Source organism: Allobosea sp. 10N428, assembly GCF_056394545.1.
In genome coordinates, this window is the sequence record NZ_JBFTIC010000001.1 from 225,523 (window position 1) to 450,736 (window position 225,214).

General features: G+C 65.5%; 206 protein-coding genes, 4 tRNA genes and 1 pseudogene (2 of these 211 running past the window's edge). 92 read left to right on the forward strand and 119 right to left on the reverse strand.

From position 1 onward, the window contains the following. From AC1DDA_RS01055 to AC1DDA_RS01085, 7 genes are all read left to right on the forward strand, one after another. On the forward strand, positions 1–350 hold the end of the coding sequence (locus AC1DDA_RS01055; protein ID WP_476794278.1) for a caspase family protein. 1,105 nt of this gene lie to the left of the window's left edge; the window shows 350 of its 1,455 coding nt (coding positions 1,106–1,455); the start codon falls outside the window, past its left edge; the stop codon is at positions 348–350. 53 nt (positions 351–403) lie between these two features. Next, positions 404–1,579 (forward strand): OmpA family protein, encoded by a 1,176-nt coding sequence (locus AC1DDA_RS01060; protein ID WP_476794279.1) that lies wholly within the window; start codon positions 404–406, stop codon positions 1,577–1,579. Positions 1,580–1,715: 136 nt separating this feature from the next. Beyond that, positions 1,716–2,354, forward strand: a complete 639-nt coding sequence (locus AC1DDA_RS01065; RefSeq protein ID WP_476794280.1) for a lysophospholipid acyltransferase family protein — start codon at positions 1,716–1,718, stop codon at positions 2,352–2,354. Next, on the forward strand, positions 2,351–3,301 hold the full coding sequence (locus AC1DDA_RS01070) for a phosphatidate cytidylyltransferase (protein WP_476794281.1): 951 nt from the start codon (positions 2,351–2,353) through the stop codon (positions 3,299–3,301). The genes AC1DDA_RS01065 and AC1DDA_RS01070 overlap by 4 nt, the downstream gene beginning before the upstream one ends. After that, on the forward strand, positions 3,286–3,687 hold the full coding sequence (locus AC1DDA_RS01075; RefSeq protein ID WP_476794282.1) for a hypothetical protein: 402 nt from the start codon (positions 3,286–3,288) through the stop codon (positions 3,685–3,687). The genes AC1DDA_RS01070 and AC1DDA_RS01075 overlap by 16 nt, the downstream gene beginning before the upstream one ends. Positions 3,688–3,690: 3 nt before the next feature. Further along, a complete protein-coding gene (locus AC1DDA_RS01080; RefSeq protein ID WP_476794283.1) occupies positions 3,691–4,332 on the forward strand; it encodes a CDP-alcohol phosphatidyltransferase family protein in 642 nt (213 codons plus the stop codon). Between the two features lie 315 nt (positions 4,333–4,647). Then, positions 4,648–5,028 (forward strand): methylglyoxal synthase, encoded by a 381-nt coding sequence (locus AC1DDA_RS01085; RefSeq protein ID WP_441511445.1) that lies wholly within the window; start codon positions 4,648–4,650, stop codon positions 5,026–5,028. A 95-nt stretch (positions 5,029–5,123) separates the two neighbouring features. On the opposite strand, the gene sorB is transcribed toward AC1DDA_RS01085, so the two are convergent. From sorB to AC1DDA_RS01115, 6 genes are all read right to left on the reverse strand, one after another. After that, on the reverse strand, positions 5,124–5,447 hold the full coding sequence (sorB, locus tag AC1DDA_RS01090) for a SorB family sulfite dehydrogenase c-type cytochrome subunit (RefSeq protein ID WP_476794284.1): 324 nt from the start codon (positions 5,445–5,447) through the stop codon (positions 5,124–5,126). A gap of 11 nt (positions 5,448–5,458) precedes the next feature. Further along, positions 5,459–6,676: a SorA family sulfite dehydrogenase catalytic subunit gene (gene sorA, locus AC1DDA_RS01095; protein ID WP_476794285.1), complete on the reverse strand. Its 1,218-nt coding sequence runs from the start codon at positions 6,674–6,676 to the stop codon at positions 5,459–5,461. Positions 6,677–6,759: 83 nt separating this feature from the next. Continuing rightward, positions 6,760–7,557, reverse strand: coding sequence for an anti-sigma factor family protein (locus tag AC1DDA_RS01100; protein ID WP_476794286.1), 798 nt, complete (start codon positions 7,555–7,557; stop codon positions 6,760–6,762). Beyond that, complete coding sequence (locus AC1DDA_RS01105) at positions 7,547–8,068, reverse strand: RNA polymerase sigma factor (protein WP_476794287.1); 522 nt, start codon at positions 8,066–8,068, stop codon at positions 7,547–7,549. The genes AC1DDA_RS01100 and AC1DDA_RS01105 overlap by 11 nt, the downstream gene beginning before the upstream one ends. 78 nt (positions 8,069–8,146) lie before the next feature. Next, positions 8,147–9,184: a YeiH family protein gene (locus tag AC1DDA_RS01110; protein ID WP_476795111.1), complete on the reverse strand. Its 1,038-nt coding sequence runs from the start codon at positions 9,182–9,184 to the stop codon at positions 8,147–8,149. Positions 9,185–9,412: 228 nt separating this feature from the next. Beyond that, positions 9,413–10,315 carry a GNAT family N-acetyltransferase gene (locus AC1DDA_RS01115; protein WP_476794288.1) on the reverse strand — a complete coding sequence of 301 codons (903 nt, stop codon included), beginning with the start codon at positions 10,313–10,315 and terminating at the stop codon, positions 9,413–9,415. Positions 10,316–10,814: 499 nt separating this feature from the next. Between AC1DDA_RS01115 and AC1DDA_RS01120 the strand changes: the two genes are divergently transcribed. The 3 genes from AC1DDA_RS01120 to AC1DDA_RS01130 are packed head-to-tail and all read left to right on the forward strand — an operon-like array spanning position 10,815 to position 15,650. After that, a complete protein-coding gene (locus AC1DDA_RS01120; RefSeq protein WP_476794289.1) occupies positions 10,815–12,764 on the forward strand; it encodes a PrkA family serine protein kinase in 1,950 nt (649 codons plus the stop codon). Between the two features lie 19 nt (positions 12,765–12,783). Further along, the gene (locus AC1DDA_RS01125; protein ID WP_476794290.1) at positions 12,784–14,091 is read left to right on the forward strand and encodes a YeaH/YhbH family protein; all 1,308 of its coding nucleotides are present in this window, start codon (positions 12,784–12,786) and stop codon (positions 14,089–14,091) included. Between the two features lie 11 nt (positions 14,092–14,102). Continuing rightward, entirely contained in the window at positions 14,103–15,650 is a 1,548-nt protein-coding gene (locus AC1DDA_RS01130; RefSeq protein ID WP_476794291.1) for a SpoVR family protein, read from the forward strand. Positions 15,651–15,874: 224 nt separating this feature from the next. Here the strand turns inward: AC1DDA_RS01130 and AC1DDA_RS01135 are convergent, their stop codons facing one another. From AC1DDA_RS01135 to AC1DDA_RS01185, 11 genes are all read right to left on the reverse strand, one after another. After that, positions 15,875–16,186: a hypothetical protein gene (locus AC1DDA_RS01135; RefSeq protein WP_476794292.1), complete on the reverse strand. Its 312-nt coding sequence runs from the start codon at positions 16,184–16,186 to the stop codon at positions 15,875–15,877. 290 nt (positions 16,187–16,476) lie between these two features. Then, positions 16,477–17,520 carry an ABC transporter ATP-binding protein gene (locus tag AC1DDA_RS01140; RefSeq protein ID WP_476794293.1) on the reverse strand — a complete coding sequence of 348 codons (1,044 nt, stop codon included), beginning with the start codon at positions 17,518–17,520 and terminating at the stop codon, positions 16,477–16,479. After that, positions 17,517–19,097 (reverse strand): ABC transporter permease, encoded by a 1,581-nt coding sequence (locus tag AC1DDA_RS01145; RefSeq protein ID WP_476794294.1) that lies wholly within the window; start codon positions 19,095–19,097, stop codon positions 17,517–17,519. The genes AC1DDA_RS01140 and AC1DDA_RS01145 overlap by 4 nt, the downstream gene beginning before the upstream one ends. 55 nt (positions 19,098–19,152) lie before the next feature. Beyond that, on the reverse strand, positions 19,153–20,160 hold the full coding sequence (locus AC1DDA_RS01150) for an iron ABC transporter substrate-binding protein (RefSeq protein WP_441511433.1): 1,008 nt from the start codon (positions 20,158–20,160) through the stop codon (positions 19,153–19,155). A 278-nt stretch (positions 20,161–20,438) separates the two neighbouring features. Further along, entirely contained in the window at positions 20,439–21,386 is a 948-nt protein-coding gene (locus AC1DDA_RS01155; RefSeq protein ID WP_476794295.1) for an SIS domain-containing protein, read from the reverse strand. Positions 21,387–21,459: 73 nt separating this feature from the next. Further along, positions 21,460–22,416 carry a carbohydrate kinase family protein gene (locus tag AC1DDA_RS01160; protein ID WP_476794296.1) on the reverse strand — a complete coding sequence of 319 codons (957 nt, stop codon included), beginning with the start codon at positions 22,414–22,416 and terminating at the stop codon, positions 21,460–21,462. Continuing rightward, positions 22,416–23,483, reverse strand: a complete 1,068-nt coding sequence (locus tag AC1DDA_RS01165) for an ABC transporter ATP-binding protein (RefSeq protein WP_476794297.1) — start codon at positions 23,481–23,483, stop codon at positions 22,416–22,418. The genes AC1DDA_RS01160 and AC1DDA_RS01165 overlap by 1 nt, the downstream gene beginning before the upstream one ends. Continuing rightward, the gene (gene argH / locus AC1DDA_RS01170) at positions 23,483–25,000 is read right to left on the reverse strand and encodes an argininosuccinate lyase (RefSeq protein WP_476794298.1); all 1,518 of its coding nucleotides are present in this window, start codon (positions 24,998–25,000) and stop codon (positions 23,483–23,485) included. Before argH ends, AC1DDA_RS01165 begins: the two co-directional genes overlap by 1 nt. A gap of 7 nt (positions 25,001–25,007) precedes the next feature. Next, a complete protein-coding gene (locus AC1DDA_RS01175) occupies positions 25,008–25,850 on the reverse strand; it encodes a carbohydrate ABC transporter permease (RefSeq protein WP_476794299.1) in 843 nt (280 codons plus the stop codon). Further along, positions 25,850–26,785 carry a carbohydrate ABC transporter permease gene (locus AC1DDA_RS01180; protein ID WP_476794300.1) on the reverse strand — a complete coding sequence of 312 codons (936 nt, stop codon included), beginning with the start codon at positions 26,783–26,785 and terminating at the stop codon, positions 25,850–25,852. Before AC1DDA_RS01180 ends, AC1DDA_RS01175 begins: the two co-directional genes overlap by 1 nt. Before the next feature lie 153 nt (positions 26,786–26,938). Continuing rightward, complete coding sequence (locus AC1DDA_RS01185; protein ID WP_476794301.1) at positions 26,939–28,198, reverse strand: extracellular solute-binding protein; 1,260 nt, start codon at positions 28,196–28,198, stop codon at positions 26,939–26,941. A gap of 164 nt (positions 28,199–28,362) precedes the next feature. Here AC1DDA_RS01185 and AC1DDA_RS01190 point away from each other — a divergent pair, with 164 nt between their 5' ends. Beyond that, entirely contained in the window at positions 28,363–29,622 is a 1,260-nt protein-coding gene (locus AC1DDA_RS01190) for an ROK family transcriptional regulator (RefSeq protein WP_476794302.1), read from the forward strand. Positions 29,623–29,737: 115 nt separating this feature from the next. Here the strand turns inward: AC1DDA_RS01190 and hemN are convergent, their stop codons facing one another. Together hemN and AC1DDA_RS01200 are read right to left on the reverse strand one after the other, a co-directional pair. Continuing rightward, positions 29,738–31,081 carry an oxygen-independent coproporphyrinogen III oxidase gene (gene hemN, locus AC1DDA_RS01195; protein ID WP_476794303.1) on the reverse strand — a complete coding sequence of 448 codons (1,344 nt, stop codon included), beginning with the start codon at positions 31,079–31,081 and terminating at the stop codon, positions 29,738–29,740. Between the two features lie 239 nt (positions 31,082–31,320). Continuing rightward, a complete protein-coding gene (locus AC1DDA_RS01200; protein WP_476794304.1) occupies positions 31,321–32,265 on the reverse strand; it encodes a LysR family transcriptional regulator ArgP in 945 nt (314 codons plus the stop codon). A 68-nt stretch (positions 32,266–32,333) separates the two neighbouring features. Between AC1DDA_RS01200 and AC1DDA_RS01205 the strand changes: the two genes are divergently transcribed. Then, positions 32,334–32,960 carry a LysE/ArgO family amino acid transporter gene (locus AC1DDA_RS01205; protein WP_476794305.1) on the forward strand — a complete coding sequence of 209 codons (627 nt, stop codon included), beginning with the start codon at positions 32,334–32,336 and terminating at the stop codon, positions 32,958–32,960. A 6-nt stretch (positions 32,961–32,966) separates the two neighbouring features. Here the strand turns inward: AC1DDA_RS01205 and AC1DDA_RS01210 are convergent, their stop codons facing one another. The 6 genes from AC1DDA_RS01210 to AC1DDA_RS01235 form a co-directional block, all read right to left on the reverse strand. Beyond that, positions 32,967–34,049 (reverse strand): hypothetical protein, encoded by a 1,083-nt coding sequence (locus AC1DDA_RS01210; protein WP_476794306.1) that lies wholly within the window; start codon positions 34,047–34,049, stop codon positions 32,967–32,969. Between the two features lies 1 nt (position 34,050). Beyond that, entirely contained in the window at positions 34,051–35,559 is a 1,509-nt protein-coding gene (locus AC1DDA_RS01215; RefSeq protein WP_476794307.1) for a class I adenylate-forming enzyme family protein, read from the reverse strand. Positions 35,560–35,595: 36 nt separating this feature from the next. After that, positions 35,596–37,359 carry an ABC transporter permease subunit gene (locus tag AC1DDA_RS01220; RefSeq protein WP_476794308.1) on the reverse strand — a complete coding sequence of 588 codons (1,764 nt, stop codon included), beginning with the start codon at positions 37,357–37,359 and terminating at the stop codon, positions 35,596–35,598. After that, the gene (locus tag AC1DDA_RS01225; RefSeq protein ID WP_476794309.1) at positions 37,356–38,414 is read right to left on the reverse strand and encodes an ABC transporter ATP-binding protein; all 1,059 of its coding nucleotides are present in this window, start codon (positions 38,412–38,414) and stop codon (positions 37,356–37,358) included. The genes AC1DDA_RS01220 and AC1DDA_RS01225 overlap by 4 nt, the downstream gene beginning before the upstream one ends. A gap of 23 nt (positions 38,415–38,437) precedes the next feature. Beyond that, entirely contained in the window at positions 38,438–39,502 is a 1,065-nt protein-coding gene (locus tag AC1DDA_RS01230; RefSeq protein ID WP_476794310.1) for an ABC transporter substrate-binding protein, read from the reverse strand. Positions 39,503–39,571: 69 nt separating this feature from the next. Further along, positions 39,572–40,345: an enoyl-CoA hydratase/isomerase family protein gene (locus AC1DDA_RS01235; protein WP_476794311.1), complete on the reverse strand. Its 774-nt coding sequence runs from the start codon at positions 40,343–40,345 to the stop codon at positions 39,572–39,574. A 121-nt stretch (positions 40,346–40,466) separates the two neighbouring features. Between AC1DDA_RS01235 and AC1DDA_RS01240 the strand changes: the two genes are divergently transcribed. From AC1DDA_RS01240 to AC1DDA_RS01255, 4 genes are all read left to right on the forward strand, one after another. After that, positions 40,467–41,291, forward strand: coding sequence for an IclR family transcriptional regulator (locus AC1DDA_RS01240; protein ID WP_476794312.1), 825 nt, complete (start codon positions 40,467–40,469; stop codon positions 41,289–41,291). A gap of 90 nt (positions 41,292–41,381) precedes the next feature. Further along, positions 41,382–41,696: a (2Fe-2S)-binding protein gene (locus AC1DDA_RS01245; RefSeq protein WP_476794313.1), complete on the forward strand. Its 315-nt coding sequence runs from the start codon at positions 41,382–41,384 to the stop codon at positions 41,694–41,696. Then, the gene (locus tag AC1DDA_RS01250) at positions 41,689–43,053 is read left to right on the forward strand and encodes an FAD/NAD(P)-dependent oxidoreductase (protein ID WP_476794314.1); all 1,365 of its coding nucleotides are present in this window, start codon (positions 41,689–41,691) and stop codon (positions 43,051–43,053) included. Before AC1DDA_RS01245 ends, AC1DDA_RS01250 begins: the two co-directional genes overlap by 8 nt. Further along, complete coding sequence (locus tag AC1DDA_RS01255; RefSeq protein WP_476794315.1) at positions 43,050–44,204, forward strand: NAD(P)/FAD-dependent oxidoreductase; 1,155 nt, start codon at positions 43,050–43,052, stop codon at positions 44,202–44,204. Before AC1DDA_RS01250 ends, AC1DDA_RS01255 begins: the two co-directional genes overlap by 4 nt. 54 nt (positions 44,205–44,258) lie before the next feature. Here the strand turns inward: AC1DDA_RS01255 and AC1DDA_RS01260 are convergent, their stop codons facing one another. Both AC1DDA_RS01260 and AC1DDA_RS01265 read right to left on the reverse strand, forming a co-directional pair. Continuing rightward, positions 44,259–45,623, reverse strand: a complete 1,365-nt coding sequence (locus AC1DDA_RS01260) for a sensor histidine kinase (protein ID WP_476794316.1) — start codon at positions 45,621–45,623, stop codon at positions 44,259–44,261. Further along, positions 45,610–46,275 carry a response regulator gene (locus tag AC1DDA_RS01265; RefSeq protein WP_441511410.1) on the reverse strand — a complete coding sequence of 222 codons (666 nt, stop codon included), beginning with the start codon at positions 46,273–46,275 and terminating at the stop codon, positions 45,610–45,612. The genes AC1DDA_RS01260 and AC1DDA_RS01265 overlap by 14 nt, the downstream gene beginning before the upstream one ends. Before the next feature lie 128 nt (positions 46,276–46,403). Between AC1DDA_RS01265 and AC1DDA_RS01270 the strand changes: the two genes are divergently transcribed. From AC1DDA_RS01270 to AC1DDA_RS01280, 3 genes are read left to right on the forward strand one after another with little or no spacing between them, the layout of a single operon-like run. Continuing rightward, positions 46,404–47,183: an ABC transporter ATP-binding protein gene (locus tag AC1DDA_RS01270; RefSeq protein WP_441511409.1), complete on the forward strand. Its 780-nt coding sequence runs from the start codon at positions 46,404–46,406 to the stop codon at positions 47,181–47,183. Positions 47,184–47,199: 16 nt separating this feature from the next. Continuing rightward, positions 47,200–48,066: an ABC transporter permease gene (locus tag AC1DDA_RS01275; protein ID WP_476794317.1), complete on the forward strand. Its 867-nt coding sequence runs from the start codon at positions 47,200–47,202 to the stop codon at positions 48,064–48,066. A gap of 49 nt (positions 48,067–48,115) precedes the next feature. Then, on the forward strand, positions 48,116–49,132 hold the full coding sequence (locus AC1DDA_RS01280) for an ABC transporter substrate-binding protein (protein ID WP_476794318.1): 1,017 nt from the start codon (positions 48,116–48,118) through the stop codon (positions 49,130–49,132). A gap of 89 nt (positions 49,133–49,221) precedes the next feature. On the opposite strand, the gene lhpI is transcribed toward AC1DDA_RS01280, so the two are convergent. Continuing rightward, a complete protein-coding gene (gene lhpI, locus AC1DDA_RS01285) occupies positions 49,222–50,940 on the reverse strand; it encodes a cis-3-hydroxy-L-proline dehydratase (RefSeq protein ID WP_476794319.1) in 1,719 nt (572 codons plus the stop codon). Positions 50,941–51,390: 450 nt separating this feature from the next. Continuing rightward, complete coding sequence (locus AC1DDA_RS01290; RefSeq protein ID WP_441511405.1) at positions 51,391–51,672, reverse strand: DUF1488 family protein; 282 nt, start codon at positions 51,670–51,672, stop codon at positions 51,391–51,393. A gap of 252 nt (positions 51,673–51,924) precedes the next feature. On the opposite strand from AC1DDA_RS01290, the gene AC1DDA_RS01295 reads away from it, so the two are divergent. Beyond that, positions 51,925–52,338 carry a hypothetical protein gene (locus AC1DDA_RS01295; RefSeq protein WP_476794320.1) on the forward strand — a complete coding sequence of 138 codons (414 nt, stop codon included), beginning with the start codon at positions 51,925–51,927 and terminating at the stop codon, positions 52,336–52,338. Positions 52,339–52,352: 14 nt separating this feature from the next. Here AC1DDA_RS01295 and AC1DDA_RS01300 read toward each other — a convergent pair. Both AC1DDA_RS01300 and AC1DDA_RS01305 read right to left on the reverse strand, forming a co-directional pair. After that, positions 52,353–52,429: transfer RNA gene (locus AC1DDA_RS01300), tRNA-Asp, on the reverse strand. Between the two features lie 116 nt (positions 52,430–52,545). Then, entirely contained in the window at positions 52,546–53,034 is a 489-nt protein-coding gene (locus tag AC1DDA_RS01305) for a hypothetical protein (protein ID WP_476794321.1), read from the reverse strand. A 97-nt stretch (positions 53,035–53,131) separates the two neighbouring features. Here AC1DDA_RS01305 and AC1DDA_RS01310 point away from each other — a divergent pair. Both AC1DDA_RS01310 and AC1DDA_RS01315 read left to right on the forward strand, forming a co-directional pair. Then, positions 53,132–53,207: transfer RNA gene (locus tag AC1DDA_RS01310), tRNA-Val, on the forward strand. 68 nt (positions 53,208–53,275) lie between these two features. Next, positions 53,276–53,352, forward strand: a tRNA-Asp gene (locus tag AC1DDA_RS01315). A gap of 110 nt (positions 53,353–53,462) precedes the next feature. Here AC1DDA_RS01315 and lon read toward each other — a convergent pair. From lon to AC1DDA_RS01340, 5 genes are all read right to left on the reverse strand, one after another. Further along, the gene (gene lon, locus AC1DDA_RS01320; protein WP_441511402.1) at positions 53,463–55,889 is read right to left on the reverse strand and encodes an endopeptidase La; all 2,427 of its coding nucleotides are present in this window, start codon (positions 55,887–55,889) and stop codon (positions 53,463–53,465) included. Between the two features lie 348 nt (positions 55,890–56,237). Next, a complete protein-coding gene (gene clpX / locus AC1DDA_RS01325) occupies positions 56,238–57,506 on the reverse strand; it encodes an ATP-dependent Clp protease ATP-binding subunit ClpX (protein ID WP_441511401.1) in 1,269 nt (422 codons plus the stop codon). A gap of 273 nt (positions 57,507–57,779) precedes the next feature. Further along, positions 57,780–58,403 (reverse strand): ATP-dependent Clp protease proteolytic subunit, encoded by a 624-nt coding sequence (locus AC1DDA_RS01330; protein WP_441511400.1) that lies wholly within the window; start codon positions 58,401–58,403, stop codon positions 57,780–57,782. A gap of 161 nt (positions 58,404–58,564) precedes the next feature. After that, on the reverse strand, positions 58,565–60,001 hold the full coding sequence (tig, locus tag AC1DDA_RS01335; RefSeq protein ID WP_476794322.1) for a trigger factor: 1,437 nt from the start codon (positions 59,999–60,001) through the stop codon (positions 58,565–58,567). A 191-nt stretch (positions 60,002–60,192) separates the two neighbouring features. Then, a tRNA-Leu gene (locus AC1DDA_RS01340) sits at positions 60,193–60,277 on the reverse strand. Between the two features lie 189 nt (positions 60,278–60,466). Here AC1DDA_RS01340 and AC1DDA_RS01345 point away from each other — a divergent pair. Next, positions 60,467–61,903 (forward strand): multicopper oxidase family protein, encoded by a 1,437-nt coding sequence (locus AC1DDA_RS01345; RefSeq protein WP_476794323.1) that lies wholly within the window; start codon positions 60,467–60,469, stop codon positions 61,901–61,903. Positions 61,904–61,912: 9 nt separating this feature from the next. Here the strand turns inward: AC1DDA_RS01345 and AC1DDA_RS01350 are convergent, their stop codons facing one another. From AC1DDA_RS01350 to AC1DDA_RS01360, 3 genes are all read right to left on the reverse strand, one after another. Further along, on the reverse strand, positions 61,913–62,533 hold the full coding sequence (locus tag AC1DDA_RS01350; RefSeq protein ID WP_476794324.1) for a gluconokinase: 621 nt from the start codon (positions 62,531–62,533) through the stop codon (positions 61,913–61,915). 31 nt (positions 62,534–62,564) lie between these two features. Next, on the reverse strand, positions 62,565–63,551 hold the full coding sequence (gene gnd, locus AC1DDA_RS01355) for a phosphogluconate dehydrogenase (NAD(+)-dependent, decarboxylating) (protein ID WP_476794325.1): 987 nt from the start codon (positions 63,549–63,551) through the stop codon (positions 62,565–62,567). A gap of 82 nt (positions 63,552–63,633) precedes the next feature. After that, on the reverse strand, positions 63,634–64,434 hold the full coding sequence (locus tag AC1DDA_RS01360) for an AraC family transcriptional regulator (protein ID WP_476794326.1): 801 nt from the start codon (positions 64,432–64,434) through the stop codon (positions 63,634–63,636). Between the two features lie 70 nt (positions 64,435–64,504). On the opposite strand from AC1DDA_RS01360, the gene AC1DDA_RS01365 reads away from it, so the two are divergent. From AC1DDA_RS01365 to AC1DDA_RS01375, 3 genes are all read left to right on the forward strand, one after another. Beyond that, on the forward strand, positions 64,505–64,915 hold the full coding sequence (locus tag AC1DDA_RS01365; protein ID WP_476794327.1) for a DUF2000 family protein: 411 nt from the start codon (positions 64,505–64,507) through the stop codon (positions 64,913–64,915). Between the two features lie 132 nt (positions 64,916–65,047). Continuing rightward, positions 65,048–65,476, forward strand: coding sequence for a MerR family transcriptional regulator (locus AC1DDA_RS01370; RefSeq protein ID WP_476794328.1), 429 nt, complete (start codon positions 65,048–65,050; stop codon positions 65,474–65,476). Continuing rightward, the gene (locus tag AC1DDA_RS01375; protein WP_476794329.1) at positions 65,412–65,816 is read left to right on the forward strand and encodes a carboxymuconolactone decarboxylase family protein; all 405 of its coding nucleotides are present in this window, start codon (positions 65,412–65,414) and stop codon (positions 65,814–65,816) included. Before AC1DDA_RS01370 ends, AC1DDA_RS01375 begins: the two co-directional genes overlap by 65 nt. A gap of 48 nt (positions 65,817–65,864) precedes the next feature. Here AC1DDA_RS01375 and urtE read toward each other — a convergent pair whose 3' ends face one another. The 5 genes from urtE to urtA form a co-directional block, all read right to left on the reverse strand. After that, positions 65,865–66,560, reverse strand: a complete 696-nt coding sequence (gene urtE / locus AC1DDA_RS01380) for an urea ABC transporter ATP-binding subunit UrtE (protein WP_476794330.1) — start codon at positions 66,558–66,560, stop codon at positions 65,865–65,867. A 4-nt stretch (positions 66,561–66,564) separates the two neighbouring features. Next, positions 66,565–67,329 (reverse strand): urea ABC transporter ATP-binding protein UrtD, encoded by a 765-nt coding sequence (gene urtD / locus AC1DDA_RS01385; protein WP_476794331.1) that lies wholly within the window; start codon positions 67,327–67,329, stop codon positions 66,565–66,567. Positions 67,330–67,334: 5 nt separating this feature from the next. Beyond that, a complete protein-coding gene (gene urtC / locus AC1DDA_RS01390; protein ID WP_476794332.1) occupies positions 67,335–68,474 on the reverse strand; it encodes an urea ABC transporter permease subunit UrtC in 1,140 nt (379 codons plus the stop codon). Continuing rightward, positions 68,471–70,072 carry an urea ABC transporter permease subunit UrtB gene (gene urtB / locus AC1DDA_RS01395; RefSeq protein WP_476794333.1) on the reverse strand — a complete coding sequence of 534 codons (1,602 nt, stop codon included), beginning with the start codon at positions 70,070–70,072 and terminating at the stop codon, positions 68,471–68,473. Before urtB ends, urtC begins: the two co-directional genes overlap by 4 nt. Before the next feature lie 222 nt (positions 70,073–70,294). After that, positions 70,295–71,584 (reverse strand): urea ABC transporter substrate-binding protein, encoded by a 1,290-nt coding sequence (gene urtA, locus AC1DDA_RS01400; RefSeq protein ID WP_476794334.1) that lies wholly within the window; start codon positions 71,582–71,584, stop codon positions 70,295–70,297. Positions 71,585–72,212: 628 nt separating this feature from the next. On the opposite strand from urtA, the gene rnr reads away from it, so the two are divergent. The 6 genes from rnr to AC1DDA_RS01430 all read left to right on the forward strand — a co-directional run bounded on the left by rnr (position 72,213) and on the right by AC1DDA_RS01430 (position 76,992). Further along, positions 72,213–74,528, forward strand: coding sequence for a ribonuclease R (rnr, locus tag AC1DDA_RS01405; RefSeq protein WP_476794335.1), 2,316 nt, complete (start codon positions 72,213–72,215; stop codon positions 74,526–74,528). Continuing rightward, positions 74,528–74,974, forward strand: coding sequence for a DUF983 domain-containing protein (locus tag AC1DDA_RS01410; protein ID WP_476794336.1), 447 nt, complete (start codon positions 74,528–74,530; stop codon positions 74,972–74,974). Before rnr ends, AC1DDA_RS01410 begins: the two co-directional genes overlap by 1 nt. Further along, a complete protein-coding gene (locus AC1DDA_RS01415; RefSeq protein ID WP_476794337.1) occupies positions 74,971–75,705 on the forward strand; it encodes an NUDIX hydrolase in 735 nt (244 codons plus the stop codon). The genes AC1DDA_RS01410 and AC1DDA_RS01415 overlap by 4 nt, the downstream gene beginning before the upstream one ends. A gap of 164 nt (positions 75,706–75,869) precedes the next feature. After that, on the forward strand, positions 75,870–76,037 hold the full coding sequence (rpmG, locus tag AC1DDA_RS01420; protein WP_038367996.1) for a 50S ribosomal protein L33: 168 nt from the start codon (positions 75,870–75,872) through the stop codon (positions 76,035–76,037). Between the two features lie 354 nt (positions 76,038–76,391). Beyond that, the gene (locus AC1DDA_RS01425) at positions 76,392–76,667 is read left to right on the forward strand and encodes a hypothetical protein (protein ID WP_476794338.1); all 276 of its coding nucleotides are present in this window, start codon (positions 76,392–76,394) and stop codon (positions 76,665–76,667) included. Between the two features lie 166 nt (positions 76,668–76,833). Then, positions 76,834–76,992 (forward strand): hypothetical protein, encoded by a 159-nt coding sequence (locus AC1DDA_RS01430; RefSeq protein WP_441511383.1) that lies wholly within the window; start codon positions 76,834–76,836, stop codon positions 76,990–76,992. Between the two features lie 446 nt (positions 76,993–77,438). Here AC1DDA_RS01430 and AC1DDA_RS01435 read toward each other — a convergent pair whose 3' ends face one another. Both AC1DDA_RS01435 and AC1DDA_RS01440 read right to left on the reverse strand, forming a co-directional pair. Continuing rightward, positions 77,439–78,815 carry a PleD family two-component system response regulator gene (locus AC1DDA_RS01435; RefSeq protein ID WP_441511382.1) on the reverse strand — a complete coding sequence of 459 codons (1,377 nt, stop codon included), beginning with the start codon at positions 78,813–78,815 and terminating at the stop codon, positions 77,439–77,441. 9 nt (positions 78,816–78,824) lie between these two features. Further along, a complete protein-coding gene (locus AC1DDA_RS01440; protein WP_149133714.1) occupies positions 78,825–79,196 on the reverse strand; it encodes a response regulator in 372 nt (123 codons plus the stop codon). 132 nt (positions 79,197–79,328) lie between these two features. Here AC1DDA_RS01440 and AC1DDA_RS01445 point away from each other — a divergent pair, with 132 nt between their 5' ends. Both AC1DDA_RS01445 and AC1DDA_RS01450 read left to right on the forward strand, forming a co-directional pair. Beyond that, a complete protein-coding gene (locus AC1DDA_RS01445) occupies positions 79,329–79,619 on the forward strand; it encodes a DUF3572 domain-containing protein (RefSeq protein ID WP_441511381.1) in 291 nt (96 codons plus the stop codon). Further along, positions 79,616–80,965 carry a DNA polymerase IV gene (locus AC1DDA_RS01450; protein WP_476794339.1) on the forward strand — a complete coding sequence of 450 codons (1,350 nt, stop codon included), beginning with the start codon at positions 79,616–79,618 and terminating at the stop codon, positions 80,963–80,965. The genes AC1DDA_RS01445 and AC1DDA_RS01450 overlap by 4 nt, the downstream gene beginning before the upstream one ends. Here the strand turns inward: AC1DDA_RS01450 and AC1DDA_RS01455 are convergent. Then, the gene (locus tag AC1DDA_RS01455; protein ID WP_476794340.1) at positions 80,922–81,782 is read right to left on the reverse strand and encodes a cell envelope integrity EipB family protein; all 861 of its coding nucleotides are present in this window, start codon (positions 81,780–81,782) and stop codon (positions 80,922–80,924) included. The two genes, AC1DDA_RS01450 and AC1DDA_RS01455, sit on opposite strands and share 44 nt — an antisense overlap. 208 nt (positions 81,783–81,990) lie before the next feature. On the opposite strand from AC1DDA_RS01455, the gene AC1DDA_RS01460 reads away from it, so the two are divergent. The 8 genes from AC1DDA_RS01460 (at position 81,991) to AC1DDA_RS01495 (ending at position 87,731) form a co-directional block, all read left to right on the forward strand. Further along, positions 81,991–82,464 carry a RidA family protein gene (locus tag AC1DDA_RS01460; protein WP_441511378.1) on the forward strand — a complete coding sequence of 158 codons (474 nt, stop codon included), beginning with the start codon at positions 81,991–81,993 and terminating at the stop codon, positions 82,462–82,464. Further along, positions 82,464–83,240 carry a glycerophosphodiester phosphodiesterase family protein gene (locus AC1DDA_RS01465; protein ID WP_476794341.1) on the forward strand — a complete coding sequence of 259 codons (777 nt, stop codon included), beginning with the start codon at positions 82,464–82,466 and terminating at the stop codon, positions 83,238–83,240. Before AC1DDA_RS01460 ends, AC1DDA_RS01465 begins: the two co-directional genes overlap by 1 nt. Then, positions 83,237–84,463 carry a GNAT family N-acetyltransferase gene (locus tag AC1DDA_RS01470; protein ID WP_476794342.1) on the forward strand — a complete coding sequence of 409 codons (1,227 nt, stop codon included), beginning with the start codon at positions 83,237–83,239 and terminating at the stop codon, positions 84,461–84,463. Before AC1DDA_RS01465 ends, AC1DDA_RS01470 begins: the two co-directional genes overlap by 4 nt. Continuing rightward, a complete protein-coding gene (locus AC1DDA_RS01475) occupies positions 84,456–85,232 on the forward strand; it encodes a 2'-5' RNA ligase family protein (RefSeq protein ID WP_476794343.1) in 777 nt (258 codons plus the stop codon). The genes AC1DDA_RS01470 and AC1DDA_RS01475 overlap by 8 nt, the downstream gene beginning before the upstream one ends. 87 nt (positions 85,233–85,319) lie before the next feature. After that, the gene (locus tag AC1DDA_RS01480) at positions 85,320–85,748 is read left to right on the forward strand and encodes an HIT family protein (protein ID WP_476794344.1); all 429 of its coding nucleotides are present in this window, start codon (positions 85,320–85,322) and stop codon (positions 85,746–85,748) included. Positions 85,749–85,810: 62 nt separating this feature from the next. Then, a complete protein-coding gene (locus AC1DDA_RS01485; RefSeq protein WP_476794345.1) occupies positions 85,811–86,281 on the forward strand; it encodes a carboxymuconolactone decarboxylase family protein in 471 nt (156 codons plus the stop codon). Between the two features lie 70 nt (positions 86,282–86,351). Then, a complete protein-coding gene (locus AC1DDA_RS01490; protein WP_476794346.1) occupies positions 86,352–86,819 on the forward strand; it encodes a carboxymuconolactone decarboxylase family protein in 468 nt (155 codons plus the stop codon). A 21-nt stretch (positions 86,820–86,840) separates the two neighbouring features. Next, positions 86,841–87,731, forward strand: a complete 891-nt coding sequence (locus AC1DDA_RS01495; RefSeq protein WP_476794347.1) for a sigma-70 family RNA polymerase sigma factor — start codon at positions 86,841–86,843, stop codon at positions 87,729–87,731. Here the strand turns inward: AC1DDA_RS01495 and AC1DDA_RS01500 are convergent. The 5 genes from AC1DDA_RS01500 to clpS form a co-directional block, all read right to left on the reverse strand. Continuing rightward, positions 87,728–88,090: an AzlD domain-containing protein gene (locus AC1DDA_RS01500; protein WP_441511370.1), complete on the reverse strand. Its 363-nt coding sequence runs from the start codon at positions 88,088–88,090 to the stop codon at positions 87,728–87,730. The genes AC1DDA_RS01495 and AC1DDA_RS01500 overlap by 4 nt on opposite strands. After that, on the reverse strand, positions 88,087–88,812 hold the full coding sequence (locus AC1DDA_RS01505) for an AzlC family ABC transporter permease (protein ID WP_441511369.1): 726 nt from the start codon (positions 88,810–88,812) through the stop codon (positions 88,087–88,089). Before AC1DDA_RS01505 ends, AC1DDA_RS01500 begins: the two co-directional genes overlap by 4 nt. A 145-nt stretch (positions 88,813–88,957) precedes the next feature. Further along, positions 88,958–89,245 (reverse strand): hypothetical protein, encoded by a 288-nt coding sequence (locus tag AC1DDA_RS01510; RefSeq protein ID WP_476794348.1) that lies wholly within the window; start codon positions 89,243–89,245, stop codon positions 88,958–88,960. 7 nt (positions 89,246–89,252) lie between these two features. After that, entirely contained in the window at positions 89,253–91,781 is a 2,529-nt protein-coding gene (gene clpA, locus AC1DDA_RS01515) for an ATP-dependent Clp protease ATP-binding subunit ClpA (RefSeq protein ID WP_476794349.1), read from the reverse strand. A 46-nt stretch (positions 91,782–91,827) separates the two neighbouring features. Beyond that, on the reverse strand, positions 91,828–92,169 hold the full coding sequence (clpS, locus tag AC1DDA_RS01520; protein WP_476795112.1) for an ATP-dependent Clp protease adapter ClpS: 342 nt from the start codon (positions 92,167–92,169) through the stop codon (positions 91,828–91,830). Positions 92,170–92,473: 304 nt separating this feature from the next. On the opposite strand from clpS, the gene kdsA reads away from it, so the two are divergent. Continuing rightward, positions 92,474–93,343: a 3-deoxy-8-phosphooctulonate synthase gene (gene kdsA / locus AC1DDA_RS01525; RefSeq protein ID WP_441511365.1), complete on the forward strand. Its 870-nt coding sequence runs from the start codon at positions 92,474–92,476 to the stop codon at positions 93,341–93,343. After that, complete coding sequence (locus AC1DDA_RS01530) at positions 93,336–94,532, forward strand: MFS transporter (protein ID WP_476794350.1); 1,197 nt, start codon at positions 93,336–93,338, stop codon at positions 94,530–94,532. The genes kdsA and AC1DDA_RS01530 overlap by 8 nt, the downstream gene beginning before the upstream one ends. A 44-nt stretch (positions 94,533–94,576) precedes the next feature. Here the strand turns inward: AC1DDA_RS01530 and queF are convergent, their stop codons facing one another. After that, positions 94,577–95,032, reverse strand: coding sequence for a preQ(1) synthase (queF, locus tag AC1DDA_RS01535; RefSeq protein ID WP_441511363.1), 456 nt, complete (start codon positions 95,030–95,032; stop codon positions 94,577–94,579). Positions 95,033–95,350: 318 nt separating this feature from the next. Here queF and AC1DDA_RS01540 point away from each other — a divergent pair, with 318 nt between their 5' ends. Beyond that, complete coding sequence (locus AC1DDA_RS01540; RefSeq protein WP_441511362.1) at positions 95,351–95,494, forward strand: hypothetical protein; 144 nt, start codon at positions 95,351–95,353, stop codon at positions 95,492–95,494. 14 nt (positions 95,495–95,508) lie between these two features. Here the strand turns inward: AC1DDA_RS01540 and AC1DDA_RS01545 are convergent, their stop codons facing one another. Then, positions 95,509–95,634, reverse strand: a complete 126-nt coding sequence (locus AC1DDA_RS01545) for a hypothetical protein (RefSeq protein ID WP_441511361.1) — start codon at positions 95,632–95,634, stop codon at positions 95,509–95,511. A gap of 202 nt (positions 95,635–95,836) precedes the next feature. Between AC1DDA_RS01545 and eno the strand changes: the two genes are divergently transcribed. Then, complete coding sequence (eno, locus tag AC1DDA_RS01550) at positions 95,837–97,120, forward strand: phosphopyruvate hydratase (protein ID WP_476794351.1); 1,284 nt, start codon at positions 95,837–95,839, stop codon at positions 97,118–97,120. A 21-nt stretch (positions 97,121–97,141) separates the two neighbouring features. Here the strand turns inward: eno and AC1DDA_RS01555 are convergent, their stop codons facing one another. Then, positions 97,142–97,798, reverse strand: coding sequence for a hypothetical protein (locus tag AC1DDA_RS01555; RefSeq protein ID WP_476794352.1), 657 nt, complete (start codon positions 97,796–97,798; stop codon positions 97,142–97,144). A 171-nt stretch (positions 97,799–97,969) separates the two neighbouring features. Between AC1DDA_RS01555 and AC1DDA_RS01560 the strand changes: the two genes are divergently transcribed. Further along, on the forward strand, positions 97,970–98,926 hold the full coding sequence (locus AC1DDA_RS01560) for a DMT family transporter (RefSeq protein WP_476794353.1): 957 nt from the start codon (positions 97,970–97,972) through the stop codon (positions 98,924–98,926). On the opposite strand, the gene AC1DDA_RS01565 is transcribed toward AC1DDA_RS01560, so the two are convergent. The 3 genes from AC1DDA_RS01565 to AC1DDA_RS01575 form a co-directional block, all read right to left on the reverse strand. Next, positions 98,870–99,655 (reverse strand): hypothetical protein, encoded by a 786-nt coding sequence (locus AC1DDA_RS01565; protein ID WP_476794354.1) that lies wholly within the window; start codon positions 99,653–99,655, stop codon positions 98,870–98,872. The two genes, AC1DDA_RS01560 and AC1DDA_RS01565, sit on opposite strands and share 57 nt — an antisense overlap. After that, on the reverse strand, positions 99,652–100,821 hold the full coding sequence (gene tgt, locus AC1DDA_RS01570; RefSeq protein ID WP_476794355.1) for a tRNA guanosine(34) transglycosylase Tgt: 1,170 nt from the start codon (positions 100,819–100,821) through the stop codon (positions 99,652–99,654). The genes AC1DDA_RS01565 and tgt overlap by 4 nt, the downstream gene beginning before the upstream one ends. A 185-nt stretch (positions 100,822–101,006) precedes the next feature. After that, positions 101,007–101,363, reverse strand: a complete 357-nt coding sequence (locus tag AC1DDA_RS01575; protein ID WP_476794356.1) for an ArsC family reductase — start codon at positions 101,361–101,363, stop codon at positions 101,007–101,009. A 124-nt stretch (positions 101,364–101,487) separates the two neighbouring features. Between AC1DDA_RS01575 and AC1DDA_RS01580 the strand changes: the two genes are divergently transcribed. Further along, positions 101,488–102,078 carry a phosphoribosyltransferase family protein gene (locus AC1DDA_RS01580; RefSeq protein WP_476794357.1) on the forward strand — a complete coding sequence of 197 codons (591 nt, stop codon included), beginning with the start codon at positions 101,488–101,490 and terminating at the stop codon, positions 102,076–102,078. 13 nt (positions 102,079–102,091) lie between these two features. Here the strand turns inward: AC1DDA_RS01580 and AC1DDA_RS01585 are convergent, their stop codons facing one another. Further along, positions 102,092–102,796: a glutathione S-transferase N-terminal domain-containing protein gene (locus tag AC1DDA_RS01585; protein WP_476794358.1), complete on the reverse strand. Its 705-nt coding sequence runs from the start codon at positions 102,794–102,796 to the stop codon at positions 102,092–102,094. A 337-nt stretch (positions 102,797–103,133) separates the two neighbouring features. On the opposite strand from AC1DDA_RS01585, the gene AC1DDA_RS01590 reads away from it, so the two are divergent. Continuing rightward, complete coding sequence (locus tag AC1DDA_RS01590) at positions 103,134–104,039, forward strand: LysR family transcriptional regulator (RefSeq protein WP_476794359.1); 906 nt, start codon at positions 103,134–103,136, stop codon at positions 104,037–104,039. A gap of 162 nt (positions 104,040–104,201) precedes the next feature. Beyond that, the gene (locus AC1DDA_RS01595; protein ID WP_476794360.1) at positions 104,202–105,119 is read left to right on the forward strand and encodes an alpha/beta fold hydrolase; all 918 of its coding nucleotides are present in this window, start codon (positions 104,202–104,204) and stop codon (positions 105,117–105,119) included. Positions 105,120–105,199: 80 nt separating this feature from the next. On the opposite strand, the gene guaA is transcribed toward AC1DDA_RS01595, so the two are convergent. Both guaA and AC1DDA_RS01605 read right to left on the reverse strand, forming a co-directional pair. Further along, positions 105,200–106,768: a glutamine-hydrolyzing GMP synthase gene (gene guaA / locus AC1DDA_RS01600; protein ID WP_476794361.1), complete on the reverse strand. Its 1,569-nt coding sequence runs from the start codon at positions 106,766–106,768 to the stop codon at positions 105,200–105,202. 49 nt (positions 106,769–106,817) lie between these two features. Continuing rightward, positions 106,818–108,116 (reverse strand): RsmB/NOP family class I SAM-dependent RNA methyltransferase, encoded by a 1,299-nt coding sequence (locus AC1DDA_RS01605; protein WP_476794362.1) that lies wholly within the window; start codon positions 108,114–108,116, stop codon positions 106,818–106,820. A gap of 184 nt (positions 108,117–108,300) precedes the next feature. Here AC1DDA_RS01605 and AC1DDA_RS01610 point away from each other — a divergent pair, with 184 nt between their 5' ends. Then, complete coding sequence (locus tag AC1DDA_RS01610) at positions 108,301–108,441, forward strand: hypothetical protein (protein ID WP_441511348.1); 141 nt, start codon at positions 108,301–108,303, stop codon at positions 108,439–108,441. A 165-nt stretch (positions 108,442–108,606) separates the two neighbouring features. Continuing rightward, positions 108,607–109,767 carry a glycerophosphodiester phosphodiesterase gene (locus AC1DDA_RS01615; RefSeq protein ID WP_476794363.1) on the forward strand — a complete coding sequence of 387 codons (1,161 nt, stop codon included), beginning with the start codon at positions 108,607–108,609 and terminating at the stop codon, positions 109,765–109,767. A 108-nt stretch (positions 109,768–109,875) separates the two neighbouring features. On the opposite strand, the gene AC1DDA_RS01620 is transcribed toward AC1DDA_RS01615, so the two are convergent. The 5 genes from AC1DDA_RS01620 to AC1DDA_RS01640 form a co-directional block, all read right to left on the reverse strand. Then, positions 109,876–110,154, reverse strand: coding sequence for a PepSY domain-containing protein (locus tag AC1DDA_RS01620; RefSeq protein ID WP_476794364.1), 279 nt, complete (start codon positions 110,152–110,154; stop codon positions 109,876–109,878). Between the two features lie 165 nt (positions 110,155–110,319). After that, complete coding sequence (locus tag AC1DDA_RS01625; RefSeq protein WP_441511535.1) at positions 110,320–111,099, reverse strand: amino acid ABC transporter ATP-binding protein; 780 nt, start codon at positions 111,097–111,099, stop codon at positions 110,320–110,322. A 35-nt stretch (positions 111,100–111,134) separates the two neighbouring features. Next, positions 111,135–112,514 carry an amino acid ABC transporter permease gene (locus AC1DDA_RS01630; RefSeq protein ID WP_441511345.1) on the reverse strand — a complete coding sequence of 460 codons (1,380 nt, stop codon included), beginning with the start codon at positions 112,512–112,514 and terminating at the stop codon, positions 111,135–111,137. Positions 112,515–112,524: 10 nt separating this feature from the next. After that, positions 112,525–113,721, reverse strand: coding sequence for an amino acid ABC transporter permease (locus AC1DDA_RS01635; RefSeq protein ID WP_441511344.1), 1,197 nt, complete (start codon positions 113,719–113,721; stop codon positions 112,525–112,527). Between the two features lie 566 nt (positions 113,722–114,287). Further along, positions 114,288–115,310 carry an amino acid ABC transporter substrate-binding protein gene (locus AC1DDA_RS01640; protein WP_441511343.1) on the reverse strand — a complete coding sequence of 341 codons (1,023 nt, stop codon included), beginning with the start codon at positions 115,308–115,310 and terminating at the stop codon, positions 114,288–114,290. A gap of 262 nt (positions 115,311–115,572) precedes the next feature. Between AC1DDA_RS01640 and metC the strand changes: the two genes are divergently transcribed. After that, positions 115,573–116,763: a cystathionine beta-lyase gene (gene metC / locus AC1DDA_RS01645; protein ID WP_476794365.1), complete on the forward strand. Its 1,191-nt coding sequence runs from the start codon at positions 115,573–115,575 to the stop codon at positions 116,761–116,763. A 168-nt stretch (positions 116,764–116,931) separates the two neighbouring features. Here the strand turns inward: metC and ppx are convergent, their stop codons facing one another. From ppx to AC1DDA_RS01670, 5 genes are all read right to left on the reverse strand, one after another. Continuing rightward, a complete protein-coding gene (gene ppx / locus AC1DDA_RS01650) occupies positions 116,932–118,506 on the reverse strand; it encodes an exopolyphosphatase (protein WP_476794366.1) in 1,575 nt (524 codons plus the stop codon). Beyond that, a complete protein-coding gene (locus AC1DDA_RS01655) occupies positions 118,442–120,637 on the reverse strand; it encodes an RNA degradosome polyphosphate kinase (RefSeq protein ID WP_441511340.1) in 2,196 nt (731 codons plus the stop codon). Before AC1DDA_RS01655 ends, ppx begins: the two co-directional genes overlap by 65 nt. A 127-nt stretch (positions 120,638–120,764) precedes the next feature. Then, positions 120,765–121,463, reverse strand: coding sequence for a P-loop NTPase family protein (locus AC1DDA_RS01660; protein WP_476794367.1), 699 nt, complete (start codon positions 121,461–121,463; stop codon positions 120,765–120,767). 7 nt (positions 121,464–121,470) lie between these two features. Then, positions 121,471–122,580 carry an AI-2E family transporter gene (locus AC1DDA_RS01665; protein WP_476794368.1) on the reverse strand — a complete coding sequence of 370 codons (1,110 nt, stop codon included), beginning with the start codon at positions 122,578–122,580 and terminating at the stop codon, positions 121,471–121,473. 92 nt (positions 122,581–122,672) lie between these two features. Then, positions 122,673–123,203 (reverse strand): CDP-alcohol phosphatidyltransferase family protein, encoded by a 531-nt coding sequence (locus tag AC1DDA_RS01670; protein WP_476795113.1) that lies wholly within the window; start codon positions 123,201–123,203, stop codon positions 122,673–122,675. Between the two features lie 207 nt (positions 123,204–123,410). Between AC1DDA_RS01670 and purM the strand changes: the two genes are divergently transcribed. Continuing rightward, a complete protein-coding gene (gene purM, locus AC1DDA_RS01675) occupies positions 123,411–124,484 on the forward strand; it encodes a phosphoribosylformylglycinamidine cyclo-ligase (RefSeq protein ID WP_476794369.1) in 1,074 nt (357 codons plus the stop codon). After that, complete coding sequence (gene purN, locus AC1DDA_RS01680) at positions 124,481–125,104, forward strand: phosphoribosylglycinamide formyltransferase (RefSeq protein WP_476794370.1); 624 nt, start codon at positions 124,481–124,483, stop codon at positions 125,102–125,104. Before purM ends, purN begins: the two co-directional genes overlap by 4 nt. On the opposite strand, the gene AC1DDA_RS01685 is transcribed toward purN, so the two are convergent. From AC1DDA_RS01685 to AC1DDA_RS01695, 3 genes are all read right to left on the reverse strand, one after another. Next, positions 125,032–125,829 carry a helix-turn-helix transcriptional regulator gene (locus AC1DDA_RS01685; RefSeq protein WP_476794371.1) on the reverse strand — a complete coding sequence of 266 codons (798 nt, stop codon included), beginning with the start codon at positions 125,827–125,829 and terminating at the stop codon, positions 125,032–125,034. The two genes, purN and AC1DDA_RS01685, sit on opposite strands and share 73 nt — an antisense overlap. 251 nt (positions 125,830–126,080) lie before the next feature. Continuing rightward, positions 126,081–126,428: a hypothetical protein gene (locus AC1DDA_RS01690; RefSeq protein WP_476794372.1), complete on the reverse strand. Its 348-nt coding sequence runs from the start codon at positions 126,426–126,428 to the stop codon at positions 126,081–126,083. A gap of 101 nt (positions 126,429–126,529) precedes the next feature. Continuing rightward, complete coding sequence (locus AC1DDA_RS01695; protein ID WP_441511334.1) at positions 126,530–126,730, reverse strand: hypothetical protein; 201 nt, start codon at positions 126,728–126,730, stop codon at positions 126,530–126,532. Positions 126,731–127,014: 284 nt separating this feature from the next. Between AC1DDA_RS01695 and AC1DDA_RS01700 the strand changes: the two genes are divergently transcribed. After that, positions 127,015–127,857, forward strand: coding sequence for a MipA/OmpV family protein (locus tag AC1DDA_RS01700; protein WP_441511333.1), 843 nt, complete (start codon positions 127,015–127,017; stop codon positions 127,855–127,857). Between the two features lie 112 nt (positions 127,858–127,969). On the opposite strand, the gene ndk is transcribed toward AC1DDA_RS01700, so the two are convergent. Further along, on the reverse strand, positions 127,970–128,392 hold the full coding sequence (gene ndk, locus AC1DDA_RS01705) for a nucleoside-diphosphate kinase (RefSeq protein WP_441472111.1): 423 nt from the start codon (positions 128,390–128,392) through the stop codon (positions 127,970–127,972). A 93-nt stretch (positions 128,393–128,485) separates the two neighbouring features. Beyond that, positions 128,486–128,755 (reverse strand): sel1 repeat family protein, encoded by a 270-nt coding sequence (locus AC1DDA_RS01710; protein ID WP_441511331.1) that lies wholly within the window; start codon positions 128,753–128,755, stop codon positions 128,486–128,488. 351 nt (positions 128,756–129,106) lie between these two features. On the opposite strand from AC1DDA_RS01710, the gene AC1DDA_RS01715 reads away from it, so the two are divergent. After that, on the forward strand, positions 129,107–129,493 hold the full coding sequence (locus AC1DDA_RS01715; RefSeq protein WP_441511329.1) for a DUF2147 domain-containing protein: 387 nt from the start codon (positions 129,107–129,109) through the stop codon (positions 129,491–129,493). Between the two features lie 130 nt (positions 129,494–129,623). Here the strand turns inward: AC1DDA_RS01715 and AC1DDA_RS01720 are convergent, their stop codons facing one another. From AC1DDA_RS01720 to AC1DDA_RS01730, 3 genes are all read right to left on the reverse strand, one after another. Beyond that, positions 129,624–130,331: a glutathione S-transferase N-terminal domain-containing protein gene (locus AC1DDA_RS01720; protein ID WP_476794373.1), complete on the reverse strand. Its 708-nt coding sequence runs from the start codon at positions 130,329–130,331 to the stop codon at positions 129,624–129,626. Positions 130,332–130,453: 122 nt separating this feature from the next. Then, on the reverse strand, positions 130,454–130,948 hold the full coding sequence (locus AC1DDA_RS01725) for a GNAT family N-acetyltransferase (protein ID WP_476794374.1): 495 nt from the start codon (positions 130,946–130,948) through the stop codon (positions 130,454–130,456). A gap of 53 nt (positions 130,949–131,001) precedes the next feature. Further along, positions 131,002–131,508 (reverse strand): N-acetyltransferase family protein, encoded by a 507-nt coding sequence (locus AC1DDA_RS01730; protein ID WP_476794375.1) that lies wholly within the window; start codon positions 131,506–131,508, stop codon positions 131,002–131,004. Between the two features lie 664 nt (positions 131,509–132,172). Here AC1DDA_RS01730 and AC1DDA_RS01735 point away from each other — a divergent pair. Continuing rightward, entirely contained in the window at positions 132,173–133,483 is a 1,311-nt protein-coding gene (locus tag AC1DDA_RS01735; protein ID WP_476794376.1) for an amidohydrolase family protein, read from the forward strand. A gap of 42 nt (positions 133,484–133,525) precedes the next feature. On the opposite strand, the gene gatB is transcribed toward AC1DDA_RS01735, so the two are convergent. Then, a complete protein-coding gene (gene gatB, locus AC1DDA_RS01740) occupies positions 133,526–135,007 on the reverse strand; it encodes an Asp-tRNA(Asn)/Glu-tRNA(Gln) amidotransferase subunit GatB (RefSeq protein WP_476794377.1) in 1,482 nt (493 codons plus the stop codon). Positions 135,008–135,282: 275 nt separating this feature from the next. Here gatB and AC1DDA_RS01745 point away from each other — a divergent pair, with 275 nt between their 5' ends. Together AC1DDA_RS01745 and AC1DDA_RS01750 are read left to right on the forward strand one after the other, a co-directional pair. Beyond that, positions 135,283–136,437 carry an efflux RND transporter periplasmic adaptor subunit gene (locus AC1DDA_RS01745; protein ID WP_476794378.1) on the forward strand — a complete coding sequence of 385 codons (1,155 nt, stop codon included), beginning with the start codon at positions 135,283–135,285 and terminating at the stop codon, positions 136,435–136,437. 118 nt (positions 136,438–136,555) lie between these two features. Further along, on the forward strand, positions 136,556–139,759 hold the full coding sequence (locus tag AC1DDA_RS01750) for an efflux RND transporter permease subunit (RefSeq protein WP_441511322.1): 3,204 nt from the start codon (positions 136,556–136,558) through the stop codon (positions 139,757–139,759). A gap of 207 nt (positions 139,760–139,966) precedes the next feature. On the opposite strand, the gene gatA is transcribed toward AC1DDA_RS01750, so the two are convergent. From gatA to AC1DDA_RS01765, 3 genes are all read right to left on the reverse strand, one after another. Continuing rightward, the gene (gene gatA, locus AC1DDA_RS01755; protein ID WP_441511321.1) at positions 139,967–141,481 is read right to left on the reverse strand and encodes an Asp-tRNA(Asn)/Glu-tRNA(Gln) amidotransferase subunit GatA; all 1,515 of its coding nucleotides are present in this window, start codon (positions 141,479–141,481) and stop codon (positions 139,967–139,969) included. A gap of 141 nt (positions 141,482–141,622) precedes the next feature. Then, positions 141,623–141,910, reverse strand: coding sequence for an Asp-tRNA(Asn)/Glu-tRNA(Gln) amidotransferase subunit GatC (gatC, locus tag AC1DDA_RS01760; RefSeq protein ID WP_441511320.1), 288 nt, complete (start codon positions 141,908–141,910; stop codon positions 141,623–141,625). A gap of 113 nt (positions 141,911–142,023) precedes the next feature. After that, positions 142,024–142,722: a metal-dependent hydrolase gene (locus AC1DDA_RS01765; RefSeq protein WP_441511319.1), complete on the reverse strand. Its 699-nt coding sequence runs from the start codon at positions 142,720–142,722 to the stop codon at positions 142,024–142,026. A gap of 122 nt (positions 142,723–142,844) precedes the next feature. Here AC1DDA_RS01765 and ade point away from each other — a divergent pair, with 122 nt between their 5' ends. Continuing rightward, positions 142,845–144,545: an adenine deaminase gene (ade, locus tag AC1DDA_RS01770; RefSeq protein WP_476794379.1), complete on the forward strand. Its 1,701-nt coding sequence runs from the start codon at positions 142,845–142,847 to the stop codon at positions 144,543–144,545. A 404-nt stretch (positions 144,546–144,949) separates the two neighbouring features. Here the strand turns inward: ade and AC1DDA_RS01775 are convergent, their stop codons facing one another. Beyond that, positions 144,950–145,882, reverse strand: a complete 933-nt coding sequence (locus tag AC1DDA_RS01775) for a hydroxyacid dehydrogenase (RefSeq protein ID WP_476794380.1) — start codon at positions 145,880–145,882, stop codon at positions 144,950–144,952. Then, complete coding sequence (locus tag AC1DDA_RS01780) at positions 145,879–146,460, reverse strand: GNAT family N-acetyltransferase (protein ID WP_476794381.1); 582 nt, start codon at positions 146,458–146,460, stop codon at positions 145,879–145,881. Before AC1DDA_RS01780 ends, AC1DDA_RS01775 begins: the two co-directional genes overlap by 4 nt. A 171-nt stretch (positions 146,461–146,631) precedes the next feature. Here AC1DDA_RS01780 and ruvX point away from each other — a divergent pair, with 171 nt between their 5' ends. Beyond that, positions 146,632–147,132 carry a Holliday junction resolvase RuvX gene (gene ruvX / locus AC1DDA_RS01785; protein ID WP_441511315.1) on the forward strand — a complete coding sequence of 167 codons (501 nt, stop codon included), beginning with the start codon at positions 146,632–146,634 and terminating at the stop codon, positions 147,130–147,132. Between the two features lie 38 nt (positions 147,133–147,170). Here ruvX and AC1DDA_RS01790 read toward each other — a convergent pair whose 3' ends face one another. Both AC1DDA_RS01790 and AC1DDA_RS01795 read right to left on the reverse strand, forming a co-directional pair. Further along, positions 147,171–147,548 (reverse strand): hypothetical protein, encoded by a 378-nt coding sequence (locus AC1DDA_RS01790; protein ID WP_476794382.1) that lies wholly within the window; start codon positions 147,546–147,548, stop codon positions 147,171–147,173. A gap of 134 nt (positions 147,549–147,682) precedes the next feature. Then, positions 147,683–148,090: a hypothetical protein gene (locus AC1DDA_RS01795; protein WP_476794383.1), complete on the reverse strand. Its 408-nt coding sequence runs from the start codon at positions 148,088–148,090 to the stop codon at positions 147,683–147,685. A gap of 222 nt (positions 148,091–148,312) precedes the next feature. Between AC1DDA_RS01795 and AC1DDA_RS01800 the strand changes: the two genes are divergently transcribed. Both AC1DDA_RS01800 and AC1DDA_RS01805 read left to right on the forward strand, forming a co-directional pair. Further along, entirely contained in the window at positions 148,313–149,227 is a 915-nt protein-coding gene (locus AC1DDA_RS01800) for an AEC family transporter (protein WP_476794384.1), read from the forward strand. 99 nt (positions 149,228–149,326) lie between these two features. Next, positions 149,327–149,596, forward strand: a complete 270-nt coding sequence (locus AC1DDA_RS01805) for a hypothetical protein (RefSeq protein WP_476794385.1) — start codon at positions 149,327–149,329, stop codon at positions 149,594–149,596. A 27-nt stretch (positions 149,597–149,623) separates the two neighbouring features. Here AC1DDA_RS01805 and dprA read toward each other — a convergent pair whose 3' ends face one another. The 4 genes from dprA to AC1DDA_RS01825 are packed head-to-tail and all read right to left on the reverse strand — an operon-like array spanning position 149,624 to position 153,777. Next, the gene (gene dprA, locus AC1DDA_RS01810; protein ID WP_476794386.1) at positions 149,624–150,853 is read right to left on the reverse strand and encodes a DNA-processing protein DprA; all 1,230 of its coding nucleotides are present in this window, start codon (positions 150,851–150,853) and stop codon (positions 149,624–149,626) included. Between the two features lie 5 nt (positions 150,854–150,858). Then, positions 150,859–151,482: a glycerol-3-phosphate 1-O-acyltransferase PlsY gene (plsY, locus tag AC1DDA_RS01815; protein WP_476794387.1), complete on the reverse strand. Its 624-nt coding sequence runs from the start codon at positions 151,480–151,482 to the stop codon at positions 150,859–150,861. A gap of 31 nt (positions 151,483–151,513) precedes the next feature. Next, positions 151,514–152,815 (reverse strand): dihydroorotase, encoded by a 1,302-nt coding sequence (gene pyrC, locus AC1DDA_RS01820; protein WP_476794388.1) that lies wholly within the window; start codon positions 152,813–152,815, stop codon positions 151,514–151,516. 17 nt (positions 152,816–152,832) lie between these two features. Beyond that, the gene (locus tag AC1DDA_RS01825) at positions 152,833–153,777 is read right to left on the reverse strand and encodes an aspartate carbamoyltransferase catalytic subunit (protein ID WP_476794389.1); all 945 of its coding nucleotides are present in this window, start codon (positions 153,775–153,777) and stop codon (positions 152,833–152,835) included. A gap of 138 nt (positions 153,778–153,915) precedes the next feature. Here AC1DDA_RS01825 and AC1DDA_RS01830 point away from each other — a divergent pair, with 138 nt between their 5' ends. Then, positions 153,916–155,040: a serine hydrolase domain-containing protein gene (locus AC1DDA_RS01830; protein WP_476794390.1), complete on the forward strand. Its 1,125-nt coding sequence runs from the start codon at positions 153,916–153,918 to the stop codon at positions 155,038–155,040. A 256-nt stretch (positions 155,041–155,296) separates the two neighbouring features. Here the strand turns inward: AC1DDA_RS01830 and panB are convergent, their stop codons facing one another. Next, positions 155,297–156,115: a 3-methyl-2-oxobutanoate hydroxymethyltransferase gene (gene panB / locus AC1DDA_RS01835; RefSeq protein WP_476794391.1), complete on the reverse strand. Its 819-nt coding sequence runs from the start codon at positions 156,113–156,115 to the stop codon at positions 155,297–155,299. Positions 156,116–156,323: 208 nt separating this feature from the next. On the opposite strand from panB, the gene topA reads away from it, so the two are divergent. After that, positions 156,324–159,002, forward strand: coding sequence for a type I DNA topoisomerase (gene topA / locus AC1DDA_RS01840; protein ID WP_476794392.1), 2,679 nt, complete (start codon positions 156,324–156,326; stop codon positions 159,000–159,002). A gap of 136 nt (positions 159,003–159,138) precedes the next feature. After that, positions 159,139–159,609 (forward strand): aminoacyl-tRNA deacylase, encoded by a 471-nt coding sequence (locus AC1DDA_RS01845; protein WP_476794393.1) that lies wholly within the window; start codon positions 159,139–159,141, stop codon positions 159,607–159,609. A gap of 211 nt (positions 159,610–159,820) precedes the next feature. Here AC1DDA_RS01845 and AC1DDA_RS01850 read toward each other — a convergent pair whose 3' ends face one another. Together AC1DDA_RS01850 and AC1DDA_RS01855 are read right to left on the reverse strand one after the other, a co-directional pair. Further along, a complete protein-coding gene (locus AC1DDA_RS01850) occupies positions 159,821–160,912 on the reverse strand; it encodes a DUF2778 domain-containing protein (RefSeq protein WP_476794394.1) in 1,092 nt (363 codons plus the stop codon). Positions 160,913–161,051: 139 nt separating this feature from the next. Further along, entirely contained in the window at positions 161,052–161,249 is a 198-nt protein-coding gene (locus tag AC1DDA_RS01855; protein ID WP_476779688.1) for a hypothetical protein, read from the reverse strand. Between the two features lie 121 nt (positions 161,250–161,370). Between AC1DDA_RS01855 and AC1DDA_RS01860 the strand changes: the two genes are divergently transcribed. Next, positions 161,371–162,630 carry an MFS transporter gene (locus tag AC1DDA_RS01860; protein ID WP_441511301.1) on the forward strand — a complete coding sequence of 420 codons (1,260 nt, stop codon included), beginning with the start codon at positions 161,371–161,373 and terminating at the stop codon, positions 162,628–162,630. Between the two features lie 101 nt (positions 162,631–162,731). Here AC1DDA_RS01860 and AC1DDA_RS01865 read toward each other — a convergent pair whose 3' ends face one another. Further along, complete coding sequence (locus AC1DDA_RS01865) at positions 162,732–165,056, reverse strand: bifunctional salicylyl-CoA 5-hydroxylase/oxidoreductase (RefSeq protein WP_476794395.1); 2,325 nt, start codon at positions 165,054–165,056, stop codon at positions 162,732–162,734. A gap of 236 nt (positions 165,057–165,292) precedes the next feature. On the opposite strand from AC1DDA_RS01865, the gene AC1DDA_RS01870 reads away from it, so the two are divergent. The 7 genes from AC1DDA_RS01870 to AC1DDA_RS01900 all read left to right on the forward strand — a co-directional run bounded on the left by AC1DDA_RS01870 (position 165,293) and on the right by AC1DDA_RS01900 (position 171,626). Next, positions 165,293–166,048 (forward strand): SDR family NAD(P)-dependent oxidoreductase, encoded by a 756-nt coding sequence (locus tag AC1DDA_RS01870; protein ID WP_476794396.1) that lies wholly within the window; start codon positions 165,293–165,295, stop codon positions 166,046–166,048. A gap of 1 nt (position 166,049) precedes the next feature. Next, positions 166,050–166,598 (forward strand): MarR family winged helix-turn-helix transcriptional regulator, encoded by a 549-nt coding sequence (locus AC1DDA_RS01875; RefSeq protein WP_476794397.1) that lies wholly within the window; start codon positions 166,050–166,052, stop codon positions 166,596–166,598. Next, a complete protein-coding gene (locus tag AC1DDA_RS01880; RefSeq protein WP_476794398.1) occupies positions 166,598–167,431 on the forward strand; it encodes an enoyl-CoA hydratase family protein in 834 nt (277 codons plus the stop codon). Before AC1DDA_RS01875 ends, AC1DDA_RS01880 begins: the two co-directional genes overlap by 1 nt. Before the next feature lie 155 nt (positions 167,432–167,586). After that, complete coding sequence (locus AC1DDA_RS01885; protein ID WP_476794399.1) at positions 167,587–168,801, forward strand: acyl-CoA dehydrogenase family protein; 1,215 nt, start codon at positions 167,587–167,589, stop codon at positions 168,799–168,801. Continuing rightward, positions 168,767–170,407, forward strand: coding sequence for a benzoate-CoA ligase family protein (locus AC1DDA_RS01890; RefSeq protein WP_476794400.1), 1,641 nt, complete (start codon positions 168,767–168,769; stop codon positions 170,405–170,407). Before AC1DDA_RS01885 ends, AC1DDA_RS01890 begins: the two co-directional genes overlap by 35 nt. A gap of 47 nt (positions 170,408–170,454) precedes the next feature. Further along, positions 170,455–170,862 carry a RidA family protein gene (locus AC1DDA_RS01895; protein ID WP_441511294.1) on the forward strand — a complete coding sequence of 136 codons (408 nt, stop codon included), beginning with the start codon at positions 170,455–170,457 and terminating at the stop codon, positions 170,860–170,862. 137 nt (positions 170,863–170,999) lie between these two features. Then, positions 171,000–171,626 (forward strand): EF-hand domain-containing protein, encoded by a 627-nt coding sequence (locus AC1DDA_RS01900; protein WP_476794401.1) that lies wholly within the window; start codon positions 171,000–171,002, stop codon positions 171,624–171,626. 77 nt (positions 171,627–171,703) lie between these two features. On the opposite strand, the gene AC1DDA_RS01905 is transcribed toward AC1DDA_RS01900, so the two are convergent. From AC1DDA_RS01905 to AC1DDA_RS01930, 6 genes are all read right to left on the reverse strand, one after another. Continuing rightward, positions 171,704–173,359, reverse strand: coding sequence for a sulfate adenylyltransferase subunit 1 (locus AC1DDA_RS01905; RefSeq protein ID WP_476794402.1), 1,656 nt, complete (start codon positions 173,357–173,359; stop codon positions 171,704–171,706). Next, on the reverse strand, positions 173,359–174,261 hold the full coding sequence (gene cysD, locus AC1DDA_RS01910) for a sulfate adenylyltransferase subunit CysD (protein WP_476794403.1): 903 nt from the start codon (positions 174,259–174,261) through the stop codon (positions 173,359–173,361). The genes AC1DDA_RS01905 and cysD overlap by 1 nt, the downstream gene beginning before the upstream one ends. Then, positions 174,258–175,097 (reverse strand): phosphoadenylyl-sulfate reductase, encoded by an 840-nt coding sequence (locus tag AC1DDA_RS01915; RefSeq protein WP_476794404.1) that lies wholly within the window; start codon positions 175,095–175,097, stop codon positions 174,258–174,260. The genes cysD and AC1DDA_RS01915 overlap by 4 nt, the downstream gene beginning before the upstream one ends. A gap of 202 nt (positions 175,098–175,299) precedes the next feature. Next, entirely contained in the window at positions 175,300–178,716 is a 3,417-nt protein-coding gene (locus tag AC1DDA_RS01920; protein WP_476794405.1) for an error-prone DNA polymerase, read from the reverse strand. Further along, complete coding sequence (locus AC1DDA_RS01925) at positions 178,713–180,257, reverse strand: Y-family DNA polymerase (RefSeq protein ID WP_476794406.1); 1,545 nt, start codon at positions 180,255–180,257, stop codon at positions 178,713–178,715. Before AC1DDA_RS01925 ends, AC1DDA_RS01920 begins: the two co-directional genes overlap by 4 nt. Continuing rightward, complete coding sequence (locus tag AC1DDA_RS01930) at positions 180,163–181,029, reverse strand: ImuA family protein (RefSeq protein WP_476794407.1); 867 nt, start codon at positions 181,027–181,029, stop codon at positions 180,163–180,165. The genes AC1DDA_RS01925 and AC1DDA_RS01930 overlap by 95 nt, the downstream gene beginning before the upstream one ends. A gap of 198 nt (positions 181,030–181,227) precedes the next feature. On the opposite strand from AC1DDA_RS01930, the gene AC1DDA_RS01935 reads away from it, so the two are divergent. The 10 genes and pseudogenes from AC1DDA_RS01935 to AC1DDA_RS01980 all read left to right on the forward strand — a co-directional run bounded on the left by AC1DDA_RS01935 (position 181,228) and on the right by AC1DDA_RS01980 (position 193,158). Next, positions 181,228–182,673: a phospholipase D-like domain-containing protein gene (locus AC1DDA_RS01935; protein WP_441511287.1), complete on the forward strand. Its 1,446-nt coding sequence runs from the start codon at positions 181,228–181,230 to the stop codon at positions 182,671–182,673. A gap of 88 nt (positions 182,674–182,761) precedes the next feature. Continuing rightward, positions 182,762–183,556, forward strand: a pseudogene (locus AC1DDA_RS01940) (endonuclease/exonuclease/phosphatase family protein); the annotation flags it as partial. A gap of 358 nt (positions 183,557–183,914) precedes the next feature. Continuing rightward, positions 183,915–184,463 carry a chromate transporter gene (locus tag AC1DDA_RS01945; RefSeq protein ID WP_476794408.1) on the forward strand — a complete coding sequence of 183 codons (549 nt, stop codon included), beginning with the start codon at positions 183,915–183,917 and terminating at the stop codon, positions 184,461–184,463. 7 nt (positions 184,464–184,470) lie between these two features. Beyond that, on the forward strand, positions 184,471–185,007 hold the full coding sequence (locus AC1DDA_RS01950) for a chromate transporter (protein WP_476794409.1): 537 nt from the start codon (positions 184,471–184,473) through the stop codon (positions 185,005–185,007). Positions 185,008–185,186: 179 nt separating this feature from the next. Next, positions 185,187–185,897, forward strand: a complete 711-nt coding sequence (locus AC1DDA_RS01955) for a GntR family transcriptional regulator (protein WP_476794410.1) — start codon at positions 185,187–185,189, stop codon at positions 185,895–185,897. A 120-nt stretch (positions 185,898–186,017) separates the two neighbouring features. After that, positions 186,018–186,980 carry a dihydrodipicolinate synthase family protein gene (locus tag AC1DDA_RS01960; protein WP_476794411.1) on the forward strand — a complete coding sequence of 321 codons (963 nt, stop codon included), beginning with the start codon at positions 186,018–186,020 and terminating at the stop codon, positions 186,978–186,980. A 79-nt stretch (positions 186,981–187,059) separates the two neighbouring features. Beyond that, positions 187,060–188,061 carry a 4-hydroxyproline epimerase gene (locus AC1DDA_RS01965; RefSeq protein WP_476794412.1) on the forward strand — a complete coding sequence of 334 codons (1,002 nt, stop codon included), beginning with the start codon at positions 187,060–187,062 and terminating at the stop codon, positions 188,059–188,061. Positions 188,062–188,230: 169 nt separating this feature from the next. Beyond that, on the forward strand, positions 188,231–188,800 hold the full coding sequence (locus AC1DDA_RS01970; protein WP_476794413.1) for a TetR/AcrR family transcriptional regulator: 570 nt from the start codon (positions 188,231–188,233) through the stop codon (positions 188,798–188,800). A 40-nt stretch (positions 188,801–188,840) separates the two neighbouring features. Then, a complete protein-coding gene (locus tag AC1DDA_RS01975; RefSeq protein WP_476794414.1) occupies positions 188,841–190,019 on the forward strand; it encodes an efflux RND transporter periplasmic adaptor subunit in 1,179 nt (392 codons plus the stop codon). Positions 190,020–190,023: 4 nt separating this feature from the next. Then, a complete protein-coding gene (locus AC1DDA_RS01980; RefSeq protein WP_476794415.1) occupies positions 190,024–193,158 on the forward strand; it encodes a multidrug efflux RND transporter permease subunit in 3,135 nt (1,044 codons plus the stop codon). Between the two features lie 16 nt (positions 193,159–193,174). Here the strand turns inward: AC1DDA_RS01980 and AC1DDA_RS01985 are convergent, their stop codons facing one another. The 18 genes from AC1DDA_RS01985 to AC1DDA_RS02070 all read right to left on the reverse strand — a co-directional run bounded on the left by AC1DDA_RS01985 (position 193,175) and on the right by AC1DDA_RS02070 (position 215,309). Further along, complete coding sequence (locus AC1DDA_RS01985) at positions 193,175–194,353, reverse strand: Gfo/Idh/MocA family protein (protein WP_476794416.1); 1,179 nt, start codon at positions 194,351–194,353, stop codon at positions 193,175–193,177. A 68-nt stretch (positions 194,354–194,421) separates the two neighbouring features. Beyond that, a complete protein-coding gene (locus tag AC1DDA_RS01990; RefSeq protein ID WP_476794417.1) occupies positions 194,422–195,387 on the reverse strand; it encodes a substrate-binding domain-containing protein in 966 nt (321 codons plus the stop codon). A gap of 26 nt (positions 195,388–195,413) precedes the next feature. Then, positions 195,414–196,430, reverse strand: a complete 1,017-nt coding sequence (locus tag AC1DDA_RS01995; RefSeq protein WP_476794418.1) for an ABC transporter permease — start codon at positions 196,428–196,430, stop codon at positions 195,414–195,416. Beyond that, a complete protein-coding gene (locus AC1DDA_RS02000) occupies positions 196,417–197,937 on the reverse strand; it encodes a sugar ABC transporter ATP-binding protein (protein ID WP_476794419.1) in 1,521 nt (506 codons plus the stop codon). Before AC1DDA_RS02000 ends, AC1DDA_RS01995 begins: the two co-directional genes overlap by 14 nt. Next, positions 197,934–199,130 (reverse strand): ROK family protein, encoded by a 1,197-nt coding sequence (locus AC1DDA_RS02005; RefSeq protein ID WP_476794420.1) that lies wholly within the window; start codon positions 199,128–199,130, stop codon positions 197,934–197,936. The genes AC1DDA_RS02000 and AC1DDA_RS02005 overlap by 4 nt, the downstream gene beginning before the upstream one ends. Before the next feature lie 444 nt (positions 199,131–199,574). Continuing rightward, positions 199,575–200,363, reverse strand: coding sequence for a LuxR C-terminal-related transcriptional regulator (locus AC1DDA_RS02010; protein WP_476794421.1), 789 nt, complete (start codon positions 200,361–200,363; stop codon positions 199,575–199,577). Between the two features lie 544 nt (positions 200,364–200,907). After that, a complete protein-coding gene (locus AC1DDA_RS02015) occupies positions 200,908–201,153 on the reverse strand; it encodes a hypothetical protein (protein WP_476794422.1) in 246 nt (81 codons plus the stop codon). Then, entirely contained in the window at positions 201,150–202,184 is a 1,035-nt protein-coding gene (locus AC1DDA_RS02020) for a glycosyltransferase family A protein (RefSeq protein WP_476794423.1), read from the reverse strand. Before AC1DDA_RS02020 ends, AC1DDA_RS02015 begins: the two co-directional genes overlap by 4 nt. 470 nt (positions 202,185–202,654) lie before the next feature. Next, positions 202,655–203,809 carry a CDP-glucose 4,6-dehydratase gene (gene rfbG / locus AC1DDA_RS02025; protein WP_476794424.1) on the reverse strand — a complete coding sequence of 385 codons (1,155 nt, stop codon included), beginning with the start codon at positions 203,807–203,809 and terminating at the stop codon, positions 202,655–202,657. Positions 203,810–204,058: 249 nt separating this feature from the next. Continuing rightward, the gene (gene rfbC, locus AC1DDA_RS02030) at positions 204,059–204,628 is read right to left on the reverse strand and encodes a dTDP-4-dehydrorhamnose 3,5-epimerase (RefSeq protein ID WP_441511269.1); all 570 of its coding nucleotides are present in this window, start codon (positions 204,626–204,628) and stop codon (positions 204,059–204,061) included. 183 nt (positions 204,629–204,811) lie between these two features. After that, positions 204,812–206,266, reverse strand: a complete 1,455-nt coding sequence (locus tag AC1DDA_RS02035; protein ID WP_476794425.1) for a lipopolysaccharide biosynthesis protein — start codon at positions 206,264–206,266, stop codon at positions 204,812–204,814. A gap of 19 nt (positions 206,267–206,285) precedes the next feature. Beyond that, positions 206,286–206,939 carry a PIG-L deacetylase family protein gene (locus tag AC1DDA_RS02040; protein ID WP_476794426.1) on the reverse strand — a complete coding sequence of 218 codons (654 nt, stop codon included), beginning with the start codon at positions 206,937–206,939 and terminating at the stop codon, positions 206,286–206,288. Between the two features lie 2 nt (positions 206,940–206,941). Beyond that, positions 206,942–207,817 (reverse strand): glycosyltransferase family protein, encoded by an 876-nt coding sequence (locus tag AC1DDA_RS02045; protein ID WP_476794427.1) that lies wholly within the window; start codon positions 207,815–207,817, stop codon positions 206,942–206,944. Between the two features lie 51 nt (positions 207,818–207,868). Then, on the reverse strand, positions 207,869–209,437 hold the full coding sequence (locus AC1DDA_RS02050; RefSeq protein WP_476794428.1) for a hypothetical protein: 1,569 nt from the start codon (positions 209,435–209,437) through the stop codon (positions 207,869–207,871). A 384-nt stretch (positions 209,438–209,821) separates the two neighbouring features. Further along, positions 209,822–211,177: an O-antigen ligase family protein gene (locus AC1DDA_RS02055; protein ID WP_476794429.1), complete on the reverse strand. Its 1,356-nt coding sequence runs from the start codon at positions 211,175–211,177 to the stop codon at positions 209,822–209,824. Beyond that, on the reverse strand, positions 211,174–212,187 hold the full coding sequence (locus tag AC1DDA_RS02060) for a glycosyltransferase family 2 protein (RefSeq protein ID WP_476794430.1): 1,014 nt from the start codon (positions 212,185–212,187) through the stop codon (positions 211,174–211,176). The genes AC1DDA_RS02055 and AC1DDA_RS02060 overlap by 4 nt, the downstream gene beginning before the upstream one ends. 41 nt (positions 212,188–212,228) lie before the next feature. Next, positions 212,229–213,575 (reverse strand): glycosyltransferase, encoded by a 1,347-nt coding sequence (locus tag AC1DDA_RS02065; RefSeq protein WP_476794431.1) that lies wholly within the window; start codon positions 213,573–213,575, stop codon positions 212,229–212,231. A gap of 18 nt (positions 213,576–213,593) precedes the next feature. Then, on the reverse strand, positions 213,594–215,309 hold the full coding sequence (locus tag AC1DDA_RS02070; RefSeq protein WP_476794432.1) for an exopolysaccharide biosynthesis polyprenyl glycosylphosphotransferase: 1,716 nt from the start codon (positions 215,307–215,309) through the stop codon (positions 213,594–213,596). A 226-nt stretch (positions 215,310–215,535) separates the two neighbouring features. On the opposite strand from AC1DDA_RS02070, the gene AC1DDA_RS02075 reads away from it, so the two are divergent. The 7 genes from AC1DDA_RS02075 to AC1DDA_RS02105 all read left to right on the forward strand — a co-directional run. Then, complete coding sequence (locus AC1DDA_RS02075) at positions 215,536–216,246, forward strand: WecB/TagA/CpsF family glycosyltransferase (RefSeq protein WP_476794433.1); 711 nt, start codon at positions 215,536–215,538, stop codon at positions 216,244–216,246. 12 nt (positions 216,247–216,258) lie between these two features. Continuing rightward, positions 216,259–217,515, forward strand: coding sequence for a non-hydrolyzing UDP-N-acetylglucosamine 2-epimerase (wecB, locus tag AC1DDA_RS02080; protein WP_476794434.1), 1,257 nt, complete (start codon positions 216,259–216,261; stop codon positions 217,513–217,515). Then, positions 217,512–218,702, forward strand: coding sequence for a glycosyltransferase family 2 protein (locus tag AC1DDA_RS02085; protein WP_476794435.1), 1,191 nt, complete (start codon positions 217,512–217,514; stop codon positions 218,700–218,702). Before wecB ends, AC1DDA_RS02085 begins: the two co-directional genes overlap by 4 nt. Positions 218,703–218,752: 50 nt before the next feature. Further along, positions 218,753–219,739, forward strand: coding sequence for a hypothetical protein (locus AC1DDA_RS02090; protein ID WP_476794436.1), 987 nt, complete (start codon positions 218,753–218,755; stop codon positions 219,737–219,739). Between the two features lie 667 nt (positions 219,740–220,406). Beyond that, positions 220,407–222,614: a hypothetical protein gene (locus AC1DDA_RS02095; protein WP_476794437.1), complete on the forward strand. Its 2,208-nt coding sequence runs from the start codon at positions 220,407–220,409 to the stop codon at positions 222,612–222,614. Positions 222,615–222,850: 236 nt separating this feature from the next. Then, on the forward strand, positions 222,851–225,097 hold the full coding sequence (locus AC1DDA_RS02100; protein WP_476794438.1) for a type I secretion system permease/ATPase: 2,247 nt from the start codon (positions 222,851–222,853) through the stop codon (positions 225,095–225,097). Between the two features lie 37 nt (positions 225,098–225,134). Further along, positions 225,135–225,214: the start of an HlyD family type I secretion periplasmic adaptor subunit gene (locus AC1DDA_RS02105; RefSeq protein ID WP_476794439.1), read on the forward strand. 1,819 nt of this gene lie beyond the right edge of the window; 80 of the gene's 1,899 nt are visible here — the first part of the coding sequence; it begins with the start codon at positions 225,135–225,137; the stop codon falls past the right edge of the window.

Genomic DNA, 225,214 nt, shown 5'->3' on the forward strand with positions numbered 1-225,214 from the left:
AGCCCAAGCCACCGACCGGGGACGCGGCCGAGCGCACCCGTCTCGCCGACGAACTGACGCGGCGCGAGAAGGAATTGGCCGCGCTCGAGACCGAGAAGCGGCGCCTGGCTGAAGAGCGCCGCAATGTCGAGCAGGCGCTGGCAGCGCGGCTTGGCACTCTGACGCCCTCGCCGGCCGATCGGTCGGCGCAGCCGCAGGCCGTGCCGGCAAGTGCGCCGCGCCCGGCCGAGCGCCGTGCCGATCCGGCAGCCGGCGCGCCGGCCAAGACGAATTGCGGCGAACTCCTGCTCCGCGCCCAGCTCGGCGATCTCACGCCGGCGGCGCGCGAGCAGCTTCAGCAATGCCGCTGAGCGGCGTGGGACCGGGTGAGGCAAAAGCCGGCACGCACAGGGAGGAACGGAGCATGTCGATCGTCACGCGCCTCGGCCGAATTCTGGCTCCGCTGACGCTTCTGGCGAATGCCGCCGCCTGGGCACAATCGCCGCCGCCCCCCACGCCGGCGCCTTTCCAGCAAGCGCTTCAGAAGGCGGCCGACGACCTCTTCGGCAAGGCCGCGCTCACTGAACAGCAGATCGATCTCGTCATCGACCCGCTGATCGACGCTGCCTCCGGCTCGCAATCCAGCGCCACGCGCACGATGCAGCAGACGCTGATCGAGATCATCGGCAAGTCCTATCCGCGCTTCACTGTCCGCGCCTTCGACAGCGAGGCGCTGGCGCGCAAGCCTGTCGTGCTGGTCGGCACCTTCACCGCCGTCAACAACCAGGGTGCGGCGGACGGCCCGCGGGACGCCTATCGGATCTGCCTGACGCTGGCGGATCTGAAAACCAACAGCGTCGTCTCGAAGGGCGTGGCGCGTGCCCAGATCGAAGGCGTCGACGTGACGCCGACCCCATTCTATCGCGACTCGCCGCTCTGGGCGCAGGACCAGGCCACCAACGCCTATATCAAGACCTGTCAGGGCACGAAGCTCGGCGAGGCGATCGATCCGGCCTATGTCGAACGGTTGACGGCGAATGCCTTGGTCAATGACGGCATCCTTGCCTATGAAGCGCAGCATTTCCGCGAGGCGCTGGCCTATTATCGGGCTGCGCGCAAACTGCCTGGAGGCGAGCAGCACCGGGTCAGGATCGGGACCTACCTCGCCGCCAGCAAGCTCGCGCGGCGCGACGACATGGTCGATGCCTTCGGCGACCTCGTCGATTACGGGCTGGGAACCAACCAGTTGATGGTGAAGCTGCTGTTCAAGCCCGGCACCACCCAGTTCATCGACGATCCGCGGATCACCGAACCCTATCCGATGTGGCTGAGCCAGATCGCGACGCATGCCCGTCAGAAGGGAGCCTGCCTGGAGATCGTCGGGCACACCTCGCACACCGGGTTGCCGCAGGTGAACGAGCGCCTTTCGACCCTGCGCGCCCAGTTCGTCATGGATCTGCTGCTGACCGGCGCCCCGGATAACCGCAACCGCATGATCGCGACCGGGCGCGGCTTCAAGGAAAACCTCATCGGAACCGGCAAGGACGACAGCAGCGACGCGCTCGACCGGCGGGTGGAATTCAAGGTGATCGGCTGCTGACGACGTCCTTGCAGCGCCGGATATTCGCGACATTGATCCGTGCGCTGCTGCGAGGCCATTTTCCGACTTCGAACAATATCGACAGCGCCGGAATTGAACGCTACCTCAGCGGTGGGGCGGCAATCGGGGCTAAGACATGCATGAAGCATGCATCAGATTGGCGGGCACGCTGATCCTGTTCTTCGCCCGCTTCCTGACCGCCGTCCGCGGACGGTGGGTAGGTGTGGCCCCGGCCGCCGAGCAGCGGATCTATTACGCCAATCATGCGAGCCATGGCGATTTCGTCCTGATCTGGACCGTTTTGCCCCGCCGCATGCGATTGGAGACGAGGCCGGTCGCCGGGAGCGATTACTGGCTGAAGAGCCGCATCAGGCGCTTCATCGGTTGCGATGTCTTCAACGCCGTTCTGATCGATCGCGACCGCGCGAGCCGCACATGTGATCCGATAGCCCAGATGACAGAAGCGTTGGATGCCGGCTCGTCCCTCATCGTCTTCCCGGAAGGCACCCGCAACACCACGGAGGCCCCGCTCCTGCCGTTCAAGAGCGGGCTGTTCCACCTTGCGAAGGCGCGGCCGGACGTCGTCCTCGTGCCGGCCTGGATCGACAACCTCAACCGTGTCATGCCCAAGGGCGAGTTCGTGCCGATCCCGCTGATCTGCACCGTCACCTTCGGCGCGCCGCTTCGTCTTGCCGATGCGGAAACGAAGCAGGATTTCCTGGCAAGAGCCGAAGCCGCCTTGCTCGCCCTGTCCCCCAAGGCGAACGCGTCATGACGATGCCGCATCCCGATCTGCTGGCCGTGCTCGCCGGCATCCTCGGCGTCCTCTTCCTCGCCTCCGCTATCGGCTTCGTGCTGCAGCGCAGATTCTCGCCGGACGGCTCGAACGCCGTGGTCGAGAACCTGAACGACCGCATCCGGGCCTGGTGGGTCATGGTCGTGCTGATGGCGCTGGCGCTGATCGGCGGCAAGACCGGCGTGACGCTGCTCTTTACCTTCTGCTCCTTCGCGGCCCTGCGCGAGTTCATCACGCTGATCGATACGCGCCGGGCCGACCACTGGGCGCTGGCGGCCGCCTTCTTCGTCGTGCTGCCGGTGCAATACTACCTGATCTGGATCGAATGGTACGGGCTCTACTCGATCTTCATCCCGGTCTACGCCTTCCTCCTGATGCCGATCATCGCGGCGCTGCGCGGCGACACCGACCATTTCCTCGTGCGCATCGCCGAAGTGCAGTGGGCGCTGATGATCTGCGTCTTCAGCACCTCGCATGTGCCGGCGCTGCTGAGCCTCGACATCGCCGGCTATCAGGGACGCAATGTCCTGCTGATCGCCTTTCTGGTCATCGTCGTGCAGATCAGCGACGTCCTGCAATATGTCTGGGGCAAGCTTTTGGGCCGCACCAAGATCGCGCCGAAGCTCTCGCCCTCGAAAACCGTCGAGGGCTTCGTCGGCGGCGCGCTCAGCGCGACCGCCGTCGGCGCCGGTCTCTCCTGGATGACGCCCTTCACGCCGCTCCAGGCTGCCTTCCTGTCGCTGGTGATCGTTCTGATGGGCTTCTTCGGCGGGCTCGTCATGTCCGCGATCAAGCGCGACCGCGGCGTCAAGGATTGGGGCCATCTGATCGCCGGCCATGGCGGCTTCATCGACCGGCTCGACTCGGTCGTGTTCTCGGCCCCGATTTTCTTCCATTTAGTCCGTTACGGATGGTCGGCCGTATGACCCGCCCGCTCGCACACCTGATGCGCAGCAGCGTGGTCCATGTCGCCTTTGCCTTCCTCGCCATGGGGAGCTGGGCGGCCTTCGCCAACCGCGCCCATGCGATGCCGGCGCCGCTCCAAGCCGGGTTGATTCAGGGGGCGCTCTCGGCCTCGATCACGCTCGTCCTGAAGCGATGCATCGAATTTCTCGCCGGCCGCTTCACCGGCCTCGCCACGCTTCTGGCGCCGCCCTTGATCGCCGGGCTCGTCTCCGCAAGCGCGCTGACCGTCATCCACACGATAGGCGGCACGCCCGAGATCGCAAGGACGATCGCGGTGCCCCTCACCGTCGCGACGAGCTACGCCGCGCTCTACAATTATTCGCTCTGGCGTATCGGGAAGGCCTGAACGATGGCGCAGGACGAGAATCGACGCCCGCTGGCCAGCCGCGATTCCGGCTGGGCCCGCTCCATCGCCCGACGGCTGAGCGCTGCCGCTATCACGCCGAACCAGATTTCGATGGCGAGCATGGTGATGGCGGCTTTCGCCGGCATCGCCTTCTGGCAGGCGGGCGCGGCGGAGGCCGGCCCACGCGCCGCCCTGCTCCTGGCCGCCGCCCTGTTCTGCCAGCTTAGATTGCTCTGCAACCTGTTCGACGGAATGGTGGCCATCGAAGGCGGCAAGCAGGAGCCCGATGGGCCGTTCTGGAACGAATTCCCGGATCGCGTTGCCGATATCCTCATTCTCGTCGGCGCCGGTTACGGGGCTGGCGTGCCGGCCTTGGGCTGGGCGGCTGCCGGTTTTGCCGTGCTGACCGCGTATACGCGCGAACTCGGCCGCGCCTGCGGGCTGCCGGCCGATTTCTCGGGCCCGATGGCCAAGCAGCACCGCATGGCGACGATCACCGCGGCGGCCCTGCTGTCACTGCTGGAACCGCTCTGGCGCGGCCACAACGAGGTGATGCTGATAGCGCTCTGGCTCATCGCCGCCGGGACCGCCGTAACCGCTCTCAGGCGGGCCATGAATATCGCACGACGTTTGCGCGCGCGCTGAAAGCTCGCGCCCCGGCGCGGGAGCGGAAAAGCGTCCAAGCGACTCGAGTGGGTGAACGCGGCAATCGCGCGGACGCGGGAGCCCGCCAAAATCGGGCAACATCGGACAGGCGGATTTCTTCGCCGGTGAGCTCGCCACTCTTGAAGGCTTGGCGTGAGCGGTGGTTTCCGGGAAGGATCTCCGAAGCGCTGTTTACGCGGCTGACGAGCTCGACGAGACTGCGAAGCTCCTGATCCTCCGCTCCGGCCGCAGCGACAAGCTTCGTGGTGAAACCGAAGTCGAGGAACTCAAGCGCGTCTTCGGGGGCTGAGCGCCATGTCTCTCACGATCGGTATGGTGGCCCATGACAGCAAGAAGCCGGATCTTGCGGCCTGGGCCGTACAGCATGCCGGCTTGATCGCGCGCCATACCGTGGTCGCGACCGCGACGACTGGTGGCGTATTAAAGTCCTCGCTTCCCGATCTCACTATCCGCCTCGTCAAAAGCGGCCCGCTTGGCGGCGATCAGCAGGTCGGGGCGATGATTGCGCAAGGCGAATTGGACGTGCTTCTGTTCTTTCCGGATCCCCTCGCCGCCCAACCTCACGACGTTGACGTGAAGGCATTGCTGAGGCTGGTCCTGGTGTACGACATCCCGGCCGCCTTCAGCCCCAGCACGGCGAGCGCCCTCGCACGATCCGGGCTTTTCGATCGGTAACGACGACCAGGCGCGGATATGGCGGCCCCGCAAAGGGCCGCCAGTTCGATAGGGACAATCCGTGGCTGGAAGCAGGCCCCGGCGCACCACTCGGCTCAGTAGGTCTGGCCCAGATATTCCGCGATGGCCTTGGCATCCTTGTCGTCGATCGGAGCCTTGTAGACCTTGATCATCTTCTGGACCTCGGCGTCCCAGAAGACCTGCCCCTTCTTGCTCGGCTGATAATTGATGTAGTCGGCCGAGTGGCAGGCCATGCAGTTGTTTTTGGCGGCCTCGAAGCCCGGCTCGGCGCCGGGTTTGAGCGCGGCCGTCTCTTCCGGCAGCTTATAGGTCTTCGGAGCCGCGAGCGCGGTTCCGGCAAGGGTGCATGCGAGGATGAATGCGGCGCCGAACGCGCGCGGGCGAGTGATCGTCGTCATGACATTCTCCCTCAAGCGGCCATGACGCGCGTCGTCTCGACGACGTTGCGCAGATAGCCGGACGGGTTCCAGAGCGGCTGCATCGGCTGGGTCTGCCCCTTGGCGTTGGTCGCCTTGACCATCAACTTCTGCTCGCCGGCTGCGACGGAGACGTCCGCCTTCCATTCGCGGAAGGAGTACTTGCCGAGATCGTGCCCGAGGCCGGCCTTGACCCAGGTCTGGCCGCCATCGCCGGAAACCTGGACTTCGGCGATGCCGGAACCACCGTCGAAGGCGATGCCGCGCAGCGCAAGTCTACCAGCCTTGACCTTGGCCCCATCCAGCACATTGGTGATGAACGAGCGGACGGTGAAACGGTTGATCGGAATCGTCGCCACGGGCGCCTTGCCGGGCTCGACGCAGGCGCAGTCATTGTCGGGGATCCGGTAGGCCGTCTTCATCCAGAAGCTGTCGAGCTCCTTGTCCAGCACAGTGATCTCGTTCAGGTGCTTGACCCAATAGGTCCCGTAATAGCCCGGCACGACCAGGCGCAGCGGATAGCCGTTGAGCCAGGGCAGATCGGTTCCGTTCATGGCATAGGCCAGCATGACTTCGCCGTCGCGGGCATGGTCGAGCGCGAGCGCCTTCGTGAAATCGGGCGTATCGGGCGCAACCGGACCGTCGAGGCCGTCGAAGGCCACCTGCACGGCCCCCGGTTGGACACCGGCTCGCTCCAGGACGGCCTTGAGCGAGACGCCGCGCCAGCGCGCGTTGCCCATGGCGCCGTTGCCGAGCTGTCCGCCGGCGACCCGGGGCTCGACGAAGCCGCGGCTGTTGCCGGAGCACTGGTTGACCGCGACGACCTCGACCGCAGGGAAGCTGTTCTTCAATTCGCGCAGCGACAGCGAGAGCGGCTTGGACACCCTACCCTTCACCTCGAGCCGAAACGTTTCCGGGTCGATCTCCAGCGGAATGTCGGCGAGATGGTAACGAACGAAGAAGGCGTCGTTCGGCGTGATCACGCCGTCATTGAAGACCGAGAATGGCGTCTCGAGCTGCGGCGGGCGGGCTGTCTGCTGGATCAGCGGGCGTTTGCCCGGCACTTTGACGAGTTCGCGCTCGCCATTCTGGAAGGGCAATTTGACGGTTTCGGCGGCCAGAGCCGCGAAGCGTGATCCAGCGATCGCGGCGGCTCCCAGCCCCAAAGCCGCACTGCCGGCAGATGTGAGCATCTGTCGTCTGTTCAACATGGCGTTTCTCCCGAGGACACACTCCTCTGGAGATTGAGACGCATCAGAGCGTCGATCTATTCCATATCAAGGAAAGAAAACGGTCAGGCGCCGCAGGGCTGACCGATAGTCGGCACGTCCCTGAGAGCTGCGACCTGCTCGTCGGTCGGCTCCTGCTTCTGACGGATCAGATCGGCGATGACATCGGCGAGCCGATCGAGCCGTGCGGGATCCATGCCCTTGCTCATCAGCGCGTAATCGGCACCGACCGTGCTCCAGGCGCGTATGCGCAATTCATCGCGATCGCTTTTCACCGGCGTCGCACCCCAGCGTCCGGAATGCGGCGCCATCCAGAGCCCCAGCCGGCAGCCATGGGGGCCGCGATAGCCTGCGAGCAGGCCGCCATTGCCGGAGGTCGGATCTAGCGAAAGATAGGTGAGCTCCAAGCCGGAGGCCCGCAAATCCGGAAGGTGTCCGCTCTGCGCTGCGGCGAGATCCACGCGCACGCGTTGCTCGGGCATTGCCGACTGACCTTCTGCTATCCAGTGGCGATGAGCTGACATCGCGGCTGCAAGCCCTCCGTCAGGAGCTTTCGCCGGGCCGGAGAGCAGGGCGAGGAAACCGATGCAAGCCGCGAGCGCCAGAGCGGCGGCGACACGCAGGACCGCTCGCGAACGGCGCCGGGGCGGCAGCATGAATGCGGGCGGCGCCATTTCGGGAGTCAGGCGGCGCGCGACGGCGCGCAGCCGCGACAGCGTTGCCACACGCTCGGCCAGCCGTGGGTCACAGGCGATCGCCGCCGCAACCTCGGCCGCTTCCTCCGCAGAAAGCTCGTCGTCGACATAGGCATTCAGCCTATCGAGGGAAACTCCGCCGTCCCCGGCCGATTCCTCACCGTGCATGACGGCGGCGCCTCGACTGGAGGGGGCGCAGATTCTCGCGCTCGATGACGGCCAGCAATGCCTGCCTCGCCCGGCTCAACCGGCTCATGATCGTCCCTTGCGGCACCCCGAGAATAGACGCGACCTCGCCATAGCTGAAGCCCGCCAGATCGACCAGTTCGACGATCTCGCGGTGGTCGGGCGGTATCCGCTTCAAGGCCTGCCGAACGGTGATTTCGGCGATAAGGCTGTCATCATAGCGATGGTCGAAGCCAGGGCCCTCCTCCACCGCTCCGCTTTCGGGCACATCAGGGATGTGGCGCGCGCGGCGACAATTGTCGATCCAGGCATTGCGGACGATCTTGAACAACCAGGCGCGAACGGCTTCAGGGCGAGGCTGAGCACCCGAGCTCCCGAGTGCCTTGAGAGCGCAGGACTGCACCAGATCCGCGGCAGCGTCGGGATTGTCGGTCAGGCGGAGCGCATAGGAAAAAAGGCTCTTCCAGTTGCTGCGCAACGCTTCTTCGATCATCGCTCGCAGGGTGACACCTCCCGAACCCGATGCCGTGTCGCTCCCGCTGGCAGTGACGCCGCCGGGAGCCTCGATGACCTACGAGATGCCCAGCAGCCGGATCAGGCCGACGCTGACCGCGGCAAGCGCGAGCAGAGAGAGCGAAACCGCTGCTGTTACGCTGCGGCCGGCCCTGGCAACCGCGCGAATGTCGACGCCCAGTCCCAATGCGGCCATCGAGATGATGGTGAGGATGGTCGCAGTTTGAGCGATAGGGGCAAGTGCGGCCTGCGGGATACCGCCGTGCGAACGCAGCGCCGCCATCGCCAGGAAGGCGATGATGAACCAAGGGACGAGCTTGTGCACGGGCACGCCGCGACGGGGCTGGTTCTCTGCGGTGAGGTTATTCGCCTTGGCCTGCGCTCGGCTGCTCAGAATTGAAAGGACGACGACGACCGGTCCAAGCATCAGCACCCGCACGAGCTTGACGAGCGTGCCGATCTGGACGCTTGCGGCCGCTACCGGCGCCGTTGCCGCGAGAACCTGCGGGACGGCGTAGACGGTGAGGCCAGCCAGCACCCCGTATTGGATGTCCGACAGATGCAGCAACGGCACCAGCAGCGGCAGGCCCAGCACCACCAGGACGCCCAGCACAGCTGTGAATGCAATGGACGATGCAACGTCGTGACCGCTTGCGCCGATCACGGGCGCCACCGCCGCGATGGCCGAGTTGCCGCAGATCGAATTGCCGCAGGCGACCAGGACGGCCATGCGCTTGGGCAGGCCGAGCATGCGTCCGATCAGAAAGCTGACGGCAAGCGCGACGGCGACGACTGCGGCGATGCCGACGATCAGGCTCGGGCCGGCTGCGATGATGGCCTCGGCATTCAGTGACGCGCCGAGGAGCACGATCGCGATTTCCAGAACCGTCTTTGACGAGAACGCGATTCCCGGCAGCCAGAACTTCGACGGGGTCCAAAGGGTCCTCACCGTGGTTCCGAGCAGGATGGCCAGCACGAGAGCTTCCAGCCACGCACGCCCCATAAAATGCGCTTCCAGCACTTCAAGGCCGAAGGCCGCAGCGCTGATGAGCACGCAAAGCCCGAAGCCAGGCAGAACTTGCCCGGCTCGCAGCATCGGCGAACGGAAGGGTCCGGAAACGTCATTCATGGATGGGGGCGCCAAGGATAAGAAAAACTATTTCTCTGCGGCACCATCTTTTAGACAATCGATCCAATCAAACGCATTCAATCGAACGTTATGATCTACATCGCCGAACATTTGCGCTGCCCCCCGCTGCGGTGAGCGACCCCGAACGACCATCCGCCTGCCGCGATGACACAGGTCGCACCGAGGCCCTAGCAATCACATGAAGCCTGGGTTTCGCGGCAGATACTGCGTCCACCCGCCATAGCCGGGCGACGCCATCAACAGCATCGGAAAGCTGATACGCATGCCTTGTTTCACTGCAAGGCTTAAGACGCTGTCGCAGGTACCTGGCAGAAAAGCGGAAATCTTCTCGACAGAGCTATCTGCCGCCGATCGCAACGCCGTCGAGAAGGCATCGCGAAGAATGCCAGACCTCGTGACGGCGAGCGGCCCGATATGCCCGCTGGCGCTGATGTAGGCGTAGCCGACGCATTCGCTGCCGGCGTGGAGCAAGACACCCCCGACCGCCGCGTCATTGAGCAGGTGGCGATGATGCTTTTCCCGCGAGATGCCGATGGCGCGTGTATCGATCGCGGCGAGCTTCTCCATGGTGGCAGCGCTGCCGTCGATCGCCGCGGCTCGCAATGGCGGCTCCGGCAACGCCTGCGCCACCCGATCGCGCGCGGCGTTGAACAAGTAGATCGGCATCCTGGGAAAGAGCCCGTGCCGCATATACAGGCCCTGCGAGACGCGATTGAAGGTGAAGGTAATCAACGCCTTGTGAGCCGCCCCTGATTTCCGGGCATGCTCCATGGTTCGTTCCAACAGCTCGTTCCCGATGCCCTCGCCCTGTCGGGCGGGATCGACGAAAAGCTGGGCCAGGAACCAGACATCCCCACAAACCCAGCTCCAGGCGAAGCCGAGCATCGCGCCGCTATCCTCAGCGACCCACAGGCCATCGGGGTCGTCGTTGAGCGAAAACAGCTGAAAGCTCGGGGGGCTGGCCGACGCCATCGGGCCGAAGCCATGACGAATGGTGAGTTCGTTGATGCTGGCCACCACCAGAGCATCGGCAGCTGCCAGATCATTCGCTCGAGCTGGCCTGTAAACAAGCGACATCGTGTCACTCCGGCACAGATTTCCAAGATTGAGAGCGAGCAACCATATCGACCATAGCAGTCTTCATGAGCGCGGTCTCGCGCGCCGCGAAATCTGGTTGCCTCATCCCGGATCGCGATGATCGGCGCGGCAAACCGCATGAGTGGCGCCCGGCGCCGCCCGGCTGCCTCATCGCGCGGGCCGAATTCAGTTGAATACAGGGTCATTTGCGACCATGCTCACTGGAGGTCTTGCGAATCGCAGCCCGTGCACGGCAGCCGCAGCAAGACAATGAATGCACCCACCGCCACGATGGCACGCGTGATGCATCATATCGTCAGGGCGCTAGGCCGCCGCCTGCAGCAGAGAGATGTCGGCCGCCCGAACGCTTGACTGCCCCGACGGCGCAGCGCCGTTGTCGCAGCAGCCGTTCAGGCACTGGACAGGAACTTGCGCGACTATCATCTGTTGAATGTTGAGGGCCGTCGTCGAGGAGACCACCGATCGGTGGATGGCTGCCATGATCGAGAGAGACAGCGAGGTATTCCGCTTATTCTCCGAGGATTATCGGAGCTACTCACAGGAGGAGATGAGCCTGCAGGAATATCTGCTGGCATGTCGCGAAGATAAGTCGATGTATGCATCCGCGGCCGAGCGGATGGTCGATGCGATCGGCGCACCGAAACTTCTCGATACCAGCAAGGATGAGCGGCTGGGTCGGATTTTCGCCAATCGGACCATCAAGATCTATCCTTCCTTCGCCGATTTCTACGGCATGGAGGATACGATCGAGCGGATCGCAGGTTATTTTCGCTATGCCTCGCAAGGGCTGGAGGAGCGCAAGCAGATCCTCTACCTGCTCGGGCCCGTCGGCGGCGGGAAGTCCTCGCTGGCGGAGCGGCTGAAGAAGCTCATGGAGGAGCGGCCGTTCTACACGCTCAAGGTGGGCGGCAAGATCAGCCCTATTTTCGAATCGCCGCTGGGCCTGTTCCATCCCGAGCGCATGGGCGGCCTCTTCGAGGACAAATACGGCATCGCGCGGCGCAGGCTGAACGGCCTCATTTCGCCGTGGGCAGCGAAGCGGCTGGACGAATTATCCGGCGACATCTCCAAGTTCAGCGTGGTTAGGCTGATGCCGTCGCGGCTGCGCCAGATCGGCATCGCCAAGACCGAGCCGGGGGACGAGAACAACCAGGATGTGTCGACGCTGGTCGGCAAGGTGGATATCCGCCAGCTCGAAAATTTCAGCCAGTCGGACCCGGACGCCTACTCCTATAGCGGCGGGCTGAACCGGACGACGCAGGGCCTGCTCGAATTCGTCGAGATGTTCAAGGCGCCGATCAAGGTTCTGCATCCCCTGCTCACCGCGACCCAGGAGGGCAGCTATAACGGCACCGAGAACTTCGGCGCATTCCCCTATCAGGGCATCGTTCTGGCTCACTCCAACGAGTCCGAATGGCTGCAGTTCAAGAGCAACAAGAACAACGAGGCCTTCCTCGACCGCATTATGGTGGTCAAGGTGCCCTATTGCCTGCGCGTCACCGAAGAGCGGGAGATCTACGAGAAGCTGCTGCGCGAGAGCGAGCTTGCCGACAGTCCCTGCGCGCCCGAAGTGCTCGATATTCTCAGCCGCTTCTCGGTCTCGACACGGCTGACCGAATTCGAGAATTCGCCCCTCTATACCAAGATGCGCGTCTATGACGGCGAGAACCTCAAGGAGCTGGAGCCGAAGGCGAAGGCGATCCAGGAATACCGCGACGCCGCCGGAGTCGACGAAGGCATGACCGGCGTGAGCACGCGCTTCGCCTTCAAGATCCTTTCGCAGACATTCAACTACGATACGCAAGAGCTCGCTGCCGATCCCGTGCACCTGATGTACATCCTGGAAGGAGCCATCAAGCGCGAGCAGTTCCCCAAGGAAACGGAAGCGGCCTATCTCGACTTCATCAAGTCGGAACTCGCGACGCGCTACGCCGAATTCATCGGCCACGAGATCCAGAAGGCCTATCTCGAATCCTACGGGGAGTACGGGCAGAACCTGTTCGACCGCTACATCGCCTATGCCGATGCATGGGTGGAAGATCAGGACTACAAGGACCCCGATACCGGCCAGATCCTCAACCGGCAGGTTCTGGACAATGAATTGTCCCAGATCGAGAAGCCGGCCGGCATCGCCAATCCCAAAGATTTCCGTAACGAGGTCGTGAAGTTCACGCTGCGTGCGCGGGCCCGCAACAACGGCCGCAACCCGTCATGGACCAGCTACGAAAAGCTGCGCGAAGTCATCGAGAAGCGAATGTTCGGACAGGTTGAGGACCTGCTGCCCGTCATCAGTTTCGGCTCGAAGCAGGACAGCGTGACCGAGAAGCGGCACCTGGGTTTCGTCGAGCGCATGGTGGAGCGGGGCTATACCGAGCGCCAGGTCCGGCGCCTCGTGGATTGGTACATGCGCGTGAACAAGGCGGGTTAACGTCGGCCCGAGCGGTCCCATGCCCATCTTCATCGACCGTCGATTGAACCCGAAGGACAAAAGCCTTGGCAATCGCCAGCGCTTCCTGCGCCGCGTGCGCACGGAGCTGAAGCGAAACATCCAGGAACAGATCCGAGCCGGGAAGATCGCCGACGCGGATGGTGAGCATGTCGTCTCGGTGCCGGCGAACGAGACGAGCGAGCCGAACTTCCGCGTTGCGAAGGATAGCGGACATCGCCAGTACGTCCTGCCCGGCAACAAGCATTTCTCCGCGGGCGACCGGATGCCGAAGCCGGGCCAAGGCGGCGGAGCCGGATCGGCACCGGGCTCGCAGTCATCCGAGGATGATTTTCGCTTCGTTCTGTCGCGCGAAGAGGTGCTCGACCTGTTCTTCGAGGATCTCGAGCTTCCCGACATGGTCAAGCTCAATCTCAAGGAAATTCTCGCCTTCAAGCCGCGACGGGCCGGCTTTTCGGTGAGCGGGTCGCCGACGAACATCAGCGTCGCGCGCACCATGCGGAACAGTCACGGCCGCCGAATTGCGCTCCGGCGACCCAAACGCGAGGAGCTCGAGGCGATCCTGCGCGAGCTGGCCAGCCTCGACGCCGGCCGGACAGATCCCGAGACCCGCCAGCGCATCGCCGCCTTGCGCGAGGAACTCGACCGGCTGGAACGCCGTCGTCGCGTTATCGCCTTCGTCGACCCGGTCGATATCCGCTTCAACCGTTTTGACCCGCAGCCCCTTCCGAACGCGAAGGCGGTGATGTTCTGCCTCATGGACGTCTCCGGCTCCATGGGCGAACGCGAAAAGGACCTCGCCAAGCGCTTCTTCGTCCTGCTGCATCTGTTCCTGAAGCGCCGCTACGACCGCACCGACATCGTCTTCATCCGCCATACCCATGAGGCCAAGGAGGTGGATGAGGAGACCTTCTTCTACAGCACGCAGAGCGGGGGCACCGTCGTCTCGACGGCGCTGGAGGAGATGCAGCGCATCATCACGCAGCGCTATCCAAGCCGGGAATGGAACATCTATGCCGCCCAGGCGTCGGACGGCGACAACCTCGCCACGGATTCCGATCGCTGCCTCAGCCTGATGGACGGCGAGATCATGCGCCTGTGCCAGTATTTCGCCTATGTCGAGATCATCGACGAGCGCGAGAGCGAGATCTTCGGCTCCACGGACAACGGGACATCGCTCTGGCGTGCTTATCGGACGGTCAGGGACAGATGGCCGAATTTCGACATGAGCCGCATCGCCAAGGCGGCCGACATCTACCCGGTCTTTCGCCAGCTCTTCACGAAGCAACCGGCACTGCAGCGCGACTGAGAGGAGCGCCGATGCCCAGGTACGCGCACAGATCCGACTTGCTGTTTTCCGGCTCCGACTGGAACTTCCAGACCCTCTCGCATGCTTACGACGTCATCGAGGCCGTCGCGAAGGAAGAACTCCACCTCGATATCTATCCGGTTCAGATGGAAGTCATTTCTTCCGAGCAGATGCTCGATGCGTACTCTTCCATCGGCATGCCGCTGATGTATCGCCACTGGTCCTTCGGCAAGCATTTCCTCCATCACGAACTGCTCTATCGCAAGGGTGGGCGCGGCCTCGCCTATGAGCTGGTGATCAACTCCAATCCCTGCATCGTCTATCTGATGGAAGAGAACACCATGGCCTTGCAGGCCCTGGTGACCGCTCACGCGGCATTGGGCCACAACCACTTTTTCAAGAACAACTATCTGTTCCAGCAATGGACGGATGCCAGCGCCATCCTGGGCTATCTCGATTTCGCCAAGGGCTTCATCGCCCGCTGCGAGGAAAGACACGGCGTCGCGGCGGTGGAAGCGATTCTGGATGCCGCGCACGCGCTGATGGACCAGGGCGTGTTTCGCTATCGCCGCCCTCCCAAGCTCTCATCCGACAAGCAGCGCGAAGGGCTGCGCGAGCGGCTGGAGTACGAAGAGCGCTCCTATAACGATCTCTGGCGCACCGTCCCGCGCCCGGCCGATGGCAGCAAGGCCGACGAGGCGGAAGCCAGCGTCGCCGAGCGGAAGAAGGCGCTCAATCTCCCGGAAGAAAACCTCCTCTATTTCCTCGAAAAGAACAGCCTGATCCTCGAGCCCTGGCAGCGCGAGATCCTCAGAATCGTCCGCGTCATCGCGCAGTACTTCTACCCGCAGCGGCAGACGCAGGTGATGAACGAAGGCTGCGCGACCTTCGTGCACTATACGGTCATGAATGCGTTGTTCGACCAGGGCCGGATCAGCGAAGGCGCCATGCTGGAAATCCTGCGCAACCACTCGAATGTCGTCTTCCAGCCTGCCTTCGACGATCCCCGCTTTTCCGGCATCAATCCTTATGCGCTCGGCCTGGACATGATGCAGGACATCCAGCGCATCGCCACCGAGCCCACTTCTGAGGATCGTGACTGGTTTCCCGAAATCGCGGGCAAAGGCGATTGGCGCGCAATCCTGCTCGACGCCTGGGCCAATCACCGCGACGAATCCTTCATGCGCCAGTATCTGAGTCCGGCTCTGATCCGAAAATGGCGGATGTTCGTGCTATCCGACGCGGCCGATGAGCGCTTCTACACCGTAGCGTCGATCCATAACGAACGCGGCTACGAACGGATACGCGCCGCACTCGCCCAGAAATACGACATCGGAACGAGCTATTCAGATATCCAGGTCGTGGATGTGGATCTGCTCGGCCAGAGGCATCTGCGCCTGCAACACCGGATCAATGGCGGCATTCTGCTGGAAAGCGCGAGCTGCGATGCGACGCTGCGCCGTATCCACCAGCTCTGGGGCTATGACGTCGTTCTGGAGGGAGTGGATGCGCAGACGGGAGCGAGGATCTACGAACGGTCCAGCCGTCAGCTAGCGTAACGCCTCCGAGAGGACCGGCCCCTGAACTGCGCTTTTCAGGCGCGCCGGCGCCGGATGGCCGGCAATTCGCGGCCACCTTTCACCAGAACCTCGAAGACGGACCTTAACCGGGCACCCGGTTCGGCGGAATGGGCTGTAGAGCGATGCCTGGTGTCTTGATCCCGCGAAAGGGGGAGCTCGCCCAACCTATCGCAGGTGTCCGTCATTGCTGTCCCCGCGCCCGATCACCAACGGTCATCGTAGTCGCGGCGATAGCCATATGCCGGCGCCCAGGGCGGCGGACCACCATATCGGCGTCCGTAGCCGTATCCGTACCCGCCACCATAGCCGTGACGGCGTTCATAGTAGCGCTGGCGCCCCATATTCTCCTGAATGATCATCAGGCGCTCGCGCTTGGCTTCGCTCATCGTGAATTCGGCCGCCTGCTTGTCGAGGCGCCGCGCAACATCTGCCGGCAGCGCCTCGCTGGCGTGTGCCGACGTCAATGAAGCGGCAATACCGAAGCCAACAAATGCCGTGATTGCTAACCGACGCATGGGAATCTCCCTTTCGCTCTAGCCAGTAGAGCATTCGGTTACGGAACGCGGCCTGAACGGGGTTGTTCGCGTACGTTCATCTTCCAAGCAGCCACTCCGGCTCGGCGTTACCTCAGAAAAGGACGGCTGGCGGCAGCACGCGCTTAGGGAAGCGAAAACGCCGCATGAAGCGCGCATGAAGGCGCACGCTGGAAGGAGGTCTCGGGCGACGGCTCCTCTTCGCGTGGGCGATCAAGGAGCAGCCATACACCGGCCGATCGAATGCCAAACGGTGGGTCGCGGTTCGGCGCCTATCGGGAGCCGGGCAGCAGGAACGGCTCGCCCTTCACAGACACGAAAACGGTCTGTCCGATCTGCGGCCGGTCCATGCTCGAAACCTGCGCGGTGAAACGGATGCCCTCTCCGCCGTGGTTCGTCCGCAGCGTCACAGTGCATTGTGCGCCCCGGAACGCGACGTTCTCGATGAAGGCTTCGTGACCTGGGGCGGTCGGCGACAGCAGGAACTGCTCCGGCCGGAGCATGATCGTGCCTGCCCCGCGGCGGCCGCCGGTCTCGGCTTCGAACTCGCCCAGCCCGCAGGAGACACTCCCCTCCGCGATTTCGGCCTCGAACAGGACGGCATTGCCAAGGAACAGGGCCGTTTCGACATCCGCCGGCCGCCAGTAAAGCTCGGCTGGTCGGCCCGTCTGCACCAACCGGCCCTCCCGCATCACCGCGAGTTGATCGGCAAAGGACAGCGCCTCGCCCTGATCGTGGGTGACAAGGATGGTGGTGATGCCAGCCTTGGCCAGCACGCGCGCAACAGCTTGCCGAACACTCTCGCGCAGCCCTGTATCGAGCGCCGAGAACGGCTCGTCGAGCAGCATCAGCGCCGGCTTCCGGGCCAGTGCGCGGGCAAGCGCAACGCGCTGCTGCTGCCCTCCCGAGAGTTCGTGCGGCCGGCGCTCCAGCATCGCTGGATCAAGCTCGACCAGCTCCATCAGCTCGCGCAAGCGGGCCGCCCGGTCAGGCTCGTTTCGCGGGATGCCGAAGCCCACATTGCCGGCCACGTCGAGATGCGGGAACAAGGCCCCGTCCTGGGCGACATAACCGATCCGGCGCCGATGCGCGGGGGCGATCGCCGGCCCGTCGGCCAGCACCTGCCCGTCGAGCACCACCGTTCCCGCATCGGGCGCTTCGAAGCCGGCGATGACGCGCAGCAGCGTCGTCTTTCCCGACCCGGAAGGGCCTACGATGGCGACGCGGCGGCCCGCCTCCACAGCAAGGGATACGCGATCCAACGCCGCGATGGCGCCATAGCGCTTCGAGACATCCGAGATGACGAGCTGGGTCATGCGCCGAGGGATTTGCGTGCCTGAGCGTGCAGCAGCGCGGTCATCGGCAACGAGAGAAGGATCATCAGCACGGCATAGGGCGCGGCATTCGCATAGTCGAGCTCGCTGGTGAGCGCCCAGAACTCAGTCGCCAGCGTCCGGGTGCCGTTGGGAGCAAGCAGCAATGTCGCGGTCAGCTCGGTCGCCACGCCCATCGCGACCAGCGCCATCGCAGCGGCGACGCCGGGCGCCGCGAGCGGCAGCGTCACCGTCAGAAGCGCGTGGGCCGGGTTGCGGCCGAGCGCCGCCGCGGCGCGCTCCAGTTCGACCGGAACCTGCGCGATGCCTGCACGCAGCCCGACCAACGCGCGCGGCAGGAACATCAGGACGTAAGCGAAGACCACGGTCGCGACGGTCTGGTAGAGCGGCAAGGCGATGCGCACGGTCACGGTGACGAGGGCCAACGCTACCACGACGCCCGGCAGCGCGCCGAGATAGCTATGGCAACTTTCCAGGAAGCGGGTGAACCGGCTAGGCGCGCGCACCGACAGCCACGCCATCGGCAGCGCGGCTGCAGCCGCGACGCAGGCGCCGGCAGCCGCATAGCCCAGCGTCTCGGCAAGGGATGCGGCCAGCGCGTTCTGCCGCCAGACATCCTCGCCCGCGGCCATGAGCCAGCGCGTGAGTGTCAGGATGGGCACGCCGAGACTGAGGGCGGCAAAGGCAAGCGGCAGCGCCAGGGCCGGCAGCCGCCAGCGCCCCAGCCGCTGGCGCGGCGCCGGGCGCGGGGCGCCGGAGCCGAGCCGGGCGTAGCGTGCGCCGCCGCGCAGCAGCCATTCGAGCCCGATGAGGCCGCAGCAGCTCAGCACCAGCACGCCCGCGAGCATGTTCGCCGCCGGGCCGTTATAGCTCGACTGGAACTGGTCGATGATCGCGGTGGTGAAGGTGTCGAAGCGGATCATGGCGTAGAGCCCGTATTCCGCGAGCAGATGCAGCCCGACCAGCAGGCTGCCGCCACAGATCGCCAGCCGCAGCTGCGGCAGAACCACCCGCAGGAGCACGCGCGGCGGAGACTGCCCGAGCGAGGCCGCGACATGCTCGAGTTCAGGGTCGAGCCGGCGAATCTGCGCGGCCACGGGCAGATAAAGGAATGGTAGATAGGCGAGGACCGAAACCAGCACCGCCGCCGCAAGCCCGTGGAAGCGCGGCAGGAGGCTGACCCAGGCGTAGGACTGGACGAAGGCTGGCACTGCGAGCGGTGCGACCGCGAGCCAGGACAGGAATTTCGCGCCGGGCATGTCGCTGCGCTCGGTGAGCCAGGCCAGCGCCACCGCCAGCAGGATCGCGGGCGGCAGCGTGCACAGTTCGAGCAGCAGCGTGTTGACGAGCAGTTCGCCGACGCGCGGCCGCCAGATCAGCGAGAAGGCCGTCTGCCAGCCGGTTTCGATCGCAATCCAGACGATGAATCCCAACGGCAGCAGGGCGCAGACGGAGACGCCCCCGGCGAGCAGCAGCATTGCCCGGCCAGCGAGATTGCGTTGCCGCCTGAGCGGCAAAACCGGCAGAGCCGGCGTATCGACGGACAGAGAAACGGTCATGGGACAATGCGCGTGCGAGGGCATCTCGCACGCGCATTCGATCGACGCAACCGGGTCAGAGCAGGCCGGCGGCGGTCATCAACTCGGTGACCTTCTTGCTGTCGAGCTGCGAGGGCTCGACCTTCGGTGCGTCGAGCTTGGCGATCGGCTCCAGCTTCGGGTTCGAAGCCTCGCCATTGCCGATGGCGTATTCGAAAGAATCGCCCTCGCGCAGCACGGCCTGGCCGTGCTTGCCGGTCATCCACTTCACGAAGGCCTCCGCCTCCTTCTTGTGCTTGCTGGATTCGAGCACGCCCGCGCCCGAAGTGCTCAGGAAGGCGCCGGGGTCCTGGCCGCGGAAATAGTGCAGCCCGACATTGCCACTGTTTTCGCCCGTCTTCGCCTGATCGCCGAAGTAATAATAATGGTAGATCAGCGCGCCCTCGACCTCGCCGGCATTGACCGCCTTCATGGCGACGCTGTTGCCGCGGTAGGCGCTGGAGTTGTCCTTCATCGCCTTGAGCCAGTCGCCCGTGGCCTTCTCGCCCTTGAGAACGAGGAGCGCGCCGACGATCGCCTGGAAGTCGGCGCCCGACGGCGAGGCGGCCCAGCGGCCCTTCCACTTGGCGTCGGCGAGGTCCAGCATCGACTTCGGGAGGTCGGCTTCCTTCAGCTTGCGCTTGTCGTAGACGAAGACGGTGCTGCGCGCGGCAACGCCCGTCCAGCGCCCGCTCGCCGGACGAAACTGCGCCGGAACCTGATCGAGAACGTCCTTGGGCAGCGTCTCGAACAGCCCGGCCTTCTCGACCAGCACCATGGCCGGGGAATTCTCGGTGACGAAGACGTCCGCTGGAGAGGACGCGCCCTCCTGGACGATCTGGTTCGCGAGTTCGGTATCCGACCCCTTGCGGATCGTCACCTTGATGCCGGTCTCCTTGGTGAAGCCGTCGGCCCAGGCCTGCGTCAGGCTGGCATGCTGGGCGTTGTAGACCGTGATTCCGTCCTGAGCCCGAACCGCGTTCGCCGCGGCGAGGGTGACGGCGAGAACGCCGATACGGAGAGCAAGGGACGAGTACGACGCCATGGTAACCTTCTCCTGCCAACGCAGTTCGTGAACTGGGCCGGCGTTAGATTCCCAAGCGTCAAAGCTGTCAATTATTATTGTCTAGTTTATAATCTTTCGAAACAATACGAATCCGCCGACAAGCACTACTTTCGGGGTTCGTTTCACCGCCCTCCCCGGCAAGATCTTCAACGAGCCGGCTATGTCTCGCGGGATGCCTCGACCCCGGCACGCTCAGCGTCGCGATTGTCGCGGACAAGCTGTTCGGCCGCGCCGGACCCCTCGCCGACGACGCCCGCTCACACCGTCCGCGTTACCTTGGCCAAATGGGGCGGCCGATCGGGATCGAGGCCGCGGCTTTTCGCCAGAGTCGCGACCGCGCCGTAAAACGCGCGAACTTGCGCCAGGGGTAGCAGCGGAGCCGGCAGCGCAGGCGGCAGGGGCAGGCTCTTGTCGACACCCTCCTCGCTCGCAACGGCATAGCGCAGGTCCGCGCCGAGCTGCGCCAGGGCGGATGCTGCGGCGCAGACGCTCGCGCTGCCTTCGTCGCCGGGGTCCAGAGCCAGTGCCGGGAAGCCCGGCTCGACCAGAGCCAGCGGGCCGTGCCGCACCTCGGCGGCGCTGAAGGCCTCCGCGTGGATCCGGCAAGTCTCCTTGAACTTGAGCGCGATCTCCTGCGCGATGCCGAAGCTCAGGCCTCGCCCGATCACATAGAGGCTACGCGCCTCGCGCCAGGTCGAGAGAGCCGGTCCCCAGTCGCAGTGCCCGGCAGCGTCGAGCGCTTCGGGCGCCTGCGCCAGCGCGGCGGACAGGGCATCGTCCCGTGTCCATTCGGCCGTGAGATGCAGGAAGGCGAGACAGGTGGCGAGAAAGCTCTTGGTCGCTGCGACGCTGTGCTCCGGCCCGGCCCGCAACGGCACGAGCACGTCTACCATCCCCGCGAGCGGCGAGGCCTCGTCATTGACGAAGCCGACCACGAGCGCGTCAGCACGCTTCGCGGCTTCGGTCAGGCGCAAGGCGTCGGGGCTGCGGCCCGACTGCGACACGGCGATGAACAAGGCACGGGAGAGGTCGAGCTCGCCGCCATAGACCGAAGCGAGGCTGGGTCCGAGCGAGGCGACCGGCAGACCGAGAGCCAGCTCGATCAGATATTTGCCGTAGGTTGCGGCATGGTCCGACGAGCCGCGCGCGCAGGTCGTGACGAAGGCCGGCCGCTTGATGCGCAGGCGCTCGGCCAGATCGACCATGATGGCCGCGTTCTCCGCCCGTTGGCGGAGCGCGACCGCTGCGGACTCGGCCGCTTCCAGGGTAAGCAGTGCTTCAACCATGACGGCGCAAAGGTGTTTCGAGCAGTTGGTCGGCGAGGTGACCCACCTGCCGCGGGTCGAGCCTGCTGCCTGCCCCCCCGACACTCTGCACCGAAAGCGTGCCGCTGACGATGCCCTCGGCGAGCGCACGCGCGGGCGAGCTTCCCGCAAGCCAGGCTGCAAGGAAGCCGGCATTGAAGGCGTCGCCGGCGCCGGTGGTATCGAGCACCTCACGGCAAGGCGCAGCGGGCAGGATGATCTGCTCGCCGCCGTGGTAGAGCCGGGCACCGGCGCCGCCATCCTTGATCGCCACCAAGGCGAAGTGCTCGGCGAGGCGCTGCCCCGCGAGTTCGAGATCGTCGCAGCCGGCGATCACGCAGGCTTCGGCGGCGTTGGGCAGGAAGATATCGATGCCGCTGCATCGCGCGATGAGATCGGGCGAGCGGATGAGCGCGTCGTCCCAGCTCGGATCGAGCGAGACCGTGAGGTTGTGCCGGCGGGCTTCGCTCGCCAGATCGGGAATCTCGGCCAGCGTCGCGAATTCGGCGATGTGGAGATGGCAGGCACGGGTATCGGCGAGTGCTGCCTCCAGTGTCGCCGGGCGTGCCGGGCCGGCACGGCGCGAGAGAAAGGCGCGCTCGCCATCCTTGATCATCGCGACGGTGAGCTGCGGACCGGCATCGGCCGCACATTCGAGAAAGGCGAGATCGACGCCGCTGTCTTCCAGTGCGGGCCGCAGCGCCTGCGAGATCGGGTCCTCGCCGAGGCGCGCGAGCAGGCCGGCCGCCCGGCCGAGCCCGATCAGATGCGCAGCGGTAATGAAGCCGCCGCCACCGGGCACGACGGCGACCTCGTCGGCGAAACGCTCCTCGCCAAGCCGCGGCATGGCCGCCAATCCCCGGAAAACGAGATCGCAATAGAGCCGACCGATGCTCAGCACCAGACCGTCCGACTGTGGTCGATCGGCCATCACAGGGCCTGCTCGCTTTTGGCGTCGAACAGACGCAGCGCCGATGCCGGTGCGCCGAGCCTGACTGCGGCGCCGATGGCAGGCGGCCGCTTGGCCGGCGCCGAGGCAAGCAGGAGGCCGCCCTCGGCCTCGACATGCACGAAGGTCTCTGGCCCGAGCGGCTCGACCACTGCGACCGTCCCGCAGAGAACGAGGTCAGCGCCCTCGCCCGGCTCCAGCACGCGCAACTCCTGCGGGCGGACGCCGACCAGCAGGTCGGCCGGAAGCGGGCCGGACCAGGAGAGCGGGGCCTCGCCGAGCTGGAGGATGCTCCGACCGGCTTCGGAGGTCGCTTTCGCCGGCACGATGTTCATCGTCGGCGAGCCGATGAAACGGGCCGTGAAGACATTCGCCGGCTTCTCGTAAAGTTCCATCGGGGCACCGACCTGCAGGATGCGCCCGTCGCGCATCACCACGATCCGGTCGGCCAGCGTCATCGCCTCGACCTGGTCGTGGGTGACGAAGACGATGGTGGTGCCAAGCCGCTGATGCAGCCGCTTGATCTCGAGCCGCATCTGCCCGCGCAGCTGTGCGTCGAGATTGGAGAGCGGCTCGTCGAACAGGAAGACGGCCGGATCGCGCACCATGGCGCGCCCGATCGCGACGCGCTGACGCTGGCCGCCGGACAGGGCCGAAGGCCGGCGTTCCAGCAACGCGGTCAGGCCGAGCACTTCGCCGACCTCCTCGACGCGCTTGCGCTTCTGCGCCTTGTCGAGCCCGGAGGTGTAGAGGCCGAAGGCAATGTTCTCGGCCACGCTCATATGCGGGTAGATCGCATAGTTCTGGAACACCATCGCGATGTTCCGCTGCTTCGGCTCCAGCTGGTTGACGACGCGCCCCCCGATCGCGATGGAACCGCCGTCGATCTCTTCGAGACCGGCGATCATGCGCAGCGTCGTCGACTTGCCGCAGCCGGAGGGGCCGACGAAGACGACGAACTCGCCATCGCGGATGTCGAGGTCGATGCCGTGCACGACCTGCGTCGGGCCATAGCGCTTGACCAGCTTCTCGATCGCAATCCCGGCCATCAGACGGCTCCTGCCAAGGCGGCGAATGCGCCGTTCAATTCCTGCCGCGCGGCCTCCTCGCGCTGCGCCATCGCGGTGGCGGCGTCCTCGGCTGCAGCAAGCTCGGTGCGATAGCCGGCAAGCGCTGCGCCCAAGGCCTTCGGGCCCGGCCCGCCGAAACGCTCGCGCAGGGCGACGAAGTTCTCCGGCGAGACGGCGAGCGCGAAATCCTCGCGGCTCAGGGCAGGCTCGCGGCCGACGGCATGGCGGAAGGCATTCGCAAAGGCCTCGTAGCCATCCCCCTGCAGGTCGCCATCCTTCGCGACCACGGCGCGCGCGACCGCCGAGGCGATCTCGTGCGCGACGCGGAACGGCAACCCCTCACGGCGCACCAGCGTGTCGGCAAGCTCGGTGATCGTGATGCAGGACCGGCGGATCGTCTCGGCGACACGGCGGCTGTCGACCGTAAGCGTCGGCAGCAGCGCGGCGAGCAGATCAAGCACGCGCCCACCCGTCTCGAAGGCCTGATAGCCCGCTTCCTGGGTCTCGCCCTCGCTGTCGTTCATGTCGGTGAAGGGCGTGTTGTGGACGATGTCGCGGGCCATGCGGGCGCGGCTCATCGTCTGCGAGGAGAGGTGGCGCAGATGTTCGATCGGCACCGGATTGCGCTTCTGCGGCATGATCGACGAGATCTGCACGAAGGCATTGGGAACATAGATCTGCCCGACCTCGAAGGCGGTCCAGAACTGCAGGTCCTGAACCACGCGGCCGAGATGCAGGAAGACGAGTTCGACCGCGCTGAAGACGCTGGTCACGTAGTCGACCGCGGCGATGCAGCCATAGGAGTTCTGCAGCGGCGCCTTGAAGCCGAGCAGATGCGCGACGCGGTGACGATCGAGCGGGAAGCCGGATGTGGTGATCGCGGCGGCGCCCATCGGGCAGAGATCGAGGAGTTCGCGTGCCTGCATCAGGCGCTGATGGTCGCGCAGCATCACCTCGATGGCGGCGGCGAGATAGTGTCCGAGCGTCGAGGGTTGGGCCGGCTGACCGTGGGTATAGGCAACGATCAGCGTCGCCTTTTCGCGCTCGGCCAGCGTCAGCGCGGCGGCAATGACGGCGCGCAGACGTTGGCTTAGCCGGTCGAGCCGTGGCTTCAGCGCCAGCTTGAACAAGGTGTGGTCAATGTCGTTGCGGGACCGGCCGGTGTGCAGCCGGCCGTCATCCTCCGGTTTCAGGCGCTTGCGCAGCTCGGCCTCGACCAGGAAGAAATAATCCTCGACCTCGCCGGTGTAGCTGAGCGTCGCGGGATCGATTTCCTGCTCGATCGCAGTGAGGGCTCGGGCGATCTCCGCAGCCGTCTCACGGGGGAGAATGCCTGTCTCGGCCAGCATGAGGAGATGTGCGCGGTCGATGGCGCGGAAACCCTCGACATGATGGGTCCTCGCCCCGTCGAAGAGCGGGCGCAGCACCGTCTCCTTGTAGACCGGGTCGGGAAAAACGGAGCTGTCGCGCAGGCGCGGATCGGTGTTGTCGGTCATATCGGACTTACCCCTTCAGCCCGGCGAGCACGACACCGCGGACGATGTAGCGCTGCAGCACCAGGAAGACGGTGAGCGTCGGCAGGGTCGCAAGCGCCGCCCCCGTCATGATCAGCTCCCATTGCACCTGCGCCTCGACGGCGAAGCTCGTGAGGCCGACAGGGAGCGTGTAGAGTTCCTTGCTCGTGGTCACGATCAGCGGCCAGATGAAGGCCGTCCAGTTGCTCAGGAAGGTGAAGATCGCGAGCGCCGAGAGCGCCGGCGTCACCAGCGGCATGGCGATACGCCAGAAGATTGCGAACTCGTTGAGGCCGTCGACGCGCGCCGCCTCGAGGAAGTCGTTCGGCACCGTCTCGAAGAACTGCTTCATCAGGAAGGTGCCGAAGGCGGTCATCATGCCCGGGAACATGATGCCCCAGTAGCTGTCGAGCCAGCCGAAGTTCTTGGCCATGACGTACCAGGGGATGACCAGCATCTCCGTCGGAATCATCAGGGTCGAGAGGATGGCGATGAAGACGAGATAGCGACCGCGGAACCGGAACTTCGCCAGCGTGTAGCCGACAAGGCTGTCGAAGAAGACGTTGGAGAGCGTCACGACGGCCGCGATGCCGAAGGAATTCGCGAACCAGCGCAGGAAACGGCCGTCAGAGAGAACCGTGACGTAGTTCTCGAGCGTCGGATGGGCCGGGAAGAAGGCGAGATCGTAGATCTCGGAGGAATCCTTCAGCGAGGTCGCGAACATGAAGGCAAGCGGCGTCACCATCATGAGGCCCCCGCCGAAGAGCAGCAGCCAGGCGAGGATGCGACCCGGCGTGGTGCGGCCGGAGAGAGACGAGGCGACTGCGCTCATCAGCGATCCCTCAGCAGGCGCAGCTGCAGCAGCGAGACGCAGAGCAGGACGAGGAAGAGCACGACGGTCTGGGCGGCGGCATAGCCCATGTCGAACGAGGAAAATGCAGTCTGGTAGATCATCAGCACGAGCGGCTTGGTCGCGTTCAGCGGCCCGCCGGGATCGCTGCTCGTCTGGCTGGTCATGTTGTAGACCTGATCGAAGATCCGCAGGAATCCGATCGAGGAGAAGACGACGAGGAAGATGATCGTCGGCTTGAGCAGCGGCAGGGTGATCCGCCTGAGGATGGCGAAATCGGGGAGCCCGTCGATGCGCGCCGCCTCGTAATAGGTGGTCGGGATCGCGCGCAGGCCGGCGAGGAAGATCACCACCTGGAAGCCCAGCCCCGCCCAGATCGCCGGGGCGAGCACGGCCGGCAGCGCCTGCGTCGTCGAGCGCAGGAAGGGCTGCTGCGCGATGCCGAGCCCGGCGAGCAAATTGTTGAACAGGCCGATCGGCACCGGCTGGTAGAACCAGCGCCAGACCCAGGCCATCGCCGCCGCCGTGGTGAGGAAAGGCAAGAAATACAGCGCCCGGATGAAACCGTGCATGAAGCGGACACGGTCGAGGTGATAGGCGATCACGAAGGACAGGATCAGGCTCAGCGGCGTGCCGATGATCAGGTAGAGGAAGGTGTTCGCGAACACTTTCCAGAACACGGGATCGCTCAGCAGGCGCTCGAAATTGGCGAGGCCGACGAAGGTCGGCGGCGTCATCAGGTTCCACTTCGTGGTCGAGATCACGAAGGCCTCGAGCGTCGGATAGAAGCGGACCAGCCCGTAGAACAGGATCGGCACGGCCAGGAAGGTCCAGGCCCAGACGACCTGCTTCTGCCGCAGGCTGAGGCCCAGCCAAAGGCGGCCCTGCGCCCTGTGGTTCTGTGTCGAGAGACTCATCTGCGCGGTATCCGTTGGCCCATCCGCCCGTCATTCCGGGCGGAGCGGAGCGAAGGCCCGGAATCCATCATAAGGCTGCACGCTACAATGGATTCCGGCGCTGCGCGGCTTTCGCCGCTTGTCCGGAATGACGAGATCGTCCCGGTCAGGCTCTCACTTCTTGTAGAAGCGGTCGAGGATCGCCTGCTCGGCCTTGGCGGCCTCGGCAAGTGCCGCCTTGGGCTCCTGGTTCTGGAGCAGAACGCGGTTGGCCATGTCGAGGATCACCTGGCGCTGCGGCATCTCGTCGACGAAAACCGTCGCCTGCGAATAGTTCAGCGCCTTGAGGAACGGGCCGTAGACGGGATGGGCGAGGTTCTTCTCGGTCTCGGCGGCTGACTTGCGCGCCGGCAGCTCGCCGACCGTCTCCAGCCAGAGCTGCATCGATTCCGGTGAGGTGACGAAGGCCATGAATTTCTTGGCCGCCTCGAGTTTCTCGCCGGTCGGCTTCGTGGTGATGGCATTGACCCAGTAGCTGGCGAAGTTCGACTTCGTCCCGTCCGGGCCAGCCGGCAGCTCTGCGACGCCCCACTCGAAATTCTTGATGCCGCCGAAGGCACCTAGGCGGAACGAGCCGTCGATTGTCATCGCCGCACGGCCGGCGCGGAAGGCAGCCTGCCCTTCGTCCATGAAGCCGGCGAGCCCGACCTTGTGGACGCGCTGGAGATCGGCATACCAAGCCAGCGACTTGGCGCCGGCCTCGCTGTCATAGGTGACGGTTTTGTTGTCGTCGGAATAGGGTTTGCCGCCCATCTGGCGCAGCAGCACCTCGCGCCACCAGTGATAGTCCTGGCCGGGGATGTCGAGCGTCACGCCGGCTTGCAGCATGTTGCCGGCGCCGTCGCGCTTGGTGGTCTTCTTGGCGACGTCGAGGAACTCGTCGAGCGTCTTCGGCGGCTTGGCCGGATCGAGACCCGCCTCCTGGAAAATCTTCTTGTTGTAGAACAGCGCCAGCGAGCGCACCGCCGTGGGCAGGCCGTAATACTCGCCATCGCGCTTCATCGCCGAGACGATCGGATAGAATTCCTTCTCGATCATCTCCGGCGGGAAGGCGTCGCGCGGCAGCGGCCGGATGACCTTGCCGGCGATGAAGTTGTCGACCCAACCGTAGAAGAGCTGGACGACGTCCGGCCCCTGGCCGGCGGGCGCCGCCGCGACGATCTTGGTCTGGTAGTCGGCATAGGGGAAGGTCGTGTGCTTGACCTTGATGTTCGGATTGGCGGCCTCGAAGCGCTTGATCAGCTCGTTCATCGCCTTGACGCGAGCGTCGAACACATACTGCCAATATTCGATCTCGACCGCCTGGGCGCGGGCGCCGGCGATGGCGCCGACCGACATCAACATGCCCAGGAACAATCCGCGAAAGCCGCGCATGGCCTCTCCCCTCTGGTTACGACGCCCGTTTCATCTGCTCCCCGGCAGGCTGGGCTGTCTGGCGCCATGCTTTTCCCGGCGCAGGATTGCTGTCAACCTATTAATTCACTTGAATTGAATTAATAGCCGTCGCAGCTTGCTCGAACGAAGAAGCCCGGTTTCCGATGCCGCACCGCAAGCCCCCTGCAGCGCACAGCGCCGCCCTCGGCGCCAACCCCGAAAGGGCGCGCCACCACAACCGCCGCGTTGTGCTCGAGACCTTGCGACAGCATGGCCGGCTCGGCCGCTCGGACATCGCCCACCTGACCCGGCTGACCGCCCAGACCGCCTCGAACATCGTCGCCGAGTTGCTGGACGAGGGATATCTGATCGAGCTGGGCCGACGGCGCACGGCGCGGGGCCAGCCGCCGGTCGAGTTCGCGATCAATGCCGATGGCGGCCTGACCGCCGGCATGGAAATCGCCGCGGACCACATCACCACGGTGCTGGTCGACCTGACCGGGGACGTCAGGGCGCAGCGCGTCGCCCCCCTCCCCGACCTGGCCGTGGAGGCGGTGCAAGCACTGGCTGCGGGCGAGCTGGCGCGGGCGCGGGCGACGCCGGGACTGCCGGAGCGACTGCTCGGCTGCGGCGTGGTGATGCCCGGTCCTTTCGATTTCGAGGGCACACTCACCGTCGGCTCGACGGCGCTGCCGGGCTGGACCGGCCATGATGTCACGGCGCTGATGAGCGCGGCGCTCGGCGCCCCCGTCACCATCGAAAACGACGCCACCGCCGCGGCGGTCGGCGAACATCTCTACGGGATCGGCCGCAATCTGCGGCATTTCTGCCTGGTCTATTTCGGCCTCGGTCTCGGCCTTGGGTTGATGTTCGACGGCGAGCCCTATCGCGGCGCCTTCGGCAATGCCGGCGAGATCGGCCATATTCCGGTGGTGCCGCATGGCGAGGCCTGCATCTGCGGCCGCCAGGGCTGCCTCGAACGCTATGTCTCGCCGCCGGCGCTGCGGGACGCGTTGCGCCGCGCCGGCATCGACCGGATCGATGCCGACGGAATCGCGCGCCTCCATGCCGAGGGGCATCCCGTCATGACGGGCTGGATCGCGCAGGCGGGGTCGTTGCTCGCTCCGGTGCTGGGGTTGCTGGAGAATCTGTTCGATCCGGAGACCATTGTGCTTGGCGGCGCGCTGCCGGACAGCATCATCGATGCGCTGATCGCGGCCGCCGGTCCGTTGCCGCTCTCCGTAGCACGGCGTGGCGATCGCTCCGTCCCGCGTGTCCAGCGCGGCGCCACCGGCCAATTCACCGCAGCGCTCGGCGCGGCGGCGCTGCCGCTCCTTGACGCGACGGCGCCGCGGCTCGTGCGCAACCCGACAAATGCCGACGAAGGCGAGCCAGCGGCGGCCGACGGCTCTTCGCCATCCTGAGCGCGGACAGGCCGACGCGCACACGCACCCAGAGCAGCCAAGCTCGGCAGCCAGATGCGCGCGATGACCGCGGCGGGCACCCGCCGAATAGCGTGATGGCGATGGCGGAGAACGCCTAGACGGCCCGGCTGTAGCGGCGCGGCGACTGTTCGACATAAGCATCGAAAACCGACGCGACCTTGCGCACGAACAGGCGCGCATTCTCCGGGAGCAGCACGCGGCTGCCGTCAAAGTCGACCACCCCCTCCGACGCCAATTGATCGAGGGCGCGCAGCGCAGGGGTCAGCACCTGGGGATCGACAGGGTGCCGCGCGCAGACCGCGTCGATATCCACTGCGAGATCGCACATCACGCGCTCGATCAGTTCGGCCCGCAGGCGATCCTCGGCGCTCAAGCGGTAGCCCCTGGCTGTGGGCAGCACGCTCTCGGCGATGCGCTCCGCATAGCGGCCGGTGACCACCTCGTTCTGGACATAGCCCTGCGGCAACCGCCCGATCGCCGATGCCCCAAAGCCGATCAGCGCCTCGCAGGGATCGGTTGTATAGCCCTGGAAGTTGCGGCGGAGCCGGCCTTCCGGCAGCGCCCGGGCCATCGCATCGTCCGGCCGGGCGAAATGATCGAGCCCGATGCGGACATAGCCGGCCGCGGCGAGGCTGCGCGCCATCGCCTCCGCCTGCTCGTGCCGCGCTAGTCCGCCGGGCAGGTCCTCGGTGGCGATCCGGCGCTGATGCTTCTTGAATTCCGGGACATGGGCGTAGCCGAAGATCGAGAACCGGTCGGGTCGCATCGCCAGGCATTGCTCGACGGTGTCGAGGCAGGATTGCAGCGTCTGCTGCGGCAGGCCGTAGATCAGGTCGAAGCTGATGGCGCCGATTCCCGCCTCGCGAAGCCCCGCGACCACGGCGGCGGTCTGCTCGATGCTCTGAATGCGGTTGATCGCCTTCTGCACGGCGGGGTCGAAGCTCTGCACCCCGAGGCTCGCGCGGTTCACGCCGGCAGCGGCCAAGGCGGCAGCCATGGGCGGTTCGAGGCGGCGCGGATCGATCTCCACCGCGATCTCGGCGTCGGGGTGGACGGTGAAATGCCGGCGCAGCAATCCGACCAGCGCGACGAAATCCGCCGGCTCGAGGATCGTCGGGGTGCCGCCGCCGAAATGGATGTGACGCACGTCGACGGGAGAGGAAAGGTGCTCGGCCACCAAAGCGATTTCGCCGCGCAGCGCGGCGAGATAGTCGATGATCGGGCCGTTGCGCAGCGCCACGGTGGTGTGGCAACCGCAATACCAGCACATCGAGCGGCAGAACGGGACGTGCAGGTAGAGCGACGTGGTCGTCCCGGCCGCGAGCGTCTTCAGCCACTTCGCATAGGATGACCCGTCCACTTCCGCGTGGAAGTGAGGGGCTGCCGGGTAGCTGGTGTAACGCGGCAGCCGCTCGTCTCGATATGGCGTGGCCTGCATGGCGCGGCTCCAGTCGACGTTCAATCGAGCCCTTGGTTAGTCGTCAGGCCGATCCTCGTCTTTGACATGCGGCAAACAGCGCTTTGTCAGCCTGCTTCCATACGGGCGTCGGTTAGAGACCGTTTGGAAACTCCAGCCCTCATCTTGAGGAGCGCCGTAAGGCGCGTCTCGAAGGATGGTCCAGAGGGTTCAGGAGCCTGGAGCATCCTTCAAGACGCCATTCCCAAGGGAATGGCTCCTCAGGATGAGGGCTCAGTGAATTTTCTAACGGGCTCTTGGGGCCTGTCAGCGGGTCCAAGCTCCTGCGCCGCAACGGTTCGCACCGCCAGTGTGAGCTGGTCGAGCAGCCGGGCCGCCAATCGCGTGCGCTGCCAGTAGAGAGCGACTCCGATCCGCTTCTGAGGCGGCAGCTCGATCAGGCGGCCGGCGGCAACCAGCGGGCTCGCGAGGGGCACGGGCGCCATCGACCATCCAAGCCCGGCAAGCGTCATATCCAGCATGCCCTGGGTCGATGGCGTCCAGTGAATGGGCGGCGAGATCGTCGCTCCCCATGCCTCCCGCGCCCAGCGAGACTGCAGTTCATCGCGACGGTCGAAGCGCATCATCGGCGCACGCTGCAAGCTCGATGTGTCGACGCCCGCCGGAAAATGCCTGCTCGCAAATGCCGGACTGGCCACGGCCAGGTATTCGACGATGCCGAGCGGATGAATCTTGCAGCCGACGACGGGGGCCGGGTCAGCCGTCACCGCCGCCAGGACATCGCCGCTGCGAAGCCGCTCGGCAGTATGGGCCTCGTCGTCCAGAACAAGATCGAGCAAGCCACCTGTTTCAGCCGCAAATTGAGCTGCTGCCCGGGGAAACCATGTGCTGACGCTGTCGGCGTTGACCGCGACACGCACCGCATAGGAGCCGGTTTCCCGACCGGCCGTCAGCCCGGGCAGAGCGCCGACGACTTCGGTCTCGATGAGCCGGACCTGCTCGACATGGGCGCATAGCCTCGCGCCGATCTCCGTGGGGCGGCAGGGCGAACCTCTCGTCAGCAGGATTGCTCCAAGTCGCTCCTCCAATCCTTTCACGCGCTGCGAGACAGCCGAGGGCGTGACGCCCAGCGCTGCCGCCGCCTTCTCGAAACTGCCTTCGCGTGCGACCGCGGCAACCGCTGCCAGTGCCTGATAATCGAGCATTAGCGAACCTAAATCGCCATGAGTGAATTTAGTTAGACTACATCGCTGCCCGGGCGCATCAAGCCCGCATGACCAGCACTCTCCTGCCAGCCTTCGCCAAGGGCTTTGCCCTCTCCGCCGGCCTCATCATCGCCATCGGCGCCCAGAACATGTTCGTGCTCCGACAGGGGCTGAAGCGCGAGCATGTCTGGCCCATCGTCCTCTTCTGCGCAGCGGCCGATGCCTGCCTGATCGTCGCGGGGGTGAGCGGCCTCGGCAGCGTGCTGGCGGTCGTTCCGGGATTGTCGCTGGCTCTCGGCCTTGGCGGAGCCGCCTTCCTCGCCTGGTACGGTGTCTCGGCGCTGCGTCGGGCAGCCAGCCCAACCGCACTCGTCGTCGATCAGCAGGTGGGAGTCAGTCTCGGTGCCGCACTTGCGGGCACCGCGGCCTTCACCTTCCTCAACCCGCATGTCTACATCGACACCGTCATGCTGATGGGCGCTGTCGGGACGAGCCTGCCTCCGGTCGAGCGTGCGCCATTCATGGCCGGAGCGGCGAGCGCGAGCTTCGCCTGGTTCGCTTCGCTGGGCTTCGGCGCTCGCTTCCTGGCGCCGCTCTTCGCCAAGCCGGCAGCGTGGCGCATCCTGGATCTCGCGATCGGCGTCATGATGCTCGCGCTCGCCGCGAGCCTGCTTCGCGGCGCGCTGGCGAGTTGACGCGCGCTAAGCCCTCTGCATCAGGGCCGAGCGCAGCTCAAGCAGTTCCTCGCACACCGCTTCGAGCTCCTGCACCGCGAAGCCGTCGCGAAGAGCGGGGCAGTGTTCGGCGAGCCTGCCGCCGAGAATGCCGGTGAAGACGGCCTTGCCTTCAGGCGAGACGACGAGACCGTTTTCCTGCTCGAACGAGGCATTCCAGGCGACGGCTTCGGCGTCTGTGATGCCCGCCGGAAGGTCGAGTTCGAGCGCGCMATCGACGAGCCGGACCGGATAGCCGCCCGGCAGGCCGTTTGGCCCGGGGACATGCCCGCGCCAGGAGCGGCCAGCGGCCATGGCGAGCAGCATCGGGACGCCGCTCGCGCCGGAGATCTCGATGACCGGTTCGGGCGTGAGCTGGATGTCGGCGAAGCGCGCATAGACGTCCGCGACCTCAGCACCGTCGATCCAGACGCGCGGCGGCCGCCCGCCCCGATCTTCCGGCCGCCGGCGCCAGGCGGCGAGGTTCTGATAATGGGCGAGGACCTTGACCTCGCTTCCCGCTGGCGTGGCGGCCGAACCGGCGAAGACGTTGGACAGGATCGCGACATTGCCCATGCCGCAGGCGACGACATGGCCCATCGCGCGGATCATGCCGTTGACCACGTCGGGAAAGCCGCAATTGACCAGTGTCACCGGCTTGCCGGCGCGCGTGATCGCCGCAGCGACGCGCGACGAGAGCAGCGCCTGGAACACCGCCGTGGCGCTCAGGCCGCCCTCGGCCACGAGCTGCGTCCAGGCATTGCCGCTCTGGGCGATCACCTGCGAGGTCTGGATCGAGGCAGCCTGGACGACGATGCGCGGGCCGGTCTCCGCGAGCATCTCGTCCGAGGCGTTCGGAGCAAGCAGGTCCACCGCATGGGTGGTAAAGCGCGCCTTCTTGCCGAACAGCGCCGCGCGGGCATTCGCAGCGGTCCGCAGCCAGTTCAGGCGCTCGCGATTGCGGCCGGCGATGACGATGTCGACAGGCTCGTCGGCCGTCGCGGCGATGTCGAAGGCGATGCGCGCAGCAAAGCCGCCGGTTCCGGAAACAAGGATATCGCAGCCAGCCATCTCAACGCCCCATCGCCATCGCCGCCCGGTCCCAGCAATCGTCGAGCCGGGGCGAGAGCTTGTGCTTCATGATGCGCTGGCTCGCCGTGCGCTCGAACTCGTCGACGACGGCGATGTAGCGCGGGTTCTGGTAGGGCGCGAGGCGCCGGCCGAGCCAGCCGGACAAGGCCTGCGGATCGATGACGGCGCCGTTACGCGGCTTGACAAAGAGCTTGATGTCCTGCTCGCCGACATCGGCGGCGACGCCGATCATCGCGCAATCCTCGACGGCCTCATGCTCGGCCGCGACATGCTCGACCTCCCAGGCCGAGACATTCTCGCCCCGGCAGCGCACGCTGTCGGTCATCCGGCCATGGAAGTAGAGATTGCCGTCGGCATCGAAGGAGCCGAGATCGCCGGTGTGGAAGCCGTCCGCGCGCAGGGCCTTCGCCGTCGCCTCCGGATTGTCGAGATAGCCGGGGAAGATCGCGCCGGGGATGCTGGTCTCGATCACGATCTCGCCGCGCTCATCGGAGGCCACTGCCTGGCCGTCTGCCCCCAGCAGCTTCACCGTGAACCAGGGCATCGGCCTGCCCACGGAGCCGACCACGCCGGTGACGTTGCAGGTCGTCAGGCTAGAGGCTTCCGTCATGCCGTAGCATTCGCGGATATCGATCCCGAAGCGGTCGCGGAACTGCGGCCAGATGTCCGGTGGGCAGCCGCCGCCCCAGGCGATGTGCACACCGTGTTCGCGGTCGCGCGGCGAAGCCGGCTGCTTCAGCAGGATCTGCAGGATGCCGCCGAGGTAATGGATATGGCTGGCGCCCTCGCTGCGGACTTGATCCCAGAAGCGGCTGGCGCTGAAGCGCTCGACCATGGCGAGCGTGATGCCTCTGATCATCGGCAGGGGCAGGAGCTGCGCGCCGCCGATGTGGTAGAGCGGCTCCCAGACGAAGAAGACGTCATCCGGCTTGGCATCGGACAGCAGCGCGACGCTCTCCGCCGCGAGCCGCAGCATGCGGTGCGAGACGATCACGCCCTTGGGCCGCCCGGTCGTTCCGGAGGTGTACATGATCGCGAAAACCGCATCGGCCGGCGGCGCGGGATCCTCGAAGGCGCCGTTGCCGCCCAGAACGGCATCGAGCTCGCCGCCCGGTGCGTGGGCGAGCAGCGGCAGCTCCGCTTCAGATTCCATCGCCTCGGCGATCTCCGGCACGAGCTCGGCATCGGCCACGACGAGGCGCGGCCGCGAATGCGTCAGCAGATAGCGCAGCCCTTCCCCGCGCTGCTGCGCGTTGACCGGCACCCAGGCGACGCCGGCCCGGGCGAGGCCGAAGACCACCGCGATGGTCGCGATCGAATTGCGCATCATCACGGCGACCCGATCGCCGGCCACGATGCCGCGCGCTCGCAGATGTCCGGCGAAGGCGGCTGAGCGCCGCTCGATCTCGGCATAGGTCACCGGCTCGCCGCAGAAGCGCGCATAGACGCGTTCCGGCTCCGCCTTGGCATGCGCTGTCAAAAGGCTCACGAAGCCGTTTTCGTCGGGGGGCGTCATGTTCGTCGGTCAGTCGTGTCGGGAAGAGGAGCGGAAGCGTTCCGCGATGAGCAACATCGCCGTCACCACGACGAAGACGACGACGGACACCGCCGCGAGCGTCGGGTTGAGCTGCAGGATCATGTCGTCCCACATCTGCTTGGGCAGCGTGGTCTTGATGCCGCCCGAGACGAAGATCGCGATGGTCAATTCGTCGAAGGAGGTGATGAAGGCGAAGAGGAAGGCGGCAACGAGGCCGCCCTTGACCAGCGGGATGGTGACGCCCGTCAGCGTCCGCACCCGGTTGGCGCCGAGCGTCGCCGCCGCCTGGTCGAGGCGCTGGTCATAGGTCTTCAGCACGGCGGCGATGGTGACCAGTGTGAAGGGGATGGCCAGCACGGTGTGGCCGATGACGAGGCCGAGATCGGTCGCGATCAGCCCCAGCCGCGCGAAGAGGTAGAACAACCCGACGGCGATGACGATGCGCGGCACGATCATCGGCGCGAGGAAGAAGGCGAAGATCAGCCCGGCCCAGCGGGTGCGGCTGTTCGCCAGCGCCAGCGCCGTGAAGCCGCCGATCGCTGTCGCCGCGAGGGCCGTGACGAAGGCAACCGCGAAAGAGCGGATCGTCGCCTGAATCCACAAAGGCGAGCTGAAATAGGTCTGAAACCAGCCGAGCCCATAGCCGGGCGGCGGGAACTCCAGGAACTGCGAGGAGGTGAAGGCCAGCGGGATGACGAGCAGCGTCGGTAACACCAGGAAGGCAATGACGAGCCAGCAGAAGCCGGGCAGCAGCATCGCGCAGACGCGCTTGCCGAGCAGCGAGCGCGCCAGCTCCGCGAGCCGCCCCACCACCGCCGCGACGGCGGAGAGGATCGCCAGGCCGAGGTCGCGAATGCGGCCGGTGCCGACCTGAGCCGAGCCGCCGGCGATGGTCGAGAGCCCGAAGATCCGGTCGTAGACGACGCAGGAAATCAGAGCCGCCGCCAGCATCATCGCGGAGAGCGCCCCGGCGAAGGACCAGTTCAGCAGCTCCTGCACCTGCGTGATGATGAGCTGCGCCAGCATGGTTTCCTGCCGACCGCCGAGGAAGGCCGGCACGATGAAGAAGCCGAGCGAGGAGATGAAGACGAGCAGCCCCGCCGCCGCCACGCCGGGCAGCGAGAGCTTGAAATAGACGAGCCAGAAGGCGCGCACCGGGGCGGCGCCCAGCGTCTGCGCCGCCTGAACGAGGCGCCGGTCGATGCCGGCCATCACCGGCAGCATGGTCAGCACCGCCAGAGGCACCATGGCATGGACCATGCCGACCATGACGCCGAACTGGTTGTTGATCAGCGACAGCGGCTGGTCGACCACGTGCGAGCCGGTCAGCAGCGAGTTGATCACGCCGCTGCGTCCGAGGATCAGCATCCAGGCGAAGGTCTTGACGAGATAACTCGTCCAGAACGGCACCATGACGAAAAGCAGCATCCGCCCCCGGAACATATCGGGCAGGCGCGCCAGCCAGTAAGCGAGCGGATAGCTGATCAGCAGCGACCACAGCGCCGTCCAGCCGGCGATGCGGAAGGTGATGCCGAGCACGCGCAGATAGACGTCGGTCGCGGCGATGCGCTGATAGGAGCTCGCCGAGAAAGCCCCGCTCTCCGGGTCGACGATGCTCAGGCCGAGGAGCTGCGCGACCGGCCAGACGAAGAAGACCGCGAGGAACAGGATGCCGGGCACCGCCAGCCAGAGGGCATTGGGGCGCAGCCTGCTCGTGCGCGCCGGCGCGCTGCTGATACTAACGGCACTCATGCGACCAGCACCGCCTTGTCGCGTGGCCAGCCGGCGACAATGACCTCGTCGATCGTCGGCACCGCATCGTCGGGGCCGAGGCGCAACACGAGTTGACCGCCATCCTTGAGCGTGGCGATGATGCGCGTCTCCGAGCCGGCATAGACGATTTCGCAGACTCGCCCGTTCACAGCGTTTCCGTCCTGCGCACCGAGGCGCAGGTTCTCGGGCCGGATCACCAGCGCCGCATCCTGGCTCTCGCAATGCGCCCCGCGCGGCAGGGCGAAGCGGCCATGCGCGGTTTCAAGCGAGCCGTTGCCATCCCAGCGGCCGCGGAAGATGTTGGAAATGCCGATGAAGTCGGCGGCGAAAGCGGTGCGCGGTCGCTCGTAGATCTCGCGCGGCGTGCCGAGCTGCTCGATCTTGGCATGGTTCATCAGGCAGATGCGGTCGGACATCGCGAGCGCCTCCTCCTGATCATGCGTGACGTAGACGATGGTGGCGCCGCTCTCGCGATGCAGGCGCTTGATCTCGATCTGCATGTGCTCGCGCAGCTTCTTGTCGAGAGCGCCGAGCGGCTCGTCCATCAGAATGATCGAGGGCTGGTAGACGAAGCAGCGCGCCAATGCGACGCGCTGTTGCTGGCCGCCGGACAATTCGCGCGGGAAGCGCCCGGCAAGATGCCCGAGATGCACCATCTCCAGCGTTTCGGAGACGCGCTTTGCGATCTCCGCGCCCGGACGTCCGCGCATCTTGAGCGGAAAGGCGATGTTTTCCGCCACCGTCAGGTGTGGAAACAGCGCATAATGCTGGAAGACGAGGCCGATATCGCGCTGATGCACCGGCATGGCCGACTGGTCCCGGCCATCGATGACGACCTTGCCCTCGCTTGCCTCGACCAGCCCGCAGATGAGCTGAAGCAGCGTCGTCTTGCCGGAGCCCGAAGGCCCCAGCAAGGTGAGGAACTCGCCCTCGGCGACGCTCAGCGAGCTTGGCTCGAGGGCCGTGGTCGCGCCGTAGCGCTTGCACAGGCCCTCGACGACGAGCTTGGCGGTTCTGGTTTGGGACGTGGTCATCGCGGCGCTCGTCGCCATCGGCATCAGGTCAGGAGCCAGGAGTTGAAGCGCTCGCTCACCTTGGCGCGATTGGCGCTCCACCAATCCTCGTTGGCGATGGCCATCAGCTTCAGGTTTTCCGGCGAGGTCGGCAGGACCTTGGCGCGTTCGGCCGGGATCGTCTGATAGGCGTCGAGGTTGGTCGGCCCGTAGGCAAGTGCATCAGTGAAGATGGCCTGCGCCTTCGGATCCGAACAGAAGCGGATGAACTGGCGGGCGACATCCGCCTTCGGCCCGCCCTTCGGCAGACCCCAGCCCTCGATCGAATAGAGGCCCTGGTTCCAGATGATCTTGGCCGGAGCGCCGCCATCAATCGCCGCCTGAAGGCGGGCGTTCCAGCCCGTGGTCATGTCGACTTCGCCACTCTGCAGGAGTTGCGTCGACTGGGCGCCGCCGGTCCACCAGACCGCGATATGCGGCTTGATCTTGTCGAGCACCTTGAAGGCGCGTTCGACATCGAGCGGGTAGAGCTTGTCGAGCGGCACGCCGTCGGCGAGCAGGGCCTGCTCGAGGCTATCGATCGGGTTCTTGCGCATCGAGCGCCGGCCCGGGAACTTCTCGACATTGAAGAAGTCGGTCCAGCTCGCGGGCGCGTTCTTCACCTTGTCGGTCCGGTAGGCGAAGATCGTCGAATAGACGTCGGTGCCCATGAATTCGGGCGAGATCGCCTGCGGCATCAGCTTCGGCACGTCGGCATGGGCGAAGCCGATCGGGTCGAGCAACCCTTGCGCCTTCAGGATATCGCGGGCCGAGAGCGTCAGCGTGCAGACGTCCCAGGTATAAGACTTGGTTTCGACCATCGCCTTGAACTGGGCGGTCGGCTCGGCTTCGCGGGCGACGTTGACCACCTTGTTGCCGGTCGCCTTCTCGAAGGGATCATAGAAGGCCTTGCGGAAGGCCGGGCCGAACGGGCCGCCGGGATCGGCGACGGTGATCTGGGTGGCAGCACGTGCCGTGCCGCTGAGATAGGGCGCCGCGAGCGCGCCGGCGGCAGCGCCGCCAGCGAGCTGCAGCAGGGTACGCCTCGTCGGATTCGTGGTTTTGTTCATCGTCTTCTCCCCTTCAAGCGGTTTTCCGCATTTCCCCATGGGTGGTCAGATCATCCGGCGCTTTGGCCTTCAGGCGTTCTTGCGCGCAGCGCGCTTGGCGAGGAACTCTTCCATCATTCGCGCCGGTTCGCCGGAGGCGTAGGCCTCGCGCTGCGTGCGGATGCCGGCGGCGAGACACTCGCGGAAGCTCTCCTCGGTCACCTCGCGGAAGCGGGCCTTGTTGAGCCGCATGGCGACCGGCGCCTTCGCCGCGAGTTCATCGGCCAGGGCAAGCGTTGCCTCCATGACCTTCTCCTTCGGCACGATCCGGTTGATCAGGCCGATGCGGAAGCACTCGTCGGCATCCATCATGCGGCCGGTCAGGGTCAGGTCGATCGTCCGGGCAAGCCCGATCATCTCCTTCATGATCCAGGGACCGGTGACCGAGGCGATGCCGGAATTGATCTCGGGCTGCCCCATGGTGACGCCATCATGGCCGATGCGCAGGTCACAGAGGAGCGCGACCTGGAATGCCGAGCCCGCTGCAACGCCGTTCAGCGCCGCGATGATCGGCTTCGAGAGCGAGCGGATCCGGTCGTAGAGGCGCTCCCATTCGCCCATCCAGACTTCGGCCCGGTCCGCATCGAAGGTCTTGGTCTCGTTGAGGTCCTGGCCGGCGCCGAAGGCGCGGTCTCCTGCCCCGGTGAGGATGATGGCGCGCACCGCCTGGTTCGCCTCCAGCTCCTCCAGCCCCTCGACGAGGCGGGCGCGCATCGGCGCATTCCAGGCGTTGAGGACCTGCGGGCGGTTGAGGGTCAGGATGCCGACCGCGCCGCGCACCTCGACCAGAACGGAATCCTTCATGACGCTCTCCGATGAATGTTTATTTCTATACGATAACTTCTATTGAATATTCGACGAAGTTGCGCCACCTTGTCAAGGCCGTCGGTCACAGCCATTGATCGATTCAGGAGAGCTGGCCCCGATGACGATGCCCGAAGCGAGACAGAACGGCCGCAAGCGCGCAGCCGCGGCAGGCGAAGGAGCCGGCCGCAAGGACGACGTGCTGATGGTCAACTCGGTCGAGAAGGCGTTCCGGGTGCTCTCCGCCTTCGGCCGCCAGCATCAGACGCTGAACCTGTCGCAGGTCGCGTCCGAAACAGGCATGGACCTCAGCGCCGCGCAGCGCTTCACGCATACGCTGACCAAGCTCGGCTATCTCAGGAAGGATGCGCAGACCAAGCGCTTCGAACTGACCGCCAAGACGCTCGATCTCGGCTACCATTTCGTGCGCAGCAGCCGCCTGCTCGACCGGGCGATGCCCTATCTCATGCACCTCAGCAAGGAGACGGAGGAGACCATCAACCTGACCGTGCGTGACGGCGCCGAGATCATCTTCGTCTCGCGCTTCCTCAGCCGGCATGTGCTGAATACCGACGTCATCATCGGCACGCGGATGCCGGCCTATTGCACGGCGCCGGGCATCGCCATGCTGTCGCGCCTGCCCGAGGAGGAGGCGATGGCGATCATCGATGCGTCCGACCTCAAGCAACACACACCCTCGACGACCTGGGAGCGCGAGGCGTTGCGCGAGAAGCTGCGCCAGTCGGCGGCCCAGGGCTACGCCACCGCCTTTGAAGAGGTCTATCTCGGCGATGCGTCGATAGCGGCCGTGATCGTCGATCATCATGGCCGGCCGGAGGCAGCGGTCAATATCGCCACCTCCACCTCGCGTTACAGCCATGCCGAGGTCGTTGCGCGCTTCTCCTCGCTCGTCATCGCAACCGCCCACGCCATTTCCCGCGTCTGAGCAGCGCCGAGGAAGCGCTTGACAGCCCGACTGTCGACTTATCATTATTCAAGAGAGTTTATTGCATTGAAATAATCTATCGGGATTCGCATGGACGCTCCGAAGCCCCAGTTCCGCCGCGTGGCGGTGCGCGCCGGACAGCAGGCGACACTCAGCTTCGAAGGCACGACCATAACGGCGACGGCGGGCGACAGCGTTCTTGCAGCGCTACTCGAAAGCGGCGCGCTGATCCGCCGGCTCGAGTTCGGCGGCGAGCCACGGGCCGGCTTCTGCCTCATGGGCGCCTGCCAGGACTGCTGGGTCTCGAGCGCGGAAAGCGGACGGATCAGGGCCTGCACCACGCCGGTCTCCGACGGCATGGTCCTGTTCGCCGAGCCGCAGCCGATGGCCGCCGTTCATGGCTGAGATCGTCATCATCGGCGCCGGCCCAGCCGGCATCGGCGCTGCCGAGGTGCTGTGCGCGAAAGGGCTTCGGCCCATTCTGATCGATGAAGGGGCCAGGGCCGGTGGGCAGGGCTATCGCCGTCCGTCCGAAGACCTCGCCTTGGACATGAACCGGCTGATGGGCTCGGAAGCGCAGCGCTACACCGCGCTGCACAGCCGTTTCGAAGCGCTCCTCCCCGCAATCGACTATCGCCCGCGCACGCTGGTATGGGCCATCGACGGCAACCAGCTGCATCTCCTGCACGAGGGCAAGGCCGAGGCGCTGTCCTTCGACAAGCTTCTGATCGCGAGCGGCGCGATGGACCGTATCGCTCCCCTGCCCGGCTGGACGCTGCCGGGTGTCTTCACCCTCGGCGGCGCACAGGTGGCGCTCAAGGATCAGGGTTGTCTGATCGGGAGCCGCGTCGCTTTCCTCGGCGCCTCGCCGCTGCTGGCGCTGGCGGCCAAGCAATATCGCGACATGGGCGCAGAGATCGGCGTCATCGCCGACACCACCCCGTTTGCGGCCAAGCTCGCCGCCCTGCCGGCATTGCTGAGAGCGCCGCGCACCCTGCTCCGCGGGCTCTGGTATATGGCAGCGTCGCTGCGCGCCGGGACTGCCATGCTGCATGGGGTGACGCCGATCGCAATCGAGGGCCGGAACCGTGTCGAGGCGCTCGTGCTGCGCGACACCGGCGGACGCGAGCGCCGCTTCGCCTGCGACGCGGTGGCGCTTGGCTATGGGCTGAAGCCCGAAACGCAGCTTGCCGACCTGGCCGGGGCGCAATTCGCTTACGACGCCGATTTCAGGCTGTTCCTGCCGGTGATTGACGGAATGGGCCGGTCGCGGCCGGGCCTCTATCTGGCCGGCGACGGCGTGCGGATCGGCGGCGCCGATGCCGCTGAGGCAAGCGGGGCTTTAGCCGCCCATGCGATCCTGTCCGATCTCGGGCAGGCCCAGGAAATCGACGCCGCACGCGCACTGGCACGACGTGTCGAGCGCCTGCGCGACTTCCAGCGCGGGCTTGCGCGCGCCTTCGCCTGGCCGAAGGCGCAGATCGCTGGCCTGCCCGATTCCGTGACGCTCTGTCGCTGCGAGAACGTGACCGTCGGCGACGTTCGCACGGCAATGGCGAAGGAGCTCGGCCCGATCGAGGTCAACCGGGTGAAGGCGATGACGCGCTGCGGGATGGGGCGCTGCCAAGGCCGCGTCTGCGGCCCGGCCCTGCAGGAGATCGTCGCCGCCGACGCCGGTGGCGACGGCGCCGCAGCCGGGCGGCTGCGCGGCCAGGCTCCGGTCAAGCCGATCGCGCTCGCTGCTGCCGGGGACGGCGCATGAGCCCGCACACCACAGATGTCGCCATCGTCGGCGGCGGGCTCATCGGCGCCTGGACCGCTTACTTCCTGGCACGGCGCGGCCAGCGCGTGACCCTGATCGAGAAGGGCGTCGTCGGCGCCCAGTCGAGCGGCGTCAACTTCGGCAATCTGCGCCTCCAGGGACGATTTCCCGGCCAGTACCCCCTCTCGCTCCGCTCCCAGGCGCTGTGGGAAGATCTCGATGCGCTGATCGGCGAAGACTGCGAGTTCGAACAGACGGGACATCTCTATCTCGCCTATGACGAGGAGGAGCACGCCAGGCTCGAAGGATACGCCAAAATCTCCGAATCCTATGGCCTCGCCATCGAGCGCGTCGGCCCCGCCGATCTGAGGAGGCGCTGGCCCTGGCTGAGCGAGCGCGCCGTCGCCGCCACCTACTCGGCCCGTGACGCCACCGCCAATCCGCGCCTTGCCACGCCCGCCGTCGTGCGCGCCGCAGCGCGGCATGGGGCCGTCATTCGCGAGAACACGCGCGTCGCCTCGGTCGATCGTTCGGGCGATGGCTTCGTGCTAGCGCTCGCGGATGGCGGGACGCTGAGCTGCGGCGCGCTCGTCAACAGCGCCGGGGCCTGGGCGCTGGAGATTGCGGAGCGTTTCGGCGAGACGGCGCCGCTCTTTCCAGCCGGCCCGCCGCAATTCGTGACGGAGCCTTTTCCCTATCTGATCGAACCCTCGGTGCAGGCGATCGACGGCTCCGTGATCTTCCGGCAGATCCCGCGCGGCAACATCATCCTCGCCGGCTATCCGCGCACCGCAGCCGATCCGCAGGCGAATCGAGCGCCGGTTCCGCCGGCAAAGACGCTGGCGGCGATGAGGGCTCTCGCCCGCGTCGCGCCGATGCTGGCGCACTGCCATGTCATCCGCGTCTGGTCGGGCATCGAGGCCTATTTGCCCGACATGATCCCGGTGATCGGGCCGAGCGAGACCACGTCCGGGCTGTTCCACGCCTTCGGCTTCTGCGGCCATGGCTTCCAGATCGGCCCCGGCGTGGGGCTCTGCCTCAGCGAGATGATCGTCGACGGCGCGACCGAGACACCGCTGGAGCCGTTCTCGATCGGGCGCTTCCGCTCGGCAGCAACCGTGAGCGAGAAATTCCGCAAGGAATTCGACTGAAACCTGTCGGGATGGATGCCGGCCCGATCAACTGGTCAGCGTTCGAGCGCCCGGTCATGTCCGCGCAAGGGTGAGGCGAACCCGGGTCATCCCGACGTCGCGCGAGACGACAAGCTCCCCGCCATGAGCCTTCGCGACCTCCAGCGCGATGGACAGCCCCAGCCCCGAACCGCTGGAGGCAGCGCCCTTCGCGAAAGGGCGGAACAGCTCCGCGGACGGCTCCGGAAATCCGTCGCCATCATCGGCGACGTCGACCCAGAGGTGCTCTGCGTCTTCGCCCACGGTCACGACAAGCCGGCTGTCGGCACCGTGCTTCAATGCGTTGTCGATCAGGTTCCCCAGAGCTTCGCGCAGGCTCACCGCATCGCCATTCACGATCGGCGGCGGCTCGGCCGGGATGAAGGCGATGTCGACCTCGCGGGGCAGCGAGAGCGGCACCGTCTTGGCCAAAACGGCTTTGGCCAGCTGGTTGAGATCGACCGCTGCAGCGGCGGCGGCATCCTTGCGGTGAATCACCATCGCATGGTCGAGCAACTGCCCGGTGAGGCGGCCGAGCTCTGCGGTGCGTTCATGGATTCGCTTGACGGTATCGGCCTTGCGCCGTGATGCGGGCGTCGCGAGCAGGATTTCGACTTGGGCATCGAGCGCCGCCAGCGGCGTGCGGATCTGATGGGCGGCGTCGGCGATGAAGCGCTGCATGATCGCCATGCGCTCGGACAGGCGGCGCATGAAGTCGTCTATCGCCTCGACGAGATTCCGGATTTCCGCCGGAGGCTCGGCCGCGATCGGCCTGAGATCGTCGGGCCGGCGGTTTGCGATCTCGCGCTCGATGCGCGTCAGCGGCTTCAGCGCCAGTGTCACGGCATAGCCCGTCGCGAGAAGGGCGAGCAGGCTCATGACGGTGATGACGCCGAGCGCCTTGAGCGTCAGGTCGCGGGCAAGCGCGCGCCGCGCCTCGGTCGTCTGGGCGACGACGATGGTCGCCCAGTTGTTGGTTCCGGGAAGATCGATCTGCCGGGCCAGGGTGGCGATGCGCACCGGCTGGCCCTGATAGAGGCCGTCCTCAAGGACCACACCGGCGCGGATATCCGCGGGATCGGCCTCCGAAGCGAGATCGTCGTAGCCGGCGACCACGACGCCACGCGGATCGACGATCTTGTAGAAGACGAGGTCATAGGCCGCGAGCGTCGCTATCGCGGAAACGGGCGGATCGAGCGTCACCACCCCGCCCTGGACGTAGACGTTCTCGGCGATCTGCACCGCCCCGCCGGCGAGCAGCCGGTCATAGGCCTGACGCGCCGCCAGAGAGGCCGAATGCCAGGCCGCAAGGCCGAGCACGACCGCTCCCGCCGCCAGCACCGCCGTGAGGACGGCGACGATGCGGAAGCGCAGCGAAAGGCGAAGCTCAGACCACCGCAAGCTGATAACCCAATCCGCGCAGGGTCCGGATTTCGACCGGCGTGTCGGCAAGCTTGCGGCGCAGCCGCGCGACGAATTGCTCGACCGCGTTGGGGCTCGGCTCCTGGTCGAAATTGAAGAGCTGCTCGACGAGCTCCTCCTTCGGCACGATCCGTTCGGGCCGGGCGGCGAGGATTTCGAGCACGGTCAGCTCGCGGCGCGTCAGGTTGAGCGGCCGGTCGGCGATGGTCGCGACCCGCCCCGCCCGGTCGATCGCGAGCGGCCCGACTCGCAGCAGATTGTCGGGTTGCCCGGCGCTGCGCCGCAGCAGTGCCCGCGCCCGCGCTTCGAGCTCGCCATAATCGAAGGGCTTGACCAGATAGTCGTCGGCGCCGAGATCGAGCGCCCCGATGCGCTCGTCCACAGCCGAGCGCGCTGTGAGCACCAGCACCGGCGTTGCCAGCCGCCGCGCCCGCATCTGACGGAGAACCGCGAGCCCATCCTGTCCGGGCAGGCTGAGGTCGAGGATGACGAGGTCATAGGCCTGCACCGCCAGCAGTTCGGCCGCCGTGACGCCGTCCTGCTCCCAATCGACGGCATGGCCGATCTTCTCGAGCCGCATCACGACGGCCTCGGCGATATCGGCGGTGTCTTCGACGACGAGCACGCGCAAGCGGATTGATCTCCCTGGACGCGCTCCGACCCGCCGGGCGGCGCCAGTCAGGTTCACGTCAGCTTACTAGGCTATCCCATCTCGCAAGCGCCCATAAGTGCGCATGGAAACGAGACATGGGAGGGTGCATGCTAGCCCCGTTCGACGCCGCTTCTGCGACTCCGCTCCTCTCGGTCGAGGGCGTGACGCTGCAATACAAGACGCCCGACGTGGTGGTGACCGCGACGCGGCGCGTCTCCTTCGACGTCTATCCGTCCGACCGTTTCGTCCTGCTCGGCCCGTCGGGCTGCGGCAAGTCGACCCTGCTCAAGGCGATCGGCGGCTATCTCACGCCGGTCGAGGGCGAGATCAGCCTGAAGGGCCGCAAGGTTTCCGGCCCCGGTCCCGACCGCATGATGGTCTTCCAGGAATTCGACCAGCTCCTGCCCTGGAAAACGGTGCGCGAGAACGTCGTCTTCGCGCTGACGGCCTCCGGCCGCGCCACCCAGGCCGAGGCCGAGGAGCGCGCCCGCTCCTATATCGACAAGGTCGGCCTGTCCAAGTTCATCGACAGCTATCCGCATATGCTGTCCGGGGGCATGAAGCAGCGCGTCGCCATCGCGCGCGGCATGGCGATGGAGCCCGACGTCCTGCTGATGGACGAACCCTTCGCCGCGCTCGACGCCCTCACCCGCCGCAAGATGCAGGACGAATTGCTGCGGCTCTGGGACGACACCAAGTTCACCGTGCTCTTCGTCACCCACTCGATCGAGGAGGCGATCAAGATCGGCACCCGCATCCTGCTGCTCTCGCCGCATCCGGGCGAGGTCAAGGCCGAGCTCAACAGCGTGCCGCCCGAGGAGATGGGCACCGGCAAGCAGGCCGCGCTCGAAACCCGCATCAACGACATGCTCTTCGCGCATCATTGAACCGGAGGAGACCGACATGACCGACCTCGTCAGCTTCCGCCCGGAAATCATCCGCGACGTCAATTCCAGCGACGCCCCCGTCGTCGCCAAGACCATCGGCTGGGCCGAGCGGGTCTACCGCCTCGGCTTCGTCCGCAAGGGCCTGATCCTTGCCGTCCTTGCCATCGCCTGGGAGGCCTATGGCCGCTGGCTCGGCAACCCGCTGCTGTTCCCGACCTTCGGCCAGACCGTCACGGCCTTCGTCGAGAACATCGTCAACGGCATCATCCCGCAGCGCATGCTGGTGTCGCTGCAGACGCTGATCATCGGCTACAGCATCGGCATCGTACTCGCCGCGCTGCTGACGACGCTGGCGATCGGCTCGCGCATCGGTGCGGACCTGCTGGAAACCCTGACGTCGATGTTCAACCCGCTGCCGGCGATCGCGCTTTTGCCGCTCGCGCTGATCTGGTTCGGGCTAGGGACCGGCAGCGTGATCTTCGTGCTCGTCCATTCCGTGCTCTGGGCGATCGCGCTCAATACCCATGCCGGCTTCCGCTCGGTCTCGAACACGCTGCGCATGGTCGGCCAGAATTACGGCCTGCGCGGGCTGAAGCTGGTGCGGCTCATCCTGATCCCGGCCGCCTTCCCGGCGATCCTGACCGGCCTCAAGGTCGGCTGGGCCTTCGCCTGGCGCACGCTGATCGCAGCCGAGCTGGTCTTCGGCGTCTCGTCGGGCTCCGGCGGCCTCGGCTGGTTCATCTTCGAGAACCGCAACCAGCTCGAGACGGCGAATGTCTTCGCAGGCCTGTTCACCGTGATCCTGATCGGCCTCTTCGTCGAGAACGTCATTTTCGCCACCATCGAGCGCAAGACGATCCGGCGCTGGGGCATGCAGCACTGACAATTCATATCCACAAGGCCGAACGGCCGTCACTCGGAGGGAAACACCCATGGCATTCAAGACATTCCTGCGCACCGCCTTCACCGTCGCAGCGCTCGGCGCAGCACTCACCGCCCCGGCCCGCGCCGAGGTGAGCGAGGTCCGCGTCTCCAAGGGCTTCGGCATCCTCTACCTGCCGCTCATCGTGATGCAGGACCAGCAGTTCCTGGAGAAGCGCGCCAAGGCCGCGGGCCTCGGCGACGTCAAGGTGACCTGGCTGATGCTCGACGGCGGCAACGTCATCAACGACGCGATGATGGCCGGCACGCTCGATTTCGCCGGCACCGGCGCACCGGGCTTCGTCACGCTCTGGGCCAAGGCCAAGGGCATCCCGGGCGTCGAGGTCGTCGGCGTCTCCGGCATGAGCTCGACCTCGCTCTGGCTGATGTCGAACAAGCCTGAGCTGAAGTCGCTCAAGGACTTCACCGGGACGGACAAGATCGCCCTGCCCGGCATCAAGACCTCGCTCGCCGCCGTCGTGCTGCAGATGATCGCGGCCAAGGAATTCGGCGACGCCAACTACGCCAAGATGGACCCGATGACGGTGAGCCTGCCGCATCCGGAGGCGCTCGCGGCCCTGATCGGCGGCAAGACCGAGATCAAGGCGCATTTCACCTCGCCGCCCTTCCAGTACATCGAGGCCAAGAGCCCCGGCATCCACCGCGTGCTCAACTCGGTCGACTATCTCGGCAATCTGACGCTCGACGTCACGTTCGCGCCGAAGAAGTTCGTCGATGCCAACCCTAAGATGACCCAGGCCTTCATCGACGCGATGGACGACGCCAACGACCTCATCGCCAAGGACAAGAAGCTCGCCGCCGAGATCTTCGCCAAGAGCTCGAAGGTCAAGGTCGATGCCGCCGAGGTGCAGCAGATGATCGAGGACAAGGATTCGCGCTTCACCGCCACGCCGGAAGGCGTGATGAAATTCGCCGAGTTCATGCACAAGGCCGGCTCGATCAAGGTGAAGCCCGCCAAGTGGAGCGACATGTTCGTGCCGCAGATCGCCGGCCGCCAGGGCAGCTGAGCGGAATGCGGATCGAACCTAGCCATGGTGCGGGACGCGACCACGCGTCCCGCGGCGCAGCACTGGCGAGCAGCGGCACGCGGACCAGCTCAGGAAAGCCAGCGCGGCAAACGCGCTGGCGCGGCGCCGGAGAGAGCCGCTTCGATGCAGTCCTCGAATGTTCCGAGCCTGACGGTGCAGCCCGAGAGCCCCGGTCCGTAATGCGCATATTTTCCGGAGTTGGTGAGGACCACCTTCGCCTTCTCCGGAAAGACCGGGCGCGTGATCGAGCACCAGCAGAGATCGGGGATGACCTCGACGCCGCTCTCTCGAAGACTTGCCAAGGTTCCCTCGGCCTCGGCAGCGGCGAGGACGTCCCGGCCCGTCGTGATGATGACGGAGAGATTGCCCGCAAGGCGACGTCCGCCAAGCCGCTCGGCGACCGCCCTGCATTCTTCCAGTGAGGCGTGAGGGCTGCCGATCGCAACGAGATCGATGCCTGCCGGCCCGTCATTCAGCTGGCGCCAGCCGGCTGCGAGAGCCTCGCGCGCAATGACCACTTCGTCGTCGGGATTGCCACCGAGGCTGACCGCCTCCGGCGTGATACCCTCGATATGCAACATGGCCGCCGCCGAGGTCGTACCGAACGCGGCGCAGAGCGCCTTGAGATCGTCCCGCGTCGGGCGCGCCTGCGCGAGCCCTTTGATCAAGGGGACCCGATCTGGCGCGGCCAGTCCGGCGAGATAGCCGATCAATGGCCAGGCCGCGCTGTCCGCACCCTCCGGCAAATCCACCCGAACCGCACGGCGCGCGCGCCGGCCCTCTTCGAGGAACGCCCCGGCAAGCGGTGTGCGGCCGGTGACCGCGATGCAGAAATCCAGGAAATCGGGGTGCTTCGCCGTCCGCGCTCCCAAGACCGAATTGGCAAAGATCACCGCATTCGATTCCGACCAGCCGACCGCCTCGCCGAGTCCGGGCGGCTCCGGCAGGGAATAGGGAGCGCAGGTGAAGCTCGGCCGGCAGCCCATGCGGACATAGGCATCGGCCAGGTGCTCGGCAGGCTCGCCGAACTCCGGCGCCACGCCCTGTCGGCGCCAGTTGGCGTGATCCACCGAGATCGCGTTCATGGTCGTCGGGACGCGAACGCGGGCGCCCAACTCCTCCATCTTCTCGGCGAAGATCAGATTGGCCGGACCGGCATAGATGCAGCCATCGACATGAGCCCGCGTGACATCGATGAGCGCGGTCGCGCCCTGCTGTTTGGCCATGGCGCAGACGATACGCATGGCCTGCTGTGCGGCCACTCCTTCGCCCCCCGCGAGCAAGCGGCGATCGCCGGCTGACAGCTCCAGGTCGCCATGCGCAGCGGCGGAAAGCGGGATACGGAGCCGCCCGGCATCGGCCAGGACCGCGTCCGACATAACCTGCGCCTCGGACGCGGAAGAGAGCGCCTCGAACGCTTCTGTCGGCAGGCGAATAACCGGAATGGGGTGTGCGAACATTTCCGCGGCGACGATGGCGCCGAGCGTCAGCGTATCTTCGGGGCCGGCAAAGACCAGCGCCGCGGGGCTGCGCCCGGAAAGCGCGAGTTCCAGCAGCACGCCGGAGCCCGAGCAGGAGCCGCGGCTGGTCGGCATCAGCACCACGGCTCCGGCGAGCGAGACGCCGTGCGAGGGGTGGTGCACGTCGATCACCATTCCCGTGGCCGCATCGACCCCGCCCCAGAAACTCAACGGCTCCGCCATCACGACGACCGGCCCGGAGGCCGTGCCGGGAAGGAGCGAGATTCCAACGTCGCAGCGCAAAGATAAATCCCTCTCGCTGGTCATCGGGTGGAGCGGAAAAGGTAGCGCGAAGGCGCGTAGCAGCACCCTCGCCGGCACGAAGCCATCTCACCTGATCAGCAGGACTTATTGAAGCCCCTTCGCTGCGGACCATTCATCGTCTCGCAGCCGCGCCGCACCAGCCGGTGCCGAACGAGAGCGGCACATCCCTCCGGAACTTGGTGAGGGGCCATTCCGACGAGCTCAAATCCTTGTCGAGGAAAGGACCGTAAAATTCTGGGAATGCTATAAGAATGGCGCGGTGAGCCCCTCGTTTTTTGGCTGGAGCATGCGCGCGGAGTCGCAGCCGCATGGACGGGAATTTCCGCACCTGCCACTTGGCAAGGTTCATCAGCACCGAACCCTACGACCAACCCCCGGAAATCCACCAAACGCTGGAGGAGCAAGCCGCACGCGGCAATTGCTGGCGAATGCCCGTCGCCCTAGCCCCTGAGATCAGGTGATCAAGTTCGCGAGCATGACCTGGACGATCGAGCTGCCGTCGGATGCCCCTGCGGAAAGCAGGCGCGCAGCCGCTGCCGCGATCATTGCACAGTGCAGATAAAATTGAGCGAGGCATTGTCTGTCGTTTTCGAGGTTCTCAGGCCCGAGCTCGCGCAGCGTGGAAAACCCGATCTGGCAAGGCGCTCGCCTGGGCCCATCCACCATCCAGAACCTGACGCTCTGCCGCCAGTTCGCAAGGTCGGGTGCGGTTTTCTCGTCGAAAACGAAAGCCATGGCCTGCCTCATCAACTCGAATGCGGGATATTCCTCAAAAATGCGCCGGAGCAGGAGTTTCTCGGGCCGGCGCCCCAAGCCCAACATCGCCAGAATGGGCGAGTTCCACCCGGCAACGCTATTGTCGAAAGCTGACCCAAACGTGACGCTGGCGCTGGTTGTCAGCCCCGCTCACGGAGACTTGTCCAGCAGGTGCGGACGAGCACTTTCCAACGACATCTACCGCTGGGCCCGTTGCAGCCGGAAAGGCCGGTGGTGCCGCGTCTTCGCGCGCGGCACCATGGGAATTCCGTGGGGCTCGAGTTCGAGGAGGGCTTCAGGATGGTCTGCTCGGAGGAGCTGGCGGAGATCGAACAACCGGGGCGCGTTCAGGCGCGGACCCGCGAGCGTGCGGCGGCGCTCGATCGGGAGTTTGCTGACATGCGACAGTCGGGCCCTGTCGGGGCGACGGCGGGCGGTGCCTACCCTCAGGCGGTGTCGGCCAAGATCGCCAATACCCTTGCTGGCTCTACCCGACTGCGGAAGAAGCCAGTCGACCTGGCGACAGTGCGGGAAGCGGATGCGATAAGGAGAGGGTCCGAGCCGAACGTCGCGAGAACAAAACGCGATGAAATTTGCAACCGGGTCGGCCGGAATTTCTACCGGAAGCAAGAGATTAGCGACTAACCTCTTGATTTATATGGCGCGGGCGACGGGGCTCGAACCCGCGACCTCCGGCGTGACAGGCCGGCACTCTAACCAACTGAGCTACGCCCGCGCTGGGCGGCTGAGGCATTCGCCCTCAGCGACGTGGTGAGTATTGCCCCCGGCTGGAAGTGTCAAGCGCGTGATGCCGGCAAATTCACATCTGGGGAAAAATCCCTTCGCCGGCATTCACGGTTCAGGCGTGCCCCCTCCCATGTCAGGCGATGCGAGGCAGGGATCGAGCAGCACGTGTCTGCGGTCCTGACGGTTATATCCGCCTCGCAGGAGGGCTTTGTCGCCCAATTTGAGATCGTTGGCGCTGTAGGTCACGCACAGCACGCGGATGCCCGGTTCAGCGCAGACGGCGACATACCAGAGCGTCCCATCGGTCTGAATCAAGGACACGGTGCCGGTGATCGCCATATCCACACGCGAATCTGGCGGGATCGAACCGGGCAATTGTCCGGCGACGTCTTCGCAACTTGCCGGTTGGCCCGGCTGCTCGGGTTGCGAGAAGGCCGGGCGGCCAGCAAAAAAGGAATCTGGGAGCAGCGTTTGCGCCAATGCCGGCTCTAGCCCCAGAGCGGCTGCGAGAGCCGCGACGGCTAGGGGCCGCCGGCAGCGCGAGCGGAAGCGATTCTGCAAAGATGCGTTCACCCGGGCCAGCCTGCCGATCAAGATGGCGGAATTCGGCCGGAAGACGCGATTCGTCCACACACGAGCGACGGGGGGCGCTTGCGATGCGACGCTTCAGGCCTTAAACGGCAAGCACCGGGGGCGGTTAGCTCAGTTGGTAGAGCGCCTCGTTTACACCGAGGATGTCGGCGGTTCGAGCCCGTCACTGCCCACCAGCCCTTCCCGGACATCGTGGCCTAGCCACGGTCCAGACCCTGCTGACGACCGCGCGTCGCAGCAAAACGCGGGCGTAGCTCAGTCGGTTAGAGTGCCGGCCTGTCACGCCGGAGGTCGCGGGTTCGAGCCCCGTCGCCCGCGCCAGTTTCCCCGGACATGCCGGCCAGTCCTACCCGGATGAATCATCCTGCCGGCGCCCACAAGAAAACCGCCGGCGCTTGCGCACCGGCGGCTCTCATTCCTCGGCTCGAAGATCAGTGGGCGACGACGCCCGCCGCCTCGTCGTCCGCGCCCGGAGCGGGCACGGCCTTCAGATCCTCTTCCCAGACGATCGGAACCGGCTGGCGGGTCAGCGCATGCTGCAGCACCTGCTCCATGCGCGAGACCGGGACGATCTCCATGCCGTCCTTCACCGACTTGGGAAGATCGATCAGATCCTTGGCGTTCTCCTCCGGGATCAGCACCTTCTTGATGCCGCCCCGCAGCGCCGCCAGGAGCTTCTCCTTCAACCCGCCGATCGGCAGCACCCTGCCCCGCAGCGTGATCTCGCCGGTCATGGCGACGTCACGGTTGGTCGGGATGCCGGTCAGGATCGAGACGATGGCGGTCGCCATCGCGATGCCTGCCGAAGGCCCGTCCTTCGGGGTCGCCCCTTCCGGGACGTGGACGTGGATGTCGCGCCGGTCGAAGAGCGGCGGCTCGATGCCGAAATCAACGGCCCGCGAGCGGACATAGGACGCCGCCGCCGAGATCGATTCCTTCATCACGTCGCGCAGGTTACCGGTGACGGTCATGCGGCCCTTGCCGGGCACCATGACGCCCTCGATCGTCAGCAATTCGCCGCCGACCTCGGTCCAAGCCAGGCCGGTGACGACACCGACCTGATTCTCCGTCTCCGCCATGCCATAGCGATAGCGCGGCGGCCCGAGATATTCCTCGAGCAGCTTCTCGTCGACGACGACCTTGTCCTTCTTGCCGAGCACGATGTCCTTCACGCCCTTGCGGACGGTGTTGGAGATCTCGCGCTCGAGGTTACGGACACCGGCCTCGCGGGTGTAACGCCGTACCAGGGTCTGCAAAGCCTCGTCGGTGATCGACCACTCCTTGCCGGTCAGCCCGTGCTTCTTGATCGCGTTCGCGATCAGGTGCTTGCGCGCAATCTCGGTCTTCTCTTCCTCGGTGTAGCCGGCGATGCGGATCACCTCCATCCGGTCCAGCAGGGCCGGCGGGATGTTCAGCGTGTTCGCCGTCGTCACGAACATCACGTTCGACAGGTCGTAATCGACCTCGAGGTAATGGTCGTTGAAGGTCGAGTTCTGCTCGGGGTCGAGCACCTCCAGCAGGGCCGCCGAGGGATCGCCGCGGAAGTCCTGACCCATCTTGTCGATCTCGTCGAGCAGGATGAGCGGGTTGGAGGTCTTGGCCTTCTTCATCGACTGAATGATCTTGCCGGGCATCGAGCCGATATAGGTGCGCCGGTGACCGCGGATCTCGGCCTCGTCACGCACACCGCCGAGCGACATGCGGACGAACTCGCGCCCCGTCGCCTTGGCGATCGACTTGCCGAGCGAGGTCTTGCCGACGCCGGGAGGGCCGACAAGGCACAGGATCGGGCCAGCGAGCTTGTTGGCGCGCTGCTGCACGGCGAGGTACTCGACGATGCGGTCCTTGACCTTGTCCAGGCCGAAGTGATCGTCGTCCAGCACCAGCTGGGCGGCGTTGAGGTCCTTCTTGATCTTCGAGCGCTTGCCCCACGGGATGCCGAGCATCCAGTCGAGATAGTTGCGCACGACGGTCGCCTCGGCCGACATCGGCGACATCTGGCGCAGCTTCTTCAGCTCGGCCGTCGCCTTGTCGCGGGCTTCCTTGGTCAGCTTCGTCTGGGCGATGCGCTCCTCCAGCTCGGCCAGCTCGTCACGGCCTTCCTCGCCGTCGCCCAGCTCCTTCTGGATCGCCTTCATCTGCTCGTTGAGGTAGTACTCGCGCTGGGTCTTCTCCATCTGGCGCTTGACGCGCGAGCGGATGCGCTTCTCGACCTGGAGCACGGACATCTCGCTTTCCATGAGCGAGAGCACCTTCTCCAGACGATGGGCGACGTTGGTGATCTCCAGCACGCCCTGGCGATCGGCGATCTTCACCGCCAGATGCGAGGCAACCGTGTCGGCGAGCTTGGCCGGCTCGTCGATCTGCGAGACCGCAGCGACGATCTCACCCGAGATCTTCTTGTTGAGCTTCACATAGCTCTCGAACTCGCTGACGACCGAACGGGCCAGCGCCTCGACCTCGACCTTCTTGCCTTCCTCCTCGGCCTGGCCGGTGGCCTCCGCCTCGTAGTAGGACTCGGTCGCGGAATAGGACAGCGCCTTGGCGCGGCCGACGCCCTCGACCAGCACCTTCACGGTGGAGTCGGGCAGCTTGAGAAGCTGCAGCACGCGGGCGAGCGTGCCGATTTCATAGATATCCTTGGTCTGCGGGTCGTCATCGCCGGCGTTCTTCTGGGTCGCCAGCAGGATGAGCCCGTCCGTCTTCACCACTTCCTCGAGCGCGCGGATCGACTTCTCGCGCCCCACGAAGAGCGGGACGATCATATGCGGGAAGACGACGATGTCGCGCAAAGGCAGAACCGGGTAGGTGCCGGTCTCGCCTGGGACGAAGGGAGCGCGTGGCGTCGAGCCAGTCATGGCAGTTCCTTTGCAGTTGCGCCCGGCACCCCCCCAAGATGGGCTGAGCGATCGGACGTATGCGGCCAGAGCGACCATTCGCTCCTCCGCCCCCGCGCATCGCACCCTAGCTAGGCATGCGACTCTCGCAAGTGCACCTAAGGTGGAGACTTCCTCGCCGGCTTTCAAGCGAGGTATCCGGGCCATGCACCGCTGTCCTGCAGCAGGCGAAGGACGGAAACCAAGACCTGCGACGGTTCAATCTCCCACGAAGCTGTCGCAGTACGGCACTGCGACGAGCCAATGCCCATCACAACGCAAAACGCGCGCCAATGGCGCGCGTCGCGTTGTCACAAGGCTTGAAAAATCTCAGGCCGAGGCGGTTTTGGTCTCGTCCTCGCGCTCCGCGTAGATGAACAGCGGCCGCGCCTTGTTCTCCACCGCTTCCGGGCCGATCACGATCTGCTCGACGCCCTCGAGGCCGGGCAGCTCGTACATGGTTTCGAGCAAAATGCCCTCCATGATCGAACGCAGGCCGCGCGCGCCGGTCTTCCGCTCGATCGCCTTGCGGGCGATCAGGCTGACGGCCTCGTCGGTGAAGGTCAGTTGCGTGTCTTCCATCTCGAAGAGGCGCTGATACTGCTTGACCAGCGCGTTCTTCGGCTCGGTCAAAATCGTCTTCAGCGCGGCCTCGTCGAGATCCTCCAGCGTCGCCAGAACCGGAAGGCGGCCGACGAACTCCGGGATCAGGCCGAACTTCAACAGATCCTCGGGCTCGACCTCGCGGAAGATCGCGCCGGTGCGGCGCTCGTCGGGCGCCTTTACGGTCGCGCCGAAGCCGATAGAGGTGCCCTTGCCGCGGCTCGATATGATCTTGTCGAGACCGGCGAAGGCACCGCCGCAGATGAAGAGGATGTTGGTGGTGTCGACCTGCAGGAATTCCTGCTGCGGATGCTTGCGCCCGCCCTGCGGCGGAACCGAAGCGACCGTGCCCTCCATGATCTTCAGCAGCGCCTGCTGGACGCCCTCGCCCGAGACGTCGCGGGTGATCGAGGGGTTGTCCGACTTGCGGCTGATCTTGTCGATCTCGTCGATATAGACGATGCCGCGCTGCGCCCGCTCGACATTGTAGTCGGAGGCCTGGAGCAGCTTGAGGATGATGTTCTCGACGTCTTCGCCGACATAGCCGGCCTCGGTCAGCGTCGTCGCATCCGCCATGGTGAAGGGCACGTCGAGGATGCGGGCGAGCGTCTGCGCAAGCAGGGTCTTGCCCGAGCCGGTCGGCCCGATCAGCAGAATGTTGGATTTCGCCAGCTCGACGTCGTTGTGCTTCGTCGCATGGCTGAGGCGCTTGTAGTGGTTGTGGACCGCCACCGAGAGCACCTTCTTGGCATGATCCTGGCCGATGACGTAGTCGTCCAGAACCTTGCGGATCTCCTTGGGAGTCGGCACGCCGTCCTTCGACTTCACCAGCGCGGATTTCGATTCCTCGCGGATGATGTCCATGCAGAGCTCGACGCATTCATCGCAGATGAACACGGTCGGGCCCGCGATGAGCTTGCGGACCTCGTGTTGGCTCTTGCCGCAGAAAGAGCAGTACAGCGTGCTCTTAGAGTCGCCGCCGGGCTTATTAGCCATTGTCCATCTCCAGTTCCGGAGACCGGGACCACATCAGCCGAGGCGGATGCAACCGTCGTCTCTCCGTCATAAATAAGCGCTCAGATCACGATGATTAGGTTAACGACCCGTTCCGATACATCCGGAAACGCAGGGCCAATCCAAACCGGATCATAGTGGAGCGCTCGTCCGCTCACCCCCGACCCCATGCAAACACGGGGCCGATCTTCTTTCAATATGGCCCCTGTGAGCCGGCACGCCAACCCACAGGTTCGACACCCCGCATCGCAGGGCTCAGGCTGCCTCTTCCGGCCGCTTCTCGATGACCTGATCGATCAGGCCGAACTCCTTGGCCTGCTCGGCGGTCATGAAGTTGTCGCGCTCCAGCGCGGCGTGGACTTCCTCGTAGCTGCGGCCGGTGTGCTTCACGTAGATTTCATTGAGCCGCTTCTTCAGGCTTTCGACTTCCTTGGCGTGGATCAGGATGTCGGTGACCTGGCCCTGAAAGCCGCCGGAAGGCTGGTGGACCATGATGCGGGCGTTCGGCAGGGCGAAGCGCATGTCCTTGGCGCCGGCCGTCAGCAGCAGCGAGCCCATCGAGGCGGCCTGGCCCACGCAGAGCGTCGTGACCGGGCAGCGGATGAACTGCATCGTGTCGTAGATCGACAGGCCGGAGGTGACCACGCCGCCGGGCGAGTTGATGTAGAAGGAGATTTCCTTCTTGGGGTTCTCGGCCTCGAGGAAGAGAAGCTGCGCCACGATCAGCGACGCGGAGAAATCCTCGACCGGGCCGGTCAGGAAGATGATGCGCTCGCGCAGCAGGCGCGAATAGATGTCGAAGGCGCGCTCGCCACGGCTCGACTGCTCGACCACCATCGGGACGAGATTGTTGTAGGTCTCGATCGGATCGCGAAGCATGGCTCAGTCCTCGGGTGATAGCGCCGGATTGCGGCGGTTTATCGAATCAACGGCTGCTAGGAAGACAACCACATAAGCACGGCGAACGCGGCTGAAAAGGGAAGCGCCGCCGGTCTTGAAGGCCGGCGGCGCGAATGTTGGCATTAAGGTTGCCGGCGGCCTCAGGCGGAGGCGTCGTCAGCCTTCTCGCTGGCCTCGGCCTTCTTGGCCTTCTTGGCGGCGGCCTTCTTCGGCTTGGCCTCGGCAGTCTCCTCGGCCTCGTCATCGGCATAGAGCGTCTCGCGAGAGACGGTCTGGTCCTCGACCTTCACCTGGCCGAGGAGATGGTCGACGACCTTCTCCTCGAAGATGGGGGCCCGGATCTCGGCCAGCGCCTGCGGGTTCTTGCGATAGAACTCCCAGACCTGCTTCTCCTGGCCCGGGAACTGGCGGGCGCGCTCGATCAGGGCCTGGGTGACCTCGTCATCCGAGATCTGGACCTTGGCCTGCTCGCCGATCTCGGCCAGCACGAGGCCGAGGYGCACGCGGCGCTCGGCGATCTTGCGGTAGTCGGCGCGGGCTGCGTCCTCGGTGGTGTCCTCGTCGGCGAAGGTCTTGTTGGCGGCCTTCATGTCGGCCTCGACCTGACTCCAGACGCTGTTGAACTCCTGCTCGACCAGCGTCGGCGGCAGCTCGAAGGTGTACTTGCCGTCGAGCGCGTCGAGCAGGCCCTTCTTCAGCTTACGGCGGGACTGGGCCTGGAAATCACGGCCGATCTGCTCGCTCACGGCGGCCCGCAGGGCATCCAGCGACTCCATGCCGAAGGCCTTGGCGAGCTCATCGTCGATCTTGACGGCATCCGGGCCCTGGACTTCGGTGACGGTGACCACGAACTCGGCCGCCTGGCCGGCGAGATGGGCCGCGCCGTAGTTCTCCGGGAAGGTGACCTTGATCGTGCGGGTCTCGCCCTGCTTGGCGCCCTCGAGCTGCTCCTCGAAGCCGGGGATGAACTGGCCGGAGCCGAGATCGAGCGGGATGCCCTCGCCGGTGCCGCCCTCGAAGGCGTTGCCGTCGATGGTGCCGACATAAGAGATGATCAGGCGGTCGCCGCTCTCGGCCTTGGCCTTCTCGCCCTTCGGCGAATAGGTGCGGTTGCCGGACGCCATGCGCAGCAGGGCGGCGTCGACATCGGCGTCTGGAACCTCGGCGACGGGCTTGGTCAGCGAAACGTCGGAGATGTCGGCCAGCTCGATCTTCGGCAGAACCTCGAGCGCGACGGTGAAGGCGAGATCGCCCTTGGCCTCCATCGCGGCCTCGATCTCGTCCTTGTTCTCGGGGAAGCGGATCTGCGGCTCGAAGGCGAGCTTCAGGTTGTTGTCGGCGACGATCTTCTGGTTGGCTTCGTTGACGGCGTTCTGCAGCACGTCGGACATCACCGAACGGCCATAGAGGCGGCGCAGATGGGCGACCGGCACCTTGCCCGGACGGAAGCCGTTGATCTTGGCCTTGCCCTGAAGGTCCTGCAGGCTGTCGTCGAGCCTCGTCTTCAGGTCGGCGGCGTTCAGCACCACCTGGAATTCGCGCTTGAGGCCCTGGGACAGGGTTTCGGTCACGTTCATTTTTTTACCGCCAACAGCTCGTTTACGTCTCAATGTCCAAAGCGCGACGCCGGTTCCGACCGCCGCCGCGCTCGCGAAAAACTCTCGCATCGGACCAAAAAGTGGAACCCACTCCTCGGAAAATCCGATGCGGCAACAAACACATAGACCGCCGTTCCGCACCCGCAAGGGCGCGCGGCGATCTAGGCCGATGGTGCGGGCGGAGGGACTCGAACCCCCACGACTTTCGCCGCTGGAACCTAAATCCAGTGCGTCTACCAGTTCCGCCACGCCCGCCGGCCCGATAGCGCTGCGTGCGAGCAAACGCAGCGCGGCCATCGTTAAGCCGCGGTGCTATACGCATTTCGGCCGGCGCTTGCAGCAAAAAAATGACGGTTCTGCAAAGAACCCTTCCGGCGCGTGTTTCCACGGCGCGCCGCGTGGCGCCTCTCGCCAGAGCAGGCCACGCGGATTATGCGATATGTCATGACGAAACCACGCCTTGCCCGCCCCGTCCTGCTGTCCCGCCGGCATCTGCTCGCCGGGCTCGGCAGCGCCGGATTGCTGGCGCCGTCGACGGGCTTCGCGCAGACGCAGGCCGCGCCAGCGAAAGCGCCGGATGTCGCGCAGCCCCGCATGCTCACGGCTGCTCCGGCCAAAACCAGGCTGCGCCCCACGCCCGCCGCCGAGACCGAGATCTGGGCCTTCGACGGAGTGACGCCGGGCCCGACGCTGCGAATCAAGCAGGGGGAAACGCTGAGCCTGAAGCTGGAGAACCGGACGACGGCGCCGCTCGGCCTGCATTGCTACGGCCTGCGCGGCGAAGCGGCGCGCGACGGCGTCGGCGGCTTCAGCCAGCCGCCGATCCTTCCGGGCGAGACCGGCGACATCCGCCTGACCCCACCGGACAGCGGCACCCTGCTGTACCGGCCGCTCGTGCTCGGCGGTTCGTCCGAGCCCTGCGGCCGCGGCCTGAGCGGACTGCTCATCGTCGAGGAGAACGAGCCTCCCGCGGTGGATCTCGACCTGCCGGTGCTGGTGACGGACTGGCTGCTCGGCGACGACCAGTCGCTCCAGCCCTTCGTCCTGCAAGGGAACCCCGCAGCCTCCGCCGGGCGGCTTGGCAGCTGGCTCACCGTGAGCGGCCGCTCCCCGCCGCTGCCGGTGACCGCAAGGCCGGGCGCGCGGATCCGCTTGCGCCTCGCCAATGCCTGCAACGCCCGGATCATGCGGCTGCGCTTCGATGGCGGCAAACCGACCGTGATCGCGGTCGACAGCCAGCCGACGGAGAGCTTCGAGCCGGTTCGCTCGCAACTGCCCTTCGCGCCGGGGACGCGCTACGATGTGGTCCTCGATCTGCCGATAGAAGTCGGTGCCTCGGTCAATGTCACCGCCCTGATCGGGCCGGGCCTGCCGCTGGTGCGAATCGTGACCGCGGGCGAGCCGAAGGTGCCCCCCGCGGCGGTTCCCGCGCTCAAGCTCAACCCGTCGCTGCCCGCCGCCGTCCGCATGCAGGATGCGACGCGTCCGGAGATCGTGATCGAGGGGGGCGCGAAGCTCGGCGACGACCAGAAGCTCGACTTCTCCGGCCTCGATCTCGCCCGGCCCTGGCAGGTCAATGGCGGCGTCGGCAGCCTCGACGGCAAGCCGCTGTTCAGCGTGAAGCGCGGCACGCCGATGGTGATCGCCATCGACAACCGCACCGCCTTCATCCAGCCGATGCACGTCCATGGCCACAGCTTCCGGCTGCTGCACCCGCTCGACGACGGCTGGGAGAACTATTTCCTCGACACCGTGCAGATTCCGGAGCGCAAGAGGCTGCACATCGCCTTCATCGCCGACAATCCCGGCCGCTGGCTGATCTCATCGAGCGTGCTGGAGCGCTTCGACCTCGGCGTGTGGGCGTGGTTCGAGGTGACGTGAGGCTGAGCCTCACAGCCCCAGCCGGTCGACCACGTCCTGCACGATAGCCTCCTTGCTGTCCTCCACGGAGACGACGAGCGGCCGCTCGTTCGGCCCGGGCTCTTCCAGTGTCGCGAACTGGCTGTCGAGCAGCGCCGGCGGCATGAAATGATGCTGCCGGGCGGCCATGCGCCGGCCGATCAGCTCGCGCGAGCCCTTGAGATAGACCAGCGCGACGTCCGGCCGATCGCCGACGATCACCTCGCGATAGGCCCTCTTCAGCGCCGAGCAGGTGACGATGCCGTGCTCGTCTTTCGCCCTGAGATCGTCGATCCAGGCGGCGATCGCGGCGAGCCAGGGCTTGCGGTCCTCGTCGGTCAGCGGCGTGCCGCCGGCCATCTTGGCGACGTTCTCGGGCGGATGGAAGGAATCGGCGTCCCGGAAAGGCCAGCCGAGCCGCGCGGCCAGCCGCTCGCCCAGCGAGGTCTTGCCCGAGCTGGCGACGCCCATGACGACGATGACGGCGGGCCTGATGGGCGAGCCCTCATCTTGAGGAGCAGCCGCAGGCTGCGCCTCGAAGGATGTTTCAGAGCGCTCTGGAGCATCCTTCGAGACGGCCGCTGCCGCGGCCTCCTCAGGATGAGGGCTCAAGGAACCTGCCGGCTTTTGTGAGCTCACGGCCTCACCCCTGCTTCTTCGGCTCGACATGGCCGCCGAAGCCGGCGCGCATGGCGGAGAGGATCTTCTCGCCGAAGGTGTGGTCGACGCGCGAGCGGAAGCGCGCGAACAGCGCCGATGTCAGCACCTCCGCGGGCGTCGCCGTCTCGACGGCGGCATCGACCGTCCAGCGGCCCTCGCCGGAATCCGAAACGTTCCCGGTGTAGGAGGACAGCTCCTCGTCAGCCGCCAGCGCCTCTGCCGTGAGATCGAGCAGCCAGGAGGTGACGACCGAGCCGCGGCGCCAGACCTCGGCGATCTCCGCTACGTCGAAATCGAAGCCGTATTCGGCCGGCAAGCCCTCCTTGGCGGAGGCATTGCGCAGCAGGTCGAAGCCCTCCGCGAAGGCCTGCATCATGCCGTATTCGATGCCGTTATGGACCATCTTGACGAAATGACCGGCGCCGGTCGGGCCGCAATGCAGATAGCCCTGCTCGCTCGTCGGATTGCGGCCCTCGCGATGCCTGGTGGGTTCGATATCGCCCTTGCCCGGCGCCAGCGCCTTGAAGATCGGCTCCAGCCGGTCGAAAGCCGACTTGTCGCCGCCGATCATCAGGCAGTAGCCGCGCTCCAGCCCATGCACGCCGCCGGAGGTGCCGATGTCCATGTAGTGGATGCCCTTGGCCGCGAGTTCCTTGCCGCGGCGGACATCGTCCTTCCAGAAGGCGTTGCCGCCATCGATCAGGATGTCGTCGGCACCGGCGAGGCCGGCGAGCTCGGCCAATGTCGCCTCGGTGATCTTGCCGGCCGGCAGCATCACCCAGATGGCGCGCGGCGCCTTGAGCTTGGAGACCATGTCCCTGAGATCGGCCGCCACGATCGCGCCGTCGGCGGCGAGCGCGTGCCCCGGCTTCGGATCGCGGTCATAGACCACGGATTCATGGCCGGCGCGCATCAGGCGGCGCACGATGTTGGCCCCCATGCGGCCGAGGCCGATCACTCCAAGCTGCATATCCGACACTCCGCGAAGCCCGCTTTTGTCGCTGCTTCAAGCATGGAGGCGGCGGGCGGGGCAAGCCGGCGCAGTTCCGGCGTCATGTCCGGGCCCGGCTCTGCAAGGCTCGCCAATGCCCCGGTGTGACGCCATAGGCGCGGCGGAACTGGCGGGTCAGATGGCTCTGATCGGCGAAGCCGCAGGCGAAGGCGGCATCCGCCAGCGACAGGTCCTGCGCCAGCAGGCGCCGGGCGCGGTCGAGGCGGCGCATTATCAGATAATTATAGGGGCTGGTGCCGAAGGCCGCGCGAAACTGACGCGCCAGAGCGAAGCGATCGAGACCGGAGACGGCCTCGAGCCGCGCCGAATCGACCCCCTCGGCGCTATGGGCGTCGAGACAGTCGCGCGCCTTCTCCAGTGCCGCGACATCGGAGCGCATTGGTCTGGGGCTCGCTGCCGAGGGATCGAGGGCGAGCAAGGCATCCGCAAGCCGCTGCATCAGATCGTCGACGGCCATCGAGTCGAGCGGCGCATCGAAATCTCGCAACGCGCGTGCGATGGCGCCGACCAGGCGCCGGTCCTGCGAGACCGCGGCGGAAACGAAGGGCAAGGCCTTGCCGCCCATGCCCATCGCGTCGCGGATCAACCGCGGCTCGACATAGAGCATGCGGTAGCGGAAGCCCTCGGCGATGCCGGAACGCCCGTTATGGACTTCGTCCGGATGGATGACGATGGCTTGGCCGCTGAGGCTGTCACGGCGCGCGCCGCGATAATCGAAGGATTGCACGCCCGCGAGCGTCAGGCCGAAAGCGTAGGTGTCGTGGCGGTGGGGGTCATAGGCGTAGCCGCGAAAGAAGGCCTCGATCCGCTCGATGCCGTCAGTCCCGCTGCCGAGCCGCACCCAATCCTCGGCCCCCGATCTGCACGATCGTTCAAGACGCGCCTTTCCCGCTTCGGCTATCGCTCGATCCATGCGTTACGATACCAAGATCGCCATCGTGGTGCGCGAGAATCTCGCGACCTGGCAAAAACTCAACGTCGCCAGCTTCCTGTCGGGAGGGCTTGTCGGCGCTGCCCCCGAAATTGCGGGAGAACCGTATCAGGACGGTTCGGGCCGCTTCTATGGCCCGCTGATCCGCCAGCCAGTGCTGATCTTCGCCGCCACGGCTGAGGATCTGAAACAGGTGATGCAGCGCGCGCAGGGCCGCGGCGTGCGGGCTCATCTCTATACGAATGAGCTGTTCACGACCGGCAACGACGTCGACAACCGTGCGGCGGTGGCGGCGGTCACGACGGCCGATCTCGACCTCGTCGGGGTCGGTCTCCATGCCGAGCGCAAGGAAATCGACAAGATCGTCAAGGGGTTGAAGCTGCACGGCTGAGATTTCGATTCAAGCTCGCATGCCAGCGCCGGGCATCCTCGCGGCGCTCTCATTTTCTCGCCGACAGACGCTTGACTTAGAGCGCGCTCGAACCCGTAGCTTCCAAGGCGTCGTGATGAGAAGAAGGCGCCCATGAAAATCGGTGAACTGGCCAGGCGTTCGGGATTATCGGCCCATACGATCCGCTATTACGAGCGGATCGGGCTGTTGCCCTATGCCGACAGGGACCGGTCGAGCCAGCGCGACTACGACGCTTCGATCCTCGTCTGGATCGAGTTCCTCGGCAAGCTCAAGACCACGGGCATGCCGATCCGCGAGATGCTGCGCTACGCGGCTTTGCGAGAACAGGGTTCCGGCACGGAATCCGAGCGCCGCACGCAGCTGGAGCGTCACCGCGAGCAGGTCCGCGCCCGCATTGCGGAGCTCAACGCCTGCCTTCTCGTCCTCGACACCAAAATCGCCGGCTATGGCGACGCCGAGAAGAGGATCGACGATCATGACGCAGAGCTTTTCCAACGCCGCCAACAGTCGTCTCGAACGCGGCAAGCGCGCCCTCGCTGAGATCGACGGCGAAGCCGGCCACAAGGTGATCGCGGCGCTCGCCGATGTCGCACCTGATTTCGCCGACTATGTCTTGGAGTTTCCATTCGGCGACATCTATTCGCGGCCCGGTCTCGACCTGCGCGCCCGCGAGATCGCGACGATCGCCGCGCTTGCGGCGATGGGTAATGCCGCGCCGCAACTCAAGGTGCATATCGAGGCGGGGCTCAATGTCGGGCTCTCGCGCCAGGAGATCACGGAGGTCCTGATGCAGATGGCTGTTTATGCCGGGTTTCCGGCCGCGCTGAACGGGCTGTTCGCGGCCAAGGAGGTGTTTGCGGCGCGCGACCTCGCGGCGTGAGCCAGGGCTCAGTAGGACCCGCTGGCTCCCGGTCAGCGCGTCCTGCCCTCACACCTGGATCAGCCGCTGCACCTGATTGCCGTCGAGCGTGTCCATCGGTCCGGAGAGCACGACCTCGCCGCGATCCATCACGAACATCGTGTCGGCGAGGTCGCGGGCGAAGTCGAAATACTGCTCGACGAGCACGATCGCCATGCCGCCCTTCTGGCGGAGATAGTCGATGGCGCGGCCGATATCCTTGATGATCGAGGGCTGGATGCCCTCGGTCGGCTCGTCCAGCACCAGCAGCCTGGGTCGGGTCACCAGCGCCCGCGCGATTGCGAGCTGCTGCTGCTGGCCACCCGAGAGGTCTCCGCCGCGCCGGCCGAGCATCGACTTCAGCACGGGGAATAGGTCGAAGAGTTCATCCGGGACGTAGCGATCCCTGCGCTTCAGCGGCGCAAAGCCCGTCTCCAGATTCTCCTTCACCGTCAGCAGCGGGAAGATCTCCCGCCCCTGCGGCACATAGGCGATGCCGGCGCGCGCGCGCTCTTCGCTGCGCAGCCCGGAAATCTCCTCTCCGTCGAAGCGAATATGGCCTGCCGAGATCGGCTGATGGCCGACGATGGCGCGCATCAGCGAGGTCTTGCCGACGCCGTTGCGCCCCATCACACAGGTGACCTTGCCGGGCTCCGCGGCGATCGAGACATGGCGCAGGGCCTGCGCGGCGCCGTAATGCAGGTTGATGGCGTCGACGGTCAGCATCGAATCATCGCCCCAGATACACTTCGACGACGCGCTCATTGGCGCTGACCTGATCGAGCGGACCTTCCGCCAGCACCGAGCCCTCGTGCAGCACCGTGACCTTCACGCCGAGCTCGCGGATGAAGCCCATGTCGTGCTCGACCACGATCACCGAATGATCCCTGGCGATCTCCTTGAGCAGCACGGCCGTCTGGGCGGTCTCGCCGTCGGTCATGCCGGCGGCGGGCTCGTCGACGAGCAGGAGCTTGGGGTCCTGCGCCAGCAGCATGCCGATCTCGAGCCATTGCTTCTGGCCATGCGAGAGCGAGCCGGCCAGCCGGTCGCGCTTGTCGGCCAGCTTCACGATGCCGAGGATGTCGTCGATCCGCTTCTGCTGGGAGGCCTCGGTCTTCCAGAACAGCGTCCTGCCGACCGTGCGCTTCGATTTCAGCGCCAGCAGGATGTTGTCCTCGATGGTGTGGAAGTCGAAGACCGTCGGCTTCTGGAACTTGCGGCCGATGCCGAGATTGGCGATCGCGGCTTCGTCGAGACGGGTGAGATCGACGGTGCCGGCGAACATCACCGTGCCCACATCGGGCTTCGTCTTGCCGGTGATGATGTCCATCATCGTGGTCTTGCCGGCGCCGTTGGGGCCGATGATGGCGCGCATCTCGCCGGGCTCGATCGTCAGCGAGAGATTGCGGATGGCCTTGAAGCCGTCGAACGAGACGCTGACGCCGTCGAGATAAAGCAGCGAAGAGGTCAGGGCGCCGGGCACGGGAGCGTTCATCGCCTTCACTCCGCCGGTGCCGGCTCGGCGGCCGGCGTCGCTTCGGGCTTCCGGCGACGCGCCCACAGGGCCTCGGCCGTGCCCAGAATGCCCTTGGGCAGGAAGAGCGTGACGACGACGAAGAGCCCGCCGAGCGCGAAGAGCCAGTACGGCGCCATAAAGCCGGAGGTGAAGACCGTCTTCGCCCAGTTCACCACGACCGCGCCGAGCGCCGCGCCGACCAGCGTGCCGCGCCCGCCGACCGCGACCCAGATCACGGTCTCGATCGAGTTGGCTGGGGCGAATTCACTGGGGTTGATGATGCCGACCTGTGGCACGTAGAGCGCGCCGGCCACGCCGGCCATGCAGGCCGAGACGGTGAAGACGAAGAGCTTGAAGCGATCCACCCGGTAGCCGAGGAAGCGCGTGCGGGATTCCGCATCGCGGATCGCAATCACCACCTTGCCGAGCTTCGAGACGACGATGCCACGCGCGATCAGGAAGCCCGCCGCCAGCATCACGCAGGTCATGGAAAACAGGGCGGCTCTGGTCCCTTGCGCCTGGACGTTGAAGCCGAGGATGTCCTTGAAATCGGTCAGGCCGTTATTGCCGCCGAAGCCCATATCGTTGCGGAAGAAGGCGAGCAGCAGCGCATAGGTCAGCGCCTGGGTGATGATCGAGAGATAGACGCCGGTGACGCGCGAGCGGAAGGCAAACCAGCCGAAGACGAAGGCGAGCAGGCCGGGAACCAGCAGCACCATCAGCATGGCGAAGGGGAAGAAGGAGAAGCCCCACCAATACCAGGGCAGTTCCTGCCAGTTCAGGAAGACCATGAAGTCGGGCAGGATCGGATTGCCATAGACGCCGCGGGTGCCGATCTGGCGCATCAGATACATGCCCATGGCGTAGCCGCCGAGCGCGAAGAAGGCGCCGTGGCCGAGGCTGAGGATGCCGCAATAGCCCCAGACGAGATCGAGCGAGACCGCCAGCAGCGCGTAGCAGAGATATTTGCCCCAGAGCGACATGGTCGAGGTCGGGACGTGGAAGGGCGAGCTTGCCGGCAGCAGCAGGTTCGCCAGCGGCACGAGCACGCCGAGACCGAGCAGGATCGCCAGGAAGATTCCGGCACGTTTGTCCATGTTCTGGAGGAGGAAGCGGGTGATCATGCTTCCACCGCCCGGCCCTTCAGCGCGAACAGGCCGCGCGGTCGCTTCTGGATGAAGAGAATGATGCAGACCAGCAGCGCGATCTTGCCGAGCACGGCGCCGGCATAGGGCTCGAGCAGCTTGTTGGCGACGCCGAGCGTCATCGCGCCGACCAGCGTGCCCCAGAGATTGCCGACGCCGCCGAAGACCACGACCATGAAGCTGTCGATAATGTAGCTCTGGCCGAGGTTCGGACTGACATTGTCGATCTGCGAGAGCGCAACGCCCGCAAGGCCAGCGACGCCCGAGCCCAGCCCGAAGGTCAGCGCGTCGATGCGGCCGGTGCGGATGCCCATCGCCGAGGCCATGCGCCGGTTCTGGGTGACGGCGCGCATCTGCAGGCCCATCGGCGTCAGCTTGAGGATGGCGAGGAGTGCCGCGAAGACCAGCGCCGCGAAGACGATGATCCAGAGCCGGTTGTAGGTGATCGCCAGACCACCGAGTTCGAAGGCGCCCGACATGAAGGCGGGCGCGCCGACCTCGCGATTGGTCGGGCCGAAGGCGGTGCGGACCGCCTGCTGCAGCATCAGGCTGATGCCCCAGGTCGCCAGCAGCGTCTCCAGTGGCCGGCCATAGAGGAAGCGGATGACGCCGCGCTCGATGGCGATGCCGACCGCCCCGGCGACGATGAAGGCGGCCGGCAGCGCGATCGCCAGCGACCAATCGAAGAGCCAAGGCGCGTTCGTGCGGATCAGTTCCTGCACCACGAAGGTGGTGTAGGCGCCGAGCATGACCATCTCGCCATGGGCCATGTTGATGACACCCATCACGCCGAAGGTGATGGCGAGACCGATGGCCGCAAGCAGCAGCACCGAGCCGAGCGAGAGGCCGTACCAGAGGTTCTGTGCGACGGCCCATAGCTTCAGCCGGCCCTCGATGGCGGCGACCGCCCTGCTCTGCGCATCACGGAGCGTCGGCGTGATCTCGCCGGAGAGACCGCGCAGCGCCGCCAGCGCATCCTGATCGCCGCGTTCGCGCAGCACCTCGACAGCCGCGACCCGGTCCAGCGGCTGGGCATCGGGCTTGGCGATCAGGATCGCGGCCTGGGCCTGTCGCAAGGCGGCGAGCGCGCGCGGATCGGTCTCCTTGCCGATTGCGGCCTCGACGATCGGCAAGAGGCCCGCATCGCGCGACTTGAAGACGGCCTCCGCCGCTGAGATGCGCTTGCCCGGATCGGGATTGATCAGGCTCAAGCCACCGAGCGCGGCCTGCACGGCACGGCGCACGCTGTTGTTGAGGCGCACCGTCTTCAGTCCTGCGGGCGCTGCGGTGAGCGCCTGCCCGGTCCGGGCGTCGACCAAGCCGCCCGCAGCTGTCTTCACCACGACACCGCCCGCCCCGGCGAGCAGCCGCCCGTCGCCGAGCGCCTCGATGATCAGCGACGCATGCGGATGGGCCGTCGAAACGAGGATTTCGATCGCGCGGGAGGTATCCGAATAGCTGTCGGCTGCGAGCCGCGTGAAGGCTTCGTCGGCCGTCTGCGCGAAGGAAGAGACCGAAGCGGCGAGGAGCGCCACGAGGATGATGATCGCGTGCTTCAGGCGATGGAAGATGAGCATCGGGCCGGTTCGTCTCACGCTTGGTTCAATCTCAGTCCTCATCCTGAGGAGCTACGCAGAGGCGTCTCGAAGGATGGCTCCAGCGCGCTCTGGACCATCCTTCGAGACGCGAGCCTTGCTCGCTCCTCAGGATGAGGGCTCGATCTGAAACGGGTCGCCTGTGAGCGGGTGAATGAAGGGCGGCCGGGATTTTTTCCCGTGCCGCCCTTCCCCCTCATGATCTCAGACGCCGCCGCACTTGCCGGTCTTGACGTTGAAGTTGCCGCATTTCTTCTCGACCCAGTCGCCGACGAGGTCCTTCGAGCCGTCGAGTTCCTTCGACCAGGCGTCGCCCGGCACGAGGCCGCTGGTCTTCCAGACCACGTCGAACTGGCCGTCTTCCTTGATCTCGCCGATGAAGACCGGCTTGGTGATGTGGTGGTTCGGGAGCATCTTGGAGATGCCGCCGGTCAGGTTCGGCGCCTCGATGCCGGGCAGCGCGTCGATGACCTTGTCCGGATCGGTGCTCTTGGCCTTCTCCACCGCCTTCACCCACATGTTGAAGCCGACGTAATGCGCTTCCATCGGGTCGTTGGTGACGCGCTTCGGATTCTTGGTGAAGGCCTGCCACTGCTTGATGAAAGCGTCGTTCTCGGGCGTCTTGATCGACTGGAAATAGTTCCAGGCTGCGAGATGGCCGAGCAGCGGCTTCGTATCGATGCCGGCAAGCTCCTCCTCGCCGACCGAGAAGGCGACGACCGGGATGTCGGTCGCCTTGATGCCCTGGTTGCCGAGCTCCTTGTAGAACGGCACGTTGGCGTCGCCGTTGATGGTCGAGACCACCGCCGTCTTCTTGCCGGCCGAGCCGAACTTCTTGATGTCGGAGACGATGGTCTGCCAGTCGGAGTGGCCGAAGGGCGTGTAGTTGATCATGATATCCTCGGGCTTCACGCCCTTAGACTTCAGATACGCCTCGAGGATCTTGTTGGTCGTGCGCGGGTAGACATAGTCGGTGCCGGCGAGCACCCAGCGCTCGACCTTCTCCTCCTTGGCGAGATAGTCGACGGCGGGGATCGCCTGCTGGTTCGGCGCGGCGCCCGTATAGAATACGTTGCGCTCGCTCTCCTCGCCCTCGTACTGGACGGGGTAGAACAGGATGTTGTTGAGCTCCTTGAAGACCGGCAGCACCGACTTGCGCGAGACCGAGGTCCAGCAGCCGAAGGTGGCCGCGACCTTGTCCTTGGTGATCAGTTCGCGCGCCTTCTCGGCGAAGAGCGGCCAGTTCGAGGCGGGATCGACGACGACGGCCTCGAGCTTCTTGCCCAGCAGACCGCCCTTCTTGTTCTGCTCCTCGATGAGCATCAGCATGACGTCCTTCAACGTCGTCTCGGAGATGGCCATCGTGCCCGAGAGCGAATGAAGGATGCCGACCTTGATGGTCTCCTGCTGCGCCGCCGCCGGCAGATAGGAGGACCCGAGGAAAGCGGCGCCGGCCAAAGCCGTGCCGAGGAATTCGCGACGATTGCTGTTCACGGACATCTCCCGAAGGATGTTTGTTGGCGGCGCCCCTCGACGCCGGCAGGCCTCCCTGGCCCGGAGGCAGCTTTCGCAAGGGCCGTGCCAAGCGCCGACGGGCTTTGCGACCAGGCGCAAATCTCTGTCCGTAACGAGGCTTTGGCGGCATTTCCTGCGAAAGCACGACCACTCAACGCAATCATCGAACTCAACGGGAGAAATCTGCCCATTCCGTCATCAAATCACGTGGCGCATGTTTGTGCATCGCAGCATATGCCTGAAATTTCATCGACAGACACGGGTTTTAACGGAGCACAGCGTTTTTTTTGGCATTTACGAGCACAGGAGAATCGACTTAGCCTCATCTTCGTCGGTAACAACTGAAAGGAGGTGATCCAGTGTCTCATTGTCATCAGCCGCTGGTGCAAAGCGGGTGGACCTGGACCTCTTCTTCCCGGGGTTCGTGTTCCGCGTGAGTTTTCGCACCTTTGATCCGGCTCGCTGGATCGCGGTTCGACAATGGAAGGGCTGTCCGAAAGGGCGGCCCTTCTTCTTTTGATCTCGCGAATGCTGGCGCGAGCCCACAAGGCGTGGCAGACAGGCGGGGTGACCTACTTTCCCAGCCTTTACCCGTCGAGTACCAGCATTGTCCGTTCCTGAACCGAGCCGCGAGGCGATCCTCGACTTCATCGAGGAGGAGCGCGCCGCCGGCCGCGAGGTCGGCCGCCGCGAGATCGCCAAGGCCTTCGGGCTGGACCAGGGCGGCAAGATCTGGCTGAAGCGGCTGCTGAAGGAACTTGCCCAGGAAGGCGAGATCGGCGGAGACGGCAAGGAGCGCCCGGTGCATCCGCGCGGCGCGCTGCCGCCTGTGCTGCTGTCCGAGATCAAGCGCCGCGACCGCGAGGGCGACCTCGTCGCCCAGCCGCTCGAATGGGACGAGGCGGAAAGCGGCGCACCGCCGCAAATCCTGGTCGAGCGCGTCCGCGAGGGACGACGGAAGCCGCACGCGGCGGCCCCCGCCCCTGGCGTCGGCGATCAGGTCATCCTCAAGCTGACCCGCCTGAGGGGCGTCGCGGACTTCGCTTATTCCGGCCGCGTGCTCAAGATCATGGGCAAGGCCAAGGCCGCCGTGCTCGGCATCTTCCGCGCCCTGCCCGACGGCTCGGGCCGGCTGGTGCCGATCGACAAGAAGGCACAGGGGCGCGAGGCGATCATCCCCAAGGGCCGCACGGCCGAGGCTGAAGATGGCGACCTCGTCTCGGTTTCGCTGCGCCGCGAGAGCCGCTTCGGCCCGCCCGAGGCGCATGTGCGCGAGCGGCTGGGCTCGATCAAGTCCGAGCGCGCCGTGAGCCTGATCGCGATCCACGCCCATGGCATCCCGCATGAATTCCCGCCGGCCACCCTCCAGGAAGCGGCGGACGCACCGACCGCGACGCTGAAGGGGCGCGAGGACTGGCGCGATCTGCCGCTCATCACGATCGACCCTGCCGACGCCAAGGACCATGACGACGCTGTCCATGCGGCGCCCGACGAGGACCCGGCCAATGCCGGCGGCTTCGTCGTCACCGTCGCCATCGCCGACGTCGCGGCCTATGTCCGGCCGGGTTCGGCCCTCGATCGCGAGGCGCTGGAGCGCGGCAATTCGGTTTATTTCCCCGATCGCGTCGTGCCGATGCTGCCGGAACGGATCTCGAACGATCTGTGTTCGCTTCGCGAGAACGAGGACCGGCCGGCCATGGCGGTCCGGCTCGTGCTCAAATCCGATGGGTCGAAGAAGAGCCACTCCTTCCACCGCGTGCTGATGCGCTCGGCCGCCAAGCTCTCCTACCAGCAGGCTCAAAGCGCGATCGACGGCAAGCCGGACGAGAAGACCGGGCCGATCCGCGAGAGCGTGCTGATGCCGCTCTGGGCGGCTTATGGCGTGGCGGCTCGCGCCCGCGACCAGCGCCAGCCGCTCGATCTCGATTTGCCTGAGCGCAAGCTGATCCTGAAGCCCGACGGCGCGGTCGAGCGCGTGATCGTGCCGGAGCGGCTGGCCGCCCATAAGCTGATCGAGGAATTCATGATCCTCGCCAATGTCGCGGCGGCCGAGACGCTGGAGAAGGCCGGGAGCCTGCTGGTCTATCGCTGCCATGACGAGCCGTCGCTCGAGAAGATGCGCGCGCTAGGCGAGGTGCTGGCCTCGATCGGCATCAAGCTGCCGAAGGACGGGGCGCTCAGGCCCGTGCTGTTCAACCGCATCCTGGCGATGATCAAGGGCTCGGAGAACGAGACGCTGATCAACGAGGTGGTGCTGCGCACGCAGGCCCAGGCAGAATATGTCGCCGAGAATTACGGGCATTTCGGCCTTAATCTGCGCCGCTACGCGCATTTCACCTCGCCGATCCGCCGCTATGCCGATCTGATCGTCCACCGTGCGCTCGTCACCGCGCTCAAGCTCGGCGATGACGGCCTGCCGAAGAATACGACGCTCGCCGAACTGCGCGAGATCGCGACCCGCATCTCCGCCGCCGAGCGCCGCGCCATGGCAGCCGAGCGCGAGACGACCGACCGACTGATCGCGCACTTCCTCGCCGATCAGATCGGCGCGAGCTTCGACGGGCGGGTCGGCGGGGTGAATCGCGCGGGGCTCTTCGTGAAGCTCAACGATACCGGAGCGGACGGCTTCATCCCCGCCTCCACGCTCGGAGGCGACTATTACCGCTATGACGAGGCTGCCCATGCCCTAATCGGCGAGCGCACCGGCGAAAGCTGGCGCCTCGGCGACAAGGTGCATGTCAAGCTGGTCGAGGCCGCGCCCGTCGCTGGCGCATTGCGCTTCGAGCTGCTCTCGGCCGGCAGGACTGTGGCGACGGGCCGCGCTGGCAAGCGCCGCGGCGGCGCGCCATATGGGGAAAGCCGGCCGACGAGCTTCGGCAAGAGGGCCAAGCCGGGCCGGGCCAAGCCTGGCAAGAGGCGGTGATGAGCGTCCAGATCCACAGCGCGGAAACGCATGTCGAAACCCGCGACTGGCGGGAAGCCGTGGCGCGTGGGCTGAAGGGCCGCTGCCCGCATTGCGGCCGCGGAGGGCTGTTCCGCGCCTTCCTGAAGCCGGTCGATGCCTGTGAATCCTGCGGTGAGGAACTGCATCATCAGCGCGCCGACGACCTGCCGCCCTATATCGTCATCACCATCGTTGGCCATATCGTGGTCGGCGGCATTCTGCTCGCCGAGAAGTACGGCGACTGGCCGATGTGGTGGCACATGGCGCTCTGGCCGGCATTGACGCTGATCCTATCCCTCGCCCTGATGCAGCCTGTGAAGGGCGGCGTCGTCGGGCTGCAATGGGCCGTGCGCCTGCACGGCTTCGGCGGCGAGCCCGACCGGCCCGAACGCCAGCCCCTGCCCCCATCCGGATCGCGCCCATGACCGACCACACCGTCACCCTGACCCGGGCCGAGCGCGTCCGCACCACGGTCAATCTGCGTCCGAAGGACGCCGCGACCATGCTGATCCTGGACCGCAGCGGCGCGCGCCCGAAGGTCCTGATGGGCAAGCGCCACGCCGGCCACAAGTTCATGCCGGGCAAATACGTCTTTCCCGGCGGACGCATCGAGGACGGCGACCGACGTATGGTCGCGACCGGCGCGGTGCCGCAGCTCTGCGAGGACCGGCTCGGCAAGCGCTGCCTGCGCCCAAGCGCCGGCAAGGCGCGGGCGCTGGCGCTCGCAGCAATCCGCGAGACCTTCGAGGAGACGGGACTGCTCTTCGGCTCCAACGAGTTTGGAGCGCCGGAGAATCCGCCGGCCGGAAGCTGGACCGACTTCGCCGCTCAGGGCGTGTTTCCGGATCTCTCCGCCGTCACCTTCGTCGCCCGCGCGATCACGCCGCCGCGTCGGCCGAAGCGCTTTGACACCCGCTTCTTCACCGTCGACGCCGCAGCGGTCGCCGGCAAGGTCGAAGGCATCGTCGGACCGGATTCGGAACTGACCGATCTCGTCTGGGTCGATTTCGAGGAGGCGAAGGCGCTCGACCTGCCGACGATCACCACTGTCATCCTGCAGGAGGTCGAATCGCGCATCGCCGCCGGCTTCGCGCCCTACCTGCCGGTGCCGTTCTACTGGGAGAAGCGCGGCAGCTTCGTGCGCGAGGAGCTCTGAATCAGCGGAAATCCCGCCTTAACGACAGGATCGTCATCGGATCGTTATTCTTTCTTGACTTCCCCAGCCCTTTGCGGCATCTCCCACGCCGACGGTTTGCCGGGTTCGCCCGGCCATTTTCTTTTCCGAGGGCTTTGCGGCCCGCATGGTTCGAGGATAGACCCATGGCCAAGGCCGTGACGATCAAGATCAAGCTGCTTTCGACCGCCGACACCGGCTTCTTTTACGTGACGAAGAAAAACTCGCGCACGATGACTGAGAAGATGTCGAAGAAGAAGTACGACCCGGTCGCGCGCAAGCACGTCGAGTTCAAGGAAACCAAGATCAAGTAAGGCTTGCCCCTACTGGTCTGGACCAACGCAAAACCGCCCTTCCGGGCGGTTTTTTGTTGCCTGCACTTTTGGCTACATCTCTGTTGGCTGAGCGAATTTTGCTGCCATTCTGCCTGCTCAGCCGGTGAAGCGTGCCGCTAAAGCTCAAGCGGCAGATGCGTGCGATCAGCGATCAACCACGACAACAGGCCCGTGCTGATCATCAGCACGGCCACCAACACGGCCTGGACCATAACGCTACACCGCCCCCGTTTCCCGTAGGGCAATAGCTAGAATTTTAACGTTTTGTAAATGAATTTATTCGGTAGAATCGCGCTCATGAAGGCTGCATGACGCCAGTGGAGGCAGCCCGACATGGATGAACTCTCTGAAGCCGGGCTGGATCTCGAGCTCAGCGAATTCGGCAAGCGATTGGATTCGCTCCTGATCTCCCGCGGGTGGAATCCCCGGGCACGGCGGAGCGCACGGTCGAGCTTCGAGTTCTCGGCGAAGCGGTATTCGCCGGAGGCTGTCCACATCGTCCTGGATGCCGTCATGCCGGAAGCCGCGGCCAGGGAAATCATGGCCCTTGCGCTCCGGCACGGCCTGACCGAACCAGCCAGGCAAGACACTCCGCCGAAGCCCCGCTGAACACAGCGGCCCGCGGCTGCGGCGCAACCGCCGGCGCGCATCTCAGCGCCCTCAATCGCGGCACAGCTGCCGGGTCATTGACTCTTTCGGGAAAGCCCCCACCTGTTGCGCTTCCGCCGTCGCCCGGATCGAAGCCGGGATTGCAGGATAGCGAGGACCGAACGGCATGGTGCGACAGTTGCTGAAGCTGCTGGTCGAGATTGATTCCTCGCGCTTCCTCACGACACGCATCGGCGCAGCGCTAAGCGTGCTGGCTTTGCTCGCGGCCTTCGGCGCTGCGGGGTACTGGTTGCCGGCGGCGATCTCGGACTATCTCCAACGCTGAAGCGGCGGCCCAGAAACAAGGTGGCCGGCCGGCGGCGGTTCTGAGGAGGCCAGAATTCCGTCACCGACCGGCCGAGCCCTTCGGTTACCCAGGAGATGCGGCGGACCCGAGCTCCCGAGGGGCGTTCCGGAGCGATCACCGGGACCGCTGCGTTGCAACAACCCTTACAATGCAACGTATCCGAATCAATCAAATCCAACCGATTCCCCTGCGTTCATCGATCGTTAACCCTACCGGCTAATCTTAAATTTCCGCCGGGCGAAGCTGACTCTACGGCAATTCCAAAAACAACTTCAGATCGTTGCCGATTGTTGTTCACGCACTGCCTTAGCAATCGGCCGGAAGTCCGCTGATACCGCAGATTGCCGCTGTCCAGCGGCAGCCGGCCACGGCCTGCCAGGCGAGGCCCGACGCCTATCAACCTGGCTTGAGCAAAGATCGATCGGTTACGCGGCGCTCGCGGCGATGACGCGATTGCGGCCACCGGCCTTGGCCCGATAGAGGGCATCATCGGCGCGCTTCATGATGTCGGCCGAAGAGGCGTCCCCGGCGCGGCGGTTCGCGACGCCCACCGAAACCGTGACCCTGATATCGCGCGTGTCGTTCTGGATCGCGAAAGGCTCACTCTCGACCCGCTCGCGAATACGCTCCGCGACCTGGCAGGCGGCATCGCGCCCGGTATCTGGCAGGACGACGACAACCTCTTCGCCGCCCATCCGAGCAACGAGATCGATACCACGGGTGCATGCGCGGACACGGTTCGCGAACTCGCGCAGCACCTCATCGCCGGCGTCATGCCCCCAGCTGTCGTTGACAGCCTTGAAGTGATCGACATCGAGCAGAAGGATCGACAGCGCGCGCGCGCGCAGCGCCGACTCGTCGAACATCATGGCGAGCCGGCTGGTCATGAAGCGGCGATTGTGCAGGCCCGTGAGCTGATCCATCACCGCCATCTCCATCGACGACTGCACGCTGTCGCGCAGCCGCTCGGTGAAGCGCTTCCGGCGCACCTGGGTGCGAACCCGGGCGAGCAGTTCGTTGCGGTCGATCGGGCGGAGCAGGAAGTCATGCGCGCCGATATCGAGGCCGCGCAGGATGCGGGCACGGTCCTCGGCCTCCCCCATCAGCAGCACGGAGATATTGCGCGTACGCTCCAGCGAGCGCAGCTGACTGCACAGGCGCAAGCCGTCCTGATCTTGCAGGTCGAGGCTGATGATGACGCTGTCGAAGTCGCCATCGGCAGCCCGCTGCGCCGCCTGCTGGGCATCTTTCTCGACCTCGACGACATGGAAGGCCGAGAGCGCGCTCTGAAGCCGCTCGACCACGCTGGGCCGGTCCTCGACCAGCAGGATGCGGCCATTGAGCCCGGTTTCGGCGGCCGCGGCGGCCAGCGGATCGGCCATGCCGAGCCGGACCGAAGCAACGGCACGGCCGCGCAGCTCGTCCGTCATCTCCTTCAACCGTGCCAGGCTCCGCACCCGGGCGAAAAGCGCGGCATCGTCGAGCGGCTTGGTCAGGAAGTCGTCGGCGCCGGCATCAAGCCCCTCCAGGCGGTCGCGCGGCTGGTCCAGCGCGGTGACCATGACGACCGGAATATGCGCGGTCGCCGGCGTGCCCTTCAGATAGCGGCAGACCTCGAAACCGTTCATGCCCGGCATCATGACGTCGAGCAGGACGATGTCCGCCTCGCCGCGCTCGCAGGTCGCAATCGCATCCGCGCCGTTCAACGCCGTCACCACGCCGAAATACTCGGCCGAAAGCTTGGCCTCGAGCAGTTTCACATTGGCGGCGATGTCATCGACGACGAGGACGCGGGCAGTCATGGATCGCTCTTAGGCGGCGCCGGCATAAGCGCGGACGGTCTCCAGGAACTTCGCAACCGAGATGGGCTTGGAGAGATAGGCCTCGCAGCCGCCCTCGCGGATCCGCTCCTCGTCGCCCTTCATCGCGAAGGCCGTGACGGCCACCACGGGGATCGCCTTGAGGTCGTCGTCCTCCTTGATCCATTTGGTGACCTCGAGCCCGGAGACCTCCGGAAGCTGGATGTCCATCAGGATCAGCGCCGGATGGTGAGTCCGCGCCAGCTCGATAGCTTCGATGCCATCCGACGTCTTCAAGGTCGCATAGCCATGCGCTTCGAGAAGATCGTTGAAGAGCTTCATGTTGAGCTCGTTGTCTTCGACGATGAGAACCGTCTTCATCAGGCCGCCCTTCAATCGCGCCAGGGATGTCCGCCGGCAGCCAGCGGTCTTTCCAAAATGGCGGCGTCGTTCGATGATAGTCTCTAACACGCGAGCAGTTGACGAAACGCAAACCGGATACGCGACTCCCAGGCCATGGCACCAAGACTGACCACCGAGGATGCAGAGACGCTGGCATTGCGCGCCCTCGGCTTCCTGGCCGCAGAACCGGAACGGATCGAGCCTTTCCTCAGCACGACCGGTCTCGGCCCGGCCAATCTGCGTTCCGCGGCGAGCGAACCGGGTTTCCTTGCGGCCGTGCTCGACCATATTGCGGGAAGCGATTCGCTCCTGCTCGAGTTTGCCGAAAATTTAAGGCTGAATCCGGAAATTATCGGGGAGGCACGCCGTCTGCTCGCCGGGCCGGAGCCGGACGACTTCCCTTGATCACGAGTCCCCTCTCGCTGCGCAGCCTGTGCCGCGATTGCCTGGCGGATCACGAGGCGGCGGGGCCGCTCCGGCGCTGCCCGGCTTGCGGTTCGCCGCGCCTGATCAGGCATGCCGAGCGCGATGCCCTGAGCCTCGCCCATATCGACTGCGACGCCTTCTACGCGACGATCGAGAAGCGCGACGATCCGACCCTGCAGGACAAGCCGGTCATCGTCGGCGGCGGCAAGCGCGGCGTGGTCTCGACATGCTGCTACATCGCGCGCACCTATGGGGTGCGCTCGGCCATGCCGATGTTCAAGGCGCTGAAGGCCTGCCCAGAGGCGGTCGTCGTCAAGCCGAACATGGCGAAGTACGTCTCGGTCGGGCGCGAAGTCCGGCAGTTGATGCGCGAGCTGACGCCGCTGGTCGAGCCGCTCTCGATCGACGAAGCCTTTCTCGATCTCGCGGGCACGGAGCGCCTTCATCACGCCAGCCCGGCCATGACGCTCGCACGCTTCGCCAAGCGCATCGAGGCAGAGCTCGGCATCACCATCTCGGTCGGGCTGTCCTATGCCAAATTCCTGGCGAAGGTCGCGTCCGACCTCGACAAGCCGCGGGGCTTCTCGATCATCGGCCGTGGCGAAGCGGTCGCCTTCCTCGCCGACAAGCCGGTCAGCCTTATCCCCGGCATGGGGCCGGCAAGCGTCGCGAAGCTCGCGGAAGGCGGCCTCAAGCTTGTCGGCGACCTGCGCGAGGCTGCGGCCGAAAAGCTCTTCCGCATCGCGGGCAAGGACGGCCCGCGCCTCAAGAATCTCGCTAACGGCATCGATCCGCGCAAGGTCACGCCCGAGCGCGAAACCAAGAGCGTCTCGAGCGAAACGACGCTGGACGTCGATCTCTCAGGCTTCGATGAGCTGGAGCCGATTCTGTGGCGGCTCTGCGAGAAGACCTCGAAGCGGCTGAAGGCACAGGAACTCGCCGGCCGGACCATCACGCTGAAGCTGAAGACGGCAGACTTCCACAGCATCACCCGCGCCACGCGGCTGCCCGAGCCCACGCAGCTCGCCGCCCGGCTCTTCACCGTCGGGCGCGACCTGCTGAAGCGCGAATGCAACGGCCCGCGCTACCGGCTGATCGGCATCGGCACGAGCGATTTCAGCCCGCCGGAAGAGGCCGATCATGGCGACCTTGCCGATACGGCGACACCGCGCCTGAAGGCGATGGAGGGCGCGCTCGACAAGCTGCGCGCCCGCTTCGGCGATGAGGCGATCGGCAAGGGGCTGGGCCTCAGGCTTCCGCAGCGCCGATCGTCCGAGCCGGCTACTTCGCGCAAGCTTCCTGAGGAAGAAGATCCAGACGGGTGAGCGTGCCGCGCAACGCGAAGCTGCCATAGTCGAGCTTGATCGCGCCGGTGACCCCGTTCTCATAGAGCTCGAAGGAGATCGTGTAGGAGGGCGTCGACTCGCCCGAACCAACCTTGAAATAGGAGATCGTCACCGGCCAGCGCGCCATCTTCTCGAATTCAGGGCGCTGCAGCGGCTTTTCGGAGGGCTCGCTTTCGATCCGCTTCCCGATGACCGAGAGCGTGTCGTAGACCTCCTTGCCTGAATTGGCGCCGTCGTAGAGCCGCACATTGAGGGTGTGCTGGCCAGTGCGCGCGGCCTGGATGACGGCCTTCATCTGGGCGTTCGGAAACAGCGCATCGGCGCCGTCGCGATGGGTTTCGGCGTTGGGCTGGCGCAGTTTCACCTCATAGCCGCCGCCACTCTTTTCCGCAGTGCCGTCGACGGTCTCGGGCGCGGCGCCGCCGGAGGAGCTTTCGGTCTTGAAGCGATAGCTCGCTCCATCGCCCGCCTCGAAGCTGGTGGTGCGGGCGTCGATGACCCGCGGGCCCGCCTCGGTGCCGAGCTGGGTGACCTGCCGGAAGGACAGGGCATAGCCCTCACAGGCGTCGCCGGTGAACTCGAAGGCGATGCGGCCCTTGGCCGTCTCGATGTTGCCGGATGCCTTGGCATTGTCGAGAACGAGATCATAGACCGCGCGATGCGGCGCGAGCACTACGCGGTCAAGCGCGGGCTGCGCGGCCTTTGCCTGCGCCCAGGCCGGCCCAGCGGCCAGCATCAGGGCTGTGATGCCAATCGGGCCCGCATGGGCCACGAGCCTCAGACTTGTTTGGTTCATGCGCCGCTTTTCCGTTCCGTCCTCATTGGAAATCTAGGTGCAACGCGGCAATGGCGCAAACATGGCAAACAGCCCGCTTCCTGACGCCGCACCACCCCTGCCCTCCGGACATGTCGCGATGCTTGCGGGCCGTCCGGGCTTCGGTCATGAAAGACCAGTCTCGCAAGACCGGTCGCAAAGACCCTGCCTCGCTCGCGGAGCCGTGCCCATGAACGTCGTCGAATCGCGCCTCGCCGAACTCGGAATTACTCTGCCGAGCCCGGCCGCCCCCGTCGCCAACTACGTCCCCTATGTCGTCACCGGCAATCTGCTGATCATCTCCGGGCAGATCTGCTTCGGGCTCGACGGCAAGCTTTCCGACAAGCACAAGGGCAAGCTCGGCGCCGAAATCTTCAACGAGGCCGGCCTCGAAGCGGCGCGACTCTGCGCCATCAACGTTCTCGCCCAGGCCAAGGCGGCGCTCGATGGCGATCTCGGCCGGATCGTGCGCTGCGTGCGTCTCGGCGGCTTCATCAACGCCGCCCCGCATTTCGCGGCGCTGCCGGCGATCATGAACGGCGCCTCCGATCTGATGGTCGAAGTGCTCGGCGACAACGGCCGCCATGCCCGCTCGACCGTGGGGGTCGCCGAATTGCCGGCCGATGCCGCCGTCGAGGTCGAGGCGATGTTCGAGATCCGCTGATGGCTCAGGCTTCCAACACTACCGGCCGGCCCGAACTGGGCTGGCTGGTCGCGCGGCCGATCGCGCATCGCGGCCTGCATGATCTTGCTGCTGGCGTCATCGAGAACAGCCCCTCGGCGGCACAGGCCGCCATCGCCGGCGGCTTCGGCATCGAATGCGACGTCCAGCTCACCGCCGATGGCGAGGCGGTCGTGTTCCACGATTTCGTGCTCGACCGGCTGACGGGTGAGAGCGGTGCCGTCGTCGATCGCAAGGCCGAGGCGCTCTCCGCCATCACGCTCAAGGGCAGCGGCGACCGCATCCCGACCTTGTCAGCCTTCCTCGACCTGATCGGCGGGCGGGTGCCTGTTGTCATCGAGATCAAGAGCCGCTTCGACGGCGATCTGGCGCTGACACGCCGGACGGTCGAGGTCGTCGCCGGCTACCGGGATCATCCGATCGTGATCAAGTCCTTCGATCCCGCGATCGTGACCGCTCTGCGCGAGATTGCGCCGGAGATTCCGCGCGGCATCGTGGCGATGAACGCCTATGATTACGGGGATTACGACAAGCTCTCCCCGGAACGGAAACATGCGCTGGCCAATCTGCTGCATTTCACCGAGAGCCGGCCGCACTTCCTCTCCTGGAAGGTCGCGGATCTGGAGAGCGCCGCGCCCTATCTGTGCCGCAACGTGCTTGGGATGCCGCTCATGAGCTGGACCGTGCGCACGCCGGAAGAGCGGCAGCGCGCTGCCGCCTTTGCGGACCAGATGGTCTTCGAGGGCTTTCGTCCTTGAGCAAAGGCGAAAGCGACGATCTGATCGTTCGCATCGCGCCCTCCGTCAAGGCCGTTCCCGCAGGCGCGTGGAACGCTTGCGCCAATCCCCACGCCGTGTTGGCGCCCTGCCCCGCCGATGCAAAAGGCGGCATCGACCGGGACAATCCCTTCGTCAGCCATGAATTCCTGATGGCGCTGGAGGAGAGCGGCTGCACCGGCGGGCGCAGCGGCTGGTCGCCGGCCTATCTCCTTGTCGAGGATAGCGCCGGCCAGTTGCTCGCCGCCGCACCGAGCTTCCTCAAGAGCCATAGCCAGGGCGAATACGTCTTCGACCATGGCTGGGCAGACGCCTATGAACGCGCCGGCGGCCGCTACTACCCCAAGATCCAGGTCGCGGCGCCCTTCACCCCGGCAACGGGGCCGCGCCTTCTTGTTGCCGATGGGCCGCGCGCCGATGAAGCGCGGAAGACGCTGATCGCGGKGCTGGAGGCGCTGCGGGCGCAGACGCAGTCCTCCTCGGTCCATGTCACTTTCGCGCAGGAGCCTGACATCGCCGCGCTGAGGCAGGCCGGCTATCTCGAGCGCGACGACCTGCAGTTCCATTGGCAGAACGAAGGTTTCGGCAGCTATGACGACTTCCTGGCCACACTCGCGTCGCGCAAGCGCAAGGCGCTGAAGCGCGAACGGCGCGAGGCACTCTCGGCCGGCATCACGATCATGGCACTCTCGGGCCGCGAGCTGACCGAAGCGGTCTGGGACGATTTTTTCGCCTTCTACCAGGATACCGGCTCACGCAAATGGGGCCGGCCCTATCTCAACCGCGCCTTCTTCTCACGCGTCGGCGCGGCGATGGGCGAGCGCATCGTGCTGATGATGGCGAAGCGGGCGGGCCGCTACATCGCCGGCGCCATCAATTTCCGCGGCGGGAACACCCTCTACGGCCGCAACTGGGGCTGCATCGAGGACCATCCCTTCCTGCATTTCGAGGTCTGCTACCATCAGGCCATCGACTACGCGATTGCGCAGGGGCTCGCCCGCGTCGAGGCAGGCGCGCAGGGCGAGCACAAGCTGGCGCGCGGCTATCGGCCGGTGATCACCCATTCGCTGCACCATATCGCCGATCCGGGCTTACGCCGGCCGGTCGCAGCCTATCTGGCGCAGGAGCGCGAGCAGATCGCCGCCGCGCAGGCCGCGCTGGCAGCGGAAACGCCGTTCCGCAAGACGGGAATGCATGATGACTGAGATGGAGACGTCGGTAGCGGTGGTCGGGCAGCCGATCTTCTGCCTGGATGCCGAGCTCGGCTATCGGCGCAGCCTCACCGATTTCTCCGCGCCACTCCGGCTGGATGAAAGCTACAGGCTGGCGCATCTGCCGCTGGTCGCTCCGGAGCATCCGGCCGTGATCCCCCGGCGCGAAGGCAAGTTCTATGAGATGGGCCGGCATCCGCGTGTGTTTTCGCTGGTGCTGCCGGTTCATGACGCCGCCCTGCAGGCATCGCTCGCCTTCCGCGCTTTGGAAGAACAGCTCCGGACCGCCCCTTTCGCCAGCAAGATCGCCTGGGAGATCCTGCCGAAGCGGCGCGACAAGCTGCACGCCACGGTCTGCGGCTCACTCGGAATCGCGGAGCCGCCGACGTTCGCATCGGCTGCGCGCGATGCCCTCGGCCGGATCGAGCCCTTCGCCGTCGAGCTGCGCGGATTGTTCTCCGGCAACGTCAATCGTGGCCGGCTCTATCTTGCCGCCTATCCCGAGAAGCGCAACGGCGCGAACATGCTGCAAGCGGTGCAGGCCGCCTTCGGGCGCCCGCCGGGCGATCTCTGGCTCGTCGGCCTGTACAATCTCAAGGACGATCTCGATGCCGCCGAGACGGCAGCGCTGGCCGACATCGTCGGGCGCTGGTGGGACCGACCGCTGCTGCGCCTTACGGCGAGTGCGCTGCAGCTCATGAGCGCTGGCGACGACCTGGTTCTCGACGGTGCCGTCGAGGAGACTTTGCCGCTGGGCGACTGACGCGGGCAAGATCAGCTTCCGCGGCCTTGACGCCCTCGCGAGCCGGCCACAGGTTCAAGGCTCTGCTTCCAAGCCATCGGAACCGCCATGACCGCCTATGATCCGTCCAACGTCTTCGCCAAGATCCTGCGCGGCGAGCTGCCCTCCCACACCGTCTACGAAGACGCCGAGACGATCGCGATCATGGACATCATGCCACGCGCCGAAGGGCATGTGCTGGTGGTCCCGAAGGCGGCCTGCCGCAATGTGTTCGATGCCCCGCCCGAGGTGCTGAAGGCTGTCGCGCTGACGACGCAGAAGCTCTCGCGCGCCGTCAAGACCGCCTTCGCAGCCGAGGGCGTCACCATCCAGCAGTTCAACGAAGCCGCGGGCGGCCAGGTCGTCTTCCATCTCCACGTCCATGTCATGCCGCGCTTCGACGGCGTGGCGCTGCGTCCGCACACCGGCGCGATGGAGAAGAACGAGGTGCTCGCCAGCAATGCCGAGAAAATTCGCGAGGCCCTGAAAAAAATCTGAGCGAGATGTCACAAGGGGCTCGGCTGCCTCGTCTTATCGTCATCAACCGATGGAGAGAGACCATGAGCCAACGCCTCAATGCCTTCCAGATCGCCCCCGGCGCGATCGACGCGCTGCTGAAGACGCAGAATTACGTCAATGAAAGCGGGCTGGAGCACAGCCTGCTCGAGCTGGTGAAGATGCGGGCCTCCCAGATCAACGCCTGCGCCTATTGCCTTCACATGCACTCCATGGACGCCCGCAAGGCCGGGGAGAGTGAGGCCCGACTCTATCTGCTCGACGCCTGGCGTGAATCCGATCTCTATACCCCACGCGAGCGCGCTGCCCTGGGCTGGACCGAGGCGCTGACCCGCCTTTCCGAGGCCAGCCCGAGCGACGAGGCTTTCGCGGAGCTGCGCGCTCATTTCAGCGAGAAGGAATGCGTCGATCTCTCGCTGTCGATCGCGACGATCAACGCCTGGAACCGGCTCAATGCGGGCTTCCGCTCGCGGCATCCGGCCGATCGCCAGCGCAAGACCGAAGCTGCTGCCTGAGCCGATGCCAGCCCCCGGCCGCACGGCTTCGTCCGCCCGGCCGCTATCCCGTCAACTCGCGAGAACCGCCATGAGCAAACGTCTGAACCCCTACACGACCGCTCCCGATATGATGAAGCCGCTGATGGCGCTTGAAGCCACAGTCGCAGATTCCGGCCTCGAACACAGCCTGATCGAGCTGGTGAAGATGCGGGCGTCGCAGATCAATGGCTGCGCCTATTGCCTGCATATGCACTCGGCCGACGCCCGCAAGGCCGGCGAGAGCGAGGCGCGGCTCTATCTGCTGAGCGCCTGGCACGAATCCGAGCTCTACACCCCGCGTGAGCGCGCCGCGCTGGCCTGGACCGAGGCGCTGACGCTGCTGCCGCAGACCCATGCGCCGGACGCCGACTATGAAGAGGCCTTGCGCCATTTCAGCGCGGAGGAGATGGTGAAGCTCACGCTGCTCATCGGCACGATCAATGTCTGGAACCGGGTCGCGGTCGGCTTCCGCTCGCATCATCCGAACGACAGGGCTCCCAAGGTCGAGGCCGCATAGAATCCACGCGCACAGGATTTCATGACGGACGTCACGGCCGCCGGCTTCGAGACCCATCGGTCCTATCTGACCCGCCTCGCCTACCGCATGCTCGGCTCGCTCAGCGACGCGGAGGATGTGGTGCAGGACGCCTGGCTGCGCTGGCACGACTCCGCGCCGGAAGCGCTGGCGAAGCCGCGCGCCTGGCTCGGGCGCGTGGTGACGCGGCTCTGCCTCGACCTGATGAAGTCGGCGCGGCACCGGCGCGAGAACTATGTCGGCGCCTGGCTGCCCGAGCCGCTGATCGAGGAGATCGGCGGCGCCGCCAGCAGCGACGAGGGCCTCGACGTCCCCTATGTCCTCCAGCTCGCGCTGGAGCGCCTGTCTCCGCTGGAACGTGCTGCCTTTCTGCTGCACGACGTGTTCGATCTGCCCTTCTCCGAGATCGCCGAGACGCTCGGGCGCAGCGAGGCGGCCTGCCGGCAGCTCGTATCACGCGCGCGCCGGCATGCGCAGCAAGCGGGCCCGCGCCATCCGCTCTCTCCCGATGAGGCCCAGCGCTACGCAGTCGCCTTCTTCGAAGCGGCTCATAGCACCGACCCTAGCGCCCTGAAGGGCCTGCTCGCGCAGGATGCGGTGCTGCACGGGGATGGCGGCGGCAAGGCGAGCTCGGTGCTCAACCCCATCCTCGGCTGCGACAAGATCGGCCGCTTCTTCGCCGGGCTTGCCCGCAAACCACAAAAGCAGGGTTTCGTCCCGCGCTACGAGCCGGTGCTGATCAACGGCATGCCCGGATATATCAGCATGGAAACCGACACTGCGCAGGCGGTGGTGCTCGACATCGTCCACGGACAGGTCCAGGCGATCTACGTGATCCGGAACCCGGACAAGCTTGGTCCCGTGAGGGATCGGCTGAAGGCTGGACGAGATTAAGCTGCCCCGGACAGCCAGACCCCGCCGACGAGCACAACCTCACCGACCAGCACGGCCAGCATCATTCGGCGGCGGCTGATGGCCATCACGGCCACGGAAGCGGCGAGCGCGGCGACCCGTACGAACAGCGGCGCATGCGCCAGCACGCCCGGCGGGGAGACCATCAGCTTGGCGACGATGCCCGCGAGCAACGCAGTCGCGACCGCCCTCACCCATTCGAGCAATGGCGAGTCCGCGTCCATCCCACGCGCGAAGCCGACGGCCAGCCAACGCCAGATCTCGGTCGGCAGCACCGCGAAAAGCATCAGCGCGAGATAGGGCCAGAGCGGCCCGTCGAGGAAGGCGAGCGGCTGGGTCATCTGGCCGCCTTGCGCTTGCGGCCGATCATGAAGGCAATGCTGCCGGCGATGAGCCCGGCGACGATCAGATCGAAGCCTCCACCGATGAAACGTTCGCAGATCGGCGCGAGCGCCAGCCCCAGTACCAACGCGGTGACGTCCCCGCGATGGCGCAGGCCAGCGGTCAGCGAGACCAGAAAGAAGATCGGCGTCAGACAGAGCAGCCCGGCGGCGAATGGCACCGGCAAGGCGTTCAGCAGATAGTAGCCAGAGAAAGTCCCGACCGCGCTCACCGCCATGCAAGTGTTGGCGAAGCCGAGGAAATAGGCCGCACGCTGGTTCACAGGGATGCCCGGCAAACGGCGCAGTCCTTCGGTCCAGGCGGTCACGGCGACATAATGCGACAGAAAGAGCTGCTGCCAGACGCTCTGGCCGGGCCGGCGCAGCAGTGGCAGGATCGCCATCGTCATCGGCAGGAAACGCAGCGAGGCGAAGGCGATCGCGATCGCGATCGCGCTCCAGGCAGCGCCGGCGGCGATGGAGGCGAAGAACAGCACCTGCGACGGGCCCGCCCAGACGAGGATGGTCGAGAGCACCGCGACATCGACGGGGTAGCCAACGTCGCGGGCGAGCGAGCCGATGCCGATCAGCCCGAGGCCGACGATCCAGGCCGGCAGCAGCAGCGCATCGCGCATGCCCGCCAGCGCGACGCGCTGCCAGCTCCAGTCGGCGGATACGCTCATCGGATCATCGCTGCGGGCAGCCTCGGGAAAGCAAACAGCCCATGCAGAGCGCACGGGCCGCCAATCCCTATGGCTCACCGCAGGAGCGCTCGCCAAGCTGCCGAAAAGGGGAACGGCCCTGCACCATCTGCAAGGCCGCGGCTGCTCAGCCCTTGCCGCCCTTCATCGCCATGGTGAAGAGCTCATTGCCGAAGTCGATCAGCTCCTTGGGAATGCCGCCGACCGCCTGAATGCCGAGATAGATCATATAGATGAACGCCGGCACCAGGATCCAGCCCAGCACCTCCTCGAAGATCTTGCGACGGCGCCGGCGGCGGTCGCGCTTCTCGAACCAACCCAGCTTTTCCTTGGCCGGGCGCCGCGGCGCCGGAGCTGCCGTGGGCGTTATGCCCTCGCCGGTTTCGGCGAGGGCTGCTTTCTTGCGTCGGAACAACACGTTCTCAGGCCTTCGTCAGCGGTACTTTCGGAACTGTACGGACCGTGCGACCGGATGTCTTCGGCGGATTGCCGGGATCGTTATCCGGTCCGGAGCCCCCCTTGGGGGCCTTGCGCGGCGGCGTCTTCGTCGTCTTGTCGCCGCCAGCTACCTTGGCACGCGGCTTCGTCGCCCGCTTTGCCGTCGCGGCGGCGACGTCCTTCTCCGGCTTGGGCTTGGCCGGACCGTCAGGGAACTCCAGGCCGAGCACCTTGATGCCGGTCTCCGACTGGACCACCACGACCCGGACGGCGCCACCGTTCTTGAGCCGCCCGAACAGAACTTCATCGGCGAGCGGCGTCTTGATCGTCTGCTGGATGAGGCGGGCCATCGGCCGGGCGCCCATCGCCTCGTCATAGCCGTTCTCGACCAGCCATTCGCGCGCCTCGTCCGAGAGCTCGATGGTGACGTTGCGATCGGCGAGCTGCGCCTCGAGCTGCAGCACGAACTTGTCGACGACGCGGGCGACTACGCTCTTCGGCAGATGGCTGAAGGAGATGGTGGCGTCGAGACGGTTGCGGAACTCCGGCGCGAACAGCTTGTTGATCGCCTCCGTGTCGTCCCCCTCGCGCTTGCTACGGGTGAAGCCATAGGCGCTCTTGGCGAGGTCGGCGGCGCCGGCATTGGTCGTCATGATCAGGATGACGTTCCTGAAATCGACCTGCTTGCCGTTGTTGTCGGTCAGTTTGCCGTGGTCCATCACCTGCAGAAGGATGTTGAACAGATCGGGATGTGCCTTCTCGATCTCATCCAGAAGCAGCACGCTGTGCGGATGCTGGTCGATCTGGTCGGTCAGCAGGCCGCCCTGATCGAAGCCGACATAGCCGGGAGGCGCGCCGATCAGCCGCGAGACGGTATGGCGCTCCATATATTCCGACATGTCGAAGCGGATCAACTCGACACCGAGCGACAAAGCGAGCTGGCGCGCCACCTCGGTCTTGCCGACGCCGGTCGGGCCGGCGAAGAGATAGGAGCCGATCGGCTTCTCGCCGTCGCGCAAGCCGGCACGCGCGAGCTTGATCGCAGAGGACAGCGCCTCGATCGCCTTTTCCTGCCCGTAGACGGTGCGCTTCAGCGTATTCTCGAGATTGCGCAGAACCTCGGCATCGTCCTTGGAGACGGTCTTGGCCGGGATACGCGCCATGACCGCGACCGCGGCCTCGATCTCCTTCACGCCGATGGTCTTCTTGCGCTTGCTCTCGGTCAGCAGCATCTGCGAGGCGCCGGTCTCATCGATGACGTCGATCGCCTTGTCCGGCAGCTTGCGGTCATGGATGTAGCGTGCCGAGAGCTCCACCGCCGCCTTGATGGCGTCCTGGGTGTAGCGCAGCTTGTGGAACTCCTCGAAATAGGGCTTCAGGCCCTTGAGGATCTCGATCGTGTCCGGGACCGACGGCTCGTTGACGTCGATCTTCTGGAAACGGCGCACCAGCGCCCGGTCCTTCTCGAAATACTGGCGGTATTCCTTGTAGGTGGTCGAGCCGATGCAGCGCAGCGTGCCGGAGGCGAGCGCGGGCTTGAGCAGGTTCGAGGCGTCCATCGCACCGCCAGAGGTCGCACCGGCGCCGATCACCGTGTGGATCTCGTCGATGAACATGATCGCCTTGGGGTGCTGCTCGATCTCCTTCATCACCTGCTTGAGGCGCTCCTCGAAGTCGCCGCGATAACGGGTGCCGGCGAGCAGCGTGCCCATGTCGAGCGAGAAGACGGTCGCGTCCTTCAGCACCTCCGGAACTTCCCCGCGGGTGATCTTCAGGGCGAGGCCCTCGGCGATAGCGGTCTTGCCGACGCCGGGGTCGCCGACCAAGAGCGGATTGTTCTTCTGGCGGCGGCAGAGGATCTGGATCGTGCGCTGGACCTCGGCCTCGCGGCCAATCAGCGGATCGATGCGCCCGTCCTTCGCCTTCCGATTCAGGTTGACGCAATAAGCCTCTAGCGCGCTTTCCTTTTTCTTCTTTTCCTTGTCCTCGGTATTGCCCTGCTCGGAGCGCTGCTCGCGCTGCGGCTCGCCCTCTTCCTCGGAACCGCGGACCGGGCGGCTCTCGCTGGCGCCGGGGCGCTTGGCGATGCCGTGGCTGATGTAGTTGACCGCGTCGTAGCGGGTCATGTCCTGCTCCTGCAGGAAGTAGGCGGCGTGGCTCTCGCGCTCGGCGAACATCGCGACGAGCACATTGGCGCCGGTCACTTCCTCGCGGCCGGACGACTGGACATGGATGACCGCGCGCTGGATCACGCGCTGAAAGCCGGCGGTGGGCTTTGAATCGTCGCGCCCGTCAGTGACGAGATTCGTCAGCTCGGAGTCGATGTAGTCGACGAGGTTGCGCCTGAGCAGGTCGAGATCGACGCTGCAGGCGCGCATGACGGCCGCTGCGTCCTGATCATCCACCAGGGCGAGCAGGAGATGTTCGAGAGTGGCGTATTCATGGCGGCGCTCATTGGCGAGAGCCAGAGCCCGGTGAAGCGCCTGTTCGAGACTGCGCGAGAAACTCGGCAAGGGGCGCGCTCCTATCTGTTTCCGGAAGGTGAATTTTGAGCCAAGGCTACTTCTTCTCCATCACGCATTGCAGCGGGTGCATATGCTTGCGCGCCAGATCCATGACGAGCGTAACCTTGGTCTCGGCGACTTCGTAGGTGAAGACGCCGCATTCGCCGACGCCGTTCTGATGCACATGCATCATGATCCGCGTGGCTTCGGCGCGGTCCTTGTTGAAGAACCGCTCCAGAACGTGAACGACGAACTCCATCGGCGTGTAATCGTCGTTCAGCAGCAGCACACGATAAAGATTGGGCTTGCGGGTCCGCGTACGCGTCAGCACGGCGGTGCCGGCGCCGTCCTTGGTTCCGTCAGCCGGCGGACCGGCGCGCCGCGGGCGATCGGCCATGGCTTCCGGGCTCACGCGCCCCGGCAGGCGCCAGGTCGGATCGGCGTGCATTGCTGTCCCCTGGCCTGATTGCATCATTTGCGCCCCGCCATGCCTATCGTATTCCAACCCAAATCGTTCCTGTGTTTCCCACCCGAGATAGTGCTTCGCCTACGAATTTACAGACCTCTTTCCTGCTTCGCCAGTCCGTTCCCGCGAGCTCCATGCAACTCTTCGCGACATGGCCGTCAACCGCCCGCGCCGCTTGACCCGCCCGGTCCCGGCCGGACATAAGCCCCGCGGGCCGCTGGACAAGGACACCACCATGACACCCAACGCCGTCGTCACCATCGGCGAGGAACTCGCCCGGCCCGTGCGCTTCGGCAATGCGTTGCCGCTCGCGCTGATCGCCGGCCCCTGCCAGATGGAAAGCCGCGACCATGCCCTGGAATGCGCGCTGGCGCTGAAGGAAATCGCGGCCGATCTCAATATCGGACTGGTGTTCAAGGCCTCCTTCGACAAGGCGAACCGGACCAGCGTCAGGGGCGCCCGCGGCATGGGCATGAAGGCCGCGCTACCCGTGTTCGCCGAGATCCGCGAGCGCACCGGCATGCCGGTCCTGACCGACGTGCATGATGCCGGCCAATGCGCGGAGGTCGCGGAGGTCGTCGACGTGCTGCAGATTCCCGCCTTCCTCTGCCGCCAGACCGACCTGCTCGTCGCGGCGGCGCAGACCGGCCGGGTCGTCAACGTCAAGAAGGGCCAGTTCCTGGCCCCCTGGGACATGGTCAACGTCGCCGCGAAGGTGACCGAGAGCGGCAATCCGAACGTCATGCTGACCGAGCGCGGCGCCTCTTTCGGCTACAACACGCTGGTTTCGGACATGCGCGCCCTGCCGACAATGGCCGAGATCGGCGCGCCGGTCATCTTCGACGCCACCCATTCCGTGCAGCAGCCGGGCGGCAAGGGCGCCTCGACAGGCGGCCAACGAGAATTCGTGCCGGTGCTATCGCGTGCAGCCGTCGCCGTCGGCGTCGCCGGGCTCTTCATCGAGACCCATCCCGACCCGGATCGCGCGCCGTCCGACGGCCCGAACATGGTCCCTCTCTCCGAATTCCACGATCTGATCGCCGAACTGCAGGGCTTCGATCGCCTCGCCAAGAACCGCCAGGCCCCCGCCGTCGCTTATGTCTGAACCCGCGCCGGCGTCCAAATCCGATCTGGGCGCCCTGATCCCGGTCCTGGGTCTCTGCGGCTTCGCCTGGACCTTCACCATGCAGCTGATCGACCCGCTGGTCCCGACGCTGGCGGGCGAATTCAGCCAGAGCGTCCACCAGATCGCCTTCATCGCGACCGCCTTTTCCAGTTGCTATGCCCTGGGCCAGCCTTTCCTCGGGCCCATCGCCGACTCGGTCGGCAAGCTGCGCAGCATCTCGGCCTGCCTTGCCGCGCTTTGCGTGCTCTCCATGCTCGCGGCCTTCGCCACCAGTTTCGGGGCCTTGCTTGTGCTGCGTGCGGCAGGCGGCGTGATGGCGGGCGGTGTCATTCCTGCGGCGATGGCGGCCATCGGGGACCGCGCGCCGATGGCGGAGCGGCAGATCATGCTCGGCCGCTTCCTGGTGATCATGATCATCGGGCAGATGGCCGGCGCCACCTTCTCCGGCCTCGTTGCAGACTATATCGGCTGGCGCGCCGTGCTCGTCATTGCGGGCGCGCTCGCGGGCGGCGGCGCGCTCCTGGTGCGGCTTGCACTTAAACCGCGGCCCGACGCCGCGCGTGCGCGGCTCAGTCTCGCGGGGGCGATCAAGAGCTACAAGGCCGTCTTCGCCAATCCGCGCAGCAAACTGCTCTATCTGCTCGTCCTGCTGGAGGGGTCGCTCGTCTTCGGATTGTCGCCTTTCATCGCCGCCATCCTGCACGAGCGGTCAAACACCAGCTCCTCACAGGCCGGTCTTGTCATCGGTGCGATGGGGCTCGGCGGGCTCGTCTACGGCGTGCTGACGCGCATCCTGGTCGAACGGGTCGGGCCGCGCCAGATGATGCGCTATGGCGGCCTCGCGGTGGCGCTGGCCTATTTCGCCTTCACCCTGCCCGCGCCATGGTGGACGGCCATCGGCATATTCCTGCTGACAGGTTTCGGCTTTTTCCTGCTGCACGGCACGTTCCAGGCACAGGCGACGGAACTCGCGCCGACGGCGCGCGGCTCGGCGATGGCGCTGTTCGCCTGCTTCTTCTTCATGGGGCACGCCACCGGGCCGCTGGTCATGGGCGCCCTGCTCAATCTCCTCGGAACCCAGCAAGCGCTCATCGTCTTCGGTATCGGGATCGGTGTGCTCGGGCTCGTCACGCCGCGCCTTCTGCCTCCTCTCGGCTCGCGGAGTTGATCGAAGAGCCTGCGCCCGGGCGGGGCGCAGGCTTCCGCTCCGCTTCAGCGGCCGCGATAGGGCGCGACGCCCTGATCCGGCAGCCAGAGGCCCTTCGGCGGTTCGCCCGTCTGCCAGAACACGTCGATCGGAATGCCCCCGCGCGGATACCAGTAGCCGCCGATGCGGAACCATTCCGGCGCGAGCAGGTCGACCAGCGTCTTGCCGATCGAGACGGTGCAGTCCTCGTGGAAGGCGCCGTGGTTGCGGAACGCGCCGAGATAGAGCTTCAGCGACTTCGACTCCACCAGCCACTGGCCCGGCAGATAGTCGATGACGAGGATGCCGAAATCAGGCTGGCCCGTCACCGGGCAGATCGAAGTGAATTCCGGGCAGGTGAAGCGGGTGAGATAGCGCGTGCCGGCATGGGGATTGGGCACGCGGTCGAGCCGCGCTTCTTCGGGCGAGGTCGGCAACGGGCCGCTCTGGCCGAGCTGCAAGGTCGAGGCGTCGATGGCCATGGAAGATGCTCCTCAGGTTTGCCGGAGCCTGTAGCTCATCTTCCGCGGCGGGGGAAAGCCGCGAATGCCACGCGTTCGCCATCGTCGGCCGCTACGAGCGCGTGGCGACGCCCAAAGCCCATGCCTGCTTTTACTCGATCAATATTTATCGAGTTTCCACACGCTTCCTTGCTTCGACAGAAGTCAGACTATACCCCTGAGTGACTATTCGGCACCGATCAATACAATTCTATGATAATTGCAGGCATATTGTTTCTGATCGGTTTCTTGATCGGTCTTTCGCACGGATATCCGGCGATCGCGCTCGCGAGCGCGGCCATGACCTTTGGGATCTTCCCATTCTGGCTCTTCCGTGGAGAGCTCGCCCTGTTCAGCGTCCTCGTCTGGATCGGCTATCTCTTCGCCCTGCAGAGCGGCTTCATGCTGGGCAGCTATCTCGGCATGTCCAACGACGAAGGCTAGGTCTTTCTGCCGGCCTACCAGAACCAGACGGGCCGCCCGGCAAAGGCGCATAGCCCGGCCCACCACAGGATCGTCAGGCCGCACCAGAACAGGACAGCGAGCAGGGACGGTCTGCGGCGGCTCGTCAGATTCTGGAACATGTTCGCTTCTCAAAGGAAAACGGGGCGGCATTCGTCCGGTTCTCCGCAACCTGCGCGCCAGCGCCGAATTCATATGCGCGGCCTTGCGAGCCACGACCGGACATCGATTGCTTGAAGCACCCGGATGCGGATCGGGGCTTTCGCGACGGCAGGCGGTTGGCTAGAAGCGCCTCACCCTTCCTCGTCCTCTCCGGAGCCTGCCATGACCGCGATCATCGACATCATCGGACGCCAGATCCTCGACTCCCGCGGCAACCCGACGGTCGAGGTCGATGTCGTGCTCGAAGACGGCTCGATGGGCCGCGCCGCCGTTCCCTCGGGCGCCTCGACCGGCGCGCATGAGGCTGTCGAGCTGCGCGACGGCGACAAGAGCCGCTATCTCGGCAAGGGCGTGCTCAAAGCCGTGGAGTCGGTGAACGTCGCCATCGCCGAGGCGATCGTCGCGATGGACGCAGAAGACCAGACCGCCATCGACCAGACGATGATCGAGCTCGACGGCACGCCCAACAAGGCAAAGCTCGGCGCCAACGCCATCCTCGGCGTCTCGCTCGCCGTCGCCAAGGCTGCGGCGGAAGCCTCGGGCCTGCCGCTCTATCGCTATGTCGGCGGCACCTCGGCCCGTGTCCTGCCCGTGCCGATGATGAACATCGTCAATGGCGGCGCCCATGCCGACAACCCGATCGACTTCCAGGAATTCATGATCATGCCGGTCGGCGCAGAATCCTTCGCCGAAGGCCTGCGCATGGGCGCGGAGATCTTCCACACGCTGAAGAAGAAGCTGCACGACGCCGGCCACAACACCAATGTCGGCGACGAAGGCGGCTTCGCGCCGAACATCAAGTCGGCGGAAGCCGCGCTCGATTTCGTCATGCAGGCGATCGAGACCGCCGGCTATCGCCCTGGCGAGGACATCGCGCTCGCGCTCGACTGCGCCGCGACCGAGTTCTTCAAGGACGGCGCCTATATCTATGAGGGCGAACGCAAGACGCGCGATCCCAAGGCCCAGGCCAAGTATCTCGCCAAGCTCGTCGGCAACTACCCGATCGTCTCGATCGAGGACGGCATGTCCGAGGACGACTGGGAGGGCTGGAAGGCGCTGACCGATCTCGTCGGTTCCAAGTGCCAGCTCGTGGGTGACGACCTGTTCGTCACCAATGTCGAGCGGCTGTCGCAGGGCATCAAGGGCAAGACGGCCAACTCGATCCTGGTCAAGGTCAACCAGATCGGCTCGCTGACCGAGACGCTCGCCGCCGTCGATATGGCGCAGCGCGCCGGCTACACTGCGGTGATGTCGCACCGCTCGGGCGAGACAGAGGATTCGACCATCGCCGACCTCGCGGTGGCGACCAATTGCGGGCAGATCAAGACCGGCTCGCTCGCCCGTTCCGACCGGACGGCGAAGTACAACCAGTTGCTGCGCATCGAAGAGGAGCTGGGCGCGCAGGCGATTTATGCCGGCCGCAGTGCGCTGAAGGCGCTGGCCTGATCGAGGCCTCGGCTGCCGCGCTCACCAGCGCGGCAGCAGGCTCACCGCCTGGGAGAGCCCCCAGACACCGGCCGCCTGCACGCTGCCGGCAGCGCCCGATACAGCGTCGGAGACTTTGGTCGCCGGCGCCACCACGAAGCGGCTCCAGGAAATATCGCGGGATCCCTCACTCGCCTGCGCCGTTTCGATTGCGGACGCCGCAGCCGGAGGCAGTATCACGAGCGGGGCTGCGACAACGACATTGCGGTCCGACGCCGAAGCGGTTCGTCGCGCCGGGGGCGAATGTCTCGACTTCACCGACGTTTCCAGCTGCGGCTTGCCGAGCTCCGCGAGTTGCGGCGGGGTCCATTCGGCGCCTTCCGGCCAGCTCACCGACATCGGCATCGCCAGGGCGGCCGGCGTGACCTGAGGGTTGGCAGTGAGACCCCCGTTCGCAGCAAGGTCAGCGCCATCGAGCCGATCGGCGATCTTGCCGCCCCGGAATAACGCAAGCTGCGGCAGCATCGCCTGTTCGACCGGCGCATGCATGGCCCTGTGGTGCGGCATAGCGCCGGAGAGCAGGCCGGGCAGCGTCGCGAGCAACGCTGTCGCGGTGGCGATGCCCAATGACAGCAGGAGATGGTGGCCGAGGCGGCTCGCCATCGCGGCAGGCCTAGGGGAATAGCGGTTGCCGGGCATCGGCGATCACTCCGGTGGCTGGCTCATATCGATATCGGGGTGCAAGGAAGCCGGCCCGTCACGGCGCCAGCGGGGCCGAAACGCGGCGCAATTGCGGTTCGTCGCCGCAGGCGCAGGTGCCATGCACAATGGCCGGTAACGGCACCGCAGCAATCCACGCTATGCCAGCGCATGGATCAGCGCGTCGTCAGCCTTCCTGCGCCTCACGACAAGGAGCGCCGCCGGCGCAGGCTGGCTGTAACCGGGATGCTGCTCAGCGTCCTGATCTTCGGCTCGAACTTCGCCATCAGCCGCCATGCCGTGCTGCACGGCATCACGCCATACGACCTGCTGGCACTGCGCTTTGGCACGGCCGGCCTCCTGCTCCTGCCACTCTTCCTGCGGCCGGGCATCGCGAGCTGCGGGGGCATGGGGTGGCGTCGCGGCTTGCTGCTGGCGCTGTCCGGCGGCTTCCCGATGACTTTCCTGATGCTGATGGGCCTTACGCTGGCGCCGGCCGCCCATGGCGCCACCATCGGACCGGGCACCGTGACGCTCATCGGCATCATCGGCTCGATCGTGCTGTTCGGCGCGGTGCTCACACGCAATCTCGTCATCGGCATCTGTGGCGTGCTCGCCGGGCTGGTCTGCCTCGCTATCGCCGGTACCAGCGGCTCGAGCGCCAGCACGCTGCGCGGCGATCTGATGTTCCTTGGCGTCGGCCTGCTCTGGGGCTTCTATCCGCTGATGATCCAGCTCTGGAAGGTCGATGGCCTGCGCGCCGCGGCCGTCGTCTCGGTGCTGTCGCTGGTATGGCTGCCGATCTATGCCCTGTTCTTCTTCCGCGGCTTCGATATCGCGCCCTGGTGGGTGCTGTCGCTGCACGCGCTGTATCAGGGCGTGGCCAACGTGATCATCGGCCTGTGGATCTGGGGCTGGGCGGCGCATGTACTTGGGCCTGCGGTCGTCGGGCGCTTCCCGCCGCTGATCCCGGTCACAGGTACGCTGCTTGCGATCCCGGTGCTGGGCGAGATCCCCTCCTCGCTGCAACTCGTCGGCATCATGCTGATCATCGCCGGCCTGTTCGTCGCCTCATGGCGCAAGCCGGCGCGCAAGGCCGGTCAGGAACAGGTTCCAGCCAACCGTTAAGACGAGTCCCGACGCAAGCGCCGTCCATGTGCCGAACGGCACCGCCAGCAGGTGCACGACGGCGAGCCCCAGCCCCGTGCCGAGCAGCCCAAGCGCCCCGTTGCCGATCACCGCGGCGGTCGCCTTCCCGCCGATGCGGGGATGCAGGATGACGATCAGGCTCGACAGGACGATGGGCAAACCGGCAAGGACACCGGACCAGAGCGGCCCGACCCGGTCGCTCGCAGCCGTGACGGCTCCCGCCAGCAGCGCAACGCCGCCGGCCCTGATCGGAATAGCAAAGCGCGAGAGCGCGATGGGCCCGGTCGTGCGGACAGAGAGATAGGACCGCACCAGCAGATGCACCACGCAGAAGGCAAGGACGGTCAGTCCGGCGAGCGGCAACACCGGCAGGGCCAGGCTGCGCACGCCGACCAGCACGAGAACCCAGACGGCCCCGGCGGTCACGAGCGAGGGCAGCATCGTCAGATGCTGAGCCAGGAGCACATAGCTCAAGATGAAAGCGGCATGGGTAACATTGGCATTCATCGTGCCCAGCGCGCTGGCGGCAATGAAAGCGGCGTCGTGATCGAGCGCGAGGAAAACGAGCACTGGCCCGAGCGAGATCGGCAGCGTTGCGATCATCGCCGCGACCAGCGGTCCGGTGCGCTCGGCTAGAAGGGAACAGCCGACCACCACCGAAGCGGCGATCGCCATCTTGATCGGCAGAAGAGCGAGGCCTGCGCTCAAGCCGGCTCGCCCCGCTCCCAGCCTTCCTTGGTCTCGGCGACGAAATCGTCGAGGCGGCCGGCGGCGATGGCGGCGCGCAGGCCCGCCATCAGATCCTGATAATAGGCGAGGTTCACCCAGGTCAGCAGCATCTTGCCGAGCATCTCCTCGGCCTTGACGAGGTGATGCAGATAGGCGCGCGACCAGCTATTGGCGGCCGGGCAGAAGGATTGCTCGTCGACCGGGCGCGGGTCCTCGGCATGCTTGGCGTTCTTCAGGTTCATCCGGCCGAAGCGCGTGAAGATCTGGCCGTGGCGTCCGGCGCGGGTTGGCATCACGCAGTCGAACATGTCGATACCGCGCGCGACCGACTGGACGATGTCGTCGGGCGTGCCGACGCCCATCAGATAGCGCGGCTTCTCCTGCGGGAGGTGCGGCTCGACCGTCTCGATCATCGCCAGCATCACGTCCTGCGGCTCTCCCACGGCCAACCCGCCGACGGCATAACCCTTCAGGTCCATGGCGGCGAGCGAACGCGCGCTCTCGACGCGCAGATGCGGCACGTCCCCGCCCTGCACGATGCCGAACAACGCGCGCCCCGGATGGTCTCCGAACGCGACCTTGCAACGCTCGGCCCAACGCAAAGACAGGCGCATCGCCTTCTCCGCAACCCTCTCCTCGCAAGGTAGCGCGACGCATTCGTCGAGCTGCATCACGATGTCGGAGCCGAGCAGGTTCTGGATCTCGACCGAGCGCTCGGGCGTCAGCACATGCTTCGAGCCGTCGATATGCGACTGGAAGGTGACGCCCTCCTCGGTCAATTTCCGGAGCTGCGACAGCGACATCACCTGGAAGCCGCCGGAATCGGTCAGGATCGGGTGCGGCCAGTTCATGAATTTGTGCAGCCCGCCGAGCTTAGCAACACGCTCGGCACCCGGGCGGAGCATGAGGTGATAGGTGTTGCCGAGCACGACATCGGCGCCGAGCGCCCTCACCTGCTCGGGATACATGCCCTTGACGGTGGCGGCGGTACCGACCGGCATGAAGGCAGGCGTGCGGATGACGCCCCGCGGCATGCTGATCGCGCCGGTGCGGGCGGCACCGTCGCGGGCGGCGACATGGAAGGTGAACTCCGTGGCGGCGGGTTCCGGCGCCTGCGGGTCGATGATCTTGGGCTGAACGGTCATGGGCTGCGAGGTAGAGCAGCGCGGGGATTTAGGGAAGAGCTACGCGCGCCGGGCGGCGGTCCCTCGCCGTCATGCTCGGGCTTGACCCGAGCATCTCATGACCCGAGAGCTCCCTGAGCCCTTTTCGGCAAGAGGTCTCGGATCGGCGCTCCGCGCCGCCCGAGAATGACGGCAGCCGGGAAGACTCACCCCTTCGCCAGCGCCACCTCGTAGATCTCGGGCTTGAAGCCGACGATCGTCTTGCCCTTGCCGAGATCGAGCACCGGGCGCTTGATCATCGAGGGCTGGGCCAGCATCAGGGCGACGGCCTTGGCCGCATCGAGCCCCTGCTTTTCAGCATCGGGCAACGCACGAAAGGTCGTGCCGGCGCGGTTCAGCACCGTCTCCCAGCCATGCTCCTTCACCCAGCGCTCGAGCGAGGCCTTGTCGATCCCGCTCGCCTTGTAGTCGTGGAAGGCGTGAGGAGCGCCATGGCCGTCCAGCCAGCTGCGCGCCTTCTTCATCGTGTCGCAGTTCTTGATGCCGTAGATGGTGATCGTCATGCCTTCGTCCGACTATGTGAAACATCGCTGCCTATGCGGCCCGCCAGTCATCGGGGTTTGTCATCAGCGCTGCAAGCAGGCATGACATGGCGGGCAACATCGTCTGATACCGGCGGGAGATAGCATGGATACCGTCTCGGCCTGCGCGCAGAAGACGCCAGCTCCGCCTGCTTTTCCCCATCGCCGCTGGAAGGACCATCCGGTCGCCGGCATCGATTTTCCGGATGCGACAACCTTCACCTGCGACGGCCGCTGGATGAAGACAGCCTGCGACGCGCTCGCAGACCGTCTTGGCGAGGAAACCGATCTTCTTGCCGGGATCGACATCGGCGGTCTCGGCTTTGCGGGCGCGCTGGCGCTGCGCAACGGCCTCGGCTTCATCGACATCCGCAAGGTCGGCTCGATCCGTGCCGACGTCGTCCGCAGCCTCGCCGCCAATTATGAACTCGGCAATGGTGTCGCCCTGTCGAAAGGCCATCGGCTCGACGGGCGCAACGTCACCATCATCGACGACTGCCTCATTACGGGCGGGACCGTGCTGGCGACGGCGCAGTTGCTGCGCCGTCTGGGTGCGCGCTGCGCGCAAGCGCTCTTCGTCTTCGAGCTCGAAGGGCTGGGAGGCCGCGAGCGGCTGGCCCAGGGCGGCATCTCGGTGCACGCCCTGGAAAGGCTGGCGCCAGTTCAGTCCGCATCGGCCTCCAGCGAGAGCTCCTGAGACTGAGCGCAGCTCAAGGGCGCTTGGGGCTGTCGAGGCCGCGCTGCACGGCTGGCCGCGACAGGCAACGCTCCAGCCAGATCGGCACATGCGTCAGGCTGGCGTAGTCGACGAGCTCGCCGGCGCCGTAGAAGCCGACGAGATTGCGCACCCAGCCGAGCATGGAGATGTCGGCGATGGTATATTCGTCGCCCATGACCCAGGTGCGGGTTGCGAACCTGTCCTCCAGCACGCCGAGCAGGCGCTTGCTTTCATTGGCGTAGCGGTCGCGCGGGCGCTTGTCCTCGTATTCGCGGCCGGCGAACTTATGGAAGAAGCCGAGCTGGCCGAACATCGGGCCGATCGCCGCCATCTGGAAGAACACCCATTGGACGGTCTCGTAGCGCTGCGCTGGATCCCGGGGCAGGAGCCTGCCGGTCTTCTCGGCGAGGTAGAGCAGGATCGCGCCCGATTCCCACAGGCCAAGCGGCTTTCCGTCCGGCCCGTTCGGATCGATGATCGCGGGAATCTTGCCGTTCGGATTGAGCGAGAGGAATTCCGGGCCCCAGGTCTCGTTCTTGCCGATGTCGATGAGATGCGGCTCGTAAGGCAGCTCCAGCTCCTCGAGCGCGATCGAAACCTTCACGCCGTTCGGCGTCGGCAGCGAATAGAGCTGGATGCGGTCGGGGTGGCTGGCGGGCCAGCGCTTGGTGATCGGGAAAGCGGAGAGATCGGCCATCGGGGGCTCCGGTTGAATCGGGAGAGCTTCGGCGCAGGACGATAGAGCCGGACGCGCCCAAAGCAACGGGCTAGCATCGCGGCTCGCGCAAAGGCGATTTGCGCAGCTGCCCGCAACATCATGGACCGACAGCGCTGCGGGGTCCGAAGCTCATCGTCACGCCGCGCGTGGGGTACGACGGCATCACCGGCATAGGCGGGCAGCATTTGCGCCTCGCTTTCTACCCGATGCGGGTGCCATGTCCTCGCCATTGACCTTTMGCTGCCTGCGATCTGGCGCGGGCGGCAGGTCCCGCTTATGCTCCGCGGATTGGCCGATTTTCCGGATAGCTCGAACAATGAAGCTGGACGGCATCGCGAGCTTCGTGGCGGTCGCCGAGGAAGGCTCGATCAGCGAGGCGGCGCGCCGGCTCAGCCTGTCGAAATCGGTGATCAGCGAGAGGCTCGCGGAGCTGGAACGCGGCCTCGGAGCAACTCTGCTGCATCGCACAACGCGCAGGATGTCGGTGACTGAGGACGGCCTTGCTTTCCTCGAGCGCGCGAGGCGCATTCTGCGCGAAGTGTCGGATGCGACGACGGATCTCGCCGAGCGCCGCGGGGCGCTCAGCGGTCCGATGCGGATCGCGGCGCCGGTCACCTTCGGGCGGATGCATCTGGGCCCGGCGCTCTACCCTTTTCTCGCCGCCAATCCCGGAATCGAGCTGACGCTCGACCTTGACGACCGGCGAGTCGATATCGCCTCGGGCGTCTATGACGGCGTGGTGCGCCACGGAGCTATCGCAGATTCCCGCCTGATGATCTGGCGTCTGGCGCCGAGCCGCCGGATGCTGGTCGCATCGGCCGCGTATCTCGCGCGCTGCGGTATCCCCGCGACCACGGCGGAGCTCCATGCACACAAGGGCATCTTCTACACGAACCGCGGCGCGTCGGACTGGCGCTTCGCAACGCCGCAAGGACTCGAGGTCGTGCGCGCAGCGTTCGGGCTCCGGGTGAACAATGGCGACATGATGCGCGACGCCGCCCTCGCCGGTCTCGGCATTGCGTTGTTGCCCCTCTTCATCGCCGGGCCGGATATCCGCCAGGGCCGGCTTCAGATCATCGATGTCGGCGTCCTGCCGGTGTCGGAATTCATCTATCTCGCGCACCCAGAAGGTCGCCGGCCGTCCGCGAAGCTGCGCGCGGTCGCGGCCCATCTGCAAGCCACATTTGGCGATCCGCCCTATTGGGAAGATGGCGTGCCTTGACACCATGGCCGCGAACCGAAGCACAATTGTTCGGCTTTCTCGGAAATTAGGACCGCTTTTGGCAGGCTAATCCGGACGCGGTCCCAGCCTTAATTGAAACGAGCCAACGGGGCTGAAAGCGACGGTCGCAGGGACCGCCCTCCCGATCGGTGGGAGAATATGATGCTGAAGTTCGTCCTGGCTCTCGGAGCCCTCGCCTTCGCCGCGCCTGCGACCGCGCAGGTTCCGGCCTTCCCAGCCTCGTTCGCGACGCAGGAGATTCAGACCAATGGCGCAACGATCCATGTCCGGGTCGGTGGCACGGGACCAGCCGTCGTTCTGATCCACGGCTATGGCGAGACCGGTGACATGTGGGCGCCTATGGCGGCTGACCTCGCCCGCGACCACACCGTGGTCGTGCCCGATCTGCGCGGGCTCGGGCTCTCGTCGAAGCCGCAATCAGGCTACGACAAGCTGACGCAGGCCGGTGACGTGGCCGGCGTCCTCGACAGACTCAAGATCGAACGCGCCGATCTGGTGACGCATGACATCGGCAACATGGTCGGATTTGCCTTCGCCACGCAGCAGCCGCAGCGTGTCCGCCGCTTCGCCCTCATCGACGCGCCGGTGCCGGGTGTCGGCCCCTGGGACGAGATCCTCAAGAACCCCCTGCTCTGGCATTTCCGCTTCGGCGGCCCGGATATGGAGCGGTTGGTGGCCGGGCGCGAGCGCATCTATCTCGACCGCTTCTGGAACGAGTTTTCGGCAACACCCAGCCGCTTCACCGAAGCCTCGCGCGAGCATTATGCCAAGCTCTATGCCCTGCCCGGCGCGATGCATGCGGGCTTCGCGCAGTTCGCCGCATTCGATCAGGACGCGATCGACAACCGGAAGAATCTCGCCGCGGGCGGAAAGCTCACAATGCCTGTTCTGGCGATCGGCGGCGAGAAGTCCTTTGGCCCGACGATGGCCGTCGTGATGCGCGCCGCGGCGACCGACGTGACCGAGGGCATCGTGCCGGATTCAGGGCACTGGATCATGGAGGAGAACCCGCAAGCCACGACCCGGATGATCCGCGCCTTCCTCGACAAGACGCCCTGACGCGTATCCGGATCGAACTCCGCGGCAAAGGAGCAACAAGGGCTAGCCGCGGGGCCTGCCCTTGTCCCGCCAGGCCCAGATCACTCCCATTCGATCGTGCCGGGGGGCTTGCTCGTCACGTCGTAGACGACGCGGTTGATGCCCTTGACCTCGTTGATGATGCGGGTCGCGGCGCGCCCGAGGAAGTTCATGTCGAAGGGATAGAAATCCGCCGTCATACCGTCGACCGAGGTCACGGCGCGCAGCGCGCAGACATGGTCGTAGGTGCGGTAATCACCCATCACGCCGACGGTGCGGACCGGCAGCAGCACGGCGAAGGCCTGCCAGATCACGTCGTACAAGCCCGCCTTGCGAATTTCGTCGAGATAGATCGCATCCGCCTTGCGCAGGATGTCGAGCTTCTCCTTGGTGATCTCGCCGGGGCAGCGAATGGCGAGGCCCGGCCCCGGGAAGGGGTGGCGGCCGACGAAGGCCTCGGGCAGGCCGAGCTCGCGGCCGAGAACGCGAACCTCATCCTTGAAGAGCTCGCGCAGCGGCTCGACGAGCTTCATCTTCATGCGCTCGGGCAGGCCGCCGACATTGTGATGGCTCTTGATCGTCACCGAGGGGCCGCCGGAGAAGGAGACGCTCTCGATCACGTCCGGGTAGAGCGTGCCCTGCGCCAGGAAATCAGCGCCGCCGAGCTTGGCGGCCTCGGCATCGAAGACCTCGATGAAGAGCCGGCCGATGGTCTTGCGCTTGGCTTCCGGATCGGGACCGACCTTCTCCAGCTCGGAGAGGAAAAGCTCCTCCGCCTCAACGTGGACGAGCGGAATGTTGTAATGATCCCTGAACAGGCGGACGACCTCCTCGGCCTCGTTCATCCGCATCAGGCCGTGATCGACGAAGACGCAGGTGAGCTGGTCGCCGATCGCCTCATGGATCAGCACCGCCGCGACCGCCGAGTCGACGCCGCCGGAGAGCCCGCAGATGACGCGGCCGGTGCCGACCTGCTCGCGGATCTTCTTTTGCATCTCGGCGCGATAGGCCGACATGCTCCAGTCCGGCTTGCAGCCGCAGATCTCGACGACGAAATTCCGCAGCAGCTTTCCGCCGTCGGGCGTGTGAACCACTTCGGGGTGGAACATCGTGGTGTAGAAGCGCCTGGTCTCGTCGCTCGCCACGGCATAAGGGGCGTTCTCGGAGGTCGCCTTGACGGTGAACCCGGCGGGAAGTTGCGTCACCCGGTCGCCATGGCTCATCCAGACCGGATAGCGACCGCCCTCTTCCCAGACGCCTTCGAACAGTGCCGAGGGGGTGACGATCTCGACATCGGCGCGGCCGAACTCGGCAGCGTGTCCGCCCTCGACCTTGCCGCCGAGCTGGTGTGCCATGGTCTGCTGGCCGTAGCAGATGCCCATGAGCGGGATATTGGCCGAGAAGACCGCTTCGGGAGCTCGCGGGCTCCCCTCATCCGGCACCGAAGCGGGGCCGCCGGAGAAGATCACGCCCTTCGGCTTCATGCGGGCAAAGGCCTCGGAAGCGGACTGGAACGGGGCGATCTCGCAGTAGACGCCGATCTCGCGGATGCGCCGCGCGATCAGCTGCGTCACCTGCGAGCCGAAATCGATGATGAGAATGGAGTCGTGATGGGGCTGAGCGCTCGTCATCGCGTTCCGTTAATGGATCGTGCGGGCGCGCGCAACGGCTGTAGCAGCCTCAGTCCCCGCGCTGGAGGCAAGCCAGATAGAACCCGTCCGTGCCCGTGCGTCGCGGCGAGAGCTGCAGGCCGAATTCGGTGGCGAAGCGGGCGAGCAGGGAGAAGTCGCTCTCCGCCCCCTTGAGCACGTCGATCGGCGCGACCGGTGCGAAGCCGGGATGGCGGCCAAGAAAGGCACGGATCGCCTCGTCATTCTCCTCAGGCAGCATGGAGCAGGTGATGTAGGCGATGCGCCCACCGGGGCGCACCAGCTTGGCCGCGCGCGCCAACACCTCGGCCTGATCCTTGATCCGTTCGGCCAGCGCGCCGGGGCGCACACGCCATTTCGCATCCGGGTTGCGCCGCCAGGTGCCGGAGCCGGTGCAGGGCGCATCGACCAGCACGAGATCGGCCTGTCCGGCGATGTCAGCGAAGGGCTCATGGCCGCGCGAACGCGGAATGCGCACCTCGACGATGCTCGCGCCCGAGCGGGCCACGCGGTCATGCAGCGGTGCGAGCCGGCGGCTATCGAGATCGGTGGCGTAGAGACTGCCGCGATTGGCCATCAGCGCAGCGAGCGCGAGCGTCTTGCCCCCTGCCCCCGCGCAGAGATCGATCACGGTCTGGCCAGGCCGCGCGCCGGCGAGCAATGTCACCAGCTGCGAGCCTTCGTCCTGAACCTCGAAGGCGCCGGCGAAGAAGCCGGGTTCGGTCTGCAGCGAGGGGCCGCGCCCGTCATGGCCCGGCTGGAAGCGCAGCGCATCGGGAGACCAGGCGCCGGTCTCCGGCTGGTGATGGGAAAGATCCCGGAGAACGTCGTCGCGGCCGGCCTTCAGGCGGTTGACGCGCAGGTCGATCGGCGCACGGGCGGCCAGCGCCTGCCCTTCCGCCATCGCAGCTTCACCGAAGCCGGCCTCGAACGACGGCCAGAGCCATTCGGGCACGTCCGCCCGCACCCAGGCGGGCGCCCCGTCGTCCGAGAAGGCGGTCAGGAGTGCGGTCTCATCGGCCGTGAGCGGAGCGGGCGCGTGATTCTCGCCGGAGAACAGGGCGGCGATCTCGTCGAGGGGCAGGCCGCGCAGCCCGGCGAGCATGCCGAGCACCAGCCCGCGGGGCTCTTCGGACGCCATCGCATAGCTGGACGAGGCCTTGCGCCGCAGGGCATCGTAGACGAGCGAAGCGATGGCGGCGCGGTCCTTCGAACCGGCGAAGCGACGCGACAGCCCCCAATCCTTCAGCGCATCGGCTGCCGGGCGGCGGCGCTCGATGATGTCCTGCAGCACCTCTATGGCGGCACTGATCCGGGCGGCTGGCGTCATGGTGCTTCAATCCTGGCGCAGGCCGCTCAGGCCCGGCGCCCGCAAGGCGGTGAGTGTAGTGTGCTTCGACCGGTTCAAATATCACGCCGAGGCATAGTGCCCCATGCGGCATGCACTTGACGCGCTCGTTTCACAAGGGGAAAGACGATGCAACCGCATCTCGCGGCCATCAGGATATCCGCACATGAAAAGCGCCAGCCGCATCGTCATTCTGAGCCTTGTCGCCTTCGGCCTTGCCGCTTGCGCAACCCAGCCGCAGCAGGACTTCACGCCGCCGGCCTCCAAGCGCCTCGACGCGAAGACCTCCCTCGAGAACCGCCGCTGATCCGACACCGATACGAACGAGCCCGCGCCCGGTATTGCCGGCGCGGGCTTTTTTGTCGGCCGCCGCATGGCGCCTGAGCTGACGGCAAAACGAAGCAATCTTTTCATGGGGCTGTCACATCACTCGACCTAACTTCGCGCGCATTTCCGCGAGCCGGGTCAAACCATGAAAAAAACGCTGCTTCTCTCGACATCGCTTCTCGCCGCGCTGGCCATGCAGCCGCTTGCGGCGCTCGCCCAGCAGGCATCCGCTTCCAACAGCCGCAAGCCCCTGATCATCGCCCATCGCGGCGCCAGCGGCTACATGCCCGAGCACACGATCGAGGGCTACAAGCTCGCCATCGAAATGGGAGCGGATTTCATCGAGCCCGACCTGGTTTCAACTAAGGACGGCGTCCTGGTCGTGCGGCACGAGCCGATGCTGAGCGGCACCACCGACATCGCCGACCGGCCGGAATTCGCCAATCGCAAGACGACGCGCAAGGTCGACGGCATCGACACCACCGACTGGTTCGCCAACGACTTCGCCCTGGCCGAGATCAAGACCCTGCGTGCCAAGCAGGCCTTCGCCGATCGCGACCAGTCGCATAACGGCAAGTACCAGATTCCGGCGTTTCAGGAGGTGATCGACCTCGCCAAGTCGGAAAGCGCCCGGACCGGCCGCACCATCGGCATCTATCCCGAGACCAAGCACCCGACCTATCACGCCTCGCTGGGCCTCGCCTTCGAGGACAAGCTGCTCGACATGCTCAAGGCGGCCGGCTGGACCGAGAAGACCTCGCCGGTGTTCATCCAGAGCTTCGAGACCGGGAATCTGAAATACCTGCGCAAGAAGACGCAGTTGCGCCTCGTGCAGCTCGTCGACGGCGACGATGTCGACAAGGACGGCAAGGTGACTCTCGTGGCGCCGTTCGACCGCCCCTATGACTTCGCGGTGCTCGGCGACAAGCGGACTTTCCAGGACATGCTCTCCGCTGAAGGGCTCAAGGAGATCGCGACCTACGCCGACGGCGTCGGCCCCTGGAAGCCCTATATCCTTGCTGGCAAGCAGACCATTGGCGAGGACGGCAAGCCGAAGGATCTCAACGGTGACGGCAAGATCGACGAGCAGGACCGCACGCTGATCGCGCCGACGAATGTGGTCAAGGACGCCCATGCCGCCGGCCTTCTGGTCCACACCTGGACCTTCCGCAGCGAGCCCAAGCGGCTGACCTCGGACTTCAAGGGCGACGCCGCGGCCGAGTACAAGGCATTCTTCGCGCTCGGCATCGATGGCCTGTTTTCGGATTTCTCGGATCAGGCCGTGAAGGCGCGCGACGCGAAGTAAGCCATCCCGTCGGACGAGGCCGACAGCCGGACAAGCCAAGCCCCGCGGCGAAATTCGCCACGGGGCCTGGCCTTCAGCGGGCTTCTCGCCCGCTCCCCTTCAAATCGGTCAATCGCAAACGCGGGTCGTGCGCCTCACGACGCCGCGCGGCGTCTCACGCTCGGTTGTGACGGTGCGGCAATCGTCGCCGCGATAGTAGTTGGCGCGGCGCCACTCGCGTTCACGCGTGCGATCATAACGGTCCTGACGCATCTCGCGATCGATTGCCCGTTCATGGGGGGTACGGGGGTCGACGCTCACGCCACCTGGACCGATGTTGATCGACTGAGCATAGGCGCCGCTGCTCGCCAGAAGAGCAACAGCAATGACTGGAACAAAACGTTTCATCGCGTATCCTCCGTTTGCGCCATCAACGCACCGGACGAAGACTCGTTCCGTAGAAGGCTTCACCTGCAGTTGGAAATGCTTCGCGCACCCTAGGAACTGCTTGCCAAACGAAAAAGCGCGCCGGCAAGGCCGGCGCGCTTCCATCGCTCGCTAAGCTGTTCTTCCTCAGTGCAGGATCTGGCTGAGGAAGAGCTTGGTGCGCTCATGCTGCGGGTTCTTGAAGAACTCGTTCGGGGTGTTCATCTCGACGATCTGGCCGGCATCCATGAAGATGACGCGGTCGGCGACTTGGCGGGCGAAGCCCATCTCGTGCGTGACGCAGAGCATGGTCATGCCCTCCTCCGCCAGCGAGACCATGGTGTCGAGCACCTCCTTGACCATCTCGGGGTCGAGCGCCGAGGTCGGCTCGTCGAACAGCATGATCTTCGGGCTCATGCACAGCGAGCGGGCGATCGCCACGCGCTGTTGCTGGCCACCGGACAGCTGGCCCGGATATTTCGCCGCCTGCTCGGGGATCTTGACGCGCTTGAGATAGTGCATCGCGATCTCCTCGGCATCCTTCTTGGGCATCTTGCGTACCCAGATCGGAGCCAGCGTCAGGTTCTCCAGGATCGTCAGATGCGGGAACAGGTTGAAGTGCTGGAACACCATGCCGACATCGCGGCGGATCTCGTCGATCTTCTTCAGATCGTTGGTGAGCTCCGTGCCGTCGACGATGATCTGGCCCTTCTGATGCTCTTCCAGCCGGTTGATGCAGCGGATCATCGTCGACTTGCCCGAACCCGACGGGCCGCAGATCACGAGCTTCTCACCGCGCTGAACCTTGAGGTTGATATCGCGCAGAACGTGGAACTCGCCGTACCACTTGTTCACGCCGATCATCTCGACCGCGGTCGCGGTATTGAGAGACGTCTGCTTCAGCGCAGCGGGCCGGGTGTCGGTCATCTTGGTTTCTGCCATTGCCATGGTCGTCATCCCTCTCAACGTTTTTGGCCGGCGGCTAGGCGCTTTTCGACAGCTACCGAGTAGCGCGACATTCCCCAGCAGCAAAGGAAATAGAAGAGCGCGGCGAAAGCGTAAGCGGTCGTCCGCGTGGTCGGCGTAGCCCAGGTCGGGTCGACGAGCGTCGCCTCGATCGTACGCAGGAAATCGAAGATGCCGACGATGGTGACCAGCGTCGTATCCTTGAACAGCCCGATGAAGGTGTTGACGATGCCAGGGATCACGATCCGCAGCGCCTGCGGAAGGATGATCAACCGCATCATCTGCCAGTAGCCAAGGCCGAGCGACATGGCGCCCTCGTACTGGCCCTTCGGGATCGCCTGCAGGCCGCCGCGCACCACCTCCGCCATGTAGGCGGCGGCGAAGAGCGCGACACCGATCAGCGGCCGAAGCAGCCGGTCCGGCGACCATTCCTGCGGCACGAAGAGCGGCAGCATGGTGTTGGCCATGAACAGCACGGTGATGAGCGGAACGCCACGGACGAACTCGATGAAGATCACCGAGAGCAGCTGGATGGCGGGCAGGCGCGAGCGGCGCCCCAGCGCCAGCAGCACGCCGAGCGGCAGGGAGAAGACGATACCGACCGCCGAGATCAGGAAGGTCACCGTCATGCCGCCCCAGAGCCCCGTATCGACGCGAGGCAACCCGACCTTGTCGGCCAGCACGGCCAGCAGGCCGAAGACGACCAGCGCGATCAGGATCAGGCGCTTTGGCCGGTAGAAGCGCTGCCAGGCCGGCATCTCCTGTTCGACAGCCAGCCGGGCCTCGCCAAGCCAGAACTTGGCCAGCGACGGCACGAAGGACAGGACCAGATAAAGCACCGCCAACGCGAAGCTGAGCAGGATCAGAAAGCGCAGGAAGCTCTCTGCCCGGTCCCCGCCCAGCAGCAGGATGAAGGCGCTCGCCGGCAGGATGACGAAGAAGAAGAAGACGCCGATCTTCTTCAGCGGCGCCTTCGTCCAGAGCAGCCAGACCACGCCAAGCGCGAACATCGCGAAGACGATGTTAACCCGCCAGCGCTCCATCACCGGATAGGACCCGTAGATGAAGTACTGGAAACGGTCGGCGATATAGGCCCAGCAGGCGCCGACCGGCCGGCCGACCTTGTCGGCGAGGCAGGCATCACGATGCTCCCCCGTCCAGACCGCGTCGAGGAAGTAGAAGCGGATCAGGCCCGGCACCGCGTCAAACACGAGATAAACGCAGATCAGGGTCAGGATCGTATTGAGCGGGCTGGAAAACAGGTTGGTCCTGATCCAGGCCCAGGGGCCGGCCACGGAGAGGGGCGCGGGCTCCTGCTGCAGGGTCTCCTTGCGGACGAAGGCGTAAGGGGCGTTCTCGAGCGTTGCGTCGGTCATCGATCCGCCCTCACCGTTCAACCAGCGCCATGCGCTTGTTGTAGAGGTTCATGAAGAACGACGTCACCAGCGAGATCGTCAGATAGACCGCCATGGTGATCGCCACGACCTCGACGGCCTGGCCGGTCTGGTTCAGCACCGTCCCGGTGAAGACCTGCACGAGATCGGGATAGCCGATCGCCACGGCCAGCGACGAGTTCTTGGTCAGGTTGAGGTATTGCGAGGTCAGCGGCGGGATGATGACGCGCATCGCCTGCGGGATGACGACGAGCTTCAGCGTCGGCCCGTTCCTCAAGCCCAGCGCGTGCGCCGCCTCGGACTGCCCCTTCGAAACCGCCAGGATGCCGGCGCGTACGACCTCGGCGATGAAGCCGCCGGTATAGGTCGACAGGCCGATCAGCAGCGCAACGAATTCCGGGAAGATCTGCATGCCGCCGGTGAGGTTGAACCGACCCTGCTGCGGAAGATCGAACGACAGCGGTCGTCCGACCGCGAAGAAAACCAGGAGAGGCACGCCGATGACCAGGCCCAGCGCGACCCAGCCGTTGTGATACTGCTTGCCGGTTTTGGCCTGCTGCCCGCGCGCCCAGATGAAGAACGCAATGGCCGCGACGACGGCGACAATGAAGGCAATGACGACAGCCTCGAAGGCCGGCGCAAATTGCGGGCTGGGCAGGATGATGCCGCGATTGTTGAGATAGATGCTGCCCGGCAGCGCGATCGAGTTGCGGGCATCCGGCAGGGGCTTCAGAACCGCATTGTACCAGAAGAAGAGCTGGAGCAGCAGCGGGATGTTGCGGATGACCTCAACATAGATCATCGCCAGCTTCGCGATGACCCAGTTGTTCGAGAGCCGCGCAACGCCGACGGCGAAACCGATGATGGTGGCGAAGACGATGCCGAGGGCGGCAACGAGCAGCGTGTTGAGCAGGCCGACGAGGAAGGCCTGACCATAGGTCGAGCCGCCCTGGGCCGAGAACGGGATCAGCTTCTGGTTGATGTCGAAGCCGGCGGCGTTGTGCCAGAAGCCGAAGCCCGAGGCGATCTTCTGAGCACGCAGGTTCTCGATGGCGTTGGATGCGGCGGACCAGATGAGGAAGCCGACAAGTCCTACCAGCACGATCTGATAGACGTAGCCGCGGATCCTGGGGTCGTAGAACAACGACGCCTTGCCGGGTGATACCGTTTGGTCGGGAATGCTCGACACTTGTCACGCCCCTTTTGCTTCGCTTGTGACGGCCGGCGATCCTGCGGCTATGCGGTTGCGCCGAGGTCGTCTTGTTGCCCGTGCCGCTTATTCTGTGAGCTGCTTGCTGGAAGGGCGCGCCCTGCGAGCCCCGCCGTCTTTCACGCGCCCGACGCGATGCCGACGCCGATAGCTGCCGCTGCGGCGACAGTGGTGCCTTCTGTCTTCATGCCGTTCCCCTGTTCGGAGCGGGTTCGTCCCGCTCTCCCCGATTGAATAAATCTTGAGCAGCAAATGCCGGCACGGCAAGCCCTGCTGAAGCAAAAACCCGAACAGCAAATCCCGGACCAACCGCGCTTCGTTCCGTCACGCGCGGTTTTGGAATCTGTGCGCGCCCGACATCGCCTCGTCAACGAACAATCCCGTCAACGCGAGGCAGTGCCTGGCAAACTGCAGATTCGCCCCCTGTCACGGCCGAGACAGGAACGCCGCGAAACGCTTCGAGAGCGGCTCACGGCGCGGAGGCGGCCGCTCGCAGGCCGCAAGACAAAACGGGGCGCCGGTCTACCCGGCGCCCCGCGAATGCATCAGCGAACCGGCGGAGCGTATTGCAGGCCGCCCTTGGTCCAGAGCGCGTTCTGACCGCGGGCGATCTTGAGCAGCGAACCCTGGCCGACGTTGCGCTCGAACGATTCGCCGTAATTGCCGACGTGCTTGACGATGCGCACGACCCAATCCGGCGTCAGGCCGACCTGCTCGCCGAACTTGCCCTCGGTGCCGAGCAGGCGCTTGATCTCCGGATTGTCGGCCTTGAGCTGCTGGTCGACATTCGCCTGGGTGACGCCGAGCTCTTCGGCGTTCAGCATGGCGAAGTGGACCCACTTCACCAGGTTGAACCACTGCGGGTCGTTATTGCGGACGGACGGGCCGAGCGGCTCCTTGGAGATGATCTCCGGCAGGACGATGTGGTCGTCCGGATTGGTGAGCTTCAGGCGCTCGGCATAGAGGCCCGAGGCGTCGGTGGTGAAGGCGTCGCAGCGGCCAGCGTCATAGGCCTTGACCGTCTCGTCAGAGCTCGCGAAGGCCACGACCTCGTATTTCAGGTTGTTGGCGCGGAAATAGTCGGCGAGGTTGAGCTCGGTGGTGGTGCCCTGCTGGGTGCAGACCGAAGCGCCCGAGAGCTGCAGAGCCGAGTTCACGCCGAGCTTCTTGCGGACCATGAAGCCCTGGCCGTCATAGTAGTTGACGCCGGTGAAGAGCAGGCCGAGCGAGGCATCGCGCGTCATCGTCCAGGTCGAGTTGCGCACGAGCACGTCAATCTCGCCCGACTGGAGAGCGGTGAAGCGGTCCTTGGCCGAAAGCGGGATGAACTTCACCTTGTTAGGGTCGTTGAAGATCGTCGCCGCGATGGCGCGGCAGAGATCGACGTCGAGCCCCTTCCAAGTGCCCTGCGCATCGGGAACGCCGAAGCCCGCGAGGCCCGTGTTCGAGCCGCAATTCAGGATACCGCGCTGCTTGACCTGCGCGAGCGTCGCCTGGGCCGAAGCCGCGGTCGCGGAAATCGCCAAGCCGATTCCTGCCGCGAGGGCGGCTGCTAGAAACTTTTTCATCGGTAATCTCCCATTGAAGCCACGTTTCCGGCTCGCGCCGAACGCCATCCTGGTCTCGCCGCCGGCAGCATTTTCGCTGCTCGATTCATCTTGCGATTGCGCGACGCCCCCGTTGCCGAGTCGATTGCCAGAGCGACCCATGAGCGTCAAGCAACCGCCATCCGCCCCCGGCGCCCCTTGTTCGCCGCATACATCACATGCGAGTTTGGGGGGTGTGGTCAAGCCCGACTGCATTTTCCTGCCTTTGAGACCCGCTGTTTCCATGAAAAAGCTGTCTTCGCCTGAATTTGCGCGCCTTGGCGAGCGGACACGCCTCGTGCTGGCCGGACGCGACCCGGGCGATAGCTACGGCTTTGTCAATCCGCCTATCGTACGAGGCTCGACGGTCGTCTACCCGAACACCGAGGACTTCCTGGTCCGCAAGGCGCGCTACACCTACGGCACGGACGGCAACCCGACGCTCGACGCGTTCATGGCCGCGGCCAACACGATCGAGGGCGGCTCAGGCGTGGTCGTCACACCCTCAGGGCTGATGGCCTGCACGCTCGCCTTCCTGACTATGCTCTCTGCCGGAGACCATGTGCTGGTCACGGACAGCGTCTACCGTCCGACACGCATCTTCTGCGACACGTTCCTCAAGCGCATGGGCGTCGAGGTCAGCTATTACGACCCGCTGATCGGCGGCGACATCGCCAAGCTCTTCAAGTCGAACACCAAGGCCGTCTGGACCGAGGCGCCGGGCTCCCAGACCTTCGAGATGCAGGACATCCCGGCCATCGTCGCGGCGGCACAGGCACGCGACATCCTGGTCGCGATGGACAATACCTGGGCGACGCCGCTCTTCTTCGATGCCCATAAATTCGGTGTCGACTACTCGGTGCAGGCCGGCACCAAATATTATGCGGCGCATTCCGACGTGCTGATCGGCACCGTCTCGGCGCGGACGCCGGACCTGTTCAAGAAGCTGCGCGCAGCCTGGAATCAGCTCGGGCTGATCGTCGCGCCGGAAGACGCGTTCCTGACGCTGCGCGGCATGCGGACCATGGCCGTACGCCTGAAAGAGCAGATGCCGGCCGGCATCGCCATGGCCGAATGGCTGAGCGAGCGCCCCGAGGTCGCCCGCGTCCTCCACCCTGCCCTGCCGGGTGCGCCGGGGCACGAGATCTGGAAGCGCGACTTCACCGGCGCCTCATCGCTCTTCACCATCGAGCTGAAGCCCGTCTCGATGAAGGCGGTCGGTGCGATGCTCGACGGGCTGACCCTGTTCGGCATCGGCGCCTCCTGGGGCGGCTACGAGAGCCTCGTCCTGCCCTTCGACTGCAAGGACTATCGGACCGCGACCAAGCCCGATTTCAAGGGGCCGACGATCCGCATCCATATCGGCCTCGAAGACATCGAAGACCTGAAAGTCGATCTCGACGCGGGCTTCGCGCGACTACGCGCGGTTGGGTAAACCGGCGCACTGCTTGTCATTCCGGGGCTTCGCGTAGCGAAGAACCCGGAACCTGGACGCGGCTCACAACCGAACACCTATATCTCACCCAGTCCTGGGTTCCGGGTTGGCGCCTGTGGCGCGCCCCGGAATGACAAAGATGCGTTTTGAAGCCGCCGCGACGGCGCCTCAGAGCCGGCCGATCTCGAAATCGCGCCCGAGCAGCTTGGCGAGCTGCTTGAGGCGGCCCTCGACGCGCTCGCTGGACAAGGAGGCGAGATCGCCCGGGAAGCGCAGAAGCAGGCGGTTATCGACGCAGGTTGCCGGAATTCGCGGCAGGATGCCGGCCATCCCCGCCGACAAGAGATAGGCGACGCGGAAGATCGCGGCGATCAGCGTCGCACGCGCGAGAAGCGGCGGCTGAAGCAGCGTCTTCAGGCCTTCCGCCGCCGGAGAGCTGGCCTTCAGCCCGGCATAGCGATGGAAGATCGCCATCGCCAGGAAGGCCCGGCCGACATGGTCGATGCCGGTGAAATAGGCATGTGCAATGACGTTCATGCTCTGCTCGCCGCGATAATCGGGATGGGCGCGCCAGCCGATATCGGAAAGCAGGCAGACGGTCTCGATCAGGCGCCCGGAGGGCTCGTCTTGCGCGAGCCCCGCCGTTTCGAGAATTCCGCCCACCCAAGCGATGAGATCAGCTGCGTGGCGCGGATCGCGCGCACGCAGCAGATTGTAGTCGCGCGCGGCCTGCAGCAACGGATCGGAGGTCTGTTCCTGCGGCGAGAGCTGCTCGTGCAGCAGCCCCTCGCGCACGCCCTGTGCCGAAATGACGATGCTGCGGGGCTTGCCGCGCTTGATCAGTTCGTCGAGCACCAGCGCGCCATAGGCGAGCAGCGGCCGGCGCGCCGAGGAGACCGAATCGATGGCGTCGAGCACCGAGGCATCGGCCCGCTCGACCAGCTTGACGAAGTCGGCCGCGTCCTTGGGCGGGATCGCGTAGCCATGCATCACGTTGAGCGGGTAGTTCACACGGCGCTGGTGCAAGGTCGCCAAAGCGCGCCAGGTGCCGCCGACGGCGAAGAAATCGCGCCCCTTCATCGCGGCGAGCTGCGGCAGCTTGTCGAGTTCGTCCTTCACGATCTTCTCGGCTGATCGGATCGAGCCCTTCGAGCGATCAAGCAGAGCCAGGCCGCCGAGCGGGACGCTGGCACCCTTCCCGACGGCTCCCTTCTTGACGGAGATCAGCTCCAGGCTGCCACCGCCGAGATCGCCCACGACCCCATCGGGGGCATCAAAACCAGAGATCACGCCGAGGCCCGAGAGAATCGCCTCACGGCCGCCCGAGATCAGCTCGATCGGCTGACCGATCGCCTCCTCGGCGCGGGCGATGAACTCCGGACCGTTCTCGGCATAGCGCGCGGCGGCGGTCGCGATGACGCGGAGCTCGCCGACATGCATCGCCTCGCAGAGGATCCGGAAGCGCACGAGGGCCTGGATCGCCTTCTCGATCGCGTCCTCCGCCAACCGGCCGGTCGTGGCGACCTGCCGGCCGAGACCGGCCATCTCCTTCTCGTTGAAGACCTGCGATGGCGCCCGCGCCAGCATCTCGTAGACGACGAGACGGACCGAGTTCGAACCGATATCGACGATGGCGATGGTGTCGGAGAGCGCAAGCCGCCCCGGCGCGTGCCGGAGCTCAGGCTTTACGGCCTCCCCGGCGCGAGAGGGAACGGGGACTTGAATTCGAGAGCGATTTTCCACGTCCGGACAGACTCGGGTTCGTCATGAAGTACTTATGCGCGTTGAACGGCTCTTCGTTCGGCGCGGGGACAATGCGGCGCGAGCCGCCATCGGGCAATATCGTCCAGCTCTGCTCGTTGTCGAGCAGGTTGGCCAGCATGATCTGATCGAGCAACTGCTGATGCACGGTCGGATTGAGGATCGGCGTCAGCGCCTCGACCCGGCGGTCGAGGTTGCGCGGCATCAGATCGGCCGAGGAAATGTAGATCTTGGCCTTGGGCGAAGGCATGCCGTGCCCAGCGCCGAAGGCGTAGACGCGCGTGTGCTCGAGGAAGCGGCCGATGATCGACTTGACGCGGATCTTCTCCGACAGGCCGGGCACGCCCGGCCGCAGGCAGCAGATGCCGCGCACGACGAAGTCGATCTCAACGCCGGCCTGGCTGGCGTCATAGAGGGCGTCGATGATCTCGGGATCGACCAGCGAATTGCACTTGCCCCAGATCGCGCCCTTGCGGCCGGCCTTTACATGGGCGACTTCCTCGGCGATGTCGTCGAGCAGGCGCTGCTTGAGGCTTGTCGGCGAGACCGCCATGCGCTCCAACCCAGCCGGCTCAGCGTAGCCGGTGATGAAATTGAAGATGCGCGCGACGTCCTGCGCGATCACCGGATCGGCGGTGAAGAAGGAGACGTCGGTGTAGATGCGGGCCGTGATCGGGTGGTAGTTGCCGGTCGCGATATGGCAGTAGCTGACGAGCTGGCCGGCTTCCCGCCTAACGACGAGCGAGAGCTTGGCATGGGTCTTGAGCTCGATGAAGCCATAGACGACCTGGACGCCGGCGCGCTCCATCTCCTTCGCCCAGCGAATGTTCGCCTCTTCGTCGAAGCGCGCCTTCAGCTCGACCAGCGCCGTCACGGACTTGCCGGCCTCTGCGGCTTCCGTCAGCGCCTTGACGATCGGCGAGTTCGCCGAGGTGCGGTAGAGCGTCTGCTTGATCGCGACGACATTGGGATCGCGTGCCGCCTGCTGCAGGAACTGAACGACGACGTCGAAGCTCTCATAGGGGTGGTGGACGAGCAGGTCCTTCTGGCGGACCGCAGCGAGGCAGTCGCCGCCATGTTCCCGGATGCGCTCGGGGAAGCGGGCGTTGTAGGGCTTGAACTTCAGGTCCGACCGGTCGACGCCGACGAGCTGCGAGAGCTCGTTCAGGCCGATCATGCCGTTGACCTCGACGATCTCGTCGGCGTCGACCTTGAGTTCGCGCACGATCAGCCGGCGCAGATGGTCGGGCATGCCGGTCGAGACCTCGAGCCGGATGACGACGCCGAGCCGGCGCTGCTTCAGCATGGTCTCGAAGACGCGGACGAGGTCCTCCGCCTCCTCCTCGATGTCGAGATCGGAGTCGCGGATGACGCGGAAGGAGCCGGTGCCCTTGACCTCGTAGCCGGGGAAAAGCTTGCTGATGAACAGCGAAACCGCGTCCTCAAGCGTGATGAAGCGATGCAACCCCTCGCGGGCAAGATCGGGCAGCTCGATGAAGCGGTCGATCTTCACAGGCACGCGGATCAGCGCGTCGAGCTGGCGCCCATCGCTCTTGCGCTCCAGCGCCAGCGCGACGGTGAAGCCGAGATTCGGGATGAACGGGAACGGATGCGCCGGATCGATCGCCAGCGGCGTCAGCACCGGGAAGACGTAGTTGAGGAAATAGTCTTCCAGCCAGATCCTGTCCTGCGAGCCGATATCGCCCGGCTGCAGCAGGTGGATACGATTCTCATGCAGATCGTGGCGGAGTTCCGCCCAGCGCGCCTGCTGGTCGTCGGTAAGGGCCGAAACCGCCTGGCCGATCGCGACGAGCTGCTCGGCCGGGGTGAGACCGTCCTGGCTCGGCGTGACCACGCCCGCCTTGAGCTGCTCGCGCAAGCCGGAGACGCGGACCATGAAGAACTCGTCGAGATTGTTCGCCGAGATGGAGAGGAAACGCAGCTGCTCCAACAGCGGGTGGCTGCGGTTCGAGGCCTCCTCCATGACTCGGCGGTTGAACTGCAGCCAGGACAGCTCGCGGTTGATGAAGCGCTCGGGCTGCTGACGCAGCGGCGCAACGTCGGCCTCGCTGGAGAGCTTCTCCGGCTCGACGGTCACGGCTTCGAGAGTCATGTGCTTCACCCGTGTCCTGATTGTCTTTCCGCCCATGGCGCCGTTGAAGCCATCCTAGCGTGACGTTTCGATGACGGGCGACATGATTTCGTATGACGGCACGGCCGTTCGGCAAGCACGCTCTCTTTCAGCCGGGCTCATCTGGAAACAATTCCGACAGCACCTCCTGTGCCAGCGGGCGCGTGACGCGCCGGCCGCGCTCCAGCGCGACGCGATCGAGACGGTCCACCACCTGCCGCGCGGCAGCGAAAGAGCGCTCCATCCTGAGCGCCAGCGTCTCGATGACCGCGGTATCAACCACGAGCTGGCGATCAATGAAGAGCTTGACGAGGAGCGCCCGCAGCAACCCGTCATCGGGCGGCTCGATCGTGGCCCCCGGCGCCAATCTGAGGCGCGACAGCAGATCCGGCACGCGCAGGCCCCAGAAGGCGGGTTCCTTGCGCGCGGTCAGCAGCAGATGTCCGTCGCGCGCCTTCATCGCGTTCATCAGGTGGAACAGCGCGGCCTCTTCGAGCGGACCGGCATCGCAATCCTCGACGACGAGAGCCCCGCCGGAGACAAGGTGCGGGACCTTGGCCTCGGTCAGCTCCGCGGCCCGAATCGTCCAGGCATGGGCGACGCGGGCCCAGATCGCGGCGAGATGGGTCTTGCCGGCACCTTCGGGCCCGGTGAGACGCAGCCAGGCATCGGGCCATTGCGGCCAGCGCTCGACCAGGCCGTAGGCGGCCTCGTTGGACGGGCCGATCAGGAAATCCTCGACGCCGTGACGGCTGTCGACCGGCAGGTCGAAAGCGAGCTGGCGCGGGCGTGGGGGCACTTCGTTCATGCGTATTTCAGAGTTCGGCGTCGGCGCTGGACTTCGCCCGGGCTGCACGCCTGGCACCGACCCCGTGATAGAGGTTGCTGGCGAGATATTGCCGCAGCGCGAAGCGGCAGAGCACGCCGATGACGGCCGCAAGCGGCACCGCCAGCAGCAGGCCGACGAAGCCAAAGAGCGAGCCGAAGGCAAGCAGCGCAAACATCAGCCAGACCGGATGCACGCCGATGGAGTCACCGACGAATTTCGGCTGGAAGATGTTCCCTTCGAGGAACTGCCCGGCAAGGAAGACGCCGAGCGTTGCCAGCGGCCAGGTCCAGTCCGGCCAGAACTGCACGATCGCCACACCGACCGAGAGCACGAGCCCGGTCAGCGAGCCGACATAGGGAATGAAGGACAGGAAGCCCGAGATGATGCCGATCAGCGCGCCGAAATTCACGCCGACGATGCTGAGCCCGATCGCATAGAAGGTTCCGAGCAGCAGGCAGACGAGAGCCTGCCCGCGCAGGAAGCCGGCGATGGCGCGATCCATCTCATGCAACAGGCTGCGAATGGTGTCGCGGTGATCGAGCGGCAGCCAGCTATCGACGGTCGCGACCATCCGGTCCCAATCGACCAGCAGATAGAAGGCGATGACCGGCGTCAGGACCAGCAGCGAGAACACGCCGACGATGGCGGTGCCGCCGCTCCAGAGCGATTGCAGCAGGCCACCCACCCATTTGGTCGCCTCGCCGACGAGGTTTCCCAGCGAATTCTGCGCTTCCTGTTGCAGCTTCCCGGCGCCGAGGCGTTCAAGCCAGGGGAAACCCTTTTCCATTACCAGGGCCTGCAGCTTGGCCGCGTCGGAAGGCAGCCTGTCGACCAGCCCGGCTAGCTGCCGGCCGAGCAGCGGCGCGAGCAGCACCAGCGCCAGCACGAAGATGATGAGGAAAACGACCAGGATGACGATCGTCGCGGTCAGCCGGTTCATCCCCATCCGCTCCAGCCGGTCGGCCAGCGGATCGAGCAGATAGGCGAGCGCCAGCGCCGCGATAAAGGGCAGCAGGATATCGCGCAGGAGCACGAGCAGGAGGATGAAGACCAGGAGGGAGCCCAGCCAAAAGCCGATCTGGCGCTGCAACGTCATCGATCAGCCTCTTTCGCCTATCCGACCAGCGGAATGGGACAAATGTGCACGGAAAGCCGCAGTTCCAAGCGCCGGCCGCGTGTGAAATCTCGTCAGCCCGCCATGTGGCGCAGCCAGAAGGCGAGATAGGCCGCCATCGAGGCGAGCGTCAACACGGCGACGACGAGTTCGCCGACCACGGCCGCCGGACCGAGATCGATCCCGAAGGCCCGCGAGCCGAGCGCCAGCGCCGCGAAGGCAATCTGCGCCGCCGTGTTGAGCTTGCTGACGAGGAACGGCGCGATCGCGACCGGACGGGCGAGCAGCCACGAGAGCAGCACCGCCGCCACGATCATGATGTCGCGTGCCGCGACGAGAATGACGAGCCAGACCGGGATCGCGCCGACCACCGCCAGCGTGATGTAGATCGAGACGATCAGCGCCTTGTCCGCGATGGGGTCGAGATAGGCGCCGAGCTCGCTCGCCATGCCGCAATGTTTGGCGAGAAAGCCGTCGACAGCGTCGGAAATGCCGGCGACGACAAAGATGATGAAGGCCGCCTCCCAACGCGCGTTCACGATCATGACGATGACGAGCGGCACCAGGAAAAGCCGGGCAACCGTGATCAGGTTCGGGATCGTCATGACGACAGCTTCGCTCATGGCGCGACACGATGCCAGCCATGCGTCGTTCACACGACCTTCGATGTCATCCTGGACAAGTGCCGAAGCCGCGCCGACCCGGGATGACGGCAGTTGATGGTGAGAAACCGACAAAACCACCCAAACGCCTTGCCAGCCGCAGCTTGCTTGCCTATCGCTCCCGCGAGCATGCAAGGAAGGCGGAACGCAATGAGCAAGCCCGGCGCAAACGGACTGACCTATGCGCAGGCGGGCGTCGATATCGACGCCGGCAATGCCATGGTCGACGAGATCAAGCCGCTGGTGCGCGCCACGCGCCGGCCGGGCGCGGACGCCGAGATCGGCGGCTTCGGCGGGCTGTTCGACCTCAAGGCCGCCGGCTTCAACGATCCGATCCTGGTCGCGGCCAATGACGGCGTCGGCACCAAGGTGAAGATCGCGATCGAGAGCGGACTGCATTCGACGATCGGCATCGACCTCGTCGCGATGTGCGTCAACGACCTCATCGTCCAGGGCGCCGAGCCGCTGCTCTTCCTCGACTACTACGCCACCGGCAAGCTCGACCCGAAGGTGGGCGTCGAGATCGTGCGCGGCATCGCCGATGGCTGCCGCCAGTCCGGCTGCGCGCTGATCGGCGGCGAAACGGCCGAAATGCCCGGCATGTATGCCGAGAAGGATTACGATCTCGCCGGCTTCGCGGTCGGTGCGGCCGAGCGTGGCACGCTGCTGCCGCGCGAAGACCTGAAGCCCGGCGACGTGGTGTTCGGCCTGCCCTCCTCCGGCGTGCATTCCAATGGCTATTCGCTGGTGCGCCGCATCGTGGCGCTCAGCGGCCTCGGCTGGGAGGCCCCCGCCCCGTTCGACGGCAGCAAGACACTCGCAGAAGCCTTACTCGAGCCGACCCGCATCTATGTGAAGCCGCTGCTGCAGGCACTGAAGGCGACCGACGGCATCAAGGCGCTGGCCCACATCACCGGCGGCGGCTTCCCCGACAACATCCCCCGCGTGCTGCCCGAAGGCCTCGGCGTGGCGCTCGATCTGCCGGCGATCCCGGTCCCGCCGGTCTTCGGCTGGCTCGCCAAGATCGGCGGCGTCGCCGAGCGCGAGATGCTGCGCACCTTCAACTGCGGCATCGGCATGACCGTCGCCGCGCAGGCCGACAAGGCCGATGAGGTTCTCGCGGCGCTGAAGGCTGCCGGCGAGGCGCCGGTGAAGCTCGGCGAGATCGTGCCGGTCGCTGCCGGCGAGGAGCAGGTCAGCTATCGCGGCAAGCTCTCGCTGTGAGCACGGCTAACGCCCGCAAGCGCGTCGGGGTGCTGATCTCCGGGCGCGGCTCCAACATGGTTTCGCTTGCGGCAGCAGCGCAGGCGCCGGGCTATCCGGCCGAGATCGCGCTGGTCATCTCCAACATCCCCGACGTCGCCGGACTCGACCGGGCCCGCGGCTTCGGCATCGCCACGGCGACGATCGACCATCGCCCCTTTGGCCGGGATCGCGAGGCGTTCGAACGCGCCATGGACGAACTCCTGCGCGTCAACCAGATCGATCTGGTCGTGCTCGCGGGCTTCATGCGCATCCTGACGCCCTGGTTCGTGAAGCGCTGGGAAGGGCGGATGATCAACATCCACCCCTCGCTGCTGCCGCTGTTCAAGGGCACGCACACGCACCGACAGGCCCTCGAAGCCGGCGTCAGCGAGCATGGCTGCTCGGTGCATTTCGTCGTGCCGGAACTCGACGCCGGGCCGGTGATCCTGCAAGCGAAGGTGCCGGTCTTGCCCGGCGATGACGAGGAGACGCTGTCCAAGCGCGTCCTCGTCGAAGAGCATAAGCTCTATCCGGCGGCGCTGGCGGAGGTCGCGTCCGACCGCGCCAGGCTGGCGGGCGACGTCGTGATCCGGGCCTGATCGTCCCCGCCCTCGCGCTTGCAGCGCTCCCACTCCTCGCGCGCCCTCTCCTCCTCCTTCTGCCAGCGACGGAAGAGGTCGGCGCGGCGGGCGGGGTAGCGCTCCTCCAATGCGACGAGGCCAGTCATGCGGTCGGTGCGGAAATGGCGGAAGGCCTGCCGGAGCTCGCACCAGGCAACGACGATGCGCACGCGCTCGTAGAAGGTCATGCCAATCGGCCAGATCATGCGCTGCGTCGCGTGGCCGCTCTCGTCGCTGTAGTGGATCGAGAGCTTGCGACCGTTGCGGATGGCGGCGCGCACGGCGGCGACGTCGACCTGATCGACCGGCACGTCACCCGGGTAGGACGCTGCGAACAAGGCACCATCGAGCAGGATCGGCCGCAGATGCGGCGGCAGCACCGCCGCGACCTTGCTGACCACGTCCTCGGCAGCGCGCGCGAGCACCGGGTCGGCACGCTCGCTCAGCCAGCGCATGCCGACCAGCACGGCCTCGATCTCGTCCGGCGAGAGCATTAATGGCGGCAGGTCGAACCCGGCGTCGAGCACATAGCCGATGCCAGCCTCGCCGCGCACGGGGACGCCCTGGCGCACCAGCGCGCCGATGTCGCGATAGACCGTACGCACGGAGACATCGAGCTCGGAAGCCAGCGTCTCGGCGGTCACGGGGCGCCTGCGGCGACGCAGGCTTTGAATCATGTCGAGCAATCGTTCGGCGCGCTGCACGGCGTCGTCTCCCTACCCGGCCTCGTAGCTGAGGCACCATGGCCCAGCTACGGTGACAGCTTCTGTCAGGAGCGTGTCAGCAGCAAGGCGGGAGACGCAACGAGCGCCGAACGGGAAACCGGCCGCCATGCTCGGGCTTGCCCCGAGCATCTCTCATCGGATGAGGCCCCTGCGCCTCCTTCAGATCGAGATTCCCGGGTCTGCGTTTCGCTTCGCCCGAGAACGACGCCTCTAGAAAGCCGGACCGCCGTTCAGAACGGCCGCTTCAACTTGCACTGGTCGATGAAACGCAGGCCCTTCTCGCGGGCCGAATCGTTGAAATAACCGGTATCTCGGAACGCCTGGATCTCATCCTTGGTCATGGCGCTGACCGTGCCCTTGGCATAGCAGCTGCACGGGGTATGCACCGCTTCGCGGGTCGTGCCCAGGAGCTGCGACTGCGTGATCAGGCAGGCGTCGAAGGCGCGCAGCTGGATCATGTATGGGGTGAGGTTCTTCGCGGTCGGATCCGGCGGCGGCAGCGCCGTCGAGCTGCTAGCGGCATAGGCCGAGACGCTTGCCAGGAGCGACAATCCACCGGCCAGCACGACCGCACCCATCCGCCGCATCATCATGATTTCGTCTGCCCTTCGAGAACCGGGCACGTCGCGATCACCATGCTGCGCCCATGTTTCGGCATGGCCATAGAGCTAGGTCAACGTCAAGAGGACGCGCGGTCGTTTACTGCGGTTTTCAAGGATAGTGCTTCCGCTGCGACGTTTTCCGACTGAGTGTCGCCAGTAACCGACCGGACGCCGGGTTCGATTCCGAATTCCGGCTCGTCGATGACCGGCGCCCGGTCCGCCAGCTCGAGAAAAATAGCGGCGCAAAGCAGCCAGACGATCGCCACTTGCATAATCATCGCCGCCTCCTGCGACCTCGGGACATCGGAGCTTCCCGATGCGTGAGCCCACTCTGGCGGCGATCGATTAACGACCGGTTCCCGACCTCGGACCGTGACCGCTTCGCAGCCCGGCCGCAGGCGCCCCTTGGGGACCAGACCGGCAAAAAGAAAGCCAGCTTTGATCCAACATGTTGATATTCCTGAGATAACGAAAAACTCACCTTAACCGCGCATTAATCCCCTTCCCTCAGATTGCCCTCACTCAATCGTTCGGACGCACTGTCGCGTCGGAGTTCTGGACTATGCGTTGCGTTGCGTATCTGGCTGGTCTGGCGACCTGCCTTTCCCTCTCCCTGCCCGGCGGCGCCCAGGCACAGTCGAGAGACTATTCGACCCTCACCTCGCCCCAGCCGGCCCAGAACTGGTACCTGACGCTCGGCGCCGGCGTGCGCTATCAGCCGGACTACACGGGCTCTGACGACTACGTCTTTCGCGCCCGGCCGATCATCTCACTGGGCAAGGGCCTGAAGAGCACATGGTGGAGCGCCGAGGACGATGCGATGCTGAGCATCGGCGTCTTCTCCGGCCAGGGCTGGCGCATCGGCTTCTCGGGCGATCTGCTCTGGAAGCGCAATGCCAAGGTCAATCCCGCGCTCGTCGCCGTGCCTGCAACCAAGTTCGGCGCCGAGGCCGGCGGCTTCGTCGAATTCTACCCGACCTCCTGGCTGCGCGGCCGTGTCGATGTGCGCCGCGGCATCGTCGCCCATGACGGCGTCGTCGCCGACTTCAAGCTCGACGCCTTCTCGACGATCGGCCCCTGGACGCTGGGCGCCGGGCCGCGCATGCGGATCGCGTCCGCCGACTACGTGCGGACCTATTTCGGCACCTATGGCGCGATGCCCGGCACGGGCGGCTTCCTGCAGCGCTTCAACGCCGGCGTCCACACCGTGGGCGCGCTGGCACAGCTGACCTATAGCTGGTCTGATCAGCTCAAGACGACGGCCTATGTCGAGTACCAGCACCTCGTCGGCGACGCCGCACGCTCTCCGATCGTCAGGCCGTTCGGCTCGCGCGACTCGATCACCATCGGCCTGTCCGCGAGCTATTCCTTCGATACCGGGACGAACTACTCCTTCGGTCTCTGATAGGCGGCGAGCGTCGGGCCGGCCTGGCGGGTCCGACCGGCAGCTCCAAAGAAAAAGGCGGCCCCGAAGACCGGGCCGCCTTTCTGCTTTCGCAATCGACTGGCGGCTGCGCTCAGCCGACGATCTCGTTGCCCGAGAAGAACTGGGCGATCTCGACCGCCGCCGTCTCCGGAGCGTCCGAGCCATGCACCGTGTTCTCGCCGACCGACAGGGCGAAGAGCTTGCGGATGGTGCCCTCGGCGGCGTTCGCCGGGTTGGTGGCGCCCATCACGTCGCGATAAGCGGCGATGGCATTCTCGCCTTCCAGCACCTGCACGACGACCGGACCCGAGGTCATGAACTCGACGAGCTCGCCGAAGAAGGGGCGCGCCGAGTGCACGGCGTAGAAGGTCTCGGCCTGAGCCTTGGTCATCTGGATGCGCTTCTGCGCGACGATGCGCAGGCCGGCCTTCTCGATGACCGCGTTGACCGCGCCGGTGAGGTTGCGCTTCGTCGCGTCGGGCTTGAGAATGGAGAAGGTACGCTGGACAGCCATCGAGAGATCCTTGGATGGGGTGCAAAAAAGGGGAATGCGGCGCGCTTATAGCTGCCGCCTCCCGGCCCCACAAGGCTCGTGGCCGTGCTGCTCTCAGTGCCGCGTGAGGAAGGCGCGGGCTTCCCGCAGCGCTTCGGCGATCTGTTCACGCGTCATCTCAAGCGCCAGCTCCTGCCGATGCGCCGCCGCCCGGGCAGAACCACGGGCAAAGGCGACGTTGAACCATTTCTGCGCCACGACGAGATCGACGGCTCCTGCCCGCCCCGACGCATGCATGAGGCCGAGCTCGCAATAGGCCTCGGCCGAAACCTCCGCCGGGATCACCAGGGAAGCGGGGACTGCGCTCATCTCCATGCGTGCCATGACACCACCCTCTTGTCTTTGTGCCAGCCACCCGTCCAGGGCCCCGGCCGATGCCTGCGAGACTGGGCCCGACCTTTAAAATGCGAGCTAAATTTTGCGATGAATCGAGTCTCAACGAAACGTAATCGCCTGGTTAAAACAACTGAAAATTCACCTCGCGACCCCGAAAACGGAAACGATTTCAAAGACCTGACGACCCCGCCACACACGCCGCATTGAGATTCGATTCACCTTGCGCGAAGGCAAGCGCCGAAACCGCCTTCCGTAGCGGCAGCTTGAGCAATGCCGAAACGCCGATATAGTTCATATCTGAACCATACAGTCATAGCTGGTCGGACGAAGGAGGATCGGATGAAGGACGGGACCGGATCGAAGCGCGCGGCGCTGGCCGCGCTCGGCTTGCTGGCAGGCGTCGCGACGGCAAACGCCCAGGAAGTCGTCGGCCTCTGGGAGCGTGATACGGGCGCCTCGCGCGTGCGCTTCAGCAAATGCGGCGAAGCGCTCTGCGGCTCGCTCTCCTGGCTCAAGGACCAGAACGGCCCGGCCAAGGTCGGCCAGCGCATCTTCTACGACATGAAGCCGAACGGCGAGAACAAATGGAGCGGCAGCGCCTTCAACCCGGAGGACGGCAAGACCTATTCCGGCACGATGACGCTCTCGGGCAATTCCCTCACCACGGCGGGCTGCGTCATGGGCGGGCTGATCTGCCGCTCGGTGAAGTGGAATCGGGCGAACTGAGCCCTGCCGTCATGCTCGCCCTTGTGGCGAGCATCCACGTCTTGAACGCTGCTTTCGATCTGCCGAGACGTGGATGGCCGGGACAGGCCGACCATGACGCCTTCGCTTCAACGAAAGGATCGCGCTTGGCTCAGCGCGCCCTTTGACCGAAGAGGATCGCCTTTTCTTTAGGGGTGCTGATGCCTGCGGGGTTCCGCAGCTCTTCCGCCGCTTTCAGCCCGCGCTGGACGGCGGGACGCGCCTGCATGGTTTCCAGCCAACGCGCGACATTCGGAAACTGCTTGAGATCCTGCCCTTGCTTCTCCCAGCCACGCGCCCAGCCGATGCAGGCCATGTCGGCGATGGAGTATTCGCCGCAGATGTAGCCGCGGCCTTCAAGGCGCTTGTTGAGGACGCCATAGAGCCGGTTGGCCTCGTTGGTATAGCGCTCGATCGCGTAGGGAATCTTTTCCGGCGCATAGATGCGGAAATGATGGGTCTGGCCGAGCATGGGGCCGAAGCCGCCCATCTGCCAGAACAGCCATTCATCGACCGCGACGCGGGCGCGCTCATCCTTCGGATAGAACTTGCCGGTCTTGCGGCCGAGATATTGCAGGATGGCACCCGACTCGAAGACGGAGATCGATTTGCCGTCCGGTCCGTCGGGGTCGACGATCGCAGGCATGCGGTTGTTCGGGGAGATGGCGAGGAATTCCGGCTTGAACTGGTCGCCCTTGCCGATGTTCACGGGAACGATGTTGTAGGGTAGCCCGCATTCCTCGAGCATGATGGTGATCTTCCAGCCGTTCGGCGTCGGCCAGTAATAGAGGTCGATCGGCTTGGCGGGCGCTTCGGACATCAGTCTCTTCCTTCCTGGCGTGAGGCCTCGGAAGCGAATTTAGGGGCGGCACCGCACGCCCGGAAGGGGGAAGGGATTGCCTCCCACGCGACCGCGCCATGTGCTGTCGGCGTGTAACCTTTTCAGTTTCCGAGCTGCTTCTTGAAGCCCTCATGGCTCTGGTCAAAGCCGAGGTTGCGGTAGAAGCGATGGGCATCGATGCGTGACTTGTTCGAGCTGAGCTCGATCAGCCCGACACCGCTTTCTTCGGCGAAGGCGAGCGCGTGCTTGATCATCACGGCTCCGATGCCGAGGCCGCGGCTCTCCGGCGCGACGTGGACGCTCTCGATCTTGCCGCGCCTGCGTTCGCGCGCGATCAGCCCGGGGATCAGTGTGACCTGAAAGGTGCCGACGACCGCGCCCGCCCGCTCGGCGACAAAGAGCGCATTGTCCTTGCTGGCATCGATCTCGGCGAAGGCTTCGCCATATCCGGGATGCTGCGCCTCGGCCCGGATTTCCTCCGGCGTCATCGTCGGCGCGGCGGCACCGAGCATGATGAGTTCGGCAATGCGGGCCACATCGGCCGCACGAGCGCGGCGAATGGTGATTTCGGCGGCGGAGACAGGCGTCCGGGTCATCGCTTCGGCTTTCGGCTCAGGCTGTGGCGGTCTATGGCGGCGGCGGGATGGGCTTACTCGACGAAGAGGCGCTTCGCCATCAGCAGCGTGTTCGGCGTATCCTCACGCCCGTCGAAACGGGCCTGGCGCTGCAGGAAGAAGCCCATGCGCTCATAGAAGGCGATGGCCGGCTCGTTCTGGCTTTCGACTTCCAGGCGCGCGACCGGCGCCTTCGGAAAGCAGGCGAGCGCGACCTGCAGCAGCGTCCGCCCGATGCCGACGCCTTGCCAGACCGGCAGGACGTAGAGCCGCGTCAGCAGGGCCGCGCCGTCGCGCTCCTGCCGTGCCGAGGCGGTGGCGACGACCTCCTCGCCGATCAACGCGACGAGGAAGATCCCCTCGTCGCGGCCAAGCTGGTTGTGCAGGTTCTCCAGCGAATGCCAGGCATTGGTGATCTCGGCGACGCGCTGCCAGCCATAGATGCCGTCATAGGTGGCATGCCAGGTCTCGACCAAAAGCGCCCTGACCGCCGGGACATCGGCGGCTTCGGTATCGCGGATGACGAGACCTGCGGGCGTCACGGGGCATTCCTTCGCAGACGCGCCAAGCCTTCACCCCACGTCGCGGGAATCGCCTGCGCCGCAGGAGCCTAGAGCATCGCGAGAAGACGTGCGAACCGGCTTTTTCGCATCGGCACGGACGGAGTGTCGACAAGCGATCGCGCTTTCGCATGCGGACCGTCCCGCGCTGGAACAGCAACAGGCCGAGATTCCGCTCGCATAGGTCAGAGGGCCGACTGCGCGACAGGCGACACGCGGCCGCAGAGAGCGACTTGGTTCTGATCTTTGGAGGGTGCCAGCGCGTTGATGATGCAATCGAATTCCTGATCGATTTCACAAGATCGTCAATTGCTCAGAAGCCGCCCGCAACACTAACCACTCCACCCAGGGATGACGGGCAAGAAATGGTCGACAAGACCACGGAAGCGGCTTGAGACGGCCGCCCCGATATCCAACGCCGGGAGGGCGCTGAGGAGGGAAACAGCAACAGGCCAAATGGCCGAAGAGGGGATTTCGCAATATGAAGCTGACGAGACGCACATTCACCCGGGGGCTGACCCTCGGGGCCTTGACCTGCACCGAGATCGTATCGCCTGCCATCATCGGGTCCGCCCGAGCGCAAAGCATCACCTCAAACCGGCCGGATATCCGGCGCGGCACGTACCTTATCAGCAACGGCGCGGTGATGACCGTCGACCCCACGCTCGGCACGCTGCCGAAAGGAGACGTCCTGGTCCGCGAGGGCGTTATCGAAAGGATCGGCCAGGGGCTCGAGGCACCCGGAGCCGAGATCATCGACGCCAGCGATATGATCGTTATGCCCGGCCTGATCGATACACATTACCACATGTGGAGCGCGCTCGGTCGCAACTTTCCGGGTGACAACGGCTTCAGCTACTTTCCCGCGAAGAACGCCATTTCTCCGTACCTCTCGCCGCAGGATGGCTACAACAGCGTCATGCTCGGGCTGGCCGAGCTCGCCAACAACGGCGTCACTACGGTCCATAACTGGTCGAACAATACCCGCTCCGCCGCTCATGCCGATGCCGAGCTGACGGCGCATCGCGACTCGCTGCTTCGGGCGCGCTTCGCCTACGGGCATGCCGATCTGCTGGATGCCACCAAGCCCTTCGCCTATGACGACATCCTGCGCACGCGGGACAAGTGGTTCGGCGCCGGCTCACAGATGGACGGGCTCGTCCATTTCGCGGTCAACCTGCGCGGAATGGGTCCGAGCAAGCCCGAGACCTTCCACGAAGAGATGCAATGGGTGTTGAAGAACGGCCTGCGCGTAGCCACCCATGCCGGCCAATCGCCGCCGAACCTCAACAATGCCGCCGATTTCGAGCAGCGCGGCTATCTCGGGCCCAACTTCCTGTTCTGCCATTATGTGCCCGGCACCGAGGCGGATTTCGAAGTCCTGGCGCGGACGAAAACGCCTCTCAGCTTTGCGACGATATCGGAAATGCGGCTGGGGCGCGCCGGTGACTACCGTGCTGCTCTCATGCTCATGCGCAAGGCCGGCGTGATGCTGTCGCTCTCGGTCGACGCGAGCCTGATCGGCACGCCGAATATGTTCGAGATCATGCGCACGACCTGGAATCTCGGCGTTCCCTGGCAGGGCACGCCATCGGCCGGCCAGAAGCCGATCGAATTTGCCGAGGTGATCCGGATGGCCACGATCAACGGCGCGACGGCCCTCGGCCTGGGCGATGTCACGGGCTCCCTCACCCCCGGAAAGCGGGCCGACATCATCCTGCTGCGGACGAGCGACCTCAACATGGCGCCGCTCGGCCAGATCGAGACCACGATCGTGCAATCGGCCGATCCGTCCAATGTCGATACGGTCATGATCGACGGACGCATCGTCAAGCGCGCCGGGCGCCTGGTTGGCTATGACGTTGCCAAGATCGTCGCCGACGCGAAGGACTCCGCCCGCAAGCTGCGCAAGCAGGCCGGCGGCGTCCTGCTGCAGACATGCCCGGACTGCGGCTGAGCCGGAAAGGCGGGAGCGCCCACAGGCGCTCCCGCATCCAGCTCACTCGATGCCGAGCTTCTTCTTCAGGATCTCGTTCAGCGCCTGCGGATTGGCCTTGCCCCCCGAGGCCTTCATCGCCTGACCGACGAACCAGCCCAGCATGGTCGGCTTGGCCTTGACCTGCTCGACCTTGTCGGGATTGGCGGCGATCAGGTCGTCCACCGCCTTCTCGATGGCGCCAGTGTCCGTGACCTGCTTCATGCCGCGAGCCTCGACAATCGCGCGCGGCTCGCCCCCCTCGGTCCAGAGGATCTCGAACAGATCCTTGGCGATGCGCCCCGAGATCACGCCCTCTCCGATCAGGTCGACGAGGCCGCCGAGCTGGGCGGCCGAGACCGGCGAGGTCGTGACGTCCTGGCCTTCCTTGTTGAGGCGGCCGAACAGCTCGTTGATGACCCAGTTCGCCGCAGCCTTGCCGTCGCGTCCCTTCGCCACCGCCTCGAAATAATCCGCCTGGTCGCGCTCGGCGACGAGCACCGAGGCGTCGTAAGGCGAGAGCCCGTAATCCGCGATGAAACGGGCCTTCTTGGCGTCGGGCAATTCGGGCAGCGCGCCCTTCAGGCTCTCGACGAAGGCGTCGTCGAATTCGAGCGGCAGCAGGTCCGGATCGGGGAAGTAGCGGTAGTCATGCGCCTCCTCCTTGGAGCGCATCGAGCGCGTCTCGCCCTTGCCGGGATCGTAGAGGCGTGTCTCCTGGTCGATGGTGCCGCCATCCTCGATGATGCCGATCTGGCGGCGCGCCTCGGTCTCGACCGCCTGGCCGATGAAGCGGATCGAATTGACGTTCTTGATCTCGCAGCGCGTGCCGAGAGCGTCGCCCGGCTTGCGCACGGAGACGTTCACGTCGGCACGCAGGTTGCCCTTCTCCATGTCGCCGTCGCAGGTGCCGAGATAGCGCAGGATGGTGCGCAGCTTCGAGACATAGGCCTTCGCCTCCTCCGACGAACGCAGGTCCGGCTTCGAGACGATCTCCATCAGCGCCACGCCCGAGCGGTTGAGATCGACGAAGCTCATCGTCGGATGCTGGTCGTGGATCGACTTGCCGGCATCCTGCTCCAGATGCAGCCGCTCGATGCCGACGGTGATCTGCTCGGTCGGCGAGAGATCGACCACGATCTCGCCCTCGCCCACGATCGGGCTCTTGTACTGGCTGATCTGGTAGCCCTGCGGCAGGTCCGGATAGAAATAGTTCTTGCGGTCGAAGACCGAGCGGTTGTTGATCTGCGCGTTCAGGCCGAGGCCGGTGCGCACGGCCTGGCGAACACATTCGGCATTGATCACCGGCAGCATGCCGGGCATGGCAGCGTCGACAAGGCTGACATGCTCGTTCGGCTCGGCACCGAAACCGGTCGAGGCGCCGGAGAACAGCTTGGCATTGGAGGTGACCTGGGCATGGATTTCCATGCCGATCACGACTTCCCAATCACCAGTCGCGCCCTTGATCAGCTTCTTCGGGTCGGCGGGGCGGGCATGCGCATTCATCTGTGATCTTCCGGCTGAAATGGTCGCCTACGCGTTACGATGTCGGCGGGCTTGCGGCAAGCGTCCGTTGCTTCGCAGGGCTGCCCTGAAACTCGGCTGCATGGTGCAGTGCCGTTGCGCTCCTGCAACCAAATGGCAGGAATATGATCTATGTGGCGCAATATCGCGCAATTTGACGGGTGATGGATCTTGACATTCGTCAGTCATCATCCCTTTTTGCGCCAAAGGCCGCAAAATCCGCTATGTTGCGCAGGCCCGTCATTCGGAGTTCCGTCATGTCACGCAGCCGTTTCATCGGCCTGGTGCTCACCGCTGTTGCCATGTCGACCGGCCTGACCTCGTTCGACGCTGCCGCCCAGGGAGCTCCGCCGGCCCCTCCGGTTCAGGTCGCGCCCCCTCTCGCCAAGCGCATCACCAACTGGGATGAGTTCACCGGGCGTTTCGAAGCGAGCGAACAGGTGGAAGTCCGCGCCCGCGTCTCCGGCTTCATCGACAGCGTGCACTTCCCCGACGGCTCGCTCGTCCAGAAGGGCGATCTGCTCTTTACCATCGATCAGCGGCCTTACAAACTGGCCGTCGACGTGGCGCGCGCCGAGGTCGCTCGCGCAAAGGCGCAGGTCGAGCTGTCGCAGAACGAGGTCGATCGCGCCGAGGGCCTGACCCAGAACCGCACGATCACGGCCCGCGACGTCGACCAGCGCCGCGCCAACCTCAACAGCGCGGTCGGCTCCCTGCAGGGAGCCGAGGCCAATCTCAAGAACGCCGAGCTCAACCTCGAATGGACCGAGGTGCGCGCGCCGCTTGCCGGGCGCATCTCGAACCGCCGCGTCGACCCGGGCAACCTGATCGCCGGCGGCCAGTCAGGCGCCACGCTGCTGACCACCATCGTCGCCGTCTCGCCGATCTACTTCACCTTCGATGTCTCGGAAGCCGACTTCCTGCGCTACTCCCGCATGGCCAGCCTGCGGAGCGGCTCGGACAAGGATGCCGGCGTGCCTGTCGAAGTGAAGCTGTCGGACGAGACCAAATGGGGCCGCCGCGGCAAGGTCAACTTCGTCGACAACGCCGTGAACGCACGCTCGGCCACGATCCGCGGCCGCGCCGTTTTCGACAACAAGGACCAGTTCCTGACGCCCGGCGTGTTCGGCCGCCTGCGCTTCTTCGCCGGCGAGGCCGATGCGCTGCTCGTGCCCGACACCGTGATCGCCTCGGACCAGGCCCACAAGATCGTGCTGACGGTGGGGCCAGATAACAAGGTCGTGCCGAAATCGGTCGAGCTCGGGCCGATCAGCGAGGGCCTCAGGGTCATCCGCTCCGGCCTGACGCCTGAAGACAAGGTCATCATCGGCGGCAACGCCAATCCGATGGTCCGTCCCGGCGTCGCCGTCACGCCTCAGCCGGGCGAGATCAAGGTCGCGACGACGAACTGAACGCGTCCCGCACCGGCTCTTCCAACGCCGGTGCCCCGCTTCCCGGGCCGTCACGGCCCGGCACTGAAACACGGGCGCCACCGGGCGTCCGCCCGCCTTTTCCGGACAGGACGTTTCCATGTTCCGCTTCGCCCATTTCTTCATCGACCGGCCGATCTTCGCCACCGTGCTCTCGGTGCTGCTGACGATCGCCGGCGCCATCGCCCAGCGCGGCCTGCCGATCTCGGAATATCCCGAGATCGCCCCGCCGACCGTCTCGATCACCGCGACCTATCCGGGCGCCTCGGCCGAGGTCGTCGCCGCCACGGTGGCGACGCCGATCGAGCAGGAGGTGAACGGCGTCGACGACATGCTCTACATCACCTCGCAATCGACCGGCGACGGGCGGGTGACGATCAACGTCGTGTTCAAGGCCGGCGTCGACATCGACCAGGCACAGGTTCTGGTGCAGAACCGCGTTTCGCAAGCGGAGCCGCGCCTGCCGCAGGATGTGCGCCAGCTCGGCCTGCAGGTGCGCAAGGCCTCGCCCGACTTCCTGATGGTCATCAACATGATCTCGCCGGACGGGTCGCGCGACGCGCAATACATCTCGAACTACGCCTCGCTCTACGTGAAGGACGTACTGACGCGCGTCGACGGCGTCGGCGACGTGCAGGTCTTCGGTGCGCGCGACTTCTCGATGCGCATCTGGCTCGATCCGGCCAAGGTCGCGGCACGCAACCTGACGGCAGGCGATGTGGTGGCAGCGCTCAGAGCAGCGAACGTCCAGGTCGCGGCAGGCGCGCTCAACCAGCCGCCGGCAAAGTCGGACGAAGCCTTCCAGTTCTCCGTCAACACCCTCGGCCGCCTGACGGATGTCTCCGAGTTCGAGAACATCGTCGTACGCTCCGATGCCGATGGCGGCACGATCCGGGTCCGCGACATCGCGCGCGTCGAGCTCGGCTCGCAGGATTACACCACCAACGCCTATCTCGATAACAGGAACACCGTCGCCATCGGCGTCTTCCAGCGGCCGGGCTCGAACGCGCTCGCGACCTCGGACAAGCTGATCTCGACGATGAACGAGATGGCCAAGCAGTTCCCGACCGGCCTCGAGCATCGCATCATCTACAACCCGACCGAGTTCATCGGGGAATCCGTCGACGCGGTGGTGCATACCCTGCTCGAAGCGATCGTGCTCGTCGTGATCGTGGTCATCCTGTTCCTGCAGACCTGGCGCGCCGCGATCATTCCGATCGTCGCGATCCCGGTCTCGCTGGTCGGCACCTTCCTGGTGATGAGCGCGGTCGGCATCTCCTTCAACACGATCTCGCTGCTGGCGCTGGTTCTCGCCATCGGCATCGTCGTCGACGACGCGATCGTGGTGGTGGAGAATGTCGAGCGCTACCTTGCCGAGGGCCTCACGCCCAAGGAGGCTGCGCACAAGACCATGGACGAGGTCGGCGGCGCACTGCTCGCGATTGCGCTCGTGCTGTGCGCGGTGTTCATCCCGACGGCCTTCATCAGCGGCCTGCAGGGCACCTTCTACCAGCAGTTCGCGGTGACGATCGCAGCCTCGACGGCGATCTCCTGCTTCGTCTCGCTCACACTTTCGCCGGCGATGTCGGCGGTGCTCCTCAAGGCGCACAAGAAGCATGACCCGAACGAGCAGCACGGCTTCTTCTACAAGCTGGGTGCACCGGTCCGCTGGTTCTTCCACTATTTCAACGCCGGCTTCGACTGGCTGTCGCGGACCTATGGGCGCGTCACCTCGCGGCTGATCCGCATCGCGGTGATCCTGCTGATCGTCTATTCCGGCCTGATCGCGGCGACGGTCTGGGACATCCGGAGGACGCCGACCGGCCTCGTGCCGCAGCTGGATCGCGGCTATTTCATCGCCGTGCTCCAGCTGCCGCCTGGCTCCTCGCTGCAGCGTACGGACGCTGTGCTGCGCAAGGCCAACGAGATCCTGCTGTCCCGCCCCGGCGTGGCTCATACCGTCGCCTTCGCCGGTCTCGACGGCGCGACCTTCACCATCGCGCCGAATACCGGTGTCGCCTTCGTCACGCTCGCGCCGTTCAAGGACCGCGAGAAGCAGGGGCTGACGACGCAGGGCATCTTCGCCGATCTCCGGCAACAGATGTTCGGCATATCGGAAGCCTTCACCCTGCTGATCGAGCCGCCTGCCATCCCGGGCATCGGCACCGGCGGCGGCCTGAAGGGCTATGTGCAGGATCGTGGCGGGCGCGGGCTTACGGCGCTCGAAGGCGCGGCCTGGATCGTCGCAGGCTCGGCCGGGCAGGTTCCGGGCATCCAGCAGCCCTTCACGCTGTTCTCGACCAAGACGCCGCAGATCTACGCCGATATCGATCGCACCAAGGCGGAGATGCTCGGCGTGCCGATCACGCGCATCTTCGAGACGCTGTCGATCTATATGGGCTCTGCCTATATCAACGACTTCAACCTGCTGGGCCGGACTTATCGCGTCACCGCGCAGGCGGATAACCCCTTCCGCCTGACCACGCGCGACGTCGCCAATCTCAAGACGCGCAACGCGGATGGCGAGATGGTGCCGATCGGCTCGATCGCATCCTTCCACGACACGACCGGCGCCTATCGCGTGCCGCGCTACAACCTCTATCCGGCAGCCGAAGTGCAACTCTCGATGGCGCATGGCTACTCGACGGGACAGGGCATCGCGGCGGTCGAGAAGATCGCGGCGGAGCGGCTGCCGGCAGGCTTCGGCTTCGAATGGACGGAGATCGCGCTGCAGGAGAAGCTCGCGGGCAATACGGCGATCATCGCCTTCGGGCTTGCGGTGGTGTTCGTCTTCCTGCTGCTGGCAGCGCTCTATGAAAGCTGGCTCCTGCCGCTCTCGGTCATCCTTATCGTGCCGATGTGCATCCTGGCCGCGATGTTCGGCGTGAACTACGCCAATCTCGACAGGAACATTCTCGTCGATATCGGCCTCGTGGTGCTCGTCGGCCTCGCCGCCAAGAACGCGATCCTGATCGTCGAGTTCGCAAAGCAGGCGGAGGAGGAAGGCATGCACCGCCGCGACGCTGCGATCGCCGCCGCCCGGACCCGCCTGCGGCCGATCCTGATGACCTCGATGGCCTTCATCCTCGGCGTGCTGCCGCTGACGATCTCGGTTGGCGCCGGTGCCGAGATGCGCCAGGCGATGGGCATCGCGGTGTTCTCCGGCATGCTGGGCGTCACCTTCTTCGGCCTGATCTTCACGCCGGTGTTCTATGTGATGGTGCGCTGGCTGGCGGAACTCGGTGGCAAGAAGCGCAAGGCGCAAGCCGCTGCACAGCAGCAGCCGACCAGAGCGCATGGCTGAAGGTGACGGCGGCGGCTTTCCAAGCCGCCGCCCTGCCCCCGACTGCAGACACGAAAAAGGGCCGCTCGCACGGCCCTTTTTATTTTTCCTGAGGCATCATTCTCGGGCGGAGCCAAGCGCTGGCCCGAGAATCTCACGATGAGAAGGCGAAGAGCCTCCTTCGGCCCGAGATGCTCGGGTCAAGCCCGCGCATGACCGCGGGCGCCCTCAGCCCCACCAGCGCTCCGAAACCGGGAAGCGGCCGGCGGCCTGCTCGATGACCTCGCCGAGCGAGAACAGCGTCTCCTCATCGAAGGGGCGGCCGATGAGCTGCAAGCCCAGCGGCAGGCCCTGAGCGTCGAGGCCGGCAGGCACGGCGATGCCGGGCAGGCCCGCCATGTTCACGGTCACGGTGAAGACGTCGTTGAGATACATCTCGACCGGATCGGCCGAGCCCTTCTCGCCGATGCCGAAGGCGGCCGAGGGGGTCGCCGGGGTCAGCACCGCATCGATGCCCTGCGCATAGACGGTCTCGAAGTCGCGCTTGATCAAAGTGCGGACCTTCTGGGCACGCAGGTAATAGGCGTCGTAGTAGCCGGCCGAGAGGACGTAGGTGCCGATCATGATGCGGCGCTTGACCTCGGCGCCGAAGCCGGCAGCGCGGGTCTTCTCATACATCTCGACGATGTCCTTACCCTGCTCGCGCAGGCCGTAGCGGACACCGTCATAGCGGGCGAGGTTCGAGGAGGCCTCGGCCGGGGCGACGATGTAATAGGCCGGCAGGGCGTATTTCGTATGCGGCAGCGAGATCTCGACGATCTCGGCGCCGGCGGCCTTGAGCCATTCGATGCCCTTCTGCCAGAGCGCATCGATCTCGGCGTTCAGGCCCTCGAGCCGGTACTCCCTGGGAATGCCGATCTTCATGCCCTTCACGGAGCGGCCGATGGCGGCCTCGTAGTCCGGCACCGGCGCGTCGACCGAGGTCGTGTCCTTCGGGTCGTGGCCGGCCATGGAGCGCAGCATCACGGCGCAGTCACGCACGCTCTTGCCGATCGGCCCGGCCTGATCGAGCGAGGAGGCGAAGGCGACGATGCCCCAGCGCGAGCAGCGGCCATAGGTCGGCTTGATGCCGACCGTGCCGGTGAAGGCGGCGGGCTGGCGGATCGAGCCGCCGGTGTCGGTCGCGGTGGCTGCCAGGCAAAGGTCGGCGGCAACGGCCGCGGCCGAACCACCGGAGGAGCCGCCCGGCACGAGGTGATTGCCCTCGACAGCCCCGCCCTGCCCCGCGCCGACATTGGAGCCCTCACGGCGCCAAGGGTTCACGACATTGCCGAACGCCGAGGTCTCGTTCGACGAGCCCATGGCGAACTCGTCATTGTTGAGCTTGCCGAGCATCACCGCGCCGTCGCGCCAGAGCTGGCTCGATACGGTCGACTCATAGGCCGGCACGAAATTGCCGAGGATGTTCGAGCAGGCCGTGGTGCGCACGCCCTCCGTGGCAAAGAGATCCTTGATTCCGAGCGGCAGGCCTTCGAGCGGGCCCGCCTCGCCCTTGGCGAGCTTCTCGTCGGAGGCGGCCGCCTGCTTCAGCGCGTGCTCCGGCGTCTCCAGCACATAGGCGTTGAGGGCGCGGGCCTTCTCGACGGCGGCGATATGCGCCTTCGTCAGCTCGGTGGCGGAGAAGGTCTTGGCTTTCAGGCCGTCGCGGGCCTCGGTCAGCGTCAGGCGGGTGAGATCGGTCACGGTCGATATCCGATTGAATTCAAGTCGGCGGAACCGTCATTGCGAGGAGCGCAGCGACGAAGCAATCCAGGAGCGGCAGCACTCGAGGTCCCCCGGGATTGCTTCGCTCACGCTCGCAATGACGGGGAACGATAACGCGCCCTACTCGATGACTTTAGGCACCATGAAATAGTTGTCCTCGGAAACCGGGGCGTTGGCGATGATCGTATCGGCGATCTCGCCGTCGTTCACCACGTCCTCGCGCTGCTTCATCGCCATCGGAGTCACCGAGGTCATCGGCTCCACGCCATCCACATTCACCTCGTTCAACTGCTCGACGAAGCCGAGGATCGCGTTCAGCTCCCCTTGCAGCTTGGGCAGATCGGCCTCCGGCACGGCGATGCGCGCGAGATGCGCGACGCGTTTGACGGTGGCGAGATCGACCGACATGGCGGACTCCTGGACAGGGCGCGGATCACGCGCGGAAAACGGTTCGCCGCGCTATAGCGCGGCGAACGGGCAAACGTAAATCAGCATTGAGCGATCAGGCCGGTTTCTCCGGCTCAGATCGCGAAAGCCTCGCCCTTCTTCGGCAGGACGACCTCGATGCCACTGCCCCGCATGCCGGCAACGAAGGTGTCGGCGTTCTGGTCGATGATCGGGAAGGTGCCGTAATGGCTGGGGATCGCGACCTTCGGCTTGACGAAGCGGGTCATGGCGAGCGCGGCGACCTTGCCGCCCATGGTGAAGCGGTCGCCGATCGGGCAGATGCAAGCCTCGACGCCATGGATCTCGCTGAGCAGCGCCATGTCGGAGAAGATGTCGGTGTCGCCCATGTGCCAGAGCGTCTTCTCGCCCCTGGCCTTGATGATCGCGCCATTCGCGTTGCCGACGGGGACGTTGACACCGCCCTCGCCCATGCCGGCCGAGTGATCGGCCCGGACGAGCGTGAGGCTGAACGGGCCGAGATCGACGGTGCCGCCGGTGTTCATCGGGCTGAAGTTCTTCAGCCCCTGCGAGGCCAGATGCATGGCGAGGTCGTAATTGGTGATGACCGTCGCGCCGGTCTTCCCGGCAATATCGAGCGTGTCGCCGACGTGGTCGCCATGGCCGTGGGTGACGACGATATGGCTGACGCCCTTGGAGATCGCCGCGACGTCGCCCTCAAAGGCTGGGTTCCCGGTGAAGAACGGGTCGATCAGGATGGCAGCGCCGTCGATATCGACGCGGAAGGCGGAGTGGCCGTACCAGGTGAGTTTCATGCGAAGGCTCCGGGCTTTCGAGATGCCGGCCCCTATCTAGGCCGATCCGAGCCGCCGACCAAGTCGACAATCTAGCCGGAGAGAGGCAGGCTGGCGCCATGACGAACCCACGGAATCGCCCCATGACGGGCGCCGCCACGCTCGCCCGCCGGATCGCCCAGGGCCATGGCGACGAGCCGGCCGATCTCGTCATCAAGGGCGCAAGGCTCCTCGACCTCGTCACCGGCACGCTGGTCGAGAGCGATATCGCGATCTGCGGCGATACCATCGTCGGGACCTACGGAACCTACGAGGGCAAGCGCGTCATTGACGCCAAGGGCCTGTTCGCCGTGCCCGGCTTCATCGACACGCATCTGCACATCGAATCCTCGCTGGTGACGCCGCTCGAATTCGAGCGCTGCGTGCTGCCCCATGGCGTCACCACCGCGATTTGCGACCCGCACGAAATATCGAACGTGCTCGGCGTCGAGGGCATCCGCTATTTCCTCGCCTGCGCCGAGGCGATGCGGATGGACCTGCGCGTCAACCTGTCGAGCTGCGTGCCGGCTACGCATCTGGAGACGGCGGGGGCCGCGCTGGAGGCCGGCGACCTGACGCCGATGATGGACCATCCCAAGGTGATCGGGCTCGCCGAATTCATGAACTTCCCGGGCGTGATCCATCGCGACCCCGGCTGCCTCGCCAAGCTGGAGGCCTTCTCGCATCGCCATATCGACGGCCATGCGCCGCTTGTACGCGACCTAGACCTCAATGCCTATCTCGCCGCTGGCATTCGCACCGACCATGAGACGACGACGGCCGACGAAGCCCGCGAGAAGCTCGCCAAGGGCATGGCGATCCTGATCCGCGAAGGCTCGGTTTCGAAGGATCTGCATCAGCTGATCCCGCTGATCTCGCGCGATGCCTCGCCCTTCCTCGCCTTCTGCACCGATGACCGCAACCCGCTCGATATCGGCGAGGAAGGCCATCTCGACTACATGATCCGCACCGCCATCGCCGAGGGCGCCGATATGCTTGCGACCTACCGCATCGCCTCGCTCTCGGCGGCGCGGAATTTCGGGCTGTTCGATCGCGGCTTCATCGGGCCGGGCAAGCGCGCCGATATCGTACTGGTTGAGGACCTCGCTGCCTGCTCGGTGAAGCAGGTTCTGACCGGGGGCCGGCTGGTCGAGGAAGCGCTGTTCGCGGATCGGGCGGCGATCGCGCCGGTTGGGCTCGGCAGCGTGAAGAGCCGCAAGCTCGCCCCCGCCGATTTCACTGTGAAGGCCCGCGACGGCGCGACGCCGGTGATCGGCGTTGTGCCGGGGCGGATCATCACCGAACGACTGTCGATGGCCCTGCCCTCGCGCGATGGCGAGGCCCTGCCCGATCTGGCTGAAGATGCGATCAAGGTCACGGTGATCGAGCGTCACGGCAAGAACGGGGGCATCGCCACCGGCTTCGTCCATGGCTTCGGCATGAAGCACGGCGCCATCGCTTCCTCGGTCGGCCATGACAGCCATAATCTCTGCGTCGTCGGCGTGGACGATGCGTCGATGGCGGCAGCCGCCAATCGCCTGATCGAGATCGGCGGCGGCTTCGCCGTGGCCGATGGCGGCGCGATCACGGGGGAACTCGCGCTGCCGGTCGCCGGGCTGATGAGCGAGCAGCCTTTCGAGGCGGTGCGGCACGATCTGGAGAAGCTGCGTGCCGCCGCGAAGGCACTCGGCGTCGTGCTGGCCGAGCCTTTCCTGCAGGTCGCCTTCCTGACGCTCCCGGTGATCCCGCATCTCAAGATCACCGACAAGGGGCTGGTCGATGTCGATCGGTTCGATTTCGTGTGAGGTTATGGTGGCAAGTTTGAGGGCGCACTGACCAAACAGCGTCTGCTTTGGGTCGAAATCGGTCTCCTCAGCTATTGGGAAGATCACGCAGTTTCCGTGCGGCCTCGGCGTCCTCGGCTAGCTGTGCGAGGTTCCTTTTCCGATCCTCTTCCCTGACTTGATTGTAGAGATCTGAGCCGAAAACGGGGCCTCCGCTTCCGACGTAAGGCTCTGCGGGCTTCTTTGCCGATGAAGTTGGGGCTGAGGATCGCAACAGAGTATCGAGTAGGCGCTTCAGGGCGTCTGGCATCCAATCGATCATAACGACCTTTGCGTTGGTTCCGCCTCGGTTATCTTGGATGCGCGTTTCCAGATAGGTGAAGGCCGTTATGGGTTGGAAGCGGCCACTCGCTCCAATCTACACCCTAAATCCGCTCCTCCAGCGCCGCCATGACCTTCTCGGCCACGAGCCCAGACACGCGCCCGTTCGACTCGACCGTGTTACCGGCGATATGCGGGGTCAGGATCAGGTTGGGTGCGCCAGCGAAAACCTTGGCCGCGTCCTTGCCGAGCGGCTCCTGCTCGTAGACGTCGATCGCCGCGCCGCCGAGCTTGCCGGCCTTGAGCGCCTTGACCAAGGCCGCCTCGTCCATGATGCCGCCGCGCGCCGTGTTGATCAGGATCGCGTCCGGCTTCATCCGGGCTAAGGCCTTCGCGTCGATCATGCCGCGGGTCTCCGAGGTCAGCGGGACATGCAGGCTGATGACGTCGGCTTGCGCCAGCAATTCGTTGAACTCCAGCCGCCGCACGCCGCTCCAGGCGGGATCGTCGGCCGGCAGTCGTGGATGGTAGGCGGCGACCTCCATCCCGATGGCGCGGGCATGATGGGCGACGTCGCGGGCGATGGAGCCGAAGCCGACGAGGCCCATCAGCTTGCCGGCGATCTCGCGGCCAATCAGCTTCGTCTTGGGGAATTCGCCGGCGACCATCGCGGCATTGGCGAAATAGGCGCCGCGCAACAACGTCATCGTCGTGCCGATGACGTATTCGACGACGGAGAGACTGTTGGCGCCGGTCGCGGGGAAGACGCGGATGCCACGAGCGGCGCAAGTCTCCATGTCGAGATTGTCGAGGCCGACGCCGAGGCGCCCGATCACCTTCAGCGCCTTGGCCGCCTCCAGCACCTTGCCACGCAGTTGCGTCTGGTTGCGCACGATCACGGCCGGGACATCGGCGAAGAGCCGCGCCATCTCGTCCGTATCGGCATAGAGCTCGGGATCGTAGTGAACAGCGAAGCGCGCCTTGAGATTGGCGACGGCGGCGTCGTCCATGAATTCGGTGATGACGATGTCGGTCATGGTGCCGTGCTGACGATGAAACGAAGGCGTGGATCGGGGCTGTAGAGCGGCGCGACGAAGGTCTCGATCAATCGCCCGCCGTTCTTCTCGATGATGCGGCGCGAGGCGTGGTTCTCGACGTCGCAGGTGATGGTGATCTCCGGCAGACCGGCCTCGCGCGCGACGCCAAGCATCCCGGCGAGCGCCGCTGTGGCGTAACCGTGGCCGGCGAATGCCGGCAGGATGGTGTAGCCGATATGGCCCAGCACATGTTCAGGCAGGGCCAGGATGGGCCGTCCATCCTTCTCCTGCCAGCGCAGGTTGATCGAGCCGATGAAGGGCCGCTCGGGCCGATCCTCGGCGAAGATCCAGCGCGTCGGGCCGGGAATGCGATCGACCTCGCGGCCATCCGGCAGCCTCACACGACCCGGGCCGCCGCGAATTTCGGCGAGAAAGGCGTCGGGATCGGCGGCTATGGCGGCGAGTTGCTCGGGCGCGACGTTGCGCGTCGTATTGGGCGACCAGCCTGCGCGCAGCGCAGCCTCATAGGCGCCGAGCAGGGCCATGTCGGGAACTTGCAGCGAGATGCGCGCCGCCACGGCAGAAAATCCTCCAATAGCGGCAGAGCCGCCCCGAGCGCGCCGATATAGCCCGATCATCGCAGATAGGCGATGGCATCGACGCTACAGCTGCCGGGAAACCGGCATTTGCGGAGACCATCGGTAAAGGTATCGCTCGCGAGATGGGGCTGCGCGTGATACCGCCACGCCATGACCAGCGCCGTCGTCCCGCTCGAAGCCTTCCTCGACCTGCCGGCGCATGCGCGCCTGCTCGGCCTCGATCTCGGCACCAAGACGATCGGGCTCGCGCTGTCGGATCTGGAGCGGCAGATCGCGACGCCGCTTGAGACGATCCAGCGGGTGAAGTTCGGGCTCGACGCCGCGGCGCTGCTGAAGATCGCGGGGAAGCATCAGGTGGCCGGGCTGGTCATTGGCCTGCCGCTCAACATGGACGGCACGGAGGGGCCGCGCGTGCAGTCGACCCGCGCCTTCGTGCGCAACCTCGCCCCCCTGACCGACCTGCCGATCGTGTTCTGGGACGAGCGAATGTCCACGATGGCCGTAACACGCACCTTGCTCGATGCCGACGCGTCGCGCGCCAAGCGCGCAGCGGTCGTCGACAAGATGGCCGCCGCCTACATCCTGCAGGGTGCGCTCGACAGGCTGGGCCGGCTCGCGCCGCTGGAAGGCGAGCAAGACGCGTTCGACTGAAGGAAGCGCCTCAAATATGAGGCGCTTTTCCGAGAAGCTCAGTTGAACAGAAGCCCGCGCTTGAACGCCTTCTTCTGTGCTTCGCGCTCGTTCTTGATGGCGCGCTTCCGCTCTTCCATCGTCATGCCCGCCATCGGGTCCTGCTGGCGACGGCCGCCATCGTAGCCGGGGCGACGATCATTGCGCCAGTCGCCCCGCGCATCGTCGCGACCGTAACCGCGCCGATCGTCGCGCCAATCCCTGCGGTCATCGTTGCGTCCGTAGCCGCGACTCTCATAGCCGTCGCCGGGGCGACGCTCATAGGAACGATCATAGTTCGGGCCGGCGTAATACTGCGCTGAGGCGGGCTGAACGCTGCCCCAGCCGGCCATCGCCAATCCCAGCCCGGCGATCAGAACATTTCGAAGGGGAGCCATTTCGGTGACCTCAATCGTCCAAACATCAGTGACGCCATCTTCTGGCGTCAAATCGCGAAGATTTCCCTGACAAACCCACAAAAATAGGCCCGCGCAGATTGCGCGGGCCTTGCAAGGCGCTTCAAGCTGCGACCTTAGCGATGATCGCGGAAATCATACGGAGCATAATAGCCGCCATAGGGCGCATAGTAGCGCTGCGGATAGGCATAGACCGGCGGCGGCGGAGGCGCGTAATACTCATCGTAGTACGGCGCTGCGTAGGCGCGGTTGTTCGCCGCGACGGCCGCCGCGCCGAGGATGCCAAGGCCGACGGCTCCCGCGATCGCTGCGCCGCGCGAGGGGCCGCGCCAGCCGCGGTAATACCCGCCGCGATAGCCGCCACGATAACCGCGATAGTATTGCGTATAGCCGGCCTGCGCCTGGTCGAGCCGGGTTGCATCGAACAGACGCTGCTCCTGCGCCATCGCAGGAACCGCGAAGCTGCCCACCGCCACACCTGCGGCAGTCAACGCGATGGCGAATGTCTTGCTCAGAGAGATCATGACGGCATCTCCTTCGTCGGGACCGTCCCGAACCATGACGACAGGTTCGCTCGATCCGGTTGAATGCGACCTGAACCAATCGCGGCGGCATTGCGGCAGAGACACAGCGGGTCTCCATCAACGCCCTTGCCGGCGGCGGGCCGCCATGGAACAGGCTGGTCGATACTCGCCGCATCAACTGCCGGCGAGAACCGTTGTTCCTGCCCATCTTGCCGGTCTGCCATGCTCGACAGCCTGATCGCCGTTTTCCTCGTCATCGCGACCGGGTGGGTCCTGAAAGCCCGAAACCTCGTTTCGCCCTCGCATTGGCTCGGCGTCGAGCGCCTGACTTACCAGGTGCTGTTCCCGGCCGTCGTCATCCACACGCTCGCCATGGCCGATCTGCGCGGCGTTCCGGTCGTTGCCATGGGGGCGAGCCTCGTCCTTGCCATTCTCAGCGTCGCAGCATGTCTCCTGCTGACCCGGCCTCTCCTGGCGCAAGCAGGCATCGACGGGCCTGCCTTCACCTCGATCTTCCAGGGCTCGGTCCGCTGGAACACCTTCGTCGCGCTGGCGCTCGCAGCCGGCCTGCAAGGCCGCAACGGCGCGACGCTGATGGCGATTGCGGTCGCCGCGATGATCCCCCTGCTCAACGTCATGTGCGTCCTCATCCTCGCGCGCTTCGCCAACGGCAAGCCGATGAGCGTCGGCGCCACCGTGCGCTCGATCCTGTACAACCCCTTCATCTGGTCATCCGCCGTGGGCCTTGCCTTCAACCAGGCCCAGTGGCTGCTGCCTTCGGCCTTCACCGGCTATCTCGACGTATTGGGGCGGGCTTCCCTCGGCATCGGCCTGCTGGTCGTGGGCTCCGCGCTCGATCTGAACCGGCTCGCGCGCCCTCGCCTTGCCCATTGGGTCGCCGTTGGATTGAAACTCGTGGTGATGCCGGTTGCGGCCTGGCTCTATGCCGGTTGGTTCGGCGTCACCGGCCCGGCCCTGACCATGACGATCGTCGCCGGCGCCGTTCCGACCGCCACCGCCGCCTATTTCCTCGCCCGCGACCTTGGCGGCGACGCACCGCTGATGGCGGAGATCACAACGCTTCAGACCCTGCTGGCGCTCGCGACGCTCCCCGTCGCCGTGCTCCTTCTGCGATGAGCGACCTGAGCTTGAAATTTTTACGAGAATACAATTTATAGGTGCATATCCGCAGGGGACGCCTCCGGACGCGTTCCGCGCCTGCCAGACGAGGTATCCATGCGCATGAAGCCAAAAGCGCGTAAGCTGGTTCAGGCGCAGAAGCTGGTCCCGTCCGAACCCAACGCCGATGAGCGCGACGGTGACACTCCCGACCGGCCGATGACCGCGCTGGAGGCGGCGGCGTTCATCGAGAGCATGGCCGCCGAGTTGCGGACCATGGCGCGCGCAACGAAGCTGGAGACCCTGTCCTATTTCCTGGAGATGACCCGTATCGAGGCATCGGCCGAAGTCGAGCGCCACGCCAAATCGAACGGCAAGGCCCAGTAGGCTTCGGCCTTCCGAGCAAGGAGACGATCAGAAGCGCGCCCGCGACAAAGCTCCTCCGGGGTGACGGCGCACTTGCCCTTCGAGTTCCAGCTCGGCCAAAACCCGGCTGATCTCGCGCGCGGCATGACCGCTCGCACGGACAAGGTCATCGGGCGCGATCGGCGTCGGTCCGAGCAGGTCCAGCACGAGGCGACCAAGGCCCGGCGGCAAGACGGGCCCCCCGACCTCCTCGGTCGATGGCGGAGGACCGAAATCCCCCTGATGTCGCACGAAGCCCGGTGCCGGTGCCACCTCCGGCAGATCGAGCTCGTCCCACATCGCCTCGCTCGCCGGCTCGCCGGATACCTCCCGCAGCGCCGAGTGATCGAGCCAGGAGGCCGGGTCCTGCCGGCGCAACGGCGCGAGCGCCTCGATGACATGCGCAGCCTCGGCGCAAAGCATCGCACCCTCCCTGATCAGGTGATTGCCGCCTTCGGCCCGAGGGTCGAGCGGCGAGCCGGGCACGGCGAAGACCAGCCGCCCCTGCTCGTTCGCGAAGCGCGCCGTAATCAGCGAGCCCGAGCGGCGCGCCGCCTCGACCACCACGGTGCCCAGCGAAAGGCCCGAGACCAGCCGATTGCGCCGAGGAAAATCGCGGGCCCTGGCGACCCAGCCGAGCGGCATCTCGCTGATGATGGCACCGCGCTCGGCGATGCGCTCCGCCAGGGGGATGTTCTGCGGCGGATAGATCTCGTCGAGCCCGCCCGCAAGCACCGCAACGGTCCCGGTTTCGAGGCTTGCCTGATGGGCGGCCGTATCGATGCCGCGCGCCAGCCCGGAGACGACGGCGAATTCGGCCTCACCGAGCTCGCGCGCCAGCCGGCCGGTGAATTTCATCCCCGCCGCGGAGGCATTGCGGGAACCGACCAGAGCAACCGCCGGCTTCTGAAGAATCTGCACCTGCCCGAGCACCGCGATCAGCGGCGGCGCCGAATCGATCGCCTGCAGCGGCACCGGGTACTCCGCTTCGCCGAGCGCGATCAGGCGTCCGCCGAGACGCCGCAAGCCTTCCAGCTCGCGTTCCGCTTCCGCAGGCTGGCAGATGCGGATCGGACGGCCAGTTCGTTGGGCGAGCTCCGGCAGGGCCTCAAGCGCAGCACCAACTTCGCCGAAGCGGTTCATCAGGGAACGGAAGGTCCGCGGGCCGACGCTCTCGCTGCGGATCAGCCTCAACCAATCGAGACGCTGGCGATCGGAGAGGACGATGCCAGCCGCCATATCGCTCAGCCCTTCTGGCCGATCTTGCCTTCGCTCCCGGAGAGCAGCCGGGCGATATTGGTTCGGTGCATGATCCAGAGCAGCACCGTCAGGATAGCCATGACGATGGCAGCCTGGTGCATGCCCGCCCAGAACCAGAGCAGCAGCGGCGTCAGCAGGCTGGCCACTAGCGCCGAAAGCGAAGAGTAGCGCGAGAGATAGGCGACGCTCAGCCAGATCGCGGCGAAGACAAGCGCGATCGAAGCCTTCACGCCGATCAGCACGCCGAGATAGGTCGCGACGCCCTTGCCGCCCTTGAAGTCGACCCAGACCGGAAAGAGATGGCCGAGGAAGGCGCCGATGCCCGCGGCCAGCGCCGCCTCCGGCCCGCCGAGCAGGCGCGAGCCGACGATGACCGCCACCGTGCCCTTCAGCATGTCGCCGACGAGGGTGGCGGCCGCGAGCTTCTTGTTGCCGGTGCGCAGGACGTTGGTCGCGCCGATATTGCCGGAGCCGATGCTGCGCAGATCGGGCCCACCCGCGAGCTTCGTCAGGATGATGCCGAAGGGGATGGAGCCGAAGAGATAGCCGACGACGAGCGCGATCAGCGTTGCCGAGCCGGAGAGGCTCCAGTTCAGAACATCGGTCATGCCGCCCTATTCCCCACAGTCCGCCCGCAGCCTAGCCCGGCTCGACCTCATACACCACCCGCCCGGCAACGATCGTCGCCGCGACGATGCCTTCCAGCCGCGCCTCATCGAAGGGCGAGTTCTTGGCGCGCGATTTGAGCTTGCGCTTGTCGACGACGAAGGGCGCTTCCGGATCGAACAGGACGAGGTCTGCCGGCGCGCCGGGAGCAAGACGCCCCGAGGGCAGGCCGAGCAAGGCCGCCGGCCGCGCCGACAGGGCGGCGAGAAGCTGGGGCAAACCGATCTGGCCAGCCTGCACAAGGCGTTGCGCGGCCGACAGCAAGGTCTCGATGCCGAGGGCGCCGTCCGCAGCCTCGGCGAAGGGCTGGCGCTTCGTCTCGACATCTTGCGGATCATGGTCGGAAACCACGACGTCGATGACGCCGTCGGCGAGGGCGGCGACCAAGGCGAGGCGGTCGTCCTCGTGACGCAGCGGCGGCGAAACCTTGCAGAAGGTCCGGTAGTCGCCGACGTCGTTCTCGTTGAGGGTGAGGTTGTTGATCGAGACGCCGCAGGTGATGCGGGCACCGTCCTGCTTGGCGCGGCGAACGAGTTCAGCCGAGTCGGCGCAGGAGATCATCGCGGCGTGATAGCGGGCGCCGGTGGCGCGGGCGAGGCGGATGTCACGTTCCAGCATCACCGTCTCGGCCTCGAGCGGGATGCCGGGCAGGCCCTTGCGGCTGGCGAACTCGCCCTCGTTCATCACACCCGAGCCCCGTAGTTCAGGGTCCTCGACATGGTTCATGATCAGCGCGTCGAAATTGCGGGCGTAGATCATGGCGCGGCGCATCACCTGCGGGTTGCGCAAGGCCCTGGCGCCGTCGCCGAACGCGACCGCTCCCGCCTCCAGAAGCAGGCCGAATTCGGTGATCTCCCTGCCTTCCAGCCCCTTGGTCAGGGCGGCGCAGGGCAGCACGTTGACGATCGCCTTGTCGCGTGCGCGGCGCTTCAGAAAATCGATGATCGCGGGATCGTCGATCGGCGGGTCGGTGTCCGGCCGGCAGACGATGGTGGTGACGCCACCGGCGGCGGCCGCCTGCGAACCGGAACCCAGCGTCTCACGGAATTCGGCGCCTGGCTCACCGAGAAAGGCGCGCAGGTCGATCAGGCCCGGCGTCAGCACCTGCCCGCCGGCGTCGATGCGGCGCACGTCGTCGCCCGTCACAGGGGCCGCTCCCCATTCGACCGAGGCGATATCGCCCCCCCGCAACAAGACGGAGCCCTTGCCCTCGCGCCCGGACGCCGGGTCGACGAGGCGTGCGTTGACGATCGCGATATCCTGCGTTTCAGCCATGTTCGGTCCCGCCCCGCTCAGATATTCGGCAGATGCTGGGCGAGCGCATCGAGCACCGCCATGCGGACGGCGACACCCATCTCGACCTGCTCGCGGATCAGCGACTGCGCGCCATCAGCCACTTCCGAGGAGATCTCGACGCCGCGGTTCATCGGGCCGGGATGCATCACCAGCGCATCGGGCTGGGCGCGCTCGAGCTTCTCGCGGTCGAGGCCATAATAGCGGAAGTATTCCTTGGAGGACGGCACGAAGGCGCCGTGCATGCGCTCGAGCTGGAGGCGCAGCATCATCACGATGTCAGCGCCTTCGAGGCCCTTGTTCATGTCGGTATAGAGCTCGACACCCATGCGCTCGATGCCCGGCGGCATCAGGGTGGTAGGCGCGATGAGGCGGACCTTGGCGCCGAGCGCGTTGAGTAGGATGATGTTGGAGCGGGCGACGCGCGAATGCAGGATGTCGCCGCAGATCGCCACGGTCAGCCCCTGGATGCGGCCCTTGTTGCGGCGGATCGTCAGCGCGTCGAGCAGCGCCTGCGTCGGGTGCTCATGCGCGCCGTCGCCGGCATTGACGACCGAGCAGTCGACCTTGCGGGCGAGCAGGTTGACCGCACCAGCCGCGTGATGGCGGACGACGATGATGTCCGGCCGCATGGCGTTCAGCGTCGCGGCGGTGTCGATCAGCGTCTCGCCCTTCTTCACCGAGGACGAGGCGACCGACATGTTCATCACATCGGCGCCGAGGCGCTTTCCCGCGAGCTCGAAGGAGGCCTGCGTCCGCGTCGAGGGCTCGAAGAACAGGTTGATCTGCGTGCGGCCGCGCAAGATAGCCGCCTTCTTCTCGACCTGCCGGGAGAGGGCGACATAGGCCTCGGCCCGGTCCAATAGCCCTTCGATGTCGAGATGGGACAACCCCTCGATGCCGAGCAGGTGACGATGCGGATAGAGCGGGGCTGGCGATGTCATTTGAAGCAGGCTGTTTAGGCGCGACTCGCCCACGGCGCAAGCCGCTCGCGGGCGTGATGGCGCCATGTCCTGTGGGCCGTGGAGCTTTCGGCAAAACGGCGCTACCTCTCGCCCCCCACGCCTGAGAGGACGCAAGCCGTGCCCAGCCCGACCGACATCTTCGTGCCCGCTCCCCACAGCGCCGGCTGGGAAACCATCGCACCGGCCGAGGCCGGCTTCGATGCCGGGCGGCTTTCAGCCACGATCGCTTTCGCACAGGAGAACGAAAGCCCCTGGCCGCGCAGCCTCTACTATCCGGACGGCAGCTATGTCGGAAACGTCGAGTGGAACGAGAGAGGTCCGTGGACCGAGATCGTCGGCCCGGTGCGCGAGCGCGGCGGCCCGGCCGGTCTCATCCTGAAAGGCGGCCGCATCGTTGCCGAATGGGGCGACACCGCCCGCACCGACATGACCTTCTCGATTGCCAAGAGCTATCTGTCGGTACTCGCCGGCATCGCCTTCGACGACGGGCTGATTGGCGATGTCGAGGAGCCTGTGGGCAAAAGTGTCGACGATCCGCTCTTCGCCGGCCCGCATAACGGCAAGATCACCTGGCGGCACCTGCTGCAGCAGTCCAGCGAATGGCGGGGCGAACTCTTCGGCAAGTCCGATCAGGTCGACCACAACCGCCAGATCGGCCCCGGCGCAGACAACAGCCGCAAGGGCCAGCGCCGCGAGCTCAACGCGCCCGGCAGCTTCTACGAATACAACGATGTGCGGGTGAACGTGCTCGGCTACGCCCTGCTCCAGCGCTTCCGCCGGCCGCTGCCGGAGGTGCTGCGCGAGCGGGTCATGGACCCGATCGGCGCCTCTTCGGATTGGCAGTGGCAGGGCTACAGCAGCTCCTTCGTCGAGATCGACGGGCGCGAGGTTCAATCCGTACCCGGCGGCGGCCATTGGGGCGGCGGCCTGTTCATCGGCGCACGCGACCATGCCCGCTTCGGCCTGCTGATCGGCCGCAAGGGCGAGTGGAACGGCCGGCAGCTCGTTTCGCGCGAGTGGATCGCGCGCTCGCTCTCACCCTCCCCGACTCTCGCGAACTACGGCTATCTCTGGTGGCTGGCGGCGCGGCCAGGTCTGCCCCCGTCGTCCTTCTCCGCGCTCGGCGCCGGGAGCAACGTGATCTGGGTCGAGCCGGAGCGCGACATCGTCGCCGTGCTGCGCTGGATCGCGGGCGCGGCGACCGAGGGCTTCATCGACCGGCTACTGGCAGCGCAGGCCTAACGACGGCGGCTTCAGACCGGAACCACCTCCGTCATTCCGGGGCAAGCCGAAGGCTTGGGCCCGGAAGCCTTAAATACGACCTTGCTCCAGCTCGTCATGCTCGCCCTTGTGGCGAGCATCCACGCCTTGAACACCGCATGGTATCGATGAAGACGTGGATGGTCGGGACAAGCCCGACCATGACGGCAAGTGTCGTGTTCGTGGGTTCCGGGCTCTTCGCTGCGCGAAGCCCCTGAATGACGGCGTGATTTCGAACTTAGTCCTTCACCGCATAGACATGCTCGGGCCCTGGGAAGCTCCGGACTCGAACCTCTGCCGCATAATCCGCCACGGCCTTGTCGACGCCCTCGGCGAGATTGCCGAAGAGCTTGACAAATTTGGGCACGCGGCCGGTCAGGCCGAGCATGTCGTCGAGCACGAGCACCTGGCCATCGCAAGCGGCCGAGGCGCCGATGCCGATGGTCGGGATCGCGATCCTGGCCGTGATATCGGCCGCGAGCGGCTCAGCAATCGCTTCCAGAACGACGGCAAAGGCACCGGCTTCGGCCACCGACGCGGCATCGGCAGTGATCGCGGGCCATTCCTCGCGGCTGCGCCCCTGCGCCTTGAAGCCGCCGAGCACGTTCACCGCCTGCGGCGTCAGCCCGACATGCGCCATCACCGGAATGCCCCTATCCACCAGGAAGCGAATGGTCGGGGCCATGCGCTGCCCGCCCTCGAGCTTGACGGCGCCGCAGCCGGTCTCCTGCATGATGCGGGCGGCGTTGCGGAAGGCCTGCTCCGAGCTTTCCTCATAGCTGCCGAAGGGCATGTCGATGACGACGAGCGCGCGCCGGGAACCGCGCATCACAGCCTGCCCATGCAGGATCATCATCTCCAGCGTGACCGGCACGGTGCTGTCTAGGCCGTGCACGACCATGCCGAGCGAATCCCCGACCAGCAGGAAATCGCAATGACGATCGGCCAACGCCGCCATCGGCGCCGTATAGGCGGTCAGGGACACGATCGGCTCCGCGCCCTTGCGGCTGCGGATGTCCAACGCCGTCTGGCGTCTGATCTGTGCTTGCGAAGACACGCTCGCCTCCCCACTTCGTAGCCCAAGCCGGAGAATGGCCCTAAACCGTCCCGTGCGACACTCAAAGCTCAATCGCCGTTTGACACGGCCCGCCCGCTGAACCACTTTCGCGCGCAATTCCGAACCGCAGCGGTCTTGCGGGTCGCGAGACCGTCCGTTACGGCCGGTTCCGCGCTCTGAACAGGGCTGTTATCGAGACAAACAGATCATGAAGCTCCTCGTCGTCGAGTCGCCGGCCAAGGCCAAGACGATCAACAAATATCTGGGCTCCGACTACGAGGTCATCGCCTCGTTCGGGCATATCCGCGACCTGCCGGCCAAGGACGGCTCGGTCGAGCCCGACAACGACTTCTCCATGAAATGGGAGATCGAGGGCCGCGGCGCCAAGCAGGTCGCCGAGATCGCGCGCGCCGTGAAGGGCGCCGAGAAGCTGATCCTCGCCACCGACCCTGATCGCGAGGGCGAGGCGATTTCCTGGCACGTGCTGGAAGCGCTGAACCAGAAGAAGGTGCTGAAGGGCATCCCGGTCGAGCGCGTCACCTTCAACGCTGTCACCAAGGACGCCGTGCAGAAGGCATTGGCGAATCCGCGCGCCATCGACCAGGCGCTGGTCGACGCCTATCTGGCCCGCCGCGCGCTCGACTATCTCGTCGGCTTCACGCTGTCGCCGGTGCTGTGGCGCAAGCTGCCCGGCGCCCGCTCGGCCGGCCGCGTCCAGTCGGTGGCGCTGCGCCTCGTCTGCGACCGCGAACGCGAGATCGAGGCCTTCCGGGCACGCGAATACTGGTCGCTGGTGGCGACGCTCGCGACGGAATCCGGCCAGACCTTCGAGGCTCGGCTCGTTGGCGCCGACGGAAAGAAGATCGCCCGGCTCGACATCGGCAATGCCGAGGAGGCCAAGGCCTTCAAGGAGGCGCTGGAAACCGCGCTCTTCACCGTCAGCGAGGTCGAGGCCAAGCCGGTCAAGCGCCACCCCCAACCGCCCTTCCAGACCTCGACGCTGCAGCAGGAGGCCTCACGCAAGCTCGGCCTCGCCCCGGCGCGGACCATGCAGCTCGCGCAGCGGCTCTATGAAGGCGTCGATATCGGCGGCGAGACGGTCGGCCTCATCACCTATATGCGAACCGACGGCGTCGATATGGACGGCTCGGCCATCGCCGCCGCCCGCAGCGTCATCGGCAAGGAATTCGGTGACCGCTACGTGCCGAACGTGCCGCGCAAGTACACGGTCAAGGCCAAGAACGCGCAGGAGGCCCACGAGGCCATCCGCCCGACCGATCTCGCCCGGCTGCCGGCCATGGTCGCGCGCCAGCTCGAGCCCGAGCAGGCGAAGCTCTACGAGCTGATCTGGAAGCGCACCATCGCCAGTCAGATGGAATCGGCCGAGATGGAGCGCACGACGGTCGACATCGCGGCCAAGGTCGGCGCCCGCAACCTCGACCTGCGCGCCACCGGACAGGTCGTGCTCTTCGACGGCTTCCTGACGCTCTATCAGGAAAGTCGCGACGACGACGAGGACGAGGATTCGAAGAAGCTGCCGGCGATGAAGGCAGGCGACAAGCTGGAGAAGCGCGCCATCGCCGCGGACCAGCACTTCACCGAGCCGCCGCCCCGCTTCTCGGAAGCGAGTCTCGTCAAGCGCATGGAAGAGCTCGGCATCGGCCGGCCATCGACCTATGCCGCGACCCTCTCGACCTTGCGCGACCGCGAATATGTCCGCATCGAGAAGAAGCGCCTCGTGCCCGAGGACAAGGGCATGCTGGTCACGGCCTTCCTTGAGAGCTTCTTCAAGCGCTATGTCGAGTTCGATTTCACGGCGAACCTGGAGGAAAACCTCGACCGCGTCTCCAACGCCGAGATCGACTGGAAGGCGCTGCTGCGCCAGTTCTGGGAAGAGTTCACCGCCTCCATCGGCGAGACCAAGGATTTGCGCGTCGGCGACGTGCTGGAAGCGCTGAACGGCATCCTCGGCGAATATATCTTTCCGCAGAAGGCTGATGGCACCGATCCGCGCATCTGCCCGAATTGCGGCAACGGCCAGCTCTCGCTGAAGCTCGGCAAGTTCGGCGCTTTCGTCGGCTGCTCGAACTACCCCGAATGCCGGTACACCCGTCCGCTCTCCGTCCCGGCCGCCGAGGGCGAAGCCTCGGCCGAGGGCGGCCAGGGCACGCCCGGCGTGCGCGTGCTGGGCACCGACCCTGTCACCAATCTCGAAGTGACGCTGCGCGATGGCCGCTTCGGCCCCTATATCCAGCTCGGCGAGGGCGAGAAGCCGAAGCGCTCCAGCCTGCCGAAGGGAATGAGCCCGGCCACCGTGACGCTGGAGAAGGCGCTCGCCCTGCTCTCCCTGCCGCGCGAGGTGGCGAAGCACCCCGAGTCGGGCGAGCCGATCCTCGTCGGCATCGGCCGCTACGGGCCCTATGTCCAGCACGGCAAGACCTACGCCAATATCGACAAGGACGACGACGTGCTGGAACTCGGCGCCAATCGCGCCATCGACCTGATCGTCGCCAAGGAGAGCGGCGGCGGCAGGCGCGGCGGCGCGGCGGCGACACCCGGCCGCGCTTTGGGCGACCATCCCGCGGGCGGCGGGCTCGAGGTGAAGGCCGGCAAGTACGGCCCCTATGTCGCCTGGGGCAAGATCTTCGCAACCTTGCCCAAGACGATGGCGCCGGAGAGCATCACGCTCGAGCAGGCGATCGAGCTCGTCAACGCCAAGGCCGAGACGAAGGGCGGAGCAAAGGTCAAGGCCAAGGCCGCGAGCGCCACGAAAGCCAAGGCCCCCGCGAAGAAGCCGGCTGCCAAGAAACCGGCCGCCAAGAAGGCGACGGGCGAGAAGGCGGAGAAGGCGCCGGCCAAGAGCAAGGCCAAGGCGGCGAGCGGCTGATCTCAGCCCCTCGAGACCTCCCGGGCAGGGCCTGGCTCGATGCCCCCGCCCGGCCCTGCTCCGCCGTTGACTTCGTCAGCGATGGGAGGAGGATACCCGCTCTGATGCGTCACCACGCAAGAGAGGGGCGCCGATCATGACCATCGCCAAAAAGCTCCAGAGCTATATCGACGGCAAAGGCATCGCCTACGACACCGTCCCCCATAATCGCACGGCCACCAGCAGCCAGGCTGCGCAGGCGGCCCATATTCCGGGCAGCAAGCTGGCCAAATCGGTCGTCGTCCATCACGAGACCGGCTATGTGCTCGCCGTCGTGCCGAGCACGCACCGGATCGAGCTTTCGCGCTTGCAGGATATGATGGAAAAGCGGCTGGGCCTCGCCTCCGAGGACGAGATCGGCTCGCTCTTCTTCGATTGCGATATCGGCGCCGTTCCGCCGGTCGGATCGGCCTATGACGTGCCGGTGATCCTCGACAAGAGCCTCGGCGACGCCAAGGAGGTCTATTTCGAGGGCGGCGACCACCGGACGCTGGTGCATGTCAGCGGTGCAGACTTCCTCAACCTGATGAAGGATGCGCGGGTCGCGAGCTTCAGCCACCCGTCCTAGAGCATTGCGCGAAAAGGTGGACACCGGCTTTCGCAGGAGCGCGCCCTAAACTATTGGAATCGATCGCGTTCTTCGAATTCTGACCGTGCCGTCAGAATGCGACGCGGTCTGGCCGGGACATCGGCGGCACGACGTGAGACCAGCGCCTCCGGCATTCGGCGTGGTGAAAACTCAAGGTCTGGGCCGGCAGTGGACGCGCCGACCCGGCATTTTAGAGGCTCGCCACCACCACGATGCGCCTCACCTCGCCGCGCAGGAAAGCCTGCAGGAAGCGCTCGTAATCCTTGAAGGAAATGCAGCCGTTCGAGTCGCCGCGCGGCCCGAGCAGATAGGTGTGGGCGAGCAGCCCGGCGCGGCCATGGATGGCGCCGCTGCCGCCCACTGGGTTCAGGCGGATGGCGCGCACGCCGTGGAAAAGCGCCTCGCGCTCGGTCAGCGTATAGGTATGCGGCGGGGTCACGCCCTTCATCCGGACATGGGCATAGCGCGCATCGTCCATCATCTCGCCCAGGCCGGAATGGGCCTCGAGCCGCTCGCCATTCGGCATATAGACCATCTTGGCGTTGATATCGTAGATCGCGGTGCCGGCCTCGGCGGTACGCGGCGGCGTGCCGGTGGAAGGGCTCAGCCGGGCGACGCGGCCGCGATCGATGACATCGTCCTGCGGCGCGGCATAGGCGAGCGCCGTGCCTGCCGGCTGCTTCTGCACACCGAAGAGCTTTTCGAAGAAGCTGCGGTTATCTTCCGGCGTCGGCGCGGCAGCCGCCGTGCGGTTGCGGCGTGACGGGGTCGGCTGCGCGACGCGCGGCTGGAGCTGCTGCGGCTGCTGGGGATCGGCCTTCGGAAGCAGATCGAGCGGCCGCGGCACCGGCATCGGCGTCGCCTTCTCGGCCAGCGTGACCGGTGGCTGCGGCGGCAAGGGCAAGGCGGGCTCGGTGGCAGGAGCGGCTGCGGCAATCGAGGATGCCGGCGGAACCGGGCCAGCGGGCTGGAAGGCGGACCGGGCCGGAGCGCCCGGTGCGAAGGACGCGGCCTTGCCACCGGACAATGCCGGATCGAGCAGGCCGCTATAGGCCGGGACCGGCTGCGGCGCGGCGCGGCCCGCGGACGCCTTGCGGCCGGCGGCTGGTGAGGTGTCGGCAGTGTCGGGCGCCGGTGCGCCCTGCCCCAGCATCCAGAAGCCGGACATCGCGCCACAGCTCAGCGCGGCGGCGAGGAAGAACCCTTTCAGCAAAGGCCTGCGGCGTCGGCGCGAGCGCACATAGGGTGCACCACCTTCCCGCACATAGGTCGCATAGGTCATCCGCCGCACTCTCGATACGCTTACGCCACGCCCGGCGGCGGACACGGCTTCGCCGTTCGCGCCCCAGCCGAGAGAGGCGCGATACACGTCGCGTAGTGACCGAGAATGCCGGGAGAACCCAAACTTCGTTCTGCTTCGATTAGGCGCTGTGTTGGTTAATCGCCGGTGAACCGCATCGATAATTTTTGCGGATGAGGAAGCTGCGGATTACGGCAAGCAGCAGCACCGCAAGACGATGCAAAGGCGGCGCGATCAAGGCCTGCCGATGGAGAAACGGAGACGGAGATTTTTCTCTGCCCGCCGCGATTGGCCCATCTTTTTCGGGCAAGGCTGGCATGTCAGCCCATTTCTCCCCACCCGGCGCTCGAATCGGATATGTCGCAAGCATCGCAACCGCAGGGCTTGTCGCCTCGAGAATCTCAGGCCTTCATGGCGGCTGCGCAGGGGGCGGGACCGACGTGACCAAAGCAGCCACCGAGCCGAGGACGAGCTCTGTCGCAGCGCTGGGGGCCATCGTTAGCGGCGCGCTCATCCTTCAGATCGCCGCCACGATCGTGAACACAGTCGTGCCGCTGAAGATGGCGCTGGAGCAGAAGGCGCCGCTGCTGATCGGCCTCGTCGGCTCGGCCTATTCCGTCGGCTTCCTGGCCGGCTGCTTCGTGATCCCCGCCTTCATCCGCCGCGTGGGGCATATCCGCGCCTTCGCCGTCTTCGCGGCCTTGCAGGCGGTCCTGACGTTGAGCTTCTCGGCGACGCCGCTCGACATCTGGGGCATCTCGCGGCTGGGCATGGGCTTCGCCGGCGCCGGCCACGCCATCTGCATCGAGAGCTGGATCAGCGGGCAGGCCAAAGCAGGCCAGCGCGGCCGCATCTTCGGCTTCTACCAGATCCTCAACCGCCTCGCCCTGATCGGCTCGCAGATCGGTGTCGGCTACGTCTCGCTGCAATCGAACAACATCTTCCTGCTCGCCAGCGCCGCCTTCTCGATCGCGCTGATCCCCGTCGGCATGACCAAGGCCAAGGGACCGGAATCGGGCGAGGTCGTCTCGGTTCGCCTCAACACGATCTGGCAATATGCGCCGGCCTCGGTCATCGGCTGCCTGTATGTCGGCCTGATGGGTGGCGCGCTCACCAATGTGGCGCCGGCCTACGGCATCCTGATCGGGCTCGACCAGGCCTGGGCGATCTTGCTCACCGCCGGCATCCAGATCGGCGCGCTCGTGCTGCAATGGCCGCTCGGGCTGCTGGCGGACCGCGTCGAGAGCCGCATCATCATGCTGAGCGCCACGCTTTCGGTGGTGATCTGCTCGCTGGCGCTGGGCGCGGTGTTCTGGTTCGCCCTGCCCCATGCCCGGTTCTGGCTCTTCGGCCTGTTCGCGCTGATTGGCGCCGGCTCGATGCCGATCTACACGGTGGCCGTCGCTCATGCCTATTTCCGGCTCGGGCGCGAACGGGCGCTCGGCCTCTCGGCGCAGCTCCTGTTCCTCTGGGCGACGGGCTCGGCCATCGGCCCGCTGGTCTCGACGGCTTTCATGCAGGCCATCGGACCGAACGGGCTGCTGGCCTATCTCGGGCTGCTCTCGGCGGCGGCCGCCGCCTATCTCGCCTTCCGCCTGCGGCGCAATCCACCTTCGGCCAATCCCTTCGGGGAGCGCCCAGCAACGGCGCCGACCATTCCCGACGTCTCGCCCTCCGGCCGCTCGCAGGGCGGCAAGTAGGACGGCGTTCCAGAGCCTCGGTGAAACGCGGGTCATCCCGGCCGCAGCGAAGCGGAGAGCCGGGATGGCTCGGGATTTTCTGGGGAGAGGCGGAGCGAACGCTACGCCTGGACAGCGTGGCGGCTCGGCTTGGCCTTCAGCTTGAGTTCCTGCAGCTCCTCGCGCTCGCGCGGGGTGTTGCGCATCAGTTGGTCCTTGCCGGGCTGGTACTGCACCGGCTGGGCGACATCGACGCCGTACCAGGCGGCCGCGCGCAGCACGAATGACGGATCGGCGAGGTGTGGGCGCCCAAGCGCGACGAGATCGGCGCGGCCGGCAGCGATGATGGTGTTGACCTGATCGGCCGTGGTGATGTTGCCGACGCACATGGTCGCAACCTCGGCCTCGTTGCGGATGCGGTCGGAGAACGGCGTCTGGAACATGCGGCCGTAGATGGGGCGCGATTCCCTGGCGGTCTGGCCGGTCGAGACGTCGACGAGATCGCAGCCCTCGGCGGCGAAAGCCTCGGCGATCGCGACGGAATCTGCGGCCGAGAGACCGCCTTCCGCCCAGTCGGTCGCCGAGATTCGCACAGACATCGGCTTCTCGCGCGGCCAAGCTTCGCGCAGCGCCCGGAAGACTTCCAGCGGATAACGCAAACGGTTCTCGACCGATCCGCCATATTCGTCCGTGCGCTTGTTGGTCAGCGGCGAAAGAAAGCTCGCCAGCAGATAGCCATGGGCACAGTGCAGTTCCAGCATGTCGAAGCCGATACGCTCGCCGCGCTCGGCAGCGGAAACGAATTCGGCGGTCACCCGGTCCATGTCGACGCGCGTCATCTCGCGCGGCACCTGGCTCTCCGGGTAGTAGGGCAAGGCTGAGGCTGAGACGATCGGCCAGGCGCCCTCAGGCAGCGGCCTGTCCATGCCCTCCCACATCAGCTTGGTCGCGCCTTTCCGCCCGGCATGGCCGAGCTGGAGGCAGATCTTCGCCGCCGAATGGCCGTGAACGAAATCGACGATCCGCTTCCAGGCAGCTTCCTGTGCGTCATTCCAGAGGCCGGTGCAGCCGGGGGTAATGCGGGCATCCGGCGCGACGCAGGTCATCTCAGTGAAGATCAGCCCCGGGCCGCCGATGGCGCGCGAGCCGTAATGCATGAGGTGCCAATCGGTCGGCAGGCCGTCCTCGGCGGAATACTGGCACATCGGCGAGACGGTCATGCGGTTCTCGACCTGCATCTCGCGCAGCTTGAAGGGCTGGAAGGCCGGCGGCACCGGCGAGCCGTCCTTGCGCCGCTTCGCCAGCGGCCCGAGCCCATCGGCGACGAGCGCGTCGACGGCCGCGACCATCTCCGGCGCGCGCAGCGCCAGATTGTCATAGGTAATCGCCTTTGAACGGGTCATCAGGCCGAAAGCGAAGCGCAGCGGCTCGAAATCCCAGAAGCGCTTCAACTCCTCGAACCAGACCAGCGAGACATCCGCAGCGTGCTGGGTCTTCTCGACTTCCTCGCGGCGTTGCGTCTCGAACAGCTTCAGGCCGCCGGCGACATCGAGCTTCGCCTGCCCCATCGCCTTGTGCAGCGCGATGGCGTCTTCCATCGCCAGCTTGGTGCCGGAGCCGATCGAGAAATGCGCCGTTGCCTTGGCGTCGCCGATCAGCACGACGTTCTCGACGACCCAGTTGCGACAGCGGATCATCGGGAAATTGCGCCAGAGCGAGCGGTTGGCGATGAGCTTGTGGCCCTGAAGCTCCTCGGCGAAGACACCTTCGAGGAAGGCGGCCGACTGCGCCTCATCCATGGCATCGAGCCCGGCCTTCTCGAAGGTCTCGGGGTCGGTCTCGAGCACCCAGGTCGAGCGCCCCGCCTCGTACTGGTAGCAATGGGCGATGAAGAGGCCGTGCTCGGTTTCCTTGAAGAAGAAGGTGAAGGCGTCGAAGGGGCGGGTCGAGCCCATCCAGGCGAATTTGTTGGGGCGCAGATCGGTTTCCGGCCGAAAGCGCTCGCGCCAGTTCTCGCGCAGGCGGCTGTTGACGCCGTCGGCGGCGACGACGAGGTCGTAATCGCGCCTCAACGCTTCGACATCGGCGATCTCGCTGGCGAAATGCAGGTTGACGCCGAGCTCGCGCGCCCGAGCTTGCACCAGCATCAGCAGAGAGCGGCGCGAGCAACCGCAGAAGCCGTTGCCGGGCACGCGGTAGCTGTCGCCCTTGAAGTGGATCTCGATGTCGTCCCAATAGGCGAAGTTGTCGCGGATCGCGGCATAGCTCTTCGCGTCGGCCGCCTTGAAGGTGTCGAGCGTCTGGTCGGAGAAAACCACACCGAAGCCGAAGGTGTCGTCCGCCTGGTTGCGCTCGAAGACGTCGACCGTGATCTCCGGCCAATCTCGCTTCATCAGCAGCGCGAAATAGAGCCCCGCCGGCCCTCCGCCCACAACCGCGATACGCATCGACGCCTCCATCGGGGAACCGGCCGATCCGGCCTGGAAAATATTTTAAGCCTAAAATGATTTCGAACTCAAGGGGCTTTCCCCCCGGCCGCATCGAAAGCCGACCACCACGGCCGCCTTTGTGCTAAACATTTGCAACAGCGCGCGAAATCGATGCCGTGCTGGTAAGCCCCGCCGAGGGGGCTTGCAAATTCGTTGAGACTTAAAATATATTTGTCGCTGGAGGTCGAACGCTCATGGCTCTGCAAGGACGGCACGCGCTGGTGACGGGAGGCGGACGGGGCATCGGCCGCGCCATTGCTGCCGCACTGACGCAAGCGGGAGCGCGGGTCAGCATTCTCGGCCGTGACGAGGCCGCGCTGCGGGACGCCGTCACAGCCGGGGCCGCCGCCGATTTCGCCGCCTGCGACGTGCGCGACGAGACTTCGGTCTCGGCCGCGCTCGACCATCTTTCCAACACTCATGCCTTCGATATAGCGATCGCCAATGCCGGGGCGGTCGAGACCGGCCCATTCATGCGCAGCGATAGCGAGCGCTTCCGCCGTATGGTCGAGATCAACTTGATCGGCACGGTCAACCTGTTCCATGCGGTCCTGCCCGGCATGCTGGAGCGCCATAGCGGCCGGCTGATCGCCATCGCTTCGACGGCGGGGCATCGCGGCTACGCCTATGTCAGCGCCTATGCCGCCGCGAAGCATGCGGTGATCGGACTGACGAAATCGCTGGCGCTGGAAACCGCCCGCTCCGGCGTCACCGTCAATGCCGTCTGCCCTGCTTACGCCGATACCGACATGGTCGCGAGCGGGCTCGACACCATCGCGGCCAAGACCGGCAAAAGCCGCGAGCAGGCGCTGGCCGAAATGGTCAAGGACAATCCGCAGGGCCGCCTGATCGCGCCTGAAGAGGTCGCGGCCGCCGTGCTCTATCTTTGCGGGCCGGGCAGCGATGCCGTCACCGGCCAGTCGCTCCTGATCAATGGCGGGGAGTTCTGAGATGGAGACGCCGTCCTCCGCACTCATGCTCGATCGCGAGACCAAGGCGAGCGAACGCCCCGGCGACCACAAGGACGAGTTGCGCCTGTGGCTGCGGATGCTGACCTGCTCGACCCTGATCGAGACGGAAATCCGCAACCGGCTGCGCGAGGAATTCAAGACGACGCTGCCGCGCTTCGACCTGATGGCCCAGTTGGACAAGAGCGTGGTGGGGATGACCGTCGGCGAAGTCTCGCAGCGACTGATGGTCTCGAACGGCAATGTTACCGCCGTCGTCGCCGGCCTCGTCACGGACGGGCTCGTCGACAAGCGCGCGGCGCCGCAGGACCGGCGGGTGCAGATCCTCACCTTGACGGCGCAAGGGCGCAAGGCCTTCCGCGCCATGGCCGAGCGGCACGAAAGCTGGATCGCCGAGCTTTTCGCGGGGCTCGACCAGCCCGAGATCGGGCAGCTCTTCCGGCTGCTCGGAGAGACCAAGACCTCGCTGCATCGTGCCATCGCCGGACGGGCGAAGGACGCAGCCGACGAGCCCGCGAAGGGAGACGCCTGATGACGATCGCCAACGCCACCACGCTGCCGCTGGCGGGCTTCACGCCCGAGCATTTCGCGCTTTCCGTCGCCGGCAAGGTCGCGACGGTGACGCTGAACCGGCCTGATAAAAAGAATCCGCTGACCTTCGCAAGCTACCGCGAACTCACGGATTTCTTCCTCGCCGCGCAGAAGGATGAAGGCGTCAAGGCGATCGCCGTGACCGGCGCCGGCGGCAATTTCTCCTCGGGCGGCGACGTCTTCGAGATCATCGGCCCGCTGGTCGCAATGGAGACCAAGGACCTGCTGAAGTTCACCCGGATGACCGGCGAGTTGGTCAAGGCGATGCGCGCCTGCCCGCAGCCGATCGTCGCCGCGATCGACGGCGTCTGCGCCGGGGCCGGCGCCATCATCGCCATGGCTTCGGACCTCAGGCTCGGCACGGCGGGCAGCAAGATCGCCTTCCTGTTCAACCGCGTCGGCCTCGCCGGCTGCGACATGGGGGCCTGCGCGATGCTGCCGCGCATCATCGGCCAAGGCCGCGCCGCTGAGCTGCTCTATACCGGGCGCGTGCTCAGGGGCGAGGAGGCCGAGCGCTGGGGCTTCCTCAACCGGCTCTGCGCGCCGGACGCCGTGCTGGCCGAGGCGCAAGAGCTCGCTACCGAGCTGGCTGATGGCCCGACCTTCGCCAACGCCATGACCAAGCGCATGCTCGAAATGGAATGGGCGATGTCGGTCGAGAGCGCGATCGAGGCCGAGGCCGTGGCGCAGGCTTTGTGCATGCAGACCGAGGATTTCGCCCGCGCCTATCACGCCTTCGCCGCGAAACAGAAGCCGGTCTTCGAGGGGAATTAGGCCATGTCCTCCTTCATCCTCCCCGTCATTCCGGCTGCAGCGAAGCGGAGAGCCGGAATCCATCATAGGGCGCCGCGACCCTGCGATGGATTCCGGATCGGCGCCGCTTCGCGGCTTGTCCGGAATGACGGCGCGAAATGAGCGGGGGACTTCACATGCTCGGCGACACACTCGACTGGCCGTTCTTCGAGGCGCATCACCGGGCTTTTGCCGAAGAGCTCTCGGGCTGGGCCGATGCCCATCTCGCCGAGCTGCCACATGAGGATGTCGACGAAGCCTGCCGGGCGCGCGTCGCGGCCTTGGGTGCGGCGGGCTTTCTGAAAGCCGCTGTGCCGGCCGCCTATGGCGGGTTGTCCGACAAGCTCGATGTCCGCACGCTCTGTCTCGCCCGCGAGATCCTGGCTGCTCATGATGGGCTCGCCGATTTCGCGTTCGCCATGCAGGGTCTCGGCACCGGCTCGATCAGCATCGCAGGCTCCGAGGCGATGAAGCAGCGCATCCTGCCGGATGTCGCCGCTGGCAAGCGGATCGCCGCCTTCGCCCTCTCCGAGAAGGAGGCCGGCTCCAACGTCGCCGCCTTGGCCACGACCGCGACGCCGGACGGCGCATCCCACGTCCGGATCGACGGCGAGAAGAGCTGGATCTCCAATGGCGGCATCGCCGATCATTACGTCGTCTTCGCCCGCACCGGCGAGGCGCCGGGCGCCCGCGGGCTTTCCGCCTTCGTGGTCGAGGCCGATACGCCGGGCCTCACCATCGCGGAGCGCATCGAGGTGATCGCGCCGCATCCGCTGGCGACGCTGCGCTTCGAGGGCTGCCGCGTGCCGCTCGAGAACCGCATCGGCGGGCCCGGCGACGGTTTCAAGGTCGCGATGGCGACGCTCGATATCTTCCGCTCGACGGTTGGCGCCGCCGCGCTCGGCTTCGCAAGGCGGGCGCTGCACGAGACGCTTCGCCACGCCAATGGCCGCAAGCTTTTCGGCGGCACGCTCGGCGACCTCCAGCTCTCGCAAGCCGCGATCGCCGACAGCGCGGCTGAGGTCGATGCCGCCGCCCTTCTCGTCTACCGCGCCGCCTGGACCAAGGATCGCGGCGCCGCCCGCGTCACCCGCGAGGCAGCGCTGGCGAAACTCGTTGCGACCGAGAACGCCCAGAGCGTGATCGACCGGGCCGTCCAGATTCATGGCGGCCTCGGCGTCACCAAGGGCGTCAAGGTGGAGGAATTGTACAGGGAGATCAGGGCGCTGCGCATCTACGAGGGTGCCAGCGAGGTCCAGAAGGTCGTGATCGCGCGCGACCTGCTGAAAGCACATGCCGCAAAGGCAGGGGAACGAGATGATAGCAACCGGATTCGCGAGATCGGGGCATAAGGACAGCTTCGCGCGGGACAATCTGCCGCCGCGCGAAAGCTGGCCCGATCTGACACTGGAAGAGGCAGGGCTGAGCTACCCGGAGCGGCTGAACTGCGTCGCCGAATTGCTCGACAAGCACATCGCGGAAGGCCGCGGTGGCCATACAGCCGTGGTGGCGGCTGATCTGCACTGGAGCTATGCGGACCTCGCCGCGACCGTGAACCGCATCGCCAACGTGCTGACCCGCGATCTCGGCATGGTCAGCGGCAACCGCGTGCTGCTGCGCGCCGGCAACACGCCGATGATGGTCGCCGCCTATCTCGCCGTCATAAAAGCCGGCGGCATCGCAGTCGCGACCATGCCGATGCTGCGGGCGGGCGAACTCGCCTATCCGCTGCGCAAGGCGAAGATTGCGCTGGCGCTCTGCGACCACCGCCTCCCCGCCGAACTGGAAGCCGCGAAAGCGCAGGCGCCGGAGCTTGCCCGCATCGTCGCCTTCGGCTCGTCCGACAGCGAGCTCGAAGTCCTCATGGCGCGACCGGGCTACGAATATTTCGAGGCCGCCGACACCGCCCGCGACGATGTCTGCCTGATCGCCTTCACCTCCGGCACGACCGGCGAGCCGAAAGGCACCATGCATTTCCACCAGGACATGCTGGCGATCTGCGATGCCTATGGCGCGCGGGTGCTGAAGGCCTCTCCCGACGATCGCTTCACCGGCTCGCCGCCGCTCGCCTTCACCTTCGGGCTCGGCGGGCTCGTGCTTTTCCCGATGCGGATCGGCGCGGCGATGGTCCTGCCCGAGAAAGCTGGCCCGGCCGACCTGATCGACGCCATCGAGCGCTACAAGGTCAGCGTCGTCTTCACGGCACCGACCGCCTATCGCGCCATCCTCGACAAGCTCGACGGGCGCGATATTTCCTCGCTGCGCATCTGCGTCTCGGCCGGCGAGGCGCTCCCGAAGGCGACCTTCGACGCGTGGCAGGCGCGCACGGGGCTCGCGCTGCTCGACGGCATCGGGGCAACCGAGATGCTGCACATCTTCATCGGCGCCCCGCGCGACAAGATCCGGCCGGGCTCGACCGGCATTCCGGTGCCCGGCTACGAGGCGAAGATCGTCGACGCGGAAGGCCGCGAGGTGCCGGACGGGACACCGGGACGCCTCGCAGTACGCGGGCCGACCGGCTGCCGCTATCTCGCCGACCCGAGGCAGGCGGTCTATGTGCTGAACGGCTGGAACATCACCGGCGACACCTATCTGCGCGATGCGGACGGCTATTTCTGGTACCAGGCCCGCTCCGACGACATGATCATCTCCGCCGGCTACAACATCGCCGGGCCGGAGGTGGAAGCCTGCCTGCTGACGCATGAGGCGGTGGCCGAATGCGGCGTGGTCGGCGCGCCCTGCGCCGAGCGCGGCCAGATCGTGAAGGCCTATGTGGTGCTGCGCGAGGGCGTAAAAGGCGACGAGGCCCTGGTCAAGACCTTGCAGGAGCATGTGAAGGCCAGTATCGCGCCCTACAAATATCCGCGCGCCATCGAATTCGTCGACGCCCTGCCGAAGACGGCGACCGGCAAGCTGCAACGCTTCGCCCTGCGCCAGATCGCGCGCGGCGAGACCTGACCCCTTCTCAAACCAGAGCCGAACGGCCGAAATCGAGGCGACAACCCATGTCCGAACTTCCGCAATCCCGCGCCATCCTGCCAGAAGGCTGGCCGCAGCCGCGCGGCTATGCCAACGGCATGGTCGCTGAGGGCCGCGTGCTGGTGACCGGCGGCCTCGTCGGTTGGAACCCGGAGGGCGTCTTCGCGCAAGGCTTCGTCGGTCAGCTCCGCCAGACCTTCCTCAATATAAAGGCGGTGGTCGAGGCCGGCGGCGCGCGCGTCGAGGATATCGTGCGCCTCACCTGGTACGTCACCGATGTCGCGACCTATCGCAGCAGCCTCAAGGAGATAGGGCCGGTCTATCGCGAAGTCTTCGGCCGGCACTTTCCGGCGATGGCGGTGGTCGCGGTGACGGCGCTGGTGGAGCCGGAGGCGCTGCTGGAGATCGAGGCGACGGCGGTCGTCGCACGCTGAGCCCGGCAGCGCGAGCAGCCGCATTCAAAGGCTCATGAAAATACCGGCACGCGGCACCGTTTATTAGGTGTTCACCAAGATTCCGGGCGGAGACTGCCGGGGCGTCGCAGGTCGCGACGTTCTTCCGGAGTATCTCCATGTCCAGTGTCAGCGGTGTGGGCGGTGGTTTCCGACCACACCATAAACCTCCCAGCTTCGACCAGATCGACAGCAACAGCGACGGCGGCATCCGTCTCGACGAATTCGAGAGCGCCGCTCCAAAGGGCGCCGACAGCGCCAAGAACGAAGAGCTCTTCAAGAAGATCGACGCGGACGGCGACGGCTCGATCACCAAGGCCGAGTCCGATGCGTTCAAGGAAAAGGCCAAGAAGGCCGACAGCCTGCTGCAGTCCTTTCTGTTCTCCCTTCAGGCCGACGGGTCTCAGAACGCCCAGGCAGCCTCGACCAGCGACGGCGTTTCGGCGTTCGGTCAGATCGACAGTGACGCCAATGGTGGGAAGGACGAGTTCAGCGCGGCCTTCAAGGACAGCCGCCTGAACAGCGACCAGTTGAACAAGCTCTTCAGCTCGCTCGACCAGAACGGCGACGGCTCGGTCTCGCAGGATGAGGTGAAGACCTTCCAGTCCTCGCTGCAACAGTCCGGCGAGAGGCATCGTCACCGGCCGCCGCCTGAAGCCTTCCAGAACGCTTCGCAGGCCTATGGCAGCTCCTCGCAGCTCTCGTCGCAGGCGACCACCGAAACGAACTACGCCAAGGCAGCGTGAGTTCTGCCAATCGGGTGCCGCGTCGTGGCAACCGCAACACTTTCGTCGCCGACGGCAGAAGCCGCTGGCGCCGCTGCTCAGATCCCCGCCCCGTCCTGTAAGGTCCCGGCCGGCGCCTTCCGCCAGAGCCGCATATGCAGCGCCCGCAGGCCAGGACGCAGCAAGATGTCACCGAATGCGAGCGCCAGAGAAGCCGGCGCATTCATCGTCAAGGCAAAAGCCGCCGCGAACAACCCGGCCGTGCTCAGGACCCGCCAGCTCACCGCGGCCAGCCAGGCCCGGCGATCCGGCGTGCCGCGCCGGCCGACGATGCGGATGACATTGCGCCGGAGCCGGGCCGCCACGCCGCCTTCGCCGATCGCGCCCGGTTGCTTGGCGTCTCCGTCCGCCTCGACGAAGCCGAATGCGACGGTCTCGTTGCTGATCCGGTCGATCAGGATGAAGCCACCGAGTTCATGGCTCCGCACATAGGGCAGCGAGACCAGCGGCCTGTCGAGCCGGAGCGTGACCAGGCCGATGCCGTTCATGCGCAGAGCTTGTGCCGGCAGCGGCCGGAAGCCTTCGATATCGATGCTGTGGTGCAAGGTCTCGACCGTGGCGCTGGCACTTTGCGTCGCCAGCTTCAGCAGAAACTGGCCGCCCTCCAGCATCGCGCGCTCGCCCGTCCAGAGCAGCCGCGCCGTGAGCCCCCGGCTCACCGGCAGCTCGGTGTCCGCAGCGGCGATGACGTCGCCGCGCGAAACGTCGATGTCGTCTTCGAGGGTGATGGTCGCGGCCTGCCCGGCTGCGATCTGGCTCGCCTCGCCCGCAGCGCCGATCAGCCGCGCAATGCGACTGGTGCGTCCTGAGGGCAGCGCCACGACCGGATCGCCGACACGGGCGCGGCCCGCCACCGGCGTGCCGGCATAGCCGCGGAAATCGAGATCCGGGCGGTTGACCCACTGCACCGGCAGGACGAAGCCTTCGCTGCCGGGCGCCGCGCGCGTGATCGCAACGCTTTCGAGATAGGGCAACAGCGCCGGTCCGTCATACCAGGCCATGAGCGAGGAAGGCCGCATGACGTTCTCGCCGTCACGGGCCGAGACCGGGATGAAGCTGATCGAGGCGAAGCCGAGGCTCGTCACCGCCGCACGGTAGTCGGCCGCGATCTTTTCGAAGACGGCCTCGTCATAGCCGACGAGGTCCATCTTGTTGATCGCGACCACGACATGGCGGACGCCGACCAGCGAGACGATGAAGGAGTGGCGGCGGGTCTGCGGCAGCAGGCCCTTGCGCGCATCGACCAGGATGATGGCGAGGTCGGCGGTGGAGGCGCCCGTCGCCATGTTGCGGGTATATTGCTCGTGGCCGGGCGTGTCGGCGACGATGAAGCTGCGCGTCTCCGTCGCGAAATAGCGGTAGGCGACATCGATGGTGATGCCCTGCTCACGCTCGGCCGAGAGACCGTCGACGAGAAGTGCGAAATCGGGCGCTGCGCCTTGCGTGCCGAATTTGCGGGAATCGCTGTCGAGCGCGTCGAGCTGGTCGTCGAAGACCGCGCCCGCCTCGTAGAGCATGCGGCCGATCAGCGTCGACTTGCCGTCATCGACCGAGCCGCAAGTGATGAAGCGCAGCAGCGAATGCCGGCCGGTTTCGGAAGCGGCGGGCGCATCGTTGGCGGGGAGAAGGTTCTGGGCCGGCCTCAGTGCCTTCAGGTTCTTCTTGGCCAGATTCCTGGCGATGGCGAAGCCCATCAGAAATAGCCTTCCTGCTTCTTCTGCTCCATCGAACCCGAGCCGTCATGATCGATGACGCGGCCCTGCCGCTCGGAAGAACGAGAGGAGCGCATCTCGGCGATGATGTCGGTAAGGCTCGCCGCCTCGCTTTCGACCGCGCCGGTCAGCGGGTAGCAGCCGAGTGTGCGGAAGCGGACCATGCGGGTTTCGACCACCTCGCCGGGGCGCAGCTCCATGCGCTCGTCGTCGCGCATGATCCAGGCGCCGTCGCGCTGCACGACAGGGCGCGGCGCCGCGAAATAAAGCGGCACGACCGGGATGTTTTCCAGCGCGACGTAGTCCCAGATGTCCCGCTCGGTCCAGTTGGAGAGCGGGAAGACGCGGAAGCTCTCGCCCCGGTGCTTGCGTGTGTTGAAGAGCTGCCAGGGCTCGGGGCGCTGGTTTTTCGGATCCCAGCGATGCTCGGGGCTGCGCAGGGAGAAGACGCGTTCCTTGGCGCGGCTCTTCTCCTCGTCGCGGCGGGCGCCGCCGAAGGCCGCGTCGAATTTGTGCAGTTCGAGCGCCTGCTTCAGCCCTTGCGTCTTCATGACGTCGGTATGAACGCGCGAACCGGAGGCGAAGGGGTTGACGCCGGCCTCGACGCCTTCCCTGTTGATATGAACGATGAGATCGAGCCCGAGCCGTGCCGCGGTCGCGTCACGGAAGGCGATCATGTCGCGGAACTTCCAGGTCGTATCGACATGAAGCAGCGGGAAAGGCGGCTTGGCCGGGTAGAACGCCTTCATCGCCAGATGCAGCAGAACGGCGGAGTCCTTGCCGATCGAATAGAGCAGCACCGGCTTGTCGCAGGTCGCCGCCACCTCGCGGATGATGAAGATGGCCTCCGCCTCGAGCTTCTGGAGATGGCTGAGCTGGATCATGCGCGCGGCTCCACTGGCCGAATTTCTTGCGAAGGAGACTTGGCGCGCCCCAGCTTTCCGTCCGTTCCGACATGCAGGCCGCATTCCTTTGCGGCATCGTCCTCCCACCACCAGCGCCCGGCCCGCTCCGGCTCGCCGGGGTGGATGGCGCGGGTGCAGGGCTGGCAGCCGATCGAGACGAAGCCCTGCGCATGCAGCGGGTTGATCGGGACATCGTTGGCTTCGGCGAAGGCAAGCGTGCGCTCGCGCGTCCAGTCGATCAACGGACTCGCCTTGACGAGGCCGCGCGCCGCATCGGCCTCCGCGAACGGAACCGCGCCGCGCGCCGCCGACTGGTCGGCGCGCAGGCCGGTCAGCCAGATATCGGCCCCGGCGAGCGCCCGGCCGAGCGGCTCGACCTTGCGGATGTCGCAGCAGGATTTGCGGGCGTCGCGCGAAGCGTAGAAGCCGTTGATGCCGTTCTGGCGGACATAGAGCTCGACCGCCTCGTGGCGCGGAAAATAGGGGCGGATCAGGATGCCGTAGCGCTCCTCGGTCTGCTGCCAGAGCGCATAGACCGCGGGGAACAGCCGGCCGGTATCGAGCGTGGCGAAGATCACCGGCAGCTTCGCCATGGCGAGGAAATGGGTCAGCACCTGATCTTCGAGGCCGAAGGAGGTGGTGAAGACCACAGGCCCCTTTGCGGCCGCAGCAACCCTGGCGAGGCGATCCGGAATGTCGACGGAACCGAGCGCCGCGTTCAATAATGCGGCACGGTGCGGCAACATTTCGACCGCCCCCTCATCCGCTGCCGCTGCGATTGCTGTCGCCTCGTCCTGGCCAGGGCTTTTAGCCATCGTTCTGCCGCACCGCCTGTTCGGTAAATCGAACAAACGACTTATACCCGCAGGTCCCAAAGCTCAATTCACATGCAGTAGCGGGTTTTTTCTTATTTCACTTTCAGAGGAGAAGATTGTTTTAACGAACGCAGTACCTCCCCGAACGGGGGGTACTACGACGACGATCCGAACGAGGCGAAAGAAACGGATGCTCGTCCTCTCAATGGAAATCCCGCGATTTCGGCAGAATGCGCACATTTCGCGGATGGCGGTGGCGCGGCAGCGGCGGGTTCTTCAACTCGTCGACGGGCATGGGAATCTCRGCACGATGCGTGTCCGACAGCGAGAGCAGATCGGCCGAGCGATCGATAATGCGCTGGGCAATGAGGTGGATCACCCCCTCGACGCTCTTCTGCACCCTGCCCTCGACCAGCATCAGCCGCGCGCCCATGACCTCGCGACGGAAACGCTCGAACAACCGCGCCCAGATCACGACATTGGCGATGCCGGTCTCGTCCTCCAGCGTGACGAAGATGGCGTTGCCATTGCCCGGACGCTGGCGCACCAGCACGATGCCGGCCGTGCGGGCGAAGGCGGCGTCGGGCTTCGCGTTGGTCTCGGCGCAGCTCAGGATGCCCTCGCGGTGGAAGCGCGGGCGCAAAAGCTGCATCGGATGCCCCTTCAGCGAGAGCCGGACGGTCTGATAATCGGCGACGATGTGCTCGGCGAGCGGCATGACAGGCAGAGTCATCGCCGGCTCCTGCCCCAGCTCGCGCGCCTGCGCCGCCTGGAACAGCGGCAGAGCCGCGTCGTCCGGCAAGCGGCGCACGGCCCAGAGCGCCTCGCGCCGGTCCAGTCCGAGCGAGCGGAAGGCGTCGGCATCGGCGAGCAGGCGCATGGCGCGGGCAGGCAGAGCGGCCCGGCGCATGAGGTCCTCGACGTCGCGATAGGCGCCACCCGCTTCTCGTGCTTCCGCGATGGCTTTGCCCCAATCCTCCTTGAAGCCGTCGATCTGGCGGAAGCCGAGGCGGAGCGCGAAGGAGTGCTTCTTCACCGGCTCTCCTGTCCGCTTTCCGGCACTGGCACCGGAAGAACCCCTCTCTTCCAACCCATTGTCCCAAGCGCTCTGGCTCACATCGACCGGTAGCGGCTCGACGCCGCCGTTCTCCTGCGCCTCCCGAACGATCTGGGCCGGAGCGTAGAAGCCCATCGGCTGCGAGTTCAGCAGCGCGCAGGCGAAGGCAGCCGGATGATGCTTCTTGAGATATGAGGAGATGTAGACCAGCTTGGCGAAGGAGGCGGCGTGGCTCTCCGGGAAGCCGTAGCTGCCGAAGCCCTTGATCTGATCGAAGCAGCGCTGGGCGAAATCGGGAGCGTAGCCCCGCGCGATCATGCGCCCGACCATCAGATCTTCGTAATTGCCGATGGTGCCGTCGTTGCGAAAAGTCGCCATCGCCTTGCGCAGACCGTTGGCTTCGACATCCGTAAATTCGGCAGCCACCATGGCCAATTTCATCGCCTGCTCCTGGAAGAGCGGGACACCGAGGGTCTTGTTCAGGACCTCGTACAATTCGTTCTTGGGATGGGGTGGCCTGGGTGAAGGAAACACAACGTCTTCCAATCCCGCCCGCCGCTTCAGATAGGGATGGACCATGTCGCCCTGGATCGGGCCGGGCCGGACGATCGCGACCTGAATCACGAGATCGTAGAATTTTCGCGGTTTGAGGCGCGGCAGCATGTTCATCTGGGCGCGACTCTCGACTTGGAAGACGCCCAGCGACTTGCCCTCGCAGAGCATGTCATAGGTGGCTTCGTCGCCATCCGTGAAATCGGCGAGTTGATAGGGTTTTCCGCCATGACCTGCGATCAGCTCGAACGCTTTGCGGATGCAGGTCAGCATGCCCAAGGCCAGCACATCGACCTTCATCAGCTTGAGCTCGTCGATGTCGTCGCGGTCCCATTCGATGAAGGTGCGGTCCGCCATCGCAGCGTTGCCGATCGGCACGGTCTCGTCGAGGCGCCCGCGCGACAAGACGAAGCCGCCGACATGCTGCGAGAGATGGCGAGGAAAATGCAGTAGCCGCACCGCGAAGTCGACGGCGCGGCGGATCGTCGGATTCGTCGGATCGAGCCCGGCCTGACGAACACGGGCATCGCCGATCTCCGTGCCCCAGCTTCCCCATTGCGTGTCGGCAAGGCGGGCGGTGATGTCCTCCGTCAGCCCCAGCACCTTGCCGACTTCGCGGATGGCGCTGCGCGGCCGGTAATGGATCACGGTGGCGGCGATGCCGGCGCGGTGGCGGCCATAGAATTTATAGATCCACTGGATCACCTCCTCCCGCCGCTCATGCTCGAAATCGACGTCGATATCGGGCGGCTCCTTGCGCTCGGTCGAAATGAAGCGTTCGAACAGCACGTCGTTGTCGGCCGGATCGACCGCGGTGATGCCGAGCACGTAGCAGACGGCGGAATTGGCGGCCGAGCCACGGCCCTGGCAGAGGATGCCTTTGCTCTCCGCGAATTCGACGATCTGGCGGATGGTCAGGAAATAGCGGGCGTATTCGAGCTTCCCGATCAGGTCGAGTTCCTTCGCCAGCAAGCCCTGAACCTTATCCGGAACGCCATCCGGATAGCGGATCAGGCAGCATCGGCGAACCAGTTCCACCAGCCAGTCCTGATCCTTCCAGCCGGGCGGGATCGGCTCGTCGGGATACTCGTATTTCAGCTGGCCGAGATCGAACTCGACGCGGGAGAAGAGGGCTTGCGTCTCGGCGATGGCCTCGGGTGCGTCACGGAAGAGGCGGGCCATTTCCTGCGGCAGCTTGAGATGACGCTCGGCATTGAATTCGAGCAGGCGCCCGGCACGCTCGATGGTGACGCCCTCGCGGATGCAGCTGAGCACATCCTGCAGATCACGCTGTTCGATGGAATCGTAAAGTGCGTCATTGGTCGCGATCAGCGGGGTGCGGGTCGCGGCGGCGATGGCCTTGAGACGCGCGAGGCGGCGGCGGTCGTCGCCGCGCCGGTGCATGCTGGCACCGAGCCAGACCGCGCCGGGTGCGGCATCGTCGAGCTGCGCGAGCAGTTCCGGCAGGCCGTCAAGGCGCTGCGCCGGCATCAGGATCAGCAGCAGGTCGCGGGCATCGTTCAGGAGATCATCGATGACGAGGCGGCATTCGCCCTTCTTCACGCCTTCCTTGCGATTGCCATGGCTGAGCAGCCGGCAGAGGCGCCCCCAACCCTCGCGATTCGCCGGATAGACGACGATGTCGGGCGTGCCGTCGGCGAAGACGAGGCGGGTGCCGGTCGCGAGCTTGAAGCTCTCCGCCATCGCCTTCATCTGCTCGGGGGTGAAGGGCACCTCCGCGAAGGCCGGGTTCTCAATCCAGACATACTCGCCCGGACAGCCGCCCTCGCGCACCTTTTCCGGCGCCGGCAAGCCGTCCTCACGCAGATGCTTCAGCGCGGCCCAGGCACGCACGACGCCCGCCACCGTGTTGCGATCGGCGATGCCGATACCGGCATATCCAAGCAGCAGCGCCGTCAGCACCATATTCGGCCCCGGCGAGGCGCCGCGCAGGAAAGAAAAATTCGTTGCCGCAACGGGTTCGGCGAAGGGGCTGACAGACTGATTCATGCGAAGAGCCCGTGCAGGAACCAGCGCGGCGGCGCGCTGTCGGCTTCGTAGAAGCCGGTGCGATAGAGCCAGAACCGGCGGCCCTGCGCATCCTCGACGCGGTAATAGTCGCGCATCGGCTCGTCGCTGCCGTCGCGCCACCATTCGGGCGCGATGCGCTCGGGGCCTTCGGCGCGGGCGACGTCATGGGTGAGGCGCCGCCAGCGGAAGCGGATCGGGGGGCCGTCCGGCACTTCCGCGATGGCCTCGACCGGCTGCGGCGGCTCGAAGAGCTGCAGCGGGCGGGCCGGCGGCTCCGCCGGCTCGGGTTCGGGCCAGGGCGCTTGCGGCAGCGGCGCGGCGGCCGAGAGCGCTTTTGCCGCGCGAACGGGATGGTGCGTGTCCTGCGCCGCGAAGCGCAACACCCGGTCACGGCCGAAACGGGTGACGAGCCGGTCGACGAGATCAGCCACGGCCTCCTCCTCGACGGCGCGGCCATCGAGGCTGTGTTGCGGCGTGTTCAGCGGTTCGCAGACCGGCACGGCGAGCTTGATCGCATCGAAGCCGAAACCGGGATCGAGCGGATCGGCCAGTGCCTCGATACGCTCGCGATAGAGCCGGAGCAGCGCCTTGGCAGCGCGCGAGGGCCGGCTGGTCTCGATGGCGAGACGGCGGACAGCGCCGTCGCTGCGGAAGAAGGCGATCTCGAAGACGCGCCCGCCTTCGCCGCGCGCCTCCAGCACCCGCGCGGCTTCCCCGATCAGGCGGACGACCACCGCCTCGAGGCTCGCAGTATCGGCGAAGGGCTCGGCGAAATGGCGCTCGACCACGCAATCGGGCGGCGGCCGCAGCGGCACGATGCGCCTATCCTCGTGGCCGAGGATGCGCCGGAGCTTCATCGCCAACCCCTCGCCGAAGCGGGCGGAGAGGGTTTCCGAGGGGCGCTCCGCGAGATCGGCCAGCCTCTTCAAGCCGGCGCGGGAGAACGCGATCACGGTCTCCGCTTCGGCCTCCAGCGCCGCGACCGGCAGCGGTCGCAGCGCCGCTTCATCCTGCCCCGGCGGGATGATGCCGCCCCGTGCGAAGCGGGCGCAGGCACGGGCGGCATCGGGCGTGCCGGCGATGGCAACCTTCAGGCTCAGGCCCATCCGGTCCATCACCCGCCGCACGAGACCGACCATCCCCTCCTCGCCACCGAAGAGATGGGCGCAGCCGGTGATGTCGAGCATGAGGCCATGCGGCTCATCGAGCGCGACCAGGGGCGTGAAGCGGTCGCAAAAGGCAGCGAGCGCTTCTAGAAACTGGCGGTCCGCCTGCGGCTCGGCCTCCAGCGCGACGAGATCGGGGATACGGGCGCGGGCATCGGCCAGCGTCAGGCCGCGGGCCAGACCGAGATCGAGAGCACGCCGGTCACAATCGACCAGGCGCAGCGCGTTGTGCTGCGTCTCGACCAGGACATGAGGCTTCTCAGCCGGTGCGCCGAAGGCCGGAATCGCGCCCGTCCGCCGCAACCTGTCCGTCGCCAGGAAGGGGAACCAGAGGGCGAGATAGCGGCGCGGCATGGTCTGTCCGGGAAGCCAGTCTGTCGGATCGGTCGAAAAGGCTGCGTTCCGCGAAAGATCGTCGATCACGGTCCCACTCCACACGCCACTCACGTTCCGCCGCGCCGCCGCGCTGGCGCAGCAATCTCAAGGCGAAGGCCGGGGCACCCGGGGCATTGGCCTCCAGCGCCCGCGAGGCGACCGTCCGGACCTGCCAGCGCGTGCGCGCCGCGCTCGGCGTCTCGGCCGCCGCCACCCGCAGCAGCAGAACCGGGACGCCCGAGCCTTCGGCCGCCAAGGCGAGGCGGCGGCTCGCCGTCAGGTCGAAGGAGCGCGGCTCCCCCCAGGGCTCGATCAGCACGGCGCCGAGCGCAGGGCAGCGCGCCGCCTCGGCACCGGCCCGCAGCACGCTTTCGCCGTCGCGCGCCCGCACCAGCAGGAGGCGCGCCGGGTCGAGGCCGAGTTCGTTGAGCCCCGGCGCGTGCAGCCGGCCCCCCTCGGCATCGACGAAATCCTGCCGTGCCCAAAGGATCGGCCGTTCAGCAGCCTTTTCCTCCGCTGCCCCCGCCCTCAAAGCGAGTCCGAGCGCGAAGCCGGTCGCGGCGGCGAGATCGGCAATCTCGGCGGCGTAGACCTCGTGCAGTGCCGCCCGCGCGAGACCGCCATTCAGGGTCTCGTCCAGCGAAGCCACGCCCAGGCCGATCCGCGCCTGCGAAGCCGGCCCGGCGCGTAGGGCCCCTTCGGCAAGGCTGCGGCGCAGATCGGCCAAGGTCAGGGTAGTGGTTACGGGCATGGCAACAAGGTAACTGTTCTCTCTTTGTTCCTTTATAAGCCTCTCCCCGGCGGAAGGCGAGTCCGGTCTCGCCGCCCTCCCTCCCATCCCTGACGCGTGATGACACCGAATGGGGCGCACCGTCTTCCTGGCGATCGGGACGCCCCCTCCAAACCGCCGCCATGGCGAACCGGCCGCCCACGCGCTAGCTTCACGGGCATGTGGGGGATTCTCCAAGCCTATTGGCCGCATATCCTTGCTGCCATCTCCATCGTGATGGCGGCCGTCGCCGGCGCGCATGCGGTGATGACGAAGGACGAAGTGCGCGCCGCCATCGGCTGGACCGGCGTCATCATCCTTTCGCCGATCGTCGGCCCCCTTCTCTATGCGATTGCGGGCGTGAACCGGATCCGACGCGCCACGATCCTGGCGCAACGGCCCGGCCATGGTCGACCCGGAACGCACTTCCACGCCAGCGACAAGGTGGTCGGGGCGCGGTTCGGGCAGCGCTTCGCGGCGCTCAAGACTTTGGGCGACCGCGTCGCCCGCCATCCTCTGACCACCGGCAACAGCATCGAGACCCTGCGAAGCGGCGACGAAGCCTACAGCGCCATGCTTGCCGCCATCGGGGCGGCCGAGCGCAGCGTCATCCTCGAGAGCTACATCTTCGACCGCGACCCTATCGGCCTGCGCATCGCCGATGCGCTGATCGCCGCGCATCGGCGCGGGATCGCGGTGCGCGTGCTGATCGATGCGGTCGGCGCCCGGTATTCGGTGCCAAGCATCGCCGGCCATCTGCGCGAGGGCGGCGTCGCGGTCGACGTGTTCAACGGCAACATCATCATGGGCCTCAGGCTGCCCTACGCCAATCTGCGGACGCACAGGAAGATCATCGTCGTCGACGGGACCGTCGCCTTCATGGGCGGCATGAACATCCGCCAGGGCTTCACCCGCGAGTTCGCAGGAGACGCCTATGCCCATGACACGCATTTCCGCCTGACCGGGCCCATCGTCGCCGATCTCTTCATGGTCGCGGCGGAGGACTGGCGCTTCGCCTCCGGCGAGGCGCTCGAAGGCCCGGCATGGGACATCACCTTGCCTGCCGCCAGCGAACTCGCCGCGCTCGTGCGGGCCGTTCCGTCCGGCCCGGACAGCTATCTGGAGACCAATCACAAGCTCTTGATGGGCGCACTTTCGGTCGCGCGGCGCTCCGTCAGGATCATGTCGCCCTATTTCCTGCCGGATCAGGAATTGATCAGCGCGCTCGTCACGGCGGCACGGCGCGGCGTCGATATCGACATCATCGTCCCCTCCGTCAACAATCTGGTGCTGGTCGACAGGGCGATGACTGCGCAATTCGACCAGATTCTCAAGAATTACTGCCGAATCTGGCGCTCGACCGGTCCGTTCGACCATTCAAAGCTCTTCGTCGTCGATGGTTGCTGGGCCTATGTCGGCTCCTCGAACCTCGACCCGCGTTCGCTCAGGCTGAATTTCGAGATCGATATCGAAGTGCTCGACCATGATTTTGCCGGCGGAATTGCCGAGCGCGTCGAGGCCGTGATGGCGCAGGCGACACCTGTCACGCTTGCCGGCCTGCGCGCACGCCCTTATGTCTTGCGTCTGATGGACAGGTTGATCTGGCTCGGCTCTCCCTATCTTTGAGCCGAAACGGTCAACGCCCTGACGCGATGGATATGCAAAGCTTCGTCCTGTTCGATTCGAGCGGGCCAAAGCCTCAAACGGCAGAGCGATGCAGAAGAAGAGCCCGAGCCTGCGCGCCAGCATCATCGCCTCGCTCCGCCAGCGGAAGAACCGCGATGAAGCGCCCAGGCATGGGCCGGGCGAGCGGCCGGCAGGCACGCTCATCGCCTCCTACAACGTCCACAAATGCGTCGGCGTCGACGGCCGCTTCGATCCCGGCCGCATCGCGCAGGTGATCCGCGAGATCGCCCCCGACATCATCGCCCTGCAGGAGGCCGACAAGCGCTTCGGCGCCCGCCACGGCCTGCTCGACCTCGCGAGGCTGAAGGAGGAGACGGGTCTCATCCCCGTTCCCATCGAGAGCGCCAACGCCGCCGCCCATGGCTGGCACGGCAATGTCGTGCTGTTCCGCCAGGGGCTGGTGCGGGACGTCCATCAGGTCTCCCTGCCCGGGCTCGAACCACGCGGCGCGCTGGTCGTCGACCTCGATCTGGAGGGCGGCAGGGATGTGCGCATCGTCGCCGCCCATCTCGGCCTGCTGCGCCGTTCGCGCTCGCAGCAGGCGCGCATGCTCCTCGACGTGATGAGGAACCGCGACGAGCGCCCCACCCTCCTGCTCGGGGACCTCAATGAATGGCGCCTCGGCGACCGTTCGTCGCTCAAGGAGCTTGGGCCCACTTTCGGCGCGCTGCCGATGCCCGTGCCCAGCTTTCCCTCGGGCCTGCCGCTGCTCGCGCTCGACCGCATCATCGCCAACCGGCCGGAGATGCTGTCCGACGTCACGGTCCACGATACGCCGCTGGCGCGCATCGCCTCCGACCACCTGCCGATCAAGGCCATCCTCGGCCCGAGCAGCCCAAGCCTCGCGGGCCTCCCGCTGCCAGCTGTCGCGCTCGGGCTCACGGCCAGCCCGGCGACAGCGATCATCGGCTTTCGCAACGGCGCCGCGCCGACCGGGCCGGAGGGCACGGCTTTGCCGATCTCGGAGCTTCCGGACGGAAGCGAAGGCAGCAACCGGGCGCTCGTGCGCAAGGCGGGCGACCGGCTGAAGCGCGCGGTCAAGCGCACCTTGCGCCGGGCTTGAGCCACCCTTTCCAAAGCTTTCCCGGCCCTGCGTCATGGCGCGCATGCGTCCCGACGCTGGCAACATCCGATAAATACTGCTTTCTGGCCCTCTCAGCTGCCAGATGGCTTGGAATCACATGCCGGATGCCTTGGCCGAGCGCCCAAGCGCGCTGCACCTTTTCCTGATCTTCGCGCGGATCGGGCTGACCAGCTTCGGCGGCGGCCTGAGCGGCTGGATGCTGCGGGAATTCGTGCAGCGGCGCCGGCTGATGAGCGAGGAGGATTTCCTCAACGGGCTCTCGATCGCGCAGGCGCTCCCCGGCGTCAACGTCACCAATATGGCGATCTGGATCGGCTACAAGCTCGGCGGCCGCAGCGGGGCGATCGCCTGCTGGCTCGGCATCGTGGTGCCGGCAGCGATCGTCATCGTGCTGATCGGCACGGTCTTCTCGTCGCTCGGCGGCTATGCCGTCACCCATGTGGCGCTCGGCGGCGCCGCCTCGGCCGCGATCGGCCTCTCGTTGGCGATGGGATTGACGGCGGCGCGGCGCGTCCCGCGCCGGGTTTTTCCGCTCGCGATCATGGCCGCGACCTTCTTTGCCGTCGCCATCCTGAAATGGCCGCTGCTCTGGACCGTGCTCGGCGCCGGTTCGCTGAGTGTCGCCATAACCTATTATCGGGGCTGAGCACCGGATGCCCAATCTGCCGCTCAGCATCCTCGTGGTCTTCCTGCCGCTCTCGCTGGTGACGATCGGCGGCGGCCAAAGCGCCATCGCCGACATGCACCGCCAGATCGTCGACGTGCATCATTGGTTGAGCGCCACGCAATTCGTCGATGCCTTCGCCATCGCGCGGCTGGCGCCGGGGCCCGGCTCGCTCCTGGCGACCCTGATCGGTTGGCAGATCGCGGGGTTCTGGGGCGCGCTGGCCGCGACCATCGGCATCTTCGGGCCGACCGCCTTCCTGATCTACGGCGTGGCCCATATCTGGTCGCGCTATGAGGGCGCAAGGCCGCTGCGCGCCCTGGAAAAAGGTCTGCGCCCCGTCGCGGCCGGCATGATCCTGGCCGCCAGCTATGTGCTGATCCAATCGCTCGACGGAGGCTGGCTCGCCCGCGGCACCGCGCTCGTCTCGACAGCACTGCTGATGCTGACGCCGGTCAATCCCCTGCTGCTGATCGCCGGCGGCGCCGGCTGCTTCGTCGGGCTGCATCTGCTGGCGCTGATCTGAGGAAATCGCGGAGTCGGGTGCGCGGTTCGTGATCGGGCTCCGCTCCTTCACCAGATCGCCGCGCGTCCCATCGGACGAACAGTGACCTATCTATTTGTTATCGCATTGGATTTCTCCGAAAAGTGGATTCCACTTTTCGGTCCGATGCTATATCCCTCTTGTCGACAAGAGGTGCGCGAATGAAACCGGCGAAGACGACCACAAACGCAGCGCCCGAGCGCAAACGCGGCTCCGGCGTGAAGCTGGTCTACGATCTGTTACGCGACGAGATTCTCGATCTGGTGCTGCCGCCGGGTAGCCCGATCGACGAAGTGCAGCTCGCCGAGCGGTTCGAGATGTCGCGCACCCCCATCCGCGAGGCTCTCGTGCGGCTCGCCGGCGAAGGGCTGATCGTCACCCTGCCCAATCGCTCGACGATGGTGTCCAACCTCGACTTCCTCAACCTGTCGCCCTTCTTCGATGCCCTCATGCTGATGTACCGGGTGACGACGCAGCTCGCGGCACAGAACCACCGCCCGGAGGATCTGGACGCGATCCGGGTCCGGCAGGCGGAATTCGCCGGGGCGGTGAAAGCGCAGGACGCACTCGCAATGATCGCAACGAACGCAGCCTTCCATGCGGCGATCGCCGAAGCCGGCCGCAACCCCTATTTCAACAGCCTGTTCAGCCGGCTTCTCGACGAAGGCCGTCGCTTCCTGCGACTCTACTACCAGTCCTATGACGACCGGCTTCCGCAGCAGTTCGTCGACGAGCATGAGGATATGATCGCCGCGATCGCCGCGCGGGACATCGTTGCGGCCGAGCGCCTCGGCCGCGCCCATGCCGAGCAGATCATCCAGCAGATCCAGAAGCTTACGGTGGGCGACAAACGGCTGGAGATGACCCTGTAGCGCTCGCCTTTCGTTCTTGTCGACAAATAATATGCAACATGCGATAAAGACGCCGGAGAGAGGCCTGTCGCGGCGCGACATAGCGCTCTCCCCCAACCACAAAGCCAGCAGGAGAGCGCGATGAAGGCCAAGATTTTCTCGGGCGTGATCCCCGCCCTGATGACGCCGTGCAAGGCGGATCGGACGCCTGATTTCGATGCCTTGGTGCGCAAGGGCAAGGAGCTGATCGCAGCCGGCATGTCGGCCGTGGTCTATTGCGGCTCGATGGGTGACTGGCCGCTGCTGACGGATGCGCAGCGCATGGAAGGTGTCGAGCGGCTGGTGAAGGCCGGCATCCCCGTGATCGTCGGCACCGGCGCAGTCAACACGGCGTCGGCCGTCTCGCTTGCGGCCCATGCCCAGAAGGTCGGCGCCCAGGGCTTGATGGTGATCCCGCGCGTGCTGTCCCGCGGCACTGTCGTCCTCGCCCAGAAGGCGCATTTCAAGGCGATCCTCTCCGCCGCACCGGATCTGCCGGCGGTGATCTACAACAGCCCCTATTACGGCTTCGCCACCCGGGCCGACCTGTTCTTCGCCCTACGGGCAGAGCATCCGAACCTCGTCGGCTTCAAGGAGTTCGGCGGCCCGGCCGACATGCGCTATGCGGCCGAGAACATCACCAGCCGCGGCGACGACGTCTCGCTGATGATCGGCGTCGATACCGCAGTCTTCCACGGCTATGTGAACTGCGGCGCGACCGGCGCGATCACCGGCATCGGCAATGTCCTGCCGAAGGAGGTGCTGCATCTGTGCAGGCTGTCCGAAGCTGCTGCCCAGGGCGATGCCGAGGCGCGCCAGCGGGCGCTCGAGCTGGAGCAGGCGCTCGCCATCCTTTCCTCCTTCGACGAAGGCCCCGACCTCGTGCTCTATTTCAAGCATCTGATGGTGCTGAAGGGCGACAAGGAATACGCCCTGCACTTCAACGAGACGGATATGCTGACCAAGAGCCAGCGCGGCTATGCCGAAGCGCAGCTCAAGCTGTTCGACAGCTGGTATGCCGCCTGGACGCAGCAGGCCGGCGCCGTGCAGAAATACGCGGCCTGACACGCGAGTACCAACCGAGCGCGCGGCGATGGGGCCAGCCTATCGCCGCGGGCCCAAGGCGCCTCCGGAGACCGGACCTATGGCCAGCTACACCTTCTCCTGCCTCGACGGCCACACCTGCGGCAATCCCGTCCGCCTCGTCTCGGGAGGAGGCCCCAGGCTCGAAGGTGCGAACATGCTGGAGAAGCGCGCACATTTCCTGCGCGAGTTCGACTGGATCCGTACCGGGCTGATGTTCGAGCCGCGCGGGCACGACATGATGTCGGGCTCGATCCTTTACCCGCCGACCCGGCCCGACTGCGACGTCGCCGTGCTCTTCATCGAGACGTCGGGCTGCCTGCCAATGTGCGGTCACGGCACGATCGGAACGATCACCATGGGCATCGAGAACGGGCTGATCACACCGCGCGAGCCGGGCCGGCTCGCAATCGATGCGCCTGCCGGCAAGGTCGATATCACCTATCGCCAGGAGGGCCGCTTCGTCGAAGAGGTGCGGCTGACCAACGTGCCGGGCTTCCTCTACGCCGAGGGGCTGACGGCGGAGGTCGAAGGCCTCGGCGAGATCGTGGTCGACGTCGCCTATGGCGGCAATTTCTATGCGATCGTCGAGCCGCAGAAGAACTTCCGGGACATGGCCGATCACACTGCCGGCGAACTCGTCGGCTGGTCGCCGAAGCTGCGCGCGGCGCTCAACGCGAAATACGAATTCGTCCATCCCGAGCATCCGGAGATCCGGGGCCTCTCCCATATCCAGTGGACCGGCCAGGCGACCAAGCCGGAAGCCGACGCCCGCAACGCGGTGTTCTATGGCGAGAAGGCGATCGACCGGTCGCCCTGCGGCACCGGCACCTCGGCGCGCATGGCGCAGCTCGCCGCCAAGGGCAAGCTCAAGGTCGGCGACGAATTCGTGCATGAGTCGATCATCGGCTCGCTGTTCAAGGGGCGTGTCGAGGCTGCCACGACCGTCGCCAACCGCGAGGCGATCATCCCCTCCATTGCCGGCTGGGCGCGGATGACGGGCATCAACACGATCTTCATCGACGATCGCGATCCCTTCGCCCACGGCTTCGTCGTGAAATGAGCGAATCCCAAGCGCTTTCCGCGACTTGAGCGCAGGCGCCCTCTCCTCTCGAAGTTACGCAATTCAACGCGGGCTGCCGGATGTCAGGCGCGCCCGCGCATCTGGCTCGCCTTGATTTTTCGCGCCCAAATAAATATCCAACCGGTTGGATATTTATGAAAGCCAGATCATGGGCAGGCACAGAACCATCGACCGAGAGGCGGTTCTCGACGCGGCGGAACGAGTCGTAATGCGCGCAGGAGCCGCGCATCTGACGCTGGATGCCGTGGCTGCAGAGGCCGGCATCAGCAAGGCCAGCGTCCTCTACGACTACAAGAGCAAGCGCGCGCTGATCGGCACACTCATCGAGCGCCGTGTCGGCACCGAGGAAAAGCGGATCCAGTCTTTCATCGATGCCGAAATCGGCAAGCCGGATGCGGATATTCGCGGGCGACTGGCCGCCGCCTCGCGCTCGTCCTCGGAAGAGGACCGCGCGGTCGCCCTCAACCTCTGCGTCGCGCTGGCGCAGGATGCCGAGCTGCGCGGCCCCGTGCAGAAGTCTCTGCAGAACACGCTGTCCGCCATCGCCACATCCTCGACACATCCGCGCGGCGCACTGCTCGCCTTCCTCGCGGTCGAGGGATTGACCCTGCTCGACTGGTTCGGGCTGCTCAGCTTCCCGGAGCCTGAGCGCGACAGGTTGATCGCCGAGATCGGCTGGTTGATCGGGCAGTCGCCGAGCGCGATTCCCCAGACCTGACACGCAAACACTGAACTCATCGAGCGCCGAGCCCGAACCCATGTCTTTCTCGACTTCGACCCTTTCCCGCATCCTCGTCATCGCCCTGCCGCTGTTCGCGGCCGCATGCAGCGAGCAGAAGCAGCCTGCCAAATCGGCCGCCCAGATGCCGCCGGTGACGGTCGGCATCGTCACCGTCGAGCCACAGAACCTGCCGGTGACCAACAACCTGCCGGGGCGCATCGCGCCGACCCGCATCGCCGAGGTGCGCCCGCGCGTCACGGGCATCGTCGTCGAGCGCGTGTTCCAGCAGGGCAGCCTCGTGAAGCAAGGCGACGTCCTCTATCGGATCGACCCCGCGCCGTTCCGGGTGCGCGTCGAGAGCGCCGAGGCGACCCTGAAGCGCGCCGAGGCGACGCAGCTGCAGGCCCGCCAGCAATCCGACCGCATCGTCGAGCTGCGCGAGCGCAACGTCGCCAGTGCGCAGCAGCAGGAAAGCGCGGTCGCCGCGCTCGCCCAGGCCGACGCCGATGTCGCGGCAGCGCGAGCGGGTCTCGCAGCGGCGCAGCTCGACCTGCAATATTCGGAGGTCCGCGCCCCGATCAGCGGCCGGATTGGCCGCGCGCTGATCACCGAAGGCGCGCTCGTCGGCACCGGCGCCGCCGATATTCTGGCGACGATCCAGCAGCTCGACCCGGTCTACGCCGACTTCACCCAGTCCGCCGGCGAATTGCTGGCGCTGCGCCGCGCTCTCAAGCTTGGTGCGCTGACGAGTTCGAACCCCGGCGCGGCCAATGTCCAGCTGCTGTTCGACAATGGCGAGCGCTATCGCCATTCGGGCAAGCTGCTGTTCTCGGAGGCGACCGTCGATGCGACCACCGGGCAGGTGACGCTGCGCGGGGAGTTCCCTAACCCGGAGGGCGACCTCCTGCCCGGCATGTATGTCCGCGTCGAGATCGAGCAGGGCGTGCAGAGCAACGCCATCGCCGTGCCGCAGCAGGCGATCCAGCGCGACGGCCGCGGGCAGGCGCAGCTCTACATCCTCAAGCAGGACGGCACGCTGGAGCTGCGCTCGGTCCGCGCCGGCCGGACGCTGGACAACCGGCAGGTGATCGATGACGGGCTCAAGCCCGGCGAGCAGGTCGTCGTCGAGGGTTTCCAGAAGATCCGCCCGGGCGCGACGTTTACCGGTGCGCCCTGGCAGGCGGCCGCCCCGGCCAAGGCCGGCAAGCAGGGCTGATACGATGCCGAGCTTCTTCATCGACAGGCCGATCTTCGCCTGGGTCGTCGCGATCTTCATCATGCTCGGCGGGGTCATCACGATCCCGATGCTGCCGATCGCGCAGTATCCGAACGTCGCGCCGCCACAGATCACGATCAGCACAAACTATCCCGGCGCCTCGCCGGAGGACATCTACCAGAGCGTCACGCGCCCGGTGGAAGAGGAGCTGAACGGCGTCCCCGGCCTGCTCTATTTCGAGTCCACATCGGAGGCGAATGGCCGCATCAACCTGACCGTCACCTTCGCTCCTGGCACCAAGATCGGCGAGGCGCAGGTCGAGGTGCAGAACCGGATCAGCCGCGTCGAGCCGCGCTTGCCGCGCTCGGTCGTGCAGCAGGGCCTGCGCGTCGAGCAGGCTGGCACGAGCTTCCTGCTGCTGGTGACGCTGACCTCGGAAGACGGCCGCGTCGATGCCGTCGGCCTCGGCGATTATCTCAGCCGCAACGTCCTCGGGGAGATCCGGCGCGTCTCCGGCGTCGGCAGCGCGACGCTGTTCGCGACCCAGCGCTCGATGCGCATCTGGATGGATGCCGAGAAGCTGCTCGGCCTGAAGCTGACGGCGAATGACGTCATCGCGGCCGTGCAGGCACAAAATGCGCAGGTCGCGGCCGGCCGCGTCGGCGCGCAGCCGAACCCGATCGGCACGCAGCTTTCGGCCACGGTTCTGGTCCGTGGCCAACTCACCACGCCCGAGGAATTCGGGTCGATCGTGCTGCGCGCCAACACGGACGGCTCGTCGGTACGCCTGCGCGACGTCGCGCGGGTAGAGGTTGGCGGCGAATCCTACAATTTCTCGACCCGCCTCAACGGCCAGCCGAGCGCGGCCATCGGCGTGCAGCTCTCGCCGACCGGCAATGCACTGGCCACCGCGACGGCGGTACGCGCCAAGATGGACGAGCTCGCCCGCTTCTTCCCCGCGGGGCTGAAGCACGAGATCCCTTACGACACATCGCCGTTCGTGAAGGTCTCGATCGAGAAGGTGATGCACACGCTGCTCGAGGCGATGGTGCTCGTCTTCGTCGTGATGTTCCTGTTCCTGCAGAACTTCCGCTACACGGTGATCCCGACGCTGGTCGTGCCGGTGGCTCTGCTCGGCACCTGCGCCGTGATGTTCGCCGCCGGCTTCTCGATCAATGTGCTGACCATGTTCGCGATGGTGCTGGCGATCGGCATCCTCGTCGACGATGCCATCGTCGTGGTCGAGAACGTCGAGCGCATCATGGCCGAGGAAGGGCTGCCGCCGAAGGAGGCGACCCGCAAGGCGATGGGCCAGATCAGCGGCGCGATCATCGGCATCACGCTGGTGCTGACGGCTGTGTTCGTGCCGATGGCGTTCTTCCCCGGCGCGGTCGGCATCATCTACCAGCAGTTCAGCCTGACCATGGTGGTGTCGATCCTGTTCTCGGGCTTCCTGGCGCTGACACTGACGCCCGCACTTTGCGCCACCTTCCTGAAGCCGATCGCCAAGGGCGGTCATCACGAGAAGAAGGGCTTCTTCGGCTGGTTCAACCGTGGCTTCGATCGCGCGACCCATCGCTATGCCGGCGCCGTCGGCGCGATCACGCGCAAGCCCGGCCGCTACATGGTGATCTATCTCGCGCTGCTCGCCGGTCTCGGCTGGGGCTTCCTGCGCCTGCCTTCGGCCTTCCTGCCGAACGAGGACCAGGGCTATCTGCTCGTCGATATCCAGGCCCCGCCGGAAGCCAGCGCCAACCGCACCCTCGAGGTTCTCCAGCAGGTCGAGAAGATCGTGCTGGCCGAGCCCGCCGTCTCCCGCATGGTCGGCATCTCCGGCTACAGCTTCGCCGGCGCCGGCGAGAACGCCGCACTCGCCTTCATCACCCTGAAGGACTGGAGCGAGCGCGGCCCGAACGATTCCGCCGCGGCGATCGCGCAGCGCATCAACGGCAAGATGTTCCAGATCAAGGACGCGCAGACCTTCGCGCTCTCGCCTCCGCCGATCTCGGGCCTCGGCAATTCGACCGGCTTCAGCTTCCGCCTGCAGGATCGCGGCGGCCTCGGCCAGGAGGCGCTGTCGGCGGCGCGTACGCAGCTGCTCAACGCCGCCACGCAGAGCCCCGTGCTGGCGGGAGTGCGCGTCGAGGGCCTGGCCGACGCGGCCCAGGTCAACCTGATCATCGACCGCGAGAAGGCGAACACTTTCGGCGTCGCCTTCGCCGACATCAACGCCACGATCTCTGCGAATCTCGGCTCCTCCTATGTCAACGACTTCCCGAACGCCGGCCGCATGCAGCGCGTGACCGTGCAGGCCGAGGCGAGTCAGCGCATGCAGGCGGCCGATCTCTTGCGCCTCAACGTCCGCAACGTGCATGGCGGCATGGTGCCCTTCTCCGCCTTCGCTACGGTCGAATGGCAGAAGGGCCCGACCCAGGTCGTCGGCTACAACGGCTATCCTGCCGTGCGCATTGCCGGGCAGGCGGCGCCGGGCTATTCGTCAGGTGCGGCGATCGCCGAGATGGAGCGGTTGGCGCGCGACCTGCCACAGGGCTTCGGCTATGAATGGACCGGGCAGTCGCTACAGGAGATCCAGTCGGGATCGCAGGCGCCGTTCCTGATCGGGCTCAGCATCCTGTTCGTCTTCCTGCTGCTCGCGGCGCTCTATGAGAGCTGGTCGATCCCCATTGCCGTGATGATGGTGGTGCCGCTCGGCGTCATCGGCTCGGTCGCGGCAGTGACGCTCAGGGGCATGCCCAACGACGTCTACTTCATGGTCGGCCTGATCGCGATCATCGGCCTTTCGGCCAAGAACGCGATTCTGATCATCGAGTTCGCCAAGGATCTCCACGCCGAGGGCAAGCCGCTGCTGGAGGCGACTACCGAGGCCGCGCGGTTGCGCTTCCGCCCGATCCTGATGACCTCACTCGCCTTCACCCTCGGCGTCGTGCCGCTGGCGATCGCTTCCGGCGCCAGCGCCGCGAGCCAGAACGCCATCGGCACCGGCGTGCTCGGCGGGATGATCTCGGCGACGATCCTCGCGGTCTTCCTCGTCCCGGCCTTCTTCGTCTTCGTGATGAAGCTGTTCAAGCCGAAGGAGCACTCCAAGCCGATGCCGCTGGAAGTCGCAGAGCAGAAATAAGAGCCGGGGCGGCTTTTCAGCCGCCCTTCGGCCCTTCCAGGCGCAGCCAGCAATGCTCTGACGAAGAGGCGACGGCGCGCTCGATGAAGCGGACGCCGCGGGCGCCGTCGACMACGGTGGGGTAGTCGGCATCCAATGCATCGGCCACGCGGCCTGCCTGACGGGCGCGGATATCGGCGAAGATGCCGCGATAGATGTTGGCGAAGGCCTCGATGAAGCCTTCCGGGTGACCGGGCGGAATCCGCCCTGCCCGGCGCGCCGATTCACACAGCCAGGGCGTGGCGCGCGTCAGGATCTGCATCGGGCCGTCCTGGCGGTGGTGGACGAGCCGGTTCGGCTCCTCCTGCCGCCATTCCAGAGTTCCGAGCTCGCCAGAGACACGCAGCCGCAGGTCATTCTCGAGCCCGGCATTGATCTGCGAGGCGACAAGCACACCTCGCGCGCCTCCGGCGAAGCGCAGCAGGATGCTCGCGTCATCGTCCAGCGCGCGGCCGGGCACGAGCGCACCGAGGTCCGCGACGAGTTCCTCGATCGCCAGACCCGTGACGGCCGAGACGAGGTTTTCGGCATGTGAGCCGATATCGCCCAACGCTCCCGCGATGCCGCTGCGGGCGGGGTCAGTGCGCCAGCCAGCCTGCTTGTTGCCGGTCTTCTCCAGCGCCGAGGCAAGCCAGCCCTGATTGTATTCGACCACGACCTTGCGGATGGCGCCAAGGGCACCGGAACGCACCATCTCGCGCGCCTGCCTGATCATCGGATAGCCGGTGTAATTGTAGGTGACGCCGAAGACCGTGCCGCCTGCCTCGACCGTCTCGACCAACGCATCGGCCTGGGCGCTGGTATGGACCAACGGCTTGTCGCAGACGACGTTGAAGCCGGCCTCTGCAAAAGCCTGCGCAATCGGGAAATGGCTGTCGGTCGGCGTAACGATGACGACGGCATCGACACGGGCCTCCAGCGGGCGCTCCAATTCCGCTTCGAGCAGCGCCTGCCAGCTTGGATGGTTGTTCATATCGCTCAGGCCGAGCGCACGCCCGGAGGCCAGGGCCTTCTCCGGCGTCGAGGACAACGCACCGGCCGTCAGCTCCGCCTCTCCGTCGAGGGCGATGGCATGGCGGTGCACGGCGCCGATGAAGGCGCCGTGACCGCCGCCGACCATGGCGTAGCGCAGCCGGGGGGGAAATGCGTCTGTCATCGGCCTGTCCATGCGTGAATCTGGCGGCCGCTCCGCGGACGGAGCGGCCGGGAAGAGCCCTCAGCGCCTCAGAACGGCGAGTCGGGGAAGTAGAAGTCCTTGGCGTTGCTCTTGTCGATCAGCACCGAGGGGATGATCGTGGTCGCCGGCAGCTTCTCGCCCTTCAGCCGCGCCTCGGCCGTCAGCTTGATCGCGTCGTAGATGAATTTCGGCGAATAGCTGACATTGGCCTGGATGCGCGGGTCCTTGTTGTCGAGGATGACCTTGACCATGTCCTTGGCGCCGGCACCGCCGAAGATCACCTTGATATCCTTGCGGTTGGCCTGGTCGATGGCGCGGATCGCGCCGAAGGCCATGTCGTCATCCGCCGCCCAGAAGGCGTCGATATCCTTGAAGCGCGTCAGGAAGTCCTGCGTGACCTTGTAGGCGTCGTCGCGGTTCCAGTTGGCGAACTTGGCGTCGAGCAGCTTGATGTCGGGGTTATTCTTCAACACGCTGTTGAAGGCGTCCATGCGCTCGGTGTCGAGCGTGGTCGGGATGCCGCGCAGCGCGACGACCGTGCCCTTGCCGTTCAGCGTCTTGGCGATGTACTCGGCCGGGATCCTGCCGAAGGCGGTGTTGTCGCCCGCGACATAGGCGTCCTGGGCGGAGGTATCTGTGAGGCCGCGGTCGACCACCGTCACATAGGCGCCCTTTGCCTTCACATTGGCGACCGGCCGGGTCAGCGCCGCCGACTCGAAGGGGAAGACGACGAGCGCGTTGATCTTGTTGACCGTACTCAGATCCTGAAGCTGGTTGGCCTGCTCGGTCGCGTTGGCCGCCGTGCGGATCGTGATCTTGAGGTCCTTGTGCTTGGCCTCGAGATCCTTCTTCGCCTGGTTTGCCCAGTAGTTGATGCCGCCCATGAAGCTGTGCGTCGCGGCGGGAATGGAAACGCCGAGATTGACGGGCTCGGCGGCGGCACTTGTCGCCGCGAAGGCGAGGCCCGCTGCGGTAGCGGCGAGCAAGAGGCTGCGTCTGGTCTGCATGGACATCGCTTCTCTCCCTGTGTGGCCAACCTTCAGCGGCGGCCTTTCTGCAAAAACGCGACGGTGATGATGACGAAGCCCTGCACGGCAGCGTTGAGATAGACGCTGATCAGGCTCGTCAGATTGAGAATGTTGCCGATCACCGAGAGCAGGATCGCGCCGACGACCGTGCCGGTGATGCTGCCCTGTCCGCCCTTCAGCGCGGCACCGCCGACGATGACGGAAGCGATCGCCTCCAGTTCCCAGAGCAGGCCCGTGGTCGGTGACGCCGAGCCGAGACGCGGCACGTAGAGCAGCGTGGCGATACCGACGCAGATGCCGAGCAGCATGTAGGTGAGGATCTTGACCCGCTCGACATCGACCGCCGCATAGCGCGCCACCGTCTCGTTGGAGCCGATCGCCTGGACATGGCGGCCATAGACCGTCTTGTTCAGGATCAGCGCCCCGACCGCGGCGACCAGCAGGAAGACGATGACGGGCACGGGCACGCCGGCCAGGCTGCCGTAATAGACCGGGGCGTAGATGTCGGCGAGGCTGTTCTCCAGCGTCAGCGCGCCGCCATCGGCGAAATAGGTCAGATATGCGCGGAAGATGCCGAGCGTGCCGAGCGTGACGATGAAGGGCTCGATGCGGCCCTTGGCGATCAGCACGCCATGAATCAGGCCGAAGACGGCTCCGAGCAGCACCGCGAGCATCGCCCCGCAGAGGACCGCGAGCACAGGCGATCCCAGCGCGCCTGCCGCCCAGTTGATGAACATGATGACGCAGCCGGCGATCAGCGCCGCCATCGAGCCTACCGACAGGTCGATGCCGCCGAGGATGATGACGAAGCACATGCCCACCGCGATGATGCCGATGAAGGCCGTGCGGGTGAGCACGTTGAGGCCGTTGTCGAGCGTGGCGAAGTCGCCGTTGAGCAGCGCGCCCAGACCGCAGAGCAGGATCAGGCCGACAATCGGGCCGATGCTGGCGATGCGCTCGGCCAGCGGCGTTCCCGCTTTGCGACGCGCTGCCGCCGGCCCGGCCTGCAAGGTCTCAGGCTGCGACATGGCGCGCTCCCGTTGCATAGGCGATCATGGTCTCTTCAGTCAGTTCGTCGCCACCCACCACCGTCACGAGCCGGCCCTCGCGCATGACCGCGACGCGATGGGCTAGCCCGATCAGCTCGATCAGTTCCGAGGAGATGACGACGACAGCGAGCCCCTGGGCCGCCAGCCTCTGGATCAGAAAATAGATTTCGCGCTTGGCGCCGACATCGACGCCGCGCGTCGGCTCGTCCAGCACCAGCACCTTCGGCTGCGGATGCAGCACCTTGGCGAGCGCCAGCTTCTGCTGGTTGCCGCCGGAAAGGGAGGCTGCGCGAGCCTCCAGCGAGCCGGCGCGGATGCCGAACTCGGCGATGGCGCCCTTCAGCGCCTCGCGCTCGGCGCCCTGATCGAGCCAGGGCCGGGAATAGCGCTCCAGCGCCATCAGCGTCAGGTTCGGGCCCAGCGGAAAGGCGGTGTGCAGCCCCTTTCCCTTGCGGTCCTCGCTCAGATAGGTCAGCCCGTTGCGGGCGGCGTCGCGCGGCGAGCGCAGCGCGACCGGCTTGCCGCCGAGCCGGATCGCGCCACTGCCCGGCCTCAGGCCCATGAGGCCTTCGAACAGCTCGGTGCGGCCGGCGCCGACCAGCCCGGCGAAGCCGAGGATCTCGCCCGGCCGCACGGCAAAGGAAATATCCTGCGCCCAGCCCGGGACCGTGAAGCCGGCGACCTGCAGCGCGGGAGCGGCCGCGGCCTCCGGCTCTACCTTGTCGGGGAAGAGATCGGCGATCTCGCGGCCGACCATCATCGTCGCCATGTCGTGGCGGGTGAGCGAGGCAGTGGACGCGCGGCCGACCAGCCGGCCGTCCCGCATCACCACCACTTCGTCGGTAATGCGCTCGACCTCGTCGAGCTTGTGCGAGATGTAGACGATGGTGACGCCCCGCGCCTTCATCCGCTCGATCAACCCGAAAAGGCGCGCCACTTCCGAGGGCGTCAGCGTCGCGGTCGGCTCATCCATGATGAGAAAGCGCGCCTTGCGCGACAGGGCCTTGGCGATCTCGACCAGTTGCTTCTCGGCAACGATCAGGCGACGCACCGGCTCGTCCGGATCGCGGGCGAGCCCGACCTCCGAGAGCGCCGCCTGTGCTTCGCGGTGCATGGCGCGTTCGTCGAGGAACCAGCGCTTGCGGCGCTCATGCCCGAGGAAGATGTTGCCGGCGATCGTCAGATCCTCGGCGAGGTTGAATTCCTGATGGATCAGCACGATGCCGCGCGCCTCGGCGTCGCGGGAGCCGGAGAAGGAAACAGGCTCGCCATCGATCAGCACCCGGCCTTCGCTCGGCTGCTCATAGCCCGCGAGGATCTTCATAAGGGTGGACTTGCCGGCGCCGTTCTCGCCGAGCAGCCCGTAGACGCGGCCGGGCTCGAGGACAAAGGAGACGCCGTGCAGGACCTGGACCGACCCAAAACGCTTCACGATCCCGTCGAAAGCGACGGAGAGGCCCGCTCGCTTCTGCGGCGCCTCGCTCATGCCGGGCTCCCGCTGCGCAAGGCTTCGCGCATGGCGAGCACGCCCGCGCCGATCAGGCCCGTCTCGGAGCCGAGCGGCGCGGCGGTGATCTCGAGATGGCGGGTCGAGAGGGCGAGCGAACGCTGGTTCACGCTCTGCCGGATCGCGGCAAGGAACATCGGGCCGATGGCCGCGACGCCGCCGCCGATGAAGATGTGGGACGGGTTGTAGAAGTTGACGAGCGCTGCCAGCACCTGCCCGATCAGCCGGCCGGAGCGACGCACGATCGCATCGGCCTCGGCATCGCCGGCACGGGACGCCGCGCCGACATCGACCGCGTCCACCCTGCCCTTCTCGGCGAGCCTCGCGGCGAGCGCCGGGCTGCGCCCGCTCTTCGCCGCCTCGATCCCCATCGCCACGATGGCGGGCGCAGCCGCCATGGCCTCGACGCAGCCGCGATTGCCGCAGCGGCACAAAGGCCCCTCCGGATCGGCGCAGATATGACCGATATCGCCGGCCGAGCCGGTGGCGCCGCGATAGAGTTCGCCATGGCAGACGATGCCGCAGCCGATGCCCGTGCCGACCTTGATCACCAGGAAATTGTCGATCTGCTTGCGCTGCCGCCAGAGCACGCCGAGCGCCATCAGATTCACGTCGTTGTCGACAAAGACGGGGGCAGCGGTGATTTCGCGCAGATCGTCGCGGATCGCGTAGCTGTCCCAGCCGGGCATGAGCGGCGGATTGACGAGCTGGCCGATGGCGAAGTTGACCGGACCGGGCACGCCGATGCCGATGGCGAGGACGCGGTCCGGCGCGATGCCGTTCTGCGCGAGCATCGCCGGTAGCAGGCTGCGCAGCCGAGCCATGATCGGGCCGGGCCCGGCGCCGACATCGGCCTCCTGGGAATGGCGCGCGATGATCGAAAGGTCCGGCTGGAGCAGCGCCACGTCGAGGCTGGTCGCGCCGATATCGACGCCGACGAGGACGCCGATGCGGCCATTGACCCGCAGCGTCTCGGGGCGGCGCCCGCCTGTCGAATGCTGAACCCCGGCTTCGTCGAGCAAGCCCTGATCGAGCAGCCCCGCCGCCAGCGCATTGGTCTTGCTGCGCGAGAATTGCAGCGCATCGGCCAAAGCATAGCGCGCAACGCCGCCCGACCAGAAGGTCGCTTCGAGCAGCGCGAGCTCGTCCGGGCTCAACCTGTGCCAGGGCAAGGCGATGGCCGTCCTCCCTATCCATTCGATCTTGTCGCGACCGATTACCGAACAGGCTAGGAAAGCCGCCGCGGAGGCTCAAGACCGAACTTCGGCTAGATTTCGGCCGAAGTGCAATCAAAGCCGCTTATGACTTGCGGATTTGCGACGATCCGCCCGAGCGGATCGCAATCGGTGCGGCAGCGTGCAGGCGACAGCCTCTCGAGAGAGCCGACGACGCGGCCCGCAACTCCGTCGCGATCGCCGCCGGCTCGAACGCCTGGCGTCCGGGCTGGGGATGAGATCACACGCCTGACAGAACGGGCATCGGCGACCTCCTGCGCACTGCGCAGGCAAACTCCTGCCGACGAAGGGCCGCGCGGCCGGCAATCTGCGTCGGCCAGATCTCCGTTCATGCGCCTTCGGTCCATCAGAAGGCCGCTACCCAAGACCTAGCGGACTCCGTCAGACTTGATAAACGCTGGCGGCGGACTTCATGAGCGCTTTGTCCGCATCGGTGGAAGAGAACTGGGAGTTGTTGTTCGCCGGCTGCAGCTGCAATGCGTTGTTCATTCCCCAGATCGCAGCCTGCGTTCGGTTCTGAACCCGGATCTTGCGCAGAATGGCTTTGACGTGAACCTTTACCGTCGCCTCGGCGATATCGATCTTTCGCGCGATGGACTTGTTGGCGTCCCCTTCGATCAGACAACGCAAGATCGCCATTTCCCGCGGAGAAAGCAGCGGCGCGCCCGCACTCTCAGGCGGAGAGCATGACGCAACCTGTTCATCGTCGTTGGGAACGGGGACGGCTTTAGGGCGGCGATTTTTTTTGGCCGAGGAGGCCGCCGATGACGGGAATGCAGGCGGGAACACTGTCTCACCCAGCATCACCAGCTCGATCGACTTGACGAAGGAGTCGCAGGAAATGACGTTGGCGAGGTAACCGCTCGCCCCAGCCTTGAACGCCAGAGCTGGCTCGTTAGGCTCATAGTGATCCGTCACCACGGCGATCGGCACGTTCGGGTGCTGGTCCTTTACCAGCTCGATTTCCGCCACTGCGAGATCGAAATCATCGCTGGTATGGGCGATGAGAAACATGTGCCTCTGGGCGCGAAGCTTGCTCGCCAATTGCTCTTCATAGGACGACGCCGAAAGAATGCGAAAATTCTTCTCTAGAAGAACCCGGGCGATGCCTTCTTTCATCAGGGAGTATTTTCCAATGAGGACGATACCATACGCTTTACTCTCCCTCATTAGCCCCTCCTGAATCATCAGGAAAATTCATATCCCCTCGAGATAGGCCAGGCGCCGTCTTTAACATTCAGCATCAAATATTCATCGGCTTAGATCATAAGGTTATATTTGCAAATATCGGGTTCGACGATATTCGGCCAACAGATACTTCCGCAACGCACTCTCGCTGCGGTCGATATGTTATCGGCCCTATATTTGCCTTGAATCGTCAGGGAATTTTTCAGCCACTGAAATGCCCGTAACGAATTATTCATCAGCTCGACGTGGAGTCGAACGGTCGGCATCGGCAGAGATCATTGATAGCTAAAATTCACACGACCGGCAAGCCAATTAGCAAATCATTTACCATTGCCCCAAGACTTCGCACCGACTCTGCCCTTGCGTCACGTCGCACCGAACCTTGATTATCGGCTTGTTTTTTATCGATTAAATTCCACAGCACCCATGGGTTAACCTAAAATGCAGACGACATTCTGAGCATGTGCCAAGAGCTCCGCCTCTTGCCCGATAGCTGTGTGCCGCACCGAGGCAGATTCCCGAAAGCTCAGCCCACCATCGACACAAGAACAGCGCTGCTGGGTGCGATCAAAGTCGGCTCTTCAAGCCTGGAACATGGCCGCCCCCCAACATGCCGGCCATCGGCAATCTCGCAAACGACCCCGTGAGAATTCCCAACACTCCGCCCGTTGGAAATTTCATGAAATTGCTCCGGGCGTCGTTCGCACTCGACTTTCTCGACCGAAGCGAGCTTCGAGCCAAATTGAAGCAAACCCTTGAGGTCGAGCGTCATCCACCTTTCGATGTCGCGCGCGCACCTCTCAGCATATAGTGCAAGCGAATTCGCCCGCTCAGCATCTGGAATGTCTCTTTCGGGTTCAAGATCAGATCGAATGCCTTTGCCACAATTCCCATGGACAACTTGCGCCCGTCGAACTGATATCCGAGATCGCGCAGGCGCTCGGCGTGATAATCCCAGAATTTCCTATCCTTGAATTTGAACGCACTGGCAGACAAATACGAATAGTATTGGTCCAGCAATTCGCCGATACGCTCCTCACGTTCACGCCTGGTCAGGTACCAGTCGCCATATTCCTGGCAGTCGCTGATCTCTGCCGAGACATAGGCATTGAACTCGAGAGAGGAGGTCGTTGCTCTGCGATAATGAATTCGTTCGTACGCGAGAACCTGATGCACGAAGCCGAAATCCGCGTATCGCAGATGCTTCAGGCAGGCGCTGATATCTGCCTCCTGAGTCGGGTTGGGAAAGAACGCGTCAGTATTCCGCACCAGATCCGAGCGATATAGAACCGATGTCGGGTTTCCAAACACTCTCTGCGTCCCGAGGAGGTAAGAACGACAAATGTCTCGACCCGAAATCACGGTCTTCGAATACGGCAATCCGAGATTCCGGACGTACCATATGTCCCGGCCGCCACTCAGTTGATACGCACCGACAATACCGACATTCGGGTTCTCCTCAGCAAGACCCACCATTTTTTCCAGGCATTCCGGGTAGATCCAATCCTCCCCCAGAACCATCTTGCAATACTTACTTTTCTCTGAAATAAATTCAAAAGATCCATTATATCCCGCAATACCTTGTTGCATATCTTTGTTTTTATAAATTTTAACGCGATTGTCTCGCCGACTATATTCGTCAGCAACACGCAAACTATCTTCATCCGCTGAATTACTCAGAATAATGTACTCAAAATCATTATAAGTCTGCGAAATGACACTCTCGATGCACTCCCGAAAGAATTCACCGCCATCCCCCAACGGCGTCACAACGCTTACAAACGGACGATGTTTATTTTTCATATTGCATGACCTCTTGGAGGCATTCTATTATATCGGATCGAATCCATTTTTACTTTATAAGACATAAGACAACCCGTCAGAAAAAGACGCTCTAAACCGAACGTCGCGACTGCCCGTACGAGCCAAGACTTCGTCCATGCCGGTATCAGGTGATCCGCCGCGCGCCTTAGCTCCTCCGCATCGCCGCGAAGGCGAAGCGCCGCGCATCAGCACGCACAGGATCAGTGCGTCGCAACTCCTCCGCATGCCGTTCGAAAATTCGCGTTGGCGTGGCTGCGGATGGGCTGACGCCGGCTCATGGCCTGACCACATCGTATTCCCGCCATCGTGCGAATTCCTGTCACGGATAACCGGCGCCATGCCTTCGTCCCAGAGGCCGCCCGCCGGACCGCGGCCGGCCATTCCGTTTTCAAGCACGATGACGTTTGGCATGGATGCACGTCCTTTGGGTGCCGCGCTCCTTTACGAGGTCAACCTTTGGCCATCGGAAGCAAAGGCATCGGCGCAGCTGGTTTGGACCGCGTTCTGGCCGCGTCCTGCGCGGCATAGTCCTGAAGCAGATATTCGTAGCGCTCGATCTGTCGGCGCGTAAGGGATTGGAGATCCTGCCCTCCTTGAAAGGCGTGATACCATTCGACGGTCCAGGCCAGGCCCTGATCGAGCTGGAGGACCGGATGCCAGTCGAGAGCCGCCCTCGCCTTGGCGGTATCAAGACGCAGCAGCTTCGCTTCTGCGGGATGAGCCGTCGCGTCGAGCGTCCAGGAGGCGCCGTCGCCCCATAGCTTCACGAGCTTTTCGACGATCCAGGAAACCGGCTTGGCATCCGTCTCCACCGGCCCGAAATTCCATCCCGATGCGTAGCGGGCTCCGTCCTCGGCGAGCCTCTCGCACAGCAGCAGGTAGCCGTGGAGCGGCATCATGACGAACTGCCAGGGCCTGATCGCCGAGGGGCTGCGAATGCGGCAGGGCCGGCGCCCCAGGAAAGCCCGGACCAGATCCGGGATGAGCTGATTGGCGGTCCAGTCACCGCCTCCGATGGCATTTCCCGAGCGAACGCTCGCCAACGCGACGCCGTGCTTGGACAAGGTTTCCGGCGAGAAATAGGAGTCGCGATAAGCGCTGTTCACCAGCTCGGCACAGCCCTTGGAATTGGAATACGGGTCGTGACCACCCATCGGATCACTTTCGCGATAGCCCCAGACCCATTCCTGATTCTCGTAGCATTTGTCGCTGGTTACGTTGACCACGACGCAGGGGCGCTTGAGCTGGCGCACCGCCTCCAGCAGATGGACAGTGCCCATGACGTTCGTCCCATAGACCTCGACCGGCTCTTCATAGCCGCTGCGAACCACCGACTGGGCGGCCATGTGGATGACCACGTCGGGCCTGCATTCGGCGAGCGCCAACTTGAGGTGAGCGAAATCCCGGACATCGCCGCGGATCGAGCGCACGCATTCGCCGACCCTCGCCTGCTCGAAGAGGTTCAGCTCGGACGGCGGCTCGAGCGCGTAGCCGGTGACCTCCGCCCCGAGCGCATCCAGCCACAATGACAGCCAACTGCCGGTGAAGCCCGTGTGTCCGGTGACGAACACTTTGCGGTTCTGCCAGAAAGAACGATTCAGCATGGCTGATCTAGCTCCAGACTGATCACGTCATCGTCTATTCTGAAGCGCCTCAGGGCCCACGGACGTGCTCGGCTGCGCTACAGCTCCTTAGATCACGAGGCTGCCTCGACGCAGACGCGGCGCCTCGAAGCCTGCACCATCCCGATCGGCCGCCGCAGTTGCTGTTCGCACCACGTCGCGCCGCAGCGACGTCCTGCCGGCGCAGTGACATCGTCGAACGAGGCCATCCGAAAAAACCCGCAACATCCGTCACACGGTCAGATAGGGAGTAGAGGCGACATGGCCGAGCACATGTGCTGCCGGCGGCCAGTCACGGTCCTGCTCAGAAATCTCGGTTACGTCCAAGGGCCACACGATGCCGAAGACCGGATCGTCAAAGCGCACGCCCCTGACAGCCGTCGGCGCATAGAAGGCCGATGTCATGTAGTGCATCTCGGTATCCGCCTCGAGGGTCTGGTATCCATGCGCGCAACCCTCGGGTAGGTAGAGCATGCGCCCGTTGTCGCAGCTCAGCACCACGCCGTGCCAGGCACCGTAACTCGGCGAATCCGGCCGCAGATCCAGGACCACGTCGAACATCGCGCCCCGCGTGCAGCGCACCAGCTTGGCCTCGCTGGCCGGCGCTTCCTGGAAGTGCATTCCGCGAACCGTCCCGCGTTTCGTGCTGCGCCCCATATTCGCCTGGACAGGCTCGAACGCGATCCCCTGATCGGCGAATTCCTTGAGACACCAAGCGCGCATGAAACGCCCGCGGATATCGGCATGCGGAGCGGGTTCGATTACCATCGCCCCATCGACGCTTGTCTTCGCGAAGTGCATGCGCCACCTCTAAATTTCTGCCCCCTGTACATCAACAATGCCCGTCATATTTCCGGAGTTCCGGCACAAGACTGTACTCGAATATGAATTTCCTTTTTGAACCGGGGGATTTCGCGACCTCGCCTGCTTGGCATATCGGCTGCCGTGGTAGCGAGCGCCGGGCCCGCGGGAGTAGCAGCTGCGTCAGATGGGAGACGTAGCTCCCGCGTTGCGAAAGAGATCAAGATGCAGTGCCTTCTCACCTGCGATGAGAAGCAGTGCCGCAACATAGGTTGCGCCAAACGAGCCCAGATCCAGCGCAAGACGCGACAGCGGCGACAACGCCGGCGCGGCGAGCGCATGCACCACATAAGCGATCATTCCCGCGACCAGGCTCGCAGCCAGCGGTCTCGCCAGTGTCCCGACAAACTCACGGTATCGAACCCCGGTATCACGCAGCGCCCAAATGGTCACCGGGATCACCTTGAGCACCATGACGGCGGAATAGGCCATTGCGACACCGCGTGGGCCGTAAGGAAGCCCGATCAGCACGCCCGTGATCATAAGTGAGACGGAGAACAGCCCGATATACACCCCGCGCTTGACCATGCCGAGCGCATTGAGCAGCCAGCCGAGCGGATTGGAAATTGCAAAGACCAGGATCGTCGGAGCAAGGATCCTGAATATCTCGGCAGCGCTCGCCCATTTCGGCCCCAAGACCACCACGATCAGATCGTTGGCGAAGAGCGTGCAGACGACCGTCAGGGGCAACGTCAACGTCACCACCAGCGAGTACGCCTTCAGGAAGAAGCGCCGGAAGCGGTTGAGATCGCTCTTGGTCCGCGACAGCGCAGCAAAAGCCACCTCCCCGATGGTGGTGCTCAGACTCTCGGTCGGAAAATTGATCAGATAGAAACTGCGACCATAAAGCCCGGCTGCTTCGGTGCCCCAGACGCGGCCAAGCAGAAGCTTGTCGATATTGTTCGTGACATAGGAGAGGAAGCCGGTCAGCGTCGTGCCGATGCCGAACCTCAGTATCGCACGCAGGCCGGCCGCGCCCCGCGGGCGGCCGGGAATCCAGCGTGTCGATAGCCACAAACCGATGGTCGTGACGAGCGGCAGCGTGATGGTCATCGACACGATCGCCCAATAACCGTAGCCGGTCCTGGCCATCTCGATCGACACGGCGGTCGCGATCAGCAAAGCGCAGATATCGACCTTTGCCGAGGTCCCGAACGACATCCGCCGCTGCAGCATCACGCCATGCTGGATGCCCGCGGCGGTGATGACGAAGGTGAAGGCGATCACGTCCATGATCGCGAGAAGGCGCGGCTCGCCGTAAAACGCGCTGACCAGGGGGGAGGCTGCGAGGGTAATCAGCGTGAGCAAGGTGCCGGATGCCATGTTCAGCCAGAACAGTGACGAGGACTCTTCTTCGCTCAACTCGTCGCGCTGAATGGCGGCCTGAAACAAACCGAAGCAACCGACCATATTGAGTACACCGGTGAAGGCTGTCACCATGGTGACCAGCCCATAGTCTTCCGGCGTCAGCAGTCTCCCCAGAATCATGAGCGACGGGATGCGGATCATGAAGCCGAGCCCGCGCGCGCCGACATTGATCAGCCCGGCGCGCGCAGTTCTGTTCTTTAAGTCCTGCATCTTGTTCTCGAGTGCCGGTTCAGAGCATCAACTTTCGGGCATAGAATGCCTCGGCATATCCACTGGGCGCGTTGCACTCGATTCCGCGCAGCCGCATCAGTGCCATGAAGGTCGAGCGGTCAAACCAATGCTTGTTGCTCTGGGATTTAAAGGTATTGAGGATCAAATCGACTTTCTTTTCGCAGACATCGTCTGAAAGAGCATTGAAGACAATCGGCTGCCCGAGATCGCCGTCATACTTCGGAATCTCGTATTCCAGGATCAGGTGACTGCGAAACGTGTTCCAAGTCAGCTCGGCGATCAGCCGGTGATCCTGATGCGAGTCGTGACGGCTGTGCGTGAAGATGATGTCCGGAGACACCTCTCGCTTGAGCTCTTCGAAGACGTTCTTGATGTCGGCTCCGACGAAAGGCATGTAGCCATCCTGAAAGTCCTTCAGGACGACCCGCTTCATGCGGGCGGGGTCGACGAATTGTCGCGCTCCGTTTTCCGCTTCCGATGCGCGAACCCCGTTCGCGCTAAAGACAACCCAATGGAACACCGCGTCCGGGCGCTCCGCTGCGAGTTGCAGCACTGTTCCGCCGCAACCGATCTCAATGTCGTCGGAGTGGCAGCCCAGGCACAGGACCTGCAAAGGGGAAGCACCGCCGCCATCCGGCTTCAGGCGAAGCATGATCACCCCACCTGCATCATCGTGGGAGCCGCTTGCGGCATCGTGGGGGCCGCTTGCGGTACCGCGGGAGCGACCGGCGTCGTCGCGGGGTATGAGACGGCGGCGCAGTCCTTCCACACCTTCCATGGTGGATTGGTGTCATTGAGTTCCTCGAGGCGCTGCTTGTCCTTGAAGGTGTCCATGCACTGCCAGAAGCCGGTGCATTTATGCGCCAACAAGGCTTGTTGCTGGATCAGCCGCGCGAAAGGCTCCCGCACCAGTTCGTCGCCGGGATTGATGTAGTCGAAGATCTCGTTCCGGAAGACGAAGAAGCCACCATTGATCCAGATATCGGAGTGACTCAGCGCCGACACCTCGGCAACCTTGCTGTCAGGCGTCGTCCTGACGATATCGAAGCTCGCCGTCGGCTGCACGAGAAGCAGGGAGCCAACCGCGCTGCTCTGCTGCATCTCCTCGATCATCGTCGGAAGGTGCAGATCGCTGAGGCCGTCGCCGTAATTCGCGAGGAAATACTCGTCGCCACGCAGATAGGGCTGCACGGCCTTCAGTCGTTCGCCGATCGTCGCGTGCAGGCCGGTCTCCACGAAGGTGATCGTCCAGTCGTCGCTGTCGCGGTTGATGAAGTCGATCTTCTGGCCGCCACGGGACCAGACGAAGTCGTTCGAGATCGACTCGTCATACTTCAGGAAGTAATCCTTGATAGCATAACCCTTGTGGCCCAGGCAGAGGATAAAGTCCTTATGGCCGAAATGGGCATAATACTTCATCAGATGCCAGAGAATGGGGCGAGATCCGATTTGCACCATGGGCTTGGGCACATCATCAACATAGCCCCGGAGCCGCATGCCGGCACCACCGCAAAAGAGCACGACCTTCATGATACTCTCCTTCCGTAAATGCCCGCGGACCGCGGCCCAGCTTTTCTTGTCTCAGGAAGCGGTCTCGACCTTCATTTCTTCAGGCCGTCTGTATCCATAACGTTTCATCGCCGCTTCATCGGCCAAGTTGAGCACCGTGCCGATGAATTTAGGCCGGGCCTGACCAGTGGATTGAAAAGCCTGCCGGACAAGCTCGGATTCCGTGGCTCCCCATTTCACGACGAGCAGGAAGCCATCCAGGGACTGCGCAGCCGCCCGCACCTCGGGACCTGCCACGAGCGATGGCATATCGACGATCACCAGGTCATAGGAGCCTTCCGCCGCTCTCAGGATCTCGTCCAGCAGGTCGCGCCGCATCGGGCGGAGCCGTCCCTCGGGCCGTTCGGCCAGCGGGAGGACATGCAGCCCGGCCTGTGCCTTGACGCTGTGGCCAAGCGCTTCGGTCTGATCTGCTCCAGGACCGAGCGGAGAGCGCGAGAGGCTCGCAGCCCAACGCGAGACCGAGGGGTTTTCCGGTACGGCATCGATCAGCAGGACACGCTTTCCCGAGGCTGCCGCCATCTTCGCCAGGCCGATGGCAAGCGTCGTTGCCCCCTCGCCCGCCAAAGTCGACGTCACGCCGATCGTCCGCAGCCCCCGCAGGGAGGTGCCCTGCAACGTAGCAGCCACGCGTCGCAAGACTTGGGCTTCGGATGCGAACAGATGCCGGGCGGCGGCGTCCTCACCCGATGAACCCAGGCTCGGGAAGCGCGGCACCACGCCCAGGCACTCCAGGTCGAGGACATATTCCATCTGTTGCGCGCTGCGGACCGTATCGTTGATCACGTCGAGCAGGATGGCGGCGGCCGCGGTGGCGCAGAGGCCAAACAACGCCGCGGCAACGAGGATTAATACCGCCGGCGGTCCGTCTGCCTTGACCGGCGGCTCGGCTTCCGAAACCACCTGAGCGCTCGGGCCGAGGTTCTGATAGAGCTCGCGTAGCGTAGGCGCCTTCGACGAGGCCGCATCCGATGCCCGTCCGCGCTCCTGCAGATAGACACGGATCACGTTGTTGACGATGCGCGCAGCCTTCTCGGGGTCAGAGGCTTTGAAACTCACCGTGATCATATGGCTCGTTCCGACCTGACGAACGCCGAGTTTGCTGTTGATTGCTTTCAGCGTCGCGCTATAGGCGGGCCCGTTCTGCGCCGCTTCCGAGGAAGCCTGCGCGGCATCGCCCTTTTGCGGCCCCGACGGGGCCCGGCCATCGGCGGCGAATTCTGGGTCCTGGGTCAGTTGCAGCGCGTCAATCACCTGGGTCAGCACATTGCCGGAGCGAAGAAGCTCCATCTGGTTCTGAACCATCGGAAGATCCGCCCGGCCCGGCAGGACCGCCATATCGGGGCCCGTGAGGACCTGTCTGATGTAGACGAGCAACTGGCTGGAAGCGGTGTATGTCGTCGAACGGGATCCGACATAGATGCCGGCGATCGCCAGACATAGAAGCGCACCGATACCGAGAAGTCGTTTGCGGCTCCGGAGGCTGCCCAGGCCGAACGACGGCCGCGGCCGTCTGTCGATCCGGTAGCCGGCTCCTTCAGCACTCTCTACGACCGGTGGATGGCTGCTCTTGTCCAGCATGGGGCTCAATCAAAAAGAGGGCCGCGATTCCTACGCCCGGCGCGGCCTGACAAACTTGCGGATGAGGAGAAGCACCGTGCCGGCGCGGTCGCGTCGTGATACGACGATAACGTCAGCGCCTAACATTCCCCCCACCCGGCGCCGTCCGCCTGCAGTGGCATTCACAGAGCAAACGCTGGAGGATCAGCCTCCGTTCCTGCGGTGGATGCTTCAAAGCCGCATCGACAGCACCTGACGAACGGGGAGAGAGGCGAGGAAACGGCGGGACGAGCCGACCCCGTCCGGACCTGCTGAAGCCGGCGGCCAGAGCGCGATCGTTCGGCAGCGAAGTCGGCTGGCAGCTTTCGCTGCGACACGGCCGGCCACGCGAGCGCTTGCTCGGCGCTACATGATCATCCGGCGATTTCTATTGGGCACCGCAAGAACTTCTTCCCGGCGGATCCAGGCACAGATTGTGCCGATGATAAACCAGAAGTACCAATTGAACGACAGATAGAAGTGCATGTTGTCCGAATAGGACTCAAGCACATAGGCAACGAGAAGGCACAACATCACCAGAAGTCCTGGCGGATCGCGCGGCATCGCCCTCACCAGGCGATTGGCCACCCAACCAATCAGCCAAGCGAAAGCAAGAAGACCAAGCAGCCCCAATTCGAAGCTCATCTGGAGATAGAAGTTGTGGCCGTCGATGCCCTGAGGGCCGATCAGCGGAAAGAAGCCCGGCGTCGCCGGCTTGAACGACTCCAGGCCGTGCCCGAGAAGCGGCCGCTCCAGCGCCTGCGGAATCGCCGATTCCCACAGCGCCTGCCGCCAGACGTATGAGTTCAGCCGGTTGCTTTCGTTGAGCTGGTCGAAGTTGTCGACCTCCGTTGCAGCCGTGATGTCCGTCAATCGATCCATCAGGCTGGGATTTGCGATGAACAGTACCGGCACCAGGAGGAAGCCGGCGAGAAACCGGCGGTCGATCTTGAGCGCGTACACCAGAAACATCAGGCCGCACGCGCCCCAGGCGCTGCGCGTTTTGGTGAGCATCAGAAATGCTGTCAGGAGCGGGATGTAGAGCGTGACCAGCATGTAGATGCGCGGTGTCACGCGAATGATCCGCGATGCTCTGACATAGAGCGCCAGCCCCAGCACCAGCACGAGATAGAAGGCATAGATGTTCGGATGCGAGAACGTGCTCTGCAGACGGAACTCGGCAAAATCGGAGAGACCGCGTGCAATATCGACAAACGCGTAAAGCGTGGGCGGGATGGACGATCCGATTACCACAAGGACGAACTGGGAGACATCGCGGACCGACCGCAAGATGAAGAATGGAATCGCGAAGAACGCCCAGTAGGTTAGCAGCACGAAAGCAATCCGCGCGGCAGCCGTGAAGTCCGGTGCGTAAAATGTCGAGCCGAAGGCGATCAGCAGGAACGGTCCCCATAGCGCCAAGACGGCAAACGGAGCCCTCATCGGCTCCCGCGCGAGAAAGACGACTGCAAGCGCGATCACGAGCACATTGAAGAGGGCGCCCACGCCCATCGACGAGCTGCCGGCGTCTCCCGTCAGCAGATTGAAGATCGGGTCGGACGAGGCCCGGATCAGCAGGACGCCGAACACCGTGGCGCGCAGCAGGCTCCAGATCGCCTCACTATTGGCCGCTCGCACAGAGGTGGTCGGCGAGATGCGATCCGCGTCGCCCTGAAGCGCACCGCCCGGGACAGCGCCGACCATGCGGGGTGTCGGTTTCATGCTTCCCGCTCCCTGGCCCCGATCCAAGCTCGAGGATGCTGCGTGCTCACCTGGCTGGCATCGCGGATCGGTTGCAGCCAGAGTTCGACCTCCTGACGCCAGGAGATGGGAACCGCGGCCGCGGCGCGCGCCTGACCGAGCCCATCCGTCATCTGCGGCGCTATCAGCGCGGCGGCGACGCGCGGCAGCTCCCGCCATTTGCCGTGCCTGAACGCGAGCGCCATGAAAATGGATGCCGCCCGCCACCGCGCCCCCGCACGCAGGAGCTGTTTGGCGAGATAGCGTTCATGCCCCGCCTCGTCCGAGCTGACGCTGTAGGCCGCCGCCAGTGCCGCGTACCGCTCGGCGATGACAAGACGCCCCGCCCGCATGGGATTGATGTTCATCGACAGCGATTGCCGGCCCAGGCGATAGGCGATCAGGGGCCGGTCAACGGCCGCCAGCGGCGAATGCTGCGCCAGCCGGATCCAGAGATCCCAATCCTCGGAGCCCCGCAGCGCAGTGTCGAAGCCTCCGACCTCCCGGACGAGGTCGCGTTCGGCGATCACCGTCGATCCCGTCGGGATCCGGTTGCTTTCGAGCAGGGCCGCCAGCACATCGCCCCCCTCGACGTGATGATGACCGATGACTTGCAGGTTTTCGTCGACAACGGCGACACCCGTACACCCCCACCGCGCCGAACCCGCGCGCAAGGCGGCTAGCTGTTTAGCCAGCTTGTCCGGCGCCCACAGATCGTCATCGTCGCAGAATGCCACCCAGCGCCCCGCCGCGCGCGCAAGGCCGGCGTTCCGCGCGCCCGATATGAAGCGCGGCTGTTCATGATGCACGACCGTAACGCGCGAATCCGTAGCCGCGAGGCGATCGAGCCACGGCCGCGTGTCGTCGGTCGAACCATCGTTGACCACGACGAGTTCGATCGAAACACTGTGCTGGCGCAGGACGGAATGGACTGCCTGGGGCAGCATGTGCCGACGATTATGCGTTGGAACGATGATGGTGACGTCAACCACTCAGGCGCTCCTCTTCCCTCTCGTGGCACATCACCGCTTGATCACCCATTCGCGCAGGCCGAGTGGCCGGGGCGAAGCGTGACCACGTTGTCAGCTCTCGCTCCATGACCCTCGGCGGTCGCCGCTTCATAGGCGCTCGCGGGCTCATCGACCTCGTCTGCCCCGTCGATCGGCGCCGGATTCTCAAACGCCTTCGCCCTGAAGAGAGCTGCCAGCTTCCGGCATTCCTGGACGATGTCGTGCTGCTCGAGCACGCGCTTTCGCCCGGCCGAGCCCATGGTCTTCACGAGTGTGTCGGGCGCCATCAGACATTCCCTGATCGCGCCCGCGAGTTGATCGATATTTCCGGCCGGCACGAGCCAGCCGCAGGCCTGCTCCGTGACCAGCTCGGGAATGCCGGCGACATAGGTCGTGATGACCGGGCGACCGAGCGCCAGCGCTTCCATCAGGACCACCGGCAATCCCTCGGCGAAGCTCGGCAGAACCAGCGCCCTCGCCTCGCGTATCGCGGCGCGGACCTGGGCGTTGCTCATCCAGCCCGCCAGCACGACCTGCTTGTCCAGCCCGAGTTCCCGGATGCTTCGCTCCAGTTGCGGCCGCAGCGGACCGTCTCCGGCCATGGTCAGCCTGAACGGCACGCCCTCGCGCGCGAGGACCGCAAGGGCATGGAGCAAAACCAGTTGCCCCTTCTGTTCGCTCAAGCGGCCGACCGTCACCAGCTGCGATTTCGGAACGATTTTCAGCGGCTGCATGTTCAGGAAATCGGCGTCCAGCCCGCAACGCACCAGCTTGATCTTCGACCACTCTTCCGGGGGGATCCAGCGGCAAAGCTGGCTCCCCGTAAACGAGCTCACGACACAGACGAATGCGGCATGCTTCACCTTGGCGGGCAAGCCAAGATATTCGGGCCTGTCGAACTCATCCGGGCCATGTATTGTGAAACTATAGGGCACGCCGGTGAGAATATGGCAGAGCATGGCGACTTCCGCGCCATTCGTTCCGAAATGCGCGTGGACGTGCTGGATGTTCTCCTGCAGCACCCACCGCGCGAGGACCAGCGCTTCGGCAAGATAGGCGAGGTGCAGAGGTGCCGGGCGACTTGAGCGCCGCATCATTTTCAATGCAGCCCAAGTGGCTTTTGCCAGAGCTTTAGGCCTCTGCACCAAGGCGTCGGCAAAGGCGGCGGCGAACTTGGCGCGGTTGCCGTCGAAGATGTAGCGCGTGCGGCCCTTCTCGCTGACGTCGTCCGGATCGACCAGCTTGCGGCCACTATTGCGAAGCGAGACGCGGAGCACGGAGATCCCGTTCTTCTCGAGCTCGACGATCTCGCGCCGAATGAAAGTGTGCGAGACCGCGGGATATTCGGATACGAAGTAACAGATCCGCATCGACGCTTCCCTTATCGCTCAATAGGCGTTGGTGTACGCGCGCTTCGATATGACGGTCAGGACCATGATCTTCAGATCAAAGAAGAATGACCAGTTATCGACGTAGTAGAGATCGTGTTCGATCCGATTCTGCATCTTCTCGAACGTATCGGTTTCACCGCGAAGGCCGTTGACCTGAGCCCAGCCGGTGATCCCCGGCTTGACGTTATGCCGGCGGAACATTCTACGGATCTGGTCTGCAAACATGTGATTATGGGCAACGGCGTGCGGCCGCGGCCCGACGATGGACATCTCGCCCCGGAGGACATTCAACAGCTGAGGCAGCTCGTCGATGTTCGTCCGCCGCAGCACCCGTCCGATGCGGGTTACGCGGGGATCGTTCCGGACGGCCTGACGAAACTCGTTGGTCGCGTCGTCCAAAGTCGTCATGCTGCGGAACTTCAAAACCAGAATTGGCTCATTGTTGAAGCCAAGACGGGTCTGCCGAAAGAGCACCGGGCCCCGCGAGTCCAGCTTGATCAAGGTTGCGATGACAACGAAGAGCGGCCACAGGAGGGTCAGTGCCGAGGCGGCGACGATGATATCGAAACTGCGCTTCAGCAGCCGATCCCGCAACGAGCATGGCCCGCAGAACAATTCGAGCACCCGCTGCTGACCATAGTGTCCGATGCGGCTGCGGCGCATGAGCTCGGCCAATTCCACCGGCAAGAGCTGGATGCGGACCGGAAGCTCCGACAGCGCCCCAACGGTGCCGGCAACAACCTCCATATTGTCCGAGCCGAACAGAATGAGCACAGCGTCGATAGGCAACGCCCGGCATTCGCGCCGGATCTCCGACAGCTGCTCCTCCAGGGAAGCATTCCCACCGGCCTGCCCGGACGCCGAGGGAAAGTCGTACCACCGCAGGATATGCTCGTGCCGTGCCGCCAGCCGCGCGCGAATATCTCCTACGGCCTGTGCGCCGGGCATGATCAAGACGACCATACTTTCCCGGCGCCATTGCCCGCGCCGGCGCACATGATCGATGACTTGCCAGAGAACCGCTCTGATCGCGATCTGGCCCAGCAGCGCGGCCACCAGCTGCGCGAGGAACGTGCCGCGAGAATAGTCGTCGAGATTGTCGGTCACGTAGCCGATCGTCAGCAGGATGACGAATGACAAACCGATAGCGGCGCCGCCCCGCGAACGGCTGTGCTCGTTCCATTCCGGGCCAAGCAGATCGTACTGGTTGTCGGCGAGACACAGGGCGACGTACAGCGCTCCCGCCGCGACGGAAGCCAGGGCATATTCGGCCCGGAAGAAGATCACGCCATAGACAGCCGCCGAATACGCGACGAATGCGCCATAGGCGCAAGCGACGACCACGACCATCTCGAGGCCGGCCACCACCACGGTCCAAAACACCTGCGTCCTGTGATTGAGCGCAGTTGCGGAATGATGCTGGGTTCCGGGAGAAACAACATTTGTTGACATTGGCTCGCCAAACGCTCCCGCAGTTTTTTGCAAAGCCTCTCGACGCCCGCACAAGCTCAATGCGGGCGAGAGGCGCGGGTTCTTTACGTTCGGTGAAGTTTGGTCTTCGCACGAGATCGTGAGCGTAATCGCCGGCCAAAAGCGCAACCGGTTGCGCATTTGACCGACCCAATTCGATGCATGACGCAACGTCATCATTCCCGCCTTCTTGGCGATAAGCCAGATCATCCGCGACAGCGGCAAGTGGCTCGCGGCGAACAAATCACCGACTCCGACCGTTAGCTATCCAGACGGCGTGCAGCGCAAACGCGCGACGGCCCCCGCCGCGAAGGCTGGTGATTCAGCCATTGCCTTCGCTTGAGCACTTTTGCCTGAGGGATTTTCCATGCCGTCAGACACAGCTCAGCTTGCCTCACCTGAAGCAATACCTCCCGGCCGGACGCAGATTCTGAATGGTCGCTTCGACAAGCTCTCCACGGAGCAGACCGTGGAAGAACTCATTCGGGCCATCCAGGCGGGAGAGCGCGGCGTCCTGGCGACGGTGAACGTCGCGATCCTGATGATGATGCGATCGAACGCGCGGCTGCAGCGCTTCGTCGATTCATCGCGCTGGACGGTCGCCGACGGACAGCCGCTCGTCTGGGCCTCGCATCTCTGGCAACAGCCTTTGCCTGAGCGCGTAACCGGTATCGACCTGATCGACCAACTCTGTGCACGCGCCGCGCAGGAGCGGATCGGCGTATATTTTCTCGGCGCCGAGAACAGCACAGTGCGCGCGACGGTCGAGGCGCTGCAGAACCGGCATCGCAGCCTCGATGTCCGCGGCTATGCCGATGGCTATTTCGGGCCCGAGCAGGCCGAGGCCCGCGCGAAAGCCGTGGCGGAAAGCGGAGCCGGGCTTCTCTTCGTCGCGATGGGCGTGCCGCGACAGGAATGTTTCATCGAGGAGCAGTGGGACAATCTCGGCGCCCGGATCGTCATCGGGGTCGGCGGCAGCTTCGATGTCATCGCCGGCCTGCGAAAACGGGCGCCCGCCTTCGTCCAGCGCATCGGGCTCGAATGGGCGTATCGACTCGCCCAGGAACCCCGCCGGCTGTTCAGGCGATATCTGGTCACGAACTCCCAGTTCCTCGGCCTGATTTCCTGGAGCGCGATCGCCCAGGCTTCCCATTTCCGGCGCGCGACCCCGCGACCCTAAACGAGGGCTGAGATGGCTTCCCGCAAACGCATTCTTGTCGTGATGGGCACCCGCCCCGAGGCAATCAAGCTTGCCCCCCTGATCCTGACGGCGCGAGCCGACGCCGAGCGCTTTGAGATGCTGGCGGTGCGCACCAGCCAGCACAAGGAAATGCTCGATCAGGTCGTGGCCTATTTCGACCTGCCGATTCTCGCCGACCTCAACATCATGCGCAAAGATCAAAACCTGGCGCATATCACGATGGCTGCGCTGGAAGGGCTGCAACGGGTGATCTCGGAGGTCCGACCCGATGTCGTCGTCGTACAGGGCGACACGACCACAAGCTTCGTCGGCGCACTGGCCGCATTCTATGAGAATGTTCCCGTCGCGCATGTCGAAGCCGGGCTGCGAACCTACGACAAGCAGGCCCCTTTCCCCGAGGAAGTCTATCGCCGCCTAACCAGCGTCATCGCCGACTATCATTTCGCTCCGACCGAAACGGCAAGGTACAACCTGCTGAAGGAGAACGTTCCGGCAGAGACGATATGGGTCACCGGAAACACCGCAATCGATGCGTTGCTGCTGACGCTCTCGAAGTCGGCCCCTACGCTGGCGCGCGCGTCCTCGCCGACCTTGCTTCTGACGACGCATCGCCGCGAGAACCATGGCGAGCCGATGCAGCGCATCTGCGAGGCCGTGCTCATCCTGCTCGAGCGTTTCCCGAATTTGCGCGTGGTCTGCCCCGTGCATCTCAGTCCGCGCGTGCGCCAGGTCGTCGAGCCGATGCTGGGCTCGCACGCACGCGTCTCGCTCATCGAGCCGCTTGCCTACGAACAGTTCGTGCTCGCGATGAATAGCGCCCACATCATCCTTTCGGATTCCGGTGGCGTTCAGGAAGAGGCGCCGGCTCTCGGCAAGCCCGTCCTGGTCCTCAGGGACACCACTGAACGTCCGGAGGCTGTCGAAGCCGGCACTGCGCGCCTTGTCGGCACCGAGGTCCATACAATCGTCTCGGCCTGCGAGGAACTGCTGACCGACCCCGAGGCGTATCGCGCGATGGCGCAGGCCAAGAACCCGTTCGGAGACGGCCACGCTTCCGAACAGATACTCGACGTCCTGGCCAGGTCGCTTGGCGGCACCGAACGCCGCGGCAAGGCCGATCCGACAAAAGCACTCGCGAACCTCCCGCGCGATCGAAGCGTGCCTGCCGAAGCAATCCTCCAAGCGGCACTCGCAGCGGAGGCGACTGCTCGGATGCCAGCGAACGTTCCGGGGCCAGGGTCATCATGACAGCCGTGATCGGAACGGTCACCTTCGCATTGGTCATACTGGGTCTCCTGATCGCGATCGCCGTCGCTTTTCTCGCTATGCAGATCGGCGCGGCACTCCTGCCGACGCGGCGGTTGGCGGCAGCGCTCTCGACGCCCTGCCCACGCTTCGCGATCATCATGCCCGCCCATAATGAAGAAGCGATCATCGCGCACTCGATCGCTTCGATCATGCCTCAATTGCCCCCGGTCGGGCGCCTGCTGGTGGTGGCCGACAACTGCTCCGACGACACCGCGCAGGCGGCGGCGCGCGCAGGCGCAGATGTGACCATCCGCCGGGACACGACGCGGACCGGAAAAGGCTATGCCCTCGATCACGGTGTCCGGGCGATCGGCTCCGATCCGCCGCAGATCGTCATCATCATCGACGCCGATTGCGAAGTGATGCCCGGCGCGCTCGAAACCCTGGCCAAGCAATGCGCCGCGACGGGGCGCCCGGCCCAGGCGCGATACTCGATGCTGGCGCCTCCGTCGCCAAGCCCGGCGGACAAGGTTTCGCGGCTGGCCTGGACGATCAAGACCTTCGTGCGGCCATTGGGCTCCGCGCGTCTGGGGTGGCCGTGCCAGCTGATGGGCTCCGGGATGGCGCTGCCCTTCTCCCTCGCCAGCCAGCTTAAGCTCGCAACGGGACATCTCGCGGAGGATCAGAAATTCGGCGCCGAGCTTGCCATCGCGGGCAAGCCGCCATCCTTTTGCCCCGATGCGCAGATCGTCAGCCAGCTTCCCCAGGGCGAGACCGGAAAGCGCCAGCAACGCACGCGATGGGAGCATGGCCATCTCGCGATCATCGGAGAGTTCTTTTTTCCGCTGATCCGGCACTCAATATCAAAGGGCAGCCTGAATCTGTTCGCCTTCACGCTCGACCTCTGCATTCCGCCGCTGACGCTGCTGGCGTTGTCAATCGCGGTGATGTGGGGCCTGAGCCTGTCATGGTTCGTCATGACGGGGGCTGCGAGCCCGCTTGTCGTCGCCTCGAGCGCGCTCGCCTGCTTCGCAGGGGTCATCGGCGTCGCGTGGTGGCGTTTCGCACAGGAGATCATTTCCTGGCGCGAGCTGGCGGCGGCGCCAGCCTATTGCCTGCGCAAGCTTCCATCGCTCATCCGCTTCTTCGTCAATCGCCAGATCAATTGGGTCCGGACGGAGCGATGAAGGCGTACCGCCGCCTGGATACGGGGGCGTTTTTTTGAGGCAGTCGATCGATGGGATCGTATCGCATATTGCAAAGCCTGCGAGCTCTGCCCTTCCCGGTTCTGGCCCTGCTCGCCTGCCCATTCGCGATCGCTGCCGCCGGATGCTGGTCATCCGCTTCAGCAGACGACACACGGATCGCCCTCGGCGATAGACCGGGCGGTCAGTTCACCCTCGGCCAACGGCCATTCGCGGCCAGTTCGTCGTGGAACACGCCCATCTCACCGAACGCCGCTTTCGAAGCGATCGATTGGCCAATGGGCGCCCGCTTCGGCGTCGCCTGGAGCAGCTACTCTCCGGCCATTCATGTGAGCTCAGCATCGGACCCCGTTGTCTCCGTCGAGCATCCAGCAAGCTGGGGGCTCCCCGCCGGCACCCTCAAGATCCGCATTCCCGCGTATGCGGATGGCGCGCCGGGGACAGACGGAGAATTGCTGGTGATCGACGGCGACACCGTTCATAACTTCTGGCAATTCAAGCGGTCGGGCCCCGAGACGGCGGCGGCTCAGTCCTACGCCGCAACGAACCTCGTCACCGGAGACGGCTGGGGGCGCAGGTCGCCCTTCCTGGGCGCCGGCATCGTGGCCACCGGATCGAGCCAGCTCGCCGGCCTGTTGGTCGAGGCGGAAACCGATCGCGGCGATATCCAGCATGCGCTGCAGATTGCGATCGATGCGACCTATGCGAGACCGGGCAGCGTCGGCGAGGCGATCAATGGCGACGGCAGAAACCCGGACGGTCTGGTCCAGGAAGGAGAGCGCCTGGGCATTCCACCCGGCGTTGCGATGCCGCGAGGCCTGTCGCCTCTCGGGCAAAAAGTCTTTCGCGCCTATCAAGTGTACGGTGCATTCGTGATCGACGTGGCCGGAGGCGTCACCAATTTGCGCGCCCAGGCAAATGGCTACGACCGGATGACGATCGTCGCGCTGCAGCAGGATCTCGCCCGGATCTCCCCGCTGCTTCAGCGCCTGGGGCAGCGGCGCCAGGGAAATCCGTGAGCTCCGGATGGCCGCAAGCCAGGGCCCGCTCGAAACGAGCGCCCTGAGAGCATTGCATAAAACGCATAGCTGTCAAACACTCGCGCTTGAGACTTGCGCTCCGCGCATCTCATGCCCATTGTGATTATCGGGAGAATCGTTGATTCTATAGAGCGTTCGGCCAAAGACGCGGATCATATAGTTAAGATATCCCCAGATTTTTGTGCCCAAACAATTTCATTTTGGCATCACATTCCAAACACGATATCTGGCCACGTTCGCTGGTGGATGGGCCTTTGATTCGCCACCTGATATGGCGATGACCCGTCATCCGACCGCTAATCGCGCGGCGTGCCTGTCTATTTCGCTGCGTTTCCATGGAACGGCGAGGACTACCCGGCTGGCCTACTAATTCCGCTCCCGTTCCTTTCTATATAAAACTAAGGAAAATAGGCTTATGACCTCACTCGAAACTCGGCCATTTACTGCGTCTTCGAGTTGGAATACACCAGTTGCTAGTGATGCAACCTTCACAAAACTTAATTGGCCAGGATCAACTGGATACAATTACGGCGCCGCCTGGAGCAGTTACTCACCTTCGGTTTATGTTGCTTCATCTTCCGATCCACTTGTCCAGGTCACGTATCCACCGGGATGGGGATATCCTGGCGGCACCATCAGCATTCACATGCCGGCGGCCGCAAACGGCGCCGCGGGTACCGATGGCGAACTGATCGTCATCGACGGTGACGTTGCGTATAACTTCTGGCAGTTCAAAAGGACGAGTAACACGACCGGTTCGGCCGCTTCGTTCGGGGCCGAAAACGTCGTCACCGGTGACGGGTGGGGCAGCAAGTCGCCCTTCCTCGGCGCGGGCATCACGGCTGTCGGCGCGAGCCAGCTCGGCGGCCTTATCGTGAAGGACGAGACCAACGATGGATCGATCGATCACGCGCTGCAGCTCGCGGTCGATTTCGGCCTCGCCAAGCCCGGCGCTGTCGGCCAGGCCATCTCCAGCGACGGCAGCAACGCTTCGGGCATCGTCCAGGAAGGGCAACACCTCGCGATTCCGCCGGGTACGCCGATGCCGGCTGGCCTCTCCGCACTTGGCCAGCAAGTCTTCAAGGCCATGCAGCAATACGGCGCCTATGTCGTCGACGTAGCCGGCGGCACGACCAACGTCCGTATGCAGGCCAACGCCTTCGACGAGGCAACACACTCTGCGTTGTTGAAGGACGTGCAGAGCATCACGCCGTTGCTGCAAGCCGTGAGTGGTGGCACGCCGGGCTCGGGAAATCCGGGCACCAATCCGACGAACCCGACCAACCCCACAACCCCAACCAACCCGACGAACCCGACAACCCCGACCACGCCCGCAGCCGACACGACTGCGCCGACGGTGCAGTGGGTTGCGGCCAACGGGACGGGGGTCACGAATGGTGCCGGCACGGTCAAAGCCGGTGACACCGTGAGCCTTACGCTGAAATTCAGCGAGTTGGTCAACGTCAGCGGCACGCCGACCTTGTCGCTGAACAGCAACGGTACCGCCAAGTATGTGGGTGGTTCCGGCACCGACACCTTGCGGTTCGACTACACTGTTGCCGCAGGCGAGAATGCCGCCGATCTTGAGATCAGTGGCTTCAACCTGTCGGGGGTGAAGGACCTGGCCGGCAATGTTGCCAATGTCGCCTATGCACCGCATCAGCCTGCCGGAACGCTGGCTGTCCAGACCCAGGCGCCGGTCGACCCCACGCCCCCGGTAAACCCAACGACCCCGGTCACCCCCACGACTCCGGCCGATACAACGAAGCCCAAGGTGCAGTGGATCGCCGCCAACGGTTCCGGTCTCACCAACGGCAACGGGACGGTTCGCGCCGGCGACACCGTTCGGTTGTCGGTCAACTTCAACGAGGCGATGACCGTCAACGGCACGCCGACCTTGTCGTTGAACAGTAACGGCACCGCCAAGTACGTCAGTGGCTCCGGCACCAACACCTTGCAGTTCGACTACACGGTGGGTGCCGGCCAGAAGGCCTCGGACCTCGCGGTCACCGGCTACAATCTGGGCGGCGTCACGGATCAGGCAGGCAATAGCGTCAACCTCTCCGGTGCGCCACTTCAGCCCGCCGGAACGCTTGTCGTCAGCGCGACGTCGTCGGCCGATACCACCAAGCCAAAGGTCCAGTGGATCGCGGCCAACGGAACCGGTCTCACCAACGGAAACGGCACCGTTCGCGCTGGCGACAGCGTGTATTTTTCGGTCAACTTCAACGAAGTGGTCACCGTCAACGGTACGCCGACCTTGTCGCTGAACAGCAACGGCACCGCCAAGTACGTCAGCGGCGCCGGCACCAACACCCTGCAGTTCAGCTACAAGGTGGGAGCCGGTGAGAAGGCCTCCGACCTTGCGGTGACCAAGTACAACCTGGGTGGTGTTGCGGATAAGGCAGGCAATAGCGTCAACCTCTCCGGTGCGCCACTTCAGCCCGCCGGAACGCTTGTCGTCAGCACGACGTCGGCCAGTCAACGGACGACGGCGCTCACCGCGTCGGCGACCGCTCTTGCGGCCCCTGCGACGGTGGCGTCCACTGTCGACCCGTCCGCGACCGCTTCGTCGTCGGCTTTGCCGACGACATCGGACGCTTCACTTGGCAACACCAGCCAGGCGAATCTGACGGACCTGACGTTCGGCAGCCGCAAGACGGTTGGCTTCCCCGGCTTCCAGGACAATGGTGCAAGCGCTGCACCGTCCGACAGCTCGGTGACGCCGAAGCTTGCCCTGTTGAGTCAGTACGCGGCCTCCAGCTTCGCCGCGCCTTCGGCGACGTCCACCGCTGCTCAGATGCAGGGATGGTTGAACAACGTCGCCCAGACGCTCGCGAAGTCACACGCGTAATGCATCGGCCCGAAAGGTGGGTTTCCCACCTTTCGGGCATCCGACGCGTCAAGACTGACGCCGTGCGTCCGCAAGGGCGCACGGCGATCCAAGACGACGATCCAAGTCAGCGAAACACCGAATTCTGGCGTCTTCGTATCAACGCGGCATGAGAGCGTTTTGACGCTCGTCGTAGTGTGCACGTGGGCAACTCCCCGCGCGCATGCGTCAAACGATTTATACGCGGGACAAAAAGCTTGAAAAAGCCCGATAACGATACCCTTCCGTTGCCTGATGGCGGCCTGGCCGCGCTCATGTTCATCCTGAGCAGTCAGGGCGTGAGCGTAACCCCGGAGCAGATCCAGCATCAGTTTCCAGGTCGCCGCATCGGCGTCACGGAGATGATCCGCTGCGCCAAGAGCCTGGGCCTCAAGGCCCGCTCCGTAACGACGAATTGGGAGCGCCTGGCGCATACGCCGCTCCCCGTGATTGCCGCCATGCGCGACGGGAGCTTCCTGCTGCTCGGACGCTGCGGCGAAGACAGCATCCTCGTCCAGGCGCCGAACGCGCCGCGGCCGAGCATGATGTCTCGGGCCGAGCTGGAAGCGGCCTGGGACGGCCGGCTCGTGCTGATGACGAAGCGGGCTTCGCTGACCGATCTCGCCCGCCGTTTCGACGTCACATGGTTCATGGGCGCCATCCACAAGTACCGGTGGCTCCTCACCGAAGTTCTGGTGGCGTCGTTCTTCCTCCAACTCTTCGGCCTGATCTCGCCGCTGTTCTTCCAAGTCGTCATCGACAAGGTTCTCGTGCATCGAAGCATGAGCACGCTGGACGTGCTCGCTTTCGGCCTCGTGGCGATCGCCGTGTTCGAGGTCGTCCTCGGCGCCTTGCGAACCTACCTGTTCTCCCACACCACGAACCGGATCGACGTCGAGCTCGGCGCGCGCCTGTTTCGTCACTTGCTGGCGCTGCCGATCGGCTATTTCCAGGCGAGACGCGTCGGCGACTCTGTCGCTCGCGTGCGCGAGCTCGAGAACATCCGCAACTTCCTCACCAGCTCGGGGCTGACGCTCGTCATCGATCTGTTCTTCACGGTCGTCTTCGTCGCCGCGCTGTTCTTCTATTCGCCGCAGCTGACCTGGATCGTGCTGGCGTCGCTACCCGTCTATGTCGCGATATCCGCCGGCGTGACGCCGCTCTTTCGTCGGTACCTCGACGAGAAATTCGCCCGTGGCGCGGAGAACCAGGCCTTTCTGGTCGAGAGCGTGACGGCAGTCGAAACGCTCAAGGCGATGGCGATCGAACCCCAGATGCAACAGCGCTGGGAGGAGCAGCTGGCGGCCTATGTCGCAGCAAGCTTCCGGGTGCTGAGCCTGGGTAACGTCGCCAGCGAGACCGTTCAGCTCGTCAGCAAGATCGTGACCGCAGCGATCCTGTATGTCGGCGCGAAGCTGGTCATCGGCGGCAGCCTTTCGGTCGGCGAGCTCATTGCGTTCAACCTGCTCGCCGGGCGCGTCAGCGGCCCCGTGCTGCGGCTGGCGCAAATCTGGCAGGAATTCCACCAGACGCGGCTGTCGATCGCCCGCCTCGGCGATATTCTCAACACCACGCCAGAGCCGGCCTACAACCCCAGCCGCACGGCCCTCCCCTCAGTCCGCGGCGACATCTCCTTCGAGCATGTCACGTTCCGTTACCGGATCGACGGGCCGGAGATTCTTCGCGACGTCAGCCTGAATATTCCGGCCGGGCAAATGATTGGCATCGTGGGCCCGTCCGGGTCAGGCAAGAGCACCTTGGCCAAGCTCGCCCAGCGGCTCTACGTGCCGGAAAGCGGCCGGGTTCTGGTCGACGGGGTCGATGTCGCCCAGATCGATCCTTCCTGGCTGCGCCGCCAGATCGGCATCGTCTTGCAAGACAATATCCTGTTCAACCGCTCGATCCGCGACAACATCGCCTTGGCCGACCCCTCCCTTCCGGCGGAAAAGGTGATCGAGGCTGCGACGCTGGCAGGCGCGCATGAGTTCATCCTCAAACTGCCGGAGGGCTACGACACGATCGTCGGCGAGCGCGGCGGCAGCTTGTCCGGCGGGCAGCGCCAACGCATCGCCATTGCCCGCGCCCTGGCGACCAATCCGCGCATCCTGATCTTCGATGAGGCAACCAGCGCGCTCGACTACGAGAGCGAGCACATCATCCAGCAGAACATGGCGCAGATCGCGCGCTCAAGGACGGTGCTCATTATCGCGCATCGCCTCTCCACCCTGCGGATGGCCGATCGCATCGTGACCATCGAAGGCGGCCGCCTGATCGAGGATGGCACGCATGAGACGCTGATGCGGACGGGCGGGCGCTACGCCACGCTACACCGCCTCCAGTCCGGACTGCCTGAGGCCGGAAGCCCGCCGGCGACGGCGAGCCACACAGCCGCTCGATCCGCGACCGCGAACACCATCGACTCGACCGCCCTTTCCGTAGCCCAGGGGACACATGCGGCGCGCTGATTTCCCGGAGGGAAGCAGCCGCGGCGAAGCAAACGCCATGCACGCGCTCACAAACGATCAATCTGGCCTTCTTGCCCTGGAGATGCTGCTGCGACTGCGCGGCGTCGCCGCCACGGT

What these genes read in the sequence shown, in the direction of transcription:
- AC1DDA_RS02040 (WP_476794426.1), bottom strand. Translation starts at nt 206,939, where the DNA reads ATGCTTCGCCTGAAGCCGGATGGCGGCGGTGCTTCCCCTTTGCAGGTC.
- AC1DDA_RS01615 (WP_476794363.1), top strand. Translation starts at nt 108,607, where the DNA reads ATGAAAAAAACGCTGCTTCTCTCGACATCGCTTCTCGCCGCGCTGGCC.
- gnd (WP_476794325.1), bottom strand. Translation starts at nt 63,551, where the DNA reads ATGCAGCTTGGAGTGATCGGCCTCGGCCGCATGGGGGCCAACATCGTG.
- AC1DDA_RS01175 (WP_476794299.1), bottom strand. Translation starts at nt 25,850, where the DNA reads ATGAGCGCAGTCGCCTCGTCTCTCTCCGGCCGCACCACGCCGGGTCGC.
- AC1DDA_RS02045 (WP_476794427.1), bottom strand. Translation starts at nt 207,817, where the DNA reads ATGAAGGTCGTGCTCTTTTGCGGTGGTGCCGGCATGCGGCTCCGGGGC.
- AC1DDA_RS01670 (WP_476795113.1), bottom strand. Translation starts at nt 123,203, where the DNA reads ATGACGATCCCGAACCTGATCACGGTTGCCCGGCTTTTCCTGGTGCCG.
- gatB (WP_476794377.1), bottom strand. Translation starts at nt 135,007, where the DNA reads ATGAATGCGCATGCCCGCCCCGCCGACCCGAAGAAGCTGATCAAGGGC.
- AC1DDA_RS01800 (WP_476794384.1), top strand. Translation starts at nt 148,313, where the DNA reads ATGCTCGACAGCCTGATCGCCGTTTTCCTCGTCATCGCGACCGGGTGG.
- rpmG (WP_038367996.1), top strand. Translation starts at nt 75,870, where the DNA reads ATGGCCAAGGCCGTGACGATCAAGATCAAGCTGCTTTCGACCGCCGAC.
- guaA (WP_476794361.1), bottom strand. Translation starts at nt 106,768, where the DNA reads ATGACGAGCGCTCAGCCCCATCACGACTCCATTCTCATCATCGATTTC.
- AC1DDA_RS01225 (WP_476794309.1), bottom strand. Translation starts at nt 38,414, where the DNA reads ATGACCACGTCCCAAACCAGAACCGCCAAGCTCGTCGTCGAGGGCCTG.
- AC1DDA_RS02000 (WP_476794419.1), bottom strand. Translation starts at nt 197,937, where the DNA reads ATGAGCGAGGCGCCGCAGAAGCGAGCGGGCCTCTCCGTCGCTTTCGAC.
- AC1DDA_RS01575 (WP_476794356.1), bottom strand. Translation starts at nt 101,363, where the DNA reads ATGACGATCACCATCTACGGCATCAAGAACTGCGACACGATGAAGAAG.
- gatC (WP_441511320.1), bottom strand. Translation starts at nt 141,910, where the DNA reads ATGTCGGTCGATCTCGCCACCGTCAAACGCGTCGCGCATCTCGCGCGC.
- AC1DDA_RS01970 (WP_476794413.1), top strand. Translation starts at nt 188,231, where the DNA reads ATGGGCAGGCACAGAACCATCGACCGAGAGGCGGTTCTCGACGCGGCG.
- sorB (WP_476794284.1), bottom strand. Translation starts at nt 5,447, where the DNA reads ATGACGACGATCACTCGCCCGCGCGCGTTCGGCGCCGCATTCATCCTC.
- kdsA (WP_441511365.1), top strand. Translation starts at nt 92,474, where the DNA reads ATGACACCCAACGCCGTCGTCACCATCGGCGAGGAACTCGCCCGGCCC.
- AC1DDA_RS01445 (WP_441511381.1), top strand. Translation starts at nt 79,329, where the DNA reads ATGGCACCAAGACTGACCACCGAGGATGCAGAGACGCTGGCATTGCGC.
- AC1DDA_RS02010 (WP_476794421.1), bottom strand. Translation starts at nt 200,363, where the DNA reads ATGAGGGAGAGTAAAGCGTATGGTATCGTCCTCATTGGAAAATACTCC.
- AC1DDA_RS01155 (WP_476794295.1), bottom strand. Translation starts at nt 21,386, where the DNA reads ATGGTCGATCTGGCCGAGCGCCTGCGCATCAAGCGGCCGGCCTTCGTC.
- AC1DDA_RS01140 (WP_476794293.1), bottom strand. Translation starts at nt 17,520, where the DNA reads ATGACCCAGCTCGTCATCTCGGATGTCTCGAAGCGCTATGGCGCCATC.
- AC1DDA_RS01435 (WP_441511382.1), bottom strand. Translation starts at nt 78,815, where the DNA reads ATGACTGCCCGCGTCCTCGTCGTCGATGACATCGCCGCCAATGTGAAA.
- AC1DDA_RS01070 (WP_476794281.1), top strand. Translation starts at nt 2,351, where the DNA reads ATGACGATGCCGCATCCCGATCTGCTGGCCGTGCTCGCCGGCATCCTC.
- AC1DDA_RS01375 (WP_476794329.1), top strand. Translation starts at nt 65,412, where the DNA reads ATGACGCAGAGCTTTTCCAACGCCGCCAACAGTCGTCTCGAACGCGGC.
- AC1DDA_RS01590 (WP_476794359.1), top strand. Translation starts at nt 103,134, where the DNA reads ATGAAGCTGGACGGCATCGCGAGCTTCGTGGCGGTCGCCGAGGAAGGC.
- AC1DDA_RS01185 (WP_476794301.1), bottom strand. Translation starts at nt 28,198, where the DNA reads ATGCGCGGCTTTCGCGGATTGTTCCTGGGCATGTTGATGTCGGTCGGC.
- AC1DDA_RS01075 (WP_476794282.1), top strand. Translation starts at nt 3,286, where the DNA reads ATGGTCGGCCGTATGACCCGCCCGCTCGCACACCTGATGCGCAGCAGC.
- AC1DDA_RS01205 (WP_476794305.1), top strand. Translation starts at nt 32,334, where the DNA reads ATGACCAGCACTCTCCTGCCAGCCTTCGCCAAGGGCTTTGCCCTCTCC.
- AC1DDA_RS01145 (WP_476794294.1), bottom strand. Translation starts at nt 19,097, where the DNA reads ATGACCGTTTCTCTGTCCGTCGATACGCCGGCTCTGCCGGTTTTGCCG.
- AC1DDA_RS01105 (WP_476794287.1), bottom strand. Translation starts at nt 8,068, where the DNA reads ATGATCGAAGAAGCGTTGCGCAGCAACTGGAAGAGCCTTTTTTCCTAT.
- AC1DDA_RS01555 (WP_476794352.1), bottom strand. Translation starts at nt 97,798, where the DNA reads ATGCCCGGCAACCGCTATTCCCCTAGGCCTGCCGCGATGGCGAGCCGC.
- AC1DDA_RS01150 (WP_441511433.1), bottom strand. Translation starts at nt 20,160, where the DNA reads ATGGCGTCGTACTCGTCCCTTGCTCTCCGTATCGGCGTTCTCGCCGTC.
- AC1DDA_RS01180 (WP_476794300.1), bottom strand. Translation starts at nt 26,785, where the DNA reads ATGAGTCTCTCGACACAGAACCACAGGGCGCAGGGCCGCCTTTGGCTG.
- eno (WP_476794351.1), top strand. Translation starts at nt 95,837, where the DNA reads ATGACCGCGATCATCGACATCATCGGACGCCAGATCCTCGACTCCCGC.
- AC1DDA_RS01625 (WP_441511535.1), bottom strand. Translation starts at nt 111,099, where the DNA reads ATGACCGACACCCGGCCCGCTGCGCTGAAGCAGACGTCTCTCAATACC.
- AC1DDA_RS01065 (WP_476794280.1), top strand. Translation starts at nt 1,716, where the DNA reads ATGCATGAAGCATGCATCAGATTGGCGGGCACGCTGATCCTGTTCTTC.
- AC1DDA_RS01255 (WP_476794315.1), top strand. Translation starts at nt 43,050, where the DNA reads ATGAGCCCGCACACCACAGATGTCGCCATCGTCGGCGGCGGGCTCATC.
- ndk (WP_441472111.1), bottom strand. Translation starts at nt 128,392, where the DNA reads ATGGCTGTCCAGCGTACCTTCTCCATTCTCAAGCCCGACGCGACGAAG.
- AC1DDA_RS01540 (WP_441511362.1), top strand. Translation starts at nt 95,351, where the DNA reads ATGACCTTTGGGATCTTCCCATTCTGGCTCTTCCGTGGAGAGCTCGCC.
- AC1DDA_RS01925 (WP_476794406.1), bottom strand. Translation starts at nt 180,257, where the DNA reads ATGCCGCGCCGCTATCTCGCCCTCTGGTTCCCCTTCCTGGCGACGGAC.
- AC1DDA_RS01720 (WP_476794373.1), bottom strand. Translation starts at nt 130,331, where the DNA reads ATGTCCGAAGCGCCCGCCAAGCCGATCGACCTCTATTACTGGCCGACG.
- AC1DDA_RS01425 (WP_476794338.1), top strand. Translation starts at nt 76,392, where the DNA reads ATGGATGAACTCTCTGAAGCCGGGCTGGATCTCGAGCTCAGCGAATTC.
- AC1DDA_RS01120 (WP_476794289.1), top strand. Translation starts at nt 10,815, where the DNA reads ATGATCGAGAGAGACAGCGAGGTATTCCGCTTATTCTCCGAGGATTAT.
- AC1DDA_RS01110 (WP_476795111.1), bottom strand. Translation starts at nt 9,184, where the DNA reads ATGCTGCGAGCCGGGCAAGTTCTGCCTGGCTTCGGGCTTTGCGTGCTC.
- AC1DDA_RS01490 (WP_476794346.1), top strand. Translation starts at nt 86,352, where the DNA reads ATGAGCAAACGTCTGAACCCCTACACGACCGCTCCCGATATGATGAAG.
- AC1DDA_RS02035 (WP_476794425.1), bottom strand. Translation starts at nt 206,266, where the DNA reads ATGCAGGACTTAAAGAACAGAACTGCGCGCGCCGGGCTGATCAATGTC.
- AC1DDA_RS01365 (WP_476794327.1), top strand. Translation starts at nt 64,505, where the DNA reads ATGCGTTACGATACCAAGATCGCCATCGTGGTGCGCGAGAATCTCGCG.
- lon (WP_441511402.1), bottom strand. Translation starts at nt 55,889, where the DNA reads ATGACTGGCTCGACGCCACGCGCTCCCTTCGTCCCAGGCGAGACCGGC.
- argH (WP_476794298.1), bottom strand. Translation starts at nt 25,000, where the DNA reads ATGACCGACAACACCGATCCGCGCCTGCGCGACAGCTCCGTTTTTCCC.
- AC1DDA_RS01855 (WP_476779688.1), bottom strand. Translation starts at nt 161,249, where the DNA reads ATGCCAGCCTTGCCCGAAAAAGATGGGCCAATCGCGGCGGGCAGAGAA.
- rfbC (WP_441511269.1), bottom strand. Translation starts at nt 204,628, where the DNA reads ATGCACTTCGCGAAGACAAGCGTCGATGGGGCGATGGTAATCGAACCC.
- AC1DDA_RS01280 (WP_476794318.1), top strand. Translation starts at nt 48,116, where the DNA reads ATGGCATTCAAGACATTCCTGCGCACCGCCTTCACCGTCGCAGCGCTC.
- AC1DDA_RS01620 (WP_476794364.1), bottom strand. Translation starts at nt 110,154, where the DNA reads ATGAAACGTTTTGTTCCAGTCATTGCTGTTGCTCTTCTGGCGAGCAGC.
- AC1DDA_RS01430 (WP_441511383.1), top strand. Translation starts at nt 76,834, where the DNA reads ATGGTGCGACAGTTGCTGAAGCTGCTGGTCGAGATTGATTCCTCGCGC.
- AC1DDA_RS01275 (WP_476794317.1), top strand. Translation starts at nt 47,200, where the DNA reads ATGACCGACCTCGTCAGCTTCCGCCCGGAAATCATCCGCGACGTCAAT.
- AC1DDA_RS01990 (WP_476794417.1), bottom strand. Translation starts at nt 195,387, where the DNA reads ATGTCCATGCAGACCAGACGCAGCCTCTTGCTCGCCGCTACCGCAGCG.
- AC1DDA_RS01950 (WP_476794409.1), top strand. Translation starts at nt 184,471, where the DNA reads ATGCCCAATCTGCCGCTCAGCATCCTCGTGGTCTTCCTGCCGCTCTCG.
- AC1DDA_RS01945 (WP_476794408.1), top strand. Translation starts at nt 183,915, where the DNA reads ATGCCGGATGCCTTGGCCGAGCGCCCAAGCGCGCTGCACCTTTTCCTG.
- AC1DDA_RS01495 (WP_476794347.1), top strand. Translation starts at nt 86,841, where the DNA reads ATGACGGACGTCACGGCCGCCGGCTTCGAGACCCATCGGTCCTATCTG.
- AC1DDA_RS01610 (WP_441511348.1), top strand. Translation starts at nt 108,301, where the DNA reads ATGAAAAGCGCCAGCCGCATCGTCATTCTGAGCCTTGTCGCCTTCGGC.
- rfbG (WP_476794424.1), bottom strand. Translation starts at nt 203,809, where the DNA reads ATGCTGAATCGTTCTTTCTGGCAGAACCGCAAAGTGTTCGTCACCGGA.
- AC1DDA_RS01960 (WP_476794411.1), top strand. Translation starts at nt 186,018, where the DNA reads ATGAAGGCCAAGATTTTCTCGGGCGTGATCCCCGCCCTGATGACGCCG.
- AC1DDA_RS01485 (WP_476794345.1), top strand. Translation starts at nt 85,811, where the DNA reads ATGAGCCAACGCCTCAATGCCTTCCAGATCGCCCCCGGCGCGATCGAC.
- metC (WP_476794365.1), top strand. Translation starts at nt 115,573, where the DNA reads ATGAAAAAGCTGTCTTCGCCTGAATTTGCGCGCCTTGGCGAGCGGACA.
- AC1DDA_RS01965 (WP_476794412.1), top strand. Translation starts at nt 187,060, where the DNA reads ATGGCCAGCTACACCTTCTCCTGCCTCGACGGCCACACCTGCGGCAAT.
- AC1DDA_RS01900 (WP_476794401.1), top strand. Translation starts at nt 171,000, where the DNA reads ATGTCCAGTGTCAGCGGTGTGGGCGGTGGTTTCCGACCACACCATAAA.
- AC1DDA_RS01725 (WP_476794374.1), bottom strand. Translation starts at nt 130,948, where the DNA reads ATGACCCGGACGCCTGTCTCCGCCGCCGAAATCACCATTCGCCGCGCT.
- AC1DDA_RS01845 (WP_476794393.1), top strand. Translation starts at nt 159,139, where the DNA reads ATGACCATCGCCAAAAAGCTCCAGAGCTATATCGACGGCAAAGGCATC.
- AC1DDA_RS01630 (WP_441511345.1), bottom strand. Translation starts at nt 112,514, where the DNA reads ATGACCGACGCAACGCTCGAGAACGCCCCTTACGCCTTCGTCCGCAAG.
- AC1DDA_RS01330 (WP_441511400.1), bottom strand. Translation starts at nt 58,403, where the DNA reads ATGCTTCGCGATCCGATCGAGACCTACAACAATCTCGTCCCGATGGTG.
- AC1DDA_RS01745 (WP_476794378.1), top strand. Translation starts at nt 135,283, where the DNA reads ATGTCACGCAGCCGTTTCATCGGCCTGGTGCTCACCGCTGTTGCCATG.
- AC1DDA_RS01460 (WP_441511378.1), top strand. Translation starts at nt 81,991, where the DNA reads ATGAACGTCGTCGAATCGCGCCTCGCCGAACTCGGAATTACTCTGCCG.
- purM (WP_476794369.1), top strand. Translation starts at nt 123,411, where the DNA reads ATGAGCAAGCCCGGCGCAAACGGACTGACCTATGCGCAGGCGGGCGTC.
- AC1DDA_RS01530 (WP_476794350.1), top strand. Translation starts at nt 93,336, where the DNA reads ATGTCTGAACCCGCGCCGGCGTCCAAATCCGATCTGGGCGCCCTGATC.
- AC1DDA_RS01080 (WP_476794283.1), top strand. Translation starts at nt 3,691, where the DNA reads ATGGCGCAGGACGAGAATCGACGCCCGCTGGCCAGCCGCGATTCCGGC.
- AC1DDA_RS01235 (WP_476794311.1), bottom strand. Translation starts at nt 40,345, where the DNA reads ATGAAGGATTCCGTTCTGGTCGAGGTGCGCGGCGCGGTCGGCATCCTG.
- AC1DDA_RS01980 (WP_476794415.1), top strand. Translation starts at nt 190,024, where the DNA reads ATGCCGAGCTTCTTCATCGACAGGCCGATCTTCGCCTGGGTCGTCGCG.
- AC1DDA_RS01935 (WP_441511287.1), top strand. Translation starts at nt 181,228, where the DNA reads ATGTGGGGGATTCTCCAAGCCTATTGGCCGCATATCCTTGCTGCCATC.
- AC1DDA_RS01880 (WP_476794398.1), top strand. Translation starts at nt 166,598, where the DNA reads ATGACGATCGCCAACGCCACCACGCTGCCGCTGGCGGGCTTCACGCCC.
- AC1DDA_RS01975 (WP_476794414.1), top strand. Translation starts at nt 188,841, where the DNA reads ATGTCTTTCTCGACTTCGACCCTTTCCCGCATCCTCGTCATCGCCCTG.
- AC1DDA_RS01885 (WP_476794399.1), top strand. Translation starts at nt 167,587, where the DNA reads ATGCTCGGCGACACACTCGACTGGCCGTTCTTCGAGGCGCATCACCGG.
- AC1DDA_RS01655 (WP_441511340.1), bottom strand. Translation starts at nt 120,637, where the DNA reads ATGACTCTCGAAGCCGTGACCGTCGAGCCGGAGAAGCTCTCCAGCGAG.
- urtD (WP_476794331.1), bottom strand. Translation starts at nt 67,329, where the DNA reads ATGAACGCTCCCGTGCCCGGCGCCCTGACCTCTTCGCTGCTTTATCTC.
- AC1DDA_RS01765 (WP_441511319.1), bottom strand. Translation starts at nt 142,722, where the DNA reads ATGAAACTCACCTGGTACGGCCACTCCGCCTTCCGCGTCGATATCGAC.
- AC1DDA_RS01700 (WP_441511333.1), top strand. Translation starts at nt 127,015, where the DNA reads ATGCGTTGCGTTGCGTATCTGGCTGGTCTGGCGACCTGCCTTTCCCTC.
- AC1DDA_RS01475 (WP_476794343.1), top strand. Translation starts at nt 84,456, where the DNA reads ATGACTGAGATGGAGACGTCGGTAGCGGTGGTCGGGCAGCCGATCTTC.
- AC1DDA_RS01735 (WP_476794376.1), top strand. Translation starts at nt 132,173, where the DNA reads ATGACCGTCGACCCCACGCTCGGCACGCTGCCGAAAGGAGACGTCCTG.
- AC1DDA_RS01085 (WP_441511445.1), top strand. Translation starts at nt 4,648, where the DNA reads ATGTCTCTCACGATCGGTATGGTGGCCCATGACAGCAAGAAGCCGGAT.
- AC1DDA_RS01690 (WP_476794372.1), bottom strand. Translation starts at nt 126,428, where the DNA reads ATGGGTGCGGTCGTGCTGGCCGGTGGATTGTCGCTCCTGGCAAGCGTC.
- AC1DDA_RS02065 (WP_476794431.1), bottom strand. Translation starts at nt 213,575, where the DNA reads ATGCGGATCTGTTACTTCGTATCCGAATATCCCGCGGTCTCGCACACT.
- plsY (WP_476794387.1), bottom strand. Translation starts at nt 151,482, where the DNA reads ATGACCGATGTTCTGAACTGGAGCCTCTCCGGCTCGGCAACGCTGATC.
- AC1DDA_RS01710 (WP_441511331.1), bottom strand. Translation starts at nt 128,755, where the DNA reads ATGGCACGCATGGAGATGAGCGCAGTCCCCGCTTCCCTGGTGATCCCG.
- AC1DDA_RS01915 (WP_476794404.1), bottom strand. Translation starts at nt 175,097, where the DNA reads ATGGCTAAAAGCCCTGGCCAGGACGAGGCGACAGCAATCGCAGCGGCA.
- AC1DDA_RS01545 (WP_441511361.1), bottom strand. Translation starts at nt 95,634, where the DNA reads ATGTTCCAGAATCTGACGAGCCGCCGCAGACCGTCCCTGCTCGCTGTC.
- AC1DDA_RS01805 (WP_476794385.1), top strand. Translation starts at nt 149,327, where the DNA reads ATGCGCATGAAGCCAAAAGCGCGTAAGCTGGTTCAGGCGCAGAAGCTG.
- AC1DDA_RS01580 (WP_476794357.1), top strand. Translation starts at nt 101,488, where the DNA reads ATGGATACCGTCTCGGCCTGCGCGCAGAAGACGCCAGCTCCGCCTGCT.
- AC1DDA_RS02015 (WP_476794422.1), bottom strand. Translation starts at nt 201,153, where the DNA reads ATGACGCTCGACCTCAAGGGTTTGCTTCAATTTGGCTCGAAGCTCGCT.
- AC1DDA_RS01370 (WP_476794328.1), top strand. Translation starts at nt 65,048, where the DNA reads ATGAAAATCGGTGAACTGGCCAGGCGTTCGGGATTATCGGCCCATACG.
- AC1DDA_RS01250 (WP_476794314.1), top strand. Translation starts at nt 41,689, where the DNA reads ATGGCTGAGATCGTCATCATCGGCGCCGGCCCAGCCGGCATCGGCGCT.
- sorA (WP_476794285.1), bottom strand. Translation starts at nt 6,676, where the DNA reads ATGTTGAACAGACGACAGATGCTCACATCTGCCGGCAGTGCGGCTTTG.
- AC1DDA_RS01160 (WP_476794296.1), bottom strand. Translation starts at nt 22,416, where the DNA reads ATGGCCGATCGACCACAGTCGGACGGTCTGGTGCTGAGCATCGGTCGG.
- ruvX (WP_441511315.1), top strand. Translation starts at nt 146,632, where the DNA reads ATGACCAGCGCCGTCGTCCCGCTCGAAGCCTTCCTCGACCTGCCGGCG.
- AC1DDA_RS01870 (WP_476794396.1), top strand. Translation starts at nt 165,293, where the DNA reads ATGGCTCTGCAAGGACGGCACGCGCTGGTGACGGGAGGCGGACGGGGC.
- AC1DDA_RS01775 (WP_476794380.1), bottom strand. Translation starts at nt 145,882, where the DNA reads ATGACCGACATCGTCATCACCGAATTCATGGACGACGCCGCCGTCGCC.
- AC1DDA_RS01875 (WP_476794397.1), top strand. Translation starts at nt 166,050, where the DNA reads ATGGAGACGCCGTCCTCCGCACTCATGCTCGATCGCGAGACCAAGGCG.
- AC1DDA_RS01245 (WP_476794313.1), top strand. Translation starts at nt 41,382, where the DNA reads ATGGACGCTCCGAAGCCCCAGTTCCGCCGCGTGGCGGTGCGCGCCGGA.
- AC1DDA_RS02050 (WP_476794428.1), bottom strand. Translation starts at nt 209,437, where the DNA reads ATGCTGGACAAGAGCAGCCATCCACCGGTCGTAGAGAGTGCTGAAGGA.
- AC1DDA_RS01135 (WP_476794292.1), bottom strand. Translation starts at nt 16,186, where the DNA reads ATGCGTCGGTTAGCAATCACGGCATTTGTTGGCTTCGGTATTGCCGCT.
- hemN (WP_476794303.1), bottom strand. Translation starts at nt 31,081, where the DNA reads ATGCAGGCCACGCCATATCGAGACGAGCGGCTGCCGCGTTACACCAGC.
- AC1DDA_RS02090 (WP_476794436.1), top strand. Translation starts at nt 218,753, where the DNA reads ATGGGATCGTATCGCATATTGCAAAGCCTGCGAGCTCTGCCCTTCCCG.
- AC1DDA_RS01790 (WP_476794382.1), bottom strand. Translation starts at nt 147,548, where the DNA reads ATGGCTCCCCTTCGAAATGTTCTGATCGCCGGGCTGGGATTGGCGATG.
- AC1DDA_RS01995 (WP_476794418.1), bottom strand. Translation starts at nt 196,430, where the DNA reads ATGTCGCAGCCTGAGACCTTGCAGGCCGGGCCGGCGGCAGCGCGTCGC.
- AC1DDA_RS01125 (WP_476794290.1), top strand. Translation starts at nt 12,784, where the DNA reads ATGCCCATCTTCATCGACCGTCGATTGAACCCGAAGGACAAAAGCCTT.
- AC1DDA_RS01165 (WP_476794297.1), bottom strand. Translation starts at nt 23,483, where the DNA reads ATGGCCGGGATTGCGATCGAGAAGCTGGTCAAGCGCTATGGCCCGACG.
- AC1DDA_RS01500 (WP_441511370.1), bottom strand. Translation starts at nt 88,090, where the DNA reads ATGACCCAGCCGCTCGCCTTCCTCGACGGGCCGCTCTGGCCCTATCTC.
- topA (WP_476794392.1), top strand. Translation starts at nt 156,324, where the DNA reads ATGAAGCTCCTCGTCGTCGAGTCGCCGGCCAAGGCCAAGACGATCAAC.
- clpS (WP_476795112.1), bottom strand. Translation starts at nt 92,169, where the DNA reads ATGGCCGATCGCCCGCGGCGCGCCGGTCCGCCGGCTGACGGAACCAAG.
- AC1DDA_RS01060 (WP_476794279.1), top strand. Translation starts at nt 404, where the DNA reads ATGTCGATCGTCACGCGCCTCGGCCGAATTCTGGCTCCGCTGACGCTT.
- ade (WP_476794379.1), top strand. Translation starts at nt 142,845, where the DNA reads ATGACGGGCGCCGCCACGCTCGCCCGCCGGATCGCCCAGGGCCATGGC.
- AC1DDA_RS01595 (WP_476794360.1), top strand. Translation starts at nt 104,202, where the DNA reads ATGCTGAAGTTCGTCCTGGCTCTCGGAGCCCTCGCCTTCGCCGCGCCT.
- AC1DDA_RS01190 (WP_476794302.1), top strand. Translation starts at nt 28,363, where the DNA reads ATGCCGCACCGCAAGCCCCCTGCAGCGCACAGCGCCGCCCTCGGCGCC.
- AC1DDA_RS01905 (WP_476794402.1), bottom strand. Translation starts at nt 173,359, where the DNA reads ATGGGCTTCGCCATCGCCAGGAATCTGGCCAAGAAGAACCTGAAGGCA.
- AC1DDA_RS01505 (WP_441511369.1), bottom strand. Translation starts at nt 88,812, where the DNA reads ATGAGCGTATCCGCCGACTGGAGCTGGCAGCGCGTCGCGCTGGCGGGC.
- AC1DDA_RS01455 (WP_476794340.1), bottom strand. Translation starts at nt 81,782, where the DNA reads ATGAACCAAACAAGTCTGAGGCTCGTGGCCCATGCGGGCCCGATTGGC.
- AC1DDA_RS01865 (WP_476794395.1), bottom strand. Translation starts at nt 165,056, where the DNA reads ATGCGTATCGCGGTTGTGGGCGGAGGGCCGGCGGGGCTCTATTTCGCG.
- AC1DDA_RS01230 (WP_476794310.1), bottom strand. Translation starts at nt 39,502, where the DNA reads ATGAACAAAACCACGAATCCGACGAGGCGTACCCTGCTGCAGCTCGCT.
- lhpI (WP_476794319.1), bottom strand. Translation starts at nt 50,940, where the DNA reads ATGACCAGCGAGAGGGATTTATCTTTGCGCTGCGACGTTGGAATCTCG.
- AC1DDA_RS02085 (WP_476794435.1), top strand. Translation starts at nt 217,512, where the DNA reads ATGACAGCCGTGATCGGAACGGTCACCTTCGCATTGGTCATACTGGGT.
- AC1DDA_RS01890 (WP_476794400.1), top strand. Translation starts at nt 168,767, where the DNA reads ATGATAGCAACCGGATTCGCGAGATCGGGGCATAAGGACAGCTTCGCG.
- AC1DDA_RS01480 (WP_476794344.1), top strand. Translation starts at nt 85,320, where the DNA reads ATGACCGCCTATGATCCGTCCAACGTCTTCGCCAAGATCCTGCGCGGC.
- tgt (WP_476794355.1), bottom strand. Translation starts at nt 100,821, where the DNA reads ATGACCGTTCAGCCCAAGATCATCGACCCGCAGGCGCCGGAACCCGCC.
- AC1DDA_RS01585 (WP_476794358.1), bottom strand. Translation starts at nt 102,796, where the DNA reads ATGGCCGATCTCTCCGCTTTCCCGATCACCAAGCGCTGGCCCGCCAGC.
- AC1DDA_RS01715 (WP_441511329.1), top strand. Translation starts at nt 129,107, where the DNA reads ATGAAGGACGGGACCGGATCGAAGCGCGCGGCGCTGGCCGCGCTCGGC.
- wecB (WP_476794434.1), top strand. Translation starts at nt 216,259, where the DNA reads ATGGCTTCCCGCAAACGCATTCTTGTCGTGATGGGCACCCGCCCCGAG.
- AC1DDA_RS01270 (WP_441511409.1), top strand. Translation starts at nt 46,404, where the DNA reads ATGCTAGCCCCGTTCGACGCCGCTTCTGCGACTCCGCTCCTCTCGGTC.
- AC1DDA_RS01410 (WP_476794336.1), top strand. Translation starts at nt 74,528, where the DNA reads ATGAGCGTCCAGATCCACAGCGCGGAAACGCATGTCGAAACCCGCGAC.
- AC1DDA_RS01130 (WP_476794291.1), top strand. Translation starts at nt 14,103, where the DNA reads ATGCCCAGGTACGCGCACAGATCCGACTTGCTGTTTTCCGGCTCCGAC.
- AC1DDA_RS01220 (WP_476794308.1), bottom strand. Translation starts at nt 37,359, where the DNA reads ATGAGTGCCGTTAGTATCAGCAGCGCGCCGGCGCGCACGAGCAGGCTG.
- AC1DDA_RS01640 (WP_441511343.1), bottom strand. Translation starts at nt 115,310, where the DNA reads ATGAAAAAGTTTCTAGCAGCCGCCCTCGCGGCAGGAATCGGCTTGGCG.
- clpX (WP_441511401.1), bottom strand. Translation starts at nt 57,506, where the DNA reads ATGGCTAATAAGCCCGGCGGCGACTCTAAGAGCACGCTGTACTGCTCT.
- AC1DDA_RS01290 (WP_441511405.1), bottom strand. Translation starts at nt 51,672, where the DNA reads ATGGCTTTCGTTTTCGACGAGAAAACCGCACCCGACCTTGCGAACTGG.
- AC1DDA_RS01955 (WP_476794410.1), top strand. Translation starts at nt 185,187, where the DNA reads ATGAAACCGGCGAAGACGACCACAAACGCAGCGCCCGAGCGCAAACGC.
- AC1DDA_RS01850 (WP_476794394.1), bottom strand. Translation starts at nt 160,912, where the DNA reads ATGACCTATGCGACCTATGTGCGGGAAGGTGGTGCACCCTATGTGCGC.
- AC1DDA_RS01465 (WP_476794341.1), top strand. Translation starts at nt 82,464, where the DNA reads ATGGCTCAGGCTTCCAACACTACCGGCCGGCCCGAACTGGGCTGGCTG.
- AC1DDA_RS01240 (WP_476794312.1), top strand. Translation starts at nt 40,467, where the DNA reads ATGACGATGCCCGAAGCGAGACAGAACGGCCGCAAGCGCGCAGCCGCG.
- AC1DDA_RS02095 (WP_476794437.1), top strand. Translation starts at nt 220,407, where the DNA reads ATGCCGGCGGCCGCAAACGGCGCCGCGGGTACCGATGGCGAACTGATC.
- AC1DDA_RS02020 (WP_476794423.1), bottom strand. Translation starts at nt 202,184, where the DNA reads ATGAAAAATAAACATCGTCCGTTTGTAAGCGTTGTGACGCCGTTGGGG.
- AC1DDA_RS01660 (WP_476794367.1), bottom strand. Translation starts at nt 121,463, where the DNA reads ATGAACGAAGTGCCCCCACGCCCGCGCCAGCTCGCTTTCGACCTGCCG.
- AC1DDA_RS01750 (WP_441511322.1), top strand. Translation starts at nt 136,556, where the DNA reads ATGTTCCGCTTCGCCCATTTCTTCATCGACCGGCCGATCTTCGCCACC.
- AC1DDA_RS01605 (WP_476794362.1), bottom strand. Translation starts at nt 108,116, where the DNA reads ATGACGCCAGCCGCCCGGATCAGTGCCGCCATAGAGGTGCTGCAGGAC.
- AC1DDA_RS01695 (WP_441511334.1), bottom strand. Translation starts at nt 126,730, where the DNA reads ATGATTATGCAAGTGGCGATCGTCTGGCTGCTTTGCGCCGCTATTTTT.
- AC1DDA_RS01560 (WP_476794353.1), top strand. Translation starts at nt 97,970, where the DNA reads ATGGATCAGCGCGTCGTCAGCCTTCCTGCGCCTCACGACAAGGAGCGC.
- cysD (WP_476794403.1), bottom strand. Translation starts at nt 174,261, where the DNA reads ATGATCCAGCTCAGCCATCTCCAGAAGCTCGAGGCGGAGGCCATCTTC.
- AC1DDA_RS01665 (WP_476794368.1), bottom strand. Translation starts at nt 122,580, where the DNA reads ATGACGTTGCAGCGCCAGATCGGCTTTTGGCTGGGCTCCCTCCTGGTC.
- AC1DDA_RS01930 (WP_476794407.1), bottom strand. Translation starts at nt 181,029, where the DNA reads ATGCCCGTAACCACTACCCTGACCTTGGCCGATCTGCGCCGCAGCCTT.
- AC1DDA_RS01200 (WP_476794304.1), bottom strand. Translation starts at nt 32,265, where the DNA reads ATGCTCGATTATCAGGCACTGGCAGCGGTTGCCGCGGTCGCACGCGAA.
- AC1DDA_RS01825 (WP_476794389.1), bottom strand. Translation starts at nt 153,777, where the DNA reads ATGACATCGCCAGCCCCGCTCTATCCGCATCGTCACCTGCTCGGCATC.
- urtE (WP_476794330.1), bottom strand. Translation starts at nt 66,560, where the DNA reads ATGCTGACCGTCGACGCCATCAACCTGCATTACGGCGCCGCGCAGGCC.
- AC1DDA_RS01100 (WP_476794286.1), bottom strand. Translation starts at nt 7,557, where the DNA reads ATGCACGGTGAGGAATCGGCCGGGGACGGCGGAGTTTCCCTCGATAGG.
- pyrC (WP_476794388.1), bottom strand. Translation starts at nt 152,815, where the DNA reads ATGGCTGAAACGCAGGATATCGCGATCGTCAACGCACGCCTCGTCGAC.
- urtC (WP_476794332.1), bottom strand. Translation starts at nt 68,474, where the DNA reads ATGATCACCCGCTTCCTCCTCCAGAACATGGACAAACGTGCCGGAATC.
- AC1DDA_RS01415 (WP_476794337.1), top strand. Translation starts at nt 74,971, where the DNA reads ATGACCGACCACACCGTCACCCTGACCCGGGCCGAGCGCGTCCGCACC.
- dprA (WP_476794386.1), bottom strand. Translation starts at nt 150,853, where the DNA reads ATGGCGGCTGGCATCGTCCTCTCCGATCGCCAGCGTCTCGATTGGTTG.
- urtB (WP_476794333.1), bottom strand. Translation starts at nt 70,072, where the DNA reads ATGCTCATCTTCCATCGCCTGAAGCACGCGATCATCATCCTCGTGGCG.
- AC1DDA_RS01345 (WP_476794323.1), top strand. Translation starts at nt 60,467, where the DNA reads ATGACGAAACCACGCCTTGCCCGCCCCGTCCTGCTGTCCCGCCGGCAT.
- AC1DDA_RS01795 (WP_476794383.1), bottom strand. Translation starts at nt 148,090, where the DNA reads ATGATCTCTCTGAGCAAGACATTCGCCATCGCGTTGACTGCCGCAGGT.
- queF (WP_441511363.1), bottom strand. Translation starts at nt 95,032, where the DNA reads ATGGCCATCGACGCCTCGACCTTGCAGCTCGGCCAGAGCGGCCCGTTG.
- AC1DDA_RS01895 (WP_441511294.1), top strand. Translation starts at nt 170,455, where the DNA reads ATGTCCGAACTTCCGCAATCCCGCGCCATCCTGCCAGAAGGCTGGCCG.
- AC1DDA_RS02055 (WP_476794429.1), bottom strand. Translation starts at nt 211,177, where the DNA reads ATGAAACCGACACCCCGCATGGTCGGCGCTGTCCCGGGCGGTGCGCTT.
- AC1DDA_RS01115 (WP_476794288.1), bottom strand. Translation starts at nt 10,315, where the DNA reads ATGTCGCTTGTTTACAGGCCAGCTCGAGCGAATGATCTGGCAGCTGCC.